The organism is Pseudomonas sp. FH1, assembly GCF_000510895.2.
GTDB classification, from domain to species: Bacteria; Pseudomonadota; Gammaproteobacteria; order Pseudomonadales; family Pseudomonadaceae; genus Aquipseudomonas; species Aquipseudomonas azotoformans_A.
Map to the genome: position 1 here is coordinate 168,904 of NZ_AOHM01000129.1, position 228,567 is coordinate 397,470.

At 60.6% G+C, this 228,567-nt stretch carries 224 protein-coding genes, 2 tRNA genes and 1 pseudogene (2 of these 227 cut by a window edge); 111 read left to right on the forward strand and 116 right to left on the reverse strand.

Translation table 11 applies throughout. From position 1 onward, the window contains the following. The 3 genes from H096_RS28525 to H096_RS28535 form a co-directional block, all read left to right on the forward strand. Positions 1–741, forward strand: partial view of an ATP-binding protein gene (locus tag H096_RS28525; RefSeq protein WP_033902636.1) — the 3' portion only. The gene continues 123 nt to the left of window position 1, outside the view; only the last 741 of its 864 coding nucleotides appear in the window; the start codon falls outside the window, past its left edge; it ends in the stop codon at positions 739–741. Continuing rightward, on the forward strand, positions 731–2,656 hold the full coding sequence (locus H096_RS28530) for a response regulator (RefSeq protein WP_033902637.1): 1,926 nt from the start codon (positions 731–733) through the stop codon (positions 2,654–2,656). Before H096_RS28525 ends, H096_RS28530 begins: the two co-directional genes overlap by 11 nt. Positions 2,657–2,760: 104 nt before the next feature. Then, positions 2,761–3,648, forward strand: a complete 888-nt coding sequence (locus tag H096_RS28535) for a hypothetical protein (RefSeq protein ID WP_051422235.1) — start codon at positions 2,761–2,763, stop codon at positions 3,646–3,648. Here H096_RS28535 and H096_RS28540 read toward each other — a convergent pair. Genes H096_RS28540 through H096_RS28550 form a run of 3 tightly spaced genes read right to left on the reverse strand, consistent with a single transcriptional unit; the run spans position 3,623 to position 7,220 of the window. Further along, positions 3,623–4,645 carry a histone deacetylase family protein gene (locus H096_RS28540; RefSeq protein ID WP_033902639.1) on the reverse strand — a complete coding sequence of 341 codons (1,023 nt, stop codon included), beginning with the start codon at positions 4,643–4,645 and terminating at the stop codon, positions 3,623–3,625. The two genes, H096_RS28535 and H096_RS28540, sit on opposite strands and share 26 nt — an antisense overlap. 12 nt (positions 4,646–4,657) lie before the next feature. Next, positions 4,658–5,887, reverse strand: a complete 1,230-nt coding sequence (locus H096_RS28545) for a Zn-dependent hydrolase (protein WP_033902640.1) — start codon at positions 5,885–5,887, stop codon at positions 4,658–4,660. A 13-nt stretch (positions 5,888–5,900) separates the two neighbouring features. Continuing rightward, positions 5,901–7,220: an MFS transporter gene (locus H096_RS28550; RefSeq protein ID WP_016975188.1), complete on the reverse strand. Its 1,320-nt coding sequence runs from the start codon at positions 7,218–7,220 to the stop codon at positions 5,901–5,903. Positions 7,221–7,378: 158 nt separating this feature from the next. Between H096_RS28550 and H096_RS28555 the strand changes: the two genes are divergently transcribed. Next, positions 7,379–8,317, forward strand: coding sequence for a LysR family transcriptional regulator (locus tag H096_RS28555; protein WP_033902641.1), 939 nt, complete (start codon positions 7,379–7,381; stop codon positions 8,315–8,317). Positions 8,318–8,384: 67 nt separating this feature from the next. Here H096_RS28555 and H096_RS28560 read toward each other — a convergent pair whose 3' ends face one another. Next, on the reverse strand, positions 8,385–8,633 hold the full coding sequence (locus H096_RS28560) for a hypothetical protein (protein WP_033902642.1): 249 nt from the start codon (positions 8,631–8,633) through the stop codon (positions 8,385–8,387). Between the two features lie 282 nt (positions 8,634–8,915). Here H096_RS28560 and H096_RS28565 point away from each other — a divergent pair, with 282 nt between their 5' ends. Next, the gene (locus H096_RS28565; protein ID WP_033902643.1) at positions 8,916–10,142 is read left to right on the forward strand and encodes an MFS transporter; all 1,227 of its coding nucleotides are present in this window, start codon (positions 8,916–8,918) and stop codon (positions 10,140–10,142) included. Between the two features lie 57 nt (positions 10,143–10,199). Here H096_RS28565 and H096_RS33705 read toward each other — a convergent pair. Next, positions 10,200–10,457: pseudogene (locus H096_RS33705) on the reverse strand (DUF86 domain-containing protein); the annotation flags it as partial. A 151-nt stretch (positions 10,458–10,608) separates the two neighbouring features. Here H096_RS33705 and H096_RS28570 point away from each other — a divergent pair. Together H096_RS28570 and nadS are read left to right on the forward strand one after the other, a co-directional pair. Continuing rightward, a complete protein-coding gene (locus H096_RS28570; RefSeq protein ID WP_033902644.1) occupies positions 10,609–10,923 on the forward strand; it encodes a type II toxin-antitoxin system RelE/ParE family toxin in 315 nt (104 codons plus the stop codon). Positions 10,924–10,925: 2 nt separating this feature from the next. Next, the gene (gene nadS, locus H096_RS28575) at positions 10,926–11,213 is read left to right on the forward strand and encodes a NadS family protein (protein WP_016975178.1); all 288 of its coding nucleotides are present in this window, start codon (positions 10,926–10,928) and stop codon (positions 11,211–11,213) included. A gap of 672 nt (positions 11,214–11,885) precedes the next feature. On the opposite strand, the gene H096_RS28585 is transcribed toward nadS, so the two are convergent. The 5 genes from H096_RS28585 to dapA all read right to left on the reverse strand — a co-directional run bounded on the left by H096_RS28585 (position 11,886) and on the right by dapA (position 15,575). Beyond that, positions 11,886–11,975: transfer RNA gene (locus tag H096_RS28585), tRNA-Ser, on the reverse strand. Between the two features lie 84 nt (positions 11,976–12,059). After that, positions 12,060–12,773, reverse strand: a complete 714-nt coding sequence (purC, locus tag H096_RS28590; protein WP_033902646.1) for a phosphoribosylaminoimidazolesuccinocarboxamide synthase — start codon at positions 12,771–12,773, stop codon at positions 12,060–12,062. A gap of 27 nt (positions 12,774–12,800) precedes the next feature. Continuing rightward, on the reverse strand, positions 12,801–13,559 hold the full coding sequence (locus H096_RS28595) for an MBL fold metallo-hydrolase (protein WP_033902647.1): 759 nt from the start codon (positions 13,557–13,559) through the stop codon (positions 12,801–12,803). Positions 13,560–13,563: 4 nt separating this feature from the next. Beyond that, positions 13,564–14,679: an outer membrane protein assembly factor BamC gene (bamC, locus tag H096_RS28600; RefSeq protein WP_033902648.1), complete on the reverse strand. Its 1,116-nt coding sequence runs from the start codon at positions 14,677–14,679 to the stop codon at positions 13,564–13,566. Positions 14,680–14,696: 17 nt separating this feature from the next. Further along, on the reverse strand, positions 14,697–15,575 hold the full coding sequence (gene dapA, locus H096_RS28605; protein WP_033902649.1) for a 4-hydroxy-tetrahydrodipicolinate synthase: 879 nt from the start codon (positions 15,573–15,575) through the stop codon (positions 14,697–14,699). A 273-nt stretch (positions 15,576–15,848) separates the two neighbouring features. Between dapA and H096_RS28610 the strand changes: the two genes are divergently transcribed. Together H096_RS28610 and H096_RS28615 are read left to right on the forward strand one after the other, a co-directional pair. Next, entirely contained in the window at positions 15,849–16,409 is a 561-nt protein-coding gene (locus tag H096_RS28610) for a glycine cleavage system protein R (RefSeq protein WP_003172487.1), read from the forward strand. 10 nt (positions 16,410–16,419) lie between these two features. Continuing rightward, positions 16,420–16,893, forward strand: a complete 474-nt coding sequence (locus tag H096_RS28615; RefSeq protein WP_033902650.1) for a peroxiredoxin — start codon at positions 16,420–16,422, stop codon at positions 16,891–16,893. 58 nt (positions 16,894–16,951) lie between these two features. Here the strand turns inward: H096_RS28615 and H096_RS28620 are convergent, their stop codons facing one another. After that, positions 16,952–18,022: an AI-2E family transporter gene (locus H096_RS28620; protein WP_033902651.1), complete on the reverse strand. Its 1,071-nt coding sequence runs from the start codon at positions 18,020–18,022 to the stop codon at positions 16,952–16,954. A 31-nt stretch (positions 18,023–18,053) separates the two neighbouring features. Next, entirely contained in the window at positions 18,054–18,293 is a 240-nt protein-coding gene (locus H096_RS28625) for a sulfurtransferase TusA family protein (protein WP_033902652.1), read from the reverse strand. Positions 18,294–18,387: 94 nt separating this feature from the next. Here H096_RS28625 and H096_RS28630 point away from each other — a divergent pair, with 94 nt between their 5' ends. Further along, positions 18,388–19,821 carry a M48 family metalloprotease gene (locus H096_RS28630; protein WP_033902653.1) on the forward strand — a complete coding sequence of 478 codons (1,434 nt, stop codon included), beginning with the start codon at positions 18,388–18,390 and terminating at the stop codon, positions 19,819–19,821. A 63-nt stretch (positions 19,822–19,884) separates the two neighbouring features. On the opposite strand, the gene H096_RS28635 is transcribed toward H096_RS28630, so the two are convergent. The 4 genes from H096_RS28635 to rpoE all read right to left on the reverse strand — a co-directional run bounded on the left by H096_RS28635 (position 19,885) and on the right by rpoE (position 23,738). After that, on the reverse strand, positions 19,885–21,324 hold the full coding sequence (locus H096_RS28635; protein WP_033902654.1) for a DegQ family serine endoprotease: 1,440 nt from the start codon (positions 21,322–21,324) through the stop codon (positions 19,885–19,887). A gap of 234 nt (positions 21,325–21,558) precedes the next feature. After that, positions 21,559–22,521 (reverse strand): MucB/RseB C-terminal domain-containing protein, encoded by a 963-nt coding sequence (locus tag H096_RS28640; protein ID WP_033902655.1) that lies wholly within the window; start codon positions 22,519–22,521, stop codon positions 21,559–21,561. Between the two features lie 15 nt (positions 22,522–22,536). Next, positions 22,537–23,124 carry an RseA family anti-sigma factor gene (locus H096_RS28645; protein ID WP_003172479.1) on the reverse strand — a complete coding sequence of 196 codons (588 nt, stop codon included), beginning with the start codon at positions 23,122–23,124 and terminating at the stop codon, positions 22,537–22,539. A 32-nt stretch (positions 23,125–23,156) separates the two neighbouring features. After that, positions 23,157–23,738 (reverse strand): RNA polymerase sigma factor RpoE, encoded by a 582-nt coding sequence (rpoE, locus tag H096_RS28650; RefSeq protein ID WP_003172477.1) that lies wholly within the window; start codon positions 23,736–23,738, stop codon positions 23,157–23,159. 463 nt (positions 23,739–24,201) lie between these two features. Between rpoE and nadB the strand changes: the two genes are divergently transcribed. After that, complete coding sequence (gene nadB, locus H096_RS28655) at positions 24,202–25,818, forward strand: L-aspartate oxidase (RefSeq protein ID WP_033902656.1); 1,617 nt, start codon at positions 24,202–24,204, stop codon at positions 25,816–25,818. Here the strand turns inward: nadB and H096_RS33715 are convergent. Next, on the reverse strand, positions 25,787–26,233 hold the full coding sequence (locus H096_RS33715; RefSeq protein ID WP_082461944.1) for a protein YgfX: 447 nt from the start codon (positions 26,231–26,233) through the stop codon (positions 25,787–25,789). The genes nadB and H096_RS33715 overlap by 32 nt on opposite strands. Next, the gene (locus H096_RS28660; protein ID WP_033902657.1) at positions 26,217–26,471 is read right to left on the reverse strand and encodes a succinate dehydrogenase assembly factor 2; all 255 of its coding nucleotides are present in this window, start codon (positions 26,469–26,471) and stop codon (positions 26,217–26,219) included. Before H096_RS28660 ends, H096_RS33715 begins: the two co-directional genes overlap by 17 nt. 140 nt (positions 26,472–26,611) lie before the next feature. Between H096_RS28660 and H096_RS28665 the strand changes: the two genes are divergently transcribed. Continuing rightward, positions 26,612–27,559 (forward strand): folate-binding protein YgfZ, encoded by a 948-nt coding sequence (locus H096_RS28665; RefSeq protein WP_033902658.1) that lies wholly within the window; start codon positions 26,612–26,614, stop codon positions 27,557–27,559. A 36-nt stretch (positions 27,560–27,595) separates the two neighbouring features. After that, the gene (locus H096_RS28670; RefSeq protein WP_033902659.1) at positions 27,596–28,417 is read left to right on the forward strand and encodes an HDOD domain-containing protein; all 822 of its coding nucleotides are present in this window, start codon (positions 27,596–27,598) and stop codon (positions 28,415–28,417) included. Here H096_RS28670 and H096_RS28675 read toward each other — a convergent pair whose 3' ends face one another. Together H096_RS28675 and H096_RS28680 are read right to left on the reverse strand one after the other, a co-directional pair. Continuing rightward, a complete protein-coding gene (locus H096_RS28675; RefSeq protein WP_033902660.1) occupies positions 28,418–29,803 on the reverse strand; it encodes a sensor histidine kinase in 1,386 nt (461 codons plus the stop codon). It lies immediately after the preceding gene. After that, on the reverse strand, positions 29,796–30,467 hold the full coding sequence (locus tag H096_RS28680) for a response regulator (protein WP_010212220.1): 672 nt from the start codon (positions 30,465–30,467) through the stop codon (positions 29,796–29,798). The genes H096_RS28675 and H096_RS28680 overlap by 8 nt, the downstream gene beginning before the upstream one ends. A 234-nt stretch (positions 30,468–30,701) precedes the next feature. Between H096_RS28680 and H096_RS28685 the strand changes: the two genes are divergently transcribed. The 6 genes from H096_RS28685 to H096_RS28710 all read left to right on the forward strand — a co-directional run bounded on the left by H096_RS28685 (position 30,702) and on the right by H096_RS28710 (position 37,164). Further along, positions 30,702–31,994 carry an OprD family porin gene (locus H096_RS28685; RefSeq protein ID WP_033902661.1) on the forward strand — a complete coding sequence of 431 codons (1,293 nt, stop codon included), beginning with the start codon at positions 30,702–30,704 and terminating at the stop codon, positions 31,992–31,994. A gap of 27 nt (positions 31,995–32,021) precedes the next feature. Next, a complete protein-coding gene (locus H096_RS28690) occupies positions 32,022–33,011 on the forward strand; it encodes a tripartite tricarboxylate transporter substrate binding protein (protein ID WP_161630250.1) in 990 nt (329 codons plus the stop codon). Positions 33,012–33,072: 61 nt separating this feature from the next. Continuing rightward, positions 33,073–33,531: a tripartite tricarboxylate transporter TctB family protein gene (locus H096_RS28695; RefSeq protein WP_033902663.1), complete on the forward strand. Its 459-nt coding sequence runs from the start codon at positions 33,073–33,075 to the stop codon at positions 33,529–33,531. 1 nt (position 33,532) lies between these two features. Next, positions 33,533–35,047, forward strand: coding sequence for a tripartite tricarboxylate transporter permease (locus tag H096_RS28700; RefSeq protein WP_012722750.1), 1,515 nt, complete (start codon positions 33,533–33,535; stop codon positions 35,045–35,047). Beyond that, entirely contained in the window at positions 35,040–36,068 is a 1,029-nt protein-coding gene (locus H096_RS28705) for an AbrB family transcriptional regulator (protein ID WP_033902664.1), read from the forward strand. The genes H096_RS28700 and H096_RS28705 overlap by 8 nt, the downstream gene beginning before the upstream one ends. Positions 36,069–36,225: 157 nt before the next feature. Then, positions 36,226–37,164 carry a YncE family protein gene (locus H096_RS28710; RefSeq protein WP_033902665.1) on the forward strand — a complete coding sequence of 313 codons (939 nt, stop codon included), beginning with the start codon at positions 36,226–36,228 and terminating at the stop codon, positions 37,162–37,164. 11 nt (positions 37,165–37,175) lie between these two features. Here H096_RS28710 and ung read toward each other — a convergent pair whose 3' ends face one another. Next, positions 37,176–37,868, reverse strand: coding sequence for a uracil-DNA glycosylase (gene ung, locus H096_RS28715; RefSeq protein ID WP_033902666.1), 693 nt, complete (start codon positions 37,866–37,868; stop codon positions 37,176–37,178). Positions 37,869–38,004: 136 nt separating this feature from the next. Between ung and H096_RS28720 the strand changes: the two genes are divergently transcribed. Continuing rightward, on the forward strand, positions 38,005–39,117 hold the full coding sequence (locus tag H096_RS28720) for an enoyl-CoA hydratase/isomerase family protein (RefSeq protein ID WP_033902667.1): 1,113 nt from the start codon (positions 38,005–38,007) through the stop codon (positions 39,115–39,117). 55 nt (positions 39,118–39,172) lie between these two features. Here H096_RS28720 and H096_RS28725 read toward each other — a convergent pair whose 3' ends face one another. Further along, positions 39,173–39,535, reverse strand: coding sequence for a hypothetical protein (locus H096_RS28725; protein ID WP_028619330.1), 363 nt, complete (start codon positions 39,533–39,535; stop codon positions 39,173–39,175). A gap of 185 nt (positions 39,536–39,720) precedes the next feature. Here H096_RS28725 and H096_RS28730 point away from each other — a divergent pair, with 185 nt between their 5' ends. The 6 genes from H096_RS28730 (at position 39,721) to H096_RS28755 (ending at position 43,040) form a co-directional block, all read left to right on the forward strand. Next, positions 39,721–39,933: a cysteine-rich CWC family protein gene (locus H096_RS28730; RefSeq protein WP_033902839.1), complete on the forward strand. Its 213-nt coding sequence runs from the start codon at positions 39,721–39,723 to the stop codon at positions 39,931–39,933. Beyond that, positions 39,933–40,625 carry a pseudouridine synthase gene (locus tag H096_RS28735; RefSeq protein ID WP_033902668.1) on the forward strand — a complete coding sequence of 231 codons (693 nt, stop codon included), beginning with the start codon at positions 39,933–39,935 and terminating at the stop codon, positions 40,623–40,625. The genes H096_RS28730 and H096_RS28735 overlap by 1 nt, the downstream gene beginning before the upstream one ends. A gap of 305 nt (positions 40,626–40,930) precedes the next feature. Then, positions 40,931–41,815: an alpha/beta hydrolase gene (locus tag H096_RS28740; RefSeq protein ID WP_033902669.1), complete on the forward strand. Its 885-nt coding sequence runs from the start codon at positions 40,931–40,933 to the stop codon at positions 41,813–41,815. A 110-nt stretch (positions 41,816–41,925) separates the two neighbouring features. Beyond that, positions 41,926–41,999 (forward strand) — tRNA-Gly (locus tag H096_RS28745). A 187-nt stretch (positions 42,000–42,186) separates the two neighbouring features. Further along, positions 42,187–42,711 (forward strand): DUF3833 domain-containing protein, encoded by a 525-nt coding sequence (locus H096_RS28750; protein WP_033902670.1) that lies wholly within the window; start codon positions 42,187–42,189, stop codon positions 42,709–42,711. A 23-nt stretch (positions 42,712–42,734) separates the two neighbouring features. Continuing rightward, on the forward strand, positions 42,735–43,040 hold the full coding sequence (locus H096_RS28755; RefSeq protein WP_033902671.1) for a DUF6482 family protein: 306 nt from the start codon (positions 42,735–42,737) through the stop codon (positions 43,038–43,040). Between the two features lie 78 nt (positions 43,041–43,118). On the opposite strand, the gene H096_RS28760 is transcribed toward H096_RS28755, so the two are convergent. Further along, on the reverse strand, positions 43,119–43,358 hold the full coding sequence (locus H096_RS28760; protein ID WP_033902672.1) for a DUF6124 family protein: 240 nt from the start codon (positions 43,356–43,358) through the stop codon (positions 43,119–43,121). Between the two features lie 466 nt (positions 43,359–43,824). On the opposite strand from H096_RS28760, the gene H096_RS28770 reads away from it, so the two are divergent. Both H096_RS28770 and H096_RS28775 read left to right on the forward strand, forming a co-directional pair. Continuing rightward, positions 43,825–44,118, forward strand: a complete 294-nt coding sequence (locus H096_RS28770; RefSeq protein WP_025999642.1) for a type II toxin-antitoxin system RelE/ParE family toxin — start codon at positions 43,825–43,827, stop codon at positions 44,116–44,118. A gap of 2 nt (positions 44,119–44,120) precedes the next feature. Beyond that, entirely contained in the window at positions 44,121–44,429 is a 309-nt protein-coding gene (locus H096_RS28775; RefSeq protein ID WP_033902673.1) for an addiction module antidote protein, read from the forward strand. Here the strand turns inward: H096_RS28775 and H096_RS28780 are convergent. Beyond that, the gene (locus tag H096_RS28780; protein WP_033902674.1) at positions 44,422–45,588 is read right to left on the reverse strand and encodes an MFS transporter; all 1,167 of its coding nucleotides are present in this window, start codon (positions 45,586–45,588) and stop codon (positions 44,422–44,424) included. The two genes, H096_RS28775 and H096_RS28780, sit on opposite strands and share 8 nt — an antisense overlap. Next, positions 45,585–46,748, reverse strand: coding sequence for an MFS transporter (locus H096_RS28785; protein WP_033902675.1), 1,164 nt, complete (start codon positions 46,746–46,748; stop codon positions 45,585–45,587). The genes H096_RS28780 and H096_RS28785 overlap by 4 nt, the downstream gene beginning before the upstream one ends. Before the next feature lie 95 nt (positions 46,749–46,843). Here H096_RS28785 and H096_RS28790 point away from each other — a divergent pair, with 95 nt between their 5' ends. From H096_RS28790 to H096_RS28810, 5 genes are all read left to right on the forward strand, one after another. Then, on the forward strand, positions 46,844–47,737 hold the full coding sequence (locus tag H096_RS28790) for a LysR family transcriptional regulator (RefSeq protein ID WP_033902676.1): 894 nt from the start codon (positions 46,844–46,846) through the stop codon (positions 47,735–47,737). Between the two features lie 169 nt (positions 47,738–47,906). Next, a complete protein-coding gene (locus H096_RS28795) occupies positions 47,907–48,089 on the forward strand; it encodes a type II toxin-antitoxin system HicA family toxin (RefSeq protein ID WP_012722731.1) in 183 nt (60 codons plus the stop codon). A 22-nt stretch (positions 48,090–48,111) separates the two neighbouring features. Then, positions 48,112–48,522: a type II toxin-antitoxin system HicB family antitoxin gene (locus H096_RS28800; RefSeq protein ID WP_033902677.1), complete on the forward strand. Its 411-nt coding sequence runs from the start codon at positions 48,112–48,114 to the stop codon at positions 48,520–48,522. Between the two features lie 104 nt (positions 48,523–48,626). Continuing rightward, entirely contained in the window at positions 48,627–49,127 is a 501-nt protein-coding gene (locus H096_RS28805; protein ID WP_033902678.1) for a methylated-DNA--[protein]-cysteine S-methyltransferase, read from the forward strand. An 81-nt stretch (positions 49,128–49,208) separates the two neighbouring features. Beyond that, positions 49,209–49,634, forward strand: coding sequence for a low affinity iron permease family protein (locus H096_RS28810; RefSeq protein WP_033902679.1), 426 nt, complete (start codon positions 49,209–49,211; stop codon positions 49,632–49,634). A gap of 54 nt (positions 49,635–49,688) precedes the next feature. Here H096_RS28810 and H096_RS28815 read toward each other — a convergent pair whose 3' ends face one another. The 3 genes from H096_RS28815 to fos form a co-directional block, all read right to left on the reverse strand. Continuing rightward, positions 49,689–50,216: a DUF4142 domain-containing protein gene (locus tag H096_RS28815; RefSeq protein ID WP_016975135.1), complete on the reverse strand. Its 528-nt coding sequence runs from the start codon at positions 50,214–50,216 to the stop codon at positions 49,689–49,691. A gap of 119 nt (positions 50,217–50,335) precedes the next feature. After that, the gene (locus H096_RS28820) at positions 50,336–50,977 is read right to left on the reverse strand and encodes a LysE family translocator (protein ID WP_033902680.1); all 642 of its coding nucleotides are present in this window, start codon (positions 50,975–50,977) and stop codon (positions 50,336–50,338) included. A 54-nt stretch (positions 50,978–51,031) separates the two neighbouring features. Then, on the reverse strand, positions 51,032–51,442 hold the full coding sequence (gene fos / locus H096_RS28825) for a fosfomycin resistance glutathione transferase (RefSeq protein WP_033902681.1): 411 nt from the start codon (positions 51,440–51,442) through the stop codon (positions 51,032–51,034). Between the two features lie 104 nt (positions 51,443–51,546). Here fos and H096_RS28830 point away from each other — a divergent pair, with 104 nt between their 5' ends. Continuing rightward, positions 51,547–51,786 (forward strand): ribbon-helix-helix protein, CopG family, encoded by a 240-nt coding sequence (locus tag H096_RS28830; protein WP_016975132.1) that lies wholly within the window; start codon positions 51,547–51,549, stop codon positions 51,784–51,786. Further along, complete coding sequence (locus H096_RS28835) at positions 51,776–52,060, forward strand: type II toxin-antitoxin system RelE/ParE family toxin (protein WP_033902682.1); 285 nt, start codon at positions 51,776–51,778, stop codon at positions 52,058–52,060. Before H096_RS28830 ends, H096_RS28835 begins: the two co-directional genes overlap by 11 nt. Before the next feature lie 7 nt (positions 52,061–52,067). Here the strand turns inward: H096_RS28835 and H096_RS28840 are convergent, their stop codons facing one another. Next, positions 52,068–52,985, reverse strand: a complete 918-nt coding sequence (locus H096_RS28840; RefSeq protein WP_033902683.1) for a LysR family transcriptional regulator — start codon at positions 52,983–52,985, stop codon at positions 52,068–52,070. Positions 52,986–53,053: 68 nt separating this feature from the next. On the opposite strand from H096_RS28840, the gene H096_RS28845 reads away from it, so the two are divergent. After that, entirely contained in the window at positions 53,054–53,542 is a 489-nt protein-coding gene (locus tag H096_RS28845; RefSeq protein ID WP_033902684.1) for a DMT family transporter, read from the forward strand. Here H096_RS28845 and H096_RS28850 read toward each other — a convergent pair whose 3' ends face one another. The 5 genes from H096_RS28850 to H096_RS28870 all read right to left on the reverse strand — a co-directional run bounded on the left by H096_RS28850 (position 53,543) and on the right by H096_RS28870 (position 58,737). Further along, positions 53,543–54,874: an MFS transporter gene (locus tag H096_RS28850; protein WP_033902685.1), complete on the reverse strand. Its 1,332-nt coding sequence runs from the start codon at positions 54,872–54,874 to the stop codon at positions 53,543–53,545. It lies immediately after the preceding gene. 59 nt (positions 54,875–54,933) lie between these two features. Next, a complete protein-coding gene (locus H096_RS28855) occupies positions 54,934–55,875 on the reverse strand; it encodes a hydroxymethylglutaryl-CoA lyase (RefSeq protein WP_033902686.1) in 942 nt (313 codons plus the stop codon). Next, the gene (locus tag H096_RS28860) at positions 55,872–57,065 is read right to left on the reverse strand and encodes a CaiB/BaiF CoA-transferase family protein (RefSeq protein WP_033902687.1); all 1,194 of its coding nucleotides are present in this window, start codon (positions 57,063–57,065) and stop codon (positions 55,872–55,874) included. The genes H096_RS28855 and H096_RS28860 overlap by 4 nt, the downstream gene beginning before the upstream one ends. An 89-nt stretch (positions 57,066–57,154) precedes the next feature. Further along, a complete protein-coding gene (locus H096_RS28865; RefSeq protein ID WP_033902688.1) occupies positions 57,155–58,063 on the reverse strand; it encodes a LysR family transcriptional regulator in 909 nt (302 codons plus the stop codon). Then, positions 58,063–58,737, reverse strand: a complete 675-nt coding sequence (locus tag H096_RS28870; protein ID WP_033902689.1) for an NAD(P)H-binding protein — start codon at positions 58,735–58,737, stop codon at positions 58,063–58,065. Before H096_RS28870 ends, H096_RS28865 begins: the two co-directional genes overlap by 1 nt. Before the next feature lie 94 nt (positions 58,738–58,831). Here H096_RS28870 and H096_RS28875 point away from each other — a divergent pair, with 94 nt between their 5' ends. Continuing rightward, positions 58,832–60,019: an MFS transporter gene (locus H096_RS28875; protein ID WP_033902690.1), complete on the forward strand. Its 1,188-nt coding sequence runs from the start codon at positions 58,832–58,834 to the stop codon at positions 60,017–60,019. Here H096_RS28875 and yiaY read toward each other — a convergent pair. After that, a complete protein-coding gene (gene yiaY, locus H096_RS28880; RefSeq protein WP_033902691.1) occupies positions 59,986–61,134 on the reverse strand; it encodes an L-threonine dehydrogenase in 1,149 nt (382 codons plus the stop codon). The two genes, H096_RS28875 and yiaY, sit on opposite strands and share 34 nt — an antisense overlap. A 123-nt stretch (positions 61,135–61,257) precedes the next feature. On the opposite strand from yiaY, the gene H096_RS28885 reads away from it, so the two are divergent. Continuing rightward, on the forward strand, positions 61,258–62,274 hold the full coding sequence (locus tag H096_RS28885; RefSeq protein WP_033902692.1) for a DUF4917 family protein: 1,017 nt from the start codon (positions 61,258–61,260) through the stop codon (positions 62,272–62,274). Here H096_RS28885 and H096_RS28890 read toward each other — a convergent pair whose 3' ends face one another. After that, positions 62,275–62,802 carry an XRE family transcriptional regulator gene (locus tag H096_RS28890; RefSeq protein WP_033902693.1) on the reverse strand — a complete coding sequence of 176 codons (528 nt, stop codon included), beginning with the start codon at positions 62,800–62,802 and terminating at the stop codon, positions 62,275–62,277. 105 nt (positions 62,803–62,907) lie between these two features. Between H096_RS28890 and H096_RS28895 the strand changes: the two genes are divergently transcribed. The 6 genes from H096_RS28895 to H096_RS28920 all read left to right on the forward strand — a co-directional run bounded on the left by H096_RS28895 (position 62,908) and on the right by H096_RS28920 (position 69,922). Further along, positions 62,908–63,690 (forward strand): aldolase, encoded by a 783-nt coding sequence (locus H096_RS28895; RefSeq protein ID WP_033902694.1) that lies wholly within the window; start codon positions 62,908–62,910, stop codon positions 63,688–63,690. Between the two features lie 28 nt (positions 63,691–63,718). Continuing rightward, on the forward strand, positions 63,719–64,597 hold the full coding sequence (locus tag H096_RS28900) for a dihydrodipicolinate synthase family protein (RefSeq protein WP_033902695.1): 879 nt from the start codon (positions 63,719–63,721) through the stop codon (positions 64,595–64,597). A gap of 115 nt (positions 64,598–64,712) precedes the next feature. Continuing rightward, positions 64,713–65,252 (forward strand): RNA polymerase sigma factor, encoded by a 540-nt coding sequence (locus tag H096_RS28905; RefSeq protein WP_033902696.1) that lies wholly within the window; start codon positions 64,713–64,715, stop codon positions 65,250–65,252. Continuing rightward, positions 65,249–66,217 (forward strand): FecR domain-containing protein, encoded by a 969-nt coding sequence (locus H096_RS28910; RefSeq protein ID WP_033902697.1) that lies wholly within the window; start codon positions 65,249–65,251, stop codon positions 66,215–66,217. Before H096_RS28905 ends, H096_RS28910 begins: the two co-directional genes overlap by 4 nt. A 128-nt stretch (positions 66,218–66,345) precedes the next feature. Then, positions 66,346–68,916 carry a TonB-dependent receptor gene (locus H096_RS28915; RefSeq protein ID WP_033902698.1) on the forward strand — a complete coding sequence of 857 codons (2,571 nt, stop codon included), beginning with the start codon at positions 66,346–66,348 and terminating at the stop codon, positions 68,914–68,916. 103 nt (positions 68,917–69,019) lie between these two features. Then, complete coding sequence (locus tag H096_RS28920; protein WP_033902699.1) at positions 69,020–69,922, forward strand: DMT family transporter; 903 nt, start codon at positions 69,020–69,022, stop codon at positions 69,920–69,922. Here the strand turns inward: H096_RS28920 and H096_RS28925 are convergent. The 4 genes from H096_RS28925 to H096_RS28940 all read right to left on the reverse strand — a co-directional run bounded on the left by H096_RS28925 (position 69,910) and on the right by H096_RS28940 (position 73,219). Next, positions 69,910–71,127: an SAM-dependent methyltransferase gene (locus H096_RS28925; RefSeq protein ID WP_033902700.1), complete on the reverse strand. Its 1,218-nt coding sequence runs from the start codon at positions 71,125–71,127 to the stop codon at positions 69,910–69,912. The two genes, H096_RS28920 and H096_RS28925, sit on opposite strands and share 13 nt — an antisense overlap. 87 nt (positions 71,128–71,214) lie before the next feature. Continuing rightward, positions 71,215–71,832, reverse strand: a complete 618-nt coding sequence (locus tag H096_RS28930) for a TPM domain-containing protein (protein ID WP_033902701.1) — start codon at positions 71,830–71,832, stop codon at positions 71,215–71,217. A 28-nt stretch (positions 71,833–71,860) separates the two neighbouring features. Further along, on the reverse strand, positions 71,861–72,589 hold the full coding sequence (locus H096_RS34790) for a TPM domain-containing protein (protein ID WP_033902702.1): 729 nt from the start codon (positions 72,587–72,589) through the stop codon (positions 71,861–71,863). An 18-nt stretch (positions 72,590–72,607) separates the two neighbouring features. Then, positions 72,608–73,219, reverse strand: coding sequence for a LemA family protein (locus H096_RS28940; RefSeq protein ID WP_028619295.1), 612 nt, complete (start codon positions 73,217–73,219; stop codon positions 72,608–72,610). 225 nt (positions 73,220–73,444) lie between these two features. Here H096_RS28940 and bglX point away from each other — a divergent pair, with 225 nt between their 5' ends. Beyond that, positions 73,445–75,736, forward strand: coding sequence for a beta-glucosidase BglX (gene bglX / locus H096_RS28945; RefSeq protein ID WP_033902703.1), 2,292 nt, complete (start codon positions 73,445–73,447; stop codon positions 75,734–75,736). A 31-nt stretch (positions 75,737–75,767) separates the two neighbouring features. Here bglX and H096_RS28950 read toward each other — a convergent pair whose 3' ends face one another. From H096_RS28950 to H096_RS28985, 8 genes are all read right to left on the reverse strand, one after another. Then, positions 75,768–76,925 (reverse strand): phosphatidylserine/phosphatidylglycerophosphate/cardiolipin synthase family protein, encoded by a 1,158-nt coding sequence (locus H096_RS28950; RefSeq protein WP_033902704.1) that lies wholly within the window; start codon positions 76,923–76,925, stop codon positions 75,768–75,770. Between the two features lies 1 nt (position 76,926). Beyond that, positions 76,927–77,517: a YceI family protein gene (locus H096_RS28955; protein ID WP_033902705.1), complete on the reverse strand. Its 591-nt coding sequence runs from the start codon at positions 77,515–77,517 to the stop codon at positions 76,927–76,929. Between the two features lie 52 nt (positions 77,518–77,569). Next, positions 77,570–78,328, reverse strand: a complete 759-nt coding sequence (locus H096_RS28960; protein ID WP_033902706.1) for a helix-turn-helix domain-containing protein — start codon at positions 78,326–78,328, stop codon at positions 77,570–77,572. A 64-nt stretch (positions 78,329–78,392) separates the two neighbouring features. Then, positions 78,393–79,835 carry an amidase gene (locus H096_RS28965; protein ID WP_033902707.1) on the reverse strand — a complete coding sequence of 481 codons (1,443 nt, stop codon included), beginning with the start codon at positions 79,833–79,835 and terminating at the stop codon, positions 78,393–78,395. Then, a complete protein-coding gene (locus H096_RS28970; RefSeq protein ID WP_033902708.1) occupies positions 79,832–81,142 on the reverse strand; it encodes a citrate-proton symporter in 1,311 nt (436 codons plus the stop codon). The genes H096_RS28965 and H096_RS28970 overlap by 4 nt, the downstream gene beginning before the upstream one ends. Before the next feature lie 59 nt (positions 81,143–81,201). Continuing rightward, positions 81,202–82,377 (reverse strand): M20 aminoacylase family protein, encoded by a 1,176-nt coding sequence (locus H096_RS28975; protein WP_033902709.1) that lies wholly within the window; start codon positions 82,375–82,377, stop codon positions 81,202–81,204. A gap of 108 nt (positions 82,378–82,485) precedes the next feature. Further along, positions 82,486–82,800 carry a hypothetical protein gene (locus H096_RS28980; RefSeq protein ID WP_033902710.1) on the reverse strand — a complete coding sequence of 105 codons (315 nt, stop codon included), beginning with the start codon at positions 82,798–82,800 and terminating at the stop codon, positions 82,486–82,488. Continuing rightward, positions 82,797–83,870, reverse strand: a complete 1,074-nt coding sequence (locus tag H096_RS28985) for a serine hydrolase (RefSeq protein ID WP_033902711.1) — start codon at positions 83,868–83,870, stop codon at positions 82,797–82,799. Before H096_RS28985 ends, H096_RS28980 begins: the two co-directional genes overlap by 4 nt. A gap of 186 nt (positions 83,871–84,056) precedes the next feature. On the opposite strand from H096_RS28985, the gene olsB reads away from it, so the two are divergent. Further along, positions 84,057–84,812, forward strand: coding sequence for an L-ornithine N(alpha)-acyltransferase (gene olsB / locus H096_RS28990; protein ID WP_003172415.1), 756 nt, complete (start codon positions 84,057–84,059; stop codon positions 84,810–84,812). After that, positions 84,812–85,606 (forward strand): lysophospholipid acyltransferase family protein, encoded by a 795-nt coding sequence (locus H096_RS28995; RefSeq protein ID WP_033902712.1) that lies wholly within the window; start codon positions 84,812–84,814, stop codon positions 85,604–85,606. Before olsB ends, H096_RS28995 begins: the two co-directional genes overlap by 1 nt. Here the strand turns inward: H096_RS28995 and H096_RS29000 are convergent. Further along, positions 85,603–86,175 carry an ACP phosphodiesterase gene (locus tag H096_RS29000; RefSeq protein WP_033902713.1) on the reverse strand — a complete coding sequence of 191 codons (573 nt, stop codon included), beginning with the start codon at positions 86,173–86,175 and terminating at the stop codon, positions 85,603–85,605. The two genes, H096_RS28995 and H096_RS29000, sit on opposite strands and share 4 nt — an antisense overlap. A gap of 154 nt (positions 86,176–86,329) precedes the next feature. On the opposite strand from H096_RS29000, the gene H096_RS29005 reads away from it, so the two are divergent. The 3 genes from H096_RS29005 to H096_RS29015 are packed head-to-tail and all read left to right on the forward strand — an operon-like array spanning position 86,330 to position 88,921. After that, on the forward strand, positions 86,330–86,656 hold the full coding sequence (locus tag H096_RS29005; protein WP_016975101.1) for a helix-turn-helix transcriptional regulator: 327 nt from the start codon (positions 86,330–86,332) through the stop codon (positions 86,654–86,656). A 13-nt stretch (positions 86,657–86,669) separates the two neighbouring features. Beyond that, the gene (locus H096_RS29010; protein WP_033902714.1) at positions 86,670–87,836 is read left to right on the forward strand and encodes an MFS transporter; all 1,167 of its coding nucleotides are present in this window, start codon (positions 86,670–86,672) and stop codon (positions 87,834–87,836) included. 29 nt (positions 87,837–87,865) lie between these two features. Continuing rightward, positions 87,866–88,921, forward strand: coding sequence for an alkene reductase (locus H096_RS29015; protein ID WP_033902715.1), 1,056 nt, complete (start codon positions 87,866–87,868; stop codon positions 88,919–88,921). A 234-nt stretch (positions 88,922–89,155) separates the two neighbouring features. On the opposite strand, the gene H096_RS29020 is transcribed toward H096_RS29015, so the two are convergent. Beyond that, entirely contained in the window at positions 89,156–89,788 is a 633-nt protein-coding gene (locus H096_RS29020) for a TetR family transcriptional regulator (protein WP_033902716.1), read from the reverse strand. Positions 89,789–90,074: 286 nt separating this feature from the next. Between H096_RS29020 and H096_RS29025 the strand changes: the two genes are divergently transcribed. From H096_RS29025 to H096_RS29045, 5 genes are all read left to right on the forward strand, one after another. Beyond that, on the forward strand, positions 90,075–91,223 hold the full coding sequence (locus H096_RS29025) for an efflux RND transporter periplasmic adaptor subunit (RefSeq protein ID WP_033902717.1): 1,149 nt from the start codon (positions 90,075–90,077) through the stop codon (positions 91,221–91,223). Positions 91,224–91,226: 3 nt separating this feature from the next. After that, positions 91,227–94,388 carry an efflux RND transporter permease subunit gene (locus H096_RS29030; protein WP_033902718.1) on the forward strand — a complete coding sequence of 1,054 codons (3,162 nt, stop codon included), beginning with the start codon at positions 91,227–91,229 and terminating at the stop codon, positions 94,386–94,388. After that, positions 94,385–95,842, forward strand: coding sequence for an AdeC/AdeK/OprM family multidrug efflux complex outer membrane factor (gene adeC, locus H096_RS29035; protein WP_033902719.1), 1,458 nt, complete (start codon positions 94,385–94,387; stop codon positions 95,840–95,842). The genes H096_RS29030 and adeC overlap by 4 nt, the downstream gene beginning before the upstream one ends. 173 nt (positions 95,843–96,015) lie before the next feature. Next, on the forward strand, positions 96,016–97,266 hold the full coding sequence (locus H096_RS29040) for an OprD family porin (RefSeq protein WP_033902720.1): 1,251 nt from the start codon (positions 96,016–96,018) through the stop codon (positions 97,264–97,266). A gap of 83 nt (positions 97,267–97,349) precedes the next feature. Further along, on the forward strand, positions 97,350–98,249 hold the full coding sequence (locus H096_RS29045) for a polysaccharide deacetylase family protein (protein WP_033902721.1): 900 nt from the start codon (positions 97,350–97,352) through the stop codon (positions 98,247–98,249). 3 nt (positions 98,250–98,252) lie between these two features. Here the strand turns inward: H096_RS29045 and pcaC are convergent, their stop codons facing one another. From pcaC to pcaR, 11 genes are all read right to left on the reverse strand, one after another. Next, positions 98,253–98,645 (reverse strand): 4-carboxymuconolactone decarboxylase, encoded by a 393-nt coding sequence (pcaC, locus tag H096_RS29050; RefSeq protein WP_033902722.1) that lies wholly within the window; start codon positions 98,643–98,645, stop codon positions 98,253–98,255. A 10-nt stretch (positions 98,646–98,655) separates the two neighbouring features. After that, positions 98,656–99,447, reverse strand: coding sequence for a 3-oxoadipate enol-lactonase (gene pcaD / locus H096_RS29055; RefSeq protein ID WP_033902723.1), 792 nt, complete (start codon positions 99,445–99,447; stop codon positions 98,656–98,658). A 10-nt stretch (positions 99,448–99,457) separates the two neighbouring features. After that, a complete protein-coding gene (locus tag H096_RS29060; RefSeq protein ID WP_033902724.1) occupies positions 99,458–100,813 on the reverse strand; it encodes a 3-carboxy-cis,cis-muconate cycloisomerase in 1,356 nt (451 codons plus the stop codon). Positions 100,814–100,823: 10 nt separating this feature from the next. Next, complete coding sequence (locus H096_RS29065; protein WP_016975088.1) at positions 100,824–102,119, reverse strand: MFS family transporter; 1,296 nt, start codon at positions 102,117–102,119, stop codon at positions 100,824–100,826. A 166-nt stretch (positions 102,120–102,285) separates the two neighbouring features. Continuing rightward, a complete protein-coding gene (gene pcaG, locus H096_RS29070; RefSeq protein WP_033902725.1) occupies positions 102,286–102,852 on the reverse strand; it encodes a protocatechuate 3,4-dioxygenase subunit alpha in 567 nt (188 codons plus the stop codon). 1 nt (position 102,853) lies between these two features. Beyond that, positions 102,854–103,558: a protocatechuate 3,4-dioxygenase subunit beta gene (pcaH, locus tag H096_RS29075; RefSeq protein WP_017137233.1), complete on the reverse strand. Its 705-nt coding sequence runs from the start codon at positions 103,556–103,558 to the stop codon at positions 102,854–102,856. 17 nt (positions 103,559–103,575) lie between these two features. Further along, complete coding sequence (gene pcaF / locus H096_RS29080) at positions 103,576–104,778, reverse strand: 3-oxoadipyl-CoA thiolase (RefSeq protein ID WP_191983027.1); 1,203 nt, start codon at positions 104,776–104,778, stop codon at positions 103,576–103,578. Further along, complete coding sequence (locus H096_RS29085) at positions 104,775–105,554, reverse strand: CoA-transferase subunit beta (RefSeq protein WP_033902727.1); 780 nt, start codon at positions 105,552–105,554, stop codon at positions 104,775–104,777. The genes pcaF and H096_RS29085 overlap by 4 nt, the downstream gene beginning before the upstream one ends. Then, positions 105,554–106,411, reverse strand: a complete 858-nt coding sequence (locus tag H096_RS29090) for a CoA transferase subunit A (protein ID WP_033902728.1) — start codon at positions 106,409–106,411, stop codon at positions 105,554–105,556. The genes H096_RS29085 and H096_RS29090 overlap by 1 nt, the downstream gene beginning before the upstream one ends. 148 nt (positions 106,412–106,559) lie before the next feature. Continuing rightward, on the reverse strand, positions 106,560–107,900 hold the full coding sequence (locus H096_RS29095; protein ID WP_033902729.1) for an MFS transporter: 1,341 nt from the start codon (positions 107,898–107,900) through the stop codon (positions 106,560–106,562). Positions 107,901–108,045: 145 nt separating this feature from the next. After that, positions 108,046–108,888, reverse strand: a complete 843-nt coding sequence (pcaR, locus tag H096_RS29100) for a pca regulon transcriptional regulator PcaR (protein ID WP_025855315.1) — start codon at positions 108,886–108,888, stop codon at positions 108,046–108,048. A gap of 556 nt (positions 108,889–109,444) precedes the next feature. Between pcaR and H096_RS29105 the strand changes: the two genes are divergently transcribed. Then, entirely contained in the window at positions 109,445–109,645 is a 201-nt protein-coding gene (locus tag H096_RS29105; RefSeq protein WP_003189295.1) for a hypothetical protein, read from the forward strand. Positions 109,646–109,958: 313 nt separating this feature from the next. Then, positions 109,959–111,434: an inorganic phosphate transporter gene (locus H096_RS29110; RefSeq protein ID WP_028619266.1), complete on the forward strand. Its 1,476-nt coding sequence runs from the start codon at positions 109,959–109,961 to the stop codon at positions 111,432–111,434. 150 nt (positions 111,435–111,584) lie between these two features. On the opposite strand, the gene ccoM is transcribed toward H096_RS29110, so the two are convergent. The 3 genes from ccoM to H096_RS29120 all read right to left on the reverse strand — a co-directional run bounded on the left by ccoM (position 111,585) and on the right by H096_RS29120 (position 112,592). Beyond that, positions 111,585–111,701, reverse strand: a complete 117-nt coding sequence (ccoM, locus tag H096_RS34795; protein WP_003172387.1) for a cytochrome c oxidase subunit CcoM — start codon at positions 111,699–111,701, stop codon at positions 111,585–111,587. A gap of 143 nt (positions 111,702–111,844) precedes the next feature. Next, on the reverse strand, positions 111,845–112,006 hold the full coding sequence (locus H096_RS34305) for a hypothetical protein (RefSeq protein WP_191983025.1): 162 nt from the start codon (positions 112,004–112,006) through the stop codon (positions 111,845–111,847). A 100-nt stretch (positions 112,007–112,106) separates the two neighbouring features. After that, entirely contained in the window at positions 112,107–112,592 is a 486-nt protein-coding gene (locus H096_RS29120) for a lipocalin-like domain-containing protein (protein WP_082461950.1), read from the reverse strand. A gap of 164 nt (positions 112,593–112,756) precedes the next feature. On the opposite strand from H096_RS29120, the gene H096_RS29125 reads away from it, so the two are divergent. The 3 genes from H096_RS29125 (at position 112,757) to H096_RS29135 (ending at position 115,362) form a co-directional block, all read left to right on the forward strand. Then, positions 112,757–113,623 carry a LysR substrate-binding domain-containing protein gene (locus H096_RS29125; RefSeq protein WP_033902730.1) on the forward strand — a complete coding sequence of 289 codons (867 nt, stop codon included), beginning with the start codon at positions 112,757–112,759 and terminating at the stop codon, positions 113,621–113,623. Between the two features lie 90 nt (positions 113,624–113,713). Further along, positions 113,714–114,184 carry a RidA family protein gene (locus H096_RS29130; RefSeq protein WP_033902731.1) on the forward strand — a complete coding sequence of 157 codons (471 nt, stop codon included), beginning with the start codon at positions 113,714–113,716 and terminating at the stop codon, positions 114,182–114,184. Beyond that, entirely contained in the window at positions 114,181–115,362 is a 1,182-nt protein-coding gene (locus tag H096_RS29135) for an aminotransferase class V-fold PLP-dependent enzyme (protein ID WP_033902732.1), read from the forward strand. The genes H096_RS29130 and H096_RS29135 overlap by 4 nt, the downstream gene beginning before the upstream one ends. Here H096_RS29135 and H096_RS29140 read toward each other — a convergent pair. Then, positions 115,359–115,700 (reverse strand): hypothetical protein, encoded by a 342-nt coding sequence (locus tag H096_RS29140; protein ID WP_033902733.1) that lies wholly within the window; start codon positions 115,698–115,700, stop codon positions 115,359–115,361. The two genes, H096_RS29135 and H096_RS29140, sit on opposite strands and share 4 nt — an antisense overlap. A gap of 219 nt (positions 115,701–115,919) precedes the next feature. Here H096_RS29140 and rapA point away from each other — a divergent pair, with 219 nt between their 5' ends. Then, positions 115,920–118,766, forward strand: coding sequence for an RNA polymerase-associated protein RapA (rapA, locus tag H096_RS29145; RefSeq protein WP_033902734.1), 2,847 nt, complete (start codon positions 115,920–115,922; stop codon positions 118,764–118,766). A gap of 149 nt (positions 118,767–118,915) precedes the next feature. Here rapA and H096_RS29150 read toward each other — a convergent pair whose 3' ends face one another. Next, positions 118,916–120,262, reverse strand: a complete 1,347-nt coding sequence (locus tag H096_RS29150) for an MFS transporter (RefSeq protein WP_033902735.1) — start codon at positions 120,260–120,262, stop codon at positions 118,916–118,918. 251 nt (positions 120,263–120,513) lie between these two features. Here H096_RS29150 and H096_RS29160 point away from each other — a divergent pair, with 251 nt between their 5' ends. The 3 genes from H096_RS29160 (at position 120,514) to H096_RS29170 (ending at position 125,665) form a co-directional block, all read left to right on the forward strand. Continuing rightward, on the forward strand, positions 120,514–120,879 hold the full coding sequence (locus tag H096_RS29160; RefSeq protein WP_033902737.1) for a YkgJ family cysteine cluster protein: 366 nt from the start codon (positions 120,514–120,516) through the stop codon (positions 120,877–120,879). A 140-nt stretch (positions 120,880–121,019) separates the two neighbouring features. Then, on the forward strand, positions 121,020–123,284 hold the full coding sequence (locus H096_RS29165) for a bifunctional diguanylate cyclase/phosphodiesterase (protein ID WP_033902738.1): 2,265 nt from the start codon (positions 121,020–121,022) through the stop codon (positions 123,282–123,284). Positions 123,285–123,487: 203 nt separating this feature from the next. Next, on the forward strand, positions 123,488–125,665 hold the full coding sequence (locus H096_RS29170) for a hypothetical protein (protein ID WP_033902739.1): 2,178 nt from the start codon (positions 123,488–123,490) through the stop codon (positions 125,663–125,665). 308 nt (positions 125,666–125,973) lie between these two features. Here the strand turns inward: H096_RS29170 and H096_RS29175 are convergent, their stop codons facing one another. Beyond that, positions 125,974–126,276 carry a DUF2288 domain-containing protein gene (locus H096_RS29175; RefSeq protein WP_017735930.1) on the reverse strand — a complete coding sequence of 101 codons (303 nt, stop codon included), beginning with the start codon at positions 126,274–126,276 and terminating at the stop codon, positions 125,974–125,976. A gap of 340 nt (positions 126,277–126,616) precedes the next feature. Between H096_RS29175 and H096_RS29180 the strand changes: the two genes are divergently transcribed. The 9 genes from H096_RS29180 to H096_RS29220 all read left to right on the forward strand — a co-directional run bounded on the left by H096_RS29180 (position 126,617) and on the right by H096_RS29220 (position 134,235). Next, a complete protein-coding gene (locus tag H096_RS29180; RefSeq protein ID WP_016975069.1) occupies positions 126,617–127,744 on the forward strand; it encodes a branched-chain amino acid ABC transporter substrate-binding protein in 1,128 nt (375 codons plus the stop codon). 225 nt (positions 127,745–127,969) lie between these two features. Then, complete coding sequence (livH, locus tag H096_RS29185) at positions 127,970–128,893, forward strand: high-affinity branched-chain amino acid ABC transporter permease LivH (RefSeq protein WP_028619257.1); 924 nt, start codon at positions 127,970–127,972, stop codon at positions 128,891–128,893. Next, on the forward strand, positions 128,890–130,143 hold the full coding sequence (locus H096_RS29190) for a high-affinity branched-chain amino acid ABC transporter permease LivM (RefSeq protein ID WP_016975068.1): 1,254 nt from the start codon (positions 128,890–128,892) through the stop codon (positions 130,141–130,143). The genes livH and H096_RS29190 overlap by 4 nt, the downstream gene beginning before the upstream one ends. Continuing rightward, positions 130,140–130,907, forward strand: a complete 768-nt coding sequence (livG, locus tag H096_RS29195; RefSeq protein WP_010212365.1) for a high-affinity branched-chain amino acid ABC transporter ATP-binding protein LivG — start codon at positions 130,140–130,142, stop codon at positions 130,905–130,907. Before H096_RS29190 ends, livG begins: the two co-directional genes overlap by 4 nt. A gap of 1 nt (position 130,908) precedes the next feature. After that, positions 130,909–131,610 carry an ABC transporter ATP-binding protein gene (locus H096_RS29200; RefSeq protein ID WP_010212366.1) on the forward strand — a complete coding sequence of 234 codons (702 nt, stop codon included), beginning with the start codon at positions 130,909–130,911 and terminating at the stop codon, positions 131,608–131,610. Between the two features lie 171 nt (positions 131,611–131,781). Next, positions 131,782–132,078: a DUF2282 domain-containing protein gene (locus H096_RS29205; RefSeq protein WP_033902740.1), complete on the forward strand. Its 297-nt coding sequence runs from the start codon at positions 131,782–131,784 to the stop codon at positions 132,076–132,078. A 23-nt stretch (positions 132,079–132,101) separates the two neighbouring features. Beyond that, complete coding sequence (locus tag H096_RS29210; RefSeq protein WP_033902741.1) at positions 132,102–132,980, forward strand: DUF692 domain-containing protein; 879 nt, start codon at positions 132,102–132,104, stop codon at positions 132,978–132,980. Beyond that, entirely contained in the window at positions 132,977–133,753 is a 777-nt protein-coding gene (locus H096_RS29215; protein WP_033902742.1) for a DNA-binding domain-containing protein, read from the forward strand. Before H096_RS29210 ends, H096_RS29215 begins: the two co-directional genes overlap by 4 nt. Further along, a complete protein-coding gene (locus tag H096_RS29220) occupies positions 133,750–134,235 on the forward strand; it encodes a DoxX family protein (protein WP_033902743.1) in 486 nt (161 codons plus the stop codon). The genes H096_RS29215 and H096_RS29220 overlap by 4 nt, the downstream gene beginning before the upstream one ends. Here H096_RS29220 and H096_RS29225 read toward each other — a convergent pair. Further along, positions 134,232–135,140, reverse strand: a complete 909-nt coding sequence (locus H096_RS29225) for a LysR family transcriptional regulator (protein ID WP_033902744.1) — start codon at positions 135,138–135,140, stop codon at positions 134,232–134,234. The genes H096_RS29220 and H096_RS29225 overlap by 4 nt on opposite strands. A 104-nt stretch (positions 135,141–135,244) precedes the next feature. Between H096_RS29225 and H096_RS29230 the strand changes: the two genes are divergently transcribed. The 3 genes from H096_RS29230 to H096_RS29240 all read left to right on the forward strand — a co-directional run bounded on the left by H096_RS29230 (position 135,245) and on the right by H096_RS29240 (position 138,332). After that, complete coding sequence (locus H096_RS29230) at positions 135,245–135,844, forward strand: short chain dehydrogenase (RefSeq protein ID WP_033902745.1); 600 nt, start codon at positions 135,245–135,247, stop codon at positions 135,842–135,844. Between the two features lie 96 nt (positions 135,845–135,940). Then, positions 135,941–136,612, forward strand: coding sequence for a membrane protein (locus H096_RS29235; protein WP_033902841.1), 672 nt, complete (start codon positions 135,941–135,943; stop codon positions 136,610–136,612). A 106-nt stretch (positions 136,613–136,718) separates the two neighbouring features. Beyond that, complete coding sequence (locus H096_RS29240; protein ID WP_033902746.1) at positions 136,719–138,332, forward strand: NAD(P)/FAD-dependent oxidoreductase; 1,614 nt, start codon at positions 136,719–136,721, stop codon at positions 138,330–138,332. Between the two features lie 93 nt (positions 138,333–138,425). Here the strand turns inward: H096_RS29240 and H096_RS29245 are convergent, their stop codons facing one another. Continuing rightward, positions 138,426–139,520: a PLP-dependent cysteine synthase family protein gene (locus tag H096_RS29245; RefSeq protein ID WP_033902747.1), complete on the reverse strand. Its 1,095-nt coding sequence runs from the start codon at positions 139,518–139,520 to the stop codon at positions 138,426–138,428. Between the two features lie 216 nt (positions 139,521–139,736). Between H096_RS29245 and nhaA the strand changes: the two genes are divergently transcribed. Further along, positions 139,737–140,924: a Na+/H+ antiporter NhaA gene (gene nhaA, locus H096_RS29250; RefSeq protein ID WP_033902748.1), complete on the forward strand. Its 1,188-nt coding sequence runs from the start codon at positions 139,737–139,739 to the stop codon at positions 140,922–140,924. Positions 140,925–141,626: 702 nt separating this feature from the next. Here the strand turns inward: nhaA and H096_RS29255 are convergent. From H096_RS29255 to dinG, 6 genes are all read right to left on the reverse strand, one after another. Further along, entirely contained in the window at positions 141,627–142,091 is a 465-nt protein-coding gene (locus H096_RS29255; RefSeq protein WP_003189251.1) for a glycine zipper 2TM domain-containing protein, read from the reverse strand. A gap of 271 nt (positions 142,092–142,362) precedes the next feature. Further along, positions 142,363–143,010 carry a pyridoxamine 5'-phosphate oxidase gene (gene pdxH, locus H096_RS29260; protein WP_033902749.1) on the reverse strand — a complete coding sequence of 216 codons (648 nt, stop codon included), beginning with the start codon at positions 143,008–143,010 and terminating at the stop codon, positions 142,363–142,365. A gap of 27 nt (positions 143,011–143,037) precedes the next feature. Continuing rightward, the gene (locus H096_RS29265; RefSeq protein WP_033902750.1) at positions 143,038–144,195 is read right to left on the reverse strand and encodes an OmpA family protein; all 1,158 of its coding nucleotides are present in this window, start codon (positions 144,193–144,195) and stop codon (positions 143,038–143,040) included. A 143-nt stretch (positions 144,196–144,338) separates the two neighbouring features. Then, a complete protein-coding gene (locus tag H096_RS29270) occupies positions 144,339–145,484 on the reverse strand; it encodes an EstA family serine hydrolase (protein WP_033902842.1) in 1,146 nt (381 codons plus the stop codon). A gap of 82 nt (positions 145,485–145,566) precedes the next feature. Continuing rightward, complete coding sequence (locus H096_RS29275) at positions 145,567–147,864, reverse strand: beta-galactosidase (protein WP_033902751.1); 2,298 nt, start codon at positions 147,862–147,864, stop codon at positions 145,567–145,569. A gap of 89 nt (positions 147,865–147,953) precedes the next feature. Beyond that, positions 147,954–150,098: an ATP-dependent DNA helicase DinG gene (dinG, locus tag H096_RS29280; RefSeq protein WP_033902752.1), complete on the reverse strand. Its 2,145-nt coding sequence runs from the start codon at positions 150,096–150,098 to the stop codon at positions 147,954–147,956. 99 nt (positions 150,099–150,197) lie between these two features. On the opposite strand from dinG, the gene H096_RS29285 reads away from it, so the two are divergent. After that, positions 150,198–150,662, forward strand: a complete 465-nt coding sequence (locus tag H096_RS29285; RefSeq protein ID WP_010212384.1) for a CopD family protein — start codon at positions 150,198–150,200, stop codon at positions 150,660–150,662. Positions 150,663–150,741: 79 nt separating this feature from the next. Here H096_RS29285 and H096_RS29290 read toward each other — a convergent pair whose 3' ends face one another. Continuing rightward, a complete protein-coding gene (locus tag H096_RS29290; RefSeq protein WP_033902753.1) occupies positions 150,742–151,500 on the reverse strand; it encodes a collagen-like triple helix repeat-containing protein in 759 nt (252 codons plus the stop codon). Between the two features lie 160 nt (positions 151,501–151,660). Continuing rightward, on the reverse strand, positions 151,661–152,356 hold the full coding sequence (locus H096_RS29295; RefSeq protein WP_033902754.1) for an OmpA family protein: 696 nt from the start codon (positions 152,354–152,356) through the stop codon (positions 151,661–151,663). Positions 152,357–152,546: 190 nt separating this feature from the next. Between H096_RS29295 and H096_RS29300 the strand changes: the two genes are divergently transcribed. From H096_RS29300 to H096_RS29315, 4 genes are read left to right on the forward strand one after another with little or no spacing between them, the layout of a single operon-like run. Continuing rightward, positions 152,547–153,044: a DUF6231 family protein gene (locus H096_RS29300; RefSeq protein ID WP_033902755.1), complete on the forward strand. Its 498-nt coding sequence runs from the start codon at positions 152,547–152,549 to the stop codon at positions 153,042–153,044. Positions 153,045–153,048: 4 nt separating this feature from the next. Then, positions 153,049–153,519, forward strand: coding sequence for a YchJ family protein (locus H096_RS29305; RefSeq protein WP_033902756.1), 471 nt, complete (start codon positions 153,049–153,051; stop codon positions 153,517–153,519). A 20-nt stretch (positions 153,520–153,539) separates the two neighbouring features. Continuing rightward, complete coding sequence (locus tag H096_RS29310) at positions 153,540–154,022, forward strand: LEA type 2 family protein (protein WP_016975046.1); 483 nt, start codon at positions 153,540–153,542, stop codon at positions 154,020–154,022. Further along, positions 154,019–154,219: an SEC-C metal-binding domain-containing protein gene (locus H096_RS29315; protein WP_003189235.1), complete on the forward strand. Its 201-nt coding sequence runs from the start codon at positions 154,019–154,021 to the stop codon at positions 154,217–154,219. Before H096_RS29310 ends, H096_RS29315 begins: the two co-directional genes overlap by 4 nt. Before the next feature lie 24 nt (positions 154,220–154,243). On the opposite strand, the gene H096_RS29320 is transcribed toward H096_RS29315, so the two are convergent. Both H096_RS29320 and H096_RS29325 read right to left on the reverse strand, forming a co-directional pair. Next, complete coding sequence (locus H096_RS29320; RefSeq protein ID WP_033902757.1) at positions 154,244–155,638, reverse strand: ATP-binding protein; 1,395 nt, start codon at positions 155,636–155,638, stop codon at positions 154,244–154,246. Then, positions 155,635–156,345 (reverse strand): response regulator, encoded by a 711-nt coding sequence (locus tag H096_RS29325; RefSeq protein ID WP_033902758.1) that lies wholly within the window; start codon positions 156,343–156,345, stop codon positions 155,635–155,637. Before H096_RS29325 ends, H096_RS29320 begins: the two co-directional genes overlap by 4 nt. Positions 156,346–156,543: 198 nt before the next feature. Between H096_RS29325 and H096_RS29330 the strand changes: the two genes are divergently transcribed. The 14 genes from H096_RS29330 to H096_RS29395 all read left to right on the forward strand — a co-directional run bounded on the left by H096_RS29330 (position 156,544) and on the right by H096_RS29395 (position 173,008). Then, positions 156,544–158,925, forward strand: coding sequence for a TonB-dependent siderophore receptor (locus H096_RS29330; RefSeq protein WP_033902759.1), 2,382 nt, complete (start codon positions 156,544–156,546; stop codon positions 158,923–158,925). A gap of 3 nt (positions 158,926–158,928) precedes the next feature. Then, positions 158,929–159,609, forward strand: coding sequence for a Fe2+-dependent dioxygenase (locus H096_RS29335; protein ID WP_033902760.1), 681 nt, complete (start codon positions 158,929–158,931; stop codon positions 159,607–159,609). 28 nt (positions 159,610–159,637) lie between these two features. After that, on the forward strand, positions 159,638–160,750 hold the full coding sequence (locus tag H096_RS29340; protein WP_033902761.1) for an ABC transporter substrate-binding protein: 1,113 nt from the start codon (positions 159,638–159,640) through the stop codon (positions 160,748–160,750). Beyond that, a complete protein-coding gene (locus H096_RS29345) occupies positions 160,747–161,805 on the forward strand; it encodes an iron ABC transporter permease (RefSeq protein WP_033902762.1) in 1,059 nt (352 codons plus the stop codon). Before H096_RS29340 ends, H096_RS29345 begins: the two co-directional genes overlap by 4 nt. After that, positions 161,802–162,587: an ABC transporter ATP-binding protein gene (locus H096_RS29350; protein ID WP_033902763.1), complete on the forward strand. Its 786-nt coding sequence runs from the start codon at positions 161,802–161,804 to the stop codon at positions 162,585–162,587. Before H096_RS29345 ends, H096_RS29350 begins: the two co-directional genes overlap by 4 nt. Positions 162,588–162,692: 105 nt before the next feature. Further along, positions 162,693–163,337 (forward strand): glutathione S-transferase N-terminal domain-containing protein, encoded by a 645-nt coding sequence (locus H096_RS29355; protein WP_033902764.1) that lies wholly within the window; start codon positions 162,693–162,695, stop codon positions 163,335–163,337. 101 nt (positions 163,338–163,438) lie between these two features. Continuing rightward, the gene (locus tag H096_RS29360; RefSeq protein WP_033902765.1) at positions 163,439–165,880 is read left to right on the forward strand and encodes a penicillin acylase family protein; all 2,442 of its coding nucleotides are present in this window, start codon (positions 163,439–163,441) and stop codon (positions 165,878–165,880) included. 125 nt (positions 165,881–166,005) lie between these two features. Then, positions 166,006–167,010: a ligase-associated DNA damage response exonuclease gene (locus H096_RS29365; RefSeq protein ID WP_033902766.1), complete on the forward strand. Its 1,005-nt coding sequence runs from the start codon at positions 166,006–166,008 to the stop codon at positions 167,008–167,010. Next, entirely contained in the window at positions 167,007–168,641 is a 1,635-nt protein-coding gene (locus H096_RS29370) for an ATP-dependent DNA ligase (RefSeq protein WP_033902767.1), read from the forward strand. The genes H096_RS29365 and H096_RS29370 overlap by 4 nt, the downstream gene beginning before the upstream one ends. Positions 168,642–168,829: 188 nt before the next feature. Then, positions 168,830–169,609, forward strand: coding sequence for a transporter substrate-binding domain-containing protein (locus tag H096_RS29375; RefSeq protein WP_033902768.1), 780 nt, complete (start codon positions 168,830–168,832; stop codon positions 169,607–169,609). A gap of 57 nt (positions 169,610–169,666) precedes the next feature. Beyond that, positions 169,667–170,395: an ABC transporter permease gene (locus H096_RS29380; RefSeq protein ID WP_010212412.1), complete on the forward strand. Its 729-nt coding sequence runs from the start codon at positions 169,667–169,669 to the stop codon at positions 170,393–170,395. Beyond that, entirely contained in the window at positions 170,392–171,102 is a 711-nt protein-coding gene (locus H096_RS29385; protein ID WP_033902769.1) for an ABC transporter permease, read from the forward strand. Before H096_RS29380 ends, H096_RS29385 begins: the two co-directional genes overlap by 4 nt. A gap of 9 nt (positions 171,103–171,111) precedes the next feature. Then, positions 171,112–172,230 (forward strand): succinylglutamate desuccinylase/aspartoacylase family protein, encoded by a 1,119-nt coding sequence (locus H096_RS29390; protein WP_033902770.1) that lies wholly within the window; start codon positions 171,112–171,114, stop codon positions 172,228–172,230. Positions 172,231–172,243: 13 nt separating this feature from the next. Beyond that, a complete protein-coding gene (locus H096_RS29395; RefSeq protein ID WP_033902771.1) occupies positions 172,244–173,008 on the forward strand; it encodes an ATP-binding cassette domain-containing protein in 765 nt (254 codons plus the stop codon). Here the strand turns inward: H096_RS29395 and H096_RS29400 are convergent. Further along, positions 173,001–174,203 carry a HAMP domain-containing sensor histidine kinase gene (locus H096_RS29400; protein ID WP_033902772.1) on the reverse strand — a complete coding sequence of 401 codons (1,203 nt, stop codon included), beginning with the start codon at positions 174,201–174,203 and terminating at the stop codon, positions 173,001–173,003. The genes H096_RS29395 and H096_RS29400 overlap by 8 nt on opposite strands. After that, positions 174,187–174,864 carry a response regulator transcription factor gene (locus H096_RS29405; RefSeq protein ID WP_033902773.1) on the reverse strand — a complete coding sequence of 226 codons (678 nt, stop codon included), beginning with the start codon at positions 174,862–174,864 and terminating at the stop codon, positions 174,187–174,189. The genes H096_RS29400 and H096_RS29405 overlap by 17 nt, the downstream gene beginning before the upstream one ends. A 143-nt stretch (positions 174,865–175,007) precedes the next feature. Between H096_RS29405 and H096_RS33725 the strand changes: the two genes are divergently transcribed. The 5 genes from H096_RS33725 (at position 175,008) to pdeM (ending at position 180,897) form a co-directional block, all read left to right on the forward strand. Next, positions 175,008–175,376 (forward strand): GtrA family protein, encoded by a 369-nt coding sequence (locus H096_RS33725; RefSeq protein ID WP_162240134.1) that lies wholly within the window; start codon positions 175,008–175,010, stop codon positions 175,374–175,376. Beyond that, positions 175,348–176,283 (forward strand): glycosyltransferase family 2 protein, encoded by a 936-nt coding sequence (locus H096_RS29410; RefSeq protein ID WP_082461955.1) that lies wholly within the window; start codon positions 175,348–175,350, stop codon positions 176,281–176,283. The genes H096_RS33725 and H096_RS29410 overlap by 29 nt, the downstream gene beginning before the upstream one ends. 23 nt (positions 176,284–176,306) lie before the next feature. After that, on the forward strand, positions 176,307–177,701 hold the full coding sequence (locus tag H096_RS29415) for a phospholipid carrier-dependent glycosyltransferase (protein WP_033902774.1): 1,395 nt from the start codon (positions 176,307–176,309) through the stop codon (positions 177,699–177,701). A gap of 65 nt (positions 177,702–177,766) precedes the next feature. After that, complete coding sequence (locus H096_RS29420) at positions 177,767–180,247, forward strand: ligase-associated DNA damage response DEXH box helicase (protein WP_033902775.1); 2,481 nt, start codon at positions 177,767–177,769, stop codon at positions 180,245–180,247. Then, positions 180,247–180,897, forward strand: coding sequence for a ligase-associated DNA damage response endonuclease PdeM (gene pdeM / locus H096_RS29425; protein ID WP_033902776.1), 651 nt, complete (start codon positions 180,247–180,249; stop codon positions 180,895–180,897). The genes H096_RS29420 and pdeM overlap by 1 nt, the downstream gene beginning before the upstream one ends. Positions 180,898–180,900: 3 nt before the next feature. Here pdeM and H096_RS29430 read toward each other — a convergent pair whose 3' ends face one another. Together H096_RS29430 and dcd are read right to left on the reverse strand one after the other, a co-directional pair. Next, positions 180,901–181,098, reverse strand: a complete 198-nt coding sequence (locus H096_RS29430; RefSeq protein ID WP_016976883.1) for a hypothetical protein — start codon at positions 181,096–181,098, stop codon at positions 180,901–180,903. 108 nt (positions 181,099–181,206) lie between these two features. Beyond that, a complete protein-coding gene (gene dcd, locus H096_RS29435) occupies positions 181,207–181,773 on the reverse strand; it encodes a dCTP deaminase (protein WP_010212421.1) in 567 nt (188 codons plus the stop codon). Between the two features lie 389 nt (positions 181,774–182,162). Here dcd and H096_RS29440 point away from each other — a divergent pair, with 389 nt between their 5' ends. Further along, positions 182,163–182,372 carry a cold-shock protein gene (locus H096_RS29440; protein ID WP_002554837.1) on the forward strand — a complete coding sequence of 70 codons (210 nt, stop codon included), beginning with the start codon at positions 182,163–182,165 and terminating at the stop codon, positions 182,370–182,372. 204 nt (positions 182,373–182,576) lie between these two features. Here the strand turns inward: H096_RS29440 and rpoS are convergent, their stop codons facing one another. From rpoS to H096_RS29480, 8 genes are all read right to left on the reverse strand, one after another. Further along, positions 182,577–183,581, reverse strand: coding sequence for an RNA polymerase sigma factor RpoS (gene rpoS, locus H096_RS29445; protein ID WP_016976882.1), 1,005 nt, complete (start codon positions 183,579–183,581; stop codon positions 182,577–182,579). A gap of 106 nt (positions 183,582–183,687) precedes the next feature. Next, on the reverse strand, positions 183,688–184,524 hold the full coding sequence (locus tag H096_RS29450; protein WP_016976881.1) for a peptidoglycan DD-metalloendopeptidase family protein: 837 nt from the start codon (positions 184,522–184,524) through the stop codon (positions 183,688–183,690). Between the two features lie 209 nt (positions 184,525–184,733). Continuing rightward, a complete protein-coding gene (locus tag H096_RS29455; protein WP_010212427.1) occupies positions 184,734–185,369 on the reverse strand; it encodes a protein-L-isoaspartate(D-aspartate) O-methyltransferase in 636 nt (211 codons plus the stop codon). Positions 185,370–185,410: 41 nt separating this feature from the next. Then, positions 185,411–186,160 carry a 5'/3'-nucleotidase SurE gene (gene surE / locus H096_RS29460; protein WP_016976879.1) on the reverse strand — a complete coding sequence of 250 codons (750 nt, stop codon included), beginning with the start codon at positions 186,158–186,160 and terminating at the stop codon, positions 185,411–185,413. After that, a complete protein-coding gene (gene truD, locus H096_RS29465) occupies positions 186,148–187,206 on the reverse strand; it encodes a tRNA pseudouridine(13) synthase TruD (RefSeq protein WP_033902777.1) in 1,059 nt (352 codons plus the stop codon). Before truD ends, surE begins: the two co-directional genes overlap by 13 nt. After that, a complete protein-coding gene (gene ispF / locus H096_RS29470; RefSeq protein WP_025855145.1) occupies positions 187,203–187,676 on the reverse strand; it encodes a 2-C-methyl-D-erythritol 2,4-cyclodiphosphate synthase in 474 nt (157 codons plus the stop codon). The genes truD and ispF overlap by 4 nt, the downstream gene beginning before the upstream one ends. A 54-nt stretch (positions 187,677–187,730) precedes the next feature. Then, positions 187,731–188,582 carry an S-formylglutathione hydrolase gene (fghA, locus tag H096_RS29475; protein ID WP_191983028.1) on the reverse strand — a complete coding sequence of 284 codons (852 nt, stop codon included), beginning with the start codon at positions 188,580–188,582 and terminating at the stop codon, positions 187,731–187,733. Positions 188,583–188,666: 84 nt separating this feature from the next. After that, a complete protein-coding gene (locus H096_RS29480; RefSeq protein WP_033902779.1) occupies positions 188,667–189,779 on the reverse strand; it encodes an S-(hydroxymethyl)glutathione dehydrogenase/class III alcohol dehydrogenase in 1,113 nt (370 codons plus the stop codon). 109 nt (positions 189,780–189,888) lie between these two features. Here H096_RS29480 and H096_RS29485 point away from each other — a divergent pair, with 109 nt between their 5' ends. After that, entirely contained in the window at positions 189,889–190,788 is a 900-nt protein-coding gene (locus H096_RS29485; RefSeq protein ID WP_033902780.1) for a LysR substrate-binding domain-containing protein, read from the forward strand. On the opposite strand, the gene ispD is transcribed toward H096_RS29485, so the two are convergent. The 23 genes from ispD to rpsB form a co-directional block, all read right to left on the reverse strand. After that, complete coding sequence (gene ispD / locus H096_RS29490; protein ID WP_033902781.1) at positions 190,785–191,492, reverse strand: 2-C-methyl-D-erythritol 4-phosphate cytidylyltransferase; 708 nt, start codon at positions 191,490–191,492, stop codon at positions 190,785–190,787. The two genes, H096_RS29485 and ispD, sit on opposite strands and share 4 nt — an antisense overlap. Then, positions 191,489–191,767 (reverse strand): cell division protein FtsB, encoded by a 279-nt coding sequence (gene ftsB, locus H096_RS29495; RefSeq protein WP_003231201.1) that lies wholly within the window; start codon positions 191,765–191,767, stop codon positions 191,489–191,491. The genes ispD and ftsB overlap by 4 nt, the downstream gene beginning before the upstream one ends. A gap of 171 nt (positions 191,768–191,938) precedes the next feature. Continuing rightward, a complete protein-coding gene (eno, locus tag H096_RS29500) occupies positions 191,939–193,228 on the reverse strand; it encodes a phosphopyruvate hydratase (protein WP_016976873.1) in 1,290 nt (429 codons plus the stop codon). A 157-nt stretch (positions 193,229–193,385) separates the two neighbouring features. Then, the gene (kdsA, locus tag H096_RS29505; RefSeq protein WP_010212442.1) at positions 193,386–194,231 is read right to left on the reverse strand and encodes a 3-deoxy-8-phosphooctulonate synthase; all 846 of its coding nucleotides are present in this window, start codon (positions 194,229–194,231) and stop codon (positions 193,386–193,388) included. A 5-nt stretch (positions 194,232–194,236) separates the two neighbouring features. Then, positions 194,237–195,868 (reverse strand): CTP synthase, encoded by a 1,632-nt coding sequence (locus H096_RS29510; RefSeq protein ID WP_010212443.1) that lies wholly within the window; start codon positions 195,866–195,868, stop codon positions 194,237–194,239. A 273-nt stretch (positions 195,869–196,141) separates the two neighbouring features. Then, entirely contained in the window at positions 196,142–197,461 is a 1,320-nt protein-coding gene (gene tilS / locus H096_RS29515) for a tRNA lysidine(34) synthetase TilS (RefSeq protein WP_033902782.1), read from the reverse strand. Between the two features lie 41 nt (positions 197,462–197,502). Then, the gene (locus H096_RS29520; RefSeq protein ID WP_016976871.1) at positions 197,503–198,450 is read right to left on the reverse strand and encodes an acetyl-CoA carboxylase carboxyltransferase subunit alpha; all 948 of its coding nucleotides are present in this window, start codon (positions 198,448–198,450) and stop codon (positions 197,503–197,505) included. A 138-nt stretch (positions 198,451–198,588) separates the two neighbouring features. Continuing rightward, positions 198,589–202,110, reverse strand: a complete 3,522-nt coding sequence (dnaE, locus tag H096_RS29525) for a DNA polymerase III subunit alpha (protein ID WP_033902783.1) — start codon at positions 202,108–202,110, stop codon at positions 198,589–198,591. 73 nt (positions 202,111–202,183) lie between these two features. Next, the gene (gene rnhB / locus H096_RS29530) at positions 202,184–202,816 is read right to left on the reverse strand and encodes a ribonuclease HII (RefSeq protein WP_033902784.1); all 633 of its coding nucleotides are present in this window, start codon (positions 202,814–202,816) and stop codon (positions 202,184–202,186) included. Next, positions 202,813–203,952 carry a lipid-A-disaccharide synthase gene (gene lpxB / locus H096_RS29535; protein ID WP_033902785.1) on the reverse strand — a complete coding sequence of 380 codons (1,140 nt, stop codon included), beginning with the start codon at positions 203,950–203,952 and terminating at the stop codon, positions 202,813–202,815. The genes rnhB and lpxB overlap by 4 nt, the downstream gene beginning before the upstream one ends. A gap of 2 nt (positions 203,953–203,954) precedes the next feature. Next, entirely contained in the window at positions 203,955–204,731 is a 777-nt protein-coding gene (gene lpxA / locus H096_RS29540) for an acyl-ACP--UDP-N-acetylglucosamine O-acyltransferase (RefSeq protein ID WP_033902786.1), read from the reverse strand. Next, positions 204,728–205,168, reverse strand: a complete 441-nt coding sequence (gene fabZ / locus H096_RS29545; protein ID WP_016976866.1) for a 3-hydroxyacyl-ACP dehydratase FabZ — start codon at positions 205,166–205,168, stop codon at positions 204,728–204,730. Before fabZ ends, lpxA begins: the two co-directional genes overlap by 4 nt. A 111-nt stretch (positions 205,169–205,279) precedes the next feature. Beyond that, positions 205,280–206,335 carry a UDP-3-O-(3-hydroxymyristoyl)glucosamine N-acyltransferase gene (lpxD, locus tag H096_RS29550; RefSeq protein WP_033902787.1) on the reverse strand — a complete coding sequence of 352 codons (1,056 nt, stop codon included), beginning with the start codon at positions 206,333–206,335 and terminating at the stop codon, positions 205,280–205,282. Between the two features lie 3 nt (positions 206,336–206,338). Beyond that, positions 206,339–206,842 (reverse strand): OmpH family outer membrane protein, encoded by a 504-nt coding sequence (locus tag H096_RS29555; protein WP_033902788.1) that lies wholly within the window; start codon positions 206,840–206,842, stop codon positions 206,339–206,341. Between the two features lie 45 nt (positions 206,843–206,887). Further along, a complete protein-coding gene (bamA, locus tag H096_RS29560; protein ID WP_033902789.1) occupies positions 206,888–209,275 on the reverse strand; it encodes an outer membrane protein assembly factor BamA in 2,388 nt (795 codons plus the stop codon). 74 nt (positions 209,276–209,349) lie between these two features. Next, positions 209,350–210,702: a sigma E protease regulator RseP gene (gene rseP / locus H096_RS29565; protein WP_033902790.1), complete on the reverse strand. Its 1,353-nt coding sequence runs from the start codon at positions 210,700–210,702 to the stop codon at positions 209,350–209,352. Between the two features lie 53 nt (positions 210,703–210,755). Then, positions 210,756–211,946: a 1-deoxy-D-xylulose-5-phosphate reductoisomerase gene (gene ispC, locus H096_RS29570; RefSeq protein ID WP_033902791.1), complete on the reverse strand. Its 1,191-nt coding sequence runs from the start codon at positions 211,944–211,946 to the stop codon at positions 210,756–210,758. Then, positions 211,943–212,749: a phosphatidate cytidylyltransferase gene (locus H096_RS29575; RefSeq protein WP_033902792.1), complete on the reverse strand. Its 807-nt coding sequence runs from the start codon at positions 212,747–212,749 to the stop codon at positions 211,943–211,945. The genes ispC and H096_RS29575 overlap by 4 nt, the downstream gene beginning before the upstream one ends. Next, positions 212,750–213,505 (reverse strand): polyprenyl diphosphate synthase, encoded by a 756-nt coding sequence (uppS, locus tag H096_RS29580; protein ID WP_016974405.1) that lies wholly within the window; start codon positions 213,503–213,505, stop codon positions 212,750–212,752. A 17-nt stretch (positions 213,506–213,522) separates the two neighbouring features. Then, positions 213,523–214,080 (reverse strand): ribosome recycling factor, encoded by a 558-nt coding sequence (gene frr, locus H096_RS29585; RefSeq protein WP_012722596.1) that lies wholly within the window; start codon positions 214,078–214,080, stop codon positions 213,523–213,525. After that, positions 214,077–214,820: a UMP kinase gene (gene pyrH / locus H096_RS29590; RefSeq protein WP_003189161.1), complete on the reverse strand. Its 744-nt coding sequence runs from the start codon at positions 214,818–214,820 to the stop codon at positions 214,077–214,079. Before pyrH ends, frr begins: the two co-directional genes overlap by 4 nt. Positions 214,821–215,030: 210 nt before the next feature. After that, on the reverse strand, positions 215,031–215,894 hold the full coding sequence (gene tsf / locus H096_RS29595; protein ID WP_033902793.1) for a translation elongation factor Ts: 864 nt from the start codon (positions 215,892–215,894) through the stop codon (positions 215,031–215,033). 191 nt (positions 215,895–216,085) lie between these two features. Then, on the reverse strand, positions 216,086–216,823 hold the full coding sequence (gene rpsB, locus H096_RS29600; RefSeq protein ID WP_003189158.1) for a 30S ribosomal protein S2: 738 nt from the start codon (positions 216,821–216,823) through the stop codon (positions 216,086–216,088). Positions 216,824–217,210: 387 nt separating this feature from the next. On the opposite strand from rpsB, the gene map reads away from it, so the two are divergent. The 3 genes from map to dapC all read left to right on the forward strand — a co-directional run bounded on the left by map (position 217,211) and on the right by dapC (position 222,001). Then, complete coding sequence (gene map / locus H096_RS29605) at positions 217,211–217,993, forward strand: type I methionyl aminopeptidase (RefSeq protein ID WP_012722594.1); 783 nt, start codon at positions 217,211–217,213, stop codon at positions 217,991–217,993. Between the two features lie 62 nt (positions 217,994–218,055). Beyond that, positions 218,056–220,758 carry a [protein-PII] uridylyltransferase gene (locus tag H096_RS29610; RefSeq protein ID WP_033902794.1) on the forward strand — a complete coding sequence of 901 codons (2,703 nt, stop codon included), beginning with the start codon at positions 218,056–218,058 and terminating at the stop codon, positions 220,756–220,758. 43 nt (positions 220,759–220,801) lie between these two features. Further along, a complete protein-coding gene (dapC, locus tag H096_RS29615; RefSeq protein ID WP_033902795.1) occupies positions 220,802–222,001 on the forward strand; it encodes a succinyldiaminopimelate transaminase in 1,200 nt (399 codons plus the stop codon). A 13-nt stretch (positions 222,002–222,014) separates the two neighbouring features. Here dapC and H096_RS29620 read toward each other — a convergent pair whose 3' ends face one another. Further along, positions 222,015–223,658, reverse strand: a complete 1,644-nt coding sequence (locus H096_RS29620) for a Na+/H+ antiporter (RefSeq protein ID WP_033902796.1) — start codon at positions 223,656–223,658, stop codon at positions 222,015–222,017. Positions 223,659–223,913: 255 nt separating this feature from the next. Between H096_RS29620 and H096_RS29625 the strand changes: the two genes are divergently transcribed. The 4 genes from H096_RS29625 to H096_RS29640 all read left to right on the forward strand — a co-directional run bounded on the left by H096_RS29625 (position 223,914) and on the right by H096_RS29640 (position 226,973). Continuing rightward, positions 223,914–224,222, forward strand: a complete 309-nt coding sequence (locus tag H096_RS29625) for an arsenate reductase (protein ID WP_236318523.1) — start codon at positions 223,914–223,916, stop codon at positions 224,220–224,222. 33 nt (positions 224,223–224,255) lie between these two features. Then, a complete protein-coding gene (gene dapD / locus H096_RS29630; protein WP_033902798.1) occupies positions 224,256–225,290 on the forward strand; it encodes a 2,3,4,5-tetrahydropyridine-2,6-dicarboxylate N-succinyltransferase in 1,035 nt (344 codons plus the stop codon). Positions 225,291–225,354: 64 nt separating this feature from the next. Continuing rightward, positions 225,355–226,560, forward strand: a complete 1,206-nt coding sequence (locus H096_RS29635) for a cysteine desulfurase (RefSeq protein WP_033902799.1) — start codon at positions 225,355–225,357, stop codon at positions 226,558–226,560. Further along, positions 226,557–226,973 (forward strand): SufE family protein, encoded by a 417-nt coding sequence (locus tag H096_RS29640; RefSeq protein ID WP_033902800.1) that lies wholly within the window; start codon positions 226,557–226,559, stop codon positions 226,971–226,973. The genes H096_RS29635 and H096_RS29640 overlap by 4 nt, the downstream gene beginning before the upstream one ends. On the opposite strand, the gene tcdA is transcribed toward H096_RS29640, so the two are convergent. Further along, entirely contained in the window at positions 226,960–227,769 is an 810-nt protein-coding gene (gene tcdA / locus H096_RS29645) for a tRNA cyclic N6-threonylcarbamoyladenosine(37) synthase TcdA (protein WP_033902801.1), read from the reverse strand. The two genes, H096_RS29640 and tcdA, sit on opposite strands and share 14 nt — an antisense overlap. 218 nt (positions 227,770–227,987) lie before the next feature. Here tcdA and H096_RS29650 point away from each other — a divergent pair, with 218 nt between their 5' ends. Next, a protein-coding gene (locus H096_RS29650; RefSeq protein WP_033902802.1) for a glycosyltransferase crosses the window boundary here: on the forward strand, positions 227,988–228,567 show its 5' end (the start). Its footprint extends 2,012 nt past the window's final position; only the first 580 of its 2,592 coding nucleotides appear in the window; it begins with the start codon at positions 227,988–227,990; its stop codon lies beyond the right edge, outside the window.

Below are 228,567 nucleotides of genomic sequence, written 5' to 3' on the forward strand. Positions count from 1 at the left end.
ACCCAAGCCGACCAACTGCGCCAGGCATCGGACCTCAAAAGCCGCTTTCTGTCCTACATGAGCCATGAGTTCCGCACACCGCTGGGCTCGATCCTGAGTATTACCAGTCTGCTGGCCGATGAGCTGGACGGCCCGTTGAGCCCGGAACAGCATACCCAGGTCAGCTTCATCCGCAGTTCTGCGCGCGAACTGCGCGAGATGGTCGACGACCTGCTGGACCTGGCCAAGATCGAGGCCGGGCGCATTAGTATTTCCCCGGCCTGGTTCGATATGTTCGACCTGTTCTCGGCGTTGCGCGGCATGTTCCGGCCAATTGCCGATGCAAGCTCGGTGGACCTGATCTTCGAGGAGCCGTCCGGCCTGCCCAAGCTCTACACCGATGACAAAAAGCTGGCGCAGATCCTGCGTAACTTCATCTCCAATGCACTGAAGTTCACGGCGCAAGGCGAAGTGCGGGTCTCGGCGCGCATGGAGAATGCACACGAAATCCGTTTTGCCGTGCAGGACACCGGCCTGGGCATTCCTGCCGAATTGCACAGTAATCTGTTCGAAGACTTTTCCCAGATTGACTCGCCGCTGCAGAAACGTCTACGCGGCACCGGCCTGGGCCTGTCGCTGTGCAAGCGTTTCGCCGAATTGCTGGGTGGCCGGGTGGGCGTGGAAAGCACACCTGGGGTGGGCTCGCTGTTCTTTGTGATCATTCCCTTTTCCCTCGCCAGCGAGACCGTCGATGAAACGTGACATTCAGCTGCTGATCGTTGACGACAACGCCGCCACGCGCTACGCCCTGCGCCGGCGCCTTGAGCGTCATCATTACCGGGTGCTGGAAGCCGGCACCGGCCAGGAGGGGTTGGACCTCATCGCCAGCGGGAAAATCGATGCCCTGGTCCTGGACGTCAACCTGCCCGATATGAGCGGCTTCGACATCGTCCGCCGTTTGCGCGCCGACCCGGCCACGGCCTTGCTGCCGGTGGTACACGTCTCTGCAGCGTCCATCGAAACCGGCGACATCATTACTGGCCTGGACGCCGGCGCTGATGCCTACTTGATCCACCCGATAGACCCGGACGTGTTGCTGGCGACCCTGCGTACCTTGTTGCGCGTGCGTGATACCGAATATGCCCTACGCGAAAGCGAGGCGCGCTTCAGAGAGATCTTCTTCAACATCAGCGCACCGATTGCGGTGATGGACGCACAGCTGAAAGTGCACGAATGCAACCACGCGTTCGCCCAATTGATTCACCACAACCTCAATCCGGACGCCCTGCTCGAATGCTTTGCCGCCGATCAACTCGCGGTGATCCAAGAGCTGTGCCTGCGCCTGGGGGCCGGTGAGCGCTGGAAGGGAACGCTGCAGATGAAGGTCGACGGGCAACTGCGCGAAACCGAGTGGCAGATCTCGCCCTATGACCGTGCCGAATTGAGCCTGGTGTTTGTCGAAGATGTCACCGAACATCGCCATCGCGAACGCCACCAGCAGGCCGAGCTGGCCAACGCCGCCACCCAGTTGGCGCGAACCGAAGCGCAGTTGCTCCAGGCGCAGAAAATGGATGCCTTGGGCAAACTCACCGGGGGCATTGCCCATGACTTCAATAACTTGCTGACCGGCATCATCACCAGCCTGGAGTTGATCAAAAAACGTATCGAAAGCCAACGCACCGACAAGGTGCTGGGCTATGCCGACGCCGCACTCAGTTCAGCCCTGAGCGCCGCTGGCCTGACGAACCGACTGCTTGCCTTTGCCCGCCAGCAGCCACTGGACACCCGGCCGATTGATATCAATGCGCATATCCGTTCCCTGGAAGAATTGCTGGTGCGCACCATCGGTGAACACATCGCCTTGAAACTGGAGCTGACCACCAACCCCGCCGTGGCGATGGTGGACCCGATCCAGCTGGAAAGCGCAGTGCTGAACCTGGTGATCAACGCTCGCGATGCGTTGCCCCAGGGCGGGATTATCTGGGTCACGACGTATCCGGCTTACTCCAACGGCAACCTCAAGCTGGAAAACGGTCCCTACGTCGCACTGTCGGTGCGGGATAACGGTGTCGGTATCGAGAACAGCCTGATCGACAAGGTGTTCGACCCCTTCTTCACCACCAAGCCCGTGGGCCAAGGCACCGGATTGGGTCTGTCGACCATCTACGGTTTTGCCCGCCAGTCAGGCGGCGATGCGCAGATCCGTAGCGTGACCCGTCAGGGCACCGAAGTGACCATCATGCTGCCCGCCGCCGAGGGGCCCGCCACCCTAGCCACCAAGGCGCTGCCGATGCCGGGCAACAGCAAGGGTGAACACATATTGATCGTCGAAGACATGCCCTCAGTTCGTAGTTTTGTCGCCGAGGTACTGACGGATGCCGGCTACCACTGCAGCCTGGCAGCGGACGGCGACGAAGCCCTCGCCCTTCTGAAGGCCGCCCCTTCCATCGACCTGCTGCTCACCGATGTCGGCCTGCCCTACATGACCGGTCGTGAGCTGGCCGACCATGCGCGCGTCCTGCGTGCCGACCTGCCCATCCTGTTCATGACCGGCTACGCCGAGAATGCGGCCAACCGACAGAACTTCCTGGGTGAACGCATGGACCTGATTACCAAGCCCTTTCATATCGATGAATTGCTGGAAAAGCTCCGGCAGGGCTTGGAGGCAGAGCGTTAAGCACCGTTAAAAGGGGACACCGGGTTCAACGTGGGTGAAGTTCATCGTTAAGCTTGGTAGGGTGATCGGCTCTCTCCCCCGCGACTGACTGCTGGCAATCATCGATGACTCACTCCGCAAAAAAACACTCTGCACTCCGGTATGGCGTGCGTGCAGCAGGCCTACTGTGCGTCGCCACCCTGGGCTTTTTTGCCTGGCAAAGTTACTACCCCGTCAGTGCCGCCAAGGGTTGGAACGTGCGAGTCATACACCGTGACGTGCCCAAGGCCGCCTCGCTGATGCCCATGGCGGACGGCTCGTTGATGGTCAGCCAGGAACTCGACAAGGGCAAAGGCAGCATCGTGCGAATCCACCCCGACGGCACCCGTGAAGGGGTGGTGACCAACCTGTCCAAACCGGATGGTATCGTCCCGACCCGTGGCGGTTGGGTGTTCAGCCAGGAGTCTGCCGATTTGCCCGTCAGCTTCTTCAAGGACGGCGTCGTCACCGAACTGTTCACAGGCGAAAGCGTACAAGGCTTGTGGGATGACGGCGACGATCTCTACGCCATCGAAGACCGCAAACCCACCGGGCGCCTGCTGCGTTATCGCTGGAGCGACGGCGCCCTGACCGTGTTGCGCGACCAAGTGCAGGAAGACGAATCCATCGTGCGCTGCACAGATGGGCGCCTGCTCTACAACGAAAAGCAAAAAGGTGTGGTACGTGAGCTGACCGATGATGGCAGCGACCCGGTTGTGCTGGCCAACCTGAACCAACCCACGTTCCTGATGTGCGATGAGCGCGGGTTATGGGTCAACGAAGACGCCACCCATCGGGCACGCCTGCTGTTGATTGATAAACAGGGGCGCCAGCAAACCATTCTCTCGTTCTTGAAAGCACCACAGTCGATTGTCCCGACAGGACGAGGGACTTACCTGCTGGCGGAAGGCGGCAGAGACCGGATATTGGAGCTGGTGCCCGATACACTCACACCCAAACCTGCGGACCATTAAAAAACGCCCGCGCATTGCTATCCAACGTCTCCAGGTGATAGCCGCCCTCCTGCACGATCACGCACGGCAATCCCAACCCGCGAATGCACTCACCCAACCGCGCGAAACCCTCCCGTGTAACGGCGACTTTGCTCTGCGGGTCCAGCTCGTAGATATCGAAACCCAGTGACAGCACCAGCACATCTGCCGAGAAGTTTTTCACCGCCGCCAAGGCCAGTTCCAGTTTTTCGAAGAACACCGCCTCGCTGGCACCGTGGGGCATTGGCAGGTTGAGATTAAAGCCTTCACCTGCTGCGCTACCGCGCTCTTCGGCGAAGCCGGCAACGCCAGGGTAGAAGTTGGTGGGGTCACCGTGAATCGAGACGTAAAGCACGTCGTCACGCTCGTAGAAAATCTCCTGGATACCTTGGCCGTGGTGCATGTCGGTATCGAGTACGGCGACGCGCTGGAAACCTTCACGCAATGCCTGGGCAGCTACCGCAGCGTTGTTGATGTAACAGAATCCTCCCGCCGCATCGTAACGCGCATGGTGGCCCGGTGGACGACAGAGGGCGTAGGCGGCCGGTGCGCCATCAAGAATGTCCTGGGCGGCAGCCACGGCGCTCTGGGCCGACCAATAGGCCGAGCGCCAGGTCAGTTCGCCGATCGGGCAACTGCCATCTGCGAGGTAACGCGCGGCTTGGGCAAGGATGCCGCGCAGGGCGTTGGGTTCGCGCACGAAGATATTGGACATGACTTCGTCGCCCCAATCTTCGGGGATTTCCTTCCAGCGTTGGTGGGCTTCCTGCAGGAAAGCCAGGTAGGGCGCACCGTGTACGGCCAGCAATGGATCGAGGCCGTAGTCCTGCGGCTGCAGGATGTCGAAACCCAAGGTTTGCGCGGCTAACAGCAGGTTACGGGCACGCTCGGGAACCTCCTGCGGCGTACGCATCTGACCACGGGAGTAGTAGCTGCGCGGATGATGCAAAAGTTGTTCGGGATGAAAAAACGTACGCATGAAGAAATCTCCTTACTGAACCTGGCCGGCGCGTTTCAACACGGCATTGAGCAATACGTCGGTGCCCTGGCGCACGTCCTCGGGCAACACGTCTTCGGCTTCGTTGTGACTGAGGCCGCCGACGCAAGGGATGAAGATCATCGCTGTCGGGCAATAGCGCGCCAGGTGGATGGCGTCGTGGCCGGCGCCGCTGACGATGCGTTGTTGGCTGTAACCCAGGGCATCCACGGCGGTTTGCACGCAGGCGACGCAATCGGCGTCGAAAGGTGTAGCCGGGCTGATCCAGTGTGGGCTGACGGTCACGGACAATCCGCGTTGCTCGGCGATGGCCTGCAATTGCTGGCGCACCTGCTGTTCCATGGCATCGATATCGCCGTCGCGGTGATGACGCAAGTCGACGGTGAAATTCAGCAGGCCTGGGATGGTGTTGCGCGACGATTTGGCGATGCTCAATTCACCCACGGTGGTCAGGCCTTCCGGGGCAAAATCCGCCGCCAGGTTCTCCAACGCCTGGATCATCTGTGCGGCGCCATACAAGGCGTCTTTACGCAGCGGCATCGGCGTAGTGCCAGCGTGGGCAGCCATGCCTTCGACGCGCACATCCAGCCAACGAATGGCCTGACCGCCGGTGACCACACCGATGCTCTTGGCGTTCTCCTCAAGAATCGGGCCCTGCTCGATATGCGCTTCGAAATACGCATCCACCGCGCCGCCCAAGGAGCGTGAGCCGCTGTAGCCAGTAGCACGCAAAGCCTCGGCCACACGGATGCCATCGACATCGGCAGTGGCCAGGGCCTTGTCCAACGCCAGGGTGCCGGTGAATACCGCCGAACCGAGCATGGCTGGCGTAAAACGAGCACCCTCCTCGTTGGTCCATACCGCGACTTCCAGTGGCTTACGTGTCTGGATCCCATGATCGTCAAGGCTACGGATCACCTCCAGACCCGCCAATACACCGTAGACACCGTCGAAACGCCCACCTTCGGGCTGGGTGTCGAGGTGGCTGCCCATCATCACAGGCGCCGCATCCTTGTCCGTTCCGGCACGACGGGCGAACAGATTGCCGATGGCATCCACGCTCAGGGTCAGCCCGGCGGCCGTGCACCAGTGGCTGAACAGTTCGCGACCGGCTTTGTCTTCGGCGCTCAAAGCCAGGCGGCAACTGCCGCCGCGTGCCGTGGCGCCAATCTCGGCCATGGCCATCAGGCTGGCCCACAGGCGCTCGCCATTGATCTTCAACATTACACAAACTCCATCAAACGCTATGGGCCATTTCATGACGGTGGGCGGTGGCATGCCGGCGCGACAATGCCAGCACACACACCAGCGAAACCGCCGCGATCAAGCTGTAAAACACTGCCATCGGCCACCATTGGCCTTGGTATTCGTGGGCCAGCCAGGTGCCGATCAACGGCGTAAGACCTCCCGCCAGCGCGCCGCAAACCTGGTAGGCCAGGGAGATCGCGGTGTAGCGCACACGGGTTTCAAACAGGCCGCTGACGAAGCCGGCGATCACGGCATAAAACGAGGCCATGCACACCACCGCCAAGGCGATGCCGAGGATGATCAAGGGCGCCTGGCCGCTGCTGACCAATACGAACATTGGGTAAGGCGAAGCCATGGCCAGCACCGTCATTGCGCACAGGAAACGCGTGGCACCGACCTTCTCCGCCACCCAGGCGGCCAGCGGCTGGACGCAGAACTGGATGATGGCGACGAAGAACAGGCACTCCAGAATCAACGAACGCGGTAGGCCCAATTGCTGAGTGCTGTAGGCAATCATGAAGGTGTTGGTGAAATACACACCGGCAATGCCCAACGTGTTGGCACCGATACACAGCAGCAGCGGACGCCAGGCGGTTCGCAGCACTTCAATGACTGGGGCCTGGTCTTTCTTGATCGCCCGCGCTTTTTCCGCCAAGGCTTTGTCTTCAAGAAATTCCGGCGACTCATTCACGCCCAGACGAATCGCCAGGCCAACCACCAACAGCAACGCGCTGGCCAGGAACGGCAAGCGCCAGCCCCAACTCATTAACGCGTCTTCCGGCAGACGGGTGACCGCACTGAACGCGAGCAGCGAAAGGATCAGCCCAGCCGGGCTGCCCAATTGCGCGAAGGAAGCAAAGAAGTTGCGGCGGCCTTTCGGCGCATGCTCGCCCGCCATCAACACCGCCCCGCCCCACTCGCCGCCAACGGCAATACCCTGCACCACACGCAGCAGGATCAGCAACACCGGCGCAGCCGCACCGATCTGCGCATAGGTCGGCAGCAGGCCGATGCACACGGTGACCACACCCATCATCACCAGGGTAATCACCAAGGATTTCTTGCGGCCGATCCGGTCACCGATGTGCCCGAACACAATGCCGCCCAGCGGCCGCGCGAAGAAACCCACGGCAAAGGTACCGAACGCCGCCATGGTGCTGAAGAGTTTGTCTTCGGAGGGAAAAAACAGTTGGCCAAACACCAGCGCCGCAGCGGTGGCATAGATGTAAAAGTCGTACCACTCGATCATGGTGCCGATAAAAGCGGCGGCCGCAGCACGGCGAGGCTGGGGCGAAGCGGAAGGCTTCATGGGGCTGGCTCCTTTGGTTATTTTTTTGGCAGGAGAAAGGTCGAACGCATGCGCTCTGATGGCGCTTGTTGAGGGTGATTTATCGTCTTGGGGCTATGATTAGTCAATTTTCTATTTATTATTCCAATTATAAATCCTGCTTATTATCGAGCTGCGCCATGCCCGAAGCCCGCCGCGACATTCACCCCTTGCTCAACGACCGCCTGGACTGGAACCTGCTGCGCACCTTCCGTGTGATTGGCCAGGAGCTGAGCATCAGCCGAGCCGCCGCCCGCCTGCACCTGACCCAGCCGGCGATCAGTCAGGCGCTCAAGCGCCTGGAAGAACAGCTCGATTGCCAACTCATCGTCCGCCGTGGTCCGCGCTTTGTGTTGACGGAGGCCGGCGAGCAGATCTTCGCCATCGCCGGCGAGATGTACGGCCAGGTGTCGCAGATGAGCAATGCCCTGCAAAAACCGGGTGATGAAGTGATCGGCAAAGTGCGTTTGCTGATGATCAGCCGGATCAACTCGGACACATTCGATGAATTCCTGGCGGATTTTCATCGTGAACATCCTCGGGTCGACCTGGAAGTCGAGGTGATGCGTAGCTCGGACATCGTCGCCGCGCTCCTGGAAAAAACCGCGACCCTGGGATTGAGCCTTAACCGCCGACCGCAGCCCCGCTTGGAACAGCACCTGTTCCTGCGCCAGCGCTATGCGTTTTTTTGTGGCCGCCATCACCCGCTGTTCGGGCGCATTGGTTTGGCGGAGGGTGATCTGCAGTCGGAGAACTTCGTGAGCTTCACCAGTGACCAGATCGGCGGAATGCTCTCGCCATTGACGATTTTCCGCGACCAGCAGGGGTTCAGCGGGCGGATTGTGGCGTCGTCCTCAAGCCTGGAAGAAGTGCGGCGTCTGGTGATCGCCGGCTTTGGTCTTGGCTGCCTGCCGATCCATGTGGTGGCGGACGATGTGAAGAATGGACTGCTGTGGCGGCTACCGCCGGACGAGGGCATTACGGACGTGGACATCCATCTGCTGTGGAACCGGGAACAGAAGATGAGCCGGGCGGAAACGGTATTTATCGACAGTCTTTCTGAAAAACTCGCGCGATGAGCGAACCTGGCCCCCGTGGTCGATGAGACCACGGGGACTTTCCCGACCTAATCGAAATGACTCAGCGTCAACGCGCTTTATTGGCCTGAGAAAGCACCGACGCCGCAAGCGCCTTCGTGTCTTCGTTGTATTTATCGCTGCCCAGCACCTTGCCAGCCGTCTCCTCCATCTCTGCGCTGGTCTGCTTGTCGGTGCCTTTCTGGGCTAGCGCTGAAGCGGCAAGACTTCTGGCAATGACTGATGAGGTTGGACTGTTGAGCGTATCCGCTGCCAATGTCGCGATCTTGCCCGAGGTTTTCTTGGTGTTTTTGCTCATGCTGCAACTCCTTTGCAGTGGGAAGCGCCTGATCGTGTGCGCAACCACACACTAATCAGTCGCCGGTGGCATCGCAATGCACTGCCTGTAGGCAATGTTTGAGAAGTCCGCATGAAAGGTGCATGGGTCACGTAGTGCGTGCTAGAGCGTCGCATCGATAGCACTGATGATTACTATCGAAACGAGCGCCTGCCCGATTTCCAGCACTGATTCCTATAATCGCCTCCACTTTCCCTCCCCCTCGCCTCACTTCGGGCGACGTTCACCCTGGAACCCAACATCATGCCAAGTGCCAGCCAGGCCCCTCGCGGCCTCCCCGAACATAATCAACAAAGCGTCAAACAGCAGTGGCTGGCGATCCTCTCGGTCGCCGTGGGCGCTTTTGCCCTGGTGACCAGCGAATTCCTACCCGTGGGCGTTCTCAACGACGTTGCCGCAGACCTGGGTATCAGTGCCGGCCACGCCGGCCTGATGGTCACCCTGCCCGGCATCATGGCTGCGCTCGCGGCACCTTTGCTGTCAGTGATCATTGGCGCCATGGACCGCCGTTACCTGCTGATCGGCCTGACGCTGATCATGATCATCGCCAACATGGTCGTGGCCTTCGCCAGCGACTTCAGCTTGCTGTTGTTCGGGCGCGTATTGCTGGGCATCAGCATCGGCGGTTTCTGGGCCACGGCCATCGCCCTCAGCGGCCGCCTGGCGCCCAAAGGCGTGGACGTCGCGAAGGCCACTTCGATCATCATGATGGGGGTAACCCTCGCCACCGTACTCGGCGTACCGGTCGGCACCTGGCTCAGCGGCCTGATGGGCTGGCGCATGACCTTCCTGGTCACCGCGCTGGTGGGCCTGCCGGTGCTGTTGGCTCAGGTCCTCCTGCTGCCATTGCTCAAGCCGGAAAAAGCCATTCTTGTCAGCGACCTGCCAGCCTTGTTCATCAACCCACGGGCTCGGGTCGGCTTGATCGCGGTACTGCTGATCGGCCTGGCGCACTTTGCCGCGTACACCTACGTCGCACCCTTCTTCAAGAACAGCTCCGGCTTCGATGGCCCGACCATCGGCTCACTGCTGCTGATGTTTGGCATAGCCGGTGTGGCGGGTAACATTTTTGCCGGTTTCGCCGCCAACCGCAGCGTGCGCTACACCCTGCTGCTGGTCGCGCTGATGATCGGCACCAGCACCGCCCTGTTCCCCTACTTCGCCACCGGCCTGACCGGCGCCGCCATGCTGATCGCGCTCTGGGGCTTCGCCTTCGGCGCCTTCCCGGCCTGCGCCAGCATCTGGATGTTTGTGGTAGCGCCCAAGGATGTGGAGCGTGGTATGCCACTGTTTGTAGCGCTGTTCCAGGTGATCATTGCGCTGGGGTCGTTCTTTGGCGGGCGGATCGTTGATCAGATGGGCACTTCGGTGCTGTTGAGCCTGGCGACGGCATTGGTGGGCGTGGGTTTTGTGACGGTGCTGGTGCTGGGGCGCAATGTCAGCAATAGCTTGGCGGCGCAAGCTGCCTGACCAGACAAGTACTGACTAAAAAGCCTGCTGAGTGTTGAGCTCAGCAGGCTTTTTCGTTTAATGGGGATGAGTGTCTGGGGTGGCACCTGACTGACTTGCATCCTTAGTCAGAATAAATGAGCTAAACGCCAGAACCCCCCCTAGATGCTGAGTGATGATCGCAACGGTGATCGGCAATTGAAGGGTTTGATACTCATGAACGGCGATATTACGAAAACCGACCATATTCTTCAGGTTGGTCAACAAGGACGGGCTCACCCACCCAGCTTGGGATAGCAATTGGAACACGTCACGTGCGCCCTGAGGGACGCCCAACGGCCCAAGCGGTGGGGTCTTTACTGGATGGCATATCGACAGCCCTCCGATACATCAAGACTCGTTAAAAACCAGTTACAACTCATCGGATGCACGCTGACGTATACGGGATTAGCATTGCCGAAAACTAAGCCAATGGCGTACATTAGCTATGATTTTCATCGAGACTTCAGGTTTCACCCATCGTGTCAAAGAACTGATCGACGACGATGCCTATATGGCGTTTCAAAATGTGCTGATCGTGAATCCATCAGCCGGTGATGTAATTGAAGGCACAGGCGGAGTGCGCAAGATTCGGATTGCGGCCAAGGGCCACGGCAAACGAGGTGGAGCGCGGGTGATTTACTACCACTTTGTCTCGGCATCAAAGATCGTTTTTTTGATGATCTACCCTAAGAATGAACAGCAAGACCTTACCGCTGACGAGCGTAAATCGTTGAAGGTTGCAATCGAACACTGGAGATAACCATGAGCAAATTTTTTGATGAACTGATGGAAAGCGTTGAGGAAATGAACGAGATACTGCGCGGTGAGCGTGAGCCTTCCCGCGAGTTTCACGTTGACGCAATGCGGGTCAAAGAAATTCGTAAGGCGACTGGGCTGACCCAAGCTAAATTCGCAGCGTTGATTGATGTTCAACTGGGTACGCTGCGTAACTGGGAGCAAGGTCGCCGAGACCCAACGGGGCCAGCTAAGGCGTTGCTGAAGGCGATCCACAATGACCCGGTGCATGTGCTGAACGCATTGGCCGGTTGAATGACGCCTCTGACGCAGAGCGTACAACCGAGCAACGTTCTACACCTCAGCGGAAAACCAGCAAAGCGAAAAAAACGACCATTCTTTTTACTGCTTGGTTGGTGCGGCCTCGATACAGGGTTGAAGTATTTCCTCCAGACGGATGGTCAGACAACATGTCGCTCCGCACGCCGTAACAGTTCCAACATCACCCGCCCATGCATCCGTTGCACCCAATTGCGATAGGTTCTATCTGCCGCATCTTCCAGCCCCAGCAGCTGTATCTGTTTAGCTACAGACAGCTCCCGCTCCGGCAAGTAACGCAGGCTCGCCAACTTGGCTAACCGCTGGCCCTGCTCGCCTTGATGCTGCAACCAAGCGAACCGTGAAAGAAGGTATAGACCGCTGGCTGGAAGTGCAGCGCGCTAAAGGCTGCCAGCACGGTGATCAACTACGAGAGCAAGGCTGTGCACGTCGAGAGCAAGTTTGGGAAGTCGAGGATCGTCGATTTCAGCAAGAGCGACATCGAGCTGTTCCAGGCTCAGCTATTGAAGCAAAAGCTGCTCATCAGAAGCGTCCGCCTCTCCATAGATGAGGCGCCTTTTTGCCCTAAATTTGCCCTAAACCAAACCCCAACAACGAAAAAGCCCCTGAAATGTTCAACCATTTCAGGGGCTTAGTCGTATCTAATAATGGCGGAGAGATAGGGATTCGAACCCTAGGTACCGGTGAAGGTACAACGGATTTCGAATCCGTCCCATTCGGCCACTCTGGCATCTCTCCAACGGCGCGCATCATAACAGCGTGACTCAGGAAAGCAAAGCTCGAAGCGAGATTTTTTTCCGTGCTATCAGATGCTTGCGTCGATTAAAGCGGTACGCCCAGACGGTTGGCGACTTCTTCGTAGGCTTCGATGACGTCACCGAGGCCCTGGCGGAAGCGGTCCTTGTCCATCTTCTTCTTGGTGTCTTTGTCCCACAGACGGCAGCCGTCCGGGCTGAATTCGTCGCCCAGGACGATGGAGCCGTCGTGGAACACGCCGAATTCCAGCTTGAAGTCCACCAGCAGCAGGCCGGCGTCGTCGAACAGTTTGCTCAGCACGTCGTTGACCTTGAGGGACAACTCCTTCATGCGTGCCAGTTGCTCAGCTGTGCCCCAGCCGAATGCCACGACGTGGGATTCGTTGATGAACGGGTCGCCCTTGGCGTCATCCTTCAGGAACAGCTCGAAGGTGTAGGGGTTGAGCTTGAGGCCCTCTTCCACGCCCAGGCGCTTGACCAGGCTGCCGGCGGCGTAGTTACGCACGACGCATTCCACCGGGATCATATCGAGCTTCTTGACCAGGCACTCGTTGTCGCCCAGCAGCTTGTCGAATTGGGTCGGAATGCCGGCCTCTTCGAGTTTCTGCATGATGAAGGCGTTGAACTTGTTGTTCACCAGGCCTTTGCGATCAAGTTGTTCGATGCGCTTGCCGTCGAACGCCGAAGTGTCGTTGCGAAACAGCAGGATCAGGCGGTTGGCGTCGTCGGTCTTGTACACCGACTTGGCTTTGCCGCGGTAGAGTTCTTCACGTTTTTCCATGATGGGCTCCGCTTGCTAAATGGTGGGCTAGGCGATGTGTCGCCAGTCGAGCCCTGAATCTTGATCGGCCAGTTGCAGCCAGTCCGGGTCGCACCCAAGGGTGTCGACAAAACATTGCCGGGCCAGCTGCGGCAGGTTGTTCTTGCTGCTCAGGTGGGCCAGGACCAGGTGTTGCAAGTCTTGCCAGCCCAACTCATACACCAGGTACGCCGCCTGGTGGTTGTTCAAATGTCCCAGTTCGCCGCCCACCCGCTGCTTGAGAAAGCGGGGGTAGTGGCCGCGAGCCAACAGGTCTCGGCAGTGGTTGGACTCGATCATCAACGCATCGAGATCGCGGTAACCGTCCAACACCTTGGCGCAGTAGGAACCCAGGTCGGTGAGTACGCCGAAACGCCGCTCACCATCGCTGAAGACATATTGCGTCGGCTCCTGGGCGTCGTGCGCCACGGCAATCACATCGATGCTCAGGGCACCGATTTGCAGCTGCTCGCCACCGGCCAGGAAACCTGCGGGTTCAATGGGTTTGCGCATCCCGCGCAAGGTACCGCGACTGAGGTACACCGGAAGATTGTAGCGCCGAGACAGCAAACCCACGCCATGCACGTGGTCGGCATGTTCGTGGGTCACCAGAATCGCGCTCAGCTGCGCAGGGTGAACCCCCAGGCGCAGCAGGCGCCGCTCGGTTTCCCGTAACGAGAAACCACAATCCACCAGCACGTACGTGTCGTCGTGGGCGACCAGCGTACCGTTCCCTTGGCTACCGCTGCCGAGAACGGCAAAACGCACCGGATCAGCCCAGGTTGTCTTGAATCACGCCCAACACTTTGCGCGCTGTTTCAGCGGGTGCAACGGTGTTGATGTTCTTCTCGACGGTGACCTGCACGCTTTCGCCAACCTTGCTCAAACGAACCTGGTAACGCTCGGCACGGGTCTCGATTTCTTCCTTGGTCGGCTGGCTGCCGAACAGTTTGCTGAAGAAACCTGGCTCTTCATCTTTACGCTCGGCCTTTTCAGCCACGTTGATGTAGTACAGGCCCAGGCTGCGGTTGATGTCCTCTACACGCCAAGGGCCCTGCTCCAATGCACGGCCAACACTGGCCCAGGCACGGTCGAGGTCTTCACCCAGGTTCAGCACCACGTTGCCGCTGCCGTCTTCGGTCAGGCTGACGCGGCTCGGGGTGTCGTAATCACGTGCGGCGAGCAGGGAAACCGAACCGCCCTTCTCGGAGATACGGCTCATGCTGGCCAGCATCTCGTCGACCAGCGCCGAGTCGACACCGGTGTTGACCGAACGATTGGTGAAATCAACGTTGGCGGTGCTGCCGGCCGGACGCTCGGCGCTGACCACGTAGACTTCACTGGTATTGCGCTGCACGCCTGGCTCGATGCGCACACGCACACGGGCTTCGCTGTCGGCGGCTACACCACCGGCCTGCAGGCGCTTGGCCATGGTGGCGGACAGCTCGCTGCCTTTCTGCCATGCGGTGGTGAACTCACCGGTCTGCGGACGCTGCTCGTCGATGCGGAAACCGTTGTCCTGGAAGAACTGCACGGCTACCGGCCAGACTTCAGCAGGTGGTCGTTGGGCCACGATCCAGCGGGAATCACCGCTCTTCTGCAGGCTGTAGTCGCTGGCATCCGCCACGGCCGAGATCGGCTGTGGACGTGGCACCACGTACTCACCCTTGGTGGTGTCGTCGGCGACGTTACGCGGAATCGGCAGCAACGGGTCAAGGCGCTTGGCAACGTTGACGCCCGGCGGCAATTCCATCGGTTTGGTAGGTTGGGCTTCCAGGTAATCGCTACCGCGGTCACGGAAGTAGCCTTCCGGGCCCCAGATCCAACCGCAGCCACTGGTGCTGGAGATAATCAAGGCAAGTGCGGAAAGTCCGGCCAATCGCTTCATGCGTAGTGCTTCCTCAATTAAACCAGGACGCCGGACTGGCGCAGGGCCTGTCGCAGCGGTTCGTGACAGGCTTCGCTGAGACGGGTGAGCGGCAGACGGATACCGTCCGGCATCATGCCCATTTCAGTCAGCGCCCACTTCACGGGAATAGGGTTGGATTCGATAAACAGTGTCTTGTTGAGCGGCATCAGCTTCTCGTGGATCGCCCGGGCGGTCACGGCGTCACCGGCAATGGCGGCGGCGCACATTTCGCTCATGGCACGCGGAGCCACGTTGGCGGTCACGGAGATGTTGCCCTTGCCGCCCAGCAGGATCAGCTCTACGGCGGTGGCGTCGTCACCGGAATACAGCAGGAAATCACTGCTCACGCCGGCCAGGATGTCCTTGGCGCGCTGCAGGTCGCCGGTGGCTTCCTTGATACCGATGATGTTCGGCACGGTGGACAAGCGGATCACGGTCGCGGCCTGCATGTCGCAGGCCGTGCGGCCTGGCACGTTGTAAAGGATCTGCGGAATATCGACCGCTTCGGCGATGGCGCGGAAGTGCTGGTACAGGCCTTCCTGGGTCGGCTTGTTGTAGTACGGGGTCACCAGCAGGCAGGCATCGGCGCCGGCCTTCTTGGCGTTCTTGGTCAGCTCGATCGCCTCACGCGTCGAGTTGGCACCCGTACCGGCGATCACGGCAATACGGCCCGCGACGCGCTTGACCACGAATTCGATGACCTGGATGTGTTCTTCCACATCGAGGGTGGCCGATTCACCGGTGGTGCCGACCGCCACGATGGCGTTGGTGCCTTCTTGCAGGTGGAAGTCCACCAGTTTGCCCAGGCTGTCCCAGTCGAGATGACCTTGTGCATCCATGGGTGTGACCAGTGCCACCATACTGCCCGCAATCATGCAACCGCTCCTGCCGGAAAAAGAGAGCCGTAATGGTACTGGCGCCAAGATGCTTGCACAAGCGAAGTACCGCCTGAGGATGCGTTATGGCGCAACTAAACGACGGGCAATGCCATCATTGGGCCAAAGCCTGCCTTGGAGCACGGTGAAATCGAGCCGATCACGCAATGAAAACGCCACCTCCTATCCCTTGGCGACGGTTTTCGCTACCCTTCATCCTTTGATCGATACAGCCCGCACAGTATCGACCGCTCATCGTTTTAGGAAGGCTGCATGTCCACCCCCACAGTTCGCGAACAATTCCTTGTTATCAGTGCCCTCGGCGCCAACCCCATGGAGCTGACCAACGTCCTGTGCCGCGCCAGCCATGAAAATCGCTGCGCCGTCGTGACCTCCCGCCTGACCCGTCACGGCGAGTGCAGCGCACTGGTCCTGCAGATCTCCGGCACCTGGGATGCCCTGGCGCGCCTGGAAACCGGCCTGCCGGGCCTGGCCAAGAAGCATGACTTCACGGTCAATGTGGTGCGCAGTGCGGCCCTGGAGAATCGTCCCCAGGCCCTGCCTTATGTGGCGTATGTCAGCTCGGCCTATCGCTCGGACATCGTCAACGAGCTGTGCCAGTTCTTCATCGACCACAACGTCGAGCTGGAGAACCTGACCTGTGACACCTACCAGGCCCCGCAAACCGGCGGCACCATGCTGAACGCCACGTTTACCGTGACCTTGCCGGCCGGCGTGCAGATCAGTTGGCTGCGCGATCAGTTCCTGGATTTCGCCGATGCCCTGAACCTCGACGCACTGATCGAGCCATGGCGCCCACAGAACCCAATGTAAGGATGTTTTCATGGCGGTAGTCATCGACAAACCGGTAGCCGATTTCGAAGCCCAGGCCACCAGCGGCCAGACCTTCAGCCTTGCAGCCCTCAAGGGCAAGCAAGTGGTGATCTACTTTTACCCGAAGGACAGCACGCCCGGCTGCACCACCGAAGGCCAGGGGTTCCGTGACCAGTACGCAGCATTCGAAGCGGCCAACACCGAAGTGTTTGGCGTGTCGCGGGACAGCGTGAAATCTCACGAGAACTTCAAAGGCAAGCAGGCATTCCCCTTCGAGCTGATCAGCGACAAGGATGAAGCGGTCTGCCAGCTGTTTGATGTGATCAAGCTGAAGAAGCTGTACGGCAAGGAATACCTGGGTGTGGATCGCAGCACGTTCCTCATCGACAAGGACGGCGTGCTACGTCAGGAATGGCGTGGCGTGAAAGTGCCGGGCCATGTGGATGCGGTTCTGGCGGCGGCGCAGGCTTTGAACAAAGCCTGAAACGCAGTGGGCTGTTGTGGTGAGCGGGCTTGCCCGCTCACCACAGAAGGCTAAACCGCTACAACAGCGGCGCGACGACAGGCTCCTGCCGCGGCCACGCATCCAGCACCGCCTTGAACAGCGTCGCCAGCGGGATTGCAAAGAACACGCCCCAGAACCCCCACAGCCCACCAAACAACAGCACCGCGCAGATGATCGCGACCGGGTGCAGGTTGACAGCCTCCGAGAACAGCAGCGGCACCAGCACGTTGCCATCCAACGTCTGGATGATTCCGTACACCGCCATCAGGTAGATGAACTGGTCGCTCCAGCCCCACTGGAACAGCGCGATCAGCGCCACCGGAACGGTCACCACCACGGCGCCGACGTACGGTACTACCACTGAAATACCCACCAACAACGCCAGCAACGCCGCGTAGTTCAGGTCAAGGGCGATAAAGGCGATATAGGTCACGCCGCCGCAGATAATGATCTCGATGACCTTGCCGCGAATATAGTTGGCAATCTGCCGGTTCATTTCCTCGGCCACCCGGGTAATCAGCGCACGTTCGCGCGGCAGATAGCCACGTACCCAACGGCCGATCATGGCGCGGTCCTTGAGGAAGAAGAACACCAGGATCGGCACCAGTACCAGGTAGATCATGATGTTGACCAGCAACGGCAGGCTGGACAGGGAAAAAGTCAGCGCCCATTGCCCGAATTTTCCGATCTCGCCGCGCGCCGCTTCGATGGCCTGCAACACCTGTTCGTCCGACACCAGGTGCGGGTAGCGCTCCGGCAACAGCAGCAACAGTGACTGCCATTTGGCGAGCATGCCCGGCAGCTCGTTGAACAACGTGATCAACTGATGCCACAGCAGCGGCAGTACTACCACGATAAACAGCACCAGTAGCCCCATGAACAAGGCGAACACCAGGCCCACGGCGGCTCCGCCTGGCAAGCGCAAGCGCTCCAGTGTGGTGACCAAGCCTTGCATCAGATACGCCAACACCATCCCCGCCAATACCGGCGCCAGCATGCCGCCCAAGGTGAGCACGGCCGTAAAGGCCAGAAACAGCAGGACCGCCAGCACCACGGCCTCCTCATCGGAGAAGTAGCGCTGGATCCAGTCTCGTAACACTTTGAACATCAATCAACCTCGGCGGGTAGGGGCAAACGGTTCAGGCCTTGCGCAACCAGTAACGGTACACACCGGCGGCGTCTTCTTCATGGAGCAGGGTGTGGCCGGCGAGCTTGGCAAAGGTGTGGAAATCACGCTGGGAGCCCGCGTCTGTGGCGATCACCTTGAGCACCGCACCACTGGCCAGACGATTGAGCTCCAACTTGGCCTTGAGCAAGGGCAAGGGGCAATTGAGGCCGCTGGCATCGAGTTCGGCATCAAAGGCTACAGCGTCGGTCATGGTTTACTCCAGGCAAGCGTCGGGGATGCTTAGAATATCTGGTCCGAAGCTCAGTGTCCGGCTACAGTAAGCTCTTTGTCGAAAGGCTTTGTGCATGACTTTTTTGCGCCCTACCCTGCTGACGCTGGCTTGCCTGCTGGCCTCCCCAGGCTTCGCTGACGACCTGCCGTCACTCGGCGACGCCAGCTCTGCCATTGTCTCGCCACAACAGGAATACCAGTTGGGCCGCGCCTGGCTGGCCTACCTTCGGGGCCAGGTCTCGCAACTCAACGATCCGCAGCTCAAGGATTACGTCGAAACCAGCGTCTACAAGCTGGTGGAGACCAGCCAGGTCAACGACCGGCGCCTGGAGTTCATCCTGATCAACAGCCCGCAATTGAACGCCTTTGCCGCGCCTGGTGGAATTGTCGGGGTCAACGGCGGCCTGTTCCTCAACGCCCAGACCGAAGGGGAATATGCCTCGGTACTGGCCCACGAACTGGCGCACTTGTCCCAGCGTCACTTCGCCCGTGGCGTGGAAGCGCAACAGCGTATGCAGATCCCAATGATGGCGGCCCTGCTGGGTGGTATCATTGCCGCAGCAGCCGGCGCGGGCGACGCGGGTATTGCCGCGATTGCCGGCACCCAGGCAGCGGCGATCCAGGAACAGCGCCGGTTCTCCCGTCAGAACGAACAAGAGGCGGACCGTATCGGCATCCTCAACCTGGAAAAAGCCGGCTACGACCCGCGCTCCATGCCGACCATGTTCGAACGCCTGATGCGCCAATACCGCTTCGACGCCAAGCCGCCAGAATTCCTGCTGACTCACCCAGTCACCGAATCGCGGATCGCCGACACCCGCAACCGGGCCGAGCAAGCCAAAGCCGGTGGCAAGGAAGACAGGCTGCGTTATCAACTGATTCGCGCCAGGGTGCAGTTGCAATACGAAGACACGTCAGGCCTCGCCGCCAAGCGCTTCCAGGCGCAGCTGGACGAGAACCCGAAGAACGATGTGGCGCGTTATGGCCTGGCTATCGCCCAGATCAAGGGTTCTCAGTTCAAGCAAGCACGGGAAAACCTGACAGCGTTACTCGCCAAAGCGCCGAACGACATCACCTACAACCTGGCACTGATCCAACTTGAGATAGACAATAACCATCTGCCTGATGCCCAGCAACGTACTGATCGAATGCTGACTCAGTATCCGGGCAACTACCCATTGAATCAGCTACGCGTGGATCTTCTGCTCAAGCAGAACCGTACCGCCGATGCGGAAAAAGCGCTGGACAGCTTGCTCAAATCTCGTCCGGATGATCCAGACGTGTGGTACCAGGTCGCAGAGACACGCGGCTTGTCCGGCAACATTATTGGTCTGCACCAAGCCCGTGCTGAATACTTTGCGCTGGTCGGTGATTTCCAGCAGGCCATCCAGCAGTTGGATTTTGCCAAGCGTCGCGCCGGCAACAACTTCCCACTGTCTTCACGTATCGACGCCCGTCAGCGCGAGCTGATCGAGCAGGAACGCCTGGTCAAAGGGATGATGAGCTAAACCTCTCGCCCACAAAAAAGCCCCGCCTTCAAACGAAGGCGGGGCTTTTTTGTTTCTAACGACTTACTCGGCGAGCTTGAACGTGATGAAGCTTGCACGCCCCTGACGCAGCACGCGCATCGACACCGAACGATTCTTCGGCAACGCCTTGGCGATGTCGGTGAATTGCTTGGTGCTGTCGATGGCTTGGTTGTTCAGGTGGGTGATGACATCACCCGGCTGCAGGCCGATCAGGGACGCAGGACCGTCCTGCACTTCCTTGATCACAACGCCGCTCTTGAGGTCGAAGCTCTTTTTCTGCTCGTCGGTCAGCTCGGCCACGGCAATACCCAGGCGGTTGCTGCTGCGCTCGGCGCCTGGCTTGGCGTTGCCCAAGGCATCCAGGGTTGCGCCTTCTTCAGGGATGGCACCCACTGTCAGCTCAACGGTCTGGCGCTTGCCTTCGCGGATCACTTCCAACTTGGCCTTACTACCAGCCTTGAGTGCACCCACCAGGTGCGGCAGGTCGGCCGACATGACAATCGGCTGGCCATTCATGCTCAGGATCACATCACCCACTTGCAGGCCACCTTTGGCAGCCGGGCCGTCGTCCTGGATCTGCGCGACCAGGGCACCGGCCGGCTTATCAAGGCCGAAGGACTCAGCCAGGTCCTTGTTCACTTCCTGAATCACGACACCCAGCCAGCCACGACTGACCTTGCCGCCACTTTTCAGCTGGTTGGAAACGTCCATGGCCACGTCGATCGGGATAGCGAACGACACGCCCATGAAACCACCGGAACGGGTGTAGATTTGCGAGTTGATCCCCACCACTTCACCGGCCAGGTTGAACAGCGGACCACCCGAGTTACCCGGGTTGATCGGCACGTCGGTCTGGATGAACGGCACGTAGTTTTCGTTCGGCAAGCTGCGGCCGATGGCGCTGACGATACCTTGGGTCACGGTGTGGTCAAAACCAAACGGCGAACCGATGGCGACGACCCACTGCCCAGCCTTCAGGTCCTGGGATTTACCCAGCTTCAGCACGGGCAGGTCCTTGCCTTCGATCTTTAACAAGGCCACATCGGAACGTGGATCGGTGCCCACCAGCTTGGCTTTCAGTTCACTGCGGTCAGCCAGGCGCACGAGAATCTCATCGGCATCGGCGATCACGTGGTTGTTGGTGAGGATGTAGCCATCCGGCGAAATGATGAAGCCCGAGCCCAAGGACTGAGCCTCACGCTGGCCACCCCCGCCACCACGTGGCGCACGCGGTTGCGGCATGCCGCGCTCAAAGAACTCGCGCAGCATCGGCGGCAGGCCTTCCAGGTCCGGCATCTGCTGGTTGGAGACTTTGCGATCCGGCAGTTTTTGCGTGGTACTGATGTTCACCACGGCCGGCGAGGCTTGCTCAACCAACTGGGTAAAGTCAGGCAGCTCGGCCGCTTGCGCGGGCAAGGCCTGACCCAGCACCAACACCGTGGCGACTATGGATAGGTAAGACTTCAAACGTGGTATCGACATACAGCTCCCGTTACGACGAGCAGGGTTGAGCGACAGGGTTCAAGAAACGCCGAAAACTGCGACCGACATCTTTGTTCCGCGAACAAAACAAGGCCAGAGCCGACAAGCCCTGACCTATAAAAAACATAAGAGATTTTTGCAAGTGAAAATGCTGATCCAGACATTTCATGCTCTCGGCAGCCAACCTGGCATGCAAATACAGTGAAACGTCAGGATGAACATAGGATTAACGGCTCACGGCTGGGCGGCTGGGTTTTTTTCACCGCGCACCGACAACGCGATACGTTCTGCGGTGCCGATCGGGATTTCGCCCACCACCGTCACCATCATTTCACCGTCCACCGTATTGAGGCGACGGGATACAGCCACCGTAGGGCCGAGTTGGGTGCGGGTTTCCGTAACACTCGCATCACTGATCGGCTCCAGGAACACCGAGAAACGCGCCAGCCCGTCCTCATACATGAGGCTGTCGACTGTTGCCTTGGTCTGGGCGTCTTTGCGGGCGCTAGTATTGGTCAGTTGAAAGCCGGGCGGCAACCACTCCAAATGCCATGTCTCAGTAGATTGCACTTCTGGAGCCTTCTCATTGGCAACCGATATAGGTGTGCATTCGGTGCTGGGTTGCAGATCGCGATCATCCGGTACGACTGATGTGTTCAACCGCGTGAACTGGAAGCGCTCAAGCAACTGCCCTTGATCACTCAGCAAAAGCGACTTGAGCGGCAGCGCGGTTTCTCGATCCAGGTGCAGCTCGAAACCATAGCGATACTGGTCACGCGGCGTGATCGAGACGATCACGGCGTTACGCCCGGCCACACGGGATTTGCCAATGACGGCCAGTTCGTAGAATTGATTGAGTTTTTGCGGATCCAACGCACGGGATGGCGCATCACGCGAGTTGCCAAGGCCTGCGACAAGGGTGCCGCTGACACATTGGGTCCGGCCATCCAGCCGCACGACTTCCTGGGCAGAACCATCGAGCTGCAAAAGCCGCTCACGGACCTGACCCTCCTGGACACGATGCCAGATGTCATGGGTAGAAAAACTGCCGTTACGTTCGTAGACGAACGTGCCTTGAAAGCTTTGCTGCTGCTCTGCACGCCCAAGTCGAGTCAGCCAGTCTTGGGCTTCATCGACGTGGGCGGGGAGTGCAAACCAACCACTGAGCAAAAGCGTAAGGAGCGGTATGGCTCGCATAGAGCTCCTTACGGATTAGCGGTTTTCCAGGCTTGCTGCGCGAGCGTATGGCAAAGCGCTTTCAGTGCCCTTCAGAGCCGATTCCTGTGCGTGCTGGCGCAGGTAGCCTGGAAGACGCTGGTCCTGCCAGCCGGATTGCCCTTGCAGTACACCATTGGCCATCGGGCCGGTGGTGTCAGAGCTTTCCTTGTAGCCGGCCAGTACCGCTGGGCCTTTGACTTGCGGACCGGCCATCACCGGTTGCTGAGTCTGCTGGGCCAGTTCGGCACCGGCGATTTCGTCCTGGTTGTACAGGCGAACACCGGCCAACACGGCAACAGTCACCGAGGCAGCCACTGCCAAGCGACCCAGGCTACGCCATGGACCACGAGCAGCTTTTGCCGGAACGGCTTCATCAGCCAGCGCGGCAGAAACGGCCGCAGCAATATCCAGACGAGGGATTAGAAGATCCTTGTGCATCACCGCCCGAGCGACTTGGTAACGAGACCAGGTATCACGGGTTTCGGCATCATCAAATGCGTTGAGCACTCGACGAAGTTCCAGTTCATCCGCTTCGTTATCCATCACTGCGGACAGCGATTCCTGCAGGGCGTCACGACTCATGGCGGTTCCTCTCTTGGCTGTCGCCGCTGTCTTTAGTTTTCCTGCAACAACGGTTGCAAGGCTTTATCGATGGCTTCCCGGGCCCGGAAAATCCGTGACCTTACAGTCCCCACCGGACACTGCATGACGCTCGCAATGTCTTCGTAACTCAGACCATCGAATTCACGTAAAGTTAACGCAGTACGCAAATCTTCTGGCAGTTGCTGAATTGTGCGATGAACGGTGCCTTCGATCTCGTCGCGCAGCAATGCACGCTCCGGCGACTCGAGATCCTTGAGGCCGTGATCACCATCGTAAAATTCCGCATCTTCTGAACTGACATCGCTATCCGGTGGGCGGCGTCCGCGAGACACCAGATAGTTCTTCGCCGTGTTGATGGCGATTCGGTATAGCCACGTGTAAAACGCACTATCACCGCGAAAGTTACCAAGTGCACGGTAAGCCTTGATAAAGGCTTCCTGTGCAACGTCCTGCGCTTCATGGGTGTCGTGCACAAACCGCACGATCAACCCGAGAATTTTGTGCTGGTATTTCAGCACTAGCAGATCAAAAGCTCGCTTGTCGCCGCGTTGAACGCGCTCGACCAGCTGCTGATCCTCTTCCTGGGTTAGCATGAACACTCCTCGTTGTACTTGAAGGAGGCTTGCATAACTAAACGATCAGGCTTGCAAACATAGACTCGGTCTTTTCGCAAAAGTTCTCCCCCTTCAAGCAAGTTTCCGGCACGCACTGATTTGGCACACACGAAAAACGCAGCACGGGCATGGCCGACTGCGCGAATAATCTTGTCGCCGGTTTTCTGACGCGTCCAATGCTCCCGACGGGCCAATAAACTCAACGTTTTCCCAGCTTTCGGGCAACCTGCTATTGAGTCGGGGCTTATGCAAAAAGTTCCCACCTCAATAACCTGCCGATTTTACCCTAGCCGTGCACCGTAATCTCACATTGCCACGAATGCCCGGCTATTGTGCCGCTCCACCCCTCTATATACTAGTAGCCCGTGTGACCCTTTGATTCGCCGATCCAGGCGTCCTGTTTGCGCCACCTCTTCGGATCGCTTTTTGCGGAATCCCTCAAATGAGCCAACAGTTTCAACACGATGTCCTGGTGATCGGCAGCGGCGCGGCCGGTTTGAGCCTTGCGCTGACCCTCCCCAGCCACCTGCGCATTGCGGTACTGAGCAAGGGCGACCTGGCCAACGGCTCGACATTCTGGGCCCAGGGCGGTGTCGCCGCCGTGCTGGACGACACCGATACAGTGCAATCCCACGTCGAGGATACCCTCAATGCGGGCGGGGGCCTGTGCAATGAAGACGCGGTGCGCTTCACCGTCGAGCACAGCCGTGAAGCCATCCAATGGCTGATCGATCAAGGCGTCCCTTTTACCCGCGACGAACACGCAGGCAGCGACGACGGCGGTTTTGAGTTCCATCTGACCCGCGAAGGCGGTCACAGCCACCGCCGCATCATCCATGCGGCAGACGCCACTGGCGCCGCCATTTTCAAGACACTGCTCGAACAAGCTCGCCAGCGCCCCAATATCGAATTACTGGAACAACGCGTCGCCGTCGACCTGATCACCGAAAAACGCCTGGGCCTGGACGGCGAGCGCTGCCTCGGCGCCTACGTGCTCAACCGCGCCAGCGGCGAAGTCGATACCTACGGCGCGCGCTTCACCATTCTTGCCTCCGGCGGCGCGGCCAAGGTCTACCTCTATACCAGCAACCCCGACGGTGCCTGTGGCGACGGCATTGCCATGGCCTGGCGTTCGGGCTGCCGGGTGGCCAACCTGGAATTCAACCAGTTCCACCCCACTTGCCTGTATCACCCGCAAGCCAAGAGTTTCCTGATTACCGAAGCCCTGCGCGGCGAAGGCGCCCACCTGAAACTGCCCAACGGCGAACGCTTCATGCAGCGCTTCGACCCACGCGCCGAATTGGCCCCGCGCGATATCGTCGCCCGCGCCATCGACCATGAAATGAAGCGCCTGGGCATCGACTGCGTCTACCTGGACATCAGCCACAAGCCCGAAGCTTTCATCAAGACTCACTTCCCTACGGTCTACGAGCGTTGCCTGGCCTTCAACATCGACATCACCCAAGGCCCGATCCCCGTGGTGCCGGCTGCGCACTACACCTGCGGTGGCGTAATGGTCGACCAGCACGGTCGCACCGATGTCCCGGGCCTGTATGCGATTGGCGAAACCAGCTTTACCGGCCTGCACGGCGCCAACCGCATGGCCAGCAACTCGCTGCTGGAATGTTTCGTCTATGCGCGCTCGGCGGCGGCAGACATCCTTGAACAGCTACCGCGCATTCCGGTGCCCGCCGCCCTGCCCCGCTGGGACGCCAGCCAAGTCACCGACTCGGACGAAGACGTGATCATCGCCCATAACTGGGACGAACTGCGCCGCTTCATGTGGGACTACGTGGGGATCGTGCGCACCAACAAACGCCTGCAACGCGCACAGCATCGGGTGCGGTTGCTGCTGGATGAAATCGACGAGTTCTACAGTAACTACAAGGTCAGCCGCGACTTGATCGAGTTGCGCAACCTGGCCCAGGTGGCGGAACTGATGATTCGCTCGGCCATGGAACGCAAGGAAAGCCGCGGCCTGCATTACACCCTCGATTACCCGCAGATGCTGCCCGAGGCCCGCGACACTATCCTGGTGCCAACCACCTACGGCGGCTGAACTTCAGACGAACCCGCAGGCGTCGATGCACATCGGCGACCTGCGAATCCCTGGGCACACACACCGAACGTATCCGCCATTCGCCCGGCACCCGGTAGCGCAGCACGACGATCAACGGCAATGCGAGGCTGTCCGGTCGCAACTGCACGCTGTGCCAGCCCCGCTGCGCACTGAGCAACTGCCAGCCATCGGCGTCGCGACGCAGGCCATGAATCGACGAACGGTGAGTCAACAGGACAGAGCGCGGCAAAACCCAGGCCGCGTGCGCCAGACACACCAGCAGGCCAAGACTTGAATAGGACAGATCAAGAAACCAAAGCGCACCCAGCGCGAACAGCTGGGCAAGGAAATACCCCGCCAGCAACAGCCGTGAGGCCTGCCAGCGGCATTCGAATGTATTACTTGGGCTGGACACGGTCCAGGATCATCCGAACCATGCGCTGCAGCTCTGGGTCTTCAGATTCGGCGCGCTCCATGAACCAGCCGAACATGTCCTGGTCTTCACAAGTCAGCAGCCTGACGTAGAGGTCGCGATCCACCTGATTGAGCGTTTCATAGACCTCTTTGGTGAAAGGCACCAGCAACACATCCAACTCCAGCATGCCACGACGGCTGTGCCAGTAGAGACGATTGATTTCTACATCTTCGACCATGGAGCGCTCCTCAAATAGGCGGCAAGTATACAGGCCCGACGGCACCGGAACAGTCGGCTTTGGTCGCCCCATACGGAAACTATCCATTTGCCGGGCGCCCCTCTATGATGCACCCATGACTTTTTGACCTGCGATGACCCATGGCTGACTCTGCTTTCTTCTGCCCCCTGTCCCACGAAGGCGTTCTCGCCGTCCGCGGCGCTGATGCCACCAAATTCCTTCAGGGCCAACTGACCTGCAACCTCAATTACCTGAGCGATACCCAGGCCAGCCTCGGCGCGCGCTGCACGCAAAAAGGGCGCATGCAGTCGAGCTTCCGCATCCTGCTGCAAGGTGACGGCGTGTTGCTGGCCATGGCCACCGAGCTGCTGGAACCGCAGCTGGCCGACCTGAAGAAGTACGCCGTATTCTCCAAGTCTAAGCTCACCGACGAAAGCGCCGCCTGGGTGCGCTTCGGCCTGGTGAATGCGGACACGGCCCTGGCCAGCCTCGGCCTTGAGCTGTCGACCGAGACCGAGACCGACAGTGTTGTGCGCAACGATGCGTTGATCGCCATCCGCGTCTCCCCAGGTCGCGCTGAACTCTGGGTGCCTGCCGAGCACGGCGAAGCCGTACGCAATCAATTGGCTGCAACCCTCGATCAAACCGATCTGAATGAGTGGCTGCTTGGGCAAATCCGTGCAGGCATCGGCCAAGTCATGCCACAAACCCGCGAGCTGTTCATCCCGCAGATGCTCAACCTGCAGGCCGTGGGTGGCGTGAGCTTCAAGAAAGGCTGCTACACCGGCCAGGAAATTGTCGCGCGCATGCAGTACCTGGGCAAACTCAAACGTCGTCTGTACCGCTTGAGCCTCAATGCGCCTGAACTGCCCGAGCCAGGCACTCCGCTGTTTTCCCCCAGCCACAACAGTGCAATCGGCGAAGTGGTGCTTGCCGCAAAAGCCGGCGAGAGCATTGAACTTCTGGCCGTGTTGCAAGCCGAAGCTGCCGATAGTGGCGATGTGCACGTAGGCACATTGGAAGGTCCCGGCGTGCAACTGCTCGACCTGCCTTACACGCTCGACCGTGATCGAGAGATCCAGCGCTGATCGCCGTACCTTTTTGCAACACCCTAGAGAGCATGAATGAACAAGCTGGCGGAAAAAGTCCAACAGGCTTTAGTGACGGCCATCGACAACGATGACCTGGTTCTGCCGACATTGCCGGAAGTGGCCCTGAATATTCGTCAGGCCGCTGAAGACCCGGAAATCAGCATCAGCCACTTGAGCAAAGTGATCGGTCGCGATACCGCGCTGTCGGCGCGCCTGATCAAAGTGGTCAACAGCCCGTTGTTGCGCGCCACCCAGGAAGTCACCGACCTGCACACCGCCATCACCCGGCTGGGCACCAACTACAGCAGCAACCTGGCGATTGGCCTGGTGATGGAGCAGATCTTCCACGCCCGCTCCGACGTGGTCGAACAAAAGATGCGCGATGTGTGGCGCCGCAGCCTGGAAGTGGCGGGCGTCAGTTACGCCCTGTGCCGCAGCCACAGCCAGCTCAAGCCAGACCAGGCGGCTCTCGGCGGCCTGGTGCACCAGATCGGCGTGCTGCCGATCCTGACGTACGCCGAAGACCATTACGAGTTGCTCGCGGACCCGGTCAGCCTCAACCACGTGATCGAGAGCATCCACCCGTTGCTCGGTGACAAGCTATTGAGTGGCTGGGACTTCCCGGAAATGCTTGCCAAACTGCCCGGCCAATACCTCAACCTGGAGCGCGATTCGGCCAGCCTCGACTACGTCGACCTGGTGCAGGTGGCTGTGTTGTATTGCCATCGCGGCACCGATCACCCGTTGGCCAGCGTAGCGGTCTCGACCTTGCCTGCGATCAAGAAACTGCGGTTCGACCCGTACAGCGACGCCTTGCGCGCCGAGTTGGATGAAGCCCGCTCGATGTTCTATTGATCAGCCCGCGATAAAACTCACCCGCACTTTCAACCCGGCCAGTTCGCCATCATGCAGGCTGATCTGTGCCAGGTGCGCCCGGCAAATCTCACCGACAATCGCCAATCCCAGGCCAGACCCCATGCCCTGCTGGCTGCGACGGTAGAAACGCTCGAACACACGGTCCCGCTCATCCAGCGGAATGCCTGGGCCATCGTCTTCCACTTCCAGTACCGCCGGCGCCGTCACCCGCAGAATCACATTGCCACCCGGTGGCGTGTGGGCCAGGGCGTTGTCCACCAGATTGCTCAACAGCTCATTCAACAAGGTCGGCTCACCGCGCAGCCACACCGGCTCGTCGGCCTCCAACGCCAGCGCCACGCCGCGTGCGTGGGCCAACGGCGCCATGGCCATACCCAGTTCCCGGGCCAACTGGCTGAGGTCGAGCAACTGCGCGCCACCTTCGGCAATCGCGCGGGCGCCATTTTCAATGCGCGCCAGGGACAACAATTGATTAGCCAGATGCGTCAGACGGTCGGTGCCCTGGGCTGCGGTTTCCAGGGTACTGCGCCAGGTAGCCGGATCCTCGGCACGCAAGCCTAGTTCTAACCGGGCCTTGAGCGCCGCGAGCGGCGTACGCAGCTCATGGGCCGCATCGGCAATAAACTGCGCCTGCCGCTCGAATTGGCCGCGCAGGCGTTCGGTGAAGTGGTTGAGGGAGCGCACCAGCGGGCCGAACTCATGCTGCACTTCCACCAAGGGCAACGGGCGCAAGTCGTCAGGCTGACGCTCCTCTACCGCCGTGCGCAGGCGCTCCAGCGGGCGCAACGCCGCGCTGACCGCAAACCACACCAGCAGCAATGCGCCGACAGCGAGCATCCCCAGGCGCAGCAAAGTGTCCGCCATCAAACTGCGGGCCATGCTCACACGCGCCTCATCGGTTTCAGCGACGCGGATTTCCGCCATGCCGTTCATGTTTGGCTCAGAGACCGCCTTGAGCAGGCTCACCACCCGCACCTGCTGCCCCTGATACATGGCGTCATAGAAACGTGCCAGCGCCGGATAATCGTCGGTGCGTGGTGTACCCGGCGGTGGGCCGGGCAGGTTTTCGTAGCCGGAGATCAGCTTCTGGTCGATGTCGTTGACCTGGTAATAAATGCGCCCGGCGCTGTCGTAGGCAAACGTGTCCAACGCGACATAGGGCACATTCGCACTCAAGGTGCCATCCACCTGGGTCAAACCCGCGGCGATGGTGCGCGCGGAGGCCAACAGCGTGCGGTCGTAGGCGGTGTCAGCAGCTTCGCGACCATTCCAATAAGCGCTCATGCCACTGGCGAGCATCAACAGCACCAACAACAGCGCCAAGTTCCACAGCAGGCGCCAGCGCAGGCTGCTGGGCTTATGCATCGCGGGCTTCCAGCAGGTAGCCGAGGCCGCGGAAGGTCACGATGGCAATGGGCTGGCCGTCGAGTTTCTTGCGCAGGCGATGCACGTAGATTTCGATGGCATCGGGGCTGGCTTCTTCGTCCAGGCCGAACACCTGGGAAGCCAGTTGCTCCTTGCTCATCACCCGGCCCGGCCGGGCAATCAGCGCCTCCAGCACCGCTTGCTCGCGGGAGGTGAGCGTCATCAGCTCGCCGCCCACGGTAAAGCGCCGCGTGTCGAGGTCATAGACCAACACGCCGCAGGCCTGTTGGCGCTCGCCGCCCAATACACTGCGCCGCAACAATGCCTTGACCCGCGCTTCCAACTCGGTGAGTTCGAAAGGTTTGGCAAGGTAGTCGTCGGCCCCCAGGTTCAAACCGTGCACACGGTCTTTCACATCACTGCGCGCCGTCAGCATCAGCACGGGCAGATTCTTCCCACGGGCGCGCAAACGTGCAAGCACTTCGAAACCGTCCATGCGCGGCAGCCCCACATCGAGGATCGCCGCCGCGTACTCCTCGCTGCTCAGGGCCAGGTCCGCCGCCACGCCATCGTGCAGCACGTCAACGGTCAGACCCGTGCTCTTGAGCGCTTGCGCGACACTTTCGGCAAGTTGCAGATGGTCTTCAACCAGCAGGACACGCATGGATTTCTACCTCGTTCAGGGGTGGTCGGCGCCACGCTTTGGCGGGCAGTTTACAGGCGCCGCCTGGCCTGTGAAGCCCGAAAACATTGAAAGGCCACTGAAAGGTTAGTGAAAGCTTCGCCCTTTAGCATCCAGTCACGGTGGTCTATGCCCGCCGAGCTGCCTTCGCGCCGCGCCCGAAAAACGCCTTGAAGCGTTTTCGCCAAAATAAGAACAATAACGGAGTACACAACGATGCTGTCGACACAGCCCCAGGCCCCCTCGCCTGTTCGTTTTTCTCGCCTGACCCAGACCGCCCTCGCCAGTGCTGCTACCCTTGCCGGCTTTTCGCCGCTTAGCCAGGCTGCCTTCTTCGAAGACAGTAGCGCGACCCTGGAAACCCGCAACATGTACTTCAACCGCGACTTCCGCGACGGCACCAGCGCGCAACAATCCAAGCGCGACGAATGGGCCCAGGGCTTCATGCTCAACCTGCAATCGGGCTACACCGACGGCACCGTCGGCTTTGGCGTGGATGCGCTGGGCATGCTCGGGGTCAAGCTCGACTCCAGCCCCGACCGTACCGGCACCGGCCTGTTGCCCACCCACGACGATGGCCGCGCCGCCGACGAGTACTCCAAGCTGGGCCTGACCGGCAAAGTGAAGATCTCGGCCACCGAGCTGAAAATCGGCTCGCTGATCCCCGAGCTGCCGATCCTCAAGCCCAATGACGGCCGCATCCTGCCGCAGACTTTCAACGGCGGCCTGATCACCTCCAAGGAATTCAAAAACCTGGTGTTCACCGGGGGCCGCCTGGACAAGGCCAAGGACCGCGACGACAGCAACTACGAAGACATTGCCCTCAACAACAAGAACAGCCGCTTTGTCAGCGGCGCCACCGGCAAGCACTTCAACTTTGGCGGCGCCGACTACAAGTTCGCCGACAAGATCACCGGCAGCTACCACTTCGCCCAACTCGACGACGTGTACCGCCAGCACTTCCTCGGCCTGGTGGCCGCACGCCCGATGGGCCCCGGCACCTTCGCCACCGACCTGCGCCTGGCCATCAGTGATGACACCGGCAGCGCGCGTGGCGGCAAGATCGACAATACATCCCTCAACGGCCTGTTCAGCTATGCCCTCAATGGCCACAAGCTCAGCGCCGGCTACCAGCACATGTCCGGCGACAGCGCGTTCCCCTATGTGGATGGCAGCGACCCGTACCTGGTCAACTTCGTGCAGATCAACGACTTTGCCGGCGCCGAAGAGCGTTCCTGGCAGGCACGTTACGACTTCGACTTCGCCAAGCTGGGCATCCCCGGCCTGAGCTTCATGAGCCGTTACCTCTCGGGTGACAACATCAAGCTCAAGAACGGCGAGACCGGCAAGGAATGGGAGCGCAACAGCGAGATCAAGTACGTGGTGCAAAGCGGCACATTCAAGGATGTGGCCGTGCGCCTGCGCAACGCCACTTACCGTTCCAACTACTCAGCCCGTGATGCGGATGAAATGCGCTTGCTGGTCAGCTATAGCGTCGCCCTTTGGTAGTACCCCCTCATAACAACAAAGATGGAGATAACCATGACCCCTTCACTGCGTAAATTGGCCCTCGCCGCCGGCTGCATGCTGTTCGCCGGCCAACTGCTGGCCGCCGACGAACCCAAGCGCCCGGAATGCATCGCCCCGGCCTCGCCTGGCGGCGGTTTCGACCTGACCTGCAAACTGGCGCAAAGCGCGCTGGTCAACGAGAAGCTGCTGAGCAAGCCGATGCGCGTGACCTACATGCCTGGCGGCGTGGGTGCGGTGGCCTACAACGCCGTGGTCGCCCAGCGCCCGGCGGATGCTGGCACCCTGGTAGCCTGGTCCAGCGGTTCGCTGTTGAACCTGGCCCAGGGCAAGTTTGGTCGTTTCGATGAAAGCGCCGTGCGTTGGCTGGCAGCGGTCGGCACCAGCTACGGTGCCATCGCAGTGAAAGCCGATTCGCCCTACAAGACCCTCGACGATCTGGTCAAAGCCCTGAAAAAAGATCCGGGCAGTGTAGTGATCGGTTCCGGCGGCACCGTCGGCAGCCAGGACTGGATGCAAACCGCCTTGATCGCCAAGGCCGCCGGGATCAACCCGCGCGAGCTGCGTTACGTGGCCCTCGAAGGCGGCGGCGAAATCGCCACCGCCCTGCTCGGCGGCCACATCCAGGTGGGCAGTACCGACATCTCCGACTCCATGCCGCACATCCTCAGCGGTGACATGCGCCTGCTGGCGGTGTTCTCCGAACAGCGCCTGGACGAGCCGGAAATGAAGAACATTCCGACCGCCAAAGAGCAAGGCTACGACATCGTCTGGCCGGTGGTGCGCGGTTTCTACCTCGGGCCAAAAGTCAGCGATGCCGACTACGCCTGGTGGAAAGACGCCTTCGACAAACTGCTGGCCTCGGAAGAGTTCGCCAAGCTGCGTGACCAGCGCGAGCTGTTCCCGTTCGCCATGACCGGCCCGGAGCTGGACACCTACGTGAAGAAACAGGTGGCTGACTACAAAGTGCTGGCCAAAGAGTTTGGCCTGATCCAGTAATCGCCCCTTCCTGTCGCACGGCCACGCTCCTTTCAACCGGGGCGCGGCCCAGGAGTTTCACATGCTCTTACAACGCATTTTCGCCTCAGTGCTGTTAATGGCCTGTGCCGGCCTGGCCCTGATGGCCTGGCCGTATCAGGCGTCGTTTTCCTACGAGCCAGTAGGACCTCGCGCCTACCCGCTGCTGATGCTTGGGCTGATGAGCCTGGCACTTATCTACATGCTGTTCCGCCCACAGCCGACCAAACACACTGAAGAAGAACCCGCGCTGGACCGCGAAACCCTGATCAAGATCGGCATCTGTGTCGGCTTGTTGATCGTGTTCGCCGGCACCTTCGAATCCCTGGGTTTTATCCTCAGCAGCATGCTGATCGGCATTCCGATGGCGCGCCTGTATGGCGGCCGCTGGCTACCGAGCGTGGTGATCGTCAGCCTGATGGCTATTGGTCTTTACCTGCTGTTCGATAAAGCCATGGATGTGCCGCTGCCCCTCGGCCTGCTCGACGTTCTGGAGAACTGATATGGATACTTTCGGCTATTTGGGCCAGGGCTTCGGCGTTGCACTGTCCCCTTACAACTTGGTGACCGCACTGTGCGGCACCCTGATCGGCACCGTGGTCGGCCTGTTGCCGGGCCTGGGCCCGATCAACGGCGTGGCGTTGTTGATCCCCATCGCGTTCGCCCTGGGCCTGCCGCCGGAATCAGCCTTGATTCTGCTGGCAGCCGTGTACCTGGGCTGCGAATACGGCGGGCGTATCAGCTCGATCCTGCTGAATATCCCAGGCGAAGCCTCTACCGTGATGACCACCCTCGACGGCTACCCGATGGCCCGCAAAGGCCTGGCCGGCGTGGCGCTGTCGTTGTCGGCGTGGAGTTCGTTCATCGGCGCGTTTATCGCCACCTGCGGCATGGTGCTGTTTGCGCCGTTGCTGGCCAAATGGGCGATTGCCTTCGGGCCGGCGGAATATTTCGTACTGATGGTGTTCGCGATTGTCTGTCTCGGCGGCATGGCCGGTGACAAGCCGTTGAAGACCTTTGTCGCAGCGCTGATCGGCCTGTTCCTTTCGGCGGTGGGCATCGACGCCAACAGCGGCGTGTACCGGTTTACCGGCGACAACATCCACCTCACCGACGGCATCCAGTTTGTGGTGTTGGTGCTGGGCCTGTTCTCCATCAGTGAGATCCTGTTGCTGCTGGAAAAAACCCACCGTGGCCAGGAAGCCGTGAAGGCCACGGGCCGTATGATGTTCAACCTCAAGGAAGCGGGCGCGGTCTTTGTCGTCAACATCCGCTGCGGTTTGCTGGGTTTCATCATGGGCGTCTTGCCAGGTGCCGGTGCGACCTTGGCCTCAGCCGTTGCCTACATGACCGAAAAACGCCTGGCCGGTGCCAGTGGCAAGTTCGGCCAGGGCGACATGCGCGGCCTGGCGGCGCCGGAAACCGCCATCGGCGCGTCCGCCTGCGGCGCCCTGGTGCCGATGCTGACCCTCGGCGTACCCGGTTCGGGCACCACGGCGGTGATGATCGGCGCCCTGTCGCTGTACAACATCACCCCTGGCCCGCTGCTGTTCCAACAGCAACCCGACATCGTCTGGGGCCTGATCGCGTCGTTGTTCATCGCCAACATCATGCTGGTGATCCTCAACATCCCGATGATCCGCATCTTCACGCGCATCCTGGCCGTGCCGAACTGGGCGCTGGTGCCGGTAATCGCCATCATCACGGCGATTGGTGTGTACGCGGTTCACGCCACCACCTTCGACCTGTTCCTGATGGTCGGCATCGGCATCTTCGGCTACATCCTGCGCAAGCTCGATTTCCCGCTGTCGCCGGTGCTGCTGGGCTTTATCCTCGGCGGTTTGATGGAGCAGAACCTGCGCCGTGCGCTGTCGATCTCCAACGGTGACCTGCAGATCCTCTGGTCGAGCCCGATCACCTTTGGTGTATGGGTGCTGACAGCGTTGATGCTGGCCTTCCCGTTGATCCGCATCTACCGCAAACGTGCCCTGCAGCGTCGTGCCGTGGCCGATGTCTGAGGTCACCTTTAAACATTGGTGGGGAACACCGCTGGTCGGCCTGGCCGGCGGTTACCTGGCCAGCCTCGTCGGCTGGCCTTTGCCGTACATGGTCGGCTCGTTGCTGGCGATCATCCTGGTGCGTTGCCTCACGCCGTGGCAATTGGCGGAGATTCCCGGTGGGCGCAAATGCGGCCAATGGGTCGTCGGGATTGGCATTGGGCTGCACTTCACTCCGGTGGTGATCGAGCAGGTGATGAGTCACTTCGGGCTGATCTTCTTCGGTGCGCTGGTCACCAGCCTGTCAAGCGTGGTCGGTGTGTGGTTGATGCGCCGCAGCGGTGAAGACCGCGCCACCGCGTTTTTCTCGAGCATGCCGGGCGGTTCCGGTGAGATGGTCAACCTCGGCGCACGCAATGGCGCGGTGCTCAGCCGTGTCGCGGCGGGGCAGAGTCTGCGGGTGCTGGTGGTAGTGCTGTGTGTACCGGCAATCTTCAAATACTTGCTGGAAGGCGGCGCGCCGCAGTTTCATCCGGCGCCGGTGAGTTGGCCTTGGCTGTTGGTGCTGTTTCCGATAGGCGCGCTGGTGGCCTGGGGTTGGCAGCGTTTGCGTCAGCCGAACCCTTGGTTGTTCGGGCCGCTGCTGGTGAGTGCGACGGCCAGCGTCGTGTGGGATTTGCATATCGGTCTGCCAGACGGGGGCAGCCAGATTGGCCAATGGTTGATCGGCAGCGGTTTGGGCTGCCATTTCAACCGGCAGTTCTTTCGCCGGGCGCCATCGTTCATGGGCCGCACCCTGATTGGTACGGCCTTGACCATGGCGCTGGCAACCTTGGCGGCGGTTGGGTTGAGTGCGTTGACCCATCTGGACCTGCGCTCGCTGACCCTGGGCATGATGCCCGGCGGGATTGCCGAGATGAGTCTGACGGCGGAGACCCTGCAACTGTCGGTGCCACTGGTGACAGCGATGCAGGTCATGCGGTTGTTGTTTGTGCTGTTTCTGGCGGAGCCGTTGTTCAGGCATTGGAACCGCCAGCCCTGAGCCGTGCTTTGGTCGTGGTTCCACCGGGAACCATTACCGCTCATCTGAACTGTCATTTACCACAGTAGGCACCCCGCCCCCTGAGCGCTTAACTCAGCGCACGTAGTGCGATAACACTCGCAATACCGACACCATCTCGTTCTGCAGGAATGCCCAAATGACGGAAATTAATGACCCACACGCCTCCCCTGATGACACCGTTGCACCCGCAGCGATCGTGGAAACCCTCGCACTACCGGGCGCCCCCAACAACCTGGTAATGAACCGCGCGGGAACACGCCTGTATGTGACGAGTGCCACTACACCAGGCTCCGTCACCGCCCTGAGCACCCAGCCCCTGAGTATCATTCAGACCATAACAGGACTGGGTTCTCCCATATGGATAGCTATCAAAGCAGATGGCTCATCTATTTATGTGAGTGACAACAGCGTCGCGACTGGAACGTCCATTAACGTTATCGAAACCTTGAACAACACCGTCGTCGAGACCATCACAGGATTCATCACCGTTAACGGCATAGCGCTGAATTCGACGGGTACAAGACTGTACGTAGCCGACCACGGCGCCTCGAAACTGGTTGCCCTTGATACCAGCAATCATCAACGCGTGGGGGAGACCTCGGTGCGTAGCCCCAAGGAAATTCTAGTGGCGCCCGATGACGCTCGCGCTCACATTGCCACGGATCTGGATGGCTGGGTCATCGTCGATCTCGCGAACAACAACGTCCTCGCAACGATCAAAACCGCCGTGGGCATCCCCACGGCTATCGGTTACAGCCCGCGCTATCCACGTGTCTACATCTCCCACCGCGACAGTGGAAGGATGACCATTGGCGATGCACTGATTCCTGATGTCAGCGGGGAGATCAACGGCCTTATGGGACCTTGGCGCATTGCCTTCAATCGACTCAGCGAAATGGCGTATATCACTGAAACAGACGGCGGTCAGATCAGCATCATTGACACCCGTCTGAACCGCATCACTGGCACTATTAAAGGGTTCGACAAACCGCGAGGTATAGTTGTCGCTCCGGATGGCCGCAATGCGTATGTCGCTGATATCGGAAATAGCTCGGTGTCCATGGTCAGGCTTTAGCGCCACACCCGTCAGGCAGACGGCAACCGCCACTCGATCGGCGTCTCGCCATTCTGCTCAAGAAACTTGTTGGTCCGGCTGAAGTGCCCGCACCCTAGGAACCCGCGATACGCCGACAATGGTGACGGGTGTACTGACGTCAGCACCAGGTGCTTGGTCGCGTCGATCAGTTTCTGTTTACCCTGGGCATGGGCACCCCACAACAGGAACACCAGATGCGGCTGATGCTCGCTGACCACTTCGATAATCCGATCGGTAAAGAACTGCCAGCCCTTGCCCGCATGGGCGTTGGCGTTGGCGCGCTCGACGGTCATGGTGGTGTTGAGCATCAGCACGCCTTGGTCGGCCCAGCTTTGCAGGTAGCCATGGTTGGGGATGTCGATGTTCAGATCACGCTTGAGCTCTTTGTAGATATTGACCAGCGACGGTGGCGCCGGCACGCCCGGTTGCACCGAGAAGCACAAACCGTGGGCCTGGCCGGGACCGTGGTAAGGGTCCTGGCCGAGGATCACGACTTTGACCTTATCCAACGGTGTGGAATTGAGCGCGTTGAAAATCAGTGGGCCGGGCGGGTAGATCTCTTTGCCGGCGGCATGTTCCTGGCGCAGGAACTCGCGTAACTGGGCCATGTACGGCTGCTCGAACTGATCCCGCAAGGCGTGTTTCCAGCTAGGTTCGAGTTTGATACGGTCGTCTTCGGTCATGGTTGAATAGTCTTGTAAAAAAGAATGAGGCGAACCCTAGGAAAGCCGACCCCGCTTGTCAATTGATCTGACACACCAACGGCGCTTTCCTACGAAGCGATCATACTCATCCTTCACCTTATCGATTGAGGTCACGATGAACCTGCACTTCGAAGAGCTGACCGGCAGCGACGGTGCCCGCATCGGCATCGCCAGCCTCGACGCTGAAAAATCCCTCAATGCCCTTTCCCTACCGATGATCCTGGCCCTGGGCGAACGCCTGGACGCCTGGGCCAAGGATCCGAACATCCACTGTGTACTGCTGCGCGGCAATGGTCCCAAGGCGTTTTGCGCCGGGGGCGAAGTGCGCAGCCTCGCGCAGGCCTGTCGGGAACAGCCTGGCGTGGTGCCAGCCCTGGCGGCGCAATTTTTTGCGGCGGAATACCGTTTGGATTACCGCCTGCACACTTACCCAAAACCGGTGATTTGCTGGGGCCACGGCTATGTGCTGGGGGGCGGTATGGGCCTGCTGCAAAGCGCCGCAGTGCGCATCGTCACGCCGAGCAGCCGGTTGGCCATGCCGGAGATCAGCATCGGCCTGTACCCGGACGTCGGCGCCAGTTGGTTTCTGTCACGCCTGCCGGGCAAGCTCGGGCTGTTCCTCGGGCTGACCGGCGCGCACATCAACGGTCGCGATGCGTTGGACCTGGGCCTGGCCGACCGCTTCCTGCGCGATGATCAGCAAGACGAGTTACTCGATGGCTTGCTGCAACTGAACTGGCAGGAACAGACCGCGATGCAACTCAACAGCCTGCTCAAGGCGCTGGCCCAGGAAGCTGTCGACCAGCAACCTGAAGCGCAGTGGCTGCCGCGCCGGGCCCAGATCGACGAATGGCTGGACGTGGGAGATGTGCGGTGTGCCTGGCGCAACTTGAGCCCACTGCGTGAGCATGCCGATCCCCTGTTCAGCCGCGCCGGTAAGACGCTGAGCGAAGGCTGCCCGTTGACCGCTCATCTGGTGTGGGAGCAGATCCAGCGTGCCCGACACCTGTCCCTGGCGCAGGTGTTCCAGATGGAATACACGATGAGCCTCAATTGCTGCCGTCACCCGGAATTCAGTGAAGGGGTGCGCGCACGGTTGATCGACAAGGACCAGGCGCCCCATTGGCATTGGCCCGATATCAATACGATCCCGGAGGCGGTGGTCCAGGCGCATTTCAACAAGGTGTGGGAAGGCCGCCATCCGTTGGCGGACTTGTCGGATTATTGATTATTGGCGCCCATAAAAAAGCGGCGCTTCATGCGCCGCTTGCATCACTGGCCTGTCAACGGTGACCGCCGCGGCCACCTCCATGGTCGGAACCGCGTCCATGCCCCCCATTTCCCCAACGATCACCGCCCCAGCCCTGGTTCGGATACGGCCGGTAACCGGCACGCGGCCCGTAGTAACGCGGGGCCGGCTGGTAATAACGCGGGGCCGAGTAATAGCGCGGTTGTGGCGCGTAGTAGCGCGGTGCGGGGTAGTAATCACGGCGGTACTGATACGCCGTGCCGCCGCCGTAGTAATACACCGGTGCCGGTGAGGTGTAGACCTCCGAACGGTAATAGCTCTGGCCGCCATCGTAATAGGGCACGCAAGCGGAAAGGGTCAGACCGAGTAAAGCGCTGAGCAGCAGTCGTCGATACATGGCGGCCTCCTGGACCGCGGAAGAGCACCTCCAGCGACGCTGGAGGGCGGCATCCAGCTTTCGCCGGATGACAAAATATGGGACATCAAAAACTGAATCTGGTGCGTTTTGGACATAGGTTGAAACATCTGTTTCCGACGATCTGGTATCGTGTGGAGACTTCCGCGATGTTTCCTGAACCCACCATGACCACCCCCACTCACTGCCCCGCCTGCGGCGCGCGCAACGACTGCACCCTGGCCGACCCGCGCACAGCCGACCAAGCCTGCTGGTGCTTTAGCGTCAACATCGACCCAGCAGTGCTCGAAGCCCTGCCCTTGGAACTGCGCAACAAGGCCTGCCTGTGCCCGCGTTGTGCCCAAGTGGATGAGCAGTTACGCGCAGCTGAGCCGAAATAATGCGGGTTGACCGTTTCCTCAGTAACCTGCCGCGCTTCAATCGCCACCAGGTTCGCTTGTTGCTGGTTGAACGGCGTGTGTCTGTGGATGGTGTTGCCGTCAGTGATCCTCATCATGAGGTTCGTGAGTTCAGCCGTGTGTGCGTTGACGATGAAGTGTTGCAAGCCGGCAAACCGGCGCGCTACTTCATGCTGCACAAACCCCAGGGTTGCGTAAGCGCAACCGCGGACCCACAGCACCCAACCGTGCTGGATTTACTTGCTGAGCCGGACAAACATGAGCTGCACATTGCCGGTCGTCTGGATTTCAACACCACCGGTCTGATGCTGATCACCAACGATGGCCAATGGTCGAGGCGGCTGACGCAGCCACAGACCAAACTGCCCAAGGTCTACCTCGTAGAGACCGAGCAGGCTATCGGCCCTGAATATGCGAGTACCTTTACCGAGGGTCTGTACTTCGCATTCGAAGACCTCACCACCCAACCCGCCGAGTTGGAATTGCTGGGGCCGACTACCGCACGGCTGAGCATCGTTGAAGGCCGCTACCACCAAGTAAAACGCATGTTCGGGCACTTTGATAACAAGGTGATCGGCCTGCATCGCGAGCGCATGGGCCCCTTGGTGTTGGATGCCGCCCTTGCTCCAGGCGAGTATCGAGCGCTGACCGACGACGAAATCCGACAGGTCTGACGACCGTTCGGCCGGTGATGGCAAAAAAAAGTCCTGTCGCCTTGCGGGGTAGCACCTCTGCTGCTTGAATCAGGATCACCAGTTTAAATATGACTGGCGAGTCGCCTATAACCTCCAAGAAACACCTTGCCCCGCCCGCGCTTGATCTACGGGCCTCTCAGGCAAACAGCCCGCCATAACAACAGCCGTCGGCCAGCCGTCATCGGACCGACATGGGCCCTCCTTTTCCAGGCGTATGCCTACCTGTCACAAAGCTCGTGCAGAGTGATCTGCGCGCTCTACCCGCTTGCCAGGAGTCTTACGACATGAGGCCAGAAATCGCTGTGCTGGATATACAGGGTCAGTATCGGGTTTACACGGAGTTCTATCGCGCGGACGCTGCTGCAAAGACCATCATCCTGGTCAACGGCTCCATGGCCACCACGGCATCCTTCGCCCAAACCGTGAAAAGCCTGTACCCGCAATTCAATGTGGTTTTGTACGACCAGCCCTACGCTGGCCGCTCCAAAATCCATAACCGTCATGAGCAAATGCTGACGAAGGAAGTTGAAGGCCAGCTCCTGCTGGAACTCATCGACCACTTCGCCGCCGAGCACGTACTGTCATTTTCCTGGGGCGGCGCCGCCACCCTGGTCGCCCTCGCCCATCGCCCACGTCGCGTGGAGAAGGCCGTGATCAGTTCGTTCTCCCCGGTGATCAACGCCCCAATGCGCGACTACCTCGAACGCGGCGTCGACTACCTCGGCAACCTCGACCGCGACCGCGTCGGCCACCTCGTCAACAGCACCATCGGCAAACACCTGCCGTCACTGTTCAAGCGCTTCAACTACAAGCACGTGAGCAGCCTGGCCGAGCATGAGTATGGGCAGATGCACTTTCACATCAGCCATGTGCTCAACAGTGACCGCCTGTGCTACCTCAAGGCGGCCAAGCAGATCGACATTCCGGTATTGTTTCTCAACGGTGAATGGGACGAATACACCAGCGCCCAGGATGCCAAGCTGTTTGGCCAGCATGTGGCCAACAGCAGCTTCAGTACGATTCAAGCGACGGGGCATTTCCTGGACATGGAGCACAAGGCGGCGTGCCGGGACAGCCGAGAGGCGGTGGTGGGCTTCTTGAAACCGCAGCGGCAAGTCAGCCGGTTGCGCTATCCCCAGGGTCAGTCGCAGCATGCCTTTGCCATTTGAACGCTTGTGGGGGAGCTGGCTTGCCTGCTCCCACAAGCACGTAACCCACACATTTTTGAAGAAAAACTTCAAATCCCCGCGAACATCTGGTACAAAGTCAGCCGCTCTGAGCGGGTATAGTTTAATGGTAGAACAGTAGCTTCCCAAGCTTCCGACGAGGGTTCGATTCCCTCTACCCGCTCCACTCAAATTCTCGTTTCTCGTCAAGTTGTGTTTGACGGGGGATGCATAAAAAAACCGGTCCTTGATGACCGGTTTTTTTATGGCCGCGATTTGACGCATCAATCATCGCGTCGGGAATACCTGTACAAATACATAATCTTGTACAAGTATCATTCGAACGTGCTGACGCAGAATCACGGAGCCGAGCCATGACACGTCTACTGGTTTCATTAGTATTGATATTGAGTTTGAACAGTTGCGCCAACGTAGGCGTCGAGCGCTACGTTGACCAGCAGCCGCAGCTGGACCTGGAGCGGTTCTTCAGCAAACCCGTCAAGGCCTGGGGTATTTTCCAGAAGCGGTCCGGTGAGGTCACCAAGCGCTTTGAAGTGGATATCGCCAGCCGGCGCGAGGGCAACGCCTTGATTCTCGACGAGCGTTTTCTGTACAGCGACGGCACGCGTCAACAACGTGTGTGGACGCTGACACCGGATGGCCCGGGGCGCTGGAAGGGCCGGGCGGGTGATGTGGTCGGCGAGGCGATCGGCGAAGTGGCAGGTAACGCGCTGCGTTGGCGCTACAGGCTCAACCTGCCGGTGGACGGCTCGGTCTACGAGGTGAGCTTTGATGACTGGATGTATCTGATGGACGAGGACACCCTGATCAACCGCTCCAGCATGACCAAGTTCGGCGTCGAATGGGGCCAGGTCACGCTGTTCTTTCGTCGCCAATGAATGACCCGCAGTGAGGGTGAAACATGAACCTGCAAAGGCTGACTGAGTTGGCCCTGAACGGTGAAGTTCGAGAGCTGGAGTTACTGTCGCTGGAGGGTGGCTTCTATATCGCGCGTGTCAGGCTGGATAACGCTGAGATGACACTGCAGGGCGATGACGCCAAGCCGCTGCGCATCGGCTCCACCACGCATTTGCGCAGCCTGTTGCAACGGGTTCCACCCTTTCCCTGCGTGCTGGTTCAGCACTGCGTGCACGATGAAATGTGCGGCGTGCGGGAAGGACCGATCGGCGCATTGCGCATTCCGTTTACGCTGGCCTCGTCCCTTTAAGATTTGGAATTTGTTGGCTCCCCTCCCCCTTGGTATGGGCGGCCTGGGAAGGCAAGCCTATGCAGTGCGCCAAGTGACCTAGGCGGCTTGATCCACGCGGTCCTGCGCCGCTTCCACCAGCATCAGCCCCAACTCGATCATTTGCTGAATCGCAAGGGCCAGGTAGCGCTGTTGGGAAGGCAGGGTTTCGGCGAACTCACTGGTCATGGCTCCCGCGCCGGCGATGGTTTCGTAGGCGTTGGCGAGCAGTGCTTCGGTGTTGGCTTCGGGACGGACGCTGAACAGTTTTACGGATGGATTACATGAGTCATTACACATCTGTTGATCCTCGGTAAGAACCACCTTCCAGAGCTACTAAACAATGGGTGGCGGCTGTATGCAGGTTAGTAGACCGGCGGATCAACAAAACCGGCGCACTCGAAAGTGCCCTGCGTACAGCCACCATTGAGCACAGACACCAACATGCCTAAACGATGGTACAGCCATACGCCGTTGATCAAATCGAGCTACTAAACCCGACCGCTGATGGGCAGCGGCAGACGAACCTTAAAGAGGTCGCCCAAGACGCACAACTCGGACGATTCTGATGGTTGTGTAGGCAATGCCGCAAGGTTCGAATACAGCCTCTCTCCCCGAACTGCCACTGCAAATTTTGGCAACAGGAAAACGTCCAAGAACGTTTGAAACCGAAGCGCTCCCCACGCATCCTCCCCAGCCTTTGCCATCTGCCATTCCTATTGCCAACAAGTATCCACTTGGATACAGTTAGGCCACGCGAGGTCCTGTGAGCTATTTGATCCAGCAAACCCAAGCCTTCATTAACTGGCGTTCAGAAGTACGCGACCTACGAGCAAAGATCGCAATAGGTCGACGTATCGAAAGAGCCAGCATGGGTAACCTGGGCGATATCAAGACACTCGGTAGCGGCATCTCAGAAATGCGGATAGACGTTGGTTCGGGTTATCGAATTTATTTCACTTTGCGAGGTAAGGTGATCGTCATCTTGCTGGTAGGCGGTGACAAGTCTTCCCAGGACACTGATATCCGTAGAGCAAAAAAATTGGCAAAAGAGGTTTGATCATGAAACAAACGCTGACGACATTTGATATGGCCGAATTGCTCGACAGCGACGAGGCCATCAGTGAATACCTCTCTCAGGTTCTGGCCGACGGCGACAATCAAGAATTTCTTCGCGCCATCGGCTACGTCGCTAAAGCCCGAGGAATGACCAAGATCGCTGCCGAAACGGGCATGGGTCGTGAGAGCCTTTACAAGGCATTCGCCCCTGGCGCAAAACCTCGCTTCGAAACTGTACTCAAAGTACTCCACTCCCTCGGTATCGATCTATTTGCGAGGGCTGGACATTCGGTCGACCGCTCGATTATTTGAGCTCGAAGCCCCGCCGCACCACCCACGCCAACGGCAACGTCACCAACAACCCCCCCGCCAATACCATCACCGCCACCGACACGCCCAACGCATCCCCAACCCCGCCGAACACCACCGGCGCCAGCGCACCACCACCGATGGTGCCGGTGTAGAACACTGCAAACGCCTGCTCTCGCTTCCCAGCGCCCGCCAGGTCCGGCACGGCGCCATACAGCACCGAAGACGTACCGTTGAGCACCAGGCCCAATAACGGCAGCATCGCCATCAACCCGGCCAGCGGCACATACACGGCGGCAACGATCAGCAACGCGGTGCTGGTTTCCGTTAGCCACACGGTTTTCATCATGCCGATGCGCGCCCCCAGGTAACCGCAGAGCAATTTGCCGAATGCGCCCCCGATAAACAGCAGCGTCAGGGCCAGGCCGATACCGGCAATGCCCGCGCCTTTCGCTTGCAGCAGAAAGGGCAGGAAGGTGAGAAAGCCCATGCGTACGGCGCTGTCGAGGGTGCCTGTGAGAATCAAGGCGCGCAGGCCGGTGACGGAGCCACTTCCGCTGAAAGGCTTTGCGTTTTTTGTAGAGATGGATTCGGATGCTTTTGCAGGAACCAGCCACCACAGCAGCCCCGCCGCCGCCAAGCCGAGCAACCCCAGCACCGTGGCGCTGGCACGCCAGCTGATGACGGTGAGCAGCAACCCGATCAAGCCCGGAATCAGCGTTTTGCCGATATCGCCGGAAAAGTTGTACTGGGACAATGCCTGCTTGATTCCGCCACCGTCCTCGTAGGCGTCGCTGATCATCGAAGAGGCCAGCGGGTGTTGGGTGCTGGCGCCCAATCCACCTAACAGAAGTGCCAGCAGCAACATCACCCATCCAGTGGCTTGGCCCACCATTAGATAAGCCGCACCGGCAAGTGCTGTGCCGCCCACCAGCATCGATACACGGCCCCAGCGTTTCGCGGCGCGGCTGGCCATGAGTTGGAACACTGCCATCATCCCGGAATAAGCACCGCGTAACAGTCCGATCTGGGCGTAGGACAGCGCAAACTGCGCCTGCCAGATTGGGAGTAGCACGTAGATGACATCGGTAAGGCCATCATGCACGGCATGGGCACTGCAGCCGGCGATCAAGGTACGGCGGCGGTTTGAGGTGTCGTTCATGGCGTCACGATCAGTTGAGGTTTAACAGGCTTCCAGCCAGTGAGCGCGATCAACAAGGTCAACACCTGGAAGGTAATAATCAGCACCACGCACCCGGCCCAGCCCCAACGCTCCCAGATCAATGCCGGCACAATCGCACCGCAACTGCCGCCCAGGTAGTAACAGGTGAGGTACACGCCCACGGCGCTGGCTTTGTTGTCACCTGCGCTCGCGGTGGTGAATGCGTTGGCCGCCGCCTGGGCCAGGAACACACCGGTGGAACTGAGGGCCAGGCCTGCCACGATGCACCACAAAGAGGGCAACAGCGTCAGCGCGGAGCCGGTAATACCCAGCACCGCAGCCACGCTCAGCAGTTCAGCATGTGGCCGGGCCTTGCTGAGACGGCCGGCGATGGGAATTACGATCAGCGCCAGCAGGAACACCATGTACAGCGTGCCCAACGCCGCAGGCCCCAGGCTGAACGGCGGTGATCCGAGATACAAACCTGCGTAGGTAAACGCCGCCACCTGGGAAAACAGCACGCAAAAACCTACCGCGTAGGCGGCCAATAAAGGCTTGCGAAATACCGCCGAAAACGCAGTTTCAACCCTCACGGAGCGCGCACGGCTGACCGGCAACAGGAACTGGATAAACCCACCCACCATCAGGCTTAGCACCGCCATCAATTCAAAGGCTTCGCGCCAGCCCACGTACTCCGTCATTACACCCGTGACAAAGCGCCCGGCAAACCCACCCAACACCGTCCCGGCCACGTAAAGGCTGGTGACCTCCGTGACCGTGCCGCCACGCCAGCGGTCGCCGATATAAGCCACGCTGGTGGCGAACACCACCGGGATCAGCATGCCCTCCACAAATCGCCACACCAGCACCTCGGCAAAGCTGTCGGCATAGGCTGTCATCAACGCAGGCACCGCCAGCAACAACGCCGCAGCGCTGATCACCGTGCGTTGCTCAAAGCGTCCGGTCAGCCGGCTGACGAAAGGCGCGGTGATCGCCACCGCCAAGGTGGTCACCGTAATACTCCACCCCGCCGCCTTGGCGCTGATGTGAAACTGCGCGGCGAATGTCTGGAGAATGCTCTGGGTGGCATACAGGTTGAGAAACGCCGCGCAGCCACACAGGAACAGGGCAAGACGGGCACAATGCAGGCGCGGTTTCATGAAACCTCTCGTTTTATTTTGTGAGGTCTTTATAGAATGGCCGGCAGGTCTAGAACCAATACCGATTTCGGACCGATCGATACCCAAGGATCAGGATGCTCGACCTACGCAAGCTGCGTTACTTTCTGACGGTCGCCGAGGAATTGCACTTCGGCCGCGCGGCCATTCGCCTGCACTTGGCGCAGCCGCCGCTGACACGCCAGATCTCGGCGCTGGAGACCGAGTTGGGCTTCAAGTTGTTTGATCGCACCAGCCGCACGGTCAGCCTCACCGCGCAAGGTCGCTCGTTCCTGCCCTATGCCCGTGGTGTGCTGGAGCAGGTTGAGTTGGCGCAAGTGATCGCCGGCAAACTGGCGGCGGGCACTGCGGGGCAACTGACGCTGGGGTATGTGAGTTCGATCGCGCTGTCGGACCTGTTCAGCCAGGCGATCCAGGCGTTTGCCCTGCGTTTTCCCGATGTGCAATTGACCCTGGTGGAATGTGCCTCCGGCAGCCTGGGCGCGCAGGTGGCGGACGGGCGGCTGGATATCGGTTTGAGTCGCCTGTTGCCGCAAGATGAAGCGGTGCAAGCGCTGTCCCTGGGCGAAGAAAGGTTGGTGGCCGCTGTGTCCAGTGAGAGCCCGTTGGCCCGTCAGCCGAGCGTCAACCTGGCGCAGCTCAGTGCCTACCCGTTGATCCTGTTTCCGGCGGATTATGGATCGGGGCTCAACCAGTCCATCGAGCAGCTGTATCGACATCACGGCCAGCCTTTGCGCCCGGGCCCGACCGGCCGGCAGATCACGTCGATCATTGCGCTGGTGGCCGCCGGACAAGGTGTGGCGTTGGTGCCGGCATGTACGCAGAGTTTGATGAATAAAGGCGTGACGTACCGGCCTCTGGTGGAAGTGGATGCGTGTGCTCAGTTGTTGGTATTAACCCGTACTGAAACAAAAAGTGTGCTGGTTGATGCGTTTCTCGCCGTCATTGCGCAGCCCCTACACACGCGGTAACTCGATAGCAAAACCTCGCAATACCTCTCCCCGACGCCATTCCTACGCCCTCATACACTCTAATTACCGCCTACCCCAAAGACCGGTCATCGACCACTGGTAGGTAGAGTGTTGATAATTTCTTTTCAGTGGTTATAGTCACCACCAACACACACCACAAGGAGGTGTTGTGGATAGCCGATATTTGATAGGTCACATCGTTGCGGACGGTTGGTATCTGGCGCGTATCAGAGGGAGTCATCATCACTTCAAGCACCCGACTAAACCGGGGCTGGTGACGATTCCACATCCAAAGAAGGACCTGTTGGACAAGACCGCCAAGAGCATTTTGAAACAAGCTCTGTTGAGTTAAGCGTCCGTGGAGGACAACAGACATGCTTTACCCGATTGCAATTTCAACCGGTGACGAGGATCACGCCTGGGGCGTGGAAGTGCCGGATATTCCTGGTTGCTATTCCGCCGGTGACGACCTGGACGACGCCATGGCCATGGCCCGCGAAGCCATCGAAGGGCACTTCGAGATCCTGGCCGAAGACGGTGCGCCGATTCCCAGTGCGCAGAAGGTCACCCTGCATGCCGCCAACCCCCAGTACGCAGGCTGCACCTGGGCCGTGGTAGACATTGATGTCACCAAGTATCTGGGCAAGGCGCAGAAGCTCAACATCACGTTGCCGGGTTACCTGCTGAACCGCATCGATGAATATGTACTGCACCATCCGGAAGAAAAAAGCCGCTCGGGGTTTCTGGCGTCGGCGGCGCTTAAAGTGCTGCAACAGGAGGGGTAACGAATGGCTCTACTGGCGGCATTGAATTTGATCGCAAGAAACGTAGTTTGCCGATCAGCGCTCCCCTCTAGACTCCCACTGCACCCACCTTCAGGAGCCCGATCATGCCCTACGAATACAAGCTCATGCCCTCCCCAGTCGGCCAACTCACCCTGGTGGCACGCGACGGCAAACTCAGCGCCATCCTGTGGGAAACCGAACGCGCCAACCGTGTGCGCCTGGGCCAATTGTACGAGGCGCCTGAAAGCCCGGTGCTGTTGGAAACCGAGCGTCAATTGCAGGAGTACTTCGCTGGCAACCGCCACCAATTCGAGCTGGAACTGGACTTCGCCGGCACCGATTTCCAGAAACAGGTCTGGCAGGCCTTGCTGACCATTCCCTTCGGCGAAACACGCAGCTACAGCCAGATCGCCCAACAGATCGGCAACCCGAAAGCCGTACGTGCAGTGGGTGCAGCCAATGGGCGTAACCCCATCTCGATCATTGCGCCGTGTCATCGGGTCATTGGCGCGTCAGGCGGGCTGACGGGTTTTGCGGGAGGCTTGGAAGCCAAGCAATATCTGCTGGCGCTGGAAGGTACAGGCCAGGCTGAATTGGCGTTCTGAAGACCCACAGCAAATGTAAAAAGAAATTTCAGAGAGTCCCTGCGGTCCATTATTTCATCACCCCTTCCTAGGAAAACGGTCATGAAATTCTCCGCAGTCTCCCAATCCCTGTCCCGTTGGGCCGGCAGCCCGCGCACGTTCTACGCAGCGGTGGCGTTGATCCTGGCGTGGAGCCTGAGCGGGCCGTATTTCCACTACAACGATACGTGGCAACTGATCATCAACACCTCGACCACCATCATCACGTTCCTGATGGTGTTCCTGATCCAGAACACGCAAAACCGCGACAACGACATCCTGCATATCAAGATCGATGAACTGCTGCGCGTGTCCAAGGATGCACAGAATGCCGTATTCAGCCTGGATGGCCTGGATCGCAAGGAACTGGAAAAACTGCGCCAGGAATACCGCAGCATCGGCAACACCGGCACGGTGAGCCTGAACAGCAGCTGCGGTCATGCTGCCGACGATGCGGCACCGACCAAAACCGATTTGAACCAGGCATAAAGAACGGCGGTTGGATCTGATCCAACCGCCGTTGTTTTATTTCAGATGACTAACTTAACCGTCGCCTTGATGACCTTTACCGTAAGTCGATGCCAAGGCCCGAGCCTTCTGCAAACGCTCTTCCAGCTTGGGCAGCGTCTCGTCGACCAGCGCTTTTATTTCCGGCACATCCGACGCCGCGCCTTCCTGTTTGAACAGCGCGATGGCGTCTTCATTTTCCTTCACTTGCTGCGCGGTGTAGGCCGCATCAAACGAGTCGCCGTCCTTGAGTTCGGGCATCAGGGTTTCGGCTTTGTCGACGATCTTCTCGCGCGGCGCCACCGGCAGGTCGAGCTTCTTGGCAATGGCCGCCAGGTGCTGGTTGGCCAGAGTGCGCTCGTTGATCACCTCGATGGTGTAGTCCTTGATTTCCTGGGACGAGGTCTTGGCGTGGGCCATGCGACTGGTTTCGATATCGGCCATACCCTTGGCCGAAGCCTGCTCGATGAATTCAGCAGGCGACTGGGCGAAAGCATTGCTGGCGCCGAGGCCCAGCAGCATCGCGAAACTGGCGGTGCGTAACCGGATAGCCATGCGGCTCATGATGGGTTCCTCCAGGCTGAAAATAAGGGCGGGGGAACACACCCCGCCCTCAATTCGAATTTTCAGGGCGGCAAAGGTTTAGAAAAAACTCGCCAGTGCGACGAACGGTCGTCGTCAAATCAAGCGGGTTTGCTGCCAAACAGGCCCGGCAACGCGTGCGCCAGGGCGTTGATGGCGAAGCCGATAAACATCACACCACAGAGCTTGGTGATCAGGATTTCATGGCGTTGATACACCGTACGCACCCTCTGCGCGCCGACCACGCCAATCAGGATCGCGTAGGCCAGCAGGCCGCCGACGAAGCTGAGGAAGATCAACGACGGCAGCATCGACCAGGTCAGCAACTCGGCACGGCTCGACAACAACGCCGTAAACGTCGCCACCGCCACCGGGTACGCCTTGGGGTTGGTCAGCCCGAATAGAATGCCATGCCAGAACGGATGCCGTGCCGCGCCCTGGGGCGCATCACTGCTGCGACGCTGAGTGCGAATCGCGCGCCAGCCGAGCCAGAACAGGTACAGGCCGCTGAGTACGCCGAGCACATCAAACGCACTGCTGCCCACTTCCCGCGCGCCGACGATAGCGATCAGCGCCGTGGAGCACCACACCACATCCCCCAGCAGATGCCCGCACAAGAAACCCGCCCCGGCCCGACGACCACGGGCGGCGCCGATACCAAACACGGCCAACACCCCCGGCCCCGGGGTAATACCGTAGATGAAACCTGAAGCGAGGACGGCGAGCAGCAAGGATGGGGTCATGGGCGCGACTCAAACGGAGGGTTAAGAGGTGGATGGATTCTGCACGTTCCCGCGCTACGGGTAAAACGTCATTCCGGCATAAGGCTTGGCGCGACAGGCTTGCAGCCTTGAGGCCAGGTCGCCGACGTGGGCTTCGAGCTTGTGGCCATCGGGGTCGAGAAAATAGAACGAAGCACCTTCACTGCGGTTGTCGCGCCATTCTTCTACCTGCGCTGCTCGCAGGCGCTCTACGAACCTGGTGAAGTCAGCCGCAGCCACGGTAAACGCGTAATGGGAGTAATCGGCGGCCGGCTTCGAGTCGCGCAGCGGATCGAGCGATAAGCACAACCAAAGGCCCGGCAGTGAGAGATAGGCGCCAGCGTCCCAGGTGGCGTCGAGGTGAAGTTGCAGCAGCTCACGGTAGAAACGGATGCTGCGCGGCAAGTCGGTGACGGCCAGGGTCAGGTGGTTGAAGCCTGAGAGCATGGATACTCCTTTTACAATCAGAACGCCCCCTGACGAACGGGGGAAACCAGGGACACGGTGACAATGTAGTATGTTGCACTACATGTCACTACAACGAGGTCGTCATGTCTGTCATGTCCCTACGTATACCGGAAGATATCGCCGATACGCTTGCCAGTCTCGCCAAGGCCACCGGGCGCAGCAAATCCTTTCTGGCGGTAGACGCATTGCGCGAATACCTCACGCGCGAAGCCTGGCAAATTGAGGAAATTCAAAAAGCATTGAAAGAAGCGGATGCGGGTGATTTCGCTACCGCTGCCGAGGTAAAAGCTGTCGCTGATAAATGGCGCACTAATGCAGGTTGAGTGGCTGAGGGCAGCCCTCAGGAACCTTGACGATGAAGCCGCTTATATTGCTGAAGAAAATCCAAAAGCTGCCCACGAATTTGTCCAGGCAATCTTGACTGGACTCCAACAGATTGCTGAATTTCCAGCGATGGGAAAAGAGGGACGCGTGCCAGGGACTCGCGAATGGGTCGTGCCTAGATGGCCCTACATTGTCCCGTATCGCATCCGAGGGGGCCGATTGCAAGTCATGCGGATCTTCCATACCCGGCGCCAGCCACCCGCATCCTGGTGATGAAGGCTCAGATTTTTAACACCCCCTGCACCTGCCCAATCAACCACTGCAAACCCGAATCCCCACCCCGCCGTGCATGCCACGCCAGCTCGAACGCAAACGACGGAATATGAAAGGGCGGCGGCACCGCCAGCAAATGCGCGTGATCAATCTCCAGCAAGCCTCGGGAAGACACGGTCAGGATCAAGTCCGTGCCGCGGATCAACTGCGGCGCCACGCCCCAGTGCGGCAGGCTGATCGCCACATGCCGACGCTCGCGAATCGCTGTCAGCGCCCGCTCGATTTCCGGCGTGCCGCTGCCGCGCATTTCCAGCAATACATGGGGACGTGACAGGTAGGTGGGCAGATCCAGTGTGCCGCTTGCCGCAAGGCTGTCGCGGTCGACCAGGCAGGTGTAGTGCTCTTCGAACAATGGCGTAGTCCGCAGTTCGGCGGGCATGTCGGGGAATACGCCAGCCGCCAGGTCGAGATCGCCATTGAGCACCCCGTCCACCATGCCCTCCCGGCTGGCCTGGATGATTTGCAGGTCGATACCCGGCGCTTCGCGGCGCAGCACTCGCACCAGGTCGGGTAGGAAAATCGCCGCGCTGTAGTCAGACATCGCCACGCGAAACCTGCGCTTGGCCGACGCCGGGTCAAAGCGATTCGGCGCCAGCAACGCCTGCACCTGGGCCAGGGCTTCGGCCAGTGGCGCGGCCAACTCCAGCGCGCGGGCAGTCGGCACCAGGCTGCCACCTTGGCGCACCAGCAGCGCATCACCGAGCAGGTCACGCAAACGCGCCAGCGCGTGGCTGACTGCCGGCTGGCTCAGGTGCAAACGCTCAGCCGCGCGGGTGACGTGTTGCTCGCTGAGCAAGGCGTCGAGGATCACCAGCAGGTTGAGGTCGATGCGGCGCAGATCATTCATCAGCTGCATGCTCGGCATAAGAACTTGGAATTTAAATTTGCGCGACGAATAGCCTAGAGTCCAGCAAAACCTCTGGGAGATTCGACATGACTACGCTGCATTGGGTGGGCTTATTGGCGCTGGCGGTCATCGCCGGCGCGGTGGTGCCGTTTCAAAGTGCGATCAACGCCAACCTCGGACGCGGCCTCGGCCACCCGTTGTGGGCCACGTTGGCGTCGTTGCTGGTGAGTATCATCGTGTTACTGCCGGTGATTCTGGCGCTGCGCCTGCCGTTGCCGAGCCTGGCGTTTATCAACAAGGCGCCGCTGTGGATGTGGGCCGGTGGCGCGTTTGGCGTGTGTTTTATTTCCCTGGCGTTGATGCTGTTGCCCAAGCTCGGCGCCTCGGGGTTTATCGCACTGGCCATGGCCGGGCAGATTCTGGCGTCGCTGGTGCTGGATCACTTCGGCCTGTTCGGCCTGGTGGAGCGCCAACTGACAACGCCCCGCATGCTGGGGGCGTTGTTGTTGATCGGCGGCGTGGTGTTGATTCAGTTCAGCGCCACGCCCGCTCGCGCCTTGGCAACCGCTGGCTGATCAGCCCTTATCGAGGGTGCGCAGTTTTTGCGGCAAGCCCCACAGCAGCAAGGCTGCCGCCAACAGTGCACACACGCCAATCACATACAGCGCCGGCGTGGTGCTGCCGGTGAGGTCCTTGATCCGCCCCACCATCACCGGGCTGACAATGCCACCAAACTGGCCGAGGGTATTGATCACCGCAATACCACCCGCCGCGCCGGCGCCAGCACCGGCCAGCAACTTGGGTGGCAGGGTCCAGAAGGTCGGGATCGAAGCGATGATGCCCGCGCCCAACATACCCAGGGCGATGATCAGGAAGGTGGTGTGATCGGCAAAAATACCGGCACTGAAGAAGCCCACCGCACCGAGCACCACCAGGCCACAGACGAACTTGCGACGCTCGCCCGTGGCATCCGACAGCCGCCCGATCACCACCATGCTGATGGCACCACACACATAGGGAATCGCCGTGAGCAGGCCGATCATCACCGGGCTCTGGGTGCCGGCGCTGCGGATCAACTGCGGCGCCCAGAAGTTGAGGCCGTAGGACGCCACCTGGATCAGGAAGTAGATGAAGCCGAGCATCAGGAACCCAGGAATACGGATCGCCGACAACAGCGAGCCACCGTGCTGGTTCGGCTCATGCTTGGCGATGCGACTCGACAGCAAGGTCTTCTCCGCCGCCGTCAGCCAGTGAGCGTCTTCGATGCGGTCCTTGAGCAAGGTCAGCACCAGGAAACCCAGGCCGATACACGGCAAACCACCGAGCAGGAACAACCAGTGCCAGCCGCGCATCTGGAAGACACCGTCGAGGTGTTCCAGCACCAGGCCGGAGAACGGTGCGCCCACCAGGCCCGCAAAGGCCGAGGCCAGGAACAGCATCGAGGTGATGCGCCCACGGAAATGCTGCGGGAACCATAAGGTCAGGTAATACAGCACGCCGGGCGCGAAACCCGCCTCCATGGCGCCGATCAGAAAGCGCAGCGCATAGAACTGCCATTCGGTGGTAACAAACACCATGGCCGCCGTCGCCAGCCCCCACGACATCATGATCCGCGCAATCCAGCGCCGCGCGCCGACTTTGTACAGCATCATGTTGCTCGGCACTTCGAAGATCACATACCCCACTACAAACAGCCCGGCCCCCAGGCCGTAGGCGGTGTCGCTCAGGCTCAGGTCAGCCTGCAACTGGAACTTGGCGAAGCTGATGTTGATCCGGTCAAAAAACGCGAACAGGTAGCACACCATGATCAGCGGCATCAGGCGCCAGGCGACCTTGCTGACCAGGGCTTTTTCGGCATCGATTTCAGCGGCCGGGCGCGCGCCGGCCTCCAACGTATTAGTGCTCATGGTTTCTCTCCAGCGGGCTGCTCACAGGCGCCCGATTGTTTTTGTTGTCTGGTGCGGTGTTACAGCGTGGCGATGTAGGCAGGCGGTGGATGCAGATCGCAGTTGCGTCCGGCCTTGGCGACCTGGCCAGGCAGTTCGTGGCCCAACAAGGCCGGCAAGCGGCGAGACATGTGCAGTAAGTGCGGCAGGTCGATACCGGTATGAATCCCGACTTCATCACACAGGTTCACCAGGTCTTCGGTGCAGATATTGCCCGACGCCCCCGGCGCAAACGGGCAACCGCCCAAGCCCCCCAGCGCCGCGTCAAAACGCCGGGCGCCGGCTTCATAGGCGGCCAGCACATTGCACAAGCCCAGGCCCCGCGTGTTGTGGAAATGCAAGGTCAAATCGCTGGCGGACACACGCTCCAGCACGCGTTTGACCAGGCGTGCCACCTGACGCGGGTTGGCCATGCCAGTGGTGTCCGCCAGGCTGATGCCCTGGATGCCCAGCGCTTGATACGCCTCGACAATCTGCAACACGCGGTCTTCATCAATCTTGCCTTCGAACGGGCAACCGAAGGTGGTGGCGATGCTGCCGTTGAGCCTCACCGGGTAATCGCGGGCAAAACTGACGATGTCATCAAACGCCGCCAATGACGCTTCGCAACGCATGCGCATATTGGCCAGGTTGTGGGTCTGGCTGGCAGACATCACCAGGTTCAGCTCATCGGCGCGGGACGCGATGGCACGCTGCGCGCCCTTGAGGTTGGGGATCAGCGCCACGTAGATCACACCCGGCCTACGCTCGATGCCCTGGAACACTTGCTCGCCATCACGCAACGCCGGAATGGCCTTGGGCGAGACGAACGAACCGGCTTCGATCCGCGAAAAACCGGCGAGGGACAGCTGGTCGACCAGGGCGATCTTGTCGGCCGTCTCGACCCAGGTCGGCTCGATTTGCAGGCCGTCGCGCGGCGACACTTCTTGCACGATCATCGCGTCGGAATAATCAGCAATCATTGCACCACTCCCGAGGTTTTCAGGCGTTGGATATCGGCGCCGGTGAGGCCCAGGCTGCCGAGGATGTCGTCGGTGTGCTGGCCCAACGTCGGGCCCTGCCAGTTCACGCCGCCAGGGGTTTCCGAGAGTTTGGGCACGATGCCGGGCATTTTCACCGATACGCCGCCGGGCAGTTGGGCTGTGAGCAACATGTCACGCGCCTGGTAGTGCGGGTCGCTGACGATATCGGCCACGGAGTAGATACGCCCGGCCGGTACTTCGGCGGCTTCCAGGGCGCTGAGTACCTGCTCGATGGGCAGGCTGCTCGTCCAATGGGTGATCGCCGCGTCGAGCAATCCACTCTTGGCGGCGCGGCCATCGTTGTGGGCGAACTCAGGCGCGTCAGCCAGGTCGGCGCGGCCGATGGAGTGCATCAGGCGCTTGTAGATCGGGTCGCTGTTGCCGGCGATCACCACATAGGCACCGTCGGCCGTCAGGTAGGTGTTGGACGGCGCAATGCCCGGCAAGGCGCCGCCGCTGCGTTCGCGCACATGGCCAAGCATGTCGTATTCCGGCACCAGGCTTTCCATCAGGTTGAACACACTTTCAGCCAGCGACACATCGACAATCTGCCCATCGCCCTGCCCCGTCTTGACCCGCAGCAGCGACATCAGCGCGCCGATCACACCGTGCAACGACGCCAGGGAATCGCCCAGGCTCACGCCCACTCGCGCCGGCGGTGAATCCGGGTTACCCGTGGTGTAGCGAATGCCGCCCATGGCCTCGCCGATCGCACCAAAGCCCGGACGATCGCGATAAGGGCCGGTCTGGCCGTAGCCCGAGATGCGTACCAGCGTCAGCTTGGGGTTGAGGGCATGCAGCACGTCCCAATCGAGACCGAGTTTCTCCAGGCCACCGGGCCGCAGGTTTTCGATCAACACATCGGCGTCGCCGAGCAGTTGCTTGATCAAATCCAGGCCTTCCGGCGACTTGAGGTCCAGCGCCAGCGACTTCTTGTTGCGCGATTGCAGGTACCACCACAGCGACGTGCCTTCGTGCAGCTTTCGCCATTTGCGAAGCGGATCGCCCTGGCCCATGGCTTCGATCTTGATCACCTCGGCGCCAAACTCGGCCATGAGCCGGGCGGCGAACGGCGCGGCAATCAGGGTGCCGATCTCGATCACCTTGATACCGCTCAGGGGAGCCGTCATGGGGTGTACCTCTTATTCTTGGAATGTGATGCCAAGACTAGAGGCCAGGTGCAGGAGAAATCCAACCGTCAGTTGGCAAGGAGCGTTCGCTAAACGCGAACACTCAGATAATCGAACAGCAACCGACTGACCGGCGACAACTGCGCCTCATCACGCACCACCAAAATCAAGCTGCGATCCGACCAGTCATCCGTCAGCGGCACGGCATGCAAACCCAGTGCACGACCAAACAGCTCATAGGCTTTCTGCGGCAGGATACCGATGCCCATGTTCGCCTGGACCATCCGGCACATCGCATCGAACCCCGGCACATGAATGCGCAGGCGCAGCATCCTGCCCGCCTCGCGCGCGGCGGCGTGAGTGCGCATGTTGATGGAGCTGGCGGCGTGCAGGCCGACGTAATCACTGTCCAGGGTATCGACAAACGCCAGGGTTTTGCGCGCCGCCAACGGGTGATCCGCCGGCATCAGCACCACTAGCTTGTCGTGGCGATACGTCACGCTGGGCAGGCCTTTGGTGTCGGTGTCACTGGAGCAGATGCCCAGGTCCGCCACGCCGTCCAGCACGCCTTGCACCACGCCATTGCTGGGACGTTCTTCCAGGTCGGTTTTCACTTCGGGATGCCGCTCGGAAAAATCCCGCAGGTCTTCCGGAAGGAACTGAATGATTGCCGACAGATTGGCCAGCATCCTCACATAACCGCGCACGCCGTGGCTGTGCTCGCCCAGCTCCAGGCCCATCTTCTCGACGTTGAACAACATTTGCCGCGCATGGTGCAACAAGGTTTCACCGGCCGCAGTCAGGTCCATGCCCTTGGCCCGGCGCACGAACAAGCTGACGCCCAGCACCTGCTCCAACTCCATCAAGCGCTTGCTGGCGGCCGACACGGCAATGGCTTCACGGTTGGCGGCGCGGGTCAGCGTGCCTTCCTCAAATACCGCAACGAACAGCTGCAGCGTGATCAGGTCCAGCCGCCGCACCAGGCTCTTGTGCAACATCAGCGACGCTCGCTGGCCAGCCGATTGATCTCGGCCTGCTCCACTACCGGCTGCGGCGCGCCTTGGCTCGCGGCCTGCAACATCGCCCGGCCCACCGTTTCGGTGCTCACCACCCAACCCGGCTTCAGCCGTCGCACAAACGTCAACAGGGGGCCAAGCACCGAGTAGAAGGATTGGTAAAGCGGCGTCTTCGAACGCACGCCATGCAAGGGTTGTATGACGCCCGGACGGAACAGGTACACCGCCTTGAACGGCAGGCGCAGCAACGCGTTCTCGGTCTTGCCCTTGACCCGCGCCCACATCGACTTGCCCGCCTCGGAGCTGTCGGTACCGGCGCCGGACACATAGATAAACGTCATCTGCGGATTGAGCCGCGCCAGGGTGCTGGCGGCGACCAGGGTGAGGTCGTAGGTGAGGTGGGTGTACTTGACTTCATTCATCCCCGCCGACGAAACGCCGAGGCAGAAGAAACACGCATCAAAGCCTTGCAACAGGTTTTCCAGCGGCTGGAAATCCAGCATGTCGCTGTGCAACACCTGATGCAGCTTGCCGTGTTCCTGGGTCAGGGCTGTGCGGCCGACAGCAACGACTTCCTGCACGTCGGCGGCCAACAGGCACTCACGCAGCACGCCCTGGCCGACCATGCCGGTGGCGCCGAATAACAGAACTCTCATGGGTTGGTTCCTTGGTTACAAACGATTAGCCGCACGTTAGAGACAAACACACTATCAGCTTGTAGCTTACCGCTGAAAAAGGAAAAATCGGCCCTTGAACAATACCACCACCCTTGCCCTGGCCTGCAGCGCCGCCTTCCTCGCCCAGGTCGGCATCAGCAGTTACCTGCCCGCCGTCCCGGCCATTGCCCACGCCCTCCCCGCCGCCGAAGACCATGTTGCCCTGGCCCTGGCGATTTACTTGGTCGGCATGGCTTTGCCGATGTTGCTATGGGGCAGCCTAGGTGAGCGTTTTGGGCGCAAGCCCGTGCTGCTGGCTGCACTCACGGTGTATGCGCTGGCCAGTGCAGCAATCCCCTTGGCGTTCAACGTTGAAACCTTCCTGTCATTGCGGCTGGTTCAAGGCTTGGGCGCAGGCGGTGTTTCGGTGATGGCGCGGGTGTTGGTGCGCGACAGTTCCAGGGGTGCGCTGTTGGCGAAGGGTTTGTCGTGGCTGGGCATGACCTTCGTGGTCGCGTTGGGTATCGGGCAATTTGCGGGTTCATTGTTACAAGTGGCGTTCGGCTGGGAGGCGATCTTCTATGGGTTGGCGATTGGCGCGGTTGGGTTGATGCTGGTGCTGCACCGCGTAACGTTCCCGACGCTGGTGAAAGTCGACTCACGGGTCCGCGCCTGGCACATCTACGCCACGATCGTTCGGCATCCGCCGTTTCTGCACGCCGCCTTGGCCGGTGGTTTGGGTTACGGGGTGATCATCGCGTTCAACACCTGCGCGCCGCTGATCCTGCAGGGCCGTTTCGAGTGGAGCGCGGCGCACTATGGTTGGCTGGGCTGGCCGATCAGCGCGGCGTATCTCGCGGGGGCGTTGATGGTTAATCGCTTCGTTGCTCGCACGGGTCGGCTGAGGATGATGGGCTGGGGCGTCACCCTGGTATTGCTGGGAACGGCGGTGATGCTGCTCGGCAGTCTATTCGCCAGCGGGCTCGCCATCTTGCTGTGGGTGCCTTATTGCCTGGCGGTGTTCGGGCAATCGATGAGTTATCCGATCAGCCTGTCCTTGGCCAATGATGAAGCGCCGGTGAGCGGGTCCTACGCCATGGCCTTGAGCGGATTCATGCATCAACTGATGGCCGCGTTGATCGGCGGTGTGGCGAGCCTGCTGGCTCACCAGCAGGCGTGGCCGTTGGCGGTTTTATGCCTGGTGTTAGCGGGCGCTGCATGCGTGTGCGTCGCCCGCTGCCACGCGGATCAAAACGCGCTGCGAAAGATCTCCTCAATCTGACGCTGATCCGCCCGCCGTGGGTTGGTCAGCCCACAGGCATCCTTCAGCGCGTTGGTCGCGAGCAAGGGGATGTCCTGCAACTTGGCGCCCAGATCGCGCAGTCCGGCCGGGATTTCGACATCGTGGGCCAGGCTGCGAATCGCGGCGATGGCGGCCTGGGCGCCTTCTTCATCGGTGACGCCCTTGACGTCGGCACCCAACGCACGGCCTACGTCGCTCAGGCGTTTGGCGCTGACGCTGGCGTTGAAGCTTTGCACATGGGGCAGCAACACCGCGTTGCAGACGCCGTGGGGCAGGTCGTAGAAACCACCCAGTTGGTGCGCCATGGCGTGCACAAAACCCAGGGATGCATTGTTGAAGGCCATGCCGGCGAGAAATTGCGCATAGGCCATGTTCTCCCGCGCGGCCATGTCGCTGCCATCGCGCACCGCCAAGCGCAGGTTGGCGCTGATCAGTTCGATGGCCTTGATCGCGCAGGCGTCGGTGATTGGGTTGGCGGCGGTGGACACGTAGGCTTCGATGGCGTGGGTGAGCGCGTCCATGCCGGTGGCGGCAGTGAGGCCCTTGGGCATGCCGACCATCAGCGCCGGGTCATTGACCGACAGCAGCGGCGTGACGTTGCGGTCGACGATGGCCATTTTCACGTGGCGGGTTTCGTCGGTGATGATGCAGAAACGGGTCATCTCGCTGGCGGTGCCGGCGGTGGTGTTGATAGCCACCAGCGGCAATTGCGGTTTGGCGGACTGATCGACGCCTTCGTAGTCGCCGATATGCCCGCCGTTGGTGGCGCACAGTGCAATGCCCTTGGCGCAGTCATGAGGCGATCCGCCGCCCAGGGACACCACGAAATCGCAGGCGCTTTCCTGCAACAGCGCCAGGCCTTTCTCGACGTTTTCCACATTCGGGTTAGGCTTGGCGCCGTCGTAGATCACCGAGTCGATGTCCTGCATCGCCAGTTTCTCGGCGATCATGCTCGCCACACCGGCCTTGGCCAGGCCGGCGTCGGTGACGATCAGCGCCTTGCGAAAGCCGTAGTTGCGAATGGCGGTCATGGCTTCGTCGAGGCAGTCGATGCCCATGATGTTCACGGCGGGGATGAAGAAGGTGCTGCTCATGGTCAATCCTCAGAGGCTTTATACCTACAGCATCAACCTGCGCCAGCCTCCGTATCTTGATCAGGATCAACGCCGGGCCGTGATAAAGTCTCCGTCCAGCCGATTTCGAGTAGACCCGCCGCAATGAAGGATTTCCAGGATATTGACGCCCACCTTGAAGACTGGAGCGCACTGCGCAGCAGCACGGACTTCAGCGGGATTCTGATCGGCAATGGCGCGAGCCGTGCCATTTGGGAAGACTTCGCCTACGACTCGCTGTTCGAAAACGCCCGCACCGTTGAGGAAAAACCCCTCAGCCAATCCGAGCTCAGCGTGTTCGACGCCCTGCAAACCCGCAGTTTCGAGCAAGCCCTGGGCGCGTTGAAGACCACCAGCCGGGTCAACAAGGCCCTGGCGGTCAGCTCGGCGGCGCCGCGCAATCGTTATTACGCGATCAAGGAAGCCTTGATCAATACCATCCATGCCGTGCACATCCCGTGGCGCCTGGTGCAGCCGTCGACGCTGGCGACGATCAACGCTGAGCTGAAGCAATACTCGACGGTGTTCACCAGCAACTACGACCTGCTCAACTACTGGGCCATCCTACACGAGCCGGGCATCGACGACCTGTTCCGCAGCGCCGACGCCAGCTTCGACCTGCGCAATACCCGCACCGACGCCACGCGCATCCTCTACCTGCACGGAGGCCTGCACCTGGTGCGCAACCTGGATGGTACCGCGCGCAAATTGCCGACCACCGACAGTACCTTGCTCAGCAGCTTTGCGATCAACAACACGATCAAGACCCTCGATGATGTGCCGCTGTTTGTCAGCGAGGGCAAGGCTGAGGAAAAGCTCAAGACCCTCCGCAGTTCGGATTACCTGTCGTTCTGCTATGAGCAGTTGCTCAACCACGAAGGTGCACTGTGCATCTTTGGCCATGACCTGGGAGCGCAGGATAAACACCTGGTGGATGCGATTCGCCAGGCCAAGCTGACCACGCTGGCGATCTCGGTGTCGGGGCGCAGTGAGGGGTTTATCCGTCAGCAGAAGCGGCGGTATTCGGAGTTGTTCGACGGGACTGGCGTGGCACTGAAGTTCTTTGCAGCGCGCACGCATCCATTGGGCAACCCCGCACTGTCCGTCCCTGTCGAACGCTGATCACGCTTCGCTGCTGTGCACCACCACCAATAGCTGTGCCTGCACCGGCCCCACCGAGCGCAACCGATGGGGCTTCTGCGCATTGAAGTGCAGCGCATCGCCGCGCTCCAGGATCACCCGTTCGTTCATGAAATCCACCTCCACCTGGCCTTCGTGCACAAACAGAAACTCTTCCCCCACATGCTCCTTGAAGGTCTTGTCGGTGAACTCCGCCGGCGGGTAGATGATGAACGGCAGCAGGCTGCGTTCGCTGACCTGATGGGCCAGCACCGCATAGCCCGGTGACGTGTCCGGCCGCTCATGGCTGCGCACCAGGCTGTAGCTGTCGAGGCTGACGCTGTCTTCGCTGAACAACTCTTCGACCTTCACGTTCAGCGCCTTGGCCAGTTTCAGCGCGGCGGCAATCGACGGCGTATTGAGCCCGCGCTCGACCTTGGACAGGTAACTCTTGGTCATCCCGGACTTTTCGGCCAGGACATCCAAGGTCACACCAAGTTTTTTTCTCAATAATTTCAAACGGATAGACATGCGCTGCGATTAATCCATGCAGAAAGCGATGAGCTGTGCTTGCAAATGACACAAAGTGTCATATAGCATCGTTAGTGTCATTTGCAGCCACCAAGGGCACCCGATATGGCCAAGACATTAGCACTCCCGAAAGACCAACTGGTCAAGCAAGCACTGGTCCAGATGCAAAACACTCTGGCGGATAATACGTGGACCGTTCGGCAAAAGCTGGCGCTCACGTGTCGCATCCTGTTCGAGAACGGCCACGACTCCGGCCTGGCCGGGCAGATCACAGCGCGCGGGCCGGAGCAAGGCACCTATTACACTCAGCAATTGGGCCTGGGTTTTGATGAGATCACGGCCAGCAACCTGTTGCTGGTAAACGAGGACCTTGAAGTATTGGAAGGCCACGGCATTCCCAACCCGGCCAACCGTTTTCACAGTTGGGTGTACCGTGGGCGCCCGGATGTGAACTGCATCATCCACACTCACCCGACCCACATCGCCGCGCTGTCGATGCTGGAAGTGCCGCTGCAGGTGTCGCATATGGACCTCTGCCCGCTGTACGAAGACTGCGCCTTCCTGGAAGCCTGGCCAGGTGTGCCGGTGGGCAATGAGGAAGGGGAAATCATCACCACGGCACTGGGTGACAAACGCGCGATCCTGCTCTCACACCATGGCCAGTTGTCCACCGGGGCGAGCGTCGAGGAAGCCTGCGTGATCGCGCAGTTGATCGAGCGCGCGGCCAAATTGCAGTTGCTGGCGATGGCGGCTGGCACCATCAAGCCGATCCTGCCGGAACTGGGGCGCGAGGCCCATGACTGGATCTCCCGGCCCAAGCGCCACGGCGCCGCGTTCAACTACTACGCCCGGCAGAACCTGCGTCAACACGCCGATTGCCTGAACTGACTTGCCCTTTTTCGACCGGAGACTTCCCATGTCCAGCCCAACCATTCACGGCATCATCGGCTACACCATCACCCCGTTCAGCGCCGACAGCCAACGCATTGACCTCGACGCCCTCGGCCGCTCCATCGACCGCCTGATCGACGGCGGCGTACACGCCATCGCCCCTTTGGGCAGTACCGGTGAAGGTGCCTATTTGAGCGACGCCGAGTGGGACGAAGTCAGCGCCTACAGCCTGGCCAAAATCGCGCGGCGCGTGCCGACCATCGTCAGCGTGTCCGACCTCACCACCGCCAAAGCCGTACGCCGCGCCCGCTACGCCGAGGCCAATGGCGCCGATGTAGTGATGGTGCTGCCGACCTCCTACTGGAAACTCAGCGAAGCGGAAATCATCGCCCACTACGCCGCGATCGGCGACAGCATCGGCGTGCCGATCATGCTCTACAACAACCCGGCCACCAGCGGCACAGACATGTCGGTGGACCTGATCCTGCGCATCATCAAGCAGGTGACCAACGTGACCATGGTCAAGGAAAGCACTGGGGACATCCAGCGCATGCACCAACTGCATCGCCAGAGTGACGTGCCGTTCTACAACGGCTGCAACCCGCTGGCGCTGGAAGCCTTCGCGGCGGGTGCCAAGGGTTGGTGCACGGCGGCGCCGAACCTGATCCCACAGCTCAACCTGGCGTTGTATGAGGCGGTGTTGGCCAATGACCTGACCCAGGCACGGGAGCTGTTTTACCGCCAGTTGCCGTTACTGGACTTCATCCTCAGGGGTGGGTTGCCGGCGACCATCAAGGCCGGGTTGCGGTTGACCGGGTTGGAAGCGGGCGATCCGCGCCTGCCGGTGTTCCCACTGGGCGAAACCGGGATAGAACACTTGAGAAAACTGCTGACAACCGTCTGAAGCAGGCAGAAGGAGCCGGATATCCGGCTCCGACAAAATAAACGAGACAAATGACAATGGTTCTCGATACCATTCGCGACTTTCTCCACGTCGTGCTTCGTCAAGAAGGATATCCATGTCTCGTCCCAAGCCCGACCCGTTGTCGGCCGATGCCTTTCGCGGGTTCTATACAGACATCCTGTATTTCCTGCGCAAGCGCACCGACAACGCCAGCGACGCGGCGGACATGACCCAGGATGTCTTCACTCAGTGGCTGGACTACCGCGACCGGGCCAAGGTCGAGCAGCCACGGGCATTTCTGTTCCAGATGGCGCGCAACCTGCTGCGTGATCACTGGCGCAAACAGAAGGTACGGCACACCGTCCACTCCGATCAGGCCGAAATGGACGCCGAGCCGGTCACCGACGAGCAAAACGATCCCATGGCCGCCGTGCAGCGCTTGCAACGCCTGGAACAGTTGAAAGAAGTCCTCGCCGAACTCTCGCCCCGCAGGCGAGAAGCCCTTATGCTGCACCGCTTCGAAGGCTTGAGCCAGGCGCAGATCGCCGCGCGCATGGGCATTTCGACCAGCATGGTGGAAAAGCACATCGCTTTTGCCCTGCTGCATTGCAAGCGACGCCTTCAACACGAACCCGGCACGGAGCAGCCAGAATGAACCGCCTGAGCGACACCGACGTGCTCGACATCGAAGACAGCGACGCCATCGATGCCCAAGCCGCCAGCTGGTTTGCCCGCAACCGCAATAATGACGCGGGGCGTGCCGACCGCAAGGCTTTTGCCGCCTGGCAAGCCGAGCCCGCCCACGCCCGCGCCTATGCCGAATTCGAGCAACTGTGGGCCGACCTGGCCCAGTTGCAGCAACTGAACAAACCCGTGGCGCTGCCCAAGCGCAAACCGTCGGCATGGCGCCCTGCCCTGGCCGTGGCCGCCGCCCTGTTATGCGCGGTCATGACCACGCCTATCGGCGCGCCCCGCGAGCTGTATCACACCCAGGTCGCAGCCCACGCCAAAGGCATGCGCACCCTCAACCTGCCCGACGGCAGCACCTTGTATGTGAATGCCAACACCCGCGTGCGCGTAGATTTCACCGCGCACCAACGCATCGTGCACTTGGACAAGGGCCAGCTGTACCTCGAAGTGGCCGCCGACAAGGAACGACCGCTGTTCGTGCAAGCCGGCGAGGCCAATGTACGCGTGGTCGGCACCGGCTTCGATGTGCGCCGCAGCCAGCAGCAACTGGTGGTCAGCGTCGCCCATGGGCAGGTCGCATTCGAGCCGGATGCCAAAAGCCCCGTCACCCTATTGGGTGCGCAGCAGCGCGCGATCTTCAGCTACGCCAAAGGCACGTTGCAGCAGCAAACCCTCACCGCCGAGGAGGTCGCCGACTGGCGCAGCGGCCACCTGTCGTTTCGCAACCGCGAGTTGGCCAGCCTGATCGATGAGCTGAGCCTGTATCGCCCACAGGCGCCGTTGCAGGTCAGCAACGCCGTGGCGCACTTGAAGGTCTCGGGCAATCTGGATGTGAATGATCCCGACGCGCTGCTCAACGCCCTGCCTGCCCTGCTGCCGGTGAAAACCGTGGCGTCGGCCGATGGCATCGTAAGGATCGAACCGAAATAACCCTGCAACATTCTTATTTGAGAATATTTTGCATTCACAGGTGTGGTTTTTTCGACCAGCCCCGTCTTCCCCCGGTCTGCGTTTGATACGCACACCTTTTCGGCCATTTGGCCACACCGGGGGATTTCATGTTTCGCGCGCCTTGCCACGCTTTGCACCTGCTTCTTCGACCGACGCTCATCGCTAGCTGCCTGGTATTGAGCCTCAGTGCCCAGGCCGAATCGCTCACGCTGCAACTGCCTGCGCAGTCGCTGGCCACGTCCCTGAGCCAGGTGGCGCAGCAGGCGAAAATCCAGTTGCTGTTCGATGAAGAACTGCTCAAGAACGTGCAGGCGCCGGCACTCAACGGCGACTTCACGCCGGAAGTGGCGATTCGCACCCTGCTGAAAAACGGCGAGTTCACCCTGATCAAGGTCGGGAGCACCTACGTCGTGCGCCCGGACGAGGGCAAGACCACCAACAGCGGTGCCATCCAACTGGATGCACTGAGCGTGATCGGCACCGGCACGCAGGTCGACTCCGTCACCGTAGGCCGCTCGACTTTAAGCCAGGCGGACATCAACCGTTACCAACCGAATAATATTCCCGCGCTGCTGCAAACCCTGCCGGGTGTGTTTATGGGAGGCTCGCCCAAACCGGGTGGCCAGACCATCAACATTCGAGGCATGGGCGAGGCCGAAGACATACCGATGACCGTCGATGGCGCCACCAAAAGCGGCTTCGAGCGCTATCAGCAGGGCACCGTGTTTATCGAGCCCGAATTGATCAAGAGAATCGAAGTGGAGAAAGGCCCCTACTCGGCCTTTACCGGTAACGGCGGCTTCGGTGGCACGGTACACATGGAAACCAAGGATGCGCCAGACCTGCTTGAAGACGGCCGCAATGCCGGGGCGATGCTCAAGTATGGTTATTCGAGCAATGACCACGAACAGGTCTACAGCTCGGCCATCTACGGCCGCACCGATGATGCTCGCTTCGACGGCCTGGCCTACATCACTCAGCGCGACGGCGGCGACATGAAGCTGGCAGCCACCCCGCCGGACAAGTACAACGAGTTTCCGATCAACCCCAAGCGCCTGCCCAACAGCGCGCAGAATGTCGACGGCGCCTTGTTCAAGGTCAACGCACATTTTACCGACGAACACAGTATGGGGCTGTCGTATTCGCGCTCGCGAAGCCAGCGCTGGACGCCCTTCTCGGCCAAAAGCTACCCCACGCCACCGCTGCAATCGGCGATTGACCGTTACGGCTACGAAGGCGCGCTCAAACGCTTCCTGGCGGATCGCGAAACCATCGACACCACATATTCGGGCAAATATGAATACAAGCCCCTGGACAACCCGTTGGTGGATTTGAAACTCAGCTACTCCGTGTCCGATACCGACCAGACCGATGAGCGCAACGAAAATGCCTCGTTCTCCCTGGCCACCGGCGGGCGCAAGATGGACACTTCCTACAACGACAAGATTCTGGAAGCGCGCAACATCAGCCTGTTCACCACCGGGCCACTGGAACACGCGGTGACCACGGGCGTGCAGATCCGCAAACACATCCGCGAGACCGAAAGCTGGATGCCCGGTGCCGCCTACAACACGCCCCGCTATAACTACGGGCACTTCCAGCCCTATTTCATGCCCCACGGCAAAGTCGACACCAACTCGCTCTACCTTCAGGACGCCGTGACCATCGGCGACGTGACCATCACCCCGTCCCTGCGCTACGACCACGTGCGCAACCGTGGCGAAGCCAATGATGCGCCTTACTACAGCAATCCGAATCCGTCTTTCGGGCATGACTACAGCGACCGTACCTACACCGGCTGGTCGCCACGCCTGGCAGCCTACTGGAACATCACGCCGGATGTGGCAATGTTCGCCAGCTGGAACAAAACCTGGCGCGCCCCGGTGATCGACGAACAGTACGAAGTGCAAGGCATCGGCAGCCGAACCGCCACCAGTGTCGACCTTGACCCGGAACGCATCACCGCGATCACCGCGGGCAACGTCACCAACTTCTCCGGTGTTTTCACCCGCGAAGACAACCTGCAACTACGCACCACGCTGTTCCACAACCGTATCGAGGATGAAATCTTCAAGGCGACCGGTATCGGCTGCGAGCGGCAGAACTCGGTCCCGGGCAGTATCGATACGGTCTGCGGTGGAGATATGGCCGCCAAATCCAACTACCGCAACGTCGGCGGTATGACCATCAAGGGTTTCGAGGTTGAGGGTTACTACGACTCCACTTACCTGTTCGGCTCCCTGTCCTATTCCTGGGCCACCGGCAAGCGCGACAACCCTTACACCAACCCATGGGCCACCGGTACTCACGTGTGGGCGCGTGATATTCCACCGGCCAAATGGGTGGTGGTACTAGGCACCAAGATCCCGAGCTGGGACGCTCAAGTGGGCTGGCAGGGACAGTTCGTACGCAAGACCGACCGTCTTCCCAGCGACAAATACTCAAGCAGCCTCAACAGCGTGGCCGGCGACAGCTTCTACGACCAGTACGACAACGCCAGTTACGATACCCAGGGCCTGTTCGCCAGTTGGAAACCGCAGCAGGCCGGCCTCAAGGGTACCGAGGTCAACTTCACCGTCGACAACTTGTTCAACCGCAACTACCGCCCCGCCCTCAGCGGCGACCGTGCCTACAGTGAGGGGCGCAACGCCAAGGTCAGCATCACCCGTTTCTTCTGAAAAACTGTACGGATAAATCCGCACGCAGCTGTAAGCCCGCAATCGGCGGGGGATGTGGCTAGATGGGCTTCCCTTGAAGCCCTCTAGATTTCGGTTCTTCCCCATGAGCTCGCGCGAAAACACCGGCATGGCCCTCGGCCTGCTGGGCGTCATCATCTTCAGCCTGACCCTGCCCTTCACCCGCATCGTGGTGCAGGAAATCCACCCGTTGCTCAACGGCCTGGGCCGCGCGTTGTTCGCGGCAATCCCGGCGGCGGCGCTGTTGCTGTGGCGCCGTGAGCGCTGGCCGACCTGGCGCCAGGTGCGCGGGCTGTGCCTGGTGATCGCGGGCGTGATCCTGGGTTTCCCGGTGCTGTCGGCCTGGGCCATGCAGACCTTGCCGGCGTCCCATGGCGCGCTGGTCAACGGCCTGCAACCGCTGTGCGTGGCGCTGTACGCGGCGTGGCTGTCCCATGAGCGGCCGTCGAAAGCCTTCTGGGCCTGTGCGGCGCTGGGCAGTGGCTTGGTGTTGAGCTACGCGTTGATCACCGGCGCCGGCAGTATCCAGGCCGGTGATTTGCTGATGCTCGGTGCAATCGCGGTGGGCGGCCTGGGTTATGCCGAAGGCGGCCGATTGGCCAAGGAGATGGGCGGCTGGCAGGTGATCTGTTGGGCGCTGGTACTGTCGACGCCCGTGCTGATCGGGCCGGTGTGGTACCTGGCGGCGCAGCATCAAGGGGCGATTTCCATGCGCGCCTGGTGGGCGTTTGGCTACGTGTCGCTGTTCTCGCAGTTCCTGGGGTTCTTTGCCTGGTACGCCGGGTTGGCCATGGGCGGGATTGCGCGGGTCAGCCAGATCCAGCTGTTGCAGATCTTCTTCACCATCGCGTTTTCGGCGCTGTTCTTTGGCGAACACATCGAGCCAATCACCTGGCTGTTTGCCTGTGGGGTGATCGTGACGGTGATGCTGGGGCGCAAGACGGCGGTGCAGCCTGCGCCCGTGGCTGTGGCCGATCAGGCCAGGTAGCCATCCGCGCGCAGCAGGGTTTCCAGGCAATGTTCGGTGATGTGGTAGAACGCTTTAAGCGCCTGGATTTTCTCCAGCAACTGCGCGTTGTCCACAGGCTCGGCGCGCTTGACCGCCAGAATCATCTTGTTCTTGTTGGTGTGTTCCAACGAGATGAACTCAAACACCTTGGTCTCATACCCACAGGCTTCGAGGAACAGCGCACGCAAGCTGTCGGTGACCATTTCGGCCTGTTGGCCCAGGTGCAGGCCGTATTGCAGCATCGGCTTGAGCAGCAGTGGGCTCTGGATCTGCAGGCGAATCTGCTTGTGGCAGCACGGCGAGCACATGATGATCGACGCGCCGGAACGGATGCCGGTGTGGATCGCGTAGTCCGTGGCAATGTCGCAGGCATGCAGGGCGATCATCACGTCCAGTTCGCTGGGCGCCACACTGCGTACATCGCCGCACTTGAACACCAGCCCCGGATGCTCCAGGCGGGCGGCCGCTGAGTTGCACAGGGTCACCATGTCTTCGCGCAGCTCGACGCCGGTCACTTCGCCCTCGGCCTTGAGGGTGTTGCGCAGGTAGTCGTGAATCGCGAACGTCAGGTAGCCCTTGCCCGAGCCGAAGTCAGCGACACGCACCGGCTGGTCCAGCTTCAAAGGCGACGAGGTGAGCGCGTGGCTGAACACTTCGATGAACTTGTTGATCTGCTTCCACTTGCGCGACATCGACGGGATCAGCGCCTGCTTGGCGTCGGTCACACCGAGGTCGGCGAGGAATGGCCGGCTCAGGTCGAGGAAGCGATTCTTCTCGCGGTTATGCTCAGCCGACGGCGCTTCACGCAGTTGCTGTGGCTTGCTTTTGAACAGCGAGCTTTTGTTCTTCTTGCTGTATTCCAGCTGGGCTTCGTCAGTCAGCGACAGCAGGTGCGCGTTCTTGAACTGCGCCGGCAGCAACGCGGCAATCGCTGCCACACCTTCGGCCTGCGGGAAGTTCTTGGTGATGTCGCGGGTCTTGTAGCGGTAGACGAAGGACAGGCACGCCTGCTCCTTGACCGTGACCGGCTTGATGATCAGCCGCTGCAACTCGGCTTCCTCACCGACGTACTTGGCCAGCACCAGCTTGATAAAGGCGTTTTGCGCGAGGCTTGCGCTGAGCAGTTCAATGAACTGGGCGTGATGATCCGGCGCAGGGCGGGCAGGTTGAGCGGTGACAGACATGAACAAAAACGCCTCGGGCAGGGAATGCCGGGCATTTTAGGGGGGATAGCCCGCCAGGGCACGGAGTTATTTGACCAGCGGTACGCCTTACTCCAGCACCACCAATCGATTGGGCAGTTCATTGCGGGTTTGCGTCACCGGCACATGCACCTTCAACAACTCGCCGCAGGCTTCGATGCAGTCGATAAACCCCGCCAACGTCTGCCCCTGTTTCACCTGCTGGGTAAACGCCTTGACGATCACATCCCAACTGCCGTCATCCAGGCGCTTGGAAATGCCGTCATCCACCAGAATCTCCACGTACCGCTCCGCCTCGCTGACAAAAATCAGCACGCCGGTGCTGCCCAGGGTGTGGTGCAGATTCTGCTCCAGGAACTGCCGCCGCGCCAGGTTGGACGCACGCCAGTGGCGCACCGAACGGGGGATCAACCGCGTGGTCACCTTGGGCAAACGGAACACCAGGCACAACACGATGAATGTCGCCCATTGCGCCAACAGCAAGGTGTACATGGTCAGGTAACCCGACAAGTAATGCACCACGCCGGGCACCACCAACGCGATCAGACTGGCCCACAACAGCGGGATATAAGCGTAGTCGTCGGCGCGGGCGGCCAATACGGTCACCAGCTCCGCGTCGGTGGTTTTCTCGACGCGGGCGATCGCTTCCGCGACTTGGCGCTGCTCGTGTTCAGTCAGTAATGCCATGGTTGTGCTTGCTCTCTCATTATTATCATCACCAGCCGCCTGAAGCCCCGCCGCCGCCGAAGCCGCCACCGCCGCCCCGAAAACCACCGCCGCCTCTCCCGCCGCCACCGCCACGGCCGCTGCTGCTGAGAATCGCCAGCAAAATAGCGCCCACCGGCAGCCCCATGCGATTGCACAGCCACAACACGCCGATCAGCAGGATAAACAGGCCGATGGAAAACCCGGGATTATCCTTGGCAAAGTTGGCATCCGCCACATGCGCCGGCACCGCCAGTGGCTCGCCGCCCACCACCTGCACCATCGCGGCCACGCCGTCGCTGATGCCTTTGCTGTAGTGACCGGCCTTGAACGCCGGCGCAATCACCTGGTTGATGATCACCCACGACTGCGCATCGGTGAGCACACCTTCCAGGCCATAGCCGACTTCGATGCGCAATTTGCGCTCATCGCGGGCGACGATCAACAGCGCGCCGTTGTCCTTGCCCTTCTGGCCGATACCCCACTCGCGGCCCAATTGATAACCGAAGTCCTCAATGGGCACGCCCTGCAGGTCAGGCACGGTGACCACCACGATCTGGTCGCCGGAGGTCTGCTCCAGCGCCTGCAACTGCTGGGTCAGTTGCTGGCGCGTGGCCGGGTCGATCATCTGGGCGTTGTCCACCACCCGCCCGGTCAGCGCCGGGAAGGTCAGCGCTGCCTGGGCCGCACCGACGCAGGCCAACAGCCACAACGCCAGGCCTATCCGTAATAAACGCATCGACACCTCAGTGCAGCCTTATTTGAACTTCACTTGCGGCGCTTTATCGGCATCGGCACTGGTGGCTTCAAACGTGGCGCGGATCGGCAAGTCGCTGTACATCACGCTGTGCCACAGGCGGCCAGGGAACGTGCGGATCTCGGTGTTATAGGCCTGCACCGCCTGGATAAAGTCGCGGCGAGCCACGGCGATACGGTTCTCAGTGCCTTCAAGCTGGGATTGCAGGGCCAGGAAGTTCTGGTTGGCCTTCAGGTCCGGGTAGCGCTCGGACACCACCATCAAGCGGCTGAGTGCGCCGCTCAAGCCATCTTGGGCCTGCTGGAACTGCTTGAGTTTTTCCGGGTTGTCGAGGGTGCTCGCATCCACCTGGATCGAGGTGGCCTTGGCCCGCGCTTCAATCACGGCGGTGAGGGTGTCTTGCTCATGGGCGGCGTAGCCCTTGACCACTTCCACCAGGTTGGGGATCAGGTCGGCGCGGCGTTGGTACTGGTTCTGCACCTGGCCCCAGGCCGCCTTGGCCTGTTCATCCAGTGTGGGAATGTTGTTGATGCCGCAACCACTCAATACGGTACTAATTAGTAACAAAACTGCGGCTTTCACGCCCCAGCGGTAGCCTTGTGCTGCTTGCATGGTGTTTCTCCTGGCGAACCTTGGTGGAATGTGGCAACGGTAAGGCATAATCCGCTGCCGCGACTGGATTGCATCAGATCAATCAGCTAAAAAGATGCCCAGCACAAATAAGAGTTCAGAAGTGTGGTGCATTTTCTGCAATAACACTCGAACAACAACATATGTTCCCCACATTTTGGCAGATCAGCGCATTTTCGCTGTGCAGTGAGCCGAAAAAGGATATTCATGAAAAAGCTGTGTTTGCTCGGCCTTGTTGCCACTCTGGCCAGTCACCCCGTATGGGCAGAAACAAAGCCTGCTGCGCTTAAAGACAAGGACGCCTTCGTCAGCGACCTGCTCAAGCAGATGACCCTGGATGAAAAGATCGGCCAATTGCGCCTGATCAGCATCGGCCCCGAAATGCCCCGCGAACTGATCCGCAAGGAAATCGCCGCCGGCCGCATCGGCGGCACCTTCAACTCCATCACCCGCCCGGAAAACCGTCCGATGCAGGACGCGGCGATGCGCAGCCGCCTGAAGATCCCGATGTTCTTCGCCTACGACGTGATCCACGGCCACCGCACGATTTTCCCGATCAGCCTGGCCCTGGCCTCCAGCTGGGACATGGACGCCATCGGCCGCTCCGGACGCATCGCCGCCCAGGAAGCCGCCGCCGACAGCCTCGACATCACCTTTGCGCCGATGGTCGACATCTCCCGCGACCCACGCTGGGGCCGCACTTCCGAAGGCTTCGGTGAAGACACCTACCTGGTTTCACGCATCGCCGAAGTGATGGTCAAGGCGTTCCAGGGTGTGAGCCCGGCGAATGCCGACAGCATCATGGCCAGCGTCAAGCACTTCGCCTTGTATGGCGCGGTGGAAGGCGGCCGCGACTACAACGTGGTCGACATGAGCCCGGTCAAGATGTACCAGGACTACCTGCCGCCCTACCACGCGGCGATCAAGGCCGGTTCCGGCGGCGTGATGGTGGCGCTGAACTCGATCAACGGCGTGCCCGCCACCGCCAACACCTGGCTGATGAACGACCTGCTGCGCAAGGACTGGGGCTTCAAGGGCCTGGCCGTGAGCGACCACGGCGCGATCTTCGAGCTGATCAAGCACGGCGTGGCCAAGGACGGGCGTGAAGCCGCCAAGCTGGCGATCAAGGCCGGCATCGACATGAGCATGAACGACTCGCTGTACGGCAAGGAATTGCCCGGCCTGCTCAAGTCCGGCGAGATCGAGCAGAGCGACATCGACAACGCCGTGCGCGAAGTGCTCGGCGCCAAGTACGACATGGGATTGTTCAAAGACCCGTACCTGCGCATCGGCAAGGCCGAGGATGACCCGGCAGACACCTACGCCGAAAGCCGCCTGCACCGCGCCGAAGCCCGCGACATCGCCCGCCGCAGCCTGGTGCTGCTGAAAAACCAGAACAACACGCTGCCGTTGAAGAAATCCGCGACCATCGCCCTGGTCGGCCCGCTGGCCAAGGCGCCGATCGACATGATGGGCAGTTGGGCTGCCGCCGGTAAGCCGGAACAATCGGTCACCCTGCTCGACGGCTTGAACGCGGTGATCGGCGAGAAAGGCAAGATCATCTACGCCCGTGGCGCCAACATCACCAACGACAAGGCCGTGGTCGACTACCTGAATTTCCTCAACTTCGATGCACCGGAAGTGGTGGATGACACCCGCCCAGCCCAGGTGATGATCGACGAGGCCGTCAAGGCCGCCAAGGATGCCGATGTGGTGGTGGCTGCCGTGGGCGAGTCCCGTGGCATGTCCCATGAATCCTCAAGCCGCACCGACCTGAACATCCCGCAAAGCCAGCGCGACTTGATCAAGGCCCTGAAGGCCACCGGCAAGCCGCTGGTGCTGGTGCTGATGAACGGCCGTCCCCTGTCGATTCTCGAAGAGAACCAACAGGCCGACGCGATCCTGGAAACCTGGTTCGCCGGCACCGAAGGCGGCAACGCGATTGCCGACGTACTGTTCGGTGACTACAACCCGTCGGGCAAATTGCCGATCACCTTCCCACGCTCGGTGGGGCAGATTCCGACCTACTACAACCACCTGACCATCGGCCGGCCGTTCACCCCAGGCAAGCCGGGCAACTACACCTCGCAGTACTTCGATGACACCACCGGTCCCCTGTTCCCGTTCGGCTACGGCTTGAGCTACACCACGTTCGGCCTGTCGGACATGGCGTTGTCGTCCACCACCCTGAACAAGACCGGCAAGCTCGACGCCAGTGTCACCGTGACCAACACCGGCAAGGTGGACGGCGAAACCGTGGTGCAGTTGTATATCCAGGACGTGGCCGGTTCGATGATCCGCCCGATCAAGGAGCTGAAGAACTTCCAGAAGGTCATGCTCAAGGCCGGCGAAGAGCGAACCCTGCACTTCACCATCACCGAGGAAGACTTGAAGTTCTACAACACCCAGCTCAAGTTCGCCGCGGAACCGGGTGAGTTCAATGTGCAGATCGGGTTGGATTCGCAGGATGTGCAGCAGCAGACGTTCGAACTGCTCTGATTTAAAGCTGTAGACGCGGTCAGTGTTTAAGCTAGCCGCGTCTATCCAGTAAATTCACCACCAACCGATCAATCCACCCCCACACCCGCTGCTTTACCCGCCGCCACAACGGCCGCGACTTCCACGCCTCCAGGCTCACTGCCAGGCTTTGCGCGAAATCCCGCTCGAAACTGCCCGCCACCGCCCGCGTCAACTCAGGGTCCAACGCCTCCAGGTTGGCGTCCAGGTTGAAGCGCAGGTTCCAGTGGTCGAAATTGCACGAGCCCACGCTGACCCAGTCATCCACCAGCACCATTTTCAGGTGCAGGAAACACGGTTGGTATTCAAAGATCTGCACGCCCGAACGCAGCAAGCGCGGGTAATAACGGTGGCCGGCATAACGCACGGACGGGTGATCGGTGCGCGGGCCGGTGAGCAGCAAACGCACATCAACGCCGCGCCCCGCCGCCCGACGTAACGCACGGCGTACGCCCCAGGTGGGCAGAAAATACGGGGTCGCCAACCAGATCCGCTGTTTGCCGCTGTTCAGCGCACGGATCAGCGATTGCAGAATATCCCGGTGTTGTCGGGCGTCGGCGTAGGCGACGCGGCCTAGCCCCGGCCCGGTGGCCGGCATCCTGGGCAAGCGTGGCAAGCCAAAATGGGTGGCGGGTTTCCAGGCGCGGCGCGCGTTGTTGGCGTGCCATTGACGGTCGAACAATGCTTGCCAGTCCTGCACCAACGGGCCGCTGATCTGCACCATGACTTCATGCCAGTCGGCGCTGTCATTGCCCGGCGTCCAGAACTCGTCGGTCACGCCAGTGCCGCCGACAAAGGCGATGCTCTGGTCGATCAATAACAGTTTGCGATGGTCGCGGTACAGATTGCGCATCCAACGGCGCCAGCTCAGGCGATTGTAGAAACGCAGTTCTACACCCGCGTCGGTCAAGCGTTTACGCAGCCCGAGGGTAAACGCCAGGCTGCCGTAATCATCGAACAGGCAGCGCACCTGCACGCCGCGTTCGGCGGCGAGCACCAACGCTTGCACCATGGCTTCGGCACAGCTCCCGGCTTCCACCAGGTACAACTCCAGCTCGACTTGCTGCTCGGCGCGGGCAATGTCCACCAGCATCTGCGGGAAGAAATTCGGCCCGTCGATCAGCAATTCGAAACGGTTGGCGCTGCGCCAGGGGAACACCGCGCCGCTCATGTCAGCGCGCCGTGAAGATCAGCACCGCACCCACCGGCACCGACAGACTGATCGACTTGAGCCCCGCCGCCTTGCGCATCGCCGCCACACCCGGCGCCAGGTCAAAGTCCTCGGCATGCATCACCAGCGGTTCCAGGGTCACCACCTGGAAGCGTCGGTCGTCCAAGCGCGTGGCCAACAGCTCGGCGCTGTAGGTTTGGGTCTTGCCGTGCAGGGTCACGGACAACGGCAGGCGCAATTCCAATTGCGCGCCAGGGGCCAAATCGTTGATCGGTTGCAGGTTGATTTGCGCGTTGATCAACGCATCGGGAAAAGTCTTGATCTCGAACAACTGGTTGCGCATGCGCTCGTCGCGCAGCGGGATGCCACTGTTGACCGACTCCAGCTCCACCTCAAGTTGCGCCGCGCCCTTGCTGTCGACCTTCCCGTGCAACACCAGGAAGCGCTGCACTTCAGCGATTTCGGTGTTCTTGGTGGTGACGAAGGACAGACGCGAGGACTCTTTATCCAGGTACCAGTCGGCATGGGCAGGCACAGCGGCGGCGGCCAACAGGGCCAAGGCCAGGGGTTTGATCACAGAAGCGTTGAACATTGAAGACTCATGGGGCGAAAAACCTGAACGAACCTTAACCGGATCGCGAGGGTTACGCCAATGCGCGCTGCACTTCGCGCACCGTCTCTTCCAGGCTGGCCAAGTGCAGGTTCAACACCCGCTCCACCGGCGCCTGATGCATCGGCCAATGCAACGCCATGCTGCCGACCAGGCGACCGTTGGCGCGCACCGGCAGGGCCACGGCGCGAATCAGAAACGGCAGGCGCACCGGATACTCCCAATACCCCTCGGTGCGCTGGCCGAAGCCCTGGTGCTGGGTTTGCTCGCAGGCCTGGTATTGCTCGTCCGCCGCCACCTGGTCGCGCCCCGCCAACCGTTGCACCTCTTCGGCCGGCAATTGGGTCAGGCAGGCCTTGCCCATCGCCGAATGAAACAGGCTGGCGTGCTGGCCGACGATCTGGCAATTGTTGGGGTATAGCTTGCGCAACACGCTGGGGATCGCGCTTTCCATGACTTCCAGGCGCTCGCCATCAAAACAGGATAAATCCACCACCAGCCCGGTGCGCTCGCTGAGTTCCAGCAGCCACGGCGCCGCGCTTTCTACTACCTGGCGTTTGAAGCGTTGCTGGGTGTCACCAAACAGGCGTTGGGCGCGTAGGCGGTAACGGCGATCACTCAGGCCACGATAGACCCAGCCCTGCTCCTGCAACGTCAGCAACATGCGCGACACCGTGGCCTTGGGCAGACGTGTGAGGTAGTGCAACTCCTCCAGCCCCAGAGCCTGGTGCTCGCCCAGCAACTCGACGATTGCCAGTGCGCGCTCGACCGAGCGTACGGTGCCTGTCTCCATGTTCGATCTCCCTGTTGCCGATGGATGATCATTGTTCACAGCAAGATACAGGCCCGGTCGCGGATCAATCCGTCGACGCCAAGCACGTCGGCGGCCGACGCTGAACCCATTGCGTCAGCTGTTCATGAGCATAGGCCAACTGCAGTACCGCGCGATCCGACTGGGCCGGGCCGATGATCTGCACGCCAATGGGCAGGCCCTGAGGGTTGAACCCTACCGGCACGTTCATGCTCGGTAGCCCGGCCAGGGTCGGGCCGATTACCACCTCCATCCAGCGGTGATAGGTGTCCATTTCGCGCCCGCCAACGAGGCGTGGCCAGGGCTGTTGTGCATCGAAAGGGAACACTTGGGCAGTCGGCAACAGCAGGAAATCGTAACGTTCGAATAGCTTGGCGAGCGCGCGATACCACTCGCTGCGATCCACCGACGCCTGGTACACCTGCTGGGCCGTCAAACCCAGGCCGCCCTCCACTTCCCATTGCGCTTCGGGCTTGAGCAGCACACGTTTCTGCGGATTGGCGTAGGCCGCGCCGAGGTTGCCGTGCACCAGCCAGTGGCGATGCACCAACCAGCTGCGCCACAGCCGCGCCATGGAAAAATCCGGCTGGCAGCTTTCCACCGTGCAGCCCAACGCAGTGAAATCGCCGAGGGCCGATTCGCACAGGCTCAACACGCCGTCGTCCATCGGCAGATAGCCGTTGTAATCCCCCAGCCAGCCCAAGCGTGCGCCCTTGAAATCGCGCTGCAAGGGCTGGCCGAACACCGCCGGATCCTCCTTGGACGACAACGGCACCCGTGGGTCGTAACCCGCCTGGATACTCAACAACTGAGCCACATCCGTGACGCTGCGGCCCATCGGGCCTTCGGTGCCCAATTGCTGCACGAACAGTTCCGGCGTCGGCCCATAAGGCACACGGCCTTGGGACGGACGCAAGCCAAACACGTTGTTGAACGCCGCCGGGTTGCGCAGCGAGCCCATCATGTCGCTGCCGTCGGCCACCGGCAGCATACGCAAGGCCAGGGCCACCGCCGCCCCGCCGCTGCTGCCGCCCGCTACAAGACTGGGGTCGTAGGCATTGCCGGTGGTGCCAAACAGCGTGTTGTAGGTCTGCGAACCCAGGCCGAACTCCGGCACGTTGGTCTTGCCGATGATGATCGCGCCACTGGCCCGCACGCGCGCCACGCTGATGGCGTCTTCGCTGGGCACGTGCTCGGCGAACAGCGGTGAACCCAAGGTGGTGCGCAAGCCTTGGGTCGCCGCGAGATCCTTGATCGCCTGGGGCATGCCGTGCATCCAGCCGCGTGACTGGCCGTGATCCAGCTCGTGATCACGTTCCCGCGCCTCGGCCAACACGTCATCGGCATCGCGCAGCGACACCAGCGCATTCACCGTCGGATTGAAGCGCTGGATCTGCGCCAGGTACGCCTGCATCACCTCTTCGCACGACACCTGCCGCGCATGGATCGCCCGCGACAGTTCAGTGGCATCCCAATCAACAATACTCAAGGCTTCACCTCTTTGGAAAACGGCTGCGCTTGCTTGGCCCGCGGCGCCTCATGCATGCAGTAAGTGCCCAGCAGCGTCAGCACGCAAGCGAACAATACATAGAAGGAGGGCGCGACGGGCGTGCCCAGCACTTTGGTCAGCCAAGTGACAATCAACGGCGCGAAACCGCCGAACACCATGACCGCCACGTTATAGGCGACCGATACACCGGTCGAGCGAACCTCGATGGGAAACTGCTCAGCCAATGCCGTCGGTGCCGGCCCGAAAAAGCCGCCGATGGCGGTGCACAGCATCACCTGCATCACCAGCAGACGCTCGATGGACGGTGCCGCAGCGACCCACACATACAGCGGATAGACCATCACAAAAAACGCCAAGGTGAACGCCATCAACACCGGCCGCCGCCCCAGGCGATCCGAGAGCAGCCCTGACAGTGGAATCACTACGGTCATCAGTGCCACCGCAAACATCTGCACCATCAGCACTTGATCCAGCGGCAGACCGAGGCTTTTGTGGGCAAAGGTCGGCATGTTCACCAGCACCACATAGAACGACACCGTCGCGCCACAGGCCAGGCCCATGGACACGAGGATGCTGCGCCGATGCTCGCGCACCACCTGCATCAGGCTCGGCGCCGGGCCGGTTGCCTGTTTGCGTGCCTCGATGAATTCCTCTGGGTCTTCCATGTGCCGACGAATCCACAGGCCCACCGGACCAATCAGCAAACCGAACACAAACGGCAAGCGCCAGCCCCACAGGTCGAGGGTTTGCGGCGAAAAGAAATGCGTGACCGCCGCCACCATCGCCGCGCCACCGAACACGGCCAGGCATTGCCCCACCAATTGCCAGGAGCCATATAAGCCCTTGCGATGGGCCGGCGCGCTTTCCACCAGGAACGCCGTGGCACTCGCGTATTCACCGCCGGTGGCAAACCCTTGAAGCATGCGCGCCACCACGATCAACAACGGCGCGCCCATGCCGATGGCGGCGTAGTTGGGCGCGAAGGCAATCAGCGCGATGGACACGGTCATCAGCCGGATAATCAACTGCATCGCGGCCTTGCGGCCTTTGCGGTCGGAATAGATCCCCAACAGGATGCCGCCCACCGGGCGCATGAAAAAGCCCACGCCGAAGGTAGCCAGGGCCATCAGCAGCGAGGCGTACTCATCATCCGAAGGAAAAAACTGCCGGGCGATGATGCTCGCCAGAAAGCCATAAACGATGAAGTCATACCATTCCAGCGCATTGCCGATCACGGCCGCCACCACTTGGCGGGTGCGGGACACACCTGGTTTTGCAGTCTGCATGAGGAACACTCCATTCAACCGATCGAGGGAAAGGGTCCAGCGGCAGAAAAAGAAGGTCGTCAGGCAGGCTTGAGCCAGCTCTCGGCCAGCGCGCCCCAATAGGCGGCGCCAGTCAGCAGGATGTTGTCGTTGAAGTCATAGGCGGGGTTATGCACCATCGGCCGCGACACGCCATTGCCGATGAACAGGTAGCTGCCGGGGCAGCGTTGCAGCATCCAGGCAAAGTCTTCGCTGCCCATCAGCGTGCGGGTGTTGCCGTCCACCGCATCGGCGCCGAGCAAGGCGACGCCGACCTGGCGGGCGAATTCGGTTTCTTCGGCGTGATTGACCAACACCGGATAGGCCGGGCGGTGTTCGATCTGTACCGTGCAGCCAAAGCTGGCGGCCTGGGTCTGGATGATGGCGAACACGCGCGCCAGCATCTGCTCACGCACCTTGGGATTGAGAGCGCGCAGGCTCAAACGCAACAACGCCTCTTGGGGAATCACATTGGCTGCCTGGCCCGCTTGCAGCGCGCCAACCGTTACCACGGCGGCTTCCTGGGTGTCGATAGTGCGCGACACCACCGTCTGCAACGCCATGACCATGCTCGCCGCCGCGACCAACGGGTCCACCGTCAAATGTGGCATGGAGCCATGGCCGCCAACACCTTCGAGGGTCACGGTGAGCAAGTCCTGCGAGGCCATCATCGGCCCGACGCGCAAGCCCAGATGTCCCGCCGGCAGCCCCGGCATGTTGTGCATGCCAAACAAGCCATCGCAGGGAAAACGCTCCAGCAAACCGTCGGCCAGCATGGCTTCGGCGCCGCCCTGGCCTTCTTCGGCGGGCTGGAAAATCACGTTCAGGGTGCCGTCGAACTGCCGAGTCGCCGCCAGGTAGCGCGCGGCGCCGAGCAGCATGGTGGTGTGGCCGTCATGCCCGCAGGCGTGCATGCAACCGGCGTGTTGGCTGGTGTAGGACGCGCCGGTGTTTTCGATGATGGGTAACGCATCCATGTCGGCACGAATGCCCAGGGTGCGGGGGCTGCTGCCATTGCGCAGCACGCCCACCACGCCGGTCTTGCCGATGCCGGTGTGCACCTCATAGCCCCAGCCTTTCAAGGATTTGGCGACGAGCGCGCTGGTGCGATTCTCTTCAAAGCCAAGTTCAGGATGGGCGTGGATGTCCTGGCGCACGGCGTGCAAATCGCCGGCAACGTCGCTGAGCCAATCCAGGATGTGCTGGTGTGGGCGCATGGTGATTCTCCTCACAGGCGGGTGTTCCCGTTCTTGTTTGCTGCACATCGCCAGCTAACCGCGATGTGGGCAAGAGGACAATCAAAGGTGGTTCCACCCTGTGGAACCTCAGGGTAATAGGCGACACCCCTGTCGGTCGCCCAACCACCTCGCCGTGTGAGTGCGCCCCAAACCGCTGGCCGTCACCTCACTGCGCTCCGGATTATCCCCGAACGCACTCGTCGGCACGTACTGCTTCACGTACCCCCGGCAATACTCCGCCGGGTTGTTCGCCACATAGCGGCACGAGCAGTACTCCTTGGCGGTGTAGGCCGCGATGATGTCGGGGAAGGCTTGCAGGTTGACGCGCTCGTGCCAGATCCAACCCAATAAGGCGAACAACAGCAGCAGAACCACACTGGTAAACGGCCGACGGCGGATCATGGTTGCACCGCCGCGAGCACGCGTTTGAGCAATTCGTTATGGCGGTAGCTGCCGTCGCGGTCGTCGCCGTAGCGCACGATGACCAAGTGTTCGTCAGGCATCACGTACAGCGCCTGACCCCAGTGACCGAGGGCGGCGAAGGTGTCGGCGGGGGCGTCGGGCCAGGGCCTTGGAGCACCTTTATTGAGCCACCAATGACCACCGGGGACGGCTTCGTCCTGACCGGCTTTGTACTTGTCGAAGGGCTGTCGATTAAAGGCGACCCAGTCTTTCGGCAGGAGTTGTTGATCGCCCCAACGACCCTCCCGCGCCATCAGCAGGCCAACACGCGCCAGGTCGCGAGCGGTGAGGTAGACGTAAGAGGACGCGACGAAGGTTTCATCGGCGTCGGTTTCCCAGGTTGCATTACGAATGCCCAAGGGCTTGAACAGCGCATCCCACGGGTAACTCATATAAGCCTTGTGCCCGAGCATGCCTTTAAGGGTGGCGGAAAGGATATTGGTGTCGCCGCTGGAATAACGGAACACCTGGCCCGGTGCAGTGGCGGCCTCGGTGTCGGCAGCAAAGTCGGCCATGTCGCTGCGGCCACGGGTGTAGAGCATCGCCACCACCGAGGATTTCAGCGGCGCGTATTCGTAGTCTTCCTGCCAGTCGAGGCCCGAGGCCCAGTGCAGCAGGTCGGCCATGGTCACGGCCGAATGCTGTTTCATCGGCGGGTAAAAACGCGCGGCGGGGTCGGTCAGTTTGAAGCGATTTTCGCCGTAGGCCACGCCCAACACGGTCGCCATCAGGCTTTTGCTGACGGACCAGGTGAGGTGCGGGGTGCTGGCGGTGGTGGGCGCGGCGTAGCGTTCGTAGATCACTTCACCGTCACGAATCACTAACAACGCATCGGTGCGGATGCCTTGGCGGGAGGTGTCGTCCCGCGCCGGGAAAGCGTAGGCCTCCAGGGCATCAACAGCGGGACCCGAGAGCGGTGTGCCCTTGGCCCAGTCTTTATCGGGCCAGGTTTCAGCGTGAGCGGCAACGGTGACGAACAGCAGGGCAACACACAACAGGCCTCTGACCATGGACGCAAACTCAAGGGGGCATTCAAGCCCGCGAGCCTAGCCGAGGCTGATGACAGATTTGCGACACAGAGGGCTGTCATCCAAGCGTCACCATAACTTCATGGAGATGACACCGGGCCTCCATAGCCTGAGTTTGGACAACAAAGTCGACCGGCCGAAATCGTGGCCGGCACTCGGAGACTCGCCATGACTCAGATCGCCCGCATCAGCGACACCGGCAATGAACGCCGTCTGCAAGCCGAACGCCTGGTTGGCGCGCAGGCGTTGCAGGAAGCCCAGGCCCTGCGGTTCAACGTGTTCAGCGGCGAGTTCAACGCCAAGCTGAAAGGCGCGGAACTGGGCCTGGACATGGATGACTATGATGTTCACTGCAGCCACATCGGCGTGCGGGACTTGAACAGCGGTCGACTCGTCGCCACTACCCGCCTGCTGGACCACCAGGCCGCCAGCACCCTGGGTCGGTTCTATAGTGAAGAAGAATTCAGCCTGCATGGCTTGCTCCACCTGCAGGGCCCGATCCTGGAAATCGGCCGCACCTGCGTCGACCCGGCCTATCGCAACGGCGGCACCATCGCCGTGTTGTGGGGCGAGTTGGCCGAGGTGCTCAACCAGGGCGGCTACAGCTACCTGATGGGTTGCGCGAGCATCCCGATGCACGACGGCGGCATCCAGGCCCACGCGATCATGCAGCGCCTGCGCGAACGCTACCTGTGCAACGAACACCTGCGTGCCGAACCGAAAAAACCACTGCCGGCGCTGGACCTGCCGTCCAACGTGATCGCAGAGATGCCGCCGTTGCTCAAGGCGTACATGCGCCTGGGTGCGAAGATCTGCGGCGAGCCGTGCTGGGATGAAGACTTCCAGGTGGCCGACGTGTTCATCCTGCTCAAGCGCGATGAGTTGTGCCCGCGTTACGCGCGCCACTTCAAGGCTGCAATGTGATGAGCCGCCTGCGGGTTTACGGGCGCATTGCCCGCGTGCTGGTGGTGGTGGCGCTGGGCTTGAGCATGGCCAGTGTGTTTGGGCTGTTCGAGCGTTTGGGCATCGCAAACTCGATGGTGCGGCGCCAGCGTTGGTCGCGGTTTTTCATGGCGCGGCTGACCAACGCCCTGCCCTTTCGCGTGACGGTGCACGGCGAGTTGCCAACGCAGCCGATGCTGTGGGTGAGCAATCACGTGTCCTGGACCGATATTCCGCTGCTCGGCGCCGTGGCGCCGATGTCATTCCTGTCCAAGGCCGAAGTGCGCACCTGGCCGGTAGCGGGCTGGTTGGCGGCCAAGGCTGGCAGCTTGTTTATCCGCCGGGGTTCGGGCGACAGCCAATTGATCCGCAAGCAGATGACGCGCCACTTGGAGCAACAGCACCCGCTGTTGATGTTCCCGGAAGGCACCACCACCGACGGACGCAGCCTGCGCACCTTTCACGGGCGTTTGCTGGCCAGCGCGATCGATGCCGATGTATCCCTGCAACCGGTGGCGATCCGTTACCTGCGTGACGGCCAAGTCGACCCGCTGGCGCCTTTTATTGGCGATGATGATTTGCTCTCGCACCTGATGCGCTTGTTTGCGAACGACCAGGGCGATGTGGAAATCCATGTGCTCAAGCCGATTGCCTGTGCCGGGCAGGAACGTGCGGCACTGGCGTATCAGGCGCAGCAGGCGGTGCAGAAGGCGTTGTTTGGTGAAGTGGTGCAGCCGGCCGAGCCGCGTCGCGCTGGAGAGTTGGTCGCCGCTTAACGATGTTCGGCGGCGAATGCCTGCAATTGGGGGTAGAACCGCCGGAAATCTTCACTCAAAGGCTCGTACAACGTCCGCAACTCCTGCATGGCATGGCCCAGTTCCTCGGGCTGTGTCAGGCGCCGGGAGATCCCGCGCAATACCTGCTCCATCACCGCAAACTCGCGGTACGAGCCCAACCAATCATCCGCCGCCATGTACGGCGCAATCTGCGCCAGCCGCCCCGGCAATTGCGGCTCGGCCGCCAGCACGCGGTACACCTGCGACGTGAAACGCTCCAGGGGCTGGTCGGCATACAAGGTCCAGTCCCGCGCCAGGCAGTGGTCGAAAAACACATCGAGAACGATCCCGGCATAGCGCCTGCGGGTCAGGCTGAAGCGTGACAACGCCTCCCCCACCAGCGGGTGGCTGTCGGTAAAGCGGTCGATGGAACGATGCAGCTGGATCGCCGATTCGATTTGCGGGCTGAACTGGCCCTGCAGGCGGCCTTTGACGAAGTCGCCATAGAGGCTGCCCAGCAGTTGCGCAGGAAGTTGGCCGCCCAGGTGCAGATGTGCGAGATAATTCATGGCGTGCAGTCTACCACTGCCCTCAACGTATCGTTATAACCCGATATACCGAATGAGCCTAGGCTCAGACCAAAATCATATTTGTCTATCGGGATAGACCGATATAAAGTTCGCCTCATCGCGATATAACGCTGCAAGACACCGAGCACCTGCCATGTCCATCGACCTCGACGAAATAATAAAAGCCCTGGCACACCCAGTACGACGAGACATCCTCACCTGGCTGAAAGACCCGAAAGTGCAATTCCCCGAACAACTGCACAACCACGAATACGGCATCTGCGCCGGGCAGATCGACCAGCGCTGCGGCTTGTCCCAGTCGACCGTGTCGGCCCACCTGGCCACCCTGCAACGCGCCGGGTTGATCAGCAGCCAGAAAGCCGGCCAGTGGCACTTTTTCAAACGCAACGAGGACACCATCCAGGCCTTCCTCGCCGCGCTCACCACCGAACTCAGCGCGCACGACAGCGCCGCGTTGTAACAAGGAAACGCTAATGCCCCTCTCGCTACTCATACTGGCCCTCAGCGCCTTCGCCATCGGCACCACCGAGTTCGTCATCATGGGCTTGCTGCCCGATGTGGCGGCGGACCTGGGTGTGTCGATTCCTGGCGCCGGCTGGCTGGTAACCGGCTACGCCCTGGGCGTGGCCATCGGTGCGCCGTTCATGGCACTGGCCACCGCCAAGCTGCCACGCAAGGCGGCACTGGTAGCGTTGATGGGCATCTTCATTATCGGCAACCTGCTCTGCGCCCTGGCCAGTGACTACAACGTGCTGATGTTTGCCCGTGTCGTCACCGCGCTGTGCCACGGTGCATTCTTTGGGATTGGTTCAGTCGTGGCCGCCAACCTGGTGCCGGCCAACAAGCGGGCTTCGGCCGTGGCCTTGATGTTCACCGGCCTGACTCTGGCCAACGTGTTGGGCGTGCCGTTGGGCACGGCTCTCGGCCAGGAAGCCGGCTGGCGTTCGACCTTTTGGGCGGTGACGGTGATTGGGGTGGTGGCGTTGATCGGCCTGATCCGCTTCCTGCCGGCCAAGCGCGATGAAGAGAACCTCGACATGCGCGCTGAACTGGCCGCCCTCAAGGGCGCCGGCATCTGGCTGTCGTTGAGCATGACCGCGCTGTTTGCCGCGTCCATGTTCACCCTCTTCACCTACGTCGCGCCGCTGCTGGGCGATGTCACTGGCGTGTCGCCCAAAGGCGTGACCTGGACCCTGCTGTTGATCGGCCTGGGCCTCACCGTCGGCAACATTATCGGCGGCAAGCTGGCCGACAAGCGCCTGGCGGCCACCCTGATCGGCGTGTTCATCAGCATGGCGGTGGTCTCCACCGCACTGACCTGGACCAGCGTCGCCGTGATCCCGACCGAAATCACCCTGTTCCTGTGGGCCACCGCATCGTTCGCCGCCGTGCCTGCGTTGCAGATCAACGTGGTGACCTTCGGCAAGGCCGCGCCGAACCTGGTGTCCACCCTGAACATCGGTGCTTTCAACATCGGCAACGCCCTCGGCGCCTGGGTCGGAGGCAGTGTGATTGCCCACGGTTTCGGCCTGACCAGCGTGCCCTTGGCCGCAGCGGCCCTGGCGATCCTCGCGCTGTTGGTGACCCTGATTACTTTCCGTCAGACCGGCGATGCCGACCTGGCCCCTGCGACTAACTGATCCCCTTCAAAGACAAAGGTGCTTTCCCCATGACGACTATTTTCGATCCAATCAAACTGGGCGACCTGGAACTGTCGAACCGCATCATCATGGCGCCGCTGACCCGCTGCCGTGCCGACGCCGGTCGCGTGCCCAACGCGCTGATGGCCGAGTACTACGTACAACGCGCCTCCGCCGGGCTGATCCTCAGCGAAGCCACGTCCGTGACGCCGCTGGGCGTGGGCTACCCGGACACGCCGGGTATCTGGTCCAACGACCAGGTGCGCGGCTGGGCCAATGTCACCAAGGCCATCCATGGCGCAGGCGGCAAGATCTTCCTGCAACTGTGGCACGTGGGGCGTATTTCCCATGAGTCGTACCTCAACGGCGAAAGCCCGGTGGCCCCGAGCGCCATCCAGCCTAAAGGCCACGTGAGCCTGGTGCGCCCACTGGCCGACTACCCGACGCCACGCGCCTTGGAAACCGCTGAAATCGCCGATATCGTCGACGCCTACCGCACCGGTGCCGAGAACGCCAAGGCCGCCGGTTTCGACGGCGTGGAAATCCACGGCGCCAACGGTTACCTGCTTGACCAGTTCCTGCAGAGCAGCACCAATAAACGCACTGACCAGTACGGCGGCTCCCTGGAGAACCGTGCACGCCTGCTGCTGGAAGTGACTGACGCAGCCATCGAAGTCTGGGGCGCTGGCCGTGTGGGTGTGCACCTGGCACCACGCGCCGACTCTCACGACATGGGCGACGACAACCTGGCGGAAACCTTCACCTACGTCGCCAGCGAACTGGGCAAGCGTGGTATCGCCTTCATCTGCTCCCGTGAGAAAGAAGCCGGCGACAGCCTCGGCCCACAGCTCAAGAAAGCCTTCGGCGGCGTGTACATCGCCAACGAACGCTTCACCAAGGACAGCGCCAACGCCTGGGTGGCCGAAGGCAAAGCCGATGCCGTGGCCTGGGGTGTGCCGTTCATTGCCAACCCTGACCTGCCGGCTCGCTTGAAAGCCGACGCACCGTTGAACGAAGCACGCCCAGATACTTTCTACAGCAAGGGCCCGGTGGGTTACATCGACTACCCAACGCTGGCGATCTGACGTAATAAGCTGAAACGAAAAAGCCCCGGTTCGCAGGAACCGGGGCTTTTTCGTGGAGGCAGGGAAACATTCCTTCACAGGCCTGCAACAAAATCGCTACAAAATACTTAGGCGGCTACCTATCAACTGCCCGCCAGCCCGTATATAAAGTCACCCCACCGATCAGGCGGAAGGACGATTGACTGTCCTTGGGCTTTACTGTTGACACAACCTGATGCAATTACGCATTTTGTCTTAATTGCGCAGGCTGGGGCTCCAGCGCAGCATGTCCAACCCGGCATCCACCCAGCGCTCGGCGTCCTGATGCAGTTGGAAGCTGTCGGGAACCAGCAGCCACTGGCCGATCAGCCCGTTGATGTAGGCGTGGATGCACACCGCGCCACGGGTGGTATCGAGGTTTTCCGGCAGTTGCCCGCGATGGACCGCGTTACGCAAGGTCAGGCCGATGCGCAGGTTGCATTCCAGGCTGTGGGTCTGACGCTGGCGACGCATGTCGCACATTTCATCGGTGAATTCGCACTTATGGAACAAGATCTCGTTGATGCGCCGGGTTTTCGGGTCCAGGGCCACTTGATGAAACAAATGAATCAACAGCTTGCGCATACAGCCCAGCGGGTCGAGTTCATCCTCGCTTTCACTCGCCCTGGCCAACTCGTCCAGCGGCTCATGCAGCGTGTCGAGCAGCGCCTGCAGCAAATCGGATTTATTACTGAAATGCCAATAGATGGCACCCCGCGTCACACCGGCCAGCGCGGCGATGTCCGCCAGCGTGGTCCGCGCGACGCCGCGCTCATAGAAGGCTTGCTCGGCGGCTTGAAGAATCTGGCTGCGCGTTTCCTGAGCTTCCTCTTTGGTGCGACGAACCATGGCAGTACAACCTCAATCAGGGCACTTGAGACTATCGTTAACGCAGAATTAACCGTCGGTAACGATCATCCGAATATTTGTGGGACGACACCGTCATGGGTGCCGAACGTAATGAAATCGAGGCTTTGGGCGTTGCTTTGTCAACATTCCGCGAAGCCTGTCAAGAGTTTACAAACAACCATGAACGTAAGTATATTGCGTAGCAAGCTACTTATCTACTCAGTGTTTGTTTTTTACCCTTCCACACTTCTTGTGCGCACCCTGCGCGCCTGACCCGAGGATCTTCATGCAACTTAAGCCAGCTGTTACCGCTCTGGTCACTGCCGTCGCCCTGGCATCGCTGCTCAGCGGATGTAAAAAGGAAGAAGCGGCTCCGCCCGCTCAAACCCCTCAGGTCGGCGTGGTCACCATTCAACCGCAAGCCTATACCCTGACGTCCGAGCTGCCAGGCCGCACCACCGCCTACCGCATCGCGGAAGTTCGCCCACAGGTCAACGGCATCATTCTCAAGCGCCTGTTCAAGGAAGGCGGCGACGTGAAGGAAGGGCAACAGCTCTACCAGATCGACCCGTCGGTGTATGACGCTACCCTGAAAAGCGCACAAGCCAGCCTGACCCAGACCAAGTCCATCTCCGACCGCTACAAGCAGTTGGTCGATGAACAAGCCGTCAGCCGCCAGGAATACGACACCGCCGTCGCCAACCGCATGACTGCGGAAGCAAACGTTCAAACGGCCCAGATCAACGTGCGCTACACCAAAGTATTCGCACCGATTTCCGGGCGTATCGGCCGTTCTTCGGTGACCGAAGGCGCGCTGGTCAGCAATGGCCAGACCGATGCCATGGCCGTGATCCAGCAACTGGACCCGATCTACGTCGACGTCACGCAGTCTTCGGCTGAAATGCTGAAACTGCGCCGCGACCTGGAAAGCGGCCAGCTGGAAAAAGCCGGCGCCAACGCCGCCAAGGTCAAGCTGACCCTGGAAGACGGTAGCGCCTATGGCCAGGACGGCAAACTGGAATTCTCCGAAGTGTCGGTTGACCAGACCACCGGTTCCGTGACCCTGCGCGCCGTGTTCCCCAACCCTGACCACACCCTGCTGCCGGGCATGTTCGTACACGCCCAGTTACAAGCTGGCGTGAACAGCAAAGCCATCCTGGCACCACAACAAGGCGTGACCCGCGATATCAAAGGTATCCCGACTGCCATGGTGGTGAACAAGGACAACAAGGTAGAACAGCGTCAACTGGTGGCCAACCGTACTGCCGGCGCCTACTGGCTGGTGGAAAAAGGCCTGAACGCCGGTGACCGTGTGATCACCGAAGGCCTGCAATTCATCAAGCCGGGCATCGAAGTCAAGGTCAAGGACGCCGACAACGCCAAGCCTGCCGGTTCTGCTCCAGCTCCTGCTGCCGCTGCTGGCCAGGGGGAGTAACCCATGTCGAAATTTTTTATCGACCGTCCCATTTTCGCCTGGGTAATTGCCCTGGTGATCATGCTGGTCGGGGCACTGTCGATCCTGAAGTTGCCCATTAACCAATACCCGGCCATTGCGCCTACCGCTATCGACATCCAGGTGACCTACCCAGGCGCGTCCGCACAAACCGTGCAGGACACCGTGGTGCAGGTCATCGAGCAACAGCTCAACGGTATCGACAACCTGCGTTATGTCGCCTCGGACAGTAACTCCGACGGCAGCATGACCATCACCGCGACGTTCAACCAGGGTACCAACCCGGATATCGCCCAGGTCCAGGTGCAGAACAAGCTGAACCTGGCGACCCCATTGCTGCCGCAAGAAGTGCAGCAACAGGGTATCCGCGTGACCAAGTCGGTGAAGAACTTCCTGATGGTGATCGGTCTGGTGTCGGAAGACGGCAGCATGACCAAGGACGACCTGTCCAACTACATCGTGTCCAACATCCAGGACCCGATCTCGCGTACCGCGGGTGTGGGTGACTTCCAGGTGTTCGGTTCGCAGTACGCCATGCGGATCTGGCTCGACCCGGCCAAGCTGAACAACTACCAGTTGACCCCGGTCGACGTCAGCACCGCCATCGCGGCCCAGAACGTCCAGGTGGCCACCGGCCAATTGGGCGGCCTGCCTGCCCTGCCCGGCACCCAGCTGAACGCGACCATCATCGGCAAGACCCGTCTGCAGACTGCCGAGCAGTTCGGCAAGATCCTGATGAAGGTGAACGCCGACGGCTCGCAGGTTCGCCTGCGTGACATCGCACGTATCGAACTGGGCGGCCAGAACTACAGCATCAGTGCGCAGTTCAACGGCAAGCCAGCTTCCGGTATGGCGATCAAGCTCGCATCGGGCGCCAACGCCCTGGACACCGCCAAGGCCATCCGCGCCACCGTGGCGTCGCTGGAACCGTTCTTCCCGCCTGGCATGAAGGCAGTGGTGCCGTATGACACCACGCCGGTGGTGACCGAATCGATCTCCGGTGTGGTGCACACCCTGGTCGAAGCGATCGTGCTGGTGTTCCTGGTGATGTTCCTGTTCCTGCAGAACTTCCGCGCCACCATCATCACCACCATGACGGTGCCGGTGGTATTGCTGGGTACCTTCGGGATCCTGGCCGCGTTCGGCTTCACCATCAACACCCTGACGATGTTCGGCATGATCCTGGCCATCGGCTTGCTGGTGGACGATGCCATCGTGGTGGTGGAAAACGTCGAGCGGGTAATGGCCGAGGAACACCTATCGCCTAAAGAAGCGACGGTGAAATCCATGGGCCAGATCCAGGGCGCCCTGGTGGGTATTGCCCTGGTACTGTCGGCGGTACTGTTGCCGATGGCGTTCTTCGGTGGTTCTACCGGTGTGATCTACAAACAGTTCTCCATCACCATCGTTTCGGCCATGGCGTTGTCGGTACTGGTTGCCCTGATCTTCACCCCGGCCTTGTGCGCCACCATGCTCAAGCCGATCGACCCTGAGAAACACGGCCAACCCAAGCGTGGTTTCTTCGGCTGGTTCAACCGCACCTTCGACCGTGGCGTACTGAGCTACGAGCGCGGCGTGGGCAACATGATCAAGCACAAGTTTCCGGCATTCTTCGTGTACCTGATCATCTTCGTCGGCATGATCTGGCTGTTCACCCGCATCCCGAGCGCGTTCCTGCCGGAAGAAGACCAGGGCGTGATCTTTGCCCAGGTGCAGACCCCGGTCGGTTCTTCGGCTGAGCGTACGCAAAAAGTCATCGACGACATGCGTGCCTTCCTGCTCAACGACAAGGAAGGCGAGCCGGGCGAAGGCAAGGCCGTGAAATCGGTGTTTACCGTCAACGGCTTCAACTTCGCCGGTCGTGGCCAGAGTTCGGGCCTGGCGTTCGTGATGCTCAAGCCATGGGATGAACGCGATTCGTCCATGTCGGTATTCGAAGTGGCCAAGCGTGCCCAGGGTTACTTCTTCGGCGCCTTCAAGGACGCCATGGTATTTGCCATCGTGCCGCCTTCGGTGCTGGAGTTGGGTAACGCCACCGGTTTCGACGTATTCCTGCAAGACCAGGGCGGTGTCGGCCACGAAAAACTGATGGAAGCGCGTAACCAGTTCCTCGGTGCCGCTGCACAAAGCAAGATCCTGGCGGGTGTGCGTCCTAACGGCGTGAACGATGAGCCGCAGTACGAACTCACCGTCGACGACGAGAAGGCCAGCGCCCAGGGCATCACCTTGTCGAGCATCAACCAGACCCTGGCGATTGCCCTGGGTGGCAGCTACGTCAACGACTTCATCGACCGTGGTCGGGTGAAGAAGGTGTACGTGCAAGGCGAAGCCGCTGGCCGGATGTCGCCGGAAGACCTGGACAAGTGGTACGTGCGCAGTGACTCCGGGAAGATGGTGCCGATGTCGGCCATTTCCTCGGGCAAGTGGATCTACGGTTCGCCGAAGCTCTCGCGGTACAACGGTGTAGCGGCGATGGAAATCCTCGGTACTCCGGCACCGGGCTACAGTACCGGTGATGCGATGGCCGAAGTCGAGCGTATCGCCAAGCAATTGCCGGCCGGCGTGGGCTATGCCTGGACGGGCCTGTCGTACGAAGAACGTCTGTCCGGCTCCCAGGCGCCTGCGCTGTACGCCCTGTCGCTGTTGGTGGTGTTCCTGTGCCTCGCGGCCCTGTACGAAAGCTGGTCGATCCCGATTGCGGTGGTACTCGTAGTGCCGCTGGGTGTAGTGGGTGCGTTGATCGCCACCAGCATGCGCGGGCTGTCCAACGACGTGTTCTTCCAGGTGGGCTTGTTGGTGACGGTGGGGCTGGCGGCGAAGAACGCCATCCTGATCGTGGAGTTCGCCAAAGAGCTTCACGAGCAGGGCAAAGGCATCGTCGAGGCGGCCATCGAGGCATCTCGCATGCGTCTGCGCCCGATCATCATGACCTCCATGGCGTTCATCCTCGGCGTACTGCCGCTGGCGATCTCCTCCGGCGCCGGCTCAGGTAGCCAGCACGCCATCGGTACCGGTGTAATTGGCGGTATGATCACGGCCACTGTGCTGGCGATCTTCTGGGTGCCTTTGTTCTTCGCAACCGTATCCGCCGTTGGCGAACGTAAAAAGACTGACACAACTGAAACCCCTAAAGAGGCTGGCCAATGAGCAAGTCGCTACTTTCCCTAGCGGTCACGGCATTCGTGCTCAGTGGCTGCTCGCTGATACCTGACTATCAGCGCCCCGAAGCGCCGGTGGCCGCACAGTTCCCGCAGGGGCCGGCGTATTCGTCGGCCCAGGCGCCGAGCCAGGCCGCTGCCGAGCAGGGCTGGAAGCAGTTTTTCCATGACCCTGCCCTGCAACAGCTGATCCAGACCGCGCTGGTGAACAACCGTGACCTGCGTGTCGCGGCGCTGAACATCGACGCCTATGCCGCGCAGTACCAGATCCAGCGCGCCGACCTGTTCCCGGCCGTATCGGCCACGGGCAGCGGCAGCCGTTCGCGTACTCCGGCCCGCCTGTCGCAGACTGGCGAATCGACCATCAGCAGCCAATACTCGGCCGGTCTCGGGATCAGTTCCTATGAGCTGGACCTGTTCGGTCGCGTACGCAGCCTGAGCGAAGAAGCCCTGCAAAAGTACTTCGCCACTGAAGAAGCACGGCGCAGTACCCAGATCAGCCTGGTGGCCAGTGTGGCCAATGCCTACCTGACCTGGCAGGCCGACAAGGAGCTGCTCAAGCTGACCAAGGACACCTTGGGTGCTTTCGAAGAAAGCTACCGATTGACCTCGCGTAGCAACGAAGTCGGCGTGGCCTCGGCCCTCGACCTGAGCCAGTCGCGCACCTCGGTGGAAAACGCCCGGGTCGCCCTGGCGCGTTATACCCGCCAGGTGGCCCAGGACGAAAACAGCCTGACCCTGCTGCTGGGCACCGGCCTGCCGGCGAATATCGCCAGCAAGCCGCTGTCGGATGACCTGCTCAGCGAAGTGCCGGCTGGCTTGCCGTCCGACCTGCTGCAACGTCGTCCCGATATCGTCCAGGCCGAGTACAACCTCAAGGCCGCCAACGCCAACATCGGCGCAGCCCGTGCTGCGTTCTTCCCGAGCATCACCCTGACCGCCAGCGCCGGCACCGCGAGCCCGAACCTGGGCGGCTTGTTCAAGGGTGGTTCGGGCACCTGGTCGTTCGCCCCGCAGATCAACATCCCGATCTTCAACGCTGGCAGTCTGCGCGCCAGCCTGGACTACTCGAAGATCCAGAAAGAGATCAACGTGGCGAACTACGAGAAGGCCATTCAGACCGGCTTCCAGGAAGTCTCCGACGGCCTCGCCGCGCGTGAGACCTACAAGCAGCAACTGGATGCCCAACGTGGCTTCGTCGCGGCCAACCAGGATTACTACCGCCTGGCCGAGCGTCGCTACCGCATTGGTGTCGACAGCAACCTGACGTTCCTCGATGCCCAGCGCCAACTGTTCAGTGCCCAGCAATCGCTGATCACCGACCGCCTGGCGCAGCTGACCAGCGAGGTCAACCTGTACAAGGCCCTCGGCGGCGGTTGGAACGAGCAGACCGCGAAGAACGAGCCGTTGAAAGAAGAAGCACCGGCGCTGAAGTTGTTCTGATAGCACCTGCATCAACAAAGCCCACCTCTTGGTGGGCTTTGTGTTTTCTGGGGCTGAGCAACTTGCGTTCGATCATCGCCCACAACCCGCTCTCCCCCACTTTCATCGCCCCCGCACCGCCCCGCACCATGGCCACCACCTGCATAAACCCAATAACAACAGGTCCTTTCGCCATGAGCACTTTCCACCCGCGCCGGCTTTTGCTGGCAACTGCTGTCGCCAGTCTTGCCTTGCCCGCCGTCGCTGAAGAACACGGTTTTCTCGAAGACGCCAGCGCCAACCTGAACCTGCGCAACTTCTTCTTCAACCGCAACTACACCAACCCCACCAAGGCCCAGGGCGGCGCGCAGGAGTGGACGCAGAGCTTCATCCTCGACGCCAAGTCCGGCTTTACCCAGGGCACCGTGGGTTTCGGCGTGGATGTGTTGGGGCTGTATTCGTTGAAGCTGGATGGCGGTCGCGGCACCGGGGGCACCCAGCTGTTGCCGTTGGATCACGATGGCCGCCCGGCGGATGAATTCGGGCGTCTCGGGGTGGCGTTCAAGGCGCGCATTTCCAAGACCGAAGTGAAGGTCGGCGAGTGGATGCCGGTGCTGCCGATCCTGCGCTCAGATGACGGCCGCTCCCTGCCGCAAACCCTGCGCGGCGGGCAGATCACCTCGAAAGAAATCGACGGCCTGACCCTCTACGGCGGCCAGTTCCGCGCGAACAGCCCGCGTGACGACAGCAGCATGAATGACATGTCTATGTTCGGAAAAACCGCGTTCACCTCCGATCGCTTCAACTTCCAGGGCGCCGAGTACGCGTTCAACGACAAACGCACCCAGATCGGCCTGTGGAATGCCCAACTCAAGGACATCTATAGCCAGCAGTTCGTCAACCTGATCCACAGCCAGCCCATTGGCGACTGGACCCTGGGCGCCAACCTCGGCTTTTTCTACGGCAAGGACGATGGCAGCGCCCGCGCCGGCGACCTGGACAACAAGACCTGGTCCGGCCTGTTCTCCGCCAAGTATGGCGGCAACACCTTCTACGTCGGCCTGCAAAAACTCACCGGCAACAGCGCCTGGATGCGCGTCAACGGCACCAGCGGCGGCACTTTGGCTAACGATAGTTACAACTCAAGCTACGACAACGCCCAGGAGAAATCCTGGCAGGTACGCCACGATTACAACTTCGCCGCCCTCGGCGTGCCCGGCCTGACCCTGATGAACCGCTACATCAGCGGCAGCAACGTGCGCACCGGCACGATTACCGACGGTAAGGAATGGGGTCGCGAAAGCGAACTGGGCTACACCGTGCAAAGCGGCAGCCTGAAAAACCTCACGGTGCGCCTGCGCAACTCCAGCATGCGCCGCGACTACAGCAACAATGAGTTCGATGAGAACCGGTTGATCGTCAGTTACCCGATAAGCCTGCTGTAAACCATCATCGACCTTGCTGTATGGTGCGCGCCTGCCGCTGCTGATCCACTCAGCAGCGGCCTTTATTCGAGCCTGCGCCCACCATGAAATCCTTCGCCATCGTATCCGCCGTGTTTGCCCTGGCCTTGAGCCTCAGCGGCTGCATTGGCTCGCCCATCGCTCTCACGCCACAGACCGAACAGCGCCTGCAAACCCAGGCGCCGATCCGCTTCCTGCTGACCTTCGATGACGGTCCCAGTGCGTCGGGCTACAACAACCCGAGCCGTTCGGTGGTGGCCGACCTGGCGCAGAACCCGGTGCTGCCGGGGATCAAAGCCGTGTTTTTTCTGCAGACCGAAGCCGCTCGATCCGGCGGCAGTTCACGGGGCCGCAAGACCATGGAACGCGAATACGCGGCCGGTCACGTTCTGGCCTTCCACACGGCCACGGGCTTTCACACCAACCACCGCTGGCTGAACGATACCGAACTGGAAAGCACCCTCACCCAAGGTGCGGCCGACATCGCCGCAATCACCGGCGCGCCGCCCGTGCTGGTGCGCCCACCGTTCTGGAATTACGACCGCCGCACCTTCGCCGCCTACCAGCGCCACGGCATGCAGGTGTTGCTGACGGACCTGAGTGCCAATGACGGCAAGATCTGGGGTTTCAACGGCAGCCCGCGCCGCCGAGCCAACCTGTACCGGCAACTGTCGGTGGTGCGCGAACGCGTTGCCTTGGGTGAATTGCCGACGGTGGACGGCGTGATACCGGTGGTGGTGACCTTCCACGACATCAATCGCTACACCGCACGGCATCTGCAGGAGTACCTGCAGATCCTGCTGGACAGCGCCCGGATCAACGGCGTGAAGACCGCCGCCGAACCTTTCTACACCGACACGGCCCAGCTACAGCGCGCAGCGCTGGCGCGTACGGTCAGGGATGTGAATGAAGCCGTGCATTTGCCGGGCGTGTGGAATTGGGTGTGGGACGCCGACTCCCACTAACCCCTATTCCCGCGATTCAACCCCCAGCTCATCCCACACCGACTCCGCCAGGTGAAACGTGGCATTCGCCGCCGGGATCCCGCAGTAGATCGCGCTCTGCATCAGCACTTCCTTGATCTCGGCGCGGGTCACGCCATTGCTCGCCGCGGCGCGCAGGTGCAGCTTGAGTTCTTCACTGCGGTTCATGCCGATCAGCATGGCAATGGTGATCAGGCTGCGGGTGTGCCGGGGCAGACCGGGACGGGTCCAGATGTCACCCCAAGCGTGGCGAGTGATCATTTCCTGGAACTCGCTGTTGAATTCGGTCAGGGCATTGAGGCTGCGGTCGACATGGGCATCGCCCAGTACTTCGCGGCGCACTTGCAGGCCTGCGGCATAACGTTGTTTCTCGTCCACAAAAAGCTCCTCAGCGGGCCAACAAAAAATCAATGACGCAGTCGCTGAACGCAGCGCCGGCCTGCACATTGGACAGGTGCGCCGCATAGAACTCGGCGTACTCGGCGCCCTGCACATGGTTCTGGATAAAGTGGCCACCCGCCGGCGGTGTGACGGCGTCTTCGGTGCCGGCAATGACCAGGGTTGGCACTTTGATTGAAGCCAGTTGCTCACGGAAATCCGCGTCACGCACCGCCGCACAGTTGGCGGCATAACCTTCGGGCGATGTGGCCGCCAGCATGTCGGTAATCTGCTTGGCCTGGTGTGGGTTGGCCGCCGCAAAGTCTGCGGTGAACCAGCGTGCAATCGACGCATCGCGCAACGCCACCATCGCCGCTGCGCCATCGCGCAGCACCATCTCGATGCGCGGGTCCCACACCTCGGGTGTGCCGATCTTGGCGGCGGTGTTGCACACCACCAGGCGCTGCAGACGTTGGCCTGCATGGATGCCCAGCCACTGGCCGATCAAGCCGCCCATGGACAACCCGCAAAAATGCGCGCGTTGAATATCCAGAGCATCCAGCAGCGCGATCACATCCTGACCGAGTTGCCCGATGCTGTAGGGGCCTGGAGTCACCAGGGATTTGCCATGGCCACGGGTATCGAAACGCAGCACGCGAAAATGTTGGGTGAAGGCCGGGATCTGGATATCCCACATGTGCAGGTCGGTGCCCAGCGAGTTGGAGAGCACCAGCACCGGTGCATCCTCAGGCCCATCCAATTGGTAATGCAGTTCGCCCTCGGCGAGTTGTACAAAGGCCACGGTGGTCTCCTCAAGCAAAGTGTTCGGCTACGGCGCGGGTGACCCAGGTGTGGGCCTGGCCCAGGTAGTGGGCGGGATCGAGCAAACGGTCCAGTTCAGTTGCGGACAGTTCGGCGGTGACCTGTGGTTCGTCCGCCAATACCGCACGCAGGTGACGCCCCTCTACGACGGCACGCTTGCAGCACTGCTCCAGCAGATGATGTGCGGTTTCACGCCCGAGACGCTGGGCAAGCACGATGCTGACGGCTTCGGCCAACACCAGGCCCTGGGTCAGGTCGAGGTTTTGCGCCATACGCTGCGGGTCGACTTCCAGGCCTTCGCTCACCAGCAACGCCTGTTGCAAGGCACCGGAGACCAAACGGCAGATCTCCGGCAGGGTTTCCCATTCGGCGTGCCACAGGCCCAGGCTGCGTTCGTGCTCCTGGGGCATGGCGCTGAACATTGTCGAGACCAGGCCCGGCACGCGGGTGGAGGCGCTGATCAGCACCGCCGCGCCTACTGGGTTGCGTTTGTGCGGCATGGTGGAGGAACCACCCTTGCCCGGTGCGGATGGCTCAAACACCTCGGCGGCTTCGGTCTGCATCAGCAAGCTGATATCACGGCCCAATTTACCCAGACTGCCAGCGATCAAACCGAGGGCGCTGGCGAACTCCACCAAACGATCCCGTTGGGTGTGCCAGGGTTGTTCCGGCAAGGTCAGTTGCAACTCAGCCGCCAGCGCTTCGGCCACGGGCATGGCCTGTTCGCCCAGCGCTGCGAGGGTTCCCGAAGCGCCACCGAATTGCAGCACCAGCAAACGCGGTTTCAGTTCAGCAAGACGCTGCCGATTGCGCGTCACCGCCCCCAGCCAACCGGCGATTTTCATCCCCAGGGTGACCGGTGTTGCATGCTGCAACCAGGTACGCCCGGCCAATGGCACTCCGGCGTAGCGCTGGGCCTGGGCGGCAAGTATGTCGCCCAGACGCATCAGGTCTGACTCGATCAATTCCACCGCCCGCCGCAGTTGCAGCACCAGGCCGGAGTCCATCACGTCCTGGCTGGTCGCGCCCAGATGCACGTAGCGCTCGGCCCCGGCATCTTCACTGGCAATCAACTTGCCCAGTGCCTTCACCAGCGGAATCGCCGAATTCCCTGCCGTGGCAATTGCCACGCCGAGGGCATCCACGTCGTACAACGAGGCCAGGCAGGCCTGGGCAATCGGTGCGACGGCGGCCTGGGGAATCAAGCCGACCTGGGCCTGGGCCCGGGCCAACCCCGCTTCAAAATCCAGCATGCCCTGCAAGCGTCCCCTGTCGCAGAACACCTCGGCCATGCTGCCCGCCGTGAAGTAAGCGTCGAACAATTGATTGCTCGTGCGCAGTGTCATAACGCGTCCCTTATAGATCGTGGTGCAAGTACTCTGCCTGTTTCGGCAGGCGCAAGCTGAACAGGAAGGCCACCGCCATCATGCCGGTGACGTACCAGTAGAAGGTGTTTTCCATGCCCATGGATTTGAGGCCCAGGGCCACGTATTCCGCCGAACCGCCGAAGATCGCGTTGGCCACCGCATAGGCCAGGCCGACACCCAGGGCACGCACGTGCGGCGGGAACATTTCCGCTTTCACCAGGCCGCTGATCGAGGTGTAGAAGCTGACGATGGCCAGCGCCAGGGAGATCAGCACAAAGGCCAGGAACGGGTTGGTCACGGTTTTCAGGGTCAGCAGGATCGGCACGGTGCACAGGGTGCCAAGGGCGCCGAACCAGAGCATCGAATTACGACGGCCGATCTTGTCCGAGAGCATGCCGAACAGCGGCTGCATGCACATGTACACGAACAGCGCGCCGGTCATGATGTAGCTGGCGGTCTTGGCGTGCATCCCGGCGGTGTTCACCAGGTATTTCTGCATGTAAGTGGTAAAGGTGTAGAAGATCAGCGAGCCACCGGCGGTGTAGCCGAGCACGGTGATGAAGGCCGCCTTGTGGTTGCGGAACAACGCGGCCACGCTGCCGGCGTCCTTGTCCTGGCGCATTTCCTTGCTGGTGGTTTCCTTGAGGGTGCGACGCAGCAACAGGGAGATCACCGCCGCAATGGCGCCGATCACGAACGGAATCCGCCAGCCCCAGGCGCGCAATTCTTCTTCGGTGAGGATCTGTTGCAGGATCACCACTACAAGCACCGCCAGCAGTTGCCCGCCGATCAGGGTCACGTACTGGAACGAGGCGAAGAAACCGCGCTGGCCCTTGAGCGCGACTTCACTCATGTAGGTCGCGGTGGTGCCGTATTCGCCCCCCACCGACAGGCCCTGGAACAGCCGCGCCACCAACAGCAACGCCGGAGCCCAGGCGCCGATGTCTTTGTAGGTGGGCAAGAAAGCGATGACCAGGGAACCGGCGCACATCATCAGCACCGAGATCATCATCGAGTTCTTGCGCCCGTGCTTATCGGCCACCCGGCCAAACAGCCAACCACCGATAGGTCGCATCAGGAAGCCGGCAGCGAACACACCGGCAGTGTTGAGCAGTTGGACCGTGGGGTCGTCCGACGGGAAAAACGCCGGTGCAAAGTAAATGGCGCAGAAGGCGTAGACGTAGAAGTCGAACCATTCGACGAGGTTGCCGGAGGATGCCCCGACGATCGCAAAAATCCGTTTGCTGCGTTCTTCTCCGGTGTAGTGACTGGTTGTTGTTGTCATGTTTTTTCACTCAGTGGGAACGGTTATAGCCTAGACATACTTTGCAACAACCATGTTCCGCAATTGGCGCTGTTGCAAGCTTCAAGCTTCAAGCTGCAAGAGAAGAGCTGCGGCGATGCCCGCGTTTCCTTGACGCTTGCAACTTGAAACTTGCCGCCGCTAGTGATCAATAATCGAAGAACACCGTTTCCTTATCTGTGCCCTGCAACACCACACTCCACTGATGCACACCCTCTGCATCCTGCTTGGCAATCAAGGTTTCGCGCCGATCTGCCGGCACACACGCCAGCAACGGGTCATCCCCATTCAGCGCCTCGCCCTCGAAATAGATCCGCGTCAGCAAGTGCTTCACCAAGCCACGGGCAAACACCAGCACCACCAGGTGCGGCGCCTGGGTCGTGCCTTTCAGGCCCGGCACCGCACCCGGCTTGATGGTGGTAAAGCGAAACCGCCCTTCAGCATCCACAGGCACCCGGCCGAAGCCTTCGAAGTTCGGGTCGACGGCTTTGTCTTGCTCGTCTTCCGGATGGTCATATTTACCGGCGGCATTGGCCTGCCAGACTTCGAGCATGGCGTCGTTGACGACATCGCCATTGCCGTCCACCACTTGCCCGCTGATCGCTACACGTTCACCGAGGGTGGCGCTCACGGTCAGGTCTTCGCGGTTCAGCCAGGTCAGGCCGATGTGGTAATACGGCCCGACGGTGTGGGACGTGGTCGCGTTGAGTGTCATCTCATTTCTCCATCGGCGTGGCGTCGCGGCCGCGCAGGACGATGTCCCAGCGGTAGCCGAGGGCATAGGAAGGAATGGTTTTTTCCAGGTCGAAACGGGCGATCAAGCGTTGCTTGGCCGAGGTGTCCGGCACGCAATTGTAGATCGGGTCGTATTCCAGCAGCGGGTCGCCGGGGAAGTACATCTGCGTGACCAGCCGCGTCAGCACGCTCGGGCCGAACAGCGAGAAGTGGATATGCGCCGGGCGCCACGCGTTGTGGTGGTTGCCCCACGGGTAGGCGCCGGGCTTGATGGTCTGGAATTGATACCAGCCATCGGCATCGGTGACGGTGCGGCCGGTGCCGGTGAAATTCGGGTCCAGCGGTGCGTCGTGCAGGTCGCGCTTGTGGTTGTAGCGACCGGCGGCGTTGGCCTGCCAGATCTCCACCAGAATGCCTGGCACAGGCAAACCGTTTTCGTCGAGTACACGGCCATGAATGATGATGCGTTCGCCTTGGGGCTCGCCTTCATGCTGGGCCGTGAGGTCGTTGTCCTTCTCATTGATGCGTTCGGCGCCGATGGTCGGGCCGGTGATTTCCGACAAGGAATGTGGCAGGAACACCAACGGCTGGGACGGCGAGCGCAGGTTCGTCGACTGGTAGGCCGGGTGCAGGTAATCAGGTTGAGTGCCCGCTTGCGGGCGCCGGTATCCAGGCTTGTCACTCATGGTGCAGTCCTCTCTTATTAGATGCGTTCAATCGCCAGGGCCAAGCCTTGGCCGACGCCCACGCACATGGTCGCCAGGCCTTTGCTGCCGCCGGTCTTTTCGAGTTGGTGCAGGGCCGTCAGCACCAGCCGCGCGCCGCTCATGCCCAGCGGGTGGCCGAGGGCGATGGCGCCACCGTTCGGGTTGACCTGCGGCGCGTCGTCGGCGATGCCCAGTTCACGCAGCACGGCCAGGCCTTGGCTGGCGAAGGCTTCGTTGAGTTCGATGACGTCAAAGTCGGTGACGGCCAGGCCCAGGCGCTCGACCAGCTTACGCACCGCTGGCACCGGGCCAATGCCCATCACACGCGGCGCGACACCGGCGCTGGCCATGCCCAAGACTCGGGCGCGGGCAGTCAGACCGTGTTTTTTGACGGCTTCGGCTGAGGCCAGGATCAGCGCCGCGGCGCCGTCGTTGACACCCGAGGCGTTGCCAGCGGTCACCGTTTTATCCGGGCCGTTCACGGGCTTGAGTTTGGTCAGGGCTTCCAGCGTGGTGTCCCGTGGATGCTCATCGTGTTCCACCAGCGTTTCGCCTTTTTTATGGGTGACGCGTACGGGTACGATTTCTTCAGCGAAATACCCAACGGCCTGGGCCGCAGCAGTACGTTGCTGGCTGCGCAGGGCAAAAGCGTCCTGGTCGGCGCGGGACACCTTGTAGTCATCGGCCACATTGTCGGCCGTCTGCGGCATCGCATCCACGCCGTACTGGGCCTTCATCAGCGGGTTGATAAAGCGCCAGCCGATGGTGGTGTCCTCCAGCTTCATGTTGCGCGAGAACGCCGCGTCGGCCTTGCCCATCACGAACGGTGCGCGAGACATCGACTCCACGCCACCGGCAATCGCCAGCTCCATTTCGCCGCTGGCAATCGCGCGGAAGGCGGTGCCGATCGCATCCATGCCCGAGGCGCACAAGCGGTTGAGGGTAACGCCCGGAATGCTGTCCGGCAGGCCCGCCAGCAGCAACGCCATGCGCGCAACATTGCGGTTGTCTTCACCGGCCTGGTTGGCGCAGCCGAGGAACACTTCATCGACGGCCGTCCAATCCACCGAAGGGTTGCGCTCGATCAACGCCTTGATCGGCAACGCTGCCAGGTCATCGGCACGCACGGTGGACAAGCCACCGCCGAAACGGCCAATGGGGGTACGGATGGCATCACAGATAAATACATCGCGCATCAGGCTTCTCCAGGCGCTTGGCCATGGGCGGCCGCAGTGCGTGCTTCAAGGTCACGCAGGGCGGTCAGCTCTACGTCAGTCGGTTCGGCGGTGGTGTCGACCTGGTCGGCAAAACGAATCGCCCAACCGGTCGCGGCCACTACCTGTTCACGGGTCACCCCAGGGTGCAGCGCGGTGACCACGAATTCATGGGTGCCCTCCTCCGGCTCCATGATGCACAGGTCGGTAATGATCCCTACAGGACCGGCGCCCGGCAGGCCCAGGCGTTTACGCGAGTCGCCGCCTTCGCCATGGCCGACTGAGGTGATGAAGTCGAGTTTGTCGACAAACGAACGTGCCGATTGCTTGAGGATAATCAACACGCTCTTGGCCGAACCGGCGATCTCGGGCGCGCCACCGGCTCCCGGCAGTCGCACTTTAGGCTTGTGGTAGTCACCGACCACCGTGGTGTTGATGTTGCCGAAACGGTCGACCTGAGCCGCGCCGAGAAAGCCCACGTCGATGCGCCCGCCCTGCAGCCAGTAGCGAAAAATCTCACCGGTCGGTACGACAGTGTCGGCAGTCTCCGCCAGCTCGCCATCACCGATGGACAGGGGCAATACCGACGGTTTGGCGCCAATCGGACCGGACTCGTAGATCAGCACCACATCTGGCGACGAGGTCAGGCGCGCCAGGTTGGCCGCCTTGGACGGCAAGCCGATGCCGACGAAGCACACGGAGCCGTTCTTGAGGCGGCGCGCGGCGGCGACGGTCATCATTTCATTGGTCGAGTAAGCCATTACTTGGCCTCCTGCACGGTGGCCAGCTTGGCCTGGAATTCGCTGAAGTCGGCAGTGCCGAGGATGTATTCATTGATCCAGGCGGTGAAGGTCCCACGGTCGCGGGCGATTGGGTCCCACGCCTGGTAGAAGCGGTTATCACGCTCGTTGTAGCCATGGGCGTAGGACGGATGCGCGCCACCCGGCACATGACAGACCGCCGTCAGCGCCCAGGTCGGCAGTACGCAGCTGTTCATAGGCGCATTCAGGTCCTCGACGATTTCTTCGACGGTGACGATGCAACGCTTGGCCGCCAGGGCCGCCTCTTTCTGCACACCGAGGATGCCCCACAACAGCACGTTGCCCTTGCGGTCAGCCTTTTGCGCATGAATCACGGTGACGTCCGGACGCACCGACGGCACCGCTGCCAGCACTTCGCCAGTGAAGGGGCAGGTCACGGTCTTGATCAGCGGGTTGACCTTGGGCAGGTCAGAACCGGCGTAGGCACGCAGCACCGCGAAGGGCAGGCCGGAGGCGCCGGCGACGTAGGCATTGGCCAGGTCGGCGTGGCTGTGTTCTTCGATTTCCAGCGGTTGCGGCCATTGCTTCTCGACCGCATCACGCAGGCGATGCAAGGAGCCCACGCCCGGGTTGCCGCCCCAGGAGAAAATCAGCTTGCGGGCGCAGCCGGCACCGATCAACTGGTCGTAGATCAGGTCAGGCGTCATACGCACCAGCGTCAGGTCTTTCTTGCCCTGACGAATGATTTCATGACCTGCTGCCGTTGGGATCAGGTGGGTGAAGCCTTCCAGCGCGACGGTGTCACCGTCGTTCACAAATTGCTTCACCGCGTCACGCAGCGCGAGGATTTCAGCCATGGGGTTCGGGCTCCCGGTATGGATCGAAAAAGGCGCTGAGGTGGCGCCGAAGTGCTTGAAGATTAAGCCGGGGAAATGGGCCAAACAATCCGATAATCGACTCAGTGTTCGATTATCGAACGGATTGTTGGCAAGCTATCGATCAGCCTCAGGTCGCATCCGCATGGCTGACCATGCCCTTGATCACCACCGCAGCGGTGGCCAATGCAGCCGGGATCACCAGAGCGGTGAGCACCTGTTCGAAGTTCCAGCCCAGGCCCAGCAAGGTTGCGCCCATCCAGGCGCCAAGGATCGCGCCGAAACGACCGATGCCGAGCATCCACGACACGCCGGTCGCGCGGCCTTGGGTCGGGTAGAAACGCGCGGCCAGAGACGGCATTGCCGACTGCGCACCGTTGACACACATCCCGGCAACCAGCACCAGGGTTGCCAGCACGGTGATATTGCCCAGGCTCTGCCCTACCGCGTAGGCAAACACCCCGGCCAGCAGGTAGAAGATGCCGATAACCTTGTGCGGATTGAACCGGTCCATCGCCCAGCCCACGCCCACCGCGCTCAACACGCCACCGAATTGGAACAACGCACCGATGAACGCGGCCTGTTCCAGGCTGGCGCCACTGTCTCGCATCAGGGTCGGCAACCAACTGGTGAGCAGGTAGACAATCACCAGGCCCATGAAGTAGGTGAGCCAGAGCAGCAACGTGCCGGCGCTGTAGGTGCCGGAGAAGATCACCGCAAACACGTTGCGCGCCTTGACGGTTTTTTGCTCGGGCACGCTGAAGCTGCTGGCTTGGGCGACGATGCTGGGTTCGATGGGCGAGAGGGTTTTGCGCACCTTGTCGGTGCCCCGGTTGCGCACCACTAGGTAGCGCGCCGACTCCGGCAGCCACAGCATCAGCACCACCACCAGAATCAATGGCAGGATGCCGCCGATCAGCAGCAAGGCATGCCAGCCGAACGCCGGGATCAGCTTGGCCGAGATAAACCCGCCACCGGCCATGCCCAGGTTGAAGCCGCAGAACATGCTGGTCACCAGCAATGATTTGTGGCGTTCCGGTGTGTATTCGGACAGCAGCGTCGTGGCATTCGGCATGCCGGCGCCCAGGCCAAGCCCGGTGAGAAAACGCAGCACCAGCAACTGATCGACGTTGCTGCTGTAAGCGGAGGCCAAGCTGAACGCGCCAAACACCAGCACCGCGCCCACCAGCACCACTTTACGGCCAAAGCGGTCGGCCAACGGGCCGGAACCGAGGGCACCAAACACCATGCCGATCAACGCAGCGCTCATCACCGGGCCGAGGCTGGCGCGATCAATGCCCCAGTCCTGGGACAGTGCCGGTGCGATAAAGCCCATGGCAGCGGTGTCGAGGCCGTCGAGGAAAACGATCAGGAAACACAGGATCACCACGCGCCACTGATAACGTGACAGGGGCTGGGCGTTGATGAAGGACTGGACGTCCAACGTGGAACCGACAGAAGGCTGATTCATTGTTTTTATTTCCACACCGATGGCGGGCTGACGACCTGCGGCCGTCGTTATTATTGGGGCGCTTCAACAGCGCTGCCGCACAGTAATAAGTCGGGGGAAACACCGTCAATTGAGCAAACCGGGATCTGTGCGGTGACCGAACAGCTTAAGCGAACAGTTGCGCGCTCAACTCACGGCTGGCGCTGAGCATGCTCGGCAGGAAGCGCTGTTCCAGCTCACTGCGGCTGACGCGCCCGGCGTGGGTACTGACGTTCAGCGCGGCCAGCACCTGACCCGAGGCGTCATACACCGGCACCGCGATGGAACGCAGGCCCTGCTCCAGCTCCTGGTCGACAATGCACCAGCCCTGCTGACGCACTTGTTGCAGGCATTCGAACAGCGCTTCGGGGGTGGTCAGGGTGCGGCTGGTCTTGGTTTGCAGGTCGGCGTGGTCGAGGTAATCCTGCAGCGAGGCGTCGTCCAGCGCAGCAAGCAGGATGCGCCCCATGGAGGTGCAATAGGCCGGCAAGCGCCCACCCACCGACAGGTCCACGGAAATCAGGCGCTGGGTGGTGGCCGAACGGGCGATGTAGAGAATGTCGTCGCCTTCGAGGGTCGCCATGTTGCAGGCTTCGTGGAGCTGCTCGCTCATGCGGTCCAGGTAAGGCTGGGCCGACACGGCCAGCGGTGTGGACGACAAATAGGCATGGCCCAGGGTCAGCACTTTGGGCAACAGCGAATAAGTGCGCCCGTCGGTGGTGGCGTAGCCGAGCTTGATCAAGGTGTGCAGGCAACGGCGCACGGCGGCGCGGGGGATTTCCGTGCGGTGGCTGATCTGGGCGATGGTGAGGTGGCGCTTGCGTTCCTGGAACGCCTGCACCACGGCCAGGCCGCGAGCCAGGGAAGTCATAAAGTCCGGATCGCCGGTGAACGCCTGGATACGCTTGGCTGGGGAAGCAACGATCGGCGGCGCCACTGACGCGAAAGAGTTGCGCAATTGATCGTTCATGTCGGGATCCTTTCTCTTATTGTCGAACGCAGAGGGGTTCGGCTGCTATTACAAGCCGTGTCAGCCGGGATGCACAAGGCAGCGCCGACAACATTGTGCGATTATCGGACGATCATTCGATTATCGCAATTTGCGAGCGACCTGGGCCGAGTCGACCCGAAGCGCTGAGTAAAATTAAGTCACGCTTAATAATGTCTGAAGTTGGGTTGAGTTTATGGCGCCAGAATTTGTGCAATTACCGCCACGCCTGTGTAACAAAACGCTCACACAAAGTTGACGGTTTTTAACTTTATGCTGATAGTGTTATTCAAATGCACGGCTATAATGCACTCTATGCGCAGGTCCGCCCGGCTCGATCAGCGGGGCTGGAACTCGCCAGATGATGCACCTACCGTGCATTGTCGATCGCAACTATCCGCCTCGAATGCACCACTAACAAGTGGCCGCCCGTGCCTATTTCAACTTGAACGTTCTGCGCTTCAACTTGGAACACGTCGAGGGCGCATTCCGGCATAACGCTGCAACGTATTTACACTCAACTCAATTAGGTAACGATGTGACGAAAGATGAACTGCGCGCGGAACTTGAGCGCCAGGAGCAACGTTACAAGGACGTTTACGGCGGAGAAGTCACCACTTACGCCGCCCAGCCTGAACCTGAACGCAAACCATGGCGCAAGCGAGCCAGCCTGCTCGACCAGGCATTTGCCCAGGAAATCCAAAAGATTGAACAAGAGCTCAAAACCGAAGAGCCATAAGCGATCCGGTCTGAGCCCCAAGGTTTTTGCCTCGGTTGCTGGCACATAGCTAGCAGCCGGCAACCTTGAATCCCACCATCCCCGGTAAAATTTCATACAAATGTTTCAGGCGTGACGTTTTTGTGACAAAACCCACCACGGGGCCCCTCTGCTTTATAAATCAAAGACTTGCCAAAGCCCCGAAAACCCTGGGATGCGTGCCTTTCTGGGTTTTTTTTTCGGTGAAGATTGTTACCGATGAGCAGCTAGTGCATCGATTACTGAGGTTTTCTGGCATAATCGCGCCCCCTTACGACCGGGTCAGAAAACCTTCATGATCGATTTATTCAGCGGACTGGATGCTTGGGTTCTCGTGAGCCTGTTGCTCGCCCTGGCCTTTGTCCTCGCCTTCGAGTTCATCAATGGCTTTCATGACACCGCTAACGCGGTGGCCACAGTCATCTATACCAAAGCCATGCCGCCGCACCTGGCCGTGTTCTTCTCCGGGGTGTTCAACTTCCTCGGCGTGTTGCTCGGTGGTGTCGGTGTCGCCTACGCCATCGTGCACTTGCTGCCGGTGGAGTTGCTGATCAATGTGAACACCGGCCATGGCTTGGCAATGGTCTTCTCTTTATTGGCAGCGGCGATCACCTGGAACCTGGGCACCTGGTACTTCGGTATCCCGGCTTCCAGTTCCCACACCTTGATCGGCTCGATCCTCGGTGTCGGCCTGGCCAATGCCCTGATCAACGACATTCCCCTGGCAGACGGTGTGAACTGGCAGAAGGCGATCGATATCGGCGCCTCCCTGGTGTTCTCGCCCATGGCCGGCTTCCTGGTCGCAGCCCTGGTGCTGATTGGCCTGAAGTGGTGGCGGCCGCTGTCGAAGATGCACAAGACCCCGGACCAGCGCCGCAAGCTTGACGACAAGAAACACCCGCCGTTCTGGAACCGCCTGGTGCTGGTGATTTCCGCCATGGCCGTGAGTTTCGTGCACGGTTCCAACGACGGCCAGAAAGGCATCGGCCTGATCATGCTGGTGCTGATCGGTATCGTGCCCGCGCAGTTCGTGCTCGACCTGGGCAGCACCACTTACCAGATCGAACGTACCCGCGATGCGACCGTGCATTTGAGCCAGTTCTACCAGCGTAACAACGCTACGCTCGGTGAGTTCCTGGCCCTGGGCAAAAGCGTGAAGAACGATCTGCCGGGCAAGTTCCAGTGCAACCCGCAACAGACCGAGCCGACCATCAACGCGCTGGTCGACACCTTGAAAGGCGTGTCCGATTATCACTCGCTGACTTCTGACCAGCGTATTGAAGTGCGTCGCTATTTGCTCTGCCTGGATGACACCGCGAAAAAAGTCGGCAAACTGCCAGGCCTGGATGCGCGTGAGAAGTCCGACCTCGACAAGCTGCGCAAAGACCTCACTGCCACCACCGAGTACGCCCCGTTCTGGGTGATTCTCGCCGTTGCACTGGCCTTGGGCCTGGGCACCATGGTGGGCTGGAAGCGTGTGGTGCTGACCATCGGCGAGAAGATCGGCAAGCAGGGCATGACCTATGCCCAAGGCATGTCGGCGCAGATCACCACCGCGACCATGATTGGCTTTGCCAACATCTTCGCCCTGCCGGTGTCCACCACCCACGTGCTGTCTTCCGGCGTGGCCGGCACCATGGTCGCGAACAAAAGCGGCCTGCAAGGCGGCACCGTGAAGACCATCCTGATGGCCTGGGTGCTGACCCTGCCGGCGACGGTAGGTTTGTCGGCCGGGTTGTTCTGGTTGGCGTCGAAGGCGCTGGGTAGTTGATAACCCCGCTGCAATAAAAAAGGTGCGATCCGCGAGGGTCGCACCTTTTTTTATGTTCGTTTTTCTGTAGAAGCCGACTCAAATAACAGGCAAAAAAAGGGCGACCGAAGTCGCCCAAAATGCCTTGCGTGCTCATGTAACCTGGAAAAACTAAGGTTTTTTACGCTTGTTCGCGTCTTTCCAGATAAAAATTCCAAACCCTACAAAAAACAGCACCATGAGGCTTACAGTCAGCACTCCGGCAAACACCACATTATCGATAAACATGACCGGCCTCCTGTGCTTGCCCTGTTGCGATAGGGCTAAGTTAATGGAGAAGGCGAATTGGAAAATTGACGGGGATCAATGTCGCCCGCGACGGGGCGTAAAGAAGGGCAATAACTGACCTGCATCAAGGGATGCAGGCTGTTTCAACGCTTTTTCGGTTTGTTCTTCGGCTTTTTCTTCACTTTGCCGAGCGGCATCGCTTGTTCAAATGCCTGGCGCACTTCATTCAGGCGCCTGTCATTGAGGTCGTGCACGCGCTTGGCACGTTCGGCATTCAAATCGATCAGCTTGTCGTCTTCACTCATGGCTTGGCTTACGTCGTGGAGGGAATGGCTCAATAATGCGGCCTAGCTTACGAGTCGGCAAATGCCGTGGATAAAAAATCTGCCCCACCGAGATTTTTCTCTATTTGTCACGCTCGAACGTAATGATGGAGCGAGTCGTGCCCGGCCAATTCGGCATTTCCCGCCATGGAGTCAGCACCTCCAGTGTGTCGCCATCAATGCGAAACTCGCGGCACTGCGTGGTACCGACCCACGTCGGGTTCCAGGCCGATTCGACCTGGGAGCACCACTGATTGCCCTCCACTCGTTCGATACCGGTATAGGCGACGAGGGAATTTAACAGCATGGCCTTTTCCGCGTCGATTGAGCCACCTTTTCGCGCCTCGCCGGTCAAGACGAACGCTACGCGATGGTCCGCGGTAAAAATGACACGCCCGGTAGGATGGTCACCCATGGCTGGAATCTTCTTGAGCGTATCCTTTGATTCAACCTGATAGGCCACCAACCGCCATGCCCCGACCAAAGGAGACTCGTTTGCCTGTACGGTGGCACTCCCTCCCATCGCAATACCGAGTGCAGCCATACCGGCCTTCATATAGGTCTTCATCGTTTCAATACCTCAAAAAAAGAGGCGAATTTTTGTGAATTCCTACGTAATGGTATGTAGGAAAAATCCCAGAAATGAGACTGAAAGGTAAAACCAACGCGCGACAATATGCCGGAGTTACCTCAAAATCAGCCTTTTGCGGCCTACCCAGGAGGCATGCTGAAGTGGCACTGCACAAGGACCTTCCGCCGTTGCTGGCCTTGCGCGCTTTCGAAGCCGTGGCGCGGCATTTGAGTTTCATCAAAGCCGCCAGCGAGTTATCGGTGACCCAGAGCGCCCTCAGTCATCAGGTGCAGAAACTTGAGAAACACTTGGGCAAACCACTGTTCATCCGACGCACCCGCGCGATTGATCTGACCGCCGACGGCCAACAGTACTACGACGAAATCCGCCCTGCCCTCGATGCTATCGCCGCCGCCACGCGTGCCCAGCGGGTTGCCCCGAGCGCCACCGTGTTGCGCATCGGTTTACTGGCATCGTTCGCCACGCTGTGGCTGGCGCCGCGTTTGGCGGGCTTTCTCAACCGCTACCCGCATATCCAGGTGGAGTTGTTGCCGGCGATTCAATTGGCGGATGTCGCGGGCGCCGAAGTCGACCTGGCCATCCGTTACGGCAAGGGTGATTGGCCCGATGTCCAGGCCACGCGGCTCATGCCCGAGATCATCTCCCCGGTGTGCAGCCCATCGTTCAAGGCACGCCAGGACAGCCCACTGCTGATGGCCACTTCGCACCGCCCCTTTGAATGGACCGACTGGTCCGCGCACTACCAGGTCGACCTCACCCACCATCCCCGCGTAATGCTGCACGACTACAACATCGTGGTCGAAGCCGCCGTGGCCGGCCAAGGTATCGCCATGGGCCGCCATCGCCTGATAGAACGTCGACTACAGGACGGCAGCCTGGTGGAAGCGTTCGACTGGCCGCCCTATCACAGCGATATCGGCTACTGGCTCATCGCGCCCGAAGGCCCCGCCACTGAAGCCGCCGCCTGTTTCAGCCAATGGCTGAAGGAAGCCTGCGCCGACGCGTGAGTTATTTCGATACGTCGCGTGAGATCTATCCGTTTGTCGCCCCTTGATGCAGCCAACATGCTGAAACCTCCAAAACCCAGAGGATTCATCATGAGCGACTCCATCCGCCAACGCGTGCAAGCCCTTGGCCTCACGCTGCCCACCCCAAGCCAGCCAATTGCCAACTACATCAACCATGTCATCAGCCAAAACCAGTTATTCGTTTCCGGACAAATTCCCCTGGTAGACGGCAAGCCCGCCTACATCGGTCGCTTGGGCGAATCCCTCAGTGATGAAGAAGGTGCACAGGCGGCCGAATTGGCGGCTTTGGGCCTGCTGGGGCAACTGAGTAACGCCCTTGGCGACGACTTATCGCGCCTGGTGCGCACCGTGCGCCTGGGTGTATTCATCGCCAGCAGCGGTGATTTCAAACAGCAAAGCGTGGTCGCCAATGGTGCGTCCAACCTGCTGGTGAACGCCCTTGGTGAAAAAGGCCGGCACGTGCGCACCGCCGTAGGTGTGTCCAGCCTGCCGGCCGGTGTGGCCGTGGAGGTTGATGCCATTTTCGAGCTACGCCCGTGAGCCCGCTTGAAGTCCAGCGCCTGCGGGACGCCACGCCGGGCTGTCAGTCCGGCATCGTGCACTTCAACCCTGCCGGTGCGTCCCTGCCCAGCCAGGCGACCCTTGATGCGATCATCGAACAACTGCAACGCGAGGCCCGCGACGGCCCGATGGAAGCCGGCGAACAGGGCGCGGTGCTGGTGGAAAAAGCCCGCCGCGCCGCCGCGCTACTGCTCAATGCCCCCGTCGCTTCGATTGCCTTTGCCAGCAGCGGTTCGACCGCCTGGAGCCTGGCGTTCCAAGCCTTGGGGCCCTGGCAACCAGGCGACCGTATTCTGGTAGGCCGTCACGAATGGGGCGGCAACCTGGCCAGCATGGACCTGGCAGTGCAGGCCGGCGCCCGAGTGGAAGTCATCCCTTGCGATGAAACCGGCGCGGTCTGCCCGCTGGCGTTGGAATCGATGGTCGATGCACACGTCAAGCTGATCGACCTCACCTGGCTCCCAGCCAATGGCGGCCTGATCAACCCCGCCCAGGCCATCGGTGAAGTGGCGCGGCGGCATGCCATCCCCTACTTCATCGACGCCGGCCAAGCCGTCGGCCAGGTGCCGGTGGATGTACAGGCGTTGCAGTGCGACGTGCTCAAGTCGGCCGGCCGCAAACACCTGCGCGGCCCACGGGGCACCGCGCTGTTGTATGTGCGACCGGGTTTTCTTGAACGGTTGAATCCGACCCAGCGCGATGTATTTTCAGCACCCTGGACCGCCCAGGGTTTTGACCTGCGCAACGACGCACGGCGCTTCGAAACCAGCGAAACCTCTTTCGCCTTGCTGGCAGGCCTGGGCAATGCGTTGCAAGAGATGAATCATCTGGGCATCGAGCGCGCCTGGGAAACAATGTCGCAAACCGCCGAGCGAATCCGCGAGGCGTTGCGTGGGATATCAGGCATTACCCTGCATGACCTGGGCACGCAGCAGTCAGGCTTGATCGCCTTCAACCTGGCGGGCTGGGATGCATTCGAACTGAAGCGGCGGCTGGGCCTCAAGCGCATCAATATCGGCGCCAATGGCGTCGCCTACACACCGCTGGATATGCAGGCGCGGGGCCTGGAGAGCGTGGCGCGGATCTCGGTCAGCCCGCTGAATACCCAGCAGGATATCGAGGTGTTGTTAGCCGCCCTGCGCGAATTGCGCGACTAAACCTCGACGTCCACCCACAAGCCCTGGCGCGGGGCATCTTCGATCAGTGGCACCACCGGCACGGTGTTATCGGCGTTGAGTATGTCGCCCGGAATGGCCAGGTGCTGCTCCGGGTCTTCATCGGCTTCACGCCGGCGTTTCTGTTGTTCCTGCTGGCGGCGTTGTTCTTCGCGCAGCAAAAAAGCCGAGGTCTCGGCGTCGCCCTTTTTCAGGTCGATGGTGCTCTCGTTGGAGCCCGGCTGAACTGGCACCACGGGCGGGATATCCGGCTTCTGTCGCACCGGATCGAGTTGTGACGTCACCGGCACAACGCTGACGGGCAGCATGGGTGGCAGCATAGTGATTATTCTCCTGATCAACAGGCTGTCGGCGGGTGGCAGGGCGACTTGAGCGCAGGCTCGCCAAGCTGTGACCCAGTCGACACTCCCAAGTGCCCGCCACCCGTCGATTCGGCTTCCGGCCCCCCACGCAAACGGAGTAGTTTTTGTCAGAGTCCTTGGGCGTGGGGGCTTGTTCCGTTAAGATAGTCGGCTTTTTCACGGCGGGAGTCAGGCAGCATGGCGCAGCAGTATCAACCGGGGCAACGCTGGATTAGTGACAGCGAAGCAGAGCTGGGGTTAGGCACCGTTCTGGCACAGGACGGCCGCTTGTTGACCGTGCTCTATCCGGCCACTGGCGACACTCGCCAGTATGCGCTACGGAATGCGCCCCTCACGCGTGTGAGGTTTTCGCCGGGTGACAGCATCACCCACTTCGAAGGCTGGAAAATGACCGTACAGGAAGTCGACGACGTCGACGGCCTGCTGGTGTACCACGGCCTCAATGGGCAGAACGAGCAGGTCACCCTGCCGGAAACCCAACTGTCCAACTTCATCCAGTTCCGCCTGGCCAGCGACCGCCTGTTCGCCGGGCAAATCGACCCGCTGGCCTGGTTCTCGCTGCGCTACCACACCCTGGAACACACCAGCCGCCAATTGCAGTCCTCGCTGTGGGGCCTGGGTGGCGTGCGTGCGCAACCTATTGCTCACCAACTGCACATCGCCCGCGAAGTCGCTGACCGTATCGCACCACGGGTATTGCTGGCCGACGAAGTGGGCCTGGGCAAGACCATCGAAGCCGGCCTGGTGATCCATCGCCAGCTGCTGTCGGGCCGCGCCAACCGCGTGCTGATCCTAGTCCCGGAAAACCTGCAGCACCAATGGCTGGTGGAAATGCGCCGCCGCTTCAACCTGCAGGTTGCGCTGTTCGACGAAGAACGCTTTATCGAAAGCGATGCCACCAACCCGTTCGAGGACACCCAACTCGCCCTGGTCGCGCTGGAATGGCTGGTGGACGACGAGAAGGCCCAGGACGCACTGTTCGCTGCTGGCTGGGACCTGCTGGTCGTCGACGAAGCCCACCACTTGGTGTGGCACGAAGAAAAGGCCAGCCCTGAATACGCACTGGTCGAGCAACTGGCCGAAGTGATTCCGGGCGTGCTGCTGCTGACCGCCACCCCGGAGCAACTGGGCCAGGACAGTCACTTCGCACGCCTGCGCCTGCTCGACCCGAACCGTTTCCACGACCTCGCCGCCTTCCGCGCCGAAAGCGAGAACTATCGCCCGGTCGCCGAAGCCGTGCAGGAGCTGCTGGACAAAGGGCGCCTCTCCCCTGCCGCACACAAGACCATCCAGGGTTTCCTCGGGGACGAAGGCGAAGCCCTGCTGACCGCCGTCAATGATGGCGACACCGAAGCCAGCGCACGCCTGGTGCGCGAGCTGCTCGACCGTCACGGCACTGGCCGCGTGCTGTTTCGCAACACCCGCGCCGCAGTGCAAGGTTTCCCCGAGCGCAAACTGCACGCTTACCCGCTGCCGAACCCGGACGAATACCTGGAGTTGCCGCTGGGCGAACACGCCGAGCTGTACCCGGAAGTCAGCTTCCAGTCGCAACCGGACATCGAAGAAGAAAACCGCTGGTGGCGCTTCGACCCGCGCGTCGAGTGGCTGATCGACCAGCTGAAAATGCTCAAGCGCACCAAGGTCCTGGTGATCTGCGCCCACGCCGAAACCGCGATGGACCTGGAAGACGCGCTGCGCGTGCGCTCCGGTATTCCGGCCACGGTGTTCCACGAGGGTATGAACATCCTCGAACGTGACCGCGCCGCCGCCTACTTCGCCGATGAAGAGTTTGGCGCCCAGGTATTGATCTGCTCGGAAATCGGCAGTGAAGGCCGCAACTTCCAATTCTCCCATCACCTGGTGCTGTTCGACCTGCCGTCCCACCCCGATTTGCTGGAACAGCGCATCGGCCGTCTGGACCGGATCGGCCAGAAACACGTGATCGAACTGCACGTGCCGTACCTGGAAACCAGCCCGCAAGAGCGCTTGTTCCAGTGGTACCACGAAGCGCTCAACGCCTTCCTCAACACCTGCCCGACCGGCAACGCCTTGCAGCATCAGTTCGGCCCACGCCTGCTGCCGCTGCTGGAAAACGCCGACGACGGCGAGTGGCAAGCCCTGATCGACGAGGCCCGTGCCGAGCGCGAGCGTCTTGAAGAAGAGCTGCACACTGGTCGCGACCGCCTGCTGGAACTCAACTCCGGCGGCGCAGGTGAAGGTGATGCGCTGGTCGAGGACATTCTGGAGCAAGACGACCAGTTCGCCCTGCCGATCTACATGGAAACCCTGTTCGACGCATTCGGCATCGACAGCGAAGACCATTCGGAAAACGCGCTGATCCTCAAGCCCAGCGAAAAAATGCTCGACGCCAGCTTCCCCCTGGGCGACGACGAAGGTGTGACCATCACCTACGACCGTAACCAGGCGCTGTCCCGCGAAGATATGCAGTTCATCACCTGGGAACATCCAATGGTGCAGGGCGGCATGGACCTGGTGCTGTCCGGTTCCATGGGCAACACCGCCGTGGCGCTGATCAAGAACAAGGCGCTGAAGCCTGGCACCGTGTTGCTGGAACTGCTCTACGTCAGCGAAGTGGTCGCCCCGCGCTCGCTGCAACTGGGCCGCTACCTGCCGCCGGCCGCCCTGCGCTGCCTGCTGGATGCCAACGGCAACGACCTGTCGAGCCGCGTGTCATTCGTGACCCTCAACGACCAGCTGGAAAGCGTGCCACGGGCCAGCGCCAACAAGTTCATCCAGGCCCAGCGCGACCAGCTGACGCCACGGATCAATGCCGGTGAAGAGAAGATCACCCCGCAACATGCCGAGCGCGTGGCCGAGGCCAAGCGTCGCCTGGCGGCGGACACCGACGAAGAACTGGCACGCCTGACCGCGTTGCAAGCGGTCAACCCGACCGTGCGTGACAGTGAGTTGGTGGCCTTGCGTGCCCAACGTGAGCAAGGCTTGGCGATGCTGGATAAGGCTGCGTTGCGCTTGGAAGCGATTCGGGTCCTGGTCGCAGGCTAGTAAAAAGAAGGCCCGCGCAATGCGGGCCTTCTTTATTAGTCTTTCGGGGCTCTTCGCGAGCAAGCCCGCTCCCACAGTTGACCGAGTTCCAACGTTGGAATGCAGTCGAATGTGGGAGCGGGCTTGCTCGCGAAGGAGTCACCTCGGTCTCAAGCTGTCACCGCCGAACCCGGCACCTCCACCGCACTCAACCCCTCCTTCATCTTCTTGGCATCGCGCACAAAACACCGCGACGCCTGGAACAAAAACAGCATGGTCAAGAACAGCGCCACCGGGATCAGGTACATGGCGTCATGCAACCCCACCGCTTTATACGCTTCAGTCATCTGCTCCGCCCCGGCCGCATACATCGCCGAATGGGCGAAATGATCGGAGAGCCCACCCACCACGATCGGCCCCATCCCACCGCCCAGTAAGTACAGCCCGGCAAAAAACAGCGCCATGGCCGTGGCGCGCAGGCGCGGTTCGACCACGTCCTGGATCGCCGTGTACACGCAGGTGTAGAAGTTATAGGCGAACAACCAACCCACGCTGAACAGCGCCACAAACACACCAATCTCGATACGCCCGGCGTGCAACGCCCAGGCGGTGGTCACGGTGGAGATAATCAGGCTGAACGCGGCGAACAACAGGCGACCATTGGCAACACGCTGGTGGATCTTGTCAGCGACCCAGCCGCCGAGGGTCAGGCCCACCAGGCCGGTCAGACCGACGATCACACCCGTGGCAACGGCGGCTTCCTGCAACGGCATCAGGAAATAACGCTGCAGCATCGGCACCAGGAACGAGTTGCAGGCATAGGTGGCAAAGTTGAAGCACAACCCGGCCAGCACCAGCCACAGGAAGGTCGGCACCGCCAGTACGCGGCGGATCGGGCGGTCGACGCGCTCCTGGGAAACCTGCACGGTTTCGGCGGCGCCGCGCTTGGGCTCCTTGATATAGAACATGAACACCGCCAGGATCATCCCCGGTACCGCCGCGATAAAGAACGGTGCGCGCCAGCTGTCGAACGCCTTGACCATCCAGCCGATGGTGAAGAACGCCAGCAACAGCCCCAACGGCAGGCCCAGCATGAAAATGCCCATGGCCCGCGCGCGACGGTGCGCCGGGAACAGGTCGCCAATCAGCGAGTTGGCCGCCGGCGCATAGCTGGCTTCGCCAATGCCGATTCCCATGCGCACCAGCAGAAACGTCCAGAAACTGCCGACCATGCCATTGACCGCCGTCAACCCGCTCCAGGCGAACAGGCCCCAACCCATCAGTTTGCTGCGCGAGCCGGTATCGGCCAGGCGCCCGAGGGGTAGGCCGGCAATGGCGTAGACGATGGTGAAGGCGGTGCCGATGATGCCGAGCTGGAAGTCGCTCAAGTGCCATTCCATGCGGATTGGCTCGATGATGATCGCCGGAATCGTGCGATCAAAGAAATTGAACAGATTAGCGAGGAACAGCAGGAACAGAATGCGCCAGGCATTCGCCGCTTGGGTCGAGTTCTGCATGGGTCCGTCTCTTTTATTGTTATGAGAGCTGCGATGCCCGATGCATCCTGCCCGGTACCTGCAACATAGTCAGCCAGCCCCCGGTTGTCTGTAATGATTCGTAAAGCTGATAGGGCATGATTTCGCCCGGCAGCACGGGACTTGGCCTACAAAAATATAAGTGCCTGCCCCCCTTCCCAACGGCCATGGCCCGGATAGAATGGCGAGCCTTCCGTAACACCCCACCCCTACTTTTCTTATCGATGACGCCCATGTCCGAAGCCAGTCCGTGTCTGAATTGCGGTGCCTGCTGTTCACACTTTCGCGTGTCTTTCTTCTGGGGCGAGTGCGCCTCATCGGGGGGCACGGTGCCCGATGATCTGGTGGTGCAGATCAATCACACCCGCGTGGCGATGATCGGCACCGACCAGAAACCGGCACGCTGCTGCGGCCTTGAAGGGGAAGTGGGCCAAGGCACCCGTTGCACGATCTATGATCAGCGCTCCAGTGTGTGCCGCGAATTCGAGTCCTCCTGGTATGAAGGCGTGCACAACGCCGATTGCGATGCAGCCCGCGCGGCATTTGGCCTGGCGCCGCTGGAAGCACCGTTCGAACTGGAGCTGCCTATGAGCGCTTAGCATCAAACGCTATGAGTGGCATGCCAAAATCGTAGAGGAGCAAAGTGCCATTACTTCTTGGCGAATTCTCCTACACGTCTACACTGGTCCCCATAGGTCATCGCCGTAGGCAGTGACGTGACGCTATGACGGGACATGCTATGGAATGGCTGGGTCTGCATTTTTTTACCGAGCTTCCAGAGAGCGGGCACTTATTACTCAATTGCAGTCATAACCCCTTTTTGGTACTGCTGGCCTACCTGGTCGCCTGCGCGGCGGGTTTCGGCACGCTGGACATGGCCGAACGCGTCGGCCATGTCGAAGACCCTACCGCGCGCCGCCACTGGCGCTGGCTCGGTGCCGGGTGCCTGGCGGGCGGGATCTGGTCGACCCATTTCATCAGCATGCTGGCCTTCCAGGCCCCGATAGCCATCCATTACGAACTGCTCATGACGTTCGCGTCCTTGCTGATCGCGTTGATCGCGTCGCTGATCGCCATGCAAACCCTGAGTCACCCCCACCTGCGCTTCCACCAGTATTTGCTGGCGTCGGTGTGGATGGGCATCGGCATCGCCTTGATGCATTACGTCGGCATGTCGGCCATGCGTTCCCAGGCACAGGTGTATTTCGAAACAAAACTGTTCATGGCCTCGATCGGCATTGCCATCGGCGCCAGCCTGGCGGCCTTGCTGCTGTCGAGTTACCTGCGCAACGGTGCCGGGGTGTTCCACCAGTTGCTTAAATATGCCGCCAGTCTGGTGCTCGGCGCGGGCATCCTGAGCATGCATTTCACCGGCATGGCCGCTATGCGCCTGATGGTGCCGACGGGGGCGGACTTGTCGCTGCCGCTGGACAACAATCCGATTCAACTGGGCTTGTCGGTCGCCGTCATCACCCTGCTGGTGATCGGCAGCAGCATCAGCGCGGCCCTGGCTGACAAGAAACTGCAACATAAGGAACGCGATCTGCGTCGGGTCAATGCGCTGCTCAGCGAACTCGATCAGGCCCGCGCCTCGCTGCAACAGGTGGCCCACTACGACGCCTTGACCAGCCTGCTCAACCGAAGAGGCTTCAACCAGATCTTCGCGGAAAAGCTCGCCGAAAAAACCGCCTCCCACGGCATGATGGCGGTGATCTTCCTTGATATCGACCACTTCAAACGCATCAACGACAGCCTCGGGCATGACGCCGGCGACCAGTTGCTCACCGTGCTGGCCGGGCACATCAAGGGCTCGGTACGCAGCCACGCCGATGTGGTGGCGCGGTTTGGCGGCGATGAGTTCTGCATCTTGATCAGCATCCACCACCGCGACGAAGCCCGGCACCTGGCCCAACGCATCATGCAGCAGATGAAAGAACCCATCGAACTGGCCGGCCGGCGCATGGTGATGACCACCAGCATCGGTATCAGCCTGTTTCCCGATGACGGCCTGACGTGCGAAGAGCTGTTGAAAACCGCCGACCTGGCGCTGTATCAGTCCAAGGATGCCGGGCGCAACAGCCTGAACTTCTTCAGCTCCAACCTGAAAACCCGCGCGTTCCTTGAACTGCAACTGGAAGAGGAACTGCGCGGCGCCCTGCGCACCCGTAACCAACTGGTGCTGTTCTATCAACCGATCTTCGACATGAAACTGGGCAAGGTCACGCGACTGGAAGCCTTGGTACGCTGGCAACACCCACAGCACGGTCTACTGGCTCCGGACCGCTTTATCGGCATCGCCGAAAGCAACGGCCTGATTGCCGAACTGGACCACTGGGTACTGCGCCAAGCCTGTCATGACCTGAGCCTGCTGTCGGAACGGGGTTATACCGACCTGACCATGGCGGTGAACTGCTCGGCCCTGAACCTGGCCCGCGATGAGCTGGCGGATGAAATCGAAGACGCGTTGCGCTTCAGCGGGATCGGCGCCAACCGCCTGGAACTGGAAGTCACCGAAAACGCCCTGATGGGTAACATCAGCAGTACTTTGGCGTTGCTGCGGCAAATCCGCGCGCTGGGTGTGTCACTGGCCATCGATGACTTTGGCACCGGCTACTCATCCCTCGCTTACCTCAAGCGCTTGCCCCTCAACACCCTGAAGATCGACCGCTCGTTTATCCAGGATATTCCCAAATCCACCGCCGATATCGAGATCGTCCAGGCGGTGATCGGCATGGCCCACACCCTACACCTGCAAGTGGTGACCGAAGGCGTGGAAACCCAGGCCCAGTTCGAGCTGCTGCACCAACATGGCTGTGATTTCGTCCAGGGTTACCTGCTGAGTCCTGCGGTGCCAGCCAGTGACATCATCGGTGTAATGCAAGGCATCAACATGCGCAATCCGCTCCACTCACCAAGCGGGGTGAGCACCACGGACAGCCGTACGCCGAAAGAGCCCTCGCCAAGCCGTGGAGGCTCCACGACCATCGTCAGGCCAATTCGCTGACGCCGAATCTTTGGCATTTCGCCATCATTTGCCTAAAGAACGCCGACGAACGGCCGATTCATCAGAGTCCGGCCAGGTTTTCCCCGAAAACACTAGGGTTTAGCCCACTCGCCCAGGACAAGGACGCACTGTAAAGTCGCGAACTCCCATTCCGTGATGGCCCTTTGATACTTTCAGCCATCCGCCCAGGCACATGGCGCACAATGACTTCTAAAAATAACTCTGCCACCGTGGTATCCGACGTGTTGCTCCCAGCTCCTGCGGACACTCCCTCAGGTTCAAAGTCATTGAGCACCGCCCGCCCGCTGGCCACCCAGCAATACCTGTATTTCACCGAAACCAATACCGACCGCATCCTCGACAACCTCGACGGCCTGCGCGACATGGTGTTCCCGCGCGCCCCCCATCTGGAAGGCGACAACGATCCGCGCAACGAGCAGGAATTCCCCTCGGTGTGCCTGATCGGCCTGGGCCGCTGTGGTTCGAACATCGCGCTCGACGTGGCGGAACTGGTGTACAACGCGCGCAAGTTCTACTTGAACGAATTCAGCAACGAAGACAAGTCACAGGACAAGGGTTACAGCCCGGCCCAGTGGATCCGCAACAACCTGCGCCTGGGCAGCGGCAAGGCCAGCAAACCGGTGTTCCTGGTGGAACCGCTGGTAATGCTTGGCGACCTGGACAAGGACATCGCCGGGCGTATCCGCTTCTCGCGCAAGGGCGAAAAAAGCGGCTTTTTGCGCGACTACAGCAAGATGAAAATCATGGACCTGTCTGAAGTCCATGCCGGTGGTGCAGGTAACGCGCCGATCCTCGGCCAGTACCTGGCCAAGATCATCCTCAATAAAGACACCCAGCGTTTTTCCAGCCCTGACTGGAAGATGATCCACTCGTACCTGATCGACTCGTGCGGCATCAAGGCCAACCAGTCGCGCCTGTACTTCTCGATCTTCAGCGCCGGCGGCGGCACCGGCTCGGGCATGGCCTCGGAATTCGGCCTGGCCCAGCAACACTCGTACATGAACAAGACGTTCGACACCAAGCCCGCCGACGAGCACGACAGCAAAAGCGGCCATGCCTTTGTGTTCGAGCCGATCTTCACCAGCGGCATTTGCGTGCTGCCGAACATTTCCGACCACCGTAGCGAAATGTCCGAGGCGCTGCACATCAACGCCGGGCGTTTGCTCTGCAAGTATCTGTCGGAAGAATGGGATTTCTCGTACAACTTCGCCAACGAAGACAGCAGCGAAGCCAGCGTGAAGGGGCGCATCCGGCCGTGGAACGCGATGATGCTGATCTCCAACGACATCATGCGTTATGCCGAAGAAAGCGATGACGGCAACATCCAGAACATTGACGTCAATGCCATGGAAAAACACGCCAACCAGTACATTTCCCAGCAGATCTTCAACATCCTCACCGCCCAGGCCGTGACCACCGACTACGACCAGAACTACTTCCGTCGTGCCGGGATCGACATCGGCGAAACCATTCGCCTGGATGCCAACGACCTGTTCATGAGCCTGGCCGGCCCTGTGGCAATTGCATACGCCGAGTCCGTCGTGCCGGAAACCCCGGCGCCGTCGAGCGACAAGTTCAAGGTATTCGAGAAAGAGCCGCAACGCCTGAACATCGATGACCTGTTCTTCCGCTCCATCGACCTGCCGCACTTCAACAAAGTCACCCAGGCCATCGAAGGCATCAGCCTGCTGCCAATCGAATCCAAGCGCTACAAGGCGTCGCTGGAGCAGTACAAGAATTCGGGCTACGACGCGGCCGCGTTGCATGACCTGCACTTCTTCAAGAACTGCTCGTCGGTGGTGTCGATTGTTTCGTTACCCAAGGACTACAAACTGTCCTACATGGACCTGAACCGGCTCAAGACCCACCTCAACAGCCTGTTCCCCAACACCACCCTCAAGCGCTATGCCCTGGTGATCGGTGCTTCGGCCAACTTGTCGCTGACCACCTTGATCGCGAAAAGCCCGTGCCTGTCGGATGATTTCCTCACGCTGATCGTAGCCTTCATCAAGCGCTGCTTTGCGCGCAACCCGTACCGGTTCGATGACACGCTGGACAACTCGATCCTGGACTTCATCATCCACGAGGACTTCGACGAAGACCGTATCGACGAGCTGCTCAACGAGTTCGAAAACCCGGCGAAGATCCTCGATACCAACTGGTACGCGATCAAGCCGATGTATGAGAAGAAGTACCGCGAGCTGATCAACGACAAAGAGAAATTCGTGTCGATCAATGACATTCGCCTGTCGCGGGATTGCGTGAAGAAGGCGATCAAGTACCTGCGTGAGATCTACCGTCACCGCATCGGTAAGACCAAGGTTATTTCGTTGAATAACCACACCGGCAAGACCGCCTAGACCGAGGCGCCCTCTTCGCGAGCAAGCCCGCGCCCACACTTGAAGGTGTGCATCCTATAGGAATGCGGTCGAGTGTGGGAGCGGGCTTGCTCGCGAAAGCAACAGCCCAGGCAACAGATATCTATAGCCCTGGCACACCTGGAAACAATTCCCCAGTGATTTCACCACGGCCCAACTGTTCCCGTGACGCGCACGTCACCCTCGGCTGTGACCTTTCTCTACGGCAAGATGCCATCACCGCTTCAGCAGTTACTCCGCTACACACTTCCCTCGGCAAAAAACGTGCACCTTTTTCGTGCAGTCTTTTCTTACGCCGCCCTTTCCTGGATCAGAATCCACGGTGAAACCACCACCGCCCACAGACTCGGATCGCGCTCAACCAGGTCCAGCGCCCGCGTCGCAGACACTTCGCCCAGGCTACCAGAGGCCAGCCAGGCAGCGACTTTGTCGCGGTTGTCCTCGGCCATTCCCTCGGCGGCTTCGATCAAATCCAGGCCTGCGTCGACCCACAATAGGGCACCCTTTGCGAAGAACGGCTCAAGCTCCTTCCAGGATATTTCGGCGGTTTCACCAAGCAGCTTGGCATAGAGGGTGCTAGGTTCTTGCGTCATGGGAATTCACCTGAGTAAAAAACGGCGCAATCATAACGTCGTGGCCCTGGTAGAAAAACCCAGTTGCAAATGAGTCACCGAGAGAAAGTGTCAGGAAAGCCAAGGATTGCCCGAAACTCTGGCATCACCCCGCCGCAATTCTGTCTTTTTCTTTCATTTAAGCGACATACCCGGGTTTTGCCCCCAGCAGCCAGCTTTTCAAGCGATCAACCGGCGCTCTACACTGTACCGGTACAGTTGCCAGGGCACTGCCGGGGGGATATCCGAGATATCTGATCCGGTTCTGCAGCTCACAAGGCCGCTAGAACTATAAAAAATACAACAGTAAGAGTGGAGCACTATGAATAAGGCTACTAAGCAGATTTCCAAACTGTTTGCCGCTATGGTCCTGGCTGGGGTTGCCGGCCATTCGTTCGCAGCCGACACCATCAAGATCGGTATCGCAGGGCCTAAGACCGGTCCAGTGACGCAATACGGCGACATGCAATTCATGGGTGCCAAACAAGCCATCGCCGATATCAACGCCAAGGGCGGCGTCGACGGCAAAATGCTTGAGGCCAAGGAATACGACGACGCTTGCGATCCTAAACAAGCCGTTGCCGTCGCCAACAAAGTGGTCAACGACGGCGTCAAGTTCGTGGTCGGTCACCTCTGCTCCAGCTCCACTCAACCTGCCTCCGACATCTATGAAGACGAAGGCGTGATCATGATTACCCCGGCTGCCACCAGCCCGGAAATCACCGCCCGTGGCTACAAGCTGATCTTCCGCACCATCGGCCTGGACAGCGCCCAAGGCCCGGCCGCCGGCAACTACATTGCCGACCACGTGAAGCCGAAGATCGTTGCCGTCCTGCACGACAAGCAGCAATACGGTGAAGGCATCGCCACCGCCGTTAAACAGACCCTCGAGAAAAAAGGCACCAAGGTTGCTGTCTTCGAAGGCCTGAACGCCGGCGACAAAGACTTCTCCTCGATCATCCAGAAACTCAAGCAAGCCAACGTCGACTTCGTCTACTACGGCGGCTACCACCCTGAGTTGGGCCTGATCCTGCGCCAAGCCAAGGAAAAAGGCCTGAACGCCAAGTTCATGGGCCCGGAAGGCGTCGGCAACGACTCCATCTCGCAAATCGCCCAGGGCGCTTCCGAAGGCCTGCTGGTGACCCTGCCTAAGTCCTTCGACACCGACCCGGCCAACAAAGCCATCGTTGAAGAGTTCGCCAAGAACAAGCAGGACCCAACCGGTCCGTTCGTGTTCCCAGCCTACTCGGCCATCGAAGTGATCGCCGGCGGTATTGCCGCTGCGAAGAGCGAAGACACCGCCAAAGTGGCAGCCGCCATCCACGCGGGCACCTTCAAGACCCCTACCGGCGACCTGAGCTTCGACGCCAAGGGCGACCTGAAGGACTTCAAATTCGTGGTCTACGAATGGCACTTCGGTAAACCAAAAACCGAAGTTTCCCCTCAGTAAGCAGGCGTTACTGGTCCAACAAGCCCACTGTGAGAGCAGTGGGCTTTGTTTTACGAGGTTTATGGGCCTGTCACCCGCGATCCGGGCGCTGGCTCACCTGAAAATCTTAAAACCGTCACCAGCGGTTCGCTGGCAAACGCTTTGTGCAACCTGGTCACAGAACAGGGCACAGGCCGGAAATGACTCCACCAGTGAAATGCGTATCGGGTTTTTAGGAGCGCTGTAATGCCTGAGATCTATCATTTTTTCCAACAGCTGGTTAATGGCCTGACCATTGGCAGCACCTATGCCTTGATAGCCATTGGCTACACAATGGTTTACGGCATCATTGGAATGATCAACTTCGCCCATGGCGAGGTGTACATGATTGGTTCCTACGTGGCCTTTATCGCCCTTGCCGGGTTGGCCATGATGGGTATCCACTCCCTGCCGCTGTTGATGACCGCCGCGTTCCTGGCGTCGATCGTCGTGACCAGTGCCTATGGCTACAGTATCGAGCGTGTTGCCTACCGTCCCTTGCGTGGCAGCAACCGTCTGATTCCGCTGATTTCCGCCATCGGCATGTCGATTTTCCTGCAGAACACCGTATTGCTGTCCCAGGACTCCAAGGACAAGTCCATTCCCAACCTGATCCCGGGGAGCATCTCCTTCGGCCCAGGTGGCGCACAAGAAGTGCTGATTTCGTATATGCAGATCCTGGTCTTTGTCGTCACCCTGGTGGCGATGCTGGGCCTGACCCTGTTCATCTCTCGCTCCCGTCTGGGGCGCGCCTGCCGGGCTTGCGCCGAAGACATCAAGATGGCCAACCTGCTGGGCATCAACACCAACAACATCATCGCCCTGACCTTCGTGATCGGTGCCGCACTGGCTGCCGTTGCGGCGGTGCTGCTGAGCATGCAGTACGGCGTGATCAACCCCAACGCCGGTTTCCTGGTAGGCCTCAAGGCCTTTACTGCGGCGGTATTGGGCGGCATCGGCAGTATCCCGGGCGCGATGCTCGGTGGCCTGGTGCTGGGTGTGGCCGAAGCCTTTGGCGCCGATATCTTCGGCGACCAGTACAAGGACGTCGTGGCGTTCGGCCTGTTGGTTCTGGTGCTGTTGTTCCGTCCGACCGGCATCCTGGGCCGTCCGGAGGTTGAGAAAGTATGAGCAGATATCTTAAATCGGCGTTTTTCAGCGCCTTGCTGGTATGGGCCGTGGCCTTTCCGGTACTCGGCCTCAAGCTGAGCATTGTCGGCATCAACCTGGAAGTGCATGGCACCGGTCCCGTGACCCTGACCATCATCGCCCTGTGTTCGGTGCTGATGTTCCTGCGCGTGCTGTTCACCCAGCAGGTCGGCGCCCTGTTCAAGGGCAACCGTGGCCCGTTGGTATCGCCCAAGGTCAGCCAATTCCTGACCCTGCCGCGTACCCAGCGCTACATCATCATCGGCCTGATCGTGGCCGCGTTGATCTGGCCGTTCTTCGGCTCGCGCGGTGCGGTCGACATCGCCACCCTGATCCTGATCTACGTGTTGCTGGGCCTGGGCCTGAACATTGTGGTGGGCCTGGCCGGCTTGCTCGACCTGGGTTACGTGGGCTTCTACGCGGTGGGTGCCTACACCTACGCGCTGCTCTCGCACTACCTGGGCTGGGGCTTCTGGATCTGCCTGCCTTTGGCGGGCATGGCGGCGGCTACGTTCGGCTTCCTGCTGGGCTTCCCGGTGTTGCGCCTGCGCGGTGACTACCTGGCGATCGTGACCCTGGGCTTCGGTGAAATCATCCGTCTGTTCCTGCGTAACCTCACCGACATCACCGGCGGCCCCAACGGCATCAGCAGCATCCCCAAGCCGACCTTCTTCGGGCTGACGTTCGACCGTAGCGCCGCAGAAGGCATGCAGACCTTCCACGAGTACTTCGGGATCGACTACAACCCGGTGAGCAAAGTGGTGTTCCTGTACCTGGTGGCGTTGCTGCTGGCACTGGCTGCCCTGTTCGTGATCAACCGCCTGCTGCGCATGCCCATCGGCCGTGCGTGGGAAGCGCTGCGTGAAGATGAAATCGCCTGCCGTGCACTGGGCATGAACCCGACAGTCATCAAGCTTTCGGCATTTACCCTCGGGGCAACGTTTGCCGGTTTCGCCGGCAGCTTCTTCGCCGCTCGCCAAGGCCTGGTGACGCCGGAGTCGTTCACCTTCATTGAGTCGGCGATCATCCTCGCCATCGTGGTACTGGGTGGCATGGGCTCGCAACTGGGCGTGATCCTGGCGGCGATCGTGATGATTCTGCTGCCGGAAATGATGCGTGAGTTCAGCGAATACCGCATGTTGATGTTCGGCGCCATGATGGTGCTGATGATGATCTGGCGTCCTCAAGGCCTGCTGCCCATGCAACGTCCACACATGGAGCTGCGCAAATGAGCCGCGAGATCCTGAAAGTCGAAAATCTGAGCATGCGCTTCGGCGGCTTGCTGGCGGTCAACGGCGTGGCCCTGACCGTGAAAGAGAAACAAGTGGTTGCCTTGATCGGTCCGAACGGCGCCGGCAAGACCACGGTGTTCAACTGCCTCACCGGTTTCTACAAGCCGAGCGGTGGCAGCATCCTGCTGGACGGCCAGCCGATCCAGGGCCTGGCCGGTCACGAAATCGCCCGCAAGGGTGTGGTGCGGACGTTCCAGAACGTGCGGTTGTTCAAGGACATGACGGCGGTCGAGAACCTGCTGATTGCCCAGCACCGACACCTGAACACCAACTTCTTCGCGGGCCTGTTCAAAACTCCGGCGTTCCGCAAGAGCGAGCGCGAGGCCATGGAGTACGCCGAGTACTGGCTGGACAAGGTCAACCTGACCGAGTTTGCCAACCGCCCGGCCGGCACCCTGGCCTACGGTCAGCAACGTCGCCTGGAAATCGCCCGCTGCATGATGACCCGCCCGCGGATCCTCATGCTCGACGAACCCGCGGCTGGCCTGAACCCCAAGGAAACCGAAGACCTCAAGGCGCTGATCAGTGTGTTGCGTGAAGAAAACAACGCCACGGTGTTGTTGATCGAACACGACATGAAACTGGTCATGAGCATTTCCGACCACATCGTGGTGATCAACCAGGGCACGCCTTTGGCCAACGGGACGCCGGAGCAGATCCGCGACAATCCTGAAGTGATCAAAGCCTATTTGGGGGAAGCGTAAAATGCTGCAATTCGAAAACGTTTCCACTTTCTACGGCAAGATCCAGGCCCTGCACAGCGTCAACGTGGAAGTGCGCCAGGGTGAGATCGTCACGCTGATCGGTGCCAACGGTGCCGGCAAATCGACCCTGTTGATGACCCTGTGCGGTTCGCCCCAGGCCCACAGCGGCAGCATCCGTTACATGGGTGAAGAACTGGTGGGTCAGCAATCCTCGCAGATCATGCGCAAGAGCATTGCGGTGGTGCCGGAAGGGCGTCGTGTGTTCTCGCGCCTGACCGTGGAAGAGAACCTGGCCATGGGCGGGTTCTTCACCGACAAGGGCGACTACCAGGAGCAGATGGACAAGGTGCTGCACCTGTTTCCTCGGCTCAAGGAACGCTTCAGCCAGCGCGGCGGCACCATGTCCGGCGGCGAGCAGCAGATGCTCGCCATCGGTCGGGCGCTGATGAGCAAACCCAAGCTGTTGCTGTTGGACGAACCTTCACTGGGCCTGGCACCGATCATCATCCAGCAGATCTTCGACATCATCGAACAGCTGCGCAAGGACGGTGTGACGGTGTTCCTGGTGGAGCAGAACGCCAACCAGGCGCTGAAAATCGCTGACCGTGCCTATGTGCTGGAAAACGGCCGGGTAGTGATGCAGGGGACGGGCGAGCAGTTGCTGACCGATCCGAAGGTGCGCGAGGCGTATCTGGGCGGCTGATAAAAGGCTCTTGATGAAAGCCATCAGAGGAGCTGGGAAACCAGCTCCTCATTTTTTTGGGAAAAATAAAAGATTTTCCCTACACGCTTGTAACGATTTTCTCCGTACCGTCTCTAGAGGTGTAAGCAGGCATGTAAGCCTGCCACCTCAACCCACTGCTGGAGATACACCATGACGACCAAACTGTCCGCCGCCACCCTCGTTCTGGCCCTCGGTTCCGCCCTGAGCCTGTCCGCCCTGACCACCACCGCCCACGCTGCCGACGACATGCAGAAATGCTTCGGCGTCGCTGAAGCCGGCAAGAACGATTGCGCCGCGGGTGCAGGCACTTCCTGCGCCGGTACCTCGAAAGTCAAAGACCAGGCCAACGCCTGGAAACTGGTCCCCGCTGGCACCTGCCTCAAGACCCCAAGCTCCACCTCGCCAACCGGTTTCGGCCAGGAAGCAGCCTTCACCGCCAAGTCCTGAAACCTCGTAAAACCTGAGTACTGATGATGACCCTTTCATCCCTGCAAGCCGTCTCCCAGGCTCAGGCGCCCGGCCTTCCCCGCCGGGCCGGGCTGGGGCTCAAGCACGAGCATTTCATGGAAGTGCTGGAGACCTCGCCCGACATCGGTTTTTTTGAAGTGCACGCCGAAAACTACATGGTGGCCGGCGGCCCGTTTCATCATTACCTGGGGTTGATCCGCGAGCAGTACCCGCTGTCCTTGCACGGCGTGGGCCTGTCCATCGGCGGCGAAGGCCCGCTGGACCGTGAGCACCTGGCACGGTTGGCCGCGCTGATTGAACGCTATCAACCCCACTCTTTTTCCGAACACCTGGCCTGGTCAAGCCATGGCCCGGTGTTCCTCAATGACCTGCTGCCCCTGGCTTACGACAGCGCGACCCTGCAACGGGTGTGCGAACACGTTGATCAGGTGCAGAGCACCCTCAAGCGCGCGATGCTGCTGGAAAACCCGTCGACTTATCTGCAGTTCCAACGCTCAACCCTGGACGAGACCGACTTCATCAGCGAAGTCATCCGCCGCACCGGCTGTGGTTTGCTGCTGGATGTAAACAACGTCTATGTGTCGTGCATCAACCATCGGCGCGATCCACTTGCCTACCTCGACGCGTTGCCATTGCACGCGGTGGGCGAGATTCATCTGGCCGGTTTTGCCGAAGACACTGACAGCCTCGGCGATCGCTTGCTGATCGATGATCACGGCGCACTTATCGACAACGCCGTGTGGCAGCTGTACGAAAAGGTACTTAAACACGTCGGCTCGGTGGCAACCTTGATCGAGCGGGATAACCAGGTGCCGGCGTTCGGCGTATTACTGGCCGAGGCCCAGCAGGCCGAATGGCATCTGTCGAAGGTGAAAGCATGAGCCTGCACGACAATTTCGCCGAGGCATTATTGGCGCCGGACCTGGCCTGCCCCGATGGCCTGTTCAGCACCAATGGCGCCGATCCCGCCAGCCGCTTCGTGGTGTATCGCAACAATGTGCACAGCTCATTGATCAACGCGTTGGCGACGGCATATCCCGTGACATTGCAGCTGGTAGGCGAAGAGTTCTTCCGAGCGATGGCCGGCCTGTTTGTACAGGCTTGCCCACCCACCAGCCCGTTGATCAGCGAGTACGGCAGTGCGTTCGCGGCGTTTATCCAGGATTTCGAGCCTGCCGCCAGCGTGCCCTACCTGGCGGATGTCGCGCGCCTGGAACGCTTGCGTGTGCGTGCCTATCACGCCGCGGATACCCAGCCGCTGGACCAGCAGACGGTTCTCCTGGCACTGCAAGGCCAGGCAGACTTGGGGAAACTGCGCCTGCAACTGCATCCCTCCCTAGCCACTTTGAATTCAGCCTATGCAGTGGTGGCCGTGTGGGCCGCGCACCAGACCGAAGGTGGCCTGGCCACTTTGAATCCCTGGCACGCCCAGGGTGCACTAGTCATACGTCAGGGCCTGGAGGTTCAAGTCTTTGCTATCGACCACGGCTCAGTCGCGTTTATCGACAGCCTGGCCCATGGCACGCCCTTGGAAAAAGCCGTGGAGCAGGCGCTTGAAACTGCAGCCGAGTTCGATCTGCACCAATGTCTGACGCTGCTGATCAGCCACAACGCCATCACCCATTTGCAACCAGAACAAAAGGTATCGCCATGAATACTCGTCCATCGTGCCTGATCAATCGGGTCATCGCGCTTTTCGAACAGATTCCCTACAGCCTGATCGCCTTTCTCGCACGCTTCTCCATTGCAGCCGTGTTCTGGAAATCCGGGCAAACCAAAGTCGAAGGCTTCGCGATTGATTTGATCAGCGGCACCTTCCAACTAGGCGCACCGAAACTGGCGGCTTCGACATTGCCGCTGTTTCGCAGCGAATACCACGTGCCGCTGTTATCGCCGGAAATCGCAGCGCCTATGGCTGCATTTGCCGAGCATTTTTTCCCGGTGTTGATCCTGATGGGCTTCGCCACGCGCTTCTCGGCCTTGGCCCTGATCGGCATGACCCTGGTGATCCAGCTGTTCGTCTACCCGGACGCCTACCCAACCCATGGCACCTGGATTGCGCTGCTGTTGCTGCTGGTGGCCAAAGGGCCGGGGCGTCTGTCCATCGATCACCTGATCGCTCGTCGCTACGCTTAAAGCCGATCCAGCGCCTCGCCACTGCGCTTGAACCAGTCCACCAGATAGTCGGCCAACACCTGGGTGCGACGCGGCAAGCCGCCTTGATAAGGATGCACCAGGTACATCGGCAGGCTCCGCGTCTGATAATCGCGCAGGAGCCAACGCAAGCGGCCGTCAGCCAATTCTGCTGGAAGCACATAGGACGGCAGCCGTGCGATACCGGCGCCCACCAGCGCGGCTTTTTTCAACAGGTTGTAGTGGTTGGACGCAAAGGTGCCGCTGACCCGCACCCGCAGCAATTCGTGCTGCTGGTGGTACAGCCACTCTTCCCGCCCGCTGTAATGGCTGTTGAGCAGGCAGGTGTGGGTTGCCAGGTCGGCCGGGGTCTGTGGCTCACCATGCTGCTCGAGGTACGCCGGACTGGCGCAGGTCATTTCATGCCAGGCCAGCAGTGGCTTGGCCACCAGGCGCTCGTTTTCAATCGCGCCTGAGCGTACCCCCAAATCAAACCCATCCCGCGCCAGGTCACGGTAACTATTGTTGAGCTCCAGCTCGATCTGCACTTGCGGGTACTGCTTGGAAAATTCCAGCAACAACCCGTCGAAGAAGGTCTCGCCCAACGAGACCGGCACCGTCATGCGCACCGGCCCGGCCAGGTCGTCCTTGAGCCGCGCCAATGCCTGCCGGGCCCGATCTACCTGCACCACCAATGCCTGGGCCTGGGGCAGCAACGCTGCGCCGGCGGCTGTCAGGCTGAGTTTGCGCGTGGTGCGGTGCAGCAAGACCACGGAAAACCGCGCTTCCAACTGGCTGATCCGCTTGGACAACTGCCCTTTGCTGCAGCCCAGTTGCTCGGCGGCCACGGTAAAACTGCCGGCTTCGATCAGCACCGCAAACGCGGCCAGGTCATCCATCTCGCTCATGGATTGTTTCCATTTGAAAACCAAAGGTTGCCTATTAGCGCGTTTATCCGCCCAAAAAGCCACACTAGACTGAATCCTCACTTACCCCCTGGAGGAACAGCACGATGAAAATCCTATTGATTGGCGCCAGCGGCACTGTCGGCTCGGCAGTCAAGGCGGAACTGGCTCAGCGTCACGACGTGATCAGCATCGGCCGCAACAGCGGTGACTTCCAAGTGGATATCAGCGACAGCGCGTCGATCCGCAAGCTGTTCGAACAGACCGGCAAGTTCGATGCCCTGGTCTGTGCGGCAGGCAGCGTGAACTTTGTAGCGCTGGGTGAGATGAGCGAAAGCGATTTCGAACTGGGCTTGCGTGACAAGCTGATGGGCCAGGTCAACCTGCTGTTGATCGGCCGCGAGTACGCCAATGATGGCGCCTCGTTCACCTTCACCAGCGGCATTCTGAACCGCGATCCGATCCGCACCGGCGCCTCGGCGGCACTGGTCAACGGCGCACTCGATGCCTTCGTCAAAGCCGCAGCGATCGAGTTGCCGCGCGGGCTGCGCGTCAACGCAGTGAGTCCGACGGTCTTGCTGGAAGCCATGGACAGCTACGCGCCGTATTTCCGTGGCTACAAACCGGCGTCGGGTGCCGACGTGGCGTTGGCCTACGCAAAAAGCGTGGAAGGCCTGCAAACCGGTCAGACCTTTATCGTGGGGTGATCAGGCTGCCTGTCAGAATTGCCTGAACCTCGCGGGCGGGGTTGTGGTGCGACGCAGGCCTGCGTAACGTGGCGGCACTTGTCTGGAGACTCGATGATGCGTGCCGCCCATACCCTTGCTCTACTTGCCTTGTTTCCCCTGTTTGGCGCCTGCCAGATGTTCGATAACGATCCGGCCAAGCCCTCTATTGCCGGGCTGACCCGCATGCAGGGCGAACTCACGGCAGTCGGCGGCAAACTGCTGTTCCAGCCGTGTGGCGACAAACGCAACTATGTGGTCAACGACACCGGCGGCACCAGCATCCTGCAGGAAGCGGCTTCTCTGGCCGGCGAGCAAGGCGCGTTGTTTGCCGACCTGCGCGGCAAATTCTCCGGGGTCGCCAGCGGCACCCAGGGCAGCGTCGACCTGCAACAACTCTACCGCGTCGAACGCTCGACCTCGGCCTGCAACGACCCCGACTTCAAACGCATGATTCTGCGCGCCAACGGCCACAAACCGACCTGGGTGATGAACGTCACCGCCAAGGGCCTGGTGCTGGAACGCGAAGGCCAGCCGCCACTGGCGGTGCCTTATGTGGAAGAACAAATCGGTGACGGCCGATTCAACCTGATGACCGAGGCCAATAATCAACACGTGGAATTGTGGGTGGCCCCGCAGCGTTGCGTCGACCCGGTCAGCGGCAGCCTGCAACACATGAGCGCCGAACTGCGCGTCAACGGCCAGGTGCAGCGCGGTTGTGCGTCGTTCGGCGGCTCGCGCGACGACTGACGCCACGCCGTGCTGTTTTAACATGACGGGAAACCGCCATTGGGGCTTATAATCGCCGGTTTGCAAAACAGCCGGCCTCCGAGCCCGCCGCCTACCGGATCCTGTCATGTTACGAATCACCGAACTCAAGCTGCCCATCGACCATCCCGAAGAAGACCTGCGGCCCGCCATCGTGCAGCGCCTGGGCATCGCCAGTGATGACTTGCTCGATTTCACCCTGTTCAAGCGTAGCTACGACGCCCGCAAGAAATCCTCGGAGCTGTGCTTCATCTACACCATCGACTTGAACGTGAAGGGTGAAGCCGCCCTGCTGCTCAAGTTCGCCGATGACCGCAACGTCAACCCGGCGCCGGATGTCAGCTACAAAGTCGTGGGCCAGGCGCCGGAAGGCCTCACGGAGCGTCCAATCGTGGTCGGTTTCGGCCCGTGCGGCATCTTCGCCGGCTTGTTGTTGGCGCAGATGGGCTTCAAGCCGATCATCCTTGAGCGCGGTAAGGAAGTGCGCCAGCGCACCAAGGACACCTGGGGCCTGTGGCGCAAAAGCGTGCTGAACCCAGAGTCCAACGTGCAGTTCGGTGAAGGGGGCGCCGGGACTTTTTCCGACGGCAAGCTGTACAGCCAGATCAAGGACCCGAAGTTCCACGGCCGCAAAGTCCTGCATGAGTTCGTAAAGGCCGGTGCGCCGGAAGAGATCCTCTACGTCAGCAAGCCGCACATCGGTACGTTCCGCCTGACCGGCGTGGTAGAGAACATGCGCGAGCAGATCATCGCCCTCGGCGGTGAAGTGCGCTTCGAACAGCGCGTGACCGACGTGCTGATCGAAGACGGCCAGTTGAACGGCGTCGTCGTCGATGGCGGCGAACAGATCCTGTCCAAGCACGTGATCCTGGCGCTGGGCCACAGCGCCCGCGACACGTTCCGCATGCTCCATGGCCGTGGTGTGTACATGGAAGCCAAGCCGTTCTCGGTGGGTTTCCGTATCGAACACCCGCAATCCTTGATCGACGCCGCGCGACTGGGCAAATACGCCGGCCACCCGAAACTCGGCGCGGCCGACTACAAGCTGGTGCACCACGCCAAGAACGGCCGTTCGGTCTACAGCTTCTGCATGTGCCCAGGCGGCACCGTGGTCGCAGCGACTTCCGAGCCGGGCCGTGTGGTCACCAACGGCATGAGCCAATACTCGCGTAATGAGCGCAATGCCAACTCCGGCATCGTGGTCGGCATCACGCCTGAGGTGGATTATCCGGGTAGCCCGCTGGCGGGTATCGAGCTGCAGGAACGCCTGGAATCCCACGCCTACGTCCTCGGCGGCAGCAACTACGAGGCGCCAGCACAACTGGTGGGGGACTTCATCGCCGGCAAGCCGTCGACGGCGATCGGCAGTGTGGAACCGTCCTACAAACCAGGTGTGTCCCTGGGCGATTTGGCGCTGGCCTTGCCGGACTTCGCCATCGAAGCGATCCGTGAAGCCTTGCCGGCGTTCGAAAAGCAAATCAAGGGTTACTCGCTGCACGACGCGGTGTTGACGGGTATTGAGACACGCACTTCGTCGCCGCTGCGGATCACCCGTAACGAATCGATGCAGAGCCTGAACGTGAAAGGCCTGTTCCCGGCCGGGGAAGGCGCCGGTTATGCCGGTGGGATTCTGTCGGCAGGCGTGGATGGAATTCGGATTGCTGAGGCGTTGGCGCTTGATATGTTGGCCAGCCAGGGCTGAAGCCTCGAGTTGTAAGCCACAAGCTGCAAGTTAAAAGCGGATAGGTCACCTGCTTTTTCTTGTAGCTTGGAGCTTACAACTTGCCGCTGCGTCTTAGATATTGGCGCGCAGGATGCTGTCCGGCAACGGCTCGCCCCGCTCGACACTGGCCGCAACGGCCGCAATCAACCCAGCCAATTCATAGCCCTGGGCGTCGAGCCAGGCCTGATCGTAGTAAGTCGTGGCATACCGCTCCCCGCCATCACACAAGATCGCCACAATCGAACCCGACTCCCCCGCCGCTTTCATTTGCTGCGCCGCCACCAGAGCGCCGACCAGGTTAGTCCCGCTGGAACCACCGACCCGCCGCCCCAACCGCTCAGCCAGGTAATGCATGGCCGCCAGCGACAGTGCATCCGGCACCTTGACCATCGCATCGATCACCTTGGGCAGAAACGACGCCTCGACCCGTGGCCGGCCAATGCCTTCGATGCGTGAACCACAGTCCAGGCGCAAGCTGGCGTCGCCACTCTGATAGAAATCAAAGAACACTGAACGCTCGGCATCGGCGCACAACACGCGTGTGCAGTGCTGGCGATAACGCACATAACGACCAAGGGTCGCGGTGGTGCCGCCAGTGCCGGGGCTGGAGATCAACCAGCTCGGTTCCGGATGCTGCTCGAAGCGCATCTGCTGGAAGATCGACTCGGCGATATTGTTGTTCGCCCGCCAGTCAGTGGCGCGTTCGGCGTAGGTGAACTGGTCCATGAAGTGACCGCCACTTTCACGCGCCAGGCGTTCGGATTCGGCGTAGATCTGCGTGGGATCCTGTACCAAGTGGCTCTTGCCGCCGTAGAAGGCAATCTGCGCGATCTTTTCCTGGGAGGTGGTGGCCGGCATCACCGCAATAAACGGCAAACCGAGCAAACGCGCGAAGTAGGCTTCGGAAATTGCCGTCGAACCGCTGGAGGCCTCGATCACCGGTGCGCCCGGCTTGAGCCAACCGTTACACAGCGCGTAGAGAAACAGTGAGCGGGCAAGTCGGTGTTTGAGACTGCCAGTGGGGTGGCTGGACTCGTCCTTGAAGTACAACTCGATACCCGGCAACCCCGGCAGCGGCAACGGGATCAGGTGCGTGTCGGCACTGCGCTGGAAGTCGGCTTCAATAATGCGAATGGCTTCGCGGGCCCAGGGACGGTGGTCGCTCATGGAGGGTTTCTCTGAAGGTGTAAGCCCTGATTTTAGGGGGTTTCCTACGTGTCACACAGATACAGTACCGACTCAATCGGACACACAATTGCTAGGCTTAGACGCAACGTCATGCCAAACAGCTTCTTATAACAAATAAGAATATAACTTTTGTTTTAACAACTAACGGTACGGGTTAGGGTACCCACCTATTGAATCTGGATTGGAGAGCATCCCTTGCCTCTGCGTAGCACTTTTACCCGTTTCTTCCAGCTGGAAGCCGCCAGCGGTCTGTTGTTGATCGCGGCTGCCGCCTTGGCGTTGATCATCAACAATTCACCTTTTTCGCACCTGTACGAGGCGTTTCTCGACGTACCGGTGGTGGCACAGGTCGGCGCGTTGAAAATCGCCAAGCCGGCCTTGCTGTGGATCAACGACGGCCTGATGGCCCTGTTCTTCCTGCTGATCGGCCTGGAGGTCAAGCGTGAACTGCTCGACGGCCACCTGTCCAAGCCCTCGCAAGTGGTGCTGCCCGGCGCGGCGGCTATCGGCGGCATGGTCGTGCCGGCGCTGATCTACTGGGCGATCAACAAGGATTACCCCGCCGCACTCTCCGGCTGGGCGATCCCCATGGCCACCGACATTGCCTTCGCCCTCGGCGTGCTGGCCTTGCTCGGCAAGCGCGTGCCGGTGTCGCTGAAGCTGTTCCTGATGACCCTGGCGATCATTGACGACCTGGGGGCGATCATTGTGATCGCGGTGTTCTACTCCGCCGACCTGTCCGGCGCTGCCCTTGCAGGCGCGGGTGCGTGCTTGGTTGCCTTGATTGCGATGAACCGCCTGGGCGTCATCAAGCTTGGGCCTTACCTGATCATCGGACTGATCCTGTGGGTCTGCGTGCTCAAGAGCGGCGTGCATGCAACGCTGGCCGGCGTGACATTGGCCTTCTGCATCCCCATGCGTACCAAGAACGCCGAGCCCTCGCCGCTGCTCACGCTGGAACACGCCCTGCACCCATGGGTGGCCTACGGCATCTTGCCGCTGTTTGCCTTCGCCAACGCCGGCGTATCCCTGACCGGCGTCAGCCTGGAAAGCTTCACCCACCACGTGCCCATGGGCATCGCCGCTGGCCTGCTGATCGGCAAGACCGTCGGTGTGTTTGGCCTTACTTGGCTGGCCATCAAGACCGGCCTCGCCGCCCTGCCCAGCGGTGCGAACTGGGGGCAGGTGTTTGGTGTGGCGATCCTGTGTGGGATCGGCTTTACCATGAGCCTGTTTGTCGGTTCGCTGGCATTTGTGCCGGGTGCCAGTGAGTTTGCCGGTGAGGACCGGATGGGGATTTTGACGGGATCGATTCTGGCGGCGTGTATTGGTTATGCGGTGACGGCGATGGCGAGTCGTAAGAAGGCCACGCTTCAGGGTTGAACTGACAGACCGAAAACCAAAAAGCCGCCTCGGATTGACCGAGGCGGCTCCACTTCTCAGACCTTACAGGTCATCGAAGCTGTCTCGCAGGAACTTCCATACGTGATAAGCACGCAGACAGTTCACTACGAGTTCCACATACGTCGTGCAAACTTCGACATACTCGGCCCCCTTACGTTGGGCCTACCTCCAGCACACTTACCGGAACACGTGGCCTTTGGATGCAGGTCAATGCATCTTTGAGGCGGCCGGGTTGATGGGCCTTCCGCGTGAATCCGGCACGGATTACTAGCCCGTGGCGGTCAGTCCAAGAATTCGCGCGCGTGCCCGGCTCACCTAAAAGCAACAAACGTAGAACAGGGAAGAGCCTAACGGATATCCCAAATGAAGGTGTGACGAACAGTGATCAAATATCCAGTACTCTTGTGAGATCTATTGCAAGTTTTTGCTGCGCTCGTGGTCTATCTCCCAACCTTGCATGACAGTATGACCAGGGGTAATATCGGGCTGCAGGTCAATGCATCTTTGAGTCGCATCCCCAGCTGCTAGCTGGATATGCAATAAAAAACCGCCCTACTAAGGCGGTTTTTTATTGCCTGCGTTTTTGCATTTAGCCCGGCCGCCACCTAAAAATGCCCGCCCAGAAAACCAAAAACCCCAACCAGTCACCCGGTTGGAGTTTTGTGTTTCTACAACCCGCGCTTAGCGAGTAACGCGGCTGGTGCCATCAACGGTCATGATGCGCACGCGGTCACCAATGCGGAAGATTTCATTCTCCTGCACAGCCTGCACGTAGGCGCGCATGCTGCCGTCGTCTTCGCGGACGGTGATTTCCACACCTTGGGTGCGGGTCAGCCCTTCTTCGGTGGCCGAACCCAACAGGCCGCCAGCAACAGCGCCGATCACGGCGGTCACGATGCTGCCACGGCCACCGCCGATGGCGCTGCCGCCAACACCGCCGATGACTGCGCCGGCAGCGCCGCCGATTGGGGTCTTGGTGCCTTCGATCTTCACAGGACGCAGGGATTCGATGGTGCCCATGCGCACGGTCTGTACACGACGCGCTTCGTCACGGGAGTACGAGTCGCCGGTCAGACTCGAGGCGCAGCCACCCAGCAGCAACGACAGCGTGGTAAAGCAGGCAACCAGTAAAACGGACTTACGCATAGCATCAACTCCAAAGGACAGGTGGTCATTAAACGCTGCAGATTGCCGCCTGTCACGGCAAGCACCGCAGAAAATTGCTTTCATTCAGCCTGAGTACAGACTGACCGCACCAGAAAAATCGACGAACGGTAGCGTACCCCCTTCAAGGATTACTTTGATTGTAGTCGCGACAGTCGCCAGGAACACCACACAGCACTACACGCCCGAAGCCTCTGGTATAGAGACTTCAGCGTGATAGGCAACATTCAGGTGAAGTGACGAAAGGTGCAGCTCAGGGCGCCAAGCGCTCGCGGGTCCAATCGGCCCCTTGCAGGCGATAGTTCAGGCGGTCGTGCAAGCGGCTGGCACGACCTTGCCAGAACTCGATGCGCTCCGGCAGCAAGCGATAGCCACCCCAATGCTCGGGGCAGTCGGGCTGGGTGTCGCTGAAACGCTGCTCGGTGGCCTTGAGCAGGTCGTGCAGTTCCTCGCGGTCACGAATGACCTGGCTCTGCGGAGACGCCCAGGCACCCAGGCGGCTGCCCAGCGGGCGGACCTGATAATAAGCGTCCGACTCTTCAGCCGTGACCTTGACTACCCGCCCCTCGATGCGCACTTGGCGCTCCAGGGTCGGCCAGAAGAAGGTCATGGCCGCAAACGGCCGCGCCGCGAGCTGTTGGCCCTTGGCACTCTGATAGTTGGTGAAGAAGGTAAAGCCCTGCGCGTCCAGGCCCTTGAGCAACAGGATGCGGCAGTGCGGTCGACCGTCCTGGTCGACCGTGGCCAAGGTCATGGCATTAGCTTCCACCGGTGGCTGCTCGGTTTTCACCGCGTCGGCAAACCACTGGTGGAACAAGGCAAACGGCTCGCTCGGGGCCTGGGCCTCGCTCAAACCATCCCGTGTGTAGTCACGGCGCATATCGGCCAGTGCCTGGGTCATGCGGCTTTATCCTTCTGGCTCAGCGGATCAGTTTTTCGCCTGGTCGTTGGCCGGTGCAGCGGCCTTGGCTTTGGCCGGCGCTGGCTTTTTGGCAGCTGGCTTGGCCGGAGCTTTTTTGGCGGCTGGCTTGGCGGCGGCTTTCTTGGCGGCTGGCGCCTTTTTAGCTGCAGCCTTGGCCGCTGGGGCAGGTGCTGGAACGTCCTGCACTGCAACCATCTCGGCGACAGGCGGGGTCTTGCCCGACTGGTATTTGCTCAACAGCGCCAGCATGGTGGTGCGCTGAGTGAACATGATTTCCATACGACGGTTCAGGGCACGGCCCTGGTTGCTGTCGTTGGCGGCACGTGGCATCAGGTCGCCCATGCCACGCAGCATCAGACGATCCTGCTTCAGGCCGCTGAGGCTGAAGATCGACGCGATGGATTGTGCACGTTCCTTGGTCAGCGCCTGGCTGGCTGGGGCAGTGCCCGTTGCGTCGACGTGGCCCAGTACCAGCACGGCGGTCTTGGGATCGGCTTCTACAGCCTTGGCAACACGGGTGAACGGACCGAGGGTGACCGGCAGCAACATGGCTGGGCGTTTCGGGTTGTAGGAACCGTCTACCGGGGCAATCACGACGAGCACGTTGTCGCGACGTTCCAGTTGCAGGTTGCTGTCCTTGATGGCGGCGCGCAGGCGCGGCTCATAGTCGTCCAGCCAGGCCTGGGTGATTTTTGGATCCGGCATCGGCACGTTGGTCACGTCGACCTTGGCCAACGGCTTGGGTTTGCTTTCGAACGGCCACCACCATTTGGTTTCGGTGTCGTTCTTGGCGACAGCTGGGGCGGCGGCAGGGGCTGGCTCGGCGGCCTTGAGGTCGGCTTTCAGGTCGGCCTTGGCATCGGCGGCCTTTTCGTCGGCGCTCTTGGAAGAGAACGGCCACCAGCTGGAACCGGTGTCAGCCTTGGCAGCTGGAGCGGGAGCGGCAGCAGCGGCTACCGGGGCGGCAGGCTTGGCGCCGGCAGCGGGCTTGGCGTCCGGTTTAGCGTCCGGCTTGGCATCGGTTTGGGTCACTGCATCCTTGGTGGCGGCCTTATCAGATCCAAATGACCACCAATGCCCGCCTTCGGCATCATTTTGTGGAGTTTGTGCGCAGCCGGTAATAGTGAGGCATAGCGCCAGTGCCAAGGACTTGTTCGATAACATGAGATATCCACAAAATGAGAAAAGAAACGGGGGTCTGGATGACCCGTTAAACAGACGCTTACAGAACATTAAAGTTACATCGTTTCGTTCAGCGCCTTCTTATAGTTGCCTTTGTAACAAAAAAACGTGAAACAGCAAGGGGTTTACAGACAACCGGCCAATATTCCGACCAACTTCTGTGCCCGCGGGTCCATAAGTACATAGGGACCCAATGTATTAGTCACAAAACCAAACGCTACATCATGCTCTGGGTCGGCAAACCCGACCGAGCCGCCCGCCCCAGGATGCCCGAATGCACGCGGGCCAAGGCCAAAGGTGGCATTGGGCAGCTGCGGTTGGTCCAACATGCAGCCCAGGCCAAAACGGGTTTGTGTCAATAATGTTTTATCCGGCCCGATACTGTGTTCGCGGGTCAATTGTTCAAGCATGTCGGCTTCGAGCAAACTACCGTCCAATAAGCCACTATAAAAGCCCGCCAGGCTACGTGCATTACCGTGACCATTTGCCGCCGGCTGCTGCATACGGCGCCATTCAGGTTTGTTAGTGCTGGTCAGAATAGACGGTGGATTAGCAAATGCACGGGTCGTCATGGCCGTGGGTTCACGCATCATTACTTGCAGTAAACGTTGTGCCGCTTCATCGCCCATATTGCCTTTGCTACGCGCTATATGTGCCACGCGATAAAACTCTGCATCCGCCAGGCCCACATGGAAGTCCAGCCCCAGTGGCCGCGCAACCCGCGCCACGATGGATTCTCCCGGCCCACGCCCATCGGCACGACGCAGCAACTCACCCACCAGCCAGCCGTAGGTGATCGCCTCGTAGCCATGACCTTGGCCAGGTGTCCACCACGGGGCTTCGGCCGCCAGGGTATCGACCATCAGTTGCCAGTCGTACAAAGCCTCGGTCGGCAGCATTTCGCGGATTGCCGGCAACCCGGCCTGGTGGCAAAGCAACTGGCGCAGGGTGATGGATTCTTTGCCCGCTGCAGCAAATTCCGGCCAATAGTTGGCAACCGGTGCGTCCAGTTGCAACTTGCCTTCGGCCACCAATTGCAGCGCCGTCACGGCGGTGAAGGTCTTGGTGCAGGAGAACAGGTTGACGATGGTGTCACTGTGCCAGGCCTCGGCACCGTCCTTGTCGGCGGTGCCGGCCCACAGGTCGACGACGGTTTCTCCGCCTATCTGGATACACAGCCCGGCACCACGCTCCTGCGGGTCATCGAACAACGCGGCAAAGGCTTCCCGTACCGCTTCGAACTGGAGTTCGTAATGACCCTGGATCTGCACCTGAACACCCTCGGACAACACAGCAAAAAGTGGCCGACATTGTTCCAGTACTGGTGGGTTTTGTGAACCCGTCAGCCCTCAATCAATGACCATTCCCTGAGTGCCCGCCCGCATGCCCAGCGCCCTGCCCCGGGCCTTTGCCTTCGTGCCCGGCCCTGCCGCCTTCGCTTTCACGCACAGCGCCCGCCGCCTTGGCCTTTTCCGCTTCCTTGCCCAGTTGATCGACCGCCGCCAGGTTGCTTTTGCGCACGCTGTCGACAAAACCCTGGAACGGCACATCGGTGATGCCCACCAGGCCAAAGTGGCCATTTTCGCCGTCCAGCAGACGCCCGGTTGCCGGCTGATCCAGGTATTGGAACCAATGCACGCCGACAATCGACGGTTCAGCCATGGCCTGCTTGAGGAAGTTGCCGTACGCCACACCGCGATCCTCTTCCCTGGCCAACTGTGTCACGCCCCCCCAGAACGGCCCACGGTCAGCCGAGCCGAAGTTGAATTCGGTGATCAGCACTGGCTTGTCCAGCGCACGCAGGGCAGCGAAGTCATAACCGTCCTGCGGCTTGAGGGTGTACATGTTGAAGCTCAGCACATCGCAATACTGGGCGCAGGACGCCACGGCTTCCGGCGTACTCACCGCGAAACGACCACCCAGCAGCAGTTGGTTGGGCGCATGCCATTTCAGCGAGTCGGAAATGGTCTTGAAGTAAGCATCGGCGAAGGTCTTCTGGAAGTATTTGAAGTCCGCTTCGATTTCCGGGTGCTCAGGGTTGGGCACCGGTGGTTCGAAGCCTGGGTCTTCCATGAGCTCCCAGCCTTTCAATTCGATGCCCCAGGCTTTCGACAGGCCTTCTTCGTTGCGGTACTTGTCGCGCAGTTGCTTGAGGAACGCGCGCTTGGCCGGAACGTCAGTGGTCATGCGCAAGGTGCCGTAGGCCAAGGCATAGCGGGATTTCGGATCATCACCAGGGCCGGCCCAGGCCAACTCGTTGTCGGCAAAGAAACCGATCAACCATGGGTCATCACGGTGATCGCGAGCGGCGATAGCGACGGCGCGCTCGGTGGCCATGGCGAAACGCGGGTCGAACGGGTCGGGCATGCCGCCCCACCAGTCGGTGCCGGTGCTGATGCTGGTGTAGTCGCCGACGATCGACAGCGGCAAGGTGTAGGGCACGCGATCGGCACGGGCGAGATCGTCGTCGCTCCAGTTGCCCACGGTGTTGAAACCCCAGGCTTGCAGGCGATCGAGGGTGTGAGTGGTCCAGCGCTTCTGGTCAAACCCGTCACCGCCGTAGGTGCGTTGCAGGTTGGCGCCGTAGAAATCGTACCAGCGCCCGGCGCCAAAGCTGCGGCCTTCCCCCGCACCGTTGCCGGTGCGGTTGTCGCCGCTGCCGTAATACTTGTCGAACGGTTCGCCAGCCTTGGGCAGTGCTGCGAACATCCATTCACGGCCGGACACGTAGGTCTGGTTGTTGTCCGGGGCCACGGTATTAACGCCCAGCGAATAGAACGGATGCCCCTCCGGCGTCACCAGGTACCAACGCCCGTCGCGCTTCTCGGTGCGGAAAAAGCCGCTGGCGTCGAAGGCCGGGCCTTTGTTCCAGCCGCCGAACTTATCCAGCGACGATTTCTCTCGCGTGGCCAGCCAGCCCTGGAGCTGCTGTTGCTCCTTGGCTGCTGCGGCCTTGAGTTGTTCGTCGCTGCTGACTTTTTCCGGCCAGCGGGCACGGGTGGATTGACCATAGGTATCCACCAATTCGCTGTAGGCGGCCTTCAAGACCGGCTCGCTGTCCTGCACGCCAAAGCGCTCCAGCAGGATGCTTTGGGCGGCGTTGGGCTTGATCATAGACAGCGTCACCGAGACCACCTGGCTACGGTCGATCTCGCCCGCGCTGCTGGCCAGCAATACGCGCTGGCCGTCTACGGTGATCGGCATCGGCGGGCCGGCCTTCATGCCCTGGCTCAGCGGCGAGTTGGCCTGCAACGGGACCAGCAGGGTCTGGGCCGGGCCCGCCGGCAGGTCGATGCGACTGACCAGAGTGCGGCCATCACTGCTCTGCACTTTCACGTAGAGCGTCAGCGCCCAATCCATCGCACTCTGGATGCGCAGGCTCATGGCCCCCGACTGAGACCAGTCCCAGGCGCCCGTCTGCGGGCTGAGCACCAGGCTGGGTTCGGCAGCCGGGTTGAAGGTGATGCGGCGTAGCACTTCGCCTTCAGGTGTCTGTTCAGCGTTGTACTGCGGCAGGCTGGCGTCCTGGGTCGCCACCTTGACCACATCGGCAGGCCGGACGAAATTGAACAGAGTCTGTTGCCCGGCGGGCGCGGCCAGCAAGGGCGCGGCGAACAGCAGGGCAAAAAGAGCGGGCAGCGTGCGAATCATACGAGCAAGGTTCTCCCAGACGGCCGATGAATGGCCTGATGAAATACAGTGAGATAGGCCACGAAGTGGGCGAATCCGCCCACGGTGGCTTAAGAAATTTCGCGCCTGAACGGCGGCAACGCATTAAGGATAGCCTTGCCATAGCGCTGGGTGACCAATCGGCGGTCGAGCAAGGTGATGGTGCCTCGGTCCTCTTCAGTACGCAGCAAGCGACCGCAGGCCTGGACCAGCTTCAAGGAAGCATCCGGCACCGAGATTTCCATGAACGGGTTACCGCCCCGTGCTTCGATCCATTCGGCCAACGCCGCCTCGACCGGATCATCCGGCACCGAGAACGGGATCTTGGCGATCACCACGTGCTCACAGTAGGCACCTGGCAAATCCACCCCTTCGGCGAAACTCGCCAGGCCAAACAGCACGCTGGAATCCCCGCCATCCACCCGCGCCTTGTGTTTGTTCAGGGTTTCCTGCTTGGACAGGTTGCCTTGGATAAACACCTGCTTGCGCCAGTCACGGTCGAGGCCGTCGAACACGTCCTGCATCTGTTTGCGCGACGAGAACAGCACCAGCGTTCCGCGTGAACCTTCTACCAACTCCGGCAGATCACGGATGATCGCAGCGGTGTGCGCTGGCGCGTCGCGCGGGTCTGCCTTGAGGTCCGGCACTCGCAACACACCGGCGTCGGCGTGATGGAACGGGCTTGGCACCACCGCAGTGACAGCCTTTTTCGGCAGGCCGGCACGCATGCGGAAGCGGTCGAAGGTGCCTAGGGCGGTCAGCGTGGCCGAGGTGACCAGGCAGCCATAGGCCACGTTCCACAGGTTGCGGCGCAGCATCTCGGCCGCCAGGATCGGGCTGGCATTGACCTCGATGTCGAACAACGCACCGCTTTCCGACAGGGTCAGCCAGCGCGCCATGGGCGGGTTGTCTTCCGGGTCTTCAACGGTGAAGGCTGTCCACAATTCCCAGTTGCCCTGGGAACGGGACAACAGGCTGCCGAACAGCGGGTACCACTCCTCGGCCTGGTTGCTGGCGATGCCGATGTTGACCTCGCCGTCCATGCCCTCTTTAAGCAGGTCGGTGAGGCGGGTGAACAGATCAGTCAGGCGTGAGAAACCCTTCTTCAGCTCAATGCCCATTTCGCGCATGTGCTCGGGAATCAAACCGCCGACGAACCGATGGCGCGGCCGCTCACGGCCTTCGACGTCTTCGCCGGGTTTGAAATCCGCCACCTGCTCGCAGGCGCTGAACATGAATTGCTGCTGGGTCTTGATCTCCCGCGCCAGCTCCGGCACCTGTTCGATCAGCTTGCCCAGGTCGCCGGGCAGCGGGTGCTGGGCGAGCAACTTGGTGAGGTTCTTCGCGGTGGTTTCCAGCCAGTCGGCAGTGGAACGCAGGCGCGTGTAGTGGGCGAAATGGCCGATGGCCTTGTCGGGAAGGTGATGGCCTTCGTCGAAAACGTAGAGGGTGTCACGCGGGTCGGGCAGCACGGCGCCGCCGCCCAGGGCCAGGTCGGCCAGGACCATGTCGTGGTTGGTGACGATCACATCAACCTTGCCCATGCCTTCGCGGGCCTTGTAGAAAGCGCACTGACCGAAGTTGGGGCAATGGCGGTTGGTGCACTGGCTGTGGTCGGTGGTCAGGCGTGCCCAGTCGGCATCCTCCAGGGCAGTGGGCCAACTGTCGCGGTCGCCGTCCCATTTATTACCGGCGAGTTTCTCGATCATGCTGGTGAACAGCTTCTGGCTGACTTCATCCACCTCGATCTTGAAGCCTTCTTCTTCAAACAGCGACGCCGTAGCGGTTTGCGCGTGGCCTTCCTGCAATAGCACGTCAAGCTTGGACAGGCACATGTAGCGCCCACGGCCCTTGGCCAAGGCGAAGGTAAAATTCAGGCCGCTGTTGCGCATCAGGTCGGGCAGGTCTTTGTAGACGATCTGCTCTTGCAGGGCGACGGTGGCGGTGGCGATCACCAGGCGCTTGCCGGCGGCCTTGGCGGTGGGGATCGCAGCCAGGCTGTAGGCCACGGTCTTGCCGGTACCGGTGCCGGCCTCGACGGCCACGACCGCGGGCTCACCCTCGCGGCGACCTTCGTCGTCGGTGTCGATATCCCCGAGGACCTTGGCCACTTCGGCGATCATCAGGCGTTGGCCATAGCGCGGTTTCAAGCTCTTGGCTTCGAGAAAACGCGAATAGGCGCCCTGGATCGTGGTTTTGAGTTCAGTGCTGATCATGGATAGTCGGGCGCAAAAAACGCTGGATAAATTTTCAGTGGTTCGGATCGGCGGCTATCATACCCCGCTAATGAATCCCGCGCAGAACGGAGTACCACAATGACCGCGTTTAGCCTCGCTTACACCCTGCATGTATTGGCCGCCCTGGTATGGGTCGGCGGTATGTTTTTCGCCTGGATGATCCTGCGCCCCGCCGCTGTGGCGGCACTTGAGGGTCCTGCCCGCCTCAGGTTGTGGGCGAATGTGTTTCAACGTTTTTTCGTGTGGGTGTGGGTCGCGGTGGCGATTTTGCCGATCAGCGGCATAGGCCTGCTGCAGTTGCGCTTCAACGGCTTTGAGACAGCACCGCGTTATGTGCAGGTGATGATGGGGTTGTATCTGGTGATGACGGCGTTGTTTATCCGTATCCAGGCGTTGAAATTCCCGGAATTGCGCACGGCGGTGGCGGCTGAGGATTGGCCGGCGGGGGCTGCGGTGCTGGGGCAGATCCGCCGGTTGGTGGGAATTAACTTGATCGTGGGGTTGGTGGTGGTGGCGATTGCTTCGGCTCGACCGATGCTTTGAATGCAGCAGCAAGTTTCAAGCTACAAGCTGCAAGCCTTTATCTTGTGGCTTGTAGCTTGTGCCTCACAACTGCGGCTCTTTAGAGCCGCTGAATAGTCACAGTACCCGCAGGCCCAGCCGCCCCCGGCTGCCCTTCCAACCCTGGGCGGCCCTTTTCGCCGCCATCAGCGCGATACACCAGGCAGCCTTTGGACTGGCCACCCTTGCCCGGCTTACCCGCCGTGCCGGCCAAACCGCCGGGACCACCGTCCACCCAGACCTTGATCTGCTGCGCCGGGAAGTCCTGCGGCAACTCGACCCGCACCTGCGCGCCGGACGCGCCAGGCAAGCCATCACCGCCGTTGTCACCATTGGCACCGCGACCGGCCGAACCCCAGGTGCAACCTGGGTCCACGCCATTGGCACCGTCCAGCCCGGCATAGCCTTGGGCACCGGCGCCGCCACGGGCGTCGACTGAAAGTTCTTCTGCTGACAGGGAATTGATGCGCAAGGTCAGGTCACGCCCGGCCTTGGCCGGTTTTTCATGGGTGCCAGGCGCGCCGCGCGAGGTGATCTGGCTGCCGTGGTCCAACTGCGCATGGCGCACCTGCAATTGCAGCGCGGTGTTGCCGGGCACAATGGCGATGCGCGCATCGCGGCCCAGGTGCAGTTCATCCACCGAAACCTGGCTGATAGTGGCAGGGATCAGCAAGGTGCCGTAATCCGCCACATCCAAGCGCTCCAGTTGCAACACGCTGGTGCTGCTGGGCAGGCGCATCAACGAGTTGGTTTCCACACTGACGCTTTGAGCCAGGGCAACAGGGCTGACCAACAGGGCCAGCAGTAAAACCTTACGCATCGTGGAGCTCCCCTGAATTCTTTTAAAAAATATTTCTAGTTTTTCTTTGGACGCACAGTAACGACTTCCACAGGCGCTTTGCCAGTGAAGGATCAAAAAAGTTAATAAAGGGGGAGGATTGGCAGCAATGCCCCTGTGGATCCCACAGGGGCAAGGGCCGTCAGCGGTTGATCTGGATTTCCGTGCGACGGTTCAGGGCGCGGCCTTCAGCGGTTTTGTTGTCGGCTACCGGATGGCTTTCGCCCGCGCCGGTCACCGAGACAAAGTTACTGCGCGGTACACCCGCACCGATCAGGTACTCCGTGACCGAATGGGCGCGTTTTTCCGAAAGTTTCTGGTTGTAGGCGTCTTTGCCGACGCTGTCGGTGTGGCCACTGACCCGCAACTGGGCGCTCGGGGCTTCCTGTTTCAAGCGCGTGGCGATGGTGTCGAGCTTGGTTTTATCCGCCGCCGTCAGCTTGGCCGAGTCGAACTGGAAGTGCACATCGCGGATCACGATGGTTTCTTCCTTGACCACGACCACTTCTTCAACCACGGCCGGTGGCGGTGTCGGTGGGCAACCATTGGCATCCACCTGCACGCCTTTTGGCGTGCCTGGGCACTTGTCACGGCTGTCCGGCACACCATCGCCGTCTTCGTCGCCATCGCCGTGCACCCAGCAATACGCACCCGCCATGCCGCCGATCAGCAGAGCACCTGCGCCGGCATAGGCCGAACTTTCCGTAGCACCGATCGCCGCACCGGTCACACCGCCAAGGGCGGCGCAGGTGGGCCAATCGGTTTTTTGCAAACCTGCGCAACCTGTCAATACTCCGGTTAGCAGAACCAAGGGTAGAGCTGTCCGCATGATGCTCATCTGATTTCTCCTGAGGGGATCGGCGGGGGCCGATGGGTGGAGTAAAGACCGCTCTTTTCATCTGCGCCACTACGCCGCGCCCCTGTATTCATTGACGATCGCCGCATTCATGGGACTTTTCTCGGCCGCCCGCTCTAGGCCCGCACGCTCAGCCGCGCTAGTCTCTAGGGTCCTGATGTGAGGATCTCTGATGATCGCCGGTATTTCTGCCCGTACCCCCCAGCAAGCCTTGGCCGCCTTGCTCGACCTGCACCAGCCCAAACGCCTGTTGCTGTTGGGCGCCAGCCAGTTCCCGGCGCTGGAGGCTTTTCAACAAGCCCACCCGGATACCCAAGTGTCCGTCGCGCAGCCCGGCGCGTTGCCCACGGAGCTTGCCGCACAGCGGTTTGACCTGGCACTGGTGGTGGACTGCCTGGAGCACCTGTCAAAACCGCAAGGCCTGACCCTGCTCGGCGGCATCCGCAACCTGAATGCCAGCCGCATTGCGGTGCTGGTGGACCTGGCCGCCTGCGACTGGAAGGACACCGACTTCTTCTCCCTGGCCCTGCAGGCTGGCGAGCGCTTCCAGCGCGACGAGCAGGTTCTGACGCTGTTTACCTATGATCTGCTTGACTATAAACAGGTGCCGGACTGGCTCAACGCCCGCTTCTGGGCCAACCCGGAAAACTTCGGAAAGTATTGGTGGTAACCCGATGAGTACATCCATTTGCCCCTGCGGCAGTGGCAACCTGCTGGATGCCTGCTGCGGCCATTATCACGCCGGGCACCCGGCGCCCTGCGCCACCGCGTTGATGCGCTCGCGCTACAGCGCCTATGTGCTAGGCCTGGTGGACTACCTGGTCGCCACCACCCTGCCCGCGCAACAGGCCGGTCTGGACCGTAACGCCATCGCCGCCTGGAGTGCCCAAAGCACCTGGCTCGGCCTTGAGGTGGAAAGCTCCGAGGTGTTCGGCGGCCAGCCGGAACACGCTTTCGTGACCTTCACCGCGCGCTGGCATGACAGCACTGGCGAACATAGCCACCGCGAGCAGTCTTCTTTCGTACAGAATGACGGGCGCTGGTACTTCATCGACCCGACAGTGGAAGTGAAGGCCGGGCGTAACGATGCCTGCCTGTGCGGCAGCGGGCAGAAATTCAAGAAGTGCTGTTCCAGCTACCTCTAAACCCTCAAAGGATTAACGCCATGCTCCGGATGTACAGCTTGCTTCTGGCGTTGACCCTTGGCCTGACCGGCTGCGCGTCGTGGTTCGAAGATGATTCCCCGCCGCCCCACGTGTCCCTGGTCAAAGTCGAAGTGGTGCGCGCCAAGTTGCTGGAGCAGAAATTCAAGCTGTACTTTCGCGTGGACAACCGCGACGACGCCGACCTGACCGTGCGCGGCCTGATCTACAAGGTCACCCTGGATGATTTTGTGCTGACCGAAGGCGAGTCCAATGAATGGCTCACCGTACCGCCGCGCAGTCATAAGTTTTTCCGGGTGTCGGTGCGCACCAACCTCTGGCCGCAGATCCGCGATGTGGTGCAGATGCTGAAAAATCCCGACCGGCCGGTGCCATATCGCCTGGAGGGTGAGCTGAAAACCGGATTATTCATCGGTTATGACGTGCAGGTGAACCACAATGGCGAGATAATCCCCGGCGATTTTATTCCGGAGCGACATCGATGACTCAGCAACCCCATGTCCATGGTCCTGACTGCAACCACGATCACGATCACCATGATCACGACCACGGCCATGTCCACGGCCCGAACTGCGGCCACGCTCACCAGGAGCCAGTGCGCAACGCCTTGAAGGACGTGGGTCGCAATGATCCTTGCCCATGCGGCAGCGAAAAGAAATTCAAGAAGTGCCACGGGGCGTAAGGCCCTGACCCCGGAGGAGCCCACTTACTGTGGTGAGCGGGCTCTCCACAAAAGCAACGCCACCTCAAACCCCCCACCTTCGCGATTACGCAAACTCAACCGCCCGTCATGCGCCTTGGCGATGGTGTGAGCGATGCTCAACCCCAAGCCATACCCGCCGGTCTCGGCATTGCGTGAACCTTCCACCCGATAAAACGGCTCCAGCACCTGCTCCAGCTGTTCTTGGGGAATCCCCGGCCCCCGATCGCTGATGACGATCTTCAAGCTCTCCACCTGGTCCTCGACGCGAACCACCACATCGCTGCCATAGCGCACCGCGTTTTCCAGCAGGTTCTGCACACAACGCTTGAGGCTACGGGCATAACCCGGCAGTGGCTGTTTGGCCCGGCCTTCGATCACCACATTTTCGCCCACATCTTGCAGATCCGCCTGCAAGCTTTGCAGCAAGGCGTTGATATCGATGTTCTGCCGTGCCTCGTTGATTTCGCCACTGCTGACAAAGTCCAAGGTGCTGGAGACCATGTGCTCCATTTCTTCCAAGTCACTGCGAAAACGCTCCTTGGTGCGGTTGTCTTCCAGCATTTCCGTGCGCAGGCGCAGGCGTGTGATCGGTGAACGAAGGTCGTGGGAAATAGCCGCAAGAAACCGCGTGCGCTCGGCGATATTGGCGATCAGCCGCTGTTGCATGGCATTGAACGCCTGGGCAGCACGGCGTACTTCGGTGGGGCCGTCCACCGATAACGGCGGGCGCTGGATATCCCGCCCCAGGGCTTCGGCCGCCTTGGCCAGCGCGTTGAGCGGACGGATCGCCAGGCGCACCGCCACCAGCGCGATCAACACCAGCACCAGCACCCGCAGCAAATAAATGCGCATGACGTAATCGAACAGCAGGTCCAGCGGTGAAGTGCTGGTCCAACCCTGTTCTTCGCTGGCATCCACCTGCAACCAGCGGCCGTCAGGCAGGCGCAGGTCGATCAGAAACTGCCCCACCACCGGTTTGGAACCGAGCAGGGTCGACAGCCCGGCGGTTTGCCCCTCACCATCCACCAACGACAGGCGCAACAGGATCAGGGTCTGGGCGTAGCCGGTTTTTTCCGACAACACCTTCTTGATCAACCGTTCGGTGGGCCGGTCGCTGTCGTGAAGCGTGCTGGGCGTATTACTGGCCTGATCGCTGAGGGTCAGGCGGAAGGTCGGCGTGTCGAGCATCTTGATCAGCTGGTCCGCCTGTTGCGGGTCGCTGTGCACCAGGCGCACCACGTCCGCCAGGCGCGTGGCGATCAAGCGCGCCGGAATTTCCAGCACCTGCCCATGGCGACGGTCGTACCAGATGCTACTGGTCAGCGCCTGCGCCGCGAGCATGCCGCTGACCAAAATCAGCACCAGCCGCCCGAACAACGAACGCGGCAGCAGTCTCACGACTCCAGCACCACGTCGTCGGCGGTGAGCATGTAGCCTTCGTTGCGCACGGTCTTGATCAAATGGGCCGGCAGTTGCGAGCGCAGACGGCTGACGCACACGTCGATGGAGCGGTCGAACGGCGTGCTGTCCTTGTCGAACACGTGGTTGAGCAAAAAGTCGCGGCTCAACGGGCGATTGGGGTGCTGCAACAACAGGCGCAACACGCGGTAATCCGAGTTGCCCAGGCTGACCACCACACCCTCCGGCGACAGCAACTGTCGCGCCCGCGTGTCGAGCTGCCAGCCGGCAAAACGGATGCTCGGCGCTTCATCCAGGCGCGCGCGGTCGGGAAAGCTCTGCACCCGGCGCAACACCACCTTGATCCGCACCAGCAGTTCGCGTGGGTCGAACGGTTTGGGCAGGTAATCGTCGGCGCCAATTTCCAGGCCGACGATGCGGTCGATCAACGAACCTTTGGCCGTGAGCATCACCACCGGGATGTTGGAGTTCACCCGCAGTTCGCGGCACAGGCTCAGGCCGTCTTCGCCGGGCAGCATCAGGTCGAGGACGATCAGGTCAATGACATTCAGCGCCAGACGACGGCGCATTTCCTTGCCGTCGGCGGCGGTGGACACCTGGAAGCCAGCGTCGCTCAAGTAGTCGCAGAGCAACTGGCGGATTTGCTGATCGTCATCAACGATCAGCAGGTGGTCTTGCTTGGCCATGGGCAGTCAATCCGAAAAACAATGAAACGCAGCAAATAGCCGAAAGTTCAGCCAGCCGTGCAGGCAAATGTAATGGAATGTTGTAGGAAACCATAATCACGCATCAGCGATACAAACCTGGGGTATGGCAGGGGAAATCGCTCTTTAGACTACCGAACCTAAATGAGAGTAATTGTAATTTAGACTCGGAAGCCACTCATGTCATTGCCCACACCTCGCAGCCACACGCTGCACACTACTCTGGCGCCGATGTTCGGCCTGCTGGCTGCCGGCAGCGTCGTACCGGTTGCCTTGGCTGACGCGCCAACGGCCACGTCCAATGACTCGGTGCTGAGCCTGCCGGAAATCAAGGTTGATGGCGAAGCCACCTCCACCTTCAAGGTGGACCGGGTGACCTCGGCAAAAATCAGCCAACCGCTGCTGGACGCCCCGCAAAGCGTGACCATCGTGCCGCAGCAGGTGCTCAAGGAGCAGAACGCGCAGACCCTGCAGGAAGTGTTGCGCAACGTGCCGGGCATTACCTTCATGTCCGGCGAGGGCAACCTGGGCTGGGGCGACCTGTTTTCGATTCGCGGGTTTTCTTCCGAGCAGAGTCTGACCGTCGACGGCGTGCGCGATGCGGGCATGTCCACCCGTACCGACACCTTCAACCTGCAACAGGCGGAAGTGTTCAAGGGCACCGGCTCCATCGAATCCGGCGTGTCCGCCGTGGGTGGCAGCGTCAACCTGGTGAGTAAAGAAGCGCACTTGGGCGACGCCAACCGCGTCTCCGCCGGTATCGGCACCGATGCCTACCGCCGTCTCACCGCCGACCTGAATAAACAGATCAACGACACCACCGCCGTACGCGTCAACCTGATGAAGCACTACAACCAGGTGGCCGAACGTGACGACGTGGACTACGACCGCTGGGGCATTGCCACCTCGTTCGGCTTCGGCCTGGGTACTGACACGCGCTTCTTCATCGACACTTTCTATCAGAAAGACACCAACACCCCGGACGGCGGCGTGCCGATCCAGCGTGGGACGAATGGCGACCGCATGCCCGGCGTGAAGCGCTCCAACTGGTACGGCGACTCCAGCCTCTACACCCAAGAGAACAAAACCACCTCGCTCACCGCACGCTTCGAGCATGACTTCGACTGGAATGACGCCAACCTGCGCAACCAGACCCGTTGGGAACGCAGCGACAATTTTGCCGTGCTCTCCCCGGCGCGCTTCTTCGCCGCCAATGCCAACGGCCAGAAGACCTGCACCGGCACCCGCTGTGCGACCTTGGGCTACACCGGTGTAGGGCCGATCAGCCAAGTGCCGGGCAGCACGGTGAATGCCTACACCGATTATGTAAATAACAGTAATACCGCCTACGGCATCCTGCGCGGCAGTGACTTCGGTTTGTCCAAGCGCTACACCATCCTCGACAACCAGACCGACTTCAATTTCAACCTCACCACCGGCAGCCTGCAGCACGCCGTGGTCAGCGGCCTGGAGTTCTATCACGAGACCTACGGCGGCCTGAAACGCAACGCCAAGGTGCCGGCCGGCGACATGTTGTTTGACATGAACGACCCCAGCCACAGCTTCGCTAGCACCTACGTGACCAAAGGCGATGGCGACCCGCGTTCGGTGATCGACAACGCCGGGATCTATCTGGGCGACACCATCACCCTCAACGATCAGTGGCAAGTGCTGGGCTCGTTGCGCTATGACAACTGGCGCGCACAAACCAGCCAGCGTGGCCAGGCCAGCATCAGCAGCACTGACGGTGCCGTCAGCGGTCGGGTTGGCGCGGTGTTCAAACCGCTGCCCAACGGCAGTATCTATGTGTCCTACAGCGAAGCGGCGCAGCCGTCGGCACTGGGCGCATCGACCAACAACCAGATCTACGGCGCGGCCAGCACCAGCAACTACAGCCCGGCCAAGTCCAAGACCTATGAACTGGGCACCAAGTGGGACATTGCCCACGACAGGCTCAACGTCACGGCGGCGATCTTCCGTACCGAACTGGACAATGCCTGGGAATACCAGGACGGCGAATCCGCCCCGGTACGTGCCTTGCCCGCCAAGCGTGTAGACGGCATCGAACTGGGCCTGCAAGGCAATATCACCCCGCGCTGGACCGCCTACAGCGGGTTCTCGGCACTCAAGAGCACCCAGACCAAAGGCATCAACAAAGGCGCCGAAGCCAAGAACGTCCCCGACCTGACCGCCAACCTGTGGACCACCTACGCCGTCACCGACGCCCTGAGCCTCAGCTACGGCGAGCAATACGTGGGTCGACGCCGCTACACCGACAACAAGTACGCCGGCGGCTTGAACAACAACAGCAGCTACGCCAATGGCCCGTCCGGCGTGTACGCGATCTACACCCGCGACCACGAAAAAGCCCCCGGCTACTGGCTGAGCAACCTGGCCGCGCAATACAAGGTGAACAAGGACACCACGGTCAACCTCAACCTCAACAACGTGTTCAACAAGTTTTATTACAGCCAGGTCGGCGCGTCCCTCGACGGCTTCCAGCTCTACGGCATCCCAGGTGCCGGGCGCACCCTCACCGCCAGCGTCGACTATGAGTTCTAAACCGTGTTGATCGAAATCCCGGCGCTGCTCAGCGCCAGCGAAGTCGAAACCATCGTGGCCACCTTGCTCGATCAGCCCTGGGTTGACGGCAAGGTGACCGCCGGACAGCGCTCGGCCATGGCGAAAAACAACCGACAGTTATCGGAAGATTCGCCAGTGGCCCTGCGCATCGGCGAGCAGATTCTGGCGCGGCTGTCGAATAACGCGCTGTTCATGTCGGCCGCCCTGCCCAAGCGCATCTACCCGCCGCTGTTCAACCGCTACAGCGGCGGTGAAGCGTTCGACTGGCATATCGACAACGCCATTCGCGGCATCAAGGGCGTGCGCGAGCGGGTGCGCACCGACATCTCCGCCACGCTGTTCCTGGCCGAACCGGCCCATTACGACGGCGGTGAGCTGGTGATCCGCGACACCTTCGGCGAGCACGCGGTGAAGCTGCCCGCCGGGCACCTGCTGATCTACCCCGGCAGCAGCCTGCACAAGATCAACCCGGTGACCCGTGGTGAACGCATCGCGAGTTTCTTCTGGATCGAAAGCCTGGTGCGCGAAGACAGCCAGCGCCAGTTGCTCTTGGACATGGACGTCGCCATCCAGACCCTCACCGTCCAAGACGCCGACCACCACGCGCTGCTGCAACTGAGCGGCGCCTATCACAACCTGTTGCGGCGCTGGAGCGATGTCTGATGCGCCGCCTTCACCTGGAGTCCCTGCCATGTTGAAACCCCGTCACCTGCTCAAGTTGGGCGTGCTGTTCGGCGCCCTGGTCCTCGGCTATGCCGAAACCGCTGCGGCCCATGAAGTCACCGACGTGCTGGGCCGCAAGGTCGAAGTGGCTGACAACGTAAAACGCGTGGTCCTCGGTGAAGGCCGGTTGATTTCGGCGTTTGCCCTGCTGGACCGCGACGCGCCGTTCCAACGCATCGTCGGCTGGCAGAACGATTTGAAGCTGCTGGACCAGCACACCTATAACGCCTACGTGGCGAAATTTCCCACGGTGAAAGACATCCCATTGATCGGCCAAGCGTCGGAGCAAAGCGTCAGCGCCGAGGAAATCCTCTCGCTGAAACCTGACCTGGCGGTGTTCAGCATTTCCGGCCACGGCCCTACCGAACACAGCCCGGTCGCCGATGTGCTGGCCAAGGCGGGCATTCCCGTGCTGTTCGTCGACTTCCGTATCAATCCGGTGCAGGGCACCCACACCAGCATGACCGCCCTGGGCCAGGCGTTGGGGCGTGAAGCCCAGGCCAAGGGGTTCCTGGATTTCTATGACCAGCACATCAAGGTGATCACCGATGCGGTCGCCACTTTGCCGGCGGGGCCGCGCCCGAGTGTGTTCCTCGAACTGCTGGCCGGGGCCTGGCAAGCGCCGGGGCACACCACCGGCAAAAGCGGTATGGGTGAAGTGATCAAGCTGGTGGGCGGGCGCAACATCGCCGCCGACGTGGTGCCGGGGGCGCTGGGGGATATCAGCGTGGAGTACGCGCTGAAGGCGGATCCGGATATTTATGTCGCCACCGGTAACCACAAGCCTGGGCTGATCCTGGGGGCTGGCGTCAGCAACGACGAGGCGCGTGAAGCCTTCGACCGAGTGCTGGCACGCCCGGAATTCGCCAACCTTCGCGCCATCCGCGAAGGCACTGCCCACGGCCTGTGGCATGACTTCTACAACTCGCCGTACAACCTGCTCGCGATTGAGTCGTTGGCCAAATGGGTGCACCCAGAACTGTTCGCCAAGCTGGATCCGCAGGCGACCATGGCGCAGATCAACGCGCAGTTCCTGGGGATGCCGTTGCAGGGTGCCTATTGGATCGACACCCCTAAATGACCACCCAGACCCTCGACCTCGCCAGCGCCACCCACGGCTACCGCCGCCTGCTGGCGCGGCGTACCTGGCTGCTAGGCCTGCTCGGTACCGCACTGGTTTGCGCCATTCTGGTGGACCTGGCCAGCGGCCCGTCGGGCATGGGCCTGCTGGCCTTGCTCGACGGTATCCTGCACCCGTCGCACCTGAGCGCCACCGACCAGGTGATCATCTGGAACGTGCGCCTGCCCTACGCACTGATGGCGGTGTTGGTGGGCTGCGCGTTATCGCTGGCCGGGGCCGAGATGCAGGCGATCCTGAACAACCCGCTGGCCAGCCCGTTCACCCTGGGCGTGTCGTCGGCGGCAGCGTTGGGCGCGTCGCTGGTGATTGTGTTTCCGGTGACAACGCTGTGGGTGTCGGCCAACACGGCGATTTCCATCTCGGCCTTCATCTTCGCCGCTGCCTCGGTGTTTTTGCTGCAAGCCATGTCGCGCCTGCGCGGCGCCGGGGTGGAAAGCCTGGTGCTGTTCGGCATCGCCCTGGTGTTCAGTTGCAACGCGGTGGTGGCCTTGCTGCAACTGGTTGCCACCGAAGATGTGCTGCAACAACTGGTGTTCTGGACACTGGGCAGCGTGACCCGCGCCAACTGGGACAAGCTCGGCATCCTGGCCCTGGTGGTGGCGGTCGTCATGCCGTTTTCCTTTGCCGCCGCACCGCGCCTGACCCTGTTGCGCATGGGTGAGGACCGCGCGCAAAGCTTTGGCGTGGATGTAAAGCGGTTGCGGTTTTTCTCACTGCTGCGCATCAGCCTGCTGTCGGCTACCGCCGTGGCCTTTGTAGGCACCATCGGATTTATCGGCCTGGTCGGCCCGCATATCGCGCGGATCCTGGTGGGTGAAGATCAACGTTTCCTGTTGCCGGCCAGCGCCTTGACCGGCGCGTTGCTGCTGGCGCTGTCGTCGATTGCCAGCAAGTTGATCATGCCCGGTGTGATCGTGCCGGTGGGCATCGTCACCGCGTTGGTGGGCGTGCCGATTTTTGTGGTGCTGGTGTTCAAGCGCGGGAGGCAGTTATGAGCGAAGGTTTGAGCGTACACAACGCCCAGGTAAGTTACGGGCGCCGGCAGATCGTGCACGACCTGAGCCTGCCCACCCTGCCCCATGGCAGTTTGACCGCGCTGATCGGCCCCAATGGCGCCGGCAAGTCCACCCTGTTGCGTGCCGTGGCCGGGCTGGAAAAGATGCAAGGCGTCGTGCGATTGGGTGACCTTGACCTGTCGGCCATGTCCGTCGCCGAACGTGCGCGACGCGTGACCTACATGCCGCAGAACCTGCCGCCGGGCTTGAGCCTCAGCGTGATGGAAAGTGTGATCGCCGCCCTGCGCGTGGCGAGTGTCGAGGGCATTCCCTTGTCCAGCGATGCGTGCCTGCTTGAAGCCTTCGACGCCTTGCAGCGCATTGGCATCGCGCATTTAGCTGATCAGTTGCTGAGCACCCTCTCCGGCGGCCAACGCCAACTGGTCAGCCTCGCGCAGCTCATCGCCCGTCGCCCCCAGGTGATGCTGCTGGACGAACCCACCAGCGCCCTCGACCTCAATTACCAACTGAAAGTGATGGACTGCGTACGCGGGCTGGTGCGCGAACACAACTTGATCGCCGTGGTGGTGCTGCACGACATCAACCTGGCTGCGCGCTTCGCCGACCATATCGCCGTGCTGCGCCAGGGACGTTTGTACGCCAGCGGCGCGGCGGACGAAGTGCTCAATCCACTGCTGTTTGCCGAGGTGTATCGCGTGCGGGCGCGCATCGAGCGCTGTTCGCAGCAATCGTTGCAGGTGCTGGTGGATGGCGCTTTTTGATTTGCTTCTAAGGGTATGCGCAAATGTTTCATTGAATTTTCGCACACCCAACATTACCTATACCTACAGGCATCCGCTCAAGCATCACCACTTTTGGAGAGCTTCATGATCGACCTGTATTACTGGACTACCCCTAACGGTCACAAAGTATCGCTGTTCCTGGAAGAAGCCGGCCTGCCCTACAAGGTGCATCCGATCAACATCGGCCAGGGCGACCAGTTCAAGCCTGACTTCCTGAAGATCGCTCCCAACAACCGCATTCCGGCCATCGTCGACCAGAACCCGACCGACGGCGGCGCGCCGATTTCGCTGTTTGAATCCGGCGCAATCCTGTTGTATCTCGCGGAAAAAACCGGCCAGTTCCTTCCAACAGACTTGCGCGGTCGTCAGGAAGCGCTGCAATGGCTGTTCTGGCAAATGGGCGGCCTGGGGCCGATGGCGGGTCAGAATCACCACTTCAGCCAGTTCGCACCGGAAAAAATCCCTTACGCGATCAAACGTTATGTGGACGAAACCGCCCGCCTGTACGGCGTGCTGGACCGACGTTTGGCGGACCGTGCATTCGTGGCGGGTGAGGCCTACAGCATTGCCGACATGGCGATCTACCCATGGATTGTTTCCCACAAGTGGCAGAGCCAACGGCTGGAAGATTTCCCACATCTGCATCGCTGGTTCAACAGCATCAAGGAACGGCCGGCAACAGTGCGTGCCTATGAGCTGGTGCAGAAAGTGAACCCGCCCAAGTCTTGATACGCAATTCCTGAAAATAAGGCATAGCTCCTGCTTGCGTCGTTTCGCCGCGCTCACTAACGTAGCGCCTTTACTGACGCTACCCCCGCAGGAGCTTTGCCATGGCCTCGCCAGCCCTCTCACATTTTCTTCCCCGGTTCGGCGTTGCCGCGGCAGTGGCCAGTGCGTTAAGCCTGGCCGGTTGCCAGCTCCAGAGCACCCAGGACACCCTGCCACCGGTCGCCGGCGTGCAGCCGATCAAAGGCCTGGCACAGAATGTTTCCGTGCGCCGCAATGCCCAGGGCATGCCGCTGATCGAAAGCAACACCTTCCATGACGCGCTGTTCAGCCTCGGTTATGTACACGCCAGTGATCGCATCACCCAGATGGTCACCTTGCGCCTGCTGGCCCAGGGCCGCCTGGCAGAAATGTCCGGGCCCGAGGTGCTGGATGTCGACCGGTTCATGCGCGCGGTCAACCTGAAGAAAAGCGCCGGCGAGCTGTACAACGCCTCAAGCCCGCGCCTCAAGCGCTTCTTTGAAGTGTATGCGCGTGGCGTCAACGCCTACCTGTTCCGCTACCGCGACAAGCTGCCGCCGGACCTGGCCCAGGCCGGCTACAAGCCCGAGTACTGGAAGCCGGAAGATTCGGCACTGCTGTTCTGCCTGCTGAATTTCAGCGAGTCGGCCAACCTGCAGGAAGAAATTGCCTCGCTGGTGCTGGCGCAGAAAGTCGGCGTCGACAAACTCGCGTGGCTCACGCCTAGCGCGCCGGACGAAGCGATCCCGTTGGCCGAGGCCGAGAAGCTCAAGGGCGTGAACCTGGGCCAGATCACAGGTCTGGCCGGGCTGGACGCGGTCAGCCAGCAACTGAGCAGCCTCAATTCGCTGGCAGTGACCACCTCAAGTAACTGGGCCATCGGCCCGCAACGCAGCCGCAGCGGTAAAAGCCTGCTGGCCGGCGACCTTGCCGCCCAGCCGCAAGCGCCGTCGCCGTGGAGCTACGTGCAGATCCGCGCACCGAAATACCAGGCCGTGGGCGCCTCGATTGCCGGCCTGCCGACGCTGTTGTCCGGCTTCAACGGCAACGTCGCGTGGAGCATGAGCACGGTCAAAGGCGACACCCAGGACCTGTTCCTGGAAAAGGTCAAACGCCAGGGCAGCGCGTTGTACTACGAGAACAACGGCAAATGGTTACCCGCCGGGGTGCGTAACGAAACCTTCTTCGTCAAAGGCCAACGCTCCATTCGCGAAGTGGTGTACGAAACCCGCCACGGCGCCCTGCTCAACAGCAGCCAGGCGCTGACCACCGGCCTGGGCCTGGCGCTGCAAACCGCCGACTTCAAGGACGACAAGAGCCTGGATGCGTTCTTCGACCTGTCCCGTGCGAAAAACGCCGGCAAGGCCTCGGACGCCACCCGCGAAATTCGCGCCATTGCGCTGAACATGATCTTCGCCGACGCCAGCAACATTGGCTGGCAAGTCACCGGACGCTTCCCCAACCGTCGCGAAGGCGAAGGCCTGCTGCCGTCGCCGGGCTGGGACACGCGGTTTGACTGGGACGGCTACGCCGACGCAATGCTGCACCCGTATGACCAGGACCCGGCCCAAGGCTGGATCGGCACCGCCAACCAACGCACCGCGCCCCGCGGTTATGGCATGCAGCTGTCCAACTCTTGGGATGCGCCGGAACGTAGCGAGCGTCTGGCGCAACTTGCCAATGCCGGCAAGCATGACAGCCGCAGCATGATTGCCATGCAGTACGACCAGACCACCACCTTCGCCGCCAAGCTCAAGACCATGTTCCAGGCGCCAGGCATGGCCCAGCCGCTGAAACAGGCGATTGACTCGCTGCCAGCCGCTGAGCAGGCCAAGGCACGTGAAGCACTGGGCCGCCTGATGGCTTTTGACGGCCGCTTGGTATCCACCTCCGCCGACGCGGCGATCTATGAACTGTTCCTGCAGGAAAGCACCAAACAGATCTTCCTCGACGAACTCGGCCCGGAAAACAGTGCCAGCTGGAAGGCGTTTGTCAGCAATGCCAACCTGTCCTACGCCGCCCAGGCCGACCACTTGCTGGGCCGCGAAGACAGCCCGTTCTGGGACGACGTGCGCACCCCGCAGAAAGAAGACAAACCGGCGATCCTCGCCCGCAGCCTGGCCGCCGCAATCACTAATGGCGACAGCCAGCTGGGCGCCGATCACAAGGCCTGGCAGTGGGGCAAGTTGCACACCACCACCTGGAAAAATACCAACGGCCAGGTGATTCGCGGTCCGCTGGCCTCCGGTGGTGACCACAACACCCTGAACCCGGCGCCGTACAGCTGGGGCCAGGACTTCCGCACCACCCAGGTGCCGGCGCTGCGCATGATCGTCGACTTCGGCCAAGTGGAACCGATGATGGGCCAGGGTGGCATCGGCCAGTCCGGCAACCCGGCCAGCCCGAACTATGCCAGTGGCATCGACCCGTCGCTCAAGGCGCAATACCTGAGCTTTCCGATGCAGCCGCAGAACTTCGAGAAGGTGTATGGGAAAACCCGGTTGACCCTGACGCCGGGCAAATAACCGGAAAAGCGTGGGCTGGCTTTTACTGTGGTGAGCGGGCTTGCCCTGCTCACTACAATAGTTAATCGAACTTCCGCTCGCCAGCCCGCCTCCTACCTGATAAGCCCATCGCCCCCGGCACGTCCATGGACCTTGTCATCGCCCGCCCCGAAGGCCTCTACTGCCCCGCCGGAGATTTCTACATCGACCCCTGGCGCCCGGTCGAACGCTCGGTCATCACCCATGCCCATGGCGACCACGCCCGCACCGGCAATCAACACTATTTGGCCGCCGCCCCTGGCGAAGGCATCCTGCGTTCACGGCTGGGTCAGGACATCAACCTGCAAACCCTGGCTTACGGCGAGCAACTGGTGCACCACGGCGTCACCTTAAGTTTTCATCCGGCCGGGCATGTCTTGGGGTCGGCCCAAGTGCGCCTGGAATACAAGGGCGAAGTCTGGGTCGCATCCGGAGACTATAAAGTCGAACCCGACGGCACCTGCGCGCCCTTTGAGCCGGTGCGCTGCCACACCTTTATCACCGAGTCGACCTTCGGCCTGCCGATCTACCGCTGGCAGCCCCAGGCGCAGATCTTCGCCGGGATCAACGACTGGTGGCAGGCGAATATCGCCGCCGGCAAGGCCAGCGTGTTGTTCTGTTATTCCTTCGGCAAGGCCCAGCGCATCCTGCATGGCATCGACGCCAGCATCGGCCCGATCCTCAGCCATGGCGCGGTCGAACCGTTGAACCGGGTGTACCGCGAGGCCGGCATCTACATCCCCGAAACCCTTTACGCCGGTGACTTCAAGAAGACCGACCCGCTGCTGCGCCAAGCCTTGATCATCGCCCCACCTTCGGCCGGCGGCAGCAGTTGGATCAAGCGCTTCGGCGACTACAGCGACGCCTTCGCCAGCGGCTGGATGCGCCTGCGCGGTACCCGACGTAGGCGCGGCGTGGACCGAGGTTTTGTACTGTCAGATCACGCCGATTGGCCCGGCCTGTTGTGGGCCATCGAGCAAACCGGCGCCGAGCGGGTGATGGTCACCCACGGGTCTGTCGGCGTATTGGTGCGCCATCTGCGGGAAAAAGGCGTGGATGCCCAGGGCTTCACCACTGAATACGGTGATGACGAAGAAGAGGCCAGCGCATGAAGGCCTTTGCCGAGTTGTACGCCAACCTCGACGCCACCACGTCCAGCAACGCCAAGCTGGCGGCGTTGCAAGCCTACTTCCGCGACGCGGCGCCGGAAGATGCGGCCTGGGCTGTGTATTTCTTGTCCGGCGGACGCCCTCGGCAACTTGTGCCGACGCGCCTGCTGCGTGACATGGCCACCGAAGCGTCGGGCATCGAGCCGTGGTTGTTTGAAGAAAGCTACCAATCGGTAGGCGACCTGGCAGAGACCATTTCCCTGCTGCTGCCGGAATCCACCTACACCTCGCAGGACGGCCTGGCGGTGTGGCTGGAGGAAAAACTCCTGCCGTTGCGTGGCCTGCCGCCGTTGGAATTGGCCGAGCGCCTGCCGGCGTTATGGGCGCAACTGGATCAGCCCAGCCTGATGGTCTGCATCAAATTGATCACCGGCAGCTTTCGCGTGGGCGTGTCCAAGCTGCTGGTCACCCGCGCCCTCGCCGCGATGGCCGACCTGGACAGCAAGCGCGTGGCGCAGCGGTTGGTGGGCTACACCGATCTGTCCAACCGTCCTACAGCCCAGGGCTATTTAAAGCTGATCGCCGCCGAATCCCCCGACGAACATGCACAACGTGGCGGGCAACCGTATCCGTTTTTTCTCGCCCATGATTTGGCGCAACCAGTGGAGCAATTCAACGATTTGCTGGGCTCTCCCGCTGAGTGGCAAGTGGAATGGAAGTGGGATGGCATCCGCGCGCAGCTGGTGAAACGCGACGGCCGCCTGTGGATCTGGTCCCGTGGAGAAGAACTGGTGACCGAGCGTTTCCCCGAACTGCACAGCCTGGTAAGCGGGTTACCCGATGGCACGGTGATCGACGGCGAAATCGTGGTGTGGAAAGACGCGGTGCAACCCTTCGCGCTGCTGCAACAGCGGATTGGGCGCAAGACCCTGAGCAAAAAAGTGCTGGAGGACGCCCCGGTTGCGGTGCTGGCCTACGACCTGCTGGAACATCAGGGCGACGATTGGCGTAACCACACCCAGGCGGAGCGTCGCGCGCAGCTTGAACAGGTGATCGCCCAGTGCAACCAGCCGGTATTACGGGCGTCGCCGCTGTTGACCGGCGCGACTTGGGAAGAACTGGCCGAACAACGCGAAGCCTCGCGCAGCCTCGGCGTGGAAGGCATGATGCTTAAAGCACGCGATGGCCTGTACGGCGTCGGCCGCACCAAGGACATGGGCGTGTGGTGGAAGTGGAAGGTCGACCCGTTCAGCGTCGACGCGGTGTTGATCTACGCCCAGCGCGGCCATGGCCGACGCGCCAGCCTGTATAGCGACTACACCTTCGCCGTGTGGGACGGCCCGGCCGGCAGCGAACGCACGCTGGTGCCGTTTGCCAAGGCCTACTCCGGCCTGACCGACGAAGAAATGCGCAAGGTCGACGCGATTGTGCGCAAGACCACCGTGGAAAAATTCGGCCCGGTCAGCAGTGTGACGCCAAGTATGGTGTTTGAGCTGGGATTCGAGGGCATTGCCTTGTCCAAGCGACACAAGAGTGGGATTGCGGTGCGGTTTCCACGGATGTTGCGCTGGCGGCAGGACAAGAAAGTCGAGGAAGCCGACAACCTCGCCACCCTGCAAGACCTTCTGACCTGAAACAGTGCACTCATTTTTCGATGCCCATTTTCGGGCATCTCCTACACTCAGATCTCCCTTCCCGCACCTTTTAAAACGACCATTCGGAACTATGGTGCAGAAATTGCTACTTGTGATCCGTCTGACACCGTTCAGTAACAGTCCTAAACGCGCCACAAGCGCTTATCTTGGTTTCCAGGGATTACATAATGAAAAAAGCATTGCTGACCCTTTCTGCACTGGCCCTGTGCATGGCCGCAGGTGTAGCCACGGCCAAGGAATACAAGGAATTGCGTTTTGGTGTCGATCCGTCCTACGCGCCGTTCGAATCCAAGGCCGCCGACGGCAGCCTGGTGGGCTTCGATATCGACCTGGGCAATGCGATCTGCGCCGAGCTGAAAGTGAAGTGCAAGTGGGTTGAAAGTGACTTCGACGGCATGATTCCAGGCCTCAAAGCCAACAAGTTCGACGGCGTGATTTCATCCATGACCGTGACCCCGGTGCGTGAAAAGGCCATCGACTTCTCCAGCGAACTGTTCTCCGGCCCGACTTCGCTGGTGTTCAAAAAAGGCGCGGGCTACTCGACGCCAGAGTCCCTCAAGGGCAAGTCCGTGGGCTACGAGCAAGGCACCATCCAGGAAGCCTACGCCAAGGCCGTACTGGATAAAGCCGGTGTGACCACCAAGGCCTACGCCAACCAGGACCAGGTGTACGCCGACCTGACGTCTGGCCGTCTCGACGCCTCCGTGCAGGACATGCTGCAAGCCGAACTGGGCTTCCTGAAGTCGCCGGCCGGTGCCGGTTATGAAGTCAGCGCGGCCATTGACGACCCGTTGCTGCCGTCGAAAACCGCCGTCGGTATCAAAAAAGGTAACACTGAACTGAAGGCGCTTTTGGATAAAGGTATCAAAGCGTTACACGATGATGGCACCTACGCCACCATCCAGAAGAAACACTTTGGCGATCTGAACCTGTACAGCGGCAAATAATGCCTGGAGCGCCCTTCCTTTGGAGGGGCGCTTTTTTATCGCCATAGGTCCTGATTTATGTTCGAAGAATTATTGCAAACCCTCGGGTTGAGCGCGCTCAGCCTGAAGGGTTTCGGCCCGCTGTTGCTGCAAGGCACCTGGATGACCATCAAGTTGTCGGTGCTGTCCCTGGCCGTCAGCGTGTTGCTGGGCCTGCTCGGCGCCAGCGCCAAACTCTCCAGCCTGCCCTTCCTGCGCATTCCCGCCCAGCTCTACACCACCTTGATTCGCGGCGTGCCCGACCTGGTGCTGATGCTGCTGATTTTCTACAGCCTGCAAACCTGGCTGACCGGTTTGACCGATTTCATGGAATGGGAATACATCGAAATCGACCCCTTCAGCGCCGGGGTGATCACCCTCGGTTTTATCTACGGTGCATACTTCACCGAGACGTTTCGCGGCGCGATCCTCGCAGTGCCCCGTGGCCAACTGGAAGCCGCCACAGCCTACGGCCTCAAGCGTGGCCAGCGGTTTCGCTACGTGACCTTCCCGCAGATGATGCGCTTTGCCCTGCCGGGGATCGGCAATAACTGGATGGTGATGCTCAAGGCCACGGCCCTGGTGTCGATCATCGGCCTGGCCGACTTGGTCAAAGCCGCCCAGGATGCTGGCAAGAGCACCTACCAGCTGTTTTACTTTTTGGTACTCGCGGCGTTGATCTACCTGTTGATCACCAGCGCGTCCAACTTCGTCCTGCGCCGCCTTGAACGTCGCTACTCCGCTGGCGCCCGGGAGGCCGTGCGATGATCGAACTCTTGCAGGAATACTGGCGCCCCTTCCTTTATAGCGACGGCCAGCACATCACCGGCCTGGCGATGACGATGTGGTTGCTCACGGCCGCGCTGGTCATCGGCTTTCTGGTGTCGATCCCGTTGTCCATCGCCCGTGTGTCGCGCAAGCGCCTGGTGCGTTGGCCGGTGCAGTTCTACACCTACCTGTTCCGGGGCACGCCGCTCTATATCCAACTGCTGATCTGCTACACCGGCATCTACAGCCTCGCCGCCGTGCGCGAACAACCGTTGCTGGATGCGTTCTTTCGCGACGCGATGAACTGCACCATCCTGGCCTTCGCCCTCAACACCTGCGCCTACACCACGGAGATTTTTGCCGGGGCGATCCGCAGCATGGCCTACGGTGAAGTCGAAGCGGCCAAAGCCTACGGCTTGAGCGGCTGGAAGCTCTACGCCTATGTGATCATGCCGTCGGCATTGCGCCGCTCGTTGCCGTACTACAGCAATGAAGTGATCCTGATGTTGCATTCGACCACGGTGGCCTTCACCGCGACGATCCCCGACATCCTCAAAGTGGCGCGGGATGCCAACTCGGCTACCTTCATGACTTTTCAATCATTCGGAATCGCTGCGCTGATCTACCTGACCGTGACCTTCGCCCTGGTCGGTCTGTTCCGGTTGGCGGAGCGTCGTTGGCTGGCCTTCCTCGGGCCGAGCCATTAAGGAGTTTTCATGCGTCATCAGGTCCATGAACTGATCGCGCCGGTGCCAGGCACGGCACGGCAGATTCACAGTTTTCACTTCGGCCCGGAGCAGGCTGAAGGCAAGATCTACATCCAGTCGTCGCTGCATGCCGATGAGCTGCCGGGCATGCTGGTGGCTTGGCACCTGAAGGTGCGGCTGGCTGAACTGGCGGCGGCCGGTCGCCTGCGCAGCGAGATTGTGCTGGTGCCCATCGCCAACCCGGTGGGCCTGGAACAGGTGCTGATGGATATCCCCCTGGGCCGCTATGAGCTGGAAAGCGGGCAGAATTTCAATCGCCTGTTTGTCGACCTCAGTGAAACCGTGGGTAATCAAGTCGAAGAGCTGCTTGGGGAGGATCCCCAGCACAACGTCGAGTTGATCCGCGCCGCGCTGTCCACCGCCCTCGCTGCGCAAAGCGCTGAGACCCAACTGCAATCCCAGCGCTTGGTGCTGCAACGCCTGGCATGTGACGCCGACATGGTGCTGGACCTGCATTGCGACTTCGAAGCCGTGGCGCACCTGTACACCACGCCCGAGGCCTGGCCGCAGGTTGAGCCGTTGGCGCGTTATATCGGCTCGGAGGCCAACCTGCTGGCGACCGACTCCGGCGGGCAATCCTTCGATGAGTGTTTCACCCTGGTGTGGTGGCAGTTGCAGCAACGCTTCGGCGAGCGCTTCCCGATCCCCATGGGCAGCTTTTCGGTGACCGTAGAACTGCGTGGCCAAGGCGACGTCAACCACGGCCTGGCCGCCCTCGACTGCCAGGCGATCATCGATTACCTGATTCACTTCGGCGCCATCGCCGGTGACGTCGCACCGCTGCCCGAGCTGCCCTACCCGGCCACACCCCTGGCGGGCGTTGAGCCGGTGGCTACACCCATGGGCGGCCTGCTGGTATTCCGCGCCCTGCCGGGTGAGTACCTGGAAGCCGGACAACTGATCGCTGAAATCATCGACCCCATTTCCGACCGCGTAACGCCCGTGCATTGCCGCAATGCCGGCCTGCTTTACGCCCGTTCGCTGCGCCGCATGGCCACTGCCGGGATGGTCATCGCCCATGTCGCAGGCCTTGATGCCTACCGCAGCGGCTATCTACTTTCGCCTTGAGGATGCACGCCCCATGTACAAATTGACCGTTGAAGGCCTGCATAAAAGCTATGGCGACAATGAGGTGCTCAAAGGTGTTTCGCTCAAGGCCAAGACCGGTGACGTGATCAGCCTGATCGGCGCCAGCGGCTCGGGCAAGAGCACCTTTTTGCGCTGCATCAACTTCCTGGAAACCCCCAACGACGGCGCCATGACCCTCGACGGCCAGCCGATCCGCATGGTCAGCGACCGCCACGGCATGCGCGTGGCCGATGATGCCGAACTGCAGCGCCTGCGCACGCGCCTGGCCATGGTGTTCCAGCACTTCAACCTGTGGAGCCACATGAGCGTGCTGGAGAACATCACCATGGCCCCGCGCCGGGTGCTGGGCTGCTGCAAGAAGGACGCCGAGGACCGTGCCCGTCGTTACTTGGACAAGGTGGGCTTACCGGCACACGTGGCGGATCAGTACCCGGCGTTCCTCTCCGGCGGCCAGCAGCAACGCGTCGCCATCGCGCGCGCCTTGGCCATGGAGCCAGAGGTGATGCTGTTCGACGAACCCACCTCGGCCCTCGACCCGGAGCTGGTGGGCGAAGTGTTGAAGGTGATCCAGGGGTTGGCCGAGGAAGGCCGCACCATGATCATGGTGACGCACGAAATGAGCTTTGCACGCAAAGTGTCGAGCCAGGTGTTGTTCCTGCACCAAGGCCTGGTGGAGGAACAAGGCGCGCCGGACGATGTGCTGGGCAATCCGAAGAGCGAACGGTTACAGCAGTTCCTCAGCGGCAATCTCAAGTAAACCTGACGTGAGCTCGGAAGGTATGCAGCGTGCGCCGGGTTTCAAGGCGCCAGCCGGCATGGGTGCAGGCGCGCGAGACGATTTCCAGGCCAAAGCCGAAGCCCGGTGACGCGAGCTGGTCCACCCGGTTATTCAGGATGACTAGATGCTGCTCCGTGAGGACCACGCGGATTTTCCCGGCACCGTGCTGAACAGCGTTACCCAGCAGGTTCTGCACCACGCTGCGGGCGATCGCCTCGTTGGCCAGGGTGATCGTCGGCGCACCGGCAAACACCCGCGCACCGGCGGCATGGGGGTAAAGCAGCTGATATTTCTCGATCTGTTCGGCAACGACAGCGGCCAGGTCAATCGCCTCATGGGGCAATTGCCGCGGTTCACGGGCCAGGGACAAAAACAGCTCGATCGTCATTTTCATCCCGGCCAGGGCAGCTTCCATGCGCAACAGGCTACGCGCTGATTTTTCCGCGTTGCAGCCTGGCAGGCGCAGGATCGCCAGGCAGTTGTTCAAGATACTCAGGGGCGTGCGCAACTCATGGCTGACGTGTCGGGTGAATGCCTTTTCCCGCTGCAACGTGCTGTGTTGCTGGGTTACAAGTGAAGACAGCGTGCGGCTCAAGGTGCCGATCTCATCCTGGCGATCAAAGCCGCTGAACCGGACCGGCCCAGGCACGGCATCCGCGACTTCCGCCGCCAACTGGCTCACTGGCTGGGCAATGGCCCGGGCAATGGCGATGGCCAGGATGGCGCCAAGGATCAGGATCAAGCCTGCGACTGCACACAACAGTCCGAAAATCTGCGTGCGGTAGCCTTCAGTCTGGCTGAGCTTGGATTCATCCAGTAACAAGACCAGCAACGCGGACTCGCCGCCAACGGCACTCACCAATACGTGCACATCCCCTTTCGCAAGTTCGTGGTGCCCCGGCGGCAGGTTCAGGGCAACCAAAGGCAATGTGGGGTCCGTCGACCAATAGCCTTTCAGGTAGATCGCGTTGGGCATTGGCGCGGCACGTCCCACCTGGGCGTGTTTACCCTGAAACGCCTCGGCCTCCAGGTTCAGATAGCTCTCGACGATGTAATCCTCGGTGACGGCGACTGCGAGCCAGATCAGCAGGCTATAGAACCCGGTGATCAATGCCATGAACGGCAGCAGGGTGTAGAGGATTCGCGTGAAGAATGAGTCAGTGGGGAATAGCAAGGCGGTACCCTTTCCCGTGGACAGTCCGGATCAGATCATTGCCGTAGGGTTTGCCCAGGGTTTGCCTCAGCCGGTAAATGTAGGTGCGTAGCGCATCACTGTCCGGCGGATCGCCGTCGGGCCACAGTGCGGTTTCAAGCTTGTGTCGGCTGACCGGCTCCGGCGCCACATCAGCCAACAGGTTCAACAGGCTGAACTGAAGGGCGGGCAATACCTTGACGGCACCGTTGTGGCGCAACGATTGAGAGGCCGGGTCGATGATCAGGTCGCCCAATTGCCGGGGACTTCGCGGTTTGCGCGGCGCCCCACGGCGCATCAGCGCACGGATGCGCCAGATCAACTCCTGGGGCTCGAACGGCTTGATCAAGTAATCGTCACCGCCGGCTTCATAACCCTCCTCCTTATCAGGGAGCGCATCGCGGGCGGTCAGGAACAGGACCGGCGTTTCATTCTGCTCCCGGCGCAATTGGCGACAGGTGTCAAAACCGCTCATACGGGGCATGGCGACATCCATCACAATCAGGTCGTATTCATGCTGGCGGACACGTTCCAGGCAACTTCGCCCATCACGCGCGAAGTCCACTTCGTAACCAAACTCGCCGAGATAATCTCCCAACGAACCTGCCAATGCGTGATCATCTTCCACCAGTAATATTTCCATAAAGACAAACTCCAAATTCGCACAAACAGTTAAGACATTTCCTTCAGCAAACAATTAAAAACCCACAACAAATACCATTTCACAACGTGACATTTGATTCACGTCTCATCTTATACATTCTGGCAATGCAAAGAATACTGAGTTTGTTCATCCGCTACTTGAGCGCAGGCGCCATCGCGACGTTGGTTCATTACGGGGTATTTGTTTGTTTATTAAGGTGGTTCGCCCCCACGCCATCGACGTTTCTTGCTGCGTCTACAGGGGCTTTGATCGCCTATTGCCTGTCCAGGCATTGGGTATTTGCACAACGATCCTGTAACAGATTGCGTTTTTTTATTACGGCCACCAGCCAGGTTTTAACCAACACCTTAATGGTCAACTTACTGACCTTCTGGGGGGCTCCTCCACTGCTTGCACAAGTACTGGCAACCGCCGCCGTTACCTTTCAGGGCTTTACGATCAACCACTTCTGGGTATTCAAACATGACCTTCATCGCAAGCCTTTCCAGTGAACCCATACCGGATGCACAACTTACAATACTGGTCCCCTGCTTTAACGAACAATGCGTAATAGCCGAACTTCACTCACGGCTGATGGCAATCGTCGACGGATTGAAAGTCCCCACTGAAGTGCTCTATATCAATGACGGCAGCCAAGACCGGACAGCGGCGATCATCGATCAGTTTTCCCAGGACCCACGGGTCAAGAGCCTGCACTTGAGCCGTAACTTCGGCAAGGAAGCCGCCATGCGCGCGGGCATCAATGCCGTGGAAAGCGGCGCGGTGATCATCATGGACAGCGACCTGCAGGACCCGCCCGAGTTGATCCCGCTGATGGTGCAGGAATGGCTCAAAGGCTACGAGATCGTGAACATGCAACGCCGTTCGCGGCGGTGTGACTCCTGGGCGAAACGCACCGCTGCGCGACTTTACTACGCGACCATGGATCAACTGATCGACGACTTCGAGATACCCCAGCAAGTCAGCGACTTCAGGTTGATCGGGCCCCATGCACGGGCAGCCATACGCGCCATGGACGACAACGCCGGCGTGTTGAAACTGCTGGTCAGTTGGCTCGGCTATCCGAGTACCGAAGTGAACTACGACCGCACCGCGCGCCAGGCCGGCAGGACCAAATGGAACACGCTGTCATTGCTGGACCTGTGTGCCGACTCGATTCTGGCCTTCTCCACACGTCCACTGCGGATGTACAGCTACTTGAGTGTCACCAGCTTTCTGATCGGCTCGCTGTGGGTCGTTGCGGCGGCGACCTTCGGCGAACTCACCCACGAACATCTGCTGGTGCAATCGATCCTGTTGCTGTGCCTGGGCACCGCCGTGATCGGCGAGTACGTCGGCCGGGTGCTGAAGGTGGTGAGCCCCAGGCCCAACGCTCTGCATAAACGCAAGCACCCTTGAATCCCTTCGAAAAGGTTGTCGTCATGAACCGTTCCGCCTCCATCCGTCTGCTCTGGGGCATACTGATGACCGTGCTGCTGGTGCGCCTGGTCACACTGGGGCTGTATCCGCTCATGGACACGTCGGAAGCCCGCTATGCGGAAATTGCCCGCAAGATGCTGGTCTCCAATGACTGGATCACTCCGATGTTCGACCACGGCGTGCCATTCTGGGGCAAACCACCGCTGTCATTCTGGCTACAGGCATTGAGCATGCAGGTGTTCGGCATCAACGAATTCGCCAGTCGTTTCTCCAGTTGGTTGATGCATGTCGCCAGTTGCCTGCTCATCGTGCATTTCGCCAGCCGGGAACGCAGCCTTCAGGTCGGGTTGACCGCGGCGATTATCTATTCGACATGCGCCCTCGGGTTCTTTGCCAGCGGCGCGGTCTTGACTGACAGCGCACTGGCCTTCGCCCTTCTGCTCGCCCATTTGGGGTTGTGGCGCGGGCTGGTACACGCGGACCGAGGCTGGGCGCTGGTCGGTTTTTTGGGGCTGGGCCTCGGCCTGCTCGCGAAGGGCCCATTGGCGCTGGTTCTGATTACGCTGCCAGCAGCCCTGTGGCTGGCCCTCACTGGCCACTGGCGCCGGCTGCTCAGCCTGCCGTGGTTGCCAGGCATCGCGTTGATGCTTGCCGTGGCGCTGCCTTGGTATTGGCTGGCGGAACAAAAGACACCGGGGTTCCTGAAATACTTCATCGTCGGCGAACACTTCAGCCGCTACGTCATCAGTAACTGGCAGGGCGACCTCTACGGCAGCGCACATGCCCAACCCTTGGCGATGATCTGGCTGCATCTGCTGGGCGGGCTTTTACCTTGGGCATTGTTCCTGCCATTGCTGGTGAAGTGGCGCTCCTCAGTGCATGGCCAGCGCGAATACTTCATCTTTGTACTGGCATGGGCGCTTTCAACACCGCTGTTCTTCACCCTCTCCACCAACATTCTCTGGACCTACGTACTGCCTGCGCTGCCGGCCTGGGCGCTACTGCTGGCCGATGTCATCTGCCAGAAAATACGCGCAATCGTCATCGCCGCCGTAGCACTGGCACTGCCGATCACCGGCTGCCTGATCATCATCAGCGGCCAGCTGTCCGATCGCCCACAAAACCAGAAAGACATGGTTGCCTTGTGGAAGGTGCAACAACCCGCCGCCCCCGGCGACCTGATCTATCTGGGGACGCGCTCCTATTCGGCGGAGTTTTACAGTGCTGGCTGGGCTCGCCACACCCAACAGCTGCAACAGCTGCCACTGTCCCAGGACTTTTATCTGGTTCGACGCCAGGCCAGCATGCCGCTGGACATGCCGGCGTCCGTGACTTGCGCAAGGGTGGGCCAGGCCAACGCTTCCGGGTTGCATTATTGCGCCGTCAAGTCGCAATAACCGGTTAAACCTTTGCCATGCCGCGAGGGTCTGTGAAATAGGCCCTCCAGAGCATCAGCCGTTGTATGGCAACTTCCCGCAACTTCGCCAAGACATGGTTTGCCACCAAGGGCTGGAAGCCGTTCACCTTTCAAAAAGACGTATGGGCGGCGGTTAAAGCAGGCCACTCGGGATTGCTGCATGCCAGCACCGGTTCCGGGAAAACCTACGCGCTGTGGTTTGCTGCCCTCAATCGTTTCGCCATCGCCCGCGCCCCGACTACCGGCAAACGCAAACCGCCTGCCGAACCGTTGACGGTGCTGTGGATCACGCCGATGCGCGCCCTCGCCGCCGACACCGCGCGCGCCCTCGAAGCGCCACTTGAAGCGCTACAGATTCCGTGGAGCGTGGGCCTGCGCACGGGCGACACCAGCAACAGCGAACGCGCGCGGCAGACCCGTCGCCAGCCCACCGCGCTGGTCACCACCCCGGAAAGTCTGACGCTGATGCTCGCCCGTGCCGACAGCGAGGCCAGCCTGGGGCACCTGCGCATGGTGGTAGTGGATGAATGGCACGAACTGATCGGTAATAAACGCGGCGTGCAACTGCAACTGGCGCTGGCACGGTTGCGGCGCTGGCACCCAGATCTGATGGTGTGGGGTATTTCGGCGACCTTGGGTAATCAGGCTCACGCGCTGGAGGTCTTGGTCCCACAGGGCGACGGGATCAATGTGCAGGGGCAAACGGCTAAACAGTTGGTGATCGACACCTTACTGCCCCCCGTGACAGAACGCTTTCCATGGGCCGGTCATATCGGTTTGAAAATGTTGCCCCAAGTGGTGGCCGAGGTAGACGCCAGTAATAGTTGCCTGGTGTTTACCAACACGCGGGCGCAATCGGAGATCTGGTTCCAGGCATTGCTGGACGCCCGCCCCGATTGGGCCGGGGTGATTGCGCTGCACCATGGCTCTTTATCCAGAGAAACCCGTGACTGGGTGGAACGGGCCTTGAAAGACGGCCAGCTCAAGGCGGTGGTGTGTACCTCAAGCCTGGACCTGGGAGTGGATTTCCTGCCAGTGGAGCGTGTGTTGCAGATCGGCTCGGCCAAAGGTGTGGCGCGGCTGATGCAACGCGCCGGGCGCTCGGGGCATGCGCCGGGGCGGCCGTCGCGGGTGACGTTGGTGCCGACCCACAGCCTGGAGTTGGTGGAAGCCGCCGCGGCCCAGGATGCGATTGCGCAACGGCGTATCGAGGCACGGGAATCGCCTTACAAGCCTTTGGATGTGCTCGTACAACATTTGGTGAGCATGGCGCTGGGCGGTGGCTTTACGCCGGATGCGTTGCTGGCGGAAGTGCGCAGTGCCTGGGCCTACCATGACCTGACGGCTGAAGACTGGGCCTGGGCCCTGGGTTTTGTGCGGCACGGGGGGCTGTCGCTGACGGCCTACCCGGATTACCGACGCGTGGAGCCGGACGAGCACGGCATCTGGCGCGTCCCGGATGCACGACTGGCGCGGCGCCATCGGATGAGCGTGGGCACTATCGTCAGTGACGCCAGCATCCATCTGAAATTCTGGAGCAAGGGTGGTGGCGGCAAGAACCTGGGCAGTGTCGAGGAAGGGTTTATTGCACGGCTCAAACCGGGAGATGGGTTCCTGTTTGCCGGGCGCCTGCTGGAATTGGTCCGTGTGGAAAACATGACCGCTTATGTACGTCGCAGCAGCGCCAAGAAAGCCGCTGTGCCGCGCTGGAATGGCGGGCGCATGCCGCTTTCCAATGAACTGGCGCAAGCGGTGGTGGAGCGCTTTGATGCTGCGGCCCATGGGCACTTTGAAGGGCCGGAGATGCAAGCGGTGCAACCCTTGTTGCAGACACAGTTGCGCTGGTCGGGCTTGCCGACTCGCAAGCATTTGTTGGCTGAGGCGCTTAAGTCACGCGAAGGCTGGCACCTGTTTCTCTATCCCTTTGCCGGGCGCCAGGTGCACCTGGGGCTGGCGAGTCTGTTGGCATGGCGCGTGAGCCAAGGGCAGGCCGTTACCTTCTCGATCGCGGTCAACGATTATGGGCTGGAACTGCTGAGTGCCACCGAAGTGGATTGGCCGACGGTATTGAACGGAGCGCTGCTGAGTCCGCAGAACCTCCTGGAAGATGTAGCGGCCAGCCTGAATGCCGGGGAACTGGCCCTGCGCCGTTTTCGTGAAATCGCGCGCATTGCCGGGTTGGTATTTGCCGGCTACCCCGGCGCGCCGAAAAGTACCCGGCAGGTGCAGGCTTCCAGCGGGTTGTTCTTTGAGGTGTTCAAGCAGTACGACCCACAGAACTTGTTGCTGACCCAGGCAGGCGAAGAAGTCCTACGCGATGAGCTGGACATTCGTCGCCTCGAAGAGACATTACGTCATCTTTGCGCGCTGAAACTGGACTTGCATCGGATCGAACGCCCTACGCCCTTGGCATTCCCGCTGCTGGTTGAACGGATGCGCGAAAGCATGAGTTCGGAAAAACTCTCAGAGCGCATCGCACGGATGGTCAAGGACCTGGAAAAAGTCGCGGATAACGGGAAACGCTGATGGTGTGCACGGTGATGCTGGAGGGTGAGGAATTGTGGTTGCTGGCAGACAAGGCGGTCTACTGGCCTGCGCGCCAATGCCTGATGATCGCCGACGCACATTTCGGCAAGGCCTCGGCGTATCGCAGCCTCGGGCAGCCGGTGCCACAAGGCACCACCACAGAGAACCTGCAGCGCCTGGACCGGTTGCTCTCGGCGCTAGCCTGCACTCAGGTGATCTTTCTCGGCGACTTCCTGCACGGTCCGGGATCACACGCCAGTGGCACGCTGGGCGCATTGAGACGCTGGCGGGCCCTTAATCCTGACCTGCCCATTACATTGATTCGGGGCAATCACGATAAACGCGCGGGGGACCCGCCCGAGGACTTGAGGATAGATGTGGTAACGGAGCCGCTGCTGGTGGGCCCTTTTGCCTTGCAGCACGAACCTGACGCCCATCCCAGCCACCACGTGCTGGCGGGGCATGTACATCCGGTGTACCGGTTGCGCGGCAAGGGTCGGCAGAGCTTGCGGCTGCCGTGCTTTGTGATCGGCGCCCGAGTCAGCCTGCTGCCGGCGTTCGGTGCATTTACCGGCGGGCATGGGGTGGAGCAGGACAATGACCGCCGAATCTATGTGATTGGCGATCATGAAGTCTGGCCGGTGAGCTAGTAATCAGGCGACAGGCGCGGGTGGTGGCTCGTCCGGCAAGGTCGGCTCGCCTGGTTCGGTGGGCTGTGGATAGTCCGGCTCAGGCTGGCCGGGGATGCCGCCGGCATAAGCAGGATCGGCCATCAGGGACCAGGCCAGAACGCCAATCTGATTGGGTTCAAGCCGGGCAAGTTCTGCGCTTATTCGCGGGTCGAGCTTCATAAGGTACTCCTCAAGCGTGGCCCGGGGCGTTTTACACACGCCGGGGCAGTACACCTAGATAGAGTCACTTTCTGCAGACTAATTCCCTTTACGCGTAGGAGCTTTCGATCAAGCGCGTGGGAGAGTGACGCCTCGCTGGCCTTGGTACTTGCCTGCGCGGTCTTTATAGGACACTTCACAGGCCTCATCGGACTGCAGGAACAGCATCTGTGCCACACCTTCGTTGGCGTAGATTTTCGCCGGCAGCGTGGTGGTGTTGGAGAACTCCAGGGTCACATGCCCTTCCCACTCCGGCTCAAGCGGAGTCACGTTGACGATGATGCCGCAACGCGCGTAGGTGCTTTTACCCAGGCAGATGGTCAGCACGTCACGGGGAATACGGAAGAATTCCACGGTGCGCGCCAGGGCGAAGGAGTTCGGCGGAATGATGCACACGTCACTCTTGACGTCGACGAAGCTCTTTTCATCGAAATTCTTTGGATCGACGATCGCCGAATTGATGTTGGTGAACACCTTGAATTCATCGGCGCAGCGCACATCGTAGCCGTAGCTGGAAACGCCGTAGGAAATCACCGGCGCATCGCCCTGGCCACGGATCTGGCGCTCGACGAACGGTTCGATCATGCCGTGTTCCTGCGCCATGCGGCGAATCCACTTGTCCGATTTGATGCTCATGGCGGGTGTCCTGAATAGCGAGGTGGAAAAATTCTGTGGGGCATCTTACCGGGGCCGGCGTTGGGGTTCAAAGGTCACAAGGCTTTTCTTGACGAATGCGCCTGCTGCTATAAGCCGTAGCCAGCGGGGCCGGGACCTGTATTGGCGTGCCCGGTGAGCGGAAACATCACCGCCAGTCACGAAAATGGAGAAACCTTCGGAAATATCATTGGCACGTCCCGGAAAAAGGGTTAAGGTGGCGCCACTGTGCTGCTTGTGTCACTGAGAATCTCTACACGATATGTTGAATTTCGATCCAACCATCTCCAAGAATTTTTCCTGCTCTTTGCACTCAGTCTCGGCCAGGGCTTTTCCTGAGTCGCAGTTAACTTTGTCCAAGGAGATACACCATGTCTAATCGCCAAACTGGTACCGTTAAGTGGTTCAACGATGAAAAAGGCTTCGGCTTCATCACTCCACAATCCGGTGACGACCTGTTCGTTCACTTCAAAGCTATCCAATCCGACGGCTTCAAAAGCCTGAAAGAAGGCCAACAGGTTTCTTTCATCGCTACCCGCGGTCAGAAAGGCATGCAAGCTGAAGAAGTTCAAGTTATCTAACTTGTACTGACTTAGTCGAAAAGACCCCGCCCTTAAAAGCGGGGTTTTTTTATGCCCGGGATTTGGTTCTAACACCCATGTAATGCCGAGCACAAAAAATGTGGGAGCGGGCTTGCTCGCGAAGGCGGTGAATCAGTCGGTACATTCGTTGACTGACACTCCGCTTTCGCGAGCAAGCCCGCTCCCACATTTCGTCCTGCGTAGTTACTGAAACAACGACTCACTCGACAAGCCATTCTTCTCCAGGATCTCACGCAAGCGCTTGAGCCCCTCCACCTGGATCTGCCGCACCCGCTCACGGGTCAGGCCGATCTCCAGGCCTACGTCCTCCAGGGTGCTGCTCTCATGGCCACGCAGGCCGAAGCGGCGAATCACCACTTCACGCTGCTTGTCCGTGAGCTCCGACAGCCACTGGTCAATGCTTTGGGAAAGATCATCGTCCTGCAACAGCTCGCAAGGATCGGTAGGACGATCATCCGTCAGGGTGTCCAGCAGGGTTTTATCCGAATCCGGACCCAGCGAGACATCGACCGAAGACACGCGCTCATTGAGACCCAGCATGCGCTTGACCTCTCCTACCGGTTTTTCCAGCAGGTTGGCGATTTCTTCAGGCGAAGGTTCATGATCGAGTTTTTGGGTAAGCTCACGCGCTGCTCGCAGGTAGACGTTGAGCTCCTTGACCACATGGATCGGCAACCGGATCGTGCGGGTCTGATTCATGATCGCCCGTTCGATGGTCTGACGAATCCACCAGGTGGCGTAGGTCGAAAAGCGGAAGCCCCGCTCAGGGTCAAACTTCTCCACAGCCCGGATCAAGCCCAGGTTGCCCTCCTCGATCAGGTCCAACAGGGACAGCCCACGATTGACATAGCGTCGGGCGATTTTCACCACCAGGCGCAGGTTGCTTTCAATCATGCGCTTGCGCCCAGCCGGATCGCCCTTTTGCGACAAGCGCGCAAAATGGACTTCTTCTTCGGGGGTCAGCAGAGGGGAAAAGCCGATTTCATTGAGGTACAGCTGGGTCGCATCGAGCGCCCGCGTGTAGTCAATGTACTTGTGTTGCTTTAACGCGGTGGAGTTCTTGGACTTGGTGCGAACTGAAGGTACAGCAGGTCCCTCATTCGACATCGATTCCGTATCGATACCGGTCTCCATAAGGAGAACCTCATCGTCGATGTCAAACTCCGGCGCTTCTTTACTGAGAGCCATTGTTATAGTCCTTTGGTGAGTTCGACCTCAAGCTCAAGCGGCGCCTTTATCCTTGGCAACGCTGGAGCCTGTTCCTTCTACGTGAGGGAACAGGCTGTGCAACACATCAACGACGGGGTAGGAATTGCAGTGGGTCTACAGGCTTCCCTTGGCGGCGAATCTCAAAGTGCAGTTTCACCCGGTCTGTACCAGTTGACCCCATTTCGGCAATTGTCTGTCCGACTTTGACCTGCTGCCCCTCCCGAACCAACAGCCTACGGTTGTGACCGTAAGCACTGACGTAGGTATCGCTGTGTTTGATGATGACCAGCTCGCCGTAGCCCCGTAAACCACTCCCGGCGTACACCACTGTCCCATCAGACGCAGCTAAAACAGGCTGTCCCAAATCACCGGCGATATCAATGCCTTTATTCAAACTACCGTTTGAAGAGAATTTTCCAATCAGCACTCCGTTTGAGGGCCATCCCCAACCGGTCGGCGCAGGCCCGGCAGGTGGCAACGGCGCGGGTGCCGGCTTGGTCGCAGGGGCCGGTGTGGCGGTGCCTGCAGGCCGGGTGATGATGGTGGTTTTGCTCGAAGACGACGGCGAAGATCCGGTGTTTGTCACAACTGCCGTAGGCGTTGAACCGGTACGCCCGTCGAAGCGAATCGTCTGACCCGGATGTATCGTGTATGGCACAGGAATATTGTTACGTGCTGCAAGTGCCTTGTAATCCCAACCATATCGGAAGGCGATCGAGAACATCGTATCGCCCTTGCGCACCACATATTGTCCGGTGGTCACCGTCGGTTTCTGCGGGGCGGCATTATTACGGTCAACCACCCGTGCGCCGCTGCTTGGCGAGCTGGAACACCCGACCAACACGGAACTGAAGACGAGGCCAAGCACCAGTCGATGAAAGCTTGTTTTACTCATACGCTGCGCAAGACCTGTGAGACTCACCCGCCGCTCCCTTTGTGGTGGCTGAACATGAATGCCTGTATCAGGCTTGAAATATGACGCAAGTATAACTGGGCATTGGCTTTTTACCGGCACACGACTGAAACGAAAAATTCATCGTGTTTAATGCCGACGCCCGATCATGTTGACTCGATAGACCCCGCCGTAAGACACATCCCCACCAACAGAATTCACTGCCGGCGAACAAATGATCAGGCCAGCGGGCCATTGAGCAATGGCACGAAGCGCACGGCGCCGAGTACATGCCGGGAAAAGCCTTCTTCCTCACGGATAATGAGCATCAATTGTTGCACTTCACCGGAGCCTACCGGGATGACCAGACGTCCGCCTGGAGCGAGTTGATCGAGCAACGCCTGGGGCACATCGGTGGCTACGGCGGTGACGATGATGCCGTTGTAAGGCGCCAGCGCCGGCCAGCCTTCCCAGCCATCGCCCCAGCGAAACACCACGTTGCGCAGGTTCAACTCCACCAGGCGCTCCTTGGCACGGTCTTGCAGCACCTTGATGCGCTCCACCGAAAACACCCGCTCCACCAGTTGCGCCAGTACGGCGGTCTGATAGCCGGAGCCGGTGCCGATTTCCAGCACCTTGTCCAAAGGCCCCGCCGCCAACAGCAGCTCGCTCATGCGCGCCACCATGTACGGCTGGGAGATGGTCTGGTTGTGGCCGATGGGCAGCGCCGTGTCTTCATAGGCACGGTGGGCCAGGGCTTCATCGACAAACAGGTGCCGAGGCGTACGCCGGATCACTTCCAGCACTTGAGCGTTGGACAGACCCTCTTCGTACAAGCGCTGGATCAAGCGTTCGCGGGTGCGCTGGGATGTCATGCCAATGCCCCGGCGCAGCAAGTCGTCTTGTTCGCGGCCCATCAGCGCAGCCCCTCCAGCCAGCCATCGAGACCACTGAAGGCATCACTGAAGGTGCGATCGAATTGCAACGGGGTAATCGATACGTAGCCTTGCATCACGGCATGAAAGTCCGTGCCTTCACCGCCATCTTCCGCATCACCCGCCGCGGCAATCCAATAGCCTTCCTTGCCACGCGGGTCGACCACCTTCAACGGCGCCGCCGCGCGGGCGCGATGGCCCAGCCGCGTCAGCTGGATGCCGCGAATATGGTCGAGGGGCAAGTTGGGAATATTGACGTTGAGCACCGTGCGCGGTGGCAGGCTCAGGGAGCCATGGGCCTCCACCAGCTTGCGCGCAAAATACGCAGCGGTCGGCAGGTTATCCAGTTGGCGCGAAGCAAACGAAAAGGCGAACGCCGTACGCCCCAGGAAGCGACCTTCGAGCGCCGCCGCCACGGTGCCGGAATACAGCACGTCATCGCCCAGGTTGGCACCGAGGTTGATACCCGATACCACCAGGTCCGGCTCCTGATCCAGCAGGCTGTTGATCGCCAAATGGACGCAGTCGGTAGGGGTGCCGTTCACGCTGATAAAGCCATTGGCCAGGACGTGCGGGTGCAGCGGACGGTCGAGCGTCAGCGAACTGCTGGCGCCGCTCTTGTCCTGGTCGGGGGCGACCACCACGCACTCGGCGTAATCTTCCAGCGCAGCATAGAGCGCGGCAAGACCGGGTGCGGTGGCACCGTCATCGTTTGATATCAGAATACGCATGGGTTGTCCGTCTGCCCCACCGGCACCAGATCAACAAGCTCGCGCACCAAGACAGTGGCGAAGCATCCGGCCGGCAGGACGAATTCCAATTGCAGAATGTCCAGCGAGGGATAATGCCACGTCAAACCGCCAATGGGCAGTCGCAGAATGCGACGTTCCTGGCTCATGCCGGCATTCACCAGCCAATCACGCAGGTCGGCTTCATCGGCAGCAACAGCCTGTTCGAGTTCAAAGGTTGCACCCGTGGCAGGCGAATCGCCTTCGCCCCACTGCGGGCCGGTCGGGTGCAGGTCCAGGATCGCCAGGCGCGGGTCGCTGCATTCAGCCTCCCCTGCCGGAAAAAAACTGCGGCTGTCGGTAAACGCCAGCAAGTCGCCGACCTGGGCACGTTGCCACGAACCATCGGCCACACGCGCCGCCAACACTTTGTTGAACAAGAAGCTGCGCGCCGTGGACAGCAACCGCGATCGCACGTTGCGCTGTTCCGGCAAGGCCTTGCGCGCGGCCCACTCACGGGCGTCGACCACGTTGCCGCCGTTGTGGCCAAAACGCTGGGCGCCGAAATAGTTGGGAATGCCGTGTTGTGCAATCAGTTGCAACCGCGCATCGATAGCGGCGGTATCACCGGCCAACTGGGTCAGGCGCAAGGTGAAACCATTGGCCGAGTGCGCACCGCGTTGCAGCTTGCGCTTGTGGCGGGCGGTCTTGAGGATCTTGAGCGTGTCGTTTTCCGCCGCGCTCATGTCCGGGTCGGCCTTGCCGGGCAGCTGCACGCTGAACCACTGGCGAGTCAACGCCTGGCGATCCTTGAGCCCGGCATAGCTGACCGTGCGTAACGGCACGCCCGCTGCCTTGGCGATCCGCCGCGCGGCTTCCTCGGTATTGAGCCCGCGTTTTTCCACCCACAACCACAGGTGCTCACCTTCTCCGGTTAGCGGGATATCCAGCACTTCGTCGACCTGGAAGTCTTCGGCCGTCGCCTTCAGTACCGCGCTGCCCAAGGCCTCGCCATAGGCCCGTGGACCCAACAGTTGCAGGTCATTCATGCGCGCAGCAACAAGGCAACAGAGTGCACCGCAATGCCCTCTTCCCGACCGGTGAAGCCGAGCTTTTCGGTGGTGGTGGCTTTCACGTTCACTTGATCCAGTTCAATGTGCAGATCCGCGGCAATCAGCGCACGCATCGACTCGATATGGGGGGCCATCTTCGGCGCCTGGGCCACGATGGTGTTATCGACGTTGCCGACCTTCCAGCCTTTGGCATGGATCAAGCCGACCACATGACGCAGCAGTACACGGCTGTCCGCGCCCTTGAAGGTCGGGTCGGTGTCCGGAAAGTGCTTGCCGATATCGCCCAACGCCGCTGCGCCGAGCAAGGCATCGCTCAAGGCATGCAACACAACGTCGCCGTCGGAATGAGCCAGCAACCCATGGTGGTGCGCAATGCGCACGCCGCCCAGGGTGATGAAATCGCCTTCAGCGAAACGGTGCACATCGTAGCCGTGGCCAATACGCATAAAAAAACGCCCCGATTTAATTCAGGGCGTGATTCTACCTACTTTTGCCTCACATTAACCGAGCAAAGCACGGCCATGGTGTCGCAAATGGTCTTCGATGAAGCTGGCGATAAAGAAGTAGCTGTGGTCGTAGCCAGGTTGCAGGCGCAGTTCCAGCGGATGAACGGCCGCCTTGGCCGCTTGCTGCAGGGCTTCAGGCTTGAGTTGCACGGCGAGGAAATCGTCGCGGTCGCCCTGGTCCACCAGCAGCGGCAGCTTTTCCGAGGCTTCGCTGATCAGCACGCAGGCATCCCACTCGCGCCATTTAGAGCGCTCTTCGCCCAAATAACGCGAGAAGGCTTTCTGGCCCCACGGGCAATCCATCGGGTTGTTGATCGGCGAAAACGCCGACACCGACAAGTAGCGCCCAGGGTTGCGCAACGCACACACCAGCGCCCCGTGGCCGCCCATGGAGTGGCCACTGATGCCGCGCCTGTCAGAAGCCGGGAAATGCGCCTCAACCAACGCCGGCAACTCCTGCACCACGTAGTCATGCATCCGATAGTGCTTGGCCCAAGGTTCCTGGGTGGCATTCAGGTAGAAGCCAGCGCCGAGCCCGAAATCCCAGGCGTTATCCGGATCACCCGGAACACCCGGCCCACGTGGGCTGGTGTCCGGCGCAACGATTATCAAGCCCAGCTCGGCAGCCATGCGCTGGGCGCCGGCTTTCTGCATGAAGTTCTCGTCGGTGCAGGTCAGGCCGGAGAGCCAGTACAGCACCGGCAACTTGCCGCCCTCCTCCGCTTGCGGCGGCAGGTAGACGGCGAAGGTCATGTCGCAACCGAGCACGTTGGAGCTGTGCTTGTAACGTTTGTGCCAACCGCCAAAACTTTTCTGGCAGGAGATATTTTCCAGGGTCATGGGAATGCTCCCAGCTGCAAGTTGCAAGCTTCAAGCCGCAAGCAAGGCGTACACCCGCTTGCAGCTTGCCGCTTATAGCTTGCCGCTGCTTCAAAAATGAATGACGGTACGAATGCTCTTGCCTTCATGCATCAGGTCAAACGCTTTGTTGATGTCTTCCAGGCCCATGGTGTGGGTGATGAAGGTATCCAGCGGGATCTCCCCGGTCTGGGCCATCTCCACATAGCTTGGCAATTCGCTGCGGCCGCGCACGCCGCCGAAGGCCGAACCGCGCCAGACGCGACCGGTCACCAACTGGAACGGACGGGTAGCGATTTCCTGACCGGCACCGGCGACGCCGATGATCACCGACTCACCCCAACCTTTGTGGCAGCACTCAAGCGCGGCGCGCATCAGTTGTACGTTGCCGATGCATTCGAAGGAGAAGTCCACGCCGCCGTCGGAGAGGTCGACGATCACGTCCTGGATCGGGCGATCGTAGTCTTTCGGGTTGATGCAGTCGGTGGCGCCCAATTGCTTGGCGATCTCGAACTTGGCCGGGTTGATATCGATGGCGATGATGCGGCCGGCCTTGGCCTTGACCGCACCGATCACCGCTGACAGGCCGATACCGCCGAGGCCGAAGATGGCCACGGTGTCGCCCGGCTTGACCTTGGCCGTGTTGATCACTGCACCGATACCGGTGGTGACGCCACAGCCCAGCAGGCAGACTTTTTCCAACGGGGCTTCTTTAGGAATCTTGGCCACGGAAATTTCCGGCAGCACGGTGTACTCGGAGAAAGTCGAGGTGCCCATGTAGTGGAAAATCGGCTGGCCTTTGTAGGAGAAACGCGTGGTGCCGTCCGGCATCAGGCCTTTGCCCTGGGTGGAACGGATGGCCTGGCACAGGTTGGTCTTACCCGACAGGCAGAATTTGCACTTGCCGCACTCCGGGGTGTACAGCGGGATCACGTGATCACCCACCGCCACCGACGTCACGCCCTCGCCGATCGCTTCGACCACCGCACCGCCCTCGTGACCGAGAATCGACGGGAAGATGCCTTCCGGATCAGCACCCGACAGCGTGTAGGCGTCGGTATGGCACACGCCCGAAGCGACTACGCGCAGCAACACTTCGCCGGCCTTGGGCATGGCGACATCCACTTCAACGATCTCAAGGGGCTTCTTGGCTTCGAAGGCTACGGCAGCGCGGGACTTGATCATCCGGGTTTCTCCAGGCGGTTGAAAATTGAGACGGTGAGTGTAAAACATGGCTGACTGATGAATAATCCGGACAAAAGCAAAACTTTATTGCTGTACAGGGATAATCGTGATGTTGGAAAACCGCTGGGAAGGCATCGATGAGTTCGTCGCGGTCGCCGAATGCAGCCAGTTCACCGCGGCGGCGGAACGGCTGGGCGTGTCGTCGTCCCACATCAGCCGCCAAGTGGCGCGCCTGGAAGAACGCCTGCAAACGCGGCTGCTGTATCGCAGTACACGCAAGGTGACCCTGACCGAAGCCGGCCAGACCTTTCTGCAACATTGTCAGCGCCTGCAGGACGGTCGCGAAGAAGCCTTGCGCGCGGTGGGCGACCTCGCCAGCGAACCCAAGGGCATGTTGCGCATGACCTGCGCGGTGGCGTACGGCGAGCGTTTTATCGTGCCGCTGGTTACACGGTTCATGGCGCTCTATCCACAGTTGCGGGTGGATATCGAGCTGAGCAACCGCCAGCTGGACCTGGTGCATGAAGGCCTCGACCTGGCGATCCGCCTGGGGCGTTTGCAGGATTCGCGCATGGTCGCCAGCCGACTGGCACCGAGGCGTATGTACTTGTGCGCGTCGCCGTCCTACCTGGCGCGGTATGGTCGGCCTCATAGTCTGTCGGAATTGAGTCGGCATAACTGCTTGATTGGCAGCTCGGATATCTGGCAACTCGCCCAGGACGGGCGGGAATTTTCCCAGCGGGTGCAGGGAAACTGGCGCTGCAACAGTGGGCAAGCGGTGCTGGACGCGGCGCTGCAGGGCGTGGGGTTATGCCAGTTGCCGGACTATTACGTGCTGGAGCACCTAAACAGTGGCGCGCTGGTGTCGTTGCTGGAAGCGCATCAGCCGCCGAATACCGCGGTGTGGGCGCTGTATCCGCAGCAGCGGCATTTGTCGCCGAAGGTCAGGAAGTTGGTGGATTTCTTGAAAGCCGGGCTGGCTGAAAGGCCCGAGTATGGCGTGGCTTAACGTCGGTTCGCCCACCGCAACCGCAACCACTCCAGGTCTTCCGGCCGGGTCACCTTGATATTGTCCGAGCGCCCTTCGATCAGGCGCGGCGCCTGGCCGGACCACTCCATCGCCGACGCTTCGTCAGTGATGACGGCATCCGCCACCAGGCTGTCGGCCAATGCGCGGTGCAAGGCACCGAGGCGGAACATCTGCGGCGTGTAGGCTTGCCAGATCAGGCTGCGGTCGACGGTCTCCACCACACGTCCGTGCTTGTCGACGCGCTTGAGCGTATCGCGGGCCGGCACGGCCAGCAGGCCGCCGACCGGGTCGTGCGCCAGCTCAGCCAGCAGTTTGTCGAGGTCATCGCGACTCAGGTTCGGTCGTGCCGCATCGTGCACCAGCACCCAATCGTCATCACTGGCACCCAGGGCATTCAGGTGCAACAGCGCATTGAGTACCGAGCCCGAACGCTCCGAGCCACCGTCCGCACGCTGGATACGCGGGTCAGCCGCACACGCCAGCGTCGGCCAATAAGGATCTTCAGGAGCAAGGCTGACCACCAGGCCTTTGAGCGATGGATGGTCGAGAAAACAGCCAAGGCTGTGTTCGAGAATAGTGCGCCCGCCCAACTGCAAGTATTGCTTGGGACGGTCCGCAGCCATACGGGCACCGACGCCCGCGGCAGGAATCACGGCCCAGAAGGCCGGCAAACTAGGGTTCATTGGGCCAACTGGTAGAGGGTTTCACCCTCCTTGACCATGCCCAATTCATGACGAGCCCGCTCTTCAACGGTCTCCGTGCCTTTTTTCAGCTCAAGCACTTCAGCATCGAGGACGCGGTTACGCTCCAGCAAGATCTCGTTTTCGGCGTGCTGTGCAGCAATTTGCTCAGTCAGGTCTTTTACCTGCGCAAAGCTGCCATTACCCACCCATAGGCGGTACTGCAGGCCAGCCAGCAACAAGAGCAAGACGAGGAACAACCAATTGGGACTGCGCATCGAATATCGGGTATCCAGTGAAAAAAGACAGCCATGCAAAACTTTTGAAGCAACTGATAGCACGAAGCCTGGAAGAACCAGGCTTGTGCTTGATAGCCATCAGATTAGCGTCGAAATACACACTGTCGTGAGTTTTCCGACGCAATCCGCTGACTTTTTACCATTTACTGATCAGCCGCGAAACTCGCCGCGACCGTTGTACTTGGCCTTGCCTGCCAGTTGCTCTTCGATACGCAACAATTGGTTGTACTTGGAAACGCGGTCGGAACGGCACAGGGAACCGGTCTTGATCTGGCCCGCCGAGGTGCCCACAGCCAAGTCGGCAATGGTCGAATCTTCGGTTTCGCCGGAGCGGTGGGAGATCACGGCGGTGTAGCCCGCAGCCTTGGCCATCTGGATGGCTTCCAGGGTTTCGGTCAGGGTGCCGATCTGGTTGAACTTGATCAGGATCGAGTTGGCGATCTTTTTATCGATGCCTTCTTTCAGGATCTTGGTGTTGGTCACGAACAGGTCGTCGCCCACCAGCTGGATTTTCTCGCCGATCTTGTCGGTGAGGATTTTCCAGCCGTCCCAGTCGGACTCGTCCAGGCCGTCTTCGATCGAGATGATCGGGTAGCGCTCGGTCAAGCCCTTCAGGTAGTCAGCGAAACCTTCGGAGTTGAACACCTGGCCTTCGCCGGACAGGTTGTACTTGCCGTCCTCAAAGAACTCGCTAGCCGCGCAGTCCAGGGCCAGGGTCACGTCAGTGCCCAATTTGTAGCCAGCGTTGGCCACGGCTTCGGAGATCACTTTCAGTGCATCTTCGTTGGACGCCAGGTTCGGTGCGAACCCCCCTTCGTCACCTACCGCAGTGCTCAGGCCACGGGCCTTCAGCACAGCTTTGAGGTGATGAAAAATCTCGGTGCCCATGCGCAGGCCTTCGGAGAAGGACTTGGCGCCAACCGGCTGCACCATGAATTCCTGGATGTCGACGTTGTTATCGGCGTGCTCGCCACCGTTGATGATGTTCATCATCGGCACCGGCATGGAGTAAACACCCGGCGTGCCGTTCAGGTTGGCGATGTGTGCGTACAGCGGCAGGTCCTGGTCCTGGGCAGCGGCCTTGGCGGCGGCCAGGGACACGGCGAGGATGGCGTTGGCGCCCAGGCTGCCTTTGTTTTCGGTGCCGTCGAGCTTGATCATCGCGTGGTCCAGGGCTTTCTGGTCCAGCGGGTCCTTGCCCAGCAACAGGTCACGGATCGGGCCGTTGATGTTGGCTACAGCCTTGAGTACACCCTTGCCCAGGTAACGGCTCTTGTCGCCATCACGCAGCTCCAGCGCTTCGCGCGAACCGGTAGAAGCACCGGACGGCGCGCAGGCGCTGCCGATGATGCCGTTATCGAGAAGCACGTCGGCTTCGACGGTGGGGTTGCCACGGGAGTCGAGAACTTCACGACCTTTGATGTCGACGATTTTTGCCATTGTTGTAAACACTCCAAAGTTGACGAAAACGACGCAGCTGAAGGAAATCTTTTGACCGACCGCAAGGGTGGAACAACGAGGCAGGCTTGCAGACGACAAGGCTCAGGCCCGCAGGCCTGAGCGTAAAGCGTGGGAAATTCTACCGGAGAAACGCGGCTTACGCGGTCTCTACCGTCGGAAAACTCTTGACCAGTTCGTCCAACTGCTTGAGCTGGGCCAGGAATGGCTCCAGCTTGTCCAGGCGCAGGGCGCATGGGCCGTCGCACTTGGCGTTATCCGGGTCCGGGTGGGCTTCCAGGAACAGGCCCGCCAGGGACTGGCTGATGCCAGCCTTGGCCAGGTCCAGCACCTGGGCACGGCGCCCGCCCGCGGAATCGGCGCGACCACCGGGCATTTGCAGCGCGTGGGTCACGTCGAAGAACACCGGGTATTCGAACTGTTTCATGATGCCGAAACCGAGCATGTCCACCACGAGGTTGTTGTAGCCGAAGCTCGAACCGCGCTCGCAGAGGATCAACTGGTCGTTACCCGCTTCCACGCACTTGTTCAGGATGTGTTTCATCTCCTGGGGTGCGAGGAACTGGGCTTTCTTGATATTGATCACCGCGCCGGTCTTGGCCATCGCCACGACCAGGTCGGTCTGGCGCGACAGGAAGGCCGGCAACTGGATGATGTCGCACACCTCGGCGACCACGGCAGCCTGTTCAGGCTCGTGGACGTCGGTGATGATCGGCACGCCGAAGGCTTGCTTGATGTCCTGGAAGATCCGCATGCCTTCTTCAAGGCCTGGGCCGCGATAGGAGGTCACGGACGAACGGTTGGCCTTGTCGAAGCTGGCCTTGAACACGTAAGGGATACCGAGTTTCTCGGTAACCTTCACGTACTCTTCACAGACCTGCATCGCCATGTCGCGGCTTTCCAGCACGTTCATGCCGCCGAACAGCACCATGGGCTTGTCGTTGGCAATCTCGATGTCGCCGACGCGAATGATCTTCTGGGCCATCAGGGTTACGCCTTCTTCTGGTGTTGCGTCAGTGCGGCCTTGACGAAACCGCTGAACAACGGGTGACCGTCGCGCGGCGTCGAGGTGAACTCAGGGTGGAACTGGCACGCCACGAACCACGGATGATCCGGTGCTTCGACCACTTCAACCAGCGCGCCATCACCGGAGCGACCGGAGATTTTCAGGCCGGCCTCTTTGATTTGCGGCAGCAGGTTGTTGTTCACTTCGTAGCGGTGACGGTGACGCTCGACGATCACGTCCTTGCCGTAGCAATCGTGAACCAGCGAGCCCGGCTCCAGCAGGCAGTCCTGCGCGCCGAGGCGCATGGTGCCGCCCAGGTCGGACGCTTCGGTACGGGTCTCGACCGCGCCGGTGGCATCTTCCCACTCGGTGATCAGGCCCACGACCGGGTGACCGCTCTTGCTGTCGAACTCGGTGGAGTTGGCGTCTTTCCAGCCCAGCACGTTACGGGCGAACTCGATGACGGCCACTTGCATGCCCAGGCAGATACCCAGGTACGGCACCTTGTTCTCGCGAGCATATTGAACAGCGGTGATCTTGCCTTCCACGCCACGCAGGCCGAAACCGCCGGGAACGAGGATCGCGTCGACACCTTCGAGCAAGGCAGTGCCTTGGTTCTCGATGTCTTCAGAGTCGATGTAGCGCAGGTTGACCTTGGTACGGTTGCTGATACCGGCGTGGCTCATCGCTTCGATCAGCGACTTGTACGCGTCCAGCAGTTCCATGTACTTGCCGACCATCGCGATGGTGACTTCGTGCTCAGGGTTGAGCTTGGCGTCGACCACGGCTTCCCACTCGGACAGGTCCGCACCGTTGCATTGCAGGCCGAAACGCTCGACCACAAAATCGTCCAGGCCTTGCGAATGCAGGATGCCCGGGATCTTGTAGATGGTGTCGGCGTCTTCCAGCGCGATCACCGCACGTTCTTCAACGTTGGTAAATTGCGCGATCTTGCGACGCGAGGAAATGTCGATCGGGTGATCGGAGCGGCACACCAACACGTCCGGCTGCAGGCCGATGGAACGCAGTTCCTTGACCGAATGCTGGGTAGGCTTGGTTTTGGTTTCGCCGGCGGTGGCGATGTACGGGACCAGGGTCAGGTGCATCAGCATCGCGCGCTTGGCGCCGACTTCGAAACGCAGCTGGCGGATGGCTTCGAGGAACGGTTGCGACTCGATGTCACCGACGGTGCCACCGATCTCGACCATGGCCACGTCGGCATCGCCTGCACCCTTGATGATGCGGCGCTTGATCTCGTCGGTGATGTGCGGGATCACCTGGATAGTTGCACCCAGGTAGTCACCACGGCGCTCCTTGCGCAGCACGTGCTCGTAGACACGGCCGGTGGTGAAGTTGTTGTTCTGGGTCATTGTCGTGCGGATGAACCGCTCGTAGTGGCCCAGGTCCAGGTCGGTCTCGGCGCCGTCGTGGGTGACGAACACTTCACCGTGCTGGAACGGGCTCATGGTGCCCGGGTCAACGTTGATGTACGGGTCCAGCTTGAGCATGGTGACCTTAAGTCCCCGCGCCTCCAGGATGGCCGCCAATGAAGCCGATGCGATGCCTTTCCCCAATGAAGAAACAACACCGCCCGTGACGAATATGTAGCGCGTCATGAAAAACCCTAGAAGTCTGCGTTAAAGCGGTCCGAGCCGCCGGGGAAAGCGAAGGAAGGCCGAAGCCCCCGATCACCTGCATTAATCACAGTGCACCTTTCAAAAAAACCGCCGCGTGGTGACAGACCAGCAATGAAACACCGGTACGTTGATCGCTACACATTTTTTGGAATCGCCCAGCAAAGACTGCTTGGTAATCGGCAACTGCTGCGATTCAAACGAATCCACAGAAGTTGTATCAAGAAGGGAGCGTAGTCTACCGGAAAGGCGCTATCAGCTCAAACCTTGATCGCAGGTCTGTGGCATCCAATGTAATTGCCAGTCATCACTTGGTGCCGGCCAGAGTCCCGCAAGGCTGGGCGCACCCAGCAATTGCTCGCCCTGGTAAAGCAGCGGCAATCTGCCACGGACGCAACCCGGCAGGCCACTTTCGTTAAGCAGGCGCTTCAAGTCGCGCCGACCTCGGCCGGGCACAGCAAGGATTTCGCCGCCCTGGCGGTAGCGGATCGTCAATGGGCCTCCGGGTATCCTGCCCGTCAGTTTCACCTGACCATTGCCGGGTAACTCTAGTGGGTTTTGCGGATCGGGCCAGCTCACCGTTGCGTCGGAAAATTCCGACCAAGTGGAGGGCAGCCACCAGATACGTTCACCGCTGCGGTGCAATTCGCCATCAGCCAAGCGCCATTGGGGTTGTGCGTCACCCTTGGCATCCCGCAGGGAATACCAACTGGCCCAGTGGTCGCTGTCGGGCAAACGGGTCAGAGGGGTTAGCCAGTGACGTAGGGCGTTGCGTTGGCGGGCGTCGGATAGCTCGCGCAACGGCGTAAGCGACAGGGACGGCAAGTGCAACCAGGGAAACGGCGAAGGCTGATTGGCCGCTTGCAGGTCCATCTGTGCCAACTCATCCAGCAGGGCCTGGGCCTCATTGAGGTGCTCGGCAGTCCGCGCCAGGTTTGAGTTAGCCTGCGGCCAGCGCTCCGCCAGTACTGGAAGCACGCGGTGGCGCAGGTAATTACGGGAGAACCGCGAGTCCGCGTTCGAAGGATCTTCAATCCATGTGAGCTGGTGCGCCTCGGCATAGGCTTCCAGCTCTGCACGCGGGACATCCAACAAGGGCCGTACAAGGTAGCCTGCCGCCAGCGAGCGCTGTACCGGCATTGCCGCCAGCCCGCGCACCCCTGCCCCACGCAGCAGACGGAACAACAAGGTTTCTGCCTGATCGTCGCGATGCTGGCCCGTCAGTAGCACCTCCCCTGCTCCGGTCACCTCGGTAAACACCTGGTAACGCGCGTCACGGGCAGCACGCTCAAGACTGGCGCCGGGTTGCACCTGCACACGCATCACGCGCAACGGCACGCCCAGGCTGTCGCATGTCGACTGACAGTGAGCGGGCCATGCATCAGCTGCAGCTTGTAGGCCATGATGAACATGCACAGCACTGAGGGGCGGGAGCGATTCGGTGTTGGCCAAATTGGCGAGGAGGTGCAGCAGGACGGTGGAATCAAGCCCACCCGAGAATGCGATGTGCCAGGCCGGGGCATTGCGCCAGGGGGCCAGGGTTTGCAGGAGCCGGGCAGGCAGAGAAGTTTTCACAGCATGCCCGCTCCCACAATGGTGCAGCGTCGTCGGTCAGATCAGAGACCGTAGCTCATCAAACGCTCATAACGACGGGCCAGCAGCGCTTCGTTATCCAGCTTCTTGAGCATCGCCAGCTGCGAACCCAGTTCAGCACGGATCGTCGCGGCGGCAGCAGCCGGGTCGCGGTGGGCGCCGCCCAAAGGCTCGGCGATGACTTTATCCACGATACCCAAACCTTTGAGGCGATCAGCGGTGATACCCATGGCTTCGGCAGCGTCCGGCGCTTTCTCGGCCGTTTTCCACAGGATCGAGGCGCAACCTTCCGGCGAAATCACCGCGTAGGTCGAATACTGCAGCATGTTCAACTGGTCACAGACGCCAATAGCCAGTGCTCCGCCGGAACCACCCTCACCAATCACGGTGGCGATGATTGGGGTTTTCAGGCGGGCCATGACGCGCAGGTTCCAGGCGATCGCTTCGCTCTGGTTGCGCTCTTCAGCGTCGATACCTGGGTAAGCACCCGGCGTGTCGATGAAGGTCAGGATCGGCATCTTGAAGCGTTCGGCCATTTCCATCAGGCGGCACGCCTTGCGGTAGCCTTCAGGACGCGGCATGCCGAAGTTGCGGCGCACTTTTTCGCGCACTTCACGGCCTTTCTGGTGACCGATCACCATTACCGGCTGGTCGTCCAGGCGAGCAATACCGCCCACGATGGCCGCGTCGTCGGAGAAGTGGCGGTCGCCGTGCAGCTCGTCGAACTCGGTGAAGATGTGCTGAATGTAGTCCAGGGTGTACGGACGGCGCGGGTGGCGGGCCAGGCGCGCGATCTGCCAGCTGGTCAGCTTGCCGAAGATGTCTTCGGTGAGCGTGCTGCTCTTGTCTTGCAGGCGAGCGATCTCATCGCCGATATTCAGCGAATTGTCATTGCCGACCAGGCGCAGCTCTTCGATCTTGGCTTGCAGGTCAGCGATCGGCTGTTCGAAATCAAGAAAATTCGGGTTCATAAGCGTCCGTCTTGGGTCGACGGCCAGGGCGTGCCTGGCCAGCCGGTTGTCTATTCGCGCCCTACCTTAAGGGAGAGGCGCGTTTAGGTCGAGATTAAATGTTCAGTCGAGATCAGGCTATGTAGGACTGCCTGACCGTCAACGGTATTGGAGGAAGACGTTGTCACGGCCGAACTGGTCACGCAATGCTTGAATCAAGCCATCAGCCGGATCAATTCGCCAGGTCTCGCCAAACTGCAGCATGGCCTTGGCGTCACTGCCGGTGTACTCCATGGTCACCGGGCACGCGCCACGGTGGCGCTTGAGCAAATCACCCAACCAGCGTAGCTGATCGCCCTTGAGCGCTTCGGTTTTTACCTTCAAGCGCAGGCTTTCGGCCAGATTGGTGCGCGCGTCTTCCATGCTCATCACCCGCTTGATCCGCAGCCGCAGGCCGCCGGAGAAGTCATCGTTGCTGACCTCCCCTTCCACCACCACCATGGCATCGGTCTGCAACAGCGACTGTGCGGAGTGGAAGGCATCGGCAAACAGCGAGGCTTCAATGCGCCCTGAACGGTCGTCAAGGGTGATGAAGCCCATCTTGTCGCCCTTTTTATTCTTCATCACCCGCAAGGCGATGATCATGCCGGCAACGGTCTGGGTATCCCGCGCAGGTTTCAGGTCGATGATGCGCTGACGGGCGAAACGGCGGATCTCACCCTCGTATTCATCAATCGGGTGACCGGTAAGGTACAGGCCCAAGGTGTCTTTCTCACCCTTGAGGCGCTCCTTGAGAGTCAGCTCCTTGGCCTTGCGGTGGTTAGCGTACACATCCGCGTCTTCTTCGACGAACAACCCGCCAAACAGGTCGGCATGGCCGCTGTCATGGGTGCGGGCGGTCTGTTCGGCAGCCTTGATCGCTTCTTCCATGGCGGTGAGCAGCACCGCACGGTTGCGGTCGATATTCGCCTGGTAAGCCTTGGGCTCATCATGGAAATACGGGCCGAGACGGTCGAGTGCGCCGCTGCGGATCAGGCCATCGAGGGTACGCTTGTTAATGCGCTTGAGGTCAACCCGCGCGCAGAAGTCGAACAGGTCGGCGAACGGCCCACTCTGACGCGCTTCAACGATAGCTTCCACCGGGCTTTCGCCTACGCCTTTGATCGCGCCCAGGCCATAAATGATGCGGCCTTCGTCGTTCACCGTGAACTTGAACTCAGAGGCGTTCACGTCCGGCGCATCGAGGCGCAGCTTCATGGTGCGCACTTCTTCGATCAAGGTCACGACCTTGTCGGTGTTGTGCATATCCGCCGAGAGTACCGCCGCCATGAATGGCGCCGGGTAGTGGGCCTTCAGCCAGGCAGTCTGGTACGACACCAGGCCGTAGGCGGCGGAGTGGGATTTGTTGAAGCCATAACCGGCGAATTTTTCCACCAGGTCGAAAATGTTACCCGCCAGGTCCGCGTCGATATTGTTGGTTGCACAACCCTCAATGAAACCGCCACGCTGCTTGGCCATTTCCTCGGGTTTTTTCTTACCCATGGCGCGACGCAGCATGTCCGCGCCACCCAGGGTGTAACCGGCCATCACCTGGGCGATCTGCATCACCTGTTCTTGATACAGGATGATGCCGTAAGTCGGCGCCAATACCGGCTTGAGGCCTTCATACTGGTAGTCAGAGTGCGGATACGCCAGCTCGGCGCGGCCGTGCTTACGGTTGATGAAGTCGTCCACCATGCCCGATTGCAGCGGGCCCGGACGGAACAGGGCCACCAGTGCGATCAAGTCTTCCAGGCAGTCGGGCTTGAGCTTTTTGATCAGCTCTTTCATGCCCCGCGACTCAAGCTGGAACACCGCCGTGGTTTCGGCCTTTTGCAGCAACTGGTAGGTCGGTTTGTCGTCCAGCGGGATAAACGCAATATCCAGCGGCGCTTCGTTGACCTTGGCGCGGTCACGGTTGATGGTCTTGAGCGCCCAGTCGATGATCGTCAGGGTCCGCAGGCCGAGGAAGTCGAACTTCACCAGGCCGGCCGCCTCCACATCATCCTTATCGAACTGGGTTACCAGGCCGTCGCCTTCTTCGTCGCAATAAATCGGCGAAAAGTCGGTGAGCTTTGTAGGCGCAATCACCACACCGCCGGCGTGTTTACCGACGTTACGCACCACGCCTTCAAGCTTGCGCGCCATGTCCCAGATTTCGGCGGCTTCTTCATCGATCTTGATGAAGTCGCGCAGGATTTCTTCCTGCTCGTAGGCTTTTTCCAGGGTCATGCCGACTTCGAACGGGATCATCTTCGACAGACGGTCCGCCAAGCCGTAGGACTTGCCCTGCACCCGCGCCACGTCACGGATTACAGCCTTCGCCGCCATGGAACCGAAGGTGATGATCTGGCTCACCGCATTGCGACCGTATTTCTCGGCCACGTACTCGATCACGCGGTCACGGCCGTCCATGCAGAAGTCGACGTCGAAGTCGGGCATGGAAACCCGTTCCGGGTTCAGGAAGCGCTCGAACAGCAGGTCATATTCCAGCGGGTCGAGGTCGGTAATCTTCTGTACGTAAGCCACCAGCGAACCGGCACCCGACCCCCGTCCCGGACCTACCGGCACGCCGTTGCTTTTGGCCCACTGGATAAAGTCCATTACGATCAGGAAGTAACCGGGGAACCCCATCTGGATGATGATATCCAGCTCGAAATTCAGCCGATCGACGTAGACCTGGCGCTTGGCGTCGTAATCTTCGGTGGTTTCCTTGGGCAGCAGGACGCTGAGCCGCTCTTCGAGGCCGTCGAACGAGACTTTGCGGAAGTACTCGTCGATGGTCATGCCATCCGGAATCGGGAAGTTGGGCAGGAAGTGCTTGCCCAGCTTGACTTCGATGTTGCAACGCTTGGCAATTTCGACGGAGTTTTCCAGGGCCTCGGGCAGGTCGCTGAACAGTTCGGCCATTTCGTCGGCGCTTTTGAGGTACTGCTCTTCGCTGTAGTTCTTCGAGCGACGCGGGTCGTCCAAGGCCCGGCCTTCACCGATGCACACGCGGGTTTCGTGGGCCTCGAAATCTTCCTTCTTGATGAAGCGCACATCGTTGGTGGCAACCAGCGGCGCGCCCAACTTGTCAGCCAGGGCCACGGCGGCGTGCAGGTGCTCTTCGTCGTTGGGGCGATTGGTGCGCTGGACTTCCAGGTAGAAACGGTCAGGGAAGACCTGCATCCACTCCTTGGCCAAGACTTCGGCTTCCTGCGGGTTGCCGCCCAACAGCGCGACACCGATTTCGCCCTCTTTGGCGGCCGACAGCATGATCAGGCCATCGCTGGCCTCGGCGACCCATTCGCGCTCGATGATGATCGAGCCATTGCGCTGGCCGTCGATGAAACCACGGGAAATCAGTTCGGTGAGGTTGCGATAACCCACGCCGTTCATCGCCAACAGGCTGATGCGGCTCAGCGGGTTATCCGGATCTTTGTTGGACAGCCATAGATCGGCGCCGCAGATCGGCTTGATGCCGGCGCCCATGGCGTTCTTGTAGAACTTGACCAGGGAGCACATGTTGTTCTGATCGGTCACCGCGACCGCAGGCATGTTCATGCCCACCAGGGTTTTGACCAGCGGTTTGATCCGTACCAGGCCGTCGACCAAGGAGTATTCAGTGTGCAGGCGTAGGTGAACGAATGAAGCCGGCATAGTGATCTCTTATACGTGGAAAACAACAAGGCCCGGATTGTACCGGGCCTTGAGCAAAACATCAGCCTTGCGACTAGACCTCGTTGAGGCTCTCGCGCAGCTCGTAGGCCTGGCGAACCGGGGCGAACGAACGGCGATGGATCGGCGTCGGCCCCAGGCGAGCCAGGGCTTCCAGATGAACGGGCGTCGGATAGCCTTTATGCCCGCCAATGCCGTAGCCGGGGTAGATCAATTCGAACGCGGCCATTTCACGATCACGGCTGACTTTGGCGAGGATCGAGGCGGCTGCGATGGCAGGTACCTTGCTATCGCCCTTCACCACTGCCTCAGAAGGCATGGCCAGCTTGGGGCAACGGTTACCGTCGATCATCGCCATTTTTGGCGTGATGTGCAGGCCTTCAACCGCACGCTGCATCGCGAGCATGGTGGCGTGAAGAATATTCAGCTCGTCGATTTCTTCGACTTCGGCCCGGGCGATGTGCCAGCTCAAGGCTTTTTCGATGATCTCATCGTAGAGCTTTTCACGGCGCGCCTCGGTGAGTTTCTTCGAGTCATTGAGGCCGAGGATCGGACGGTTCGGATCGAGGATCACCGCCGCCGTGACCACGGCACCGCACAAAGGCCCACGCCCGACTTCGTCGACACCGGCGACCAGTTCGTGGGCTTGGGCAACCAGGCTGAAATCCAGGCCTATTTGCGTGTTCATACGCTTTCCTTTTTCTGGCCGATCAAGGTCAGCACGGCGTCGGCCGCCTGGTTCGAGGCATCGCGGCGCAATATGCGATGGATGTCGTCAAAACCACGGGTCTGTTCTTCGCCGCCGTCGATCAACGGTAGTAGCGTTTGCGCAAGGGCCTCAGGCGTCGCATCGTCCTGCAACAATTCCGGTACCAACAGGCGCTGGGCCAGCAGGTTGGGCAGGGAGATGTAAGGGCTTTTGACCATGCGCTTGAGAATCCAGAAGGTCAGCGGCGCCAAGCGGTAGGCCACCACCATCGGACGCTTGTAGAGCAAGGCCTCCAGAGTGGCAGTGCCGGAGGCAATCAGCACCGCATCACAGGCTGCCAGGGCCAGGTGCGACTGGCCGTCGAGCAGGGTCAACGGCAGGTTGCGGCCTTCCAGCAGCGTTTCGATCTGCGCACGACGCTGCGGGCTCGCGCAGGGCAGCACGAAACGTACGCCCGGTTTCAAGGCTTGCAGACGCTCGGCAGCATCAAAAAATACCGAGGCCAGCCGGCCAACTTCGCCACCACGACTGCCAGGCATCAGCGCGACCAACGGGCCGTCGGGCAAGCCCAGTTCGGCACGCGCGGCGGCGCGGTCAGCCTGCAACGGAATCGTGTCGGCCAGGGTATGTCCGACAAACCTTACCGGCACGCCCTTCTCTTCGTAGAATCGGGCCTCGAACGGCAGCAACGTCAGCATCAGGTCACAGCCTTCACGGATCTTGAGCACGCGCTTTTGCCGCCACGCCCACACGGACGGGCTGACGTAGTGCACGGTCTTGATGCCGGCCTGACGTAATTTGAGTTCGATATTGAGCGTGAAATCCGGCGCATCGATGCCGATGAACACGTCGGGCTTTTCTTCGATCAGGGTCTGGATCAGCAGCTTGCGACGGGCCAACAGCTCACGCAGGCGACCCAGCACTTCGACCAGCCCCATGACCGACAAACGCTCCATAGGGAAGTAGGACGTGAGCCCTTCAGCCTGCATCAGTGGACCGCCGACGCCAATGAATTCAACCGCCGGATGCTGGGCCTTGAGGGCCCGCATAAGACCTGCGCCCAAAATGTCGCCGGAAGCTTCCCCGGCCACCAGCGCGATACGCAGATTGGCCATGATCAGCGGGTGATGCCGCGGGTCGACGCCTGGATCGAGTCACGGAACACCGCGACTTCCGGGAACAACGCTGCCGGCTCGACCAGTTGGGTCAACGCCTGGTCAACCGTGAGCCCCTGGCGGTAAACCACCTTGTAGGCTCGGCGCAGGGCGTGGATGGCGTCTTCGCTGAAACCACGACGGCGCATGCCTTCGAAGTTCATGCTGCGCGCTTCGGCCGGGTTGCCGAATACCGTGACAAATGCCGGAACGTCCTTGCCAATGGCGGTGCCCATGCCGGAAAAGCTGTGGGCGCCAATATGGCAGTACTGATGGACCAGGGTGAACCCGGACAGAATCGCCCAATCGTCAACGTGCACATGCCCGGCCAACGCGGTGTTGTTGACCAGGATGCAGTGGTTGCCGATGACGCTGTCGTGACCGATATGCGCATAGGCCATCACCAGGTTGTGATCACCCAGGGTGGTCTCGGCCCGATCCTGAACGGTACCACGGTGAATGGTCACGCCTTCACGGATGATGTTGTGGTCACCGATTACCAGGCGTGTTTCTTCCCCCTTGTACTTCATGTCCGGGGTGTCCTCGCCTATCGACGAGAACTGGTAGATGCGATTGTGTTTGCCAATGCGGGTCGGACCTTTGAGGATCACGTGCGGCCCGATGACAGTCCCCTCGCCGATTTCCACACCTGCGCCGATGATCGACCAGGGGCCGACCTCAACGTCGGCGGCCAGAACGGCCGACGGATCGATGATTGCGCGAGGGTCAATCAAACTCATAGTTTGCGTTCCGCGCAGATGATCTCGGCGGAGCATACCGGCTTGCCGTCCACCGAAGCCTGGCATTCGAACTTCCAGATCTGGCGCTTGCAGCTGATGAACTTGGCTTCCAGGATCAACTGGTCACCCGGGGTAACCGGGTTGCGGAAACGCAACTTGTCGGAGCCCACGAAATAGTAAAGCGTGCCGTCGGCAGGCTTGAGGTCGAGCATTTTGAAACCAAGGATACCGGCAGCCTGGGCCATCGCTTCGATGATCAACACACCCGGCATGATGGGATGCGCGGGAAAGTGACCGTTGAAGAACGGTTCGTTGATGCTGACATTCTTGTAGGCACGAATGCGCTTTTCCTCGATGTTGAGGTCCACTACGCGATCCACCAGCAGGAACGGGTAACGGTGAGGCAGGTATTCGCGAATCTCGTTGATGTCCATCATTTCGGGGGGAAGCCTGTAATAAAGATTGGGGGCGGGCGAACTAAACGCACGCCCCGCTAGCAAATCAAGGAGGCAGTCTAGCGGCTGTGCACACTTGATATGGAAATGGTATCAGCCTTCTGATGAAGCATTACCGCCAGGGGTCACGTCCCCAACACGCTTTTCCAGCTGTTTGAGACGTCGAGCCATGTCGTCGAGCTGCCTCAACCGTGCTGCACTCTTGCGCCATTCAGCCGCAGGCTGCATGGCGGTACCGGAAGAATAGGCCCCTGGCTCGGTGATCGAGTGGGTGACCATGGTCATGCCGGTGATGAAGACGTTGTCGCAAATATCGATATGCCCTACCAGCCCAACGCCACCGGCGAGCATGCAATGCTTGCCGATCTTGGTGCTGCCGGAGATACCCACGCAGGCCGCCATGGCGGTGTGATCGCCAATCTGCACGTTATGGGCGATCTGGATCTGGTTGTCGAGCTTCACGCCATTGCCAATCACGGTATCGGCCAGGGCCCCGCGATCGACAGCCGTGTTCACGCCGATTTCCACGTCGTCACCGATCAGCACACCGCCGACCTGGGCGATCTTGTTCCAGATGCCCTTGGCGTTGGCAAAGCCGAAACCTTCACCGCCAATCACGGCACCCGACTGGATGACTACACGCTCACCGATACGCACATCGTGGTACAGGGTCACGCGCGGCGCCAGCCAACCGCCGGCGCCGATTTGGCAGCGCGCGCCGATAAAGCAGTGGGCACCAACCGTGACATCGGCCGCAATGCGTGCCCCACTCTCGATCACCGCAAAGGCGCCGATGCTGGCCGCAGGATCAACCTGGGCATCCTCGGCAATGACCGCAGACGGATGAATACCGGCAGCAGCCTTGGGTTTCGGATCGAACAGGTGCGACACCCGCGCATAGGCCAGATACGGGTCAGGCACCACCAGCGCATCCCCGGCAAACCCTTCGGCGTCAGCGGCTTTCAGCAACACGGCTGCAGCTTGGCTATCGACCAGGTATTTACGGTATTGGGGGTTTGCGAGGAAGCTCAACTGAGCTGGGCCAGCCTCCTGCAAGGTGGCTAGCCCAGTGATTTCTTTCTCCGGGGAGCCACGCAAGGTGGCTCCCAGGAACTCGGCCAACTCGCCGAGCTTGATAGTCGCGGTCATGGCTTACTTCAGCTGGTTCATGCGCTCGATCACCTGACGGGTGATGTCGTATTGAGGCTTGACGTCGATCACAGCGCCACGCTCGAACACCAGGTCAAAGGCACCTTTCTTGATGACTTCTTCTACAGCGCTGTCGAGTTTCGGCTTCAGTTGTTTCAGCATTTCACGGTCAGCAACAGCCTTGGCTTCGTTCAGTTCTTTGGACTGGAACTGGTAGTCACGGGCTTTTTGCTTGAATTCAAGCTCCAGACGCTCGCGCTCGCCTTGCTGCATCTTGTCGCCACCGGCAACCAGACGATCCTGGATACCTTTAGCGCTGCTTTCCAGAGTCTTGAGCTTGGTCAGTTGTGGGCCGAACTTTTTCTCGGCATCCACGGCATAACGCTTGGCCGCATCGGACTCCAGCAGGGCCATCTGATAGTTCAGGACAGCGATTTTCATTTCGGCGAAGGCCGGGGTCGCTACCAGCACGGTTGCCAGCAGAACCAATTGAGTCAACTTACGCACGATGCACTCCTACAGAATCCGTTGTCGTTATCTTGGGTCAGACGCTTAGAACGTCTGGCCGAGGGAGAATTGGAAAATCTGGGTTTCAGCGTTATCCGGTTTCTTGATCGGCATGGCCAGAGCAAAGCTCAATGGGCCCAGCGCGGTCACCCAGGTCACACCCACACCCACGGAGCTTGCCAGATTACTGAGGCTCACGTCGTTGCACTCGGTCTTGGACTTCACACCGCTCGGGTTGGTGATCTGCTCGCACTTGGAGTCGAACACGTTACCCACGTCCCAGAAGACCGAAGTCCGCAGGGAACGCTGATCTTTCACAAACGGCAGCGGGAACAGGATTTCCGCACCGCCCTGGATCAGAACGTTACCACCAAACGGCAGTGGGTCATTGTCCGAGTCAACCACAGTGCCCTGGTTACCGGTTACGCCAACACCACGGCTTGGAGTACCACGAGGGCCCAAGGTGCTGTCTTTGAAACCACGCACGGAGTTGAAGCCACCCGCGTAGTAGTTCTCGTAGAACGGTAGACCATTGGTGGAGCCATAACCATCGCCATAACCCAGTTCAGTGTGCAGGCGCATGGTGTAGTTGTCGCTCAACGGCGTGAACAACTGGCCACGGTAGTCGAGTTTGAAGAACGACAGGTCGCTGCCCGGCGTGGTGGTTTCCAGGGTGAGGCTCTGGGAGTGACCACGGGTTGCCAGTACACCTTTGTTCAGGGTCGACTCGGACCAGCCGGCAGACGCCTTGAAGTTCAGGAACTTGTCACCTTCACGACGGGTAAAGTCGAAGATCTCGTCCACGGTGTACACACCGGTCTTGATCTCATCCTGTTGCGCGGTCAAACCGAACGTCAGACGCGAAGTCTCGCTGATCGGATAGCCCACGTTGACACCGGCGCCGAGGCTGTCGATCGCATAGCTTGCAACGTCAACGTCGAGGTCTTTGTAGTCGGTGGTGCGGTAGAAGGCGTTGTAGCCCAGGCTCACACCATCAGCAGTCCAGTAGGGGTCGGTATAACCGAAGTTGTATCGGCTCTGGTATTCGCTTCGGGTCAGGCCGATGGAAACACGGTTACCGGTACCCAGGAAGTTGTTCTGGGTGATCGAACCACCGAGGATCAGACCGGCACTCTGTGCGAAACCGACGCTGGCGGTGATGGAACCCGATGCTTGCTCTTCCACGGCGTAGTTCACGTCAACCTGGTCATCCACACCCGGTACGGCCGGGGTTTCGACGTTGACTTCCTTGAAGAAGCCCAGGCGTTCAAGACGGGTCTTGGACTGGTCGATCAGGTAAGTCGATGCCCAGCCACCTTCCATTTGGCGCATTTCACGACGCAGCACTTCGTCCGCAGACTTGGTGTTGCCACGGAAGTTGATACGGTTCACGTAGGCACGCTTGCCTGGATCGACCACAAAGGTGATGTCCACGGTGTGGTCATCATCATGGGGCGTCGGCACGCCGTTGACGTTGGCGAAGGTGTAGCCTTCGTTACCCAGGCGACGGGTGATCAGCTCGGAAGTGGTGGTCATCAGCTTGCGCGAGAACACTTGGTCCTTCTGCACCAGCAACAGCGCCTTGACCTGGTCTTCAGGCACTTTCAGGTCGCCGCTCAGCTTCACGTCACGAACCTTGTACTTCTCGCCTTCGTTGACGTTGACGGTGATGTAGACGTGCTTCTTGTCCGGGGTGATGGACACCTGGGTCGAAGCGATATCCATGTTGATATAACCACGGTCCAGGTAGTAGGAACGCAGGCGTTCCAGGTCACCGGACAGCTTTTCGCGGGCGTACTTGTCATCGTTCTTGAAGAACGACAACCAGTTGGTGGTCTTGAGTTCGAACAGGTCGATCAGGTCTTCATCAGCGAACTTGGTATTGCCCACCACGTTGATGTGCTGGATCGCCGCCACGGTGCCTTCGTTGATGTTGACCTTGAGGCCGACACGGTTACGAGGTTGCGGCACCACTTCCGTTTCCACGGTCGCGGAATAGCGACCCTGGGCAACGTACTGGCGTTGCAGTTCGTTACGCACACCTTCAAGGGTGGCGCGCTGGAAGATCTCGCCTTCGGCCAGGCCGGATTGCTTGAGACCTTTCATCAGATCTTCAGTAGAGATCGCCTTGTTGCCTTCGATCTCGATACTGGCGACGGAAGGTCGCTCGACCACGGTGATGACCAGGACGTTGCCTTCGCGACCCAGTTGGATGTCTTGAAAGAAACCGGTTTTGAACAGCGCACGAGTGGATTCCACCAGGCGACGGTCATCAGCCTGTTCACCGACGTTCAACGGTAATGCACCAAAGACGCTACCCGCGGAAACCCGCTGGAGGCCGTTGACGCGAATATCGGAGATGGTGAAGGACTCGGCGTGAACTTCGGCGATCATCAATACGGTGAGAACCGCAGTTAGCAGCAGACGTTTCATGAAGTCCTTTCTTATTCCAACTGGCAATAAACAAACTGCCGCAAAATGCGGCAGATTCGCAATTCAGCGAAGCGTTACAGTCGACCCAGATCGTTGACCAAGGCTAATAACATCACCCCGACCACCAAACTGATACCGATCTGTATCCCCCAACCCTGCACCCGATCCGACAAGGGGCGACCACGCACCCACTCGACCAGATAAAACAACAGATGCCCCCCATCCAGTACAGGAATGGGCAACAAATTCAGAACACCCAGGCTAATACTCAGATAAGCCAGGAAATTCAGGAAATCCGCGACACCCGACTGGGCAGAAGCGCCCGCCACTTTAGCAATGGTTATCGGTCCACTCAAGTTTTTTACCGAGAGCTCGCCGAACAACATTTTCTTGAGGGATTCCAGGGTCAGCACACTCATGGTCCAAGTGCGTTTTGCACCTTCACCAATCGCTGCCAACGGCCCGTAGCTCACCTCGCGCACCATCGATGGCGGCCAGTCGACAGCCTTGACCCCGGCACCCAGGTAACCCCCAGCAGCCTTGGCTTCCCCACGGACCGACAAGGTCACCGGGACGTCGATTTGAGCACCGTCGCGCTCAACTTTCAGCACAATTTTAGTATCAGGACGTACACGAACCAGATCGACCACCTGCTGCCAGTCACCCAGCACCTGCCCGTCAAGGGCCAACAGGCGATCACCGGTTTTCAGGCCGGCAGCCTGGGCCGGACCTTTCGGGTCCAGCTCAGCGAGGACCGGCGGCAAGGCCGGACGCCATGGGCGTATGCCCAGGGACTTGATCGGATCAGGCTCATCAGCGCCCTTGAGCCAATGATCGAGGGCCAGCTCACGCGGGGTTTCGCTGGTGGAATCCTGCTCGCGCACCACCACATTGACGATGCCGCTTTCACCGAGGCGACGCACCAACTGCAAATTGACCGCGCCCCAGCCCGTGGTGGGTTCGCCATCAATGGAAACAATTTCCTGCCCGGCAACCAATCCAGCCTTGGCGGCAATACTGTCCGACTCGACCGCACCAATGACCGGACGCACCTGCTGGCTGCCCAGCATGGCCAACACCCAGAAGAACACCATCGCCAACAGGAAGTTGGCGATCGGGCCGGCGGCGACAATGGCGATACGCTGACGAACGGTCTTGCGATTGAAAGACTGATCCAACTGATCTGCCGGCACTTCGCCTTCGCGCTCATCGAGCATCTTGACGTAGCCACCCAGCGGAATGGCTGCAATCACGAACTCGGTGCCACGACGGTCGTGCCAGCGCACCAGCGGCATGCCGAAACCGACGGAAAAGCGCAGTACCTTGACGCCGCAACGACGCGCCACCCAGAAGTGGCCGAATTCGTGGAAGGTAACCAGCACACCCAGAGCAACCAGGGTGCCGACAATCATGTAAAGCGCACTCATCTAATTTCTCCGCATTCCAATCCAGTGCCTGAAGACTCAAACCTGCCTGCAGACTAACGCGCGTTGCGGCTCAACCATTGTTCTGCCAGGGCCCGAGCCTTGGTATCGGCCTCGAAGACGGCCCCAAGCTCATTCACCGCGACGACAGGCTCAAGCGCCAGGACGTCCTCGATGATACTCGCGATCTGCGGAAAGCGGATGCGCCGTTCGAGAAACGCTGCCACAGCCACTTCGTTGGCCGCGTTGAGCATCGCCGGCGCGCTGTTACCCGCTTCAGCCGCCTGCCGCGCCAGGCGTAGGCAAGGGAAGCGTTGTTCGTCCGGCGCCTCGAAATCCAGGCGGGCCACGGCAAACAGGTCCAAAGGTGCTACGCCCGAGTCGATCCGCTCCGGCCAGGCCAGGGCGTTGGCAATCGGCGTGCGCATATCAGGGTTGCCCAACTGCGCCAGGACCGAACCGTCCACGTAGTCGACCAGGGAATGAATCACACTTTGTGGGTGAATCACCACCTCGACCTGATCCGGACGCGCATCGAACAACCAGCACGCCTCGATCAGCTCCAGGCCTTTGTTCATCATGCTCGCTGAATCCACGGAGATCTTGCGCCCCATGGACCAGTTCGGATGAGCGCACGCCTGGTCGGGCGATACGTGCTCCAACTCTGCCAGTGGGGTTTGTCGGAACGGACCACCAGAGGCGGTCAGCAAGATCCGGCGCACGCCCACCTGACTCAAGCCACGGGCATAGTCACCGGGCATGCACTGGAAAATTGCATTGTGTTCGCTATCGAGGGGCAGCAGCACAGCACCACTTTTGCGCACTGCCTGCATAAAGAGCGCACCGGACATCACCAGCGCTTCTTTATTGGCCAGCAGGATCTTCTTGCCAGCATCCACGGCAGCCAAGGTTGGGCGCAGGCCCGCTGCGCCGACAATGGCGGCGACGACAGTATCGACTTCAGCATCGGACGAGACCTGACACAGCCCCTCCTCACCCACCAACACTTGAGTGGACAGCCCGGCAGCCCGCAGATCGTCCTGCAGCCCACGAGCCGCCGCCGCCTCAGGCACCACGGCGAAACGCGGCGCATGACGCACGCACAAGGCCAGCAATTCGCTCAAACGGGTAAAACCGGTCAGGGCAAAGACCTGGTAGCGATCAGGATGACGAGCAATAACATCGAGGGTGCTCAGCCCCACCGAACCGGTTGCACCCAGCACGGTGACTTGCTGCAGGCGGCTCACGAAGCGGTCATCCACAAGAGTACTGCGAAGATCGGGATGGCAGCGGTCAGGCTGTCGATACGGTCCAGCACGCCGCCGTGACCCGGCAGCAGGTTACTGCTGTCCTTGATCCCGGCCTGACGCTTGAACATGCTTTCGGTGAGATCGCCCACGACCGAGATGAACACGACGATGGCAGTGGCCAGCAGCGCCAGGAAAATCTCTTTCACCGACCAGCCACGCACAACACCGACGACCAGCGCGATCACCAGCGTCAACGCCAGGCCGCCATACACGCCCTCCCAGCTCTTGCCTGGACTGACCGCCGGCGCCAGCTTGCGCTTGCCGAAGGCCCGGCCTGAGAAGTACGCACCGATATCAGCGCCCCAGACCAGCACCATCACCGCCAGGATCAGCCAGTTACCCATTGGATAACGCTTGATCTCCACCAACCCTTGCCAGGCCGGCAACAGAATCAACAAGCCAATCACCAACTTGCAGGCCACACTTGACCACTTGCCGCTGGTGCGTGGAAAGGTCAGCACCAGCAATGTCGCCAGCGCCCACCACAGCACGGCCGCCCCCAACACCCAAGGCGCAAGGTCCGGCAGGATGTACAAGAGGAACGCCAAGGCAGCCACGACAGCGGCATACACGACACGCGGCAATTGCGCGCTGAAACCCGCCAGACGCGCCCATTCCCAGGCACCGAGGGTGACGACCAGGCCGATAAACAGCGCAAAGGCGGAACCGTCGAGCAGGAAAAACCCACACAAGGCAATCGGCAACAGGATCAGTGCTGTGATGATTCGTTGTTTAAGCATTTAAACCCGGGCTCCAGCTTCGATCTGCTCGCTCGTTTTACCGAAGCGACGCTGACGGGAAGCGAAATCGGCCAGCGCATTGCGCATGGCATCGTGTTTGAAGTCCGGCCAGAACAGGTCGGAGAAGTACAGCTCGGTGTACGCCAGCTGCCACAGCAGGAAATTGCTGATGCGGTGCTCGCCACCGGTACGGATGCACAAGTCAGGCAACGGCAGATCGCCAGTCACCAGGCAGGTTTGCAAGAGTTCGGGGGTGATGTCGTCCGGCCGTAGATGACCGGCCTGCACTTCACGCGCCAGACGCTGTGCAGCCTGGGCGATATCCCACTGGCCACCGTAGTTGGCTGCGATCTGTAGCACAAATCGATTGGCCCCGGCCGTAATGGCCTCGGCTTCGCGCATGGCGGCTTGCAGTTCGGGATGAAAGCGCGAGCGATCGCCGATGATGCGCAGGCTGATGTTGTTGTCGTTGAGGCGCTTGGCTTCACGACGCAAGGCCTTGAAGAACAGGTCCATCAAGGCGCTGACTTCTTCGGCGGGCCGTTGCCAGTTCTCACTGGAGAAGGCGAACAAGGTCAGCACCTCGACCTTGGCTTCGGCGCACACCTCAATCACAGCCCTTACCGCATCGACACCCGCTTTATGCCCGGCAACACCCGGCATAAAGCGTTTCTTCGCCCAGCGATTATTCCCATCCATGATGATCGCGACATGGCGCGGCACCACAGAGGGTACAGTCTGCTTGGTCTTTTCCATGAAGGCGTCCTGACCCCTTATACGGCCATCAGGTCCTTTTCTTTTTCTTCCGTGGCCTTGGTGATCTGGGCCTCGGCATCTTTGGTCAGCTTGTCGATATCAGCGGTGGCACGACGCTCTTCGTCTTCGCTGATTTCCTTGTCCTTGACCAGTTTCTTCAGGTCACCCAGGGCATCGCGACGAATGTTGCGCACGGCAACACGGGCGTCTTCGGCTGCGCTGCGTGCCTGCTTGGTGAAGCCCTTGCGGGTTTCTTCAGTCAGGGCGGGCATGGAGATCAACAGCAACTCACCCAGGTTGGTCGGGTTGAGGTTCAAACCGGCGCTCTGGATGGCCTTGTCGACAGCACCCAGCATGTTGCGCTCGAACGCGACGACTTGCAGGGTGCGCGAGTCTTTAACGGTAATGTTGGCGACGCTGCTGATCGGGGTATCGGAACCGTAGTAAGGCACCATCACGCTACCCAGGATGCTTGGGTGCGCTTTGCCGGTACGGATCTGGCCGAATGCATGGCTCAGGGATTCCAGGGATTTCTGCATACGCGCCTGGGCGTCTTTCTTGATTTCGTTGATCATTGTTGGCCTTCCTCGATCAGAGTCCCTTCTGCGCCGCCGTGTACGATATTCAGCAGGGCGCCGGGCTTGTTCATGTTAAATACGCGCAGCGGCATCTTGTGGTCGCGGCACAGGCAAATAGCCGTCAGGTCCATCACGCCCAGCTTGCGATCCAGCACTTCATCGTAGGTCAGATGATCGAACTTCTCGGCATGCGGGTCTTTGAATGGATCGGCAGTGTACACGCCATCCACCTTGGTCGCCTTCAGCACCACGTCAGCGTCGATTTCGATGGCGCGCAGGCAGGCTGCGGAGTCGGTGGTGAAGAACGGGTTGCCCGTACCAGCAGCGAAGATCACCACTTCCTTGGAATTCAGGTGGCGCATGGCTTTGCGGCGGTCATAGTGATCGGTCACGCCGACCATGGAAATAGCCGACATCACGATAGCCGAGATGTTGGCACGCTCCAGGGCGTCACGCATGGCCAGGGCGTTCATCACAGTGGCCAGCATGCCCATGTGGTCGCCAGTGACCCGATCCATGCCGGCGGCGCTCAGTGCCGCACCGCGGAACAGGTTGCCACCGCCAATCACCAGGCCGACTTGTACGCCAATACCGACCAGCTGGCCGACTTCCAACGCCATGCGGTCGAGCACCTTGGGATCGATCCCGAACTCTTCCGAGCCCATCAGGGCCTCGCCGCTAAGCTTGAGTAGAATGCGTTTATAGCGAGCCTGATAACCACTGCCCTGCTGAGCCATTGCGAATCTCTCCTGCGGCGTATTTTTAAAAATTCTTGGCGAGCCGTTTACGGCTTGCGTTCACTCTAGCTGGACGCTGCTACAGCGCCATCGGAACACGGCTTTGTAAGCCAGTTCCGAAGGGAAGCCAATTAAAATCGGCCTTCCCATTTGAAAAGAGGCTGCGCGCGTGAGCGGGCAGCCTCTTTCGGGCGACAGTTGAAAACTGTCTTATTGCTTGGCGGCAGCCAGCTGGGCAGCAACTTCTTCAGCGAAGTTGTCGACCGGCTTCTCGATGCCTTCGCCTACTTTGTAGTAAGTGAAGGAAACGATTTCAGCACCGGCTTTCTTAGCCAGTTCGCCAACCTTGATTTCAGGGTTCTTGACGAACGCCTGCTCAACCAGGCTCGCTTCAGCCAGGAACTTGCTGATACGGCCTTTGATCATGTTTTCAACGATGTTTTCTGGCTTGCCGGCGATCTTGTCGGCGTTCAGGCTCAGGAACACAGCTTTTTCACGCTCGATCGCGTCGTCAGAAACTTCCGAAGGCAGCAGGAATTCTGGGTTGCTTGCAGCAACGTGCATAGCGATGTCTTTGGCCAGCTCAACGTCGCCGCCTTTCAGAACAACGGCTACACCGATCTTGTTGCCGTGCAGGTAACCGCCAACCACATCACCTTCAACGCGAGTCAGGCGACGGATGTTGACGTTTTCGCCAACCTTGCCGACCAGTACCAGGCGATCAGCTTCTTGTGCTTCGATCAGCGGCTCAACGGTAGTCAGCTTGTCGTCGAATGCTTTCTTGACGCTGGCAGCAACGAATGCCTTGAAGTCATCTTGCAGGGCCAGGAAGTCGGTCTGCGAGTTCACTTCCAGCAGAACGGCAGCTTTACCGTCTTCAACCAGAGCGATAGCGCCTTCAGCAGCGACGTTGCCGGCTTTCTTGGCAGCCTTGATGGCGCCCGAGGCACGCATGTCGTCGATGGCTTTTTCGATGTCGCCGCCGGCCTTGGTCAAGGCCTTTTTGCAATCCATCATGCCTTCGCCGGTACGCTCACGCAGTTCTTTAACCAACGCTGCAGTAATCTCTGCCATTTCAAAATCCTCTTGGATAGGTTTTCAACCATTCCACCCGATCAAACGGGCGATCAATTCTTCCCGAATCTCCGTTGTAGGCCACTGCACGTTACAAATGATGTAGTTGCGTTACCGACAAACGGTTTTCGAGGTGGCAAAAAGGGGGCCAAGCCCCCTTTTTGCTTACTGAGTCAACGCCAGGGCGCTAATTACTCAGCGGCAGCTACCGGAGCTTCTTCAACGAACTGCTCGGTACCACCAGCAACGTGGTTGCGACCACGGATTACAGCGTCAGCCATCGAACCCATGTACAGCTGGATAGCGCGGATTGCGTCATCGTTGCCTGGGATGATGTAGTCAACGCCTTCCGGGCTGCTGTTGGTATCGACTACGCCGATAACAGGGATGCCCAGCTTGTTGGCTTCGGTGATCGCGATGCGCTCGTGATCAACGTCGATAACGAACAGTGCGTCAGGCAGACCGCCCATGTCCTTGATACCACCCAGGGAACGATCGAGCTTTTCCAGGTCACGGGAGCGCATCAGCGCTTCTTTCTTGGTCAGCTTGGCGAAAGTACCGTCTTCGGCTTGCACTTCAAGGTCACGCAGACGCTTGATGGAAGCACGGATGGTTTTGAAGTTGGTCAGCATGCCGCCCAACCAGCGGTGATCGACGTACGGCGAACCGCAACGTGCTGCTTCTTCAGCAACGATCTTGCCAGCGGAACGCTTGGTGCCGACGAACAGAATCTTGTTTTTGCCCTGGGCCAGGCGCTCTACGAAAGTCAGAGCTTCGTTGAACATTGGCAGGGTTTTTTCAAGGTTGATAATGTGGATCTTGTTACGCGCGCCGAAAATGTATTTACCCATTTTCGGGTTCCAGTAACGGGTCTGGTGACCGAAGTGCACACCGGCCTTCAGCATATCGCGCATGTTGACTTGGGACATGATAGTTCCTTAATAAGTCGGGTTTGGCCTCCACGTATCCCAATGACCAACCAGCGGCATCAAGGCCTCCGGCACCCAGGTCATCGTGTCGACACGTGTGTGGATTTAAGCTTTACGAGGTATCCCCGGAAAGCGGCGCATTTTATACCACAGCATCGGCAAAAACGGAATACGCAATCACATTTGCCGCTGCGCGCTTTCGTGTAACCCCTTGAATAGAGCCGACATAGCCCTACCTTATAGAGAGAAGCGATCATCAGAGGCTCATGATTTGAGGCCATCGTCTGTTAGAATCGCGTTTTCTGTGGCTTGTGCGAACTCTGCAACCTTTTGTCGCACGCCCGTAAACCGTATTGATTTCAGCGCGTCGCGCTAGAGAGAGCCTGTATGACCGTTAGCTTGAAAACCGCCGAAGACATCGCTGGCATGCGCATCGCCGGCAAACTGGCTGCCGACGTGCTGGAAATGATCGCCGAACACGTCAAGCCCGGCGTCACCACCGAAACCCTGAACCAGATCTGCCACGACTATATAGTCAACGTGCAGGGCGCCATCCCTGCGCCGCTGAACTACAAAGGCTTCCCCAAGTCGATCTGCACCTCGGTCAACCACGTGGTCTGCCACGGGATTCCAGGCGACAAGCCATTGAAGGACGGCGACACCCTGAACATTGACGTCACCGTGATCAAGGACCGCTACTTCGGCGACACCAGCCGCATGTTCCACGTCGGTACCGTGCCGGTCTGGGCCGAGCGCCTGTCCCAGGTCACCCAGGAATGCATGTACAAGGCCATCGAAATCGTCAAGCCTGGCTGCCGCCTGGGCGACATCGGTGAAGTGATCCAGAAGCACGCGGAAAAGAACGGCTTCTCGGTGGTGCGCGAATTCTGCGGCCACGGTATCGGCACCGTGTTCCACGAAGAGCCGCAGATCCTGCACTACGGCCGCGCTGGCACCGGCATGGAGCTCAAGGCGGGCATGACCTTCACCATCGAGCCGATGATCAACCAGGGCAAGGCCGACACCAAGGTGCTGGGCGACGGCTGGACCGCTATCACCAAGGACCGCAAGCTCTCGGCCCAGTGGGAACACACCCTGCTGGTCACCGAGACCGGCTACGAGATCTTCACCCTGCGCGCTGACGACACCATTCCACGCGTTTCGGCGTGATGATTGCTTCGGTTTTCCCGCAACCCTGTCACTGACTTATAGATAGAAAGGAAAGCCGATCGATGCCCCAGGTGGACCCCGAACTCTTCGACCGTGGCCAGTTCCAGGCCGAACTGGCCCTGAAGGCGAGCCCTATCGCCGCATTCAAGAAGGCTATCCGCCAGGCCCGCGAGGTGCTCGACGAGCGCTTTCGCAGCGGCCGGGACATCCGCCGACTGATCGAGGACCGCGCCTGGTTCGTCGATAACATCCTGCAAAAGGCCTGGGAACAGTTCAGTTGGAGTGAAGACGCCGATATCGCCCTGGTGGCGGTCGGCGGCTATGGGCGCGGCGAGCTGCATCCCTACTCGGACATCGACCTGCTGATCCTGCTGGACAGCGCCGATCATGAGATCTTTCGCGATTCCATCGAGCGTTTTCTGACGCTGTTGTGGGACATCGGCCTGGAAGTCGGCCAAAGCGTGCGCTCGGTCGACGAATGCGCCGAAGAGGCCCGCGCCGACCTCACCGTCATCACCAACCTCATGGAAAGCCGCACCATTGCCGGCCCCGAGCGCCTGCGCCAGCGCATGCTCGAAGTCACCAGCACCGCACACATGTGGCCGAGCAAGGACTTCTTCCTGGCCAAGCGTGCCGAGCAAAAGGCCCGGCACCACAAGTACAACGACACCGAATACAACCTGGAACCCAACGTCAAAGGCTCGCCCGGCGGACTGCGGGATATCCAGACGATTTTGTGGGTTGCCCGTCGCCAGTACGGCACCCTGAACCTGCGCGCCCTGGCTGGCGAGGGCTTCTTGGTAGAGAGCGAAAACGCCCTGCTGGCCTCGTCCCAGGAGTTCCTGTGGAAAGTGCGCTACGCCCTGCACATGCTCGCCGGGCGCTCCGAAGACCGTCTGCTGTTCGACCACCAGCGCTCCATCGCCACCCTGCTGGGCTTTGAAGGCGAGGACGCGAAGACCAGCATCGAAAGCTTCATGCAGCAGTATTACCGGGTGGTCATGAGCATTGCCCAGCTCAGCGACTTGATCATCCAGCACTTCGAAGAGGTGATCCTGGCCCCCGAAGACGAAGCGCCGCCGCAGCCGATCAACGCGCGCTTCCAACTGCACGACGGCTATATCGAGGCACGCAACGACAACGTGTTCCGCCGTACGCCGTTCGCCATGCTGGAAATCTTCGCGCTGATGGCCCAGCAGCCGGAAATCAAAGGCGTACGCGCCGACACCATCCGCCTGCTGCGGGAGAACCGTCACCTGATCGACGACGATTTCCGCAACGACATCCGCAACACCAGCCTGTTCATCGAGCTGTTCAAGTGCAAGATCGGTATCCACCGCAACCTGCGGCGCATGAACCGTTACGGCATCCTGGGACGCTATCTGCCGGAGTTCGGTTTTATCGTCGGTCAGATGCAACACGACCTGTTCCACATCTATACCGTGGACGCCCACACCCTGAACCTGATCAAGCACCTGCGTAAGCTTCAGTACACGCAAGTGTCAGAGAAATTCCCGCTGGCCAGCAAACTCATGGCCAAGCTGCCCAAGCCCGAGCTGATCTACCTGGCCGGCCTGTACCACGACATCGGCAAGGGTCGGCATGGCGACCACTCTGAGGTGGGCGCGGTTGACGCCGAGGCGTTCTGCCAACGCCACCAACTGCCCGTGTGGGACAGCCGCCTGATCGTCTGGCTGGTGCAGAACCATCTGGTGATGTCGACCACCGCCCAGCGCAAGGACTTGTCCGACCCGCAGGTGATCCACGACTTTGCGCAGATCGTCGGCGATGAAACCCGCCTCGACTATCTGTACGTACTCACCGTCTCCGACATCAACGCTACCAACCCGACACTGTGGAACTCCTGGCGTGCCAGCCTGTTGCGCCAGCTGTACACCGAGACCAAGCGCGCCCTGCGCCGTGGCCTGGAGAACCCGGTGGACCGCGAAGAGCAGATCCGCCGCACCCAAAGCGCGGCCTTGGACATTCTGGTGCGCGGCGGTAACGACCCGGACGACGTCGAGCAGTTGTGGTCGCAGCTGGGTGACGATTACTTCCTGCGCCACACCGCCGGCGATGTCGCCTGGCACACCGATGCGATCCTGCAACAGCCCGCCGATGGCGGCCCGCTGGTGCTGATCAAGGAAACCACCCAGCGCGAATTCGAAGGCGGCACGCAGATCTTCATCTACGCGCCCGACCAGCACGACTTCTTCGCCGTGACCGTGGCAGCCATGGACCAGCTCAACCTGAACATCCATGACGCACGGGTCATCACCTCCAGCAGCCAGTTCACCCTCGACACCTATATCGTGCTCGACACCGATGGCGACTCGATTGGCGACAACCCGGCACGCGTGAAAAAGATCCGCGAAGGCCTGACCGAGGCCCTGCGCAACCCTGACGACTACCCGACCATCATCCAGCGTCGGGTACCGCGCCAACTCAAGCACTTTGCGTTTGCGCCACAGGTGACCATTTCCAATGACGCCCAGCGGCCGGTGACGGTACTGGAACTCAGCGCCCCGGATCGTCCGGGCCTGCTGGCCCGCATCGGCGGGATTTTCCTGGAGTTCGACCTGTCGTTGCAAAACGCCAAGATCGCGACCCTCGGCGAGCGCGTGGAAGACGTGTTCTTCATCACCGATGCCGACAACCAGCCGCTGTCCGACCCGGAACTGTGCCTACGCCTGCAGGAAGCCATCGTCCAGCAGTTGAGTGTCACCCAGGAACCCGGCGTCGAGCTGACACGCCTGACCATTTGAAAAGCGCCGCCCCAGTTTTTAACGCCTTGCACGAGATCCACCGATGAACAACGCTCTGAACCAGCTCCAGCCCTACCCCTTCGAGAAACTGCGCGCCCTGCTGGGCAGCGTCACGCCGAACCCGGACAAGCGTCCGATCGCGCTCTCCATCGGCGAACCGAAACATAAATCGCCCACTTTCGTGGCCGAAGCATTGAGCAACAACCTCGACCAGATGGCCGTGTACCCGACCACGCTGGGCATCCCGGCCCTGCGCGAAGCTATCGGTGCCTGGTGCGAACGCCGCTTCAACGTGCCCAAGGGCTGGCTCGACCCGGCGCGCAACATCCTGCCGGTCAACGGCACCCGTGAAGCGCTGTTTGCCTTCACCCAGACCGTGGTCAACCGTGGCGACGACGCACTGGTAGTCAGCCCCAACCCGTTCTACCAGATCTACGAAGGCGCCGCGTTCCTCGCCGGGGCCAAGCCGCACTACCTGCCGTGCCTGGACGCCAATGGCTTCAACCCGGACTTCGACGCCGTGACGCCGGACATCTGGAAGCGCTGTCAGATTCTGTTCCTTTGTTCGCCCGGCAACCCGACCGGTGCACTGATCCCGGTCGACACCCTGAAAAAACTCATCGCCCTGGCCGACGAATACGACTTCGTCATCGCCGCCGACGAGTGCTACAGCGAGTTGTACTTCGACGAACAAACCCCGCCACCCGGCCTGTTGAGCGCCTGCGTCGAACTCGGCCGCCAGGACTTCAAGCGCTGCGTGGTGTTCCACAGCCTGTCCAAGCGCTCCAACCTGCCGGGCCTGCGCTCCGGTTTCGTGGCCGGCGACGCCGACATCCTCAAGGCGTTCCTGCTGTACCGCACCTACCACGGCTGCGCGATGCCGGTGCAGACACAGCTGGCGAGCATTGCGGCCTGGCAGGATGAAGCCCACGTGCTCGCCAATCGTGACTTGTATCGCGAAAAATTCGACGCGGTGTTGGCGATTCTCAAGCCAGTGCTGGACGTAGAGAGCCCGGATGGCGGCTTCTATTTGTGGCCGAATGTGAATGGCGACGACGCCGCGTTCTGCCGTGACCTGTTCGTGGAAGAACACGTGACCGTCGTGCCGGGTTCGTACCTGTCACGGGAAGTGGACGGCTTCAACCCTGGCGCCGGCCGTGTGCGCATGGCGCTGGTTGCGCCGTTGGCGGAGTGCGTGGAAGCGGCGGAGCGGATCCGCGACTTTATCCAACGTCGCCGCTAAGGCGCGATCAGGGTCACTTCACCTGACCTAGGTTCGCCTCACTCATATCCAACTCCGCCAGCACCTCCCTCAAAACGTCATCACCAATCTGGTGATGACGACTCAAACTGTACAACTCCAACCGCTGCGCCCGCAGGGCCTTGAGCCGCAGTTTGCGCTCCAGCAGGTCCATCTGCTGCGCCAAGGCCTGGGCTTCGGCGGAGTCGTTGAACACGTCCAATTGATGGCGATATTCCGACATCAGCCGTGCCTTGAGCTCCGTGGCAAGCGCGGCCTGCGCGGCGTCCGGGGTTTCGGCGTCTGCCGGTTCTTGCGCTTCAAGCGCGTGGATGGCCGCAACGGCAGTCTTCTTCCAGGCTTCGCGCACTTCCTTGTGGCGCTTTTCGTCCGGGCTTTTTTCGATGCCACGCAACAATAGCGGCAAGGCGATACAGGCGGCGATCAGCGACAACAGAATCACGCCTGCCGCGATGAAAATCAGCAGGTCACGCTCGGGAAAATCCTGCCCAGGCGCCAGCAACAACGGCACCGACATCACACCCGCCAACGTCACCGCACCGCGCACGCCGCCAACCGTTAACAGCCAACAGGAACGCGCAGTCGGCACCAGCGTCAGTTCGCTTTTCCCACGCAACCTGCGCAGCAGGCCTGACAGCCGCCAGATGCTCTGCACCCAGATAAACCGCAGCACCACCAGCACCAGGAAGATCGCCACCACATCCAGGCAGCGATAAAACAGGGTTGGCCACAACGTCGTCTCGTGACTGACGACTGCCTTGATGATGTCTGGCAGTTGCAGGCCCAGCAGCAGGAAGATCAAACCGTTGAAGGCGAACTCCAGCAACGACCACACGCTGCGATTGAGCAGGCGCGTGCTGGTCTGGCGCGGCAACAGGTCGAGCCAGCTTTGCATCATGCCCGCCGCCACCGCCGACAAAATGCCCGATGCACCCAGGCGTTCGGCCAGCACGTAGGCCGCAAACGGCAGCAGCAACATGAACACCACGTGGGTCGCCGGGTCGTCCCAGCCACGGGCGATCATCCACGCGCGCAAACGGCCGACCAGCCAACTCAGGGCCACGCCGACCGCCAGGCCACCGACTGCCACCAGCACGAATGTGAGGCTGGCATCTGCCAGGGAAAACACCCCGGTCAGCGCCGCCGCCAGGGCAAATTTGAAGGTCACCAGACCCGAGGCATCATTCATCAAGGCCTCGCCCTGGAGCATGTGCATCAGCGGCGTGGGCAAGCGATTCTGGGAAATGGCCGACACCGCCACGGCATCCGTCGGCGACAACACGGCCGCCAGGGCGAAGGCCACCGGCAACGGGATAGTCGGCAAGATCCAATGGATGAAGTAACCGGCGCCCACCACGGTAAACAGCACCAGGCCCACCGCCAACGTCAGGATCGGCCCGCGCAGCCGCCACAACTCGCGCTTGGGCATGCGCCAACCATCCGAGAACAACAGCGGTGGCAAGAACAGAAACAGGAACAACTCGGGGTCCAGCGCCACATGCAGCCCCAGCGTCGGCCAGGCCAGCAAGGCACCGGCGGCAATCTGCACCAGGGGCAACGGCAGAGGAATGACACGCCCGACCAGACGCGAAACGCTGACCAGCATCAGCAGGATAAGAACGGTGTAGGCGGTTTGCATAACGCGGTTTTCCCGGACAATCGACTTGCAACGACACACATCAGGCAACAACTGGCCGTTGAAGTGCCATATTACCCGGCTATGTTACTCGCTGGCTTTTGCACAAAAGTCGCACAGCGCTGACGAGCGGCACCCAAACGCGCTGGTCGTGGCATAATCCGTGACCTTTCGTTTCTACTTGGTCCAAAGGGGGGCAATTCCTTGACCGCTTCAAGCAAAACGTTGCACCTTTTCGGCATCAAAGCCTGCGACACCATGAAAAAGGCGCGCACCTGGCTCGATGAGCACGGCGTCAACTATGAGTTCCACGACTACAAAACGGCCGGTATCGACCGCGAACACTTGACCCAATGGTGCGATGAGCACGGTTGGCAGGTGGTTTTGAACCGTGCGGGCACCACCTTTCGCAAACTCGAAGACGAACGCAAAGCCGATCTCGATCAGTCGAAAGCCATTGAATTGATGCTCGCACAACCCTCGATGATCAAGCGCCCGGTGCTTGATCTCGGTGACAGAACCCTGATTGGCTTCAAGCCAGATAGTTATTCGGCGGCCCTCAAGTAGGCCAGCCCTTTCCATTTTTGTAGAGGTAACAGCATGTCCAATTCCCTGTTCAGCCTGGGCTTCGGCGTCGGCACTCAGAACCGCCAAGGTGCTTGGCTGGAAGTGTTTTACGCACAACCGCTGCTCAACCCGTCGGCAGAAATCGTCGCAGCCATCGCGCCGATCCTCGGCTACACCGAAGGCAACCAGGCGATCACCTTCACCATCAGCCAAGCGCTGCAACTGGCTGATGCGCTCAAGAATGTCGACGCTACCCAAGCCGCGCTGCTCAACCGCCTGGCCGAAAGCCACACGCCGCTGGTCGCCACCCTGCTGGCCGAAGACGCTGCACTGACCTCCACGCCTGAGGCCTACCTCAAGCTGCACCTGCTGTCCCACCGCCTGGTCAAGCCCCACGGCCTGAGCCTGGCCGGTGTGTTCCCGCAGCTGCCGAACGTGGCCTGGACCAGCCAGGGCGCGATCGACATCAACGAACTGGCCGAACGCCAGCTGGAAGCCCGCCTGCGCGGCGAACTGCTGGAAGTGTTCTCGGTGGACAAGTTCCCGAAAATGACCGACTACGTGGTGCCGAGCGGCGTGCGTATCGCTGACGCAGCACGCATCCGCCTGGGTGCCTATGTGGGCGAAGGCACCACCGTGATGCACGAAGGTTTCGTCAACTTCAACGCCGGCACCGAAGGCCCAGGCATGATCGAAGGCCGTGTATCGGCAGGCGTATTCGTCGGCAAGGGTTCGGACCTGGGCGGCGGTTGCTCCACCATGGGCACCCTGTCGGGCGGCGGCAACATCGTGATCAAGGTTGGCGAAGGCTGCCTGATCGGCGCCAACGCCGGTATCGGTATCCCGTTGGGCGACCGTAACACCGTGGAATCGGGCCTGTACGTCACCGCCGGCACCAAGGTTGCGCTGCTGGACGAGCAGAACCAACTGGTCAAAGTGGTCAAGGCACGCGAACTGGCCGGCCAACCGGACCTGCTGTTCCGCCGCAACTCCGAGACCGGTGCCGTGGAGTGCAAAACCCACAAATCGGCCATCGAACTGAACGAAGCGCTGCACGCTCACAACTAAGCAGCCACTCGATGCCCCTAGCGGGCCCCGACCCTGGGGCTCGCTTATACGAGTCTTGAACACCATGCTAGTGCCCTCCCCCTGGCGCGCCGACTTTCCGGCCATCGCCACCCTGCAACGGCAAGACCAGACCTACCTGGACAACGCCGCCACCACGCAAAAACCCCAGGCTTTGTTGGATGCCATCAGCCATTACTACGCCAACGGCGCAGCCAATGTGCACCGCGCCCAGCATTTGCCAGGCGCCCATGCGACCCAGGCGTTCGAAGACAGCCGCAGCAAGGTCGCACAGTGGTTGAATGCAGGCGACAGCGGGCAGATCGTGTTCACCCACGGCGCAACTTCTGCGCTGAACCTCTTGGCCTATGGCCTTGAGCACTTATTCAATGCGGGCGATGAGATTGTCATCAGCGCCCTGGAACACCACGCCAACCTGCTGCCCTGGCAGCAACTGGCCAAGCGTCGCGCACTGAACCTGGTGGTACTGCCACTGGCTGATGACGGCGTGATCGACCTGGCTGCCGCTGCCGAGCTGATCGGCCCGCGCACGCGATTACTGGCAGTGAGCCAGCTGTCCAACGTGCTCGGCGCCTGGCAGCCACTGGAAGCCCTGCTGGCACTCGCCCAGCCCCACGGCGCCCTGACCGTGATCGACGGCGCCCAAGGCATCGTCCATGGTCGTCACGACGTGCAGGCGCTGGGTTGCGACTTCTATGTGTTTTCCAGCCACAAACTGTATGGCCCGGACGGCGTCGGTGTGCTGTTTGGTCGCAATGAAGCGCTGCACCACGTACGCCACTGGCAGTTCGGCGGCGAGATGGTGCAACAGGCCGATTACCACAGCGCCAGCTTCCGCCCGGCGCCCCTTGGCTTTGAGGCCGGCACCCCGCCGATTGCCAGCGTGATCGGCCTGGGCGCCAGCCTGGATTACTTGAGTTCGCTGGATCAGCCGGCAGTGATCGCCCATGAAGCGGCGTTGCATGACTACCTGTTGCGCGGGCTCAAGGCGCGCAATGGCGTGCACGTGCTGGGTTCGCCCCAGGTGGCGTTGGTCAGCTTTGTGGTCGATGGCGTGCATAACGCCGACCTCGCGCACCTGCTGACCGAGCAAGGCATTGCCGTACGCGCCGGGCATCACTGCGCCATGCCGTTGCTCAAGGCGATGCATCTGTCAGGGGCGATTCGCGTGTCCCTGGCGCTGTATAACGATTCCGATGACCTGGAACGCTTCTTTGAAGCGCTGGATCAAGCGTTGGATATGCTGCGATGAGCTTACCGGTGGATGCCGCAGCCGCACTTGAGGCGTTTCAGGCCGTCGGCAGTTGGGAGCAGCGCGCGCGGATGCTGATGCAATGGGGCGAGCGTCTGCCTGCCCTGGCCGATGAGGATAAAGTCGACGCCAATCTCGTACAGGGCTGCGAAAGCCTGGTGTGGCTGGTCGCAGAATTGCGCGATGGCCACTGGCAGTTCGCCGCCAGCAGCGACGCACGGATGATTCGTGGGTTGGTGGCGTTGCTGCTGGCGCGGGTCAATGGCCTGTCCGCCGCAGAATTGCAGGCGGTGGATCTGCCTGACTGGTTTGCACAGTTGGGGCTGTCCCGCCAACTGTCACCGTCGCGCAGCAATGGCCTGAATGCCGTGCTGCAGCGCATGCGGCAACTGAGCGCCGTTACGACGCCTTGACCCGCTCGGAAGGCCGGCGCACTCCGGCCACAATCTTGTCCACCGCCTTGGTGGCCGCCACCATGCCGAACGTGGCCGTCACCATTATCACCGCACCAAAACCGCCCGCGCAGTCCAGCTTCACGCCATCCCCGACAAAACTCTTCTGCAAACAGATGCTGCCGTCCGGCTTGGGATAACGCAGCTGTTCGGTGGAAAACACACACGGCACGCTGTAATGGCGGGTCACGGTACGGGAGAAGTTGTAGTCGCGGCGCAGGGTCGAGCGCACTTTCGAGGCCAACGGGTCATTGAAGGTGCGGTTCAGGTCGCAGACCTGGATCAACGTCGGGTCGATCTGCCCGCCGGCGCCGCCGGTGGTGATGATCTGGATCTTGCGACGCTTGCACCAGGCGATGAGCGCGGCCTTGGCGTTGACCGCGTCGATGCAGTCGATCACGCAATCGATGTCCGGCGTGATGTATTCGGCCATGGTGTCGCGGGTCACGAAATCCGCCACCGCATGCACGGTGCAATCCGGGTTGATGCCGCGCAGGCGCTCCGCCATCACCTCGACCTTGGGCTTGCCCACGGTGCTGTCCAGCGCGTGCAACTGACGGTTGCTGTTGCTCACGCAGACGTCATCCAGGTCAAACAGCGAAATCTCGCCCACCCCGCAACGGGCCACGGCTTCCGCCGCCCAGGAGCCTACGCCGCCAACGCCGACAATAGCCACATGGGCTGCTTTCAAGCGTTCCAGGCCTTCAATGCCATACAAGCGGGCGACGCCTGCAAACCGCGGATCTTCTGTGCTCATGACCATTACCCCAAAAACCGGCGCGCATTATAGGGCTACGCAGCGACAAGTTCGAAGCTTCAAGCTACAAGTTAAGAACTAAGATGGCCTTTCGCTGACTAATGTCCGGTTTTTCTCTGCTTGCTGTACGGTCAGGGAAGGGCCGGTGTAGGATGCGCGCCGTTCGGCGCAGGCCGAAACCTCTTTTCGTTCCACACCCTTTGGAACCCGAAATAGCCATGGCATCGCGTAAATTTGGACTCAACCTGGTGATCGTGCTGGCAATCGCCGCGCTGTTCACCGGTTTCTGGGCGCTGATCAACCGCCCCGTCACCACCCCCAACTGGCCTGAACAGATCTCCGGTTTTTCCTACTCGCCGTTCCAGCAAGGCCAGTACCCGCAGAAAGACCAGTACCCGACCGACGACCAGATGCGTCGCGACCTCGAGATCATGAGCAAGCTGACGGACAACATCCGTACCTACTCGGTCGACGGCACTCTGGGGGATATCCCCAAACTGGCGGAAGAATTCGGCCTGCGTGTGACCCTGGGGATCTGGATCAGCCCGGACCTTGAGCGCAACGAGCGGGAAATCCAGCGCGCCATCGAAATCGCCAACAGCTCGCGCAGTGTGGTGCGGGTGGTGGTCGGCAACGAAGCGCTGTTCCGTGAAGAAATCACCCCAGAAGCGCTGATCGTGCTGCTGGACCGGGTGCGCGCCGCCGTGAAAGTGCCGGTGACCACGTCCGAGCAATGGCACATCTGGGAGAAAAACCCACAACTGGCCAAGCACGTCGACCTGATCGCCGCGCACATCC

Bases quoted from the DNA above. Each gene is read 5' to 3' on its own strand.
- H096_RS29325 (WP_033902758.1), bottom strand. From the start codon at position 156,345: ATGGCCAAGCAAGACCACCTGCTGATCGTTGATGACGATCAGCAAATC.
- rnhB (WP_033902784.1), bottom strand. From the start codon at position 202,816: ATGAACACGCAAATAGGCCTGGATTTCAGCCTGGTTGCCCAAGCCCAC.
- H096_RS29040 (WP_033902720.1), top strand. From the start codon at position 96,016: ATGAGCACTTTCCACCCGCGCCGGCTTTTGCTGGCAACTGCTGTCGCC.
- H096_RS28620 (WP_033902651.1), bottom strand. From the start codon at position 18,022: ATGTTCAAAGTGTTACGAGACTGGATCCAGCGCTACTTCTCCGATGAG.
- H096_RS29255 (WP_003189251.1), bottom strand. From the start codon at position 142,091: ATGCGTAAGTCCGTTTTACTGGTTGCCTGCTTTACCACGCTGTCGTTG.
- H096_RS28780 (WP_033902674.1), bottom strand. From the start codon at position 45,588: ATGAACGACACCTCAAACCGCCGCCGTACCTTGATCGCCGGCTGCAGT.
- H096_RS29065 (WP_016975088.1), bottom strand. From the start codon at position 102,119: ATGACAACAACAACCAGTCACTACACCGGAGAAGAACGCAGCAAACGG.
- dapD (WP_033902798.1), top strand. From the start codon at position 224,256: ATGTCCAATTCCCTGTTCAGCCTGGGCTTCGGCGTCGGCACTCAGAAC.
- adeC (WP_033902719.1), top strand. From the start codon at position 94,385: ATGAGCAAGTCGCTACTTTCCCTAGCGGTCACGGCATTCGTGCTCAGT.
- pcaH (WP_017137233.1), bottom strand. From the start codon at position 103,558: ATGAGTGACAAGCCTGGATACCGGCGCCCGCAAGCGGGCACTCAACCT.
- rapA (WP_033902734.1), top strand. From the start codon at position 115,920: ATGGCGCAGCAGTATCAACCGGGGCAACGCTGGATTAGTGACAGCGAA.
- H096_RS28645 (WP_003172479.1), bottom strand. From the start codon at position 23,124: ATGAGTCGTGACGCCCTGCAGGAATCGCTGTCCGCAGTGATGGATAAC.
- tsf (WP_033902793.1), bottom strand. From the start codon at position 215,894: ATGGCAGAGATTACTGCAGCGTTGGTTAAAGAACTGCGTGAGCGTACC.
- H096_RS28845 (WP_033902684.1), top strand. From the start codon at position 53,054: ATGACTACGCTGCATTGGGTGGGCTTATTGGCGCTGGCGGTCATCGCC.
- ispF (WP_025855145.1), bottom strand. From the start codon at position 187,676: ATGCGTATTGGCCACGGCTACGATGTGCACCGTTTCGCTGAAGGCGAT.
- H096_RS29480 (WP_033902779.1), bottom strand. From the start codon at position 189,779: ATGATCAAGTCCCGCGCTGCCGTAGCCTTCGAAGCCAAGAAGCCCCTT.
- H096_RS28890 (WP_033902693.1), bottom strand. From the start codon at position 62,802: ATGTCTATCCGTTTGAAATTATTGAGAAAAAAACTTGGTGTGACCTTG.
- H096_RS29180 (WP_016975069.1), top strand. From the start codon at position 126,617: ATGAATAAGGCTACTAAGCAGATTTCCAAACTGTTTGCCGCTATGGTC.
- ccoM (WP_003172387.1), bottom strand. From the start codon at position 111,701: ATGTTTATCGATAATGTGGTGTTTGCCGGAGTGCTGACTGTAAGCCTC.
- H096_RS29275 (WP_033902751.1), bottom strand. From the start codon at position 147,864: ATGATTCGCACGCTGCCCGCTCTTTTTGCCCTGCTGTTCGCCGCGCCC.
- H096_RS28855 (WP_033902686.1), bottom strand. From the start codon at position 55,875: ATGATTGCTGATTATTCCGACGCGATGATCGTGCAAGAAGTGTCGCCG.
- nadS (WP_016975178.1), top strand. From the start codon at position 10,926: ATGAGCAAATTTTTTGATGAACTGATGGAAAGCGTTGAGGAAATGAAC.
- H096_RS28985 (WP_033902711.1), bottom strand. From the start codon at position 83,870: ATGGTCAGAGGCCTGTTGTGTGTTGCCCTGCTGTTCGTCACCGTTGCC.
- H096_RS28895 (WP_033902694.1), top strand. From the start codon at position 62,908: ATGGCCAAGACATTAGCACTCCCGAAAGACCAACTGGTCAAGCAAGCA.
- H096_RS29205 (WP_033902740.1), top strand. From the start codon at position 131,782: ATGACGACCAAACTGTCCGCCGCCACCCTCGTTCTGGCCCTCGGTTCC.
- H096_RS28685 (WP_033902661.1), top strand. From the start codon at position 30,702: ATGCTGTCGACACAGCCCCAGGCCCCCTCGCCTGTTCGTTTTTCTCGC.
- H096_RS28755 (WP_033902671.1), top strand. From the start codon at position 42,735: ATGAACCTGCAAAGGCTGACTGAGTTGGCCCTGAACGGTGAAGTTCGA.
- eno (WP_016976873.1), bottom strand. From the start codon at position 193,228: ATGGCAAAAATCGTCGACATCAAAGGTCGTGAAGTTCTCGACTCCCGT.
- H096_RS28940 (WP_028619295.1), bottom strand. From the start codon at position 73,219: ATGCAAGCAGCACAAGGCTACCGCTGGGGCGTGAAAGCCGCAGTTTTG.
- H096_RS29625 (WP_236318523.1), top strand. From the start codon at position 223,914: ATGAAAAAGGCGCGCACCTGGCTCGATGAGCACGGCGTCAACTATGAG.
- lpxD (WP_033902787.1), bottom strand. From the start codon at position 206,335: ATGACCGCGACTATCAAGCTCGGCGAGTTGGCCGAGTTCCTGGGAGCC.
- H096_RS28555 (WP_033902641.1), top strand. From the start codon at position 7,379: ATGCCCGAAGCCCGCCGCGACATTCACCCCTTGCTCAACGACCGCCTG.
- purC (WP_033902646.1), bottom strand. From the start codon at position 12,773: ATGGAAAAACGTGAAGAACTCTACCGCGGCAAAGCCAAGTCGGTGTAC.
- H096_RS29405 (WP_033902773.1), bottom strand. From the start codon at position 174,864: ATGGAAATATTACTGGTGGAAGATGATCACGCATTGGCAGGTTCGTTG.
- truD (WP_033902777.1), bottom strand. From the start codon at position 187,206: ATGAATGACCTGCAACTGTTGGGTCCACGGGCCTATGGCGAGGCCTTG.
- H096_RS29160 (WP_033902737.1), top strand. From the start codon at position 120,514: ATGTCCGAAGCCAGTCCGTGTCTGAATTGCGGTGCCTGCTGTTCACAC.
- surE (WP_016976879.1), bottom strand. From the start codon at position 186,160: ATGCGTATTCTGATATCAAACGATGACGGTGCCACCGCACCCGGTCTT.
- H096_RS29575 (WP_033902792.1), bottom strand. From the start codon at position 212,749: ATGCTTAAACAACGAATCATCACAGCACTGATCCTGTTGCCGATTGCC.
- H096_RS29150 (WP_033902735.1), bottom strand. From the start codon at position 120,262: ATGCAGAACTCGACCCAAGCGGCGAATGCCTGGCGCATTCTGTTCCTG.
- H096_RS28695 (WP_033902663.1), top strand. From the start codon at position 33,073: ATGCTCTTACAACGCATTTTCGCCTCAGTGCTGTTAATGGCCTGTGCC.
- H096_RS28790 (WP_033902676.1), top strand. From the start codon at position 46,844: ATGCTCGACCTACGCAAGCTGCGTTACTTTCTGACGGTCGCCGAGGAA.
- H096_RS29485 (WP_033902780.1), top strand. From the start codon at position 189,889: ATGTTGGAAAACCGCTGGGAAGGCATCGATGAGTTCGTCGCGGTCGCC.
- H096_RS28800 (WP_033902677.1), top strand. From the start codon at position 48,112: ATGCTTTACCCGATTGCAATTTCAACCGGTGACGAGGATCACGCCTGG.
- H096_RS29520 (WP_016976871.1), bottom strand. From the start codon at position 198,450: ATGAACCCGAATTTTCTTGATTTCGAACAGCCGATCGCTGACCTGCAA.
- H096_RS29310 (WP_016975046.1), top strand. From the start codon at position 153,540: ATGCTCCGGATGTACAGCTTGCTTCTGGCGTTGACCCTTGGCCTGACC.
- H096_RS29290 (WP_033902753.1), bottom strand. From the start codon at position 151,500: ATGCGTAAGGTTTTACTGCTGGCCCTGTTGGTCAGCCCTGTTGCCCTG.
- H096_RS34790 (WP_033902702.1), bottom strand. From the start codon at position 72,589: ATGCGTTTATTACGGATAGGCCTGGCGTTGTGGCTGTTGGCCTGCGTC.
- H096_RS28570 (WP_033902644.1), top strand. From the start codon at position 10,609: ATGATTTTCATCGAGACTTCAGGTTTCACCCATCGTGTCAAAGAACTG.
- H096_RS28995 (WP_033902712.1), top strand. From the start codon at position 84,812: ATGAGCCGCCTGCGGGTTTACGGGCGCATTGCCCGCGTGCTGGTGGTG.
- H096_RS28640 (WP_033902655.1), bottom strand. From the start codon at position 22,521: ATGCGAGCCATACCGCTCCTTACGCTTTTGCTCAGTGGTTGGTTTGCA.
- H096_RS29410 (WP_082461955.1), top strand. From the start codon at position 175,348: ATGACCTTCATCGCAAGCCTTTCCAGTGAACCCATACCGGATGCACAA.
- H096_RS28660 (WP_033902657.1), bottom strand. From the start codon at position 26,471: ATGGTCGAAGATGTAGAAATCAATCGTCTCTACTGGCACAGCCGTCGT.
- H096_RS29430 (WP_016976883.1), bottom strand. From the start codon at position 181,098: ATGAAGCTCGACCCGCGAATAAGCGCAGAACTTGCCCGGCTTGAACCC.
- H096_RS29220 (WP_033902743.1), top strand. From the start codon at position 133,750: ATGAATACTCGTCCATCGTGCCTGATCAATCGGGTCATCGCGCTTTTC.
- H096_RS28815 (WP_016975135.1), bottom strand. From the start codon at position 50,216: ATGAGCCGCATGGCTATCCGGTTACGCACCGCCAGTTTCGCGATGCTG.
- H096_RS29175 (WP_017735930.1), bottom strand. From the start codon at position 126,276: ATGACGCAAGAACCTAGCACCCTCTATGCCAAGCTGCTTGGTGAAACC.
- H096_RS29375 (WP_033902768.1), top strand. From the start codon at position 168,830: ATGAAAAAAGCATTGCTGACCCTTTCTGCACTGGCCCTGTGCATGGCC.
- H096_RS28885 (WP_033902692.1), top strand. From the start codon at position 61,258: ATGAAGGATTTCCAGGATATTGACGCCCACCTTGAAGACTGGAGCGCA.
- lpxB (WP_033902785.1), bottom strand. From the start codon at position 203,952: ATGGCCAATCTGCGTATCGCGCTGGTGGCCGGGGAAGCTTCCGGCGAC.
- H096_RS29140 (WP_033902733.1), bottom strand. From the start codon at position 115,700: ATGCTGCCACCCATGCTGCCCGTCAGCGTTGTGCCGGTGACGTCACAA.
- H096_RS29285 (WP_010212384.1), top strand. From the start codon at position 150,198: ATGACCGCGTTTAGCCTCGCTTACACCCTGCATGTATTGGCCGCCCTG.
- H096_RS29635 (WP_033902799.1), top strand. From the start codon at position 225,355: ATGCTAGTGCCCTCCCCCTGGCGCGCCGACTTTCCGGCCATCGCCACC.
- H096_RS29380 (WP_010212412.1), top strand. From the start codon at position 169,667: ATGTTCGAAGAATTATTGCAAACCCTCGGGTTGAGCGCGCTCAGCCTG.
- rseP (WP_033902790.1), bottom strand. From the start codon at position 210,702: ATGAGTGCGCTTTACATGATTGTCGGCACCCTGGTTGCTCTGGGTGTG.
- H096_RS29295 (WP_033902754.1), bottom strand. From the start codon at position 152,356: ATGAGCATCATGCGGACAGCTCTACCCTTGGTTCTGCTAACCGGAGTA.
- H096_RS28760 (WP_033902672.1), bottom strand. From the start codon at position 43,358: ATGTGTAATGACTCATGTAATCCATCCGTAAAACTGTTCAGCGTCCGT.
- livH (WP_028619257.1), top strand. From the start codon at position 127,970: ATGCCTGAGATCTATCATTTTTTCCAACAGCTGGTTAATGGCCTGACC.
- rpoE (WP_003172477.1), bottom strand. From the start codon at position 23,738: ATGCTAACCCAGGAAGAGGATCAGCAGCTGGTCGAGCGCGTTCAACGC.
- H096_RS28955 (WP_033902705.1), bottom strand. From the start codon at position 77,517: ATGTTCAACGCTTCTGTGATCAAACCCCTGGCCTTGGCCCTGTTGGCC.
- H096_RS28775 (WP_033902673.1), top strand. From the start codon at position 44,121: ATGAAACAAACGCTGACGACATTTGATATGGCCGAATTGCTCGACAGC.
- H096_RS29370 (WP_033902767.1), top strand. From the start codon at position 167,007: ATGAAGGCCTTTGCCGAGTTGTACGCCAACCTCGACGCCACCACGTCC.
- H096_RS28820 (WP_033902680.1), bottom strand. From the start codon at position 50,977: ATGACCCCATCCTTGCTGCTCGCCGTCCTCGCTTCAGGTTTCATCTAC.
- H096_RS28920 (WP_033902699.1), top strand. From the start codon at position 69,020: ATGAGCTCGCGCGAAAACACCGGCATGGCCCTCGGCCTGCTGGGCGTC.
- H096_RS28635 (WP_033902654.1), bottom strand. From the start codon at position 21,324: ATGTCGATACCACGTTTGAAGTCTTACCTATCCATAGTCGCCACGGTG.
- H096_RS28550 (WP_016975188.1), bottom strand. From the start codon at position 7,220: ATGAAGCCTTCCGCTTCGCCCCAGCCTCGCCGTGCTGCGGCCGCCGCT.
- H096_RS28630 (WP_033902653.1), top strand. From the start codon at position 18,388: ATGACTTTTTTGCGCCCTACCCTGCTGACGCTGGCTTGCCTGCTGGCC.
- bglX (WP_033902703.1), top strand. From the start codon at position 73,445: ATGAAAAAGCTGTGTTTGCTCGGCCTTGTTGCCACTCTGGCCAGTCAC.
- H096_RS29130 (WP_033902731.1), top strand. From the start codon at position 113,714: ATGAGCGACTCCATCCGCCAACGCGTGCAAGCCCTTGGCCTCACGCTG.
- H096_RS29510 (WP_010212443.1), bottom strand. From the start codon at position 195,868: ATGACGCGCTACATATTCGTCACGGGCGGTGTTGTTTCTTCATTGGGG.
- H096_RS29390 (WP_033902770.1), top strand. From the start codon at position 171,112: ATGCGTCATCAGGTCCATGAACTGATCGCGCCGGTGCCAGGCACGGCA.
- H096_RS28705 (WP_033902664.1), top strand. From the start codon at position 35,040: ATGTCTGAGGTCACCTTTAAACATTGGTGGGGAACACCGCTGGTCGGC.
- pdeM (WP_033902776.1), top strand. From the start codon at position 180,247: ATGGTGTGCACGGTGATGCTGGAGGGTGAGGAATTGTGGTTGCTGGCA.
- fos (WP_033902681.1), bottom strand. From the start codon at position 51,442: ATGCTCTCAGGCTTCAACCACCTGACCCTGGCCGTCACCGACTTGCCG.
- H096_RS28860 (WP_033902687.1), bottom strand. From the start codon at position 57,065: ATGACGGCTCCCCTGAGCGGTATCAAGGTGATCGAGATCGGCACCCTG.
- H096_RS28925 (WP_033902700.1), bottom strand. From the start codon at position 71,127: ATGTCTGTCACCGCTCAACCTGCCCGCCCTGCGCCGGATCATCACGCC.
- H096_RS29620 (WP_033902796.1), bottom strand. From the start codon at position 223,658: ATGCAAACCGCCTACACCGTTCTTATCCTGCTGATGCTGGTCAGCGTT.
- H096_RS29215 (WP_033902742.1), top strand. From the start codon at position 132,977: ATGAGCCTGCACGACAATTTCGCCGAGGCATTATTGGCGCCGGACCTG.
- H096_RS29190 (WP_016975068.1), top strand. From the start codon at position 128,890: ATGAGCAGATATCTTAAATCGGCGTTTTTCAGCGCCTTGCTGGTATGG.
- H096_RS28560 (WP_033902642.1), bottom strand. From the start codon at position 8,633: ATGAGCAAAAACACCAAGAAAACCTCGGGCAAGATCGCGACATTGGCA.
- H096_RS28700 (WP_012722750.1), top strand. From the start codon at position 33,533: ATGGATACTTTCGGCTATTTGGGCCAGGGCTTCGGCGTTGCACTGTCC.
- H096_RS29005 (WP_016975101.1), top strand. From the start codon at position 86,330: ATGTCCATCGACCTCGACGAAATAATAAAAGCCCTGGCACACCCAGTA.
- dapA (WP_033902649.1), bottom strand. From the start codon at position 15,575: ATGATTGCGGGCAGTATGGTGGCACTGGTCACACCCATGGATGCACAA.
- dnaE (WP_033902783.1), bottom strand. From the start codon at position 202,110: ATGCCGGCTTCATTCGTTCACCTACGCCTGCACACTGAATACTCCTTG.
- H096_RS28675 (WP_033902660.1), bottom strand. From the start codon at position 29,803: ATGCATAAGCCCAGCAGCCTGCGCTGGCGCCTGCTGTGGAACTTGGCG.
- frr (WP_012722596.1), bottom strand. From the start codon at position 214,080: ATGATCAACGAAATCAAGAAAGACGCCCAGGCGCGTATGCAGAAATCC.
- H096_RS29225 (WP_033902744.1), bottom strand. From the start codon at position 135,140: ATGAGCGAGATGGATGACCTGGCCGCGTTTGCGGTGCTGATCGAAGCC.
- H096_RS29455 (WP_010212427.1), bottom strand. From the start codon at position 185,369: ATGACATCCCAGCGCACCCGCGAACGCTTGATCCAGCGCTTGTACGAA.
- yiaY (WP_033902691.1), bottom strand. From the start codon at position 61,134: ATGAGCAGCACCTTCTTCATCCCCGCCGTGAACATCATGGGCATCGAC.
- H096_RS29345 (WP_033902762.1), top strand. From the start codon at position 160,747: ATGACCACCCAGACCCTCGACCTCGCCAGCGCCACCCACGGCTACCGC.
- pyrH (WP_003189161.1), bottom strand. From the start codon at position 214,820: ATGGCTCAGCAGGGCAGTGGTTATCAGGCTCGCTATAAACGCATTCTA.
- H096_RS28980 (WP_033902710.1), bottom strand. From the start codon at position 82,800: ATGATCCGCCGTCGGCCGTTTACCAGTGTGGTTCTGCTGCTGTTGTTC.
- H096_RS29385 (WP_033902769.1), top strand. From the start codon at position 170,392: ATGATCGAACTCTTGCAGGAATACTGGCGCCCCTTCCTTTATAGCGAC.
- H096_RS29640 (WP_033902800.1), top strand. From the start codon at position 226,557: ATGAGCTTACCGGTGGATGCCGCAGCCGCACTTGAGGCGTTTCAGGCC.
- H096_RS29230 (WP_033902745.1), top strand. From the start codon at position 135,245: ATGAAAATCCTATTGATTGGCGCCAGCGGCACTGTCGGCTCGGCAGTC.
- livG (WP_010212365.1), top strand. From the start codon at position 130,140: ATGAGCCGCGAGATCCTGAAAGTCGAAAATCTGAGCATGCGCTTCGGC.
- H096_RS28970 (WP_033902708.1), bottom strand. From the start codon at position 81,142: ATGCAGACTGCAAAACCAGGTGTGTCCCGCACCCGCCAAGTGGTGGCG.
- H096_RS28835 (WP_033902682.1), top strand. From the start codon at position 51,776: ATGCAGGTTGAGTGGCTGAGGGCAGCCCTCAGGAACCTTGACGATGAA.
- lpxA (WP_033902786.1), bottom strand. From the start codon at position 204,731: ATGAGTTTGATTGACCCTCGCGCAATCATCGATCCGTCGGCCGTTCTG.
- H096_RS28910 (WP_033902697.1), top strand. From the start codon at position 65,249: ATGAACCGCCTGAGCGACACCGACGTGCTCGACATCGAAGACAGCGAC.
- H096_RS28850 (WP_033902685.1), bottom strand. From the start codon at position 54,874: ATGAGCACTAATACGTTGGAGGCCGGCGCGCGCCCGGCCGCTGAAATC.
- H096_RS28710 (WP_033902665.1), top strand. From the start codon at position 36,226: ATGACGGAAATTAATGACCCACACGCCTCCCCTGATGACACCGTTGCA.
- H096_RS29440 (WP_002554837.1), top strand. From the start codon at position 182,163: ATGTCTAATCGCCAAACTGGTACCGTTAAGTGGTTCAACGATGAAAAA.
- H096_RS28740 (WP_033902669.1), top strand. From the start codon at position 40,931: ATGAGGCCAGAAATCGCTGTGCTGGATATACAGGGTCAGTATCGGGTT.
- H096_RS29015 (WP_033902715.1), top strand. From the start codon at position 87,866: ATGACGACTATTTTCGATCCAATCAAACTGGGCGACCTGGAACTGTCG.
- H096_RS29045 (WP_033902721.1), top strand. From the start codon at position 97,350: ATGAAATCCTTCGCCATCGTATCCGCCGTGTTTGCCCTGGCCTTGAGC.
- H096_RS29165 (WP_033902738.1), top strand. From the start codon at position 121,020: ATGGAATGGCTGGGTCTGCATTTTTTTACCGAGCTTCCAGAGAGCGGG.
- H096_RS28930 (WP_033902701.1), bottom strand. From the start codon at position 71,832: ATGGCATTACTGACTGAACACGAGCAGCGCCAAGTCGCGGAAGCGATC.
- H096_RS28535 (WP_051422235.1), top strand. From the start codon at position 2,761: ATGACTCACTCCGCAAAAAAACACTCTGCACTCCGGTATGGCGTGCGT.
- H096_RS28565 (WP_033902643.1), top strand. From the start codon at position 8,916: ATGCCAAGTGCCAGCCAGGCCCCTCGCGGCCTCCCCGAACATAATCAA.
- H096_RS28960 (WP_033902706.1), bottom strand. From the start codon at position 78,328: ATGGAGACAGGCACCGTACGCTCGGTCGAGCGCGCACTGGCAATCGTC.
- H096_RS29010 (WP_033902714.1), top strand. From the start codon at position 86,670: ATGCCCCTCTCGCTACTCATACTGGCCCTCAGCGCCTTCGCCATCGGC.
- pdxH (WP_033902749.1), bottom strand. From the start codon at position 143,010: ATGACCCAGGCACTGGCCGATATGCGCCGTGACTACACACGGGATGGT.
- H096_RS29330 (WP_033902759.1), top strand. From the start codon at position 156,544: ATGTCATTGCCCACACCTCGCAGCCACACGCTGCACACTACTCTGGCG.
- H096_RS29265 (WP_033902750.1), bottom strand. From the start codon at position 144,195: ATGTTATCGAACAAGTCCTTGGCACTGGCGCTATGCCTCACTATTACC.
- H096_RS28615 (WP_033902650.1), top strand. From the start codon at position 16,420: ATGGCGGTAGTCATCGACAAACCGGTAGCCGATTTCGAAGCCCAGGCC.
- H096_RS28905 (WP_033902696.1), top strand. From the start codon at position 64,713: ATGTCTCGTCCCAAGCCCGACCCGTTGTCGGCCGATGCCTTTCGCGGG.
- H096_RS28810 (WP_033902679.1), top strand. From the start codon at position 49,209: ATGAAATTCTCCGCAGTCTCCCAATCCCTGTCCCGTTGGGCCGGCAGC.
- H096_RS29210 (WP_033902741.1), top strand. From the start codon at position 132,102: ATGATGACCCTTTCATCCCTGCAAGCCGTCTCCCAGGCTCAGGCGCCC.
- rpsB (WP_003189158.1), bottom strand. From the start codon at position 216,823: ATGTCCCAAGTCAACATGCGCGATATGCTGAAGGCCGGTGTGCACTTC.
- dcd (WP_010212421.1), bottom strand. From the start codon at position 181,773: ATGAGCATCAAATCGGACAAGTGGATTCGCCGCATGGCGCAGGAACAC.
- H096_RS29365 (WP_033902766.1), top strand. From the start codon at position 166,006: ATGGACCTTGTCATCGCCCGCCCCGAAGGCCTCTACTGCCCCGCCGGA.
- ftsB (WP_003231201.1), bottom strand. From the start codon at position 191,767: ATGCGCAGTCCCAATTGGTTGTTCCTCGTCTTGCTCTTGTTGCTGGCT.
- uppS (WP_016974405.1), bottom strand. From the start codon at position 213,505: ATGGAAAAGACCAAGCAGACTGTACCCTCTGTGGTGCCGCGCCATGTC.
- H096_RS29395 (WP_033902771.1), top strand. From the start codon at position 172,244: ATGTACAAATTGACCGTTGAAGGCCTGCATAAAAGCTATGGCGACAAT.
- olsB (WP_003172415.1), top strand. From the start codon at position 84,057: ATGACTCAGATCGCCCGCATCAGCGACACCGGCAATGAACGCCGTCTG.
- H096_RS28625 (WP_033902652.1), bottom strand. From the start codon at position 18,293: ATGACCGACGCTGTAGCCTTTGATGCCGAACTCGATGCCAGCGGCCTC.
- H096_RS28670 (WP_033902659.1), top strand. From the start codon at position 27,596: ATGAACAAGCTGGCGGAAAAAGTCCAACAGGCTTTAGTGACGGCCATC.
- dinG (WP_033902752.1), bottom strand. From the start codon at position 150,098: ATGATCAGCACTGAACTCAAAACCACGATCCAGGGCGCCTATTCGCGT.
- H096_RS29030 (WP_033902718.1), top strand. From the start codon at position 91,227: ATGTCGAAATTTTTTATCGACCGTCCCATTTTCGCCTGGGTAATTGCC.
- H096_RS28750 (WP_033902670.1), top strand. From the start codon at position 42,187: ATGACACGTCTACTGGTTTCATTAGTATTGATATTGAGTTTGAACAGT.
- H096_RS29350 (WP_033902763.1), top strand. From the start codon at position 161,802: ATGAGCGAAGGTTTGAGCGTACACAACGCCCAGGTAAGTTACGGGCGC.
- H096_RS29340 (WP_033902761.1), top strand. From the start codon at position 159,638: ATGTTGAAACCCCGTCACCTGCTCAAGTTGGGCGTGCTGTTCGGCGCC.
- dapC (WP_033902795.1), top strand. From the start codon at position 220,802: ATGAACAACGCTCTGAACCAGCTCCAGCCCTACCCCTTCGAGAAACTG.
- kdsA (WP_010212442.1), bottom strand. From the start codon at position 194,231: ATGGCCCAGAAGATCATTCGCGTCGGCGACATCGAGATTGCCAACGAC.
- H096_RS28865 (WP_033902688.1), bottom strand. From the start codon at position 58,063: ATGTTGCACAAGAGCCTGGTGCGGCGGCTGGACCTGATCACGCTGCAG.
- H096_RS29245 (WP_033902747.1), bottom strand. From the start codon at position 139,520: ATGAGCGACCACCGTCCCTGGGCCCGCGAAGCCATTCGCATTATTGAA.
- H096_RS28545 (WP_033902640.1), bottom strand. From the start codon at position 5,887: ATGTTGAAGATCAATGGCGAGCGCCTGTGGGCCAGCCTGATGGCCATG.
- H096_RS29305 (WP_033902756.1), top strand. From the start codon at position 153,049: ATGAGTACATCCATTTGCCCCTGCGGCAGTGGCAACCTGCTGGATGCC.
- H096_RS29235 (WP_033902841.1), top strand. From the start codon at position 135,941: ATGCGTGCCGCCCATACCCTTGCTCTACTTGCCTTGTTTCCCCTGTTT.
- H096_RS29360 (WP_033902765.1), top strand. From the start codon at position 163,439: ATGGCCTCGCCAGCCCTCTCACATTTTCTTCCCCGGTTCGGCGTTGCC.
- H096_RS28975 (WP_033902709.1), bottom strand. From the start codon at position 82,377: ATGCGCCCACACCAGCACATCCTGGATTGGCTCAGCGACGTTGCCGGC.
- ispD (WP_033902781.1), bottom strand. From the start codon at position 191,492: ATGAACCCTAGTTTGCCGGCCTTCTGGGCCGTGATTCCTGCCGCGGGC.
- H096_RS29300 (WP_033902755.1), top strand. From the start codon at position 152,547: ATGATCGCCGGTATTTCTGCCCGTACCCCCCAGCAAGCCTTGGCCGCC.
- H096_RS28830 (WP_016975132.1), top strand. From the start codon at position 51,547: ATGTCTGTCATGTCCCTACGTATACCGGAAGATATCGCCGATACGCTT.
- bamC (WP_033902648.1), bottom strand. From the start codon at position 14,679: ATGAAGCGATTGGCCGGACTTTCCGCACTTGCCTTGATTATCTCCAGC.
- H096_RS29060 (WP_033902724.1), bottom strand. From the start codon at position 100,813: ATGACACTGCGCACGAGCAATCAATTGTTCGACGCTTACTTCACGGCG.
- H096_RS28720 (WP_033902667.1), top strand. From the start codon at position 38,005: ATGAACCTGCACTTCGAAGAGCTGACCGGCAGCGACGGTGCCCGCATC.
- H096_RS28725 (WP_028619330.1), bottom strand. From the start codon at position 39,535: ATGTATCGACGACTGCTGCTCAGCGCTTTACTCGGTCTGACCCTTTCC.
- H096_RS29355 (WP_033902764.1), top strand. From the start codon at position 162,693: ATGATCGACCTGTATTACTGGACTACCCCTAACGGTCACAAAGTATCG.
- H096_RS29120 (WP_082461950.1), bottom strand. From the start codon at position 112,592: ATGAAGACCTATATGAAGGCCGGTATGGCTGCACTCGGTATTGCGATG.
- H096_RS29000 (WP_033902713.1), bottom strand. From the start codon at position 86,175: ATGAATTATCTCGCACATCTGCACCTGGGCGGCCAACTTCCTGCGCAA.
- H096_RS28950 (WP_033902704.1), bottom strand. From the start codon at position 76,925: ATGAGCGGCGCGGTGTTCCCCTGGCGCAGCGCCAACCGTTTCGAATTG.
- H096_RS29095 (WP_033902729.1), bottom strand. From the start codon at position 107,900: ATGAATCAGCCTTCTGTCGGTTCCACGTTGGACGTCCAGTCCTTCATC.
- tcdA (WP_033902801.1), bottom strand. From the start codon at position 227,769: ATGAGCACAGAAGATCCGCGGTTTGCAGGCGTCGCCCGCTTGTATGGC.
- H096_RS28540 (WP_033902639.1), bottom strand. From the start codon at position 4,645: ATGCGTACGTTTTTTCATCCCGAACAACTTTTGCATCATCCGCGCAGC.
- fabZ (WP_016976866.1), bottom strand. From the start codon at position 205,168: ATGATGGACATCAACGAGATTCGCGAATACCTGCCTCACCGTTACCCG.
- H096_RS28785 (WP_033902675.1), bottom strand. From the start codon at position 46,748: ATGAAACCGCGCCTGCATTGTGCCCGTCTTGCCCTGTTCCTGTGTGGC.
- pcaG (WP_033902725.1), bottom strand. From the start codon at position 102,852: ATGACACTCAACGCGACCACGTCCCACACCGTCGGGCCGTATTACCAC.
- H096_RS29415 (WP_033902774.1), top strand. From the start codon at position 176,307: ATGAACCGTTCCGCCTCCATCCGTCTGCTCTGGGGCATACTGATGACC.
- H096_RS29090 (WP_033902728.1), bottom strand. From the start codon at position 106,411: ATGGCTGAAATCCTCGCGCTGCGTGACGCGGTGAAGCAATTTGTGAAC.
- H096_RS28840 (WP_033902683.1), bottom strand. From the start codon at position 52,985: ATGCCGAGCATGCAGCTGATGAATGATCTGCGCCGCATCGACCTCAAC.
- H096_RS28735 (WP_033902668.1), top strand. From the start codon at position 39,933: ATGCGGGTTGACCGTTTCCTCAGTAACCTGCCGCGCTTCAATCGCCAC.
- H096_RS29025 (WP_033902717.1), top strand. From the start codon at position 90,075: ATGCAACTTAAGCCAGCTGTTACCGCTCTGGTCACTGCCGTCGCCCTG.
- H096_RS28805 (WP_033902678.1), top strand. From the start codon at position 48,627: ATGCCCTACGAATACAAGCTCATGCCCTCCCCAGTCGGCCAACTCACC.
- H096_RS29200 (WP_010212366.1), top strand. From the start codon at position 130,909: ATGCTGCAATTCGAAAACGTTTCCACTTTCTACGGCAAGATCCAGGCC.
- bamA (WP_033902789.1), bottom strand. From the start codon at position 209,275: ATGAAACGTCTGCTGCTAACTGCGGTTCTCACCGTATTGATGATCGCC.
- H096_RS29420 (WP_033902775.1), top strand. From the start codon at position 177,767: ATGGCAACTTCCCGCAACTTCGCCAAGACATGGTTTGCCACCAAGGGC.
- H096_RS29020 (WP_033902716.1), bottom strand. From the start codon at position 89,788: ATGGTTCGTCGCACCAAAGAGGAAGCTCAGGAAACGCGCAGCCAGATT.
- H096_RS28915 (WP_033902698.1), top strand. From the start codon at position 66,346: ATGTTTCGCGCGCCTTGCCACGCTTTGCACCTGCTTCTTCGACCGACG.
- H096_RS28530 (WP_033902637.1), top strand. From the start codon at position 731: ATGAAACGTGACATTCAGCTGCTGATCGTTGACGACAACGCCGCCACG.
- pcaR (WP_025855315.1), bottom strand. From the start codon at position 108,888: ATGAACGATCAATTGCGCAACTCTTTCGCGTCAGTGGCGCCGCCGATC.
- H096_RS28870 (WP_033902689.1), bottom strand. From the start codon at position 58,737: ATGAGAGTTCTGTTATTCGGCGCCACCGGCATGGTCGGCCAGGGCGTG.
- H096_RS29315 (WP_003189235.1), top strand. From the start codon at position 154,019: ATGACTCAGCAACCCCATGTCCATGGTCCTGACTGCAACCACGATCAC.
- H096_RS29610 (WP_033902794.1), top strand. From the start codon at position 218,056: ATGCCCCAGGTGGACCCCGAACTCTTCGACCGTGGCCAGTTCCAGGCC.
- H096_RS28610 (WP_003172487.1), top strand. From the start codon at position 15,849: ATGTCCACCCCCACAGTTCGCGAACAATTCCTTGTTATCAGTGCCCTC.
- H096_RS28665 (WP_033902658.1), top strand. From the start codon at position 26,612: ATGGCTGACTCTGCTTTCTTCTGCCCCCTGTCCCACGAAGGCGTTCTC.
- H096_RS28680 (WP_010212220.1), bottom strand. From the start codon at position 30,467: ATGCGTGTCCTGCTGGTTGAAGACCATCTGCAACTTGCCGAAAGTGTC.
- H096_RS28730 (WP_033902839.1), top strand. From the start codon at position 39,721: ATGACCACCCCCACTCACTGCCCCGCCTGCGGCGCGCGCAACGACTGC.
- H096_RS29110 (WP_028619266.1), top strand. From the start codon at position 109,959: ATGATCGATTTATTCAGCGGACTGGATGCTTGGGTTCTCGTGAGCCTG.
- H096_RS29240 (WP_033902746.1), top strand. From the start codon at position 136,719: ATGTTACGAATCACCGAACTCAAGCTGCCCATCGACCATCCCGAAGAA.
- ung (WP_033902666.1), bottom strand. From the start codon at position 37,868: ATGACCGAAGACGACCGTATCAAACTCGAACCTAGCTGGAAACACGCC.
- H096_RS34305 (WP_191983025.1), bottom strand. From the start codon at position 112,006: ATGAGTGAAGACGACAAGCTGATCGATTTGAATGCCGAACGTGCCAAG.
- H096_RS29085 (WP_033902727.1), bottom strand. From the start codon at position 105,554: ATGGCTTACTCGACCAATGAAATGATGACCGTCGCCGCCGCGCGCCGC.
- H096_RS29170 (WP_033902739.1), top strand. From the start codon at position 123,488: ATGACTTCTAAAAATAACTCTGCCACCGTGGTATCCGACGTGTTGCTC.
- map (WP_012722594.1), top strand. From the start codon at position 217,211: ATGACCGTTAGCTTGAAAACCGCCGAAGACATCGCTGGCATGCGCATC.
- nadB (WP_033902656.1), top strand. From the start codon at position 24,202: ATGAGCCAACAGTTTCAACACGATGTCCTGGTGATCGGCAGCGGCGCG.
- rpoS (WP_016976882.1), bottom strand. From the start codon at position 183,581: ATGGCTCTCAGTAAAGAAGCGCCGGAGTTTGACATCGACGATGAGGTT.
- H096_RS28900 (WP_033902695.1), top strand. From the start codon at position 63,719: ATGTCCAGCCCAACCATTCACGGCATCATCGGCTACACCATCACCCCG.